Consider the following 230,686-nt stretch of genomic DNA (forward strand, 5'->3'; position numbering starts at 1 on the left):
GATCCTGGAGACCATCTTCGGCATCCGCAAGGCCAGCAGCGGGACGGTGACGCTGAACGGCAAGCGGCTGCGCAACGGTTCGGTGGGCGCCGCGGTCGCCGGCGGCATCGGGTTGTCCCCCGAGGAGCGCAAGAGCCAGGGCCTGCTGCTCGATGAGGCGATCTACCGCAACGTCAGCCTGGCCACCATGGGCCGCTTCGCCCGCGGCGGCTTCATCAACCGCGCCACCGAGAAGCGCGCCGCCACCGAGCACATCACGTCGCTCGACGTCCGCCCACCCGACGTCGACCGCGCCGTCCGGACGCTGTCCGGCGGCAACCAGCAGAAGGTCGTGCTGGCGAGGTGGCTGCTGCGGGAGTGCCGGGTGCTGTTGCTGGACGAACCGACCCGCGGCGTCGACGTCGGTGCTCGCAGCGAGATCTACGCACTCATCCGGCGCCTCGCCGCCGACGGTGTCGGCATCGTCATTGTCAGCAGTGAGGTCCCCGAGGTGCTCGGCCTGGCCGACCGGGTCCTCGTCCTGCGGGATGGGCTCGTCGTGCACAGCGGCCCGGCCCACGAGATCGACGAGCACCGGGTCCTCGACCTGGTGATGGAAGGGAGCGCAGCGTGAGCGATCAGACTCCGGCCGCACCTGCGAGCGCGTCCGGGACACCGCCGGCGGACGAACACCGCCGTGTCGAGGCTGCCGCGGCGACTGAGGGCGACACCCGGTCGAGCTTCGGCCGGTTCATGAGCAGTTCGGCGGGCCGCAACTTCGGTCTCGTCATCGCCCTGCTGGTGCTGTGTGCCGTAGGTGTGGCCACCGCGGGCGACCGGTTCGCCAGCACCGACAACATGCTGACGATCCTGCGGCTGGCGGCGAGCGTCGGCGTGGTCAGCATCGGCATGACGTTCGTGATCATCGGCGGCGGTATCGACCTGTCCGTCGGCGCGATCGTCGCGCTCGCCTCGGTCTGGGCCACCACCCTGGCCACGCAACGGATGGCCGAGGACACCCACTGGATCATCATGGTGTTCACCGCCCTCGCGGTCGGCGTCGGCTGCGGATTGGTCAACGGGGTGCTCATCGCGTACGGGGGCATGGCGCCGTTCATCGTCACCCTGGCGATGCTGGCGGCCGCGCGCGGCCTGGCGGAGATCATCTCCGAGCGGCGTACGCAGATCATCGAGGTCCGGCCCCTGATCGACTTCGTCAACGGCGACTTCCTCGGCGTCCCGGTGCTGGTCTGGATCTTCGCCGTGGTCAGCGCGATCGGCTGGGTGCTGCTGAACCGCACCACGTTCGGCCGGCGCACTATCGCCGTCGGCGGCAACGCGACGGCAGCCCGCCTCGCCGGCATCGCGGTCAAGCGGCACACGATGATGCTCTACGCGCTGCTCGGCCTCGCCTGCGGCCTCGCCGCGGTCATGCTGATGGCTCGCACCACCACCGGCAGCTCGACCCACGGCTTTCTCTGGGAGCTGGACGCGATCGCCGCGGTGGTCATCGGCGGCACCCTGCTGTCGGGTGGCCGCGGCACCATCGTCGGCACCATCTTCGGCGTCCTGATCTTCATGACGCTGACCAACGTGTTCACCCTCAACAACCTGGACAGCTCCACCCAGGCCGTCGCGAAGGGCGCGATCATCGTGATCGCCGTGCTGCTGCAGCAGCGGGTGGCCGCGCGCAGCGATTCGTCGTAGGTCACGGCGGCCCGCGCGCCGGCCGCCTCGCCCCCAGCCGTAACCCCACCCGGACGCGGAGTCCGGACCGAACCGATCTCAAAGAGGAGAGACCCATGTCGGTAACCACGCATCGGCCGTTCCGCCGATGGCTGACGACGACGGCCGCGGTGTTCGCCGCCGCGGCGCTCGTGGTCGGCTGCACCAGCAACGAACCGGAGGAGGACCCGGACGCCGCGGGCGAGACCGGCGGCGGTGACGAGGCGCCGGCCGGCGGCAACGACGAGCCCGGTGAGACCGTCACCATCGGCTTCTCCGGCCCGCTGGCCGACCACGGCTGGCTGGCCGCCGTCAACGAGTCCGCCATCGCCGAGGCTGAACGCTACGAGGACATCGAGCTGCGCACCGCCGAGGCCACCAACGACGCCAGCCTGCAGATCAGCCAGATCGAGACGTTCATCAACGAGGGCGTCGACGCGATCGTGCTGCTCCCGACGGACGGCGCTCAGCTGACCGAGGTGGCGACCCGGGCCATGGACGCGGGCATCATCGTCGTCAACGTCGACCGTGAGTTCTCCAGCCCGTTCGCCGCCCGCACCACCATCCTGGGCGACAACTACGGCATGGGCGTCTCGGCCGGCACGTACGCCTGCGGGCTCATCGAGGACAACGGCATCGAGGACCCGGTGATCGCCGAGATCGCCGGCATCGACGCACTGCCGCTGACCCAGGACCGCTCGCAGGGCTTCGCCGACGCGCTGGACGCCTGCGGCCAGACCGTCGACAACCGCGTCGCGGCGGAGTTCACCGTCGAGTCCGGCGAGGAGCAGGCGTCGAACCTGCTGCAGGCGGCACCGCACATCGACATCGTGTGGAACCACGACGACGACCAGGGCGTCGGCGTGAAGCAGGCCTTCGACAACGCCGGCCGGGACGAGTTCTTCTTCATCGGCGGCGCCGGGTCGGCCAACGCGATGCGGTGGATCCAGGACGGCGAGATGGAAGCGACGGTGCTCTACCCGCCAACGCAGGCGGCCGACGGTATCCGCCTGGCCCGGCTGCTTGCGCAGAACAAGGGCATGTCGGACCTGGTCCAGGTGGAGGTGCCGCGGCGCATCGTGCTCAACGCGCCGGTCGTCAACGCCGACAACGTCGACGACTACATGCACCTGGGCTTCGAATCCTGATCGGTGCGCCGGGAGGGGGCCGAACGGGCCTCCTCCCGGCGCCGTGCAGGGCCGATCAAGACAGGGGGGTGTTGGACGTGAACGAATCGACCTGTCGACAAGGCTCTGAGGGCCGCCCGGCCGGTGGCGTCGGCCAGCCGGAGGCTCAGACACTCAATGGAAGGCACGCAGATGACGGATGACGGCAAGCCGACACTCGGTATCGGCATGGTGGGCTACTCGTTCATGGGGGCAGCCCACTCCCAGGCATGGCGCAACGCGCCCAGCTTCTTCGACGTACCTGTCGTTCCGGTACTGAGAGCGCTGGGCGGGCGGAATGCCGAGGCGGCCGGCGAGGTCGCCAGCCGCTTCGGCTGGGAGAGTGTCGAGACGGACTGGCGGCAGCTCGTCGCCCGCGACGACGTCGGCCTGGTCGACGTGTGCACGCCGGGGGACACCCATGCCGAGATCGCGATCGCGGCGTTGGAAGCCGGCAAGCACGTGTTGTGCGAGAAGCCGCTGGCCAACAGCGTCGAGGAAGCCGAGGCGATGGTCGCGGCCGCGGAGAAGGCCGCCGAGTCCGGGGTGCGCAGCCTGGTCGGCTTCACCTACCGGCGGGTGCCGGCCATCGCGCTGGCCCGCCGGCTGGTCGCCGACGGGCGGATCGGCCGCATCTACCACGTGCGGGCCCAGTACCTGCAGGACTGGATCTCCGACCCGGAGGCGCCGCTGTCGTGGCGGCTGCAGAAGGACCGGGCCGGCTCCGGCGCGCTGGGCGACATCGGCGCGCACATCGTGGACTTGACCCAGCACATCACCGGTGAGCGGATCACCGGGGTCAGCGCCATGCTGGAGACGTTCGTGAAGGAGCGGCCGCTGCCGTCGTCCTCCAGCGGTCTGTCCGGCACGGTCAGCGAGGGTGGCCAGCGGGGGCCAGTCACCGTCGACGACGCCGCGGTCTTCCTGGCTCGCTTCACCGGTGGGGCGCTGGCGACCTTCGAGGCGACCAGGTTCGCGTCCGGCCGCAAGAACGCCATCCGCATCGAGATCAACGGGTCGAAGGGCAGCCTCGCGTTCGACTTCGAGGACATGAACGTCCTGCACGTCCACGACCACACCGTGGATCCGGGCCTCGGCGGGTTCAGGCGGGTGCTGGTCACCGAGCCCAGCCATCCGTACGTCGAGGGCTGGTGGCCGCCCGGTCACCTGCTCGGCTACGAGCACGCCTTCACCCACCAGGCCGTCGACCTGTTGACCGCGATCGCCGCGGGCACCGACCCGGCGCCGTCGTTCGCCGACGGCCTGGGTGTCCAGCGCGTGCTGGCCGCCGTCGAGCGGAGCGCGGCAGCGAACAGCACCTGGACGGAGGTGCCGGGCACATAACTCGCACTTCTGGAGGCTTGTGCACCCTACGGGCCAGGGGGAAGGGTGCATAAGTCTCCAGAAGTGGCCGAACCAGACAGCAACCCAGAGCGCGCGTCCCGTTTCCCGACAGTCGAAGGAGACTGTGGTGAGTCATCCCGCGCAACGCGTCCGCCATGCGGCGAGGCGGCTGTTGGCCGCCGGCTTAGCGGCCCTCGTCTCGGCGCCGCTGGTCATGAGCGCGACCGCCGCTCCGGCCGCGGCGCATCCCGGCCACGGCGGCTATTCGGTCCTGGTGTTCTCCAAGACCGCTGGGTTCCGGCACGACTCGATCCCGGCCGGTATCGCGGCCATCGAGCAGCTCGGTGCCGAACATGACTTCGACGTCACCGCGACGGAGGACGCCGCGGCGTTCACCGACGAGAACCTCGCCCAGTACGACGTCGTCGTCTGGCTGTCAACCACCGGTGACGTCCTCAACGGCGACCAGCAGGCCGCGTTCGAGCGGTACATCCAGGCCGGCGGCGGGTACGCGGGCATCCACTCCGCGTCCGACACCGAGTACGACTGGCCCTGGTACGGCGAGCTGGTGGGCGCCTACTTCGCCAGCCACCCGGCCAACCAGACCGCGACCGTCAAGGTGGAGGACCCGGCGCACCCGTCGACCGATCACCTCGACCCGCTCTGGACCCGCTACGACGAGTGGTACAACTACCGGTCCAACCCGCGCGGCGACGTGCATGTGCTGACCTCCCTGGACGAGTCGTCGTACTCGCCGGGCGGCGGTGCGATGGGACACGACCACCCGATCACCTGGTGCCAGGACTACGACGGCGGCCGCTCCTGGTACACCGGGCTCGGGCACACCCAGGAGTCCTACAGCGAGCCGGAGTTCCTCGAGCTCGTCCTCGGCGGCCTGGAGACGGCGGCCGGTGTCACCCCCGCCGACTGCTCGGCCAGCGTGCCGGGCAGCTTCGAGAAGGTCACCCTCGACGACACCACCAGCAACCCGATGGAACTGGACGTCGCCGACGACGGCCGCGTCTTCTACGTCGACCGGAATGGCCTCGTCCGCCTGATACGTCAAGACGGCTCGGCCACCACGGTCGGGACGCTCAGCGTGTACACCGGCCAGGAATTCGGCCTCATGGGCATCGCCCTGGACCCGGACTTCACCACCAACAACTGGATGTACCTCACCTACGCGCCGGCCGGCGGTGAGGCCGTCGACAGGGTGTCGCGGTTCACGCTGAACGGCGAGACGCTGGACCTTGCCAGCGAGACGGTGATCATCGAGTACCCGACCAACCGGGTCCAGTGCTGCCACGCGGGTGGGGCGCTGGAGTTCGACAACGACGGCAACCTCTACATCGCCACCGGCGACAACACGAACCCGTTCGCCTCCGACGGCTACGCCCCGATCGACGAGCGCCCCGACCGCGCGCTCTGGGATGCCCAGCGCACCTCCGCCAACACCGACAGCCTGAGTGGCAAGGTGCTGCGCATCACCCCGTCCGACGGCGGCGGCTACACCGTCCCCGACGGCAATCTGTTCCCGCCCGGCACGGCGCAGACCAGGCCGGAGATCTTCGCGATGGGCTTCCGCAACCCGTTCCGGATCGGCCTGGACCCGGCCACGAACACGCTCATGGTCGCCGACTACGGGCCGGACGCCGGCAGCGCGAACCCCAGCCGCGGCCCGGACGGCCGGGTGGAGTGGAACATCGTCGACGAGCCCGGCTTCTACGGCTGGCCGTACTGCGTCGGCAACAACACGCCCTACATCGACTACGACTTCGCCACCGGCCAGTCCGGGGCGGCGTTCGACTGCGCCGCGCCGGTCAACGACTCGCCGAACAACACCGGCCTGACCCAGCTGCCCGCCGCCGTCGAGGCGGAGGTCTGGTACGGCTACTCGACCAACCCGCTGTACCCCGAGATCGGCGGCGGCGGCGCCCCGATGGCCGGGGGCGTGTACCGGTACGACCCGCAGCTGGTGTCGGACCGCAAGTGGCCGGCGTACTGGGACGGCAAGGCCGTCTTCGGCGAGTGGAACCAAGGCAACCTGTACTCCTTCCAGCTCGACGAGGCCGGCACCGCGGTCACCGACATCAACGCGCTCTTCCCGGACTGGGCGTTCGCGCGGCCACACGCCATGCAGTGGGGCCCGGACGGCGCGCTGTACCTGATCGAGTGGGGCAGCGGTTTCGGCGGCGACAACGCCGACTCCGGCGTCTACCGCATCGACTACGTGCAAGGAACCCGGGCGCCGGTGGCACGGATCGCCGCGGACCCGCTGAACGGCCCGGTGCCGCTGGAGGTCACCTTCGACGGGTCGGCGTCCATCGACCCCGAGGGCGGGCCCATCACCTACGCCTGGGACTTCGACGGAGACGGCACCACGGACAGTACTGATCAAGAGGCCACCCACACCTACACCGAGGCCGGCGACTACACCGTCGCGCTCACGGTCACCGACGCCGACGACCTCGCCGACGTCGCCAACGTGGAGATCGTGGCCGGCAACACCGCGCCGGAGATCTCCGTGGCGTGGCCGCCGAACGGCGGGTTCTTCGACTTCGGCGACACCATCGCCTACGACGTCGGCGTCACCGATGCCGAGGACGGCGCGGGTGAGTGCCCGCGGGTCGTCACCCAGCCGGCGCTGGGCCACGACGACCACTCGCACGGCTACGAGCAGTACTTCGGCTGCACCGGGGTGTTCCCGCTGCCCGGCGACGCCGGCCACATCGGCGCGAACATCTTCGGCACCGTCTCGGTCACCTACACCGACGACGGCGCCCCGGGGGTCAGCCCGCTGACCAGCCAGGAGGTGCTGGTCCTGCAGCCCAAGCGGCGCGAGGCCGAGCACTTCGACAGCACCGGGCGGCTGACCGGCTCCACGTCCGGCGGCGACCCCGGTGTGCAGGTGGAGACCACCGGCGACGACCTCGGCGGCGGCCAGAACATCGGCTGGATCGAGCCGGGGGACTGGTGGGCGTGGGACCCGATGAACCTCACGAACATCGACGCCGTCACCCTGCGGGCGGCCACCCCGTCCGGCCCGTCGACGGTGGAGGTGCGCACGGGAGCCCCGGACGGCCCGACGGTGGCCACCATCACCGTCGAGCCCACCGGCGACTGGCAGCAGTACGACGACTTCACCGGCGAGGTCAGCGGCGACACCGCCGGCGACAGCGGCCCGCTGTACTTCGTCAACGTGTCAGGCCAGCTCAACGTCAACTGGATCGACTTCGACGGCAAGGGCGTCACCGAGAACGAACGGCCCGACGTCGAGGTCACCGCGACGCCCACCAGCGGCACCGCGCCGCTCGACGTCGCATTCGAGGCGACCGCCACCGACCCGGAGGGCGACCTGCCGCTGACCTACGAGTGGGTCTTCGGCGACGGCGGCACCGCCACCGGCGCGACTGCGGCGCACACCTACACCGAGGCCGGCACGTACGACGCCCGGGTGACGGTGACCGACGCCCGCGGCGCCGCGGCCACCGAGCATGTCGCCATCGACGTCGACGCCGACGTCTCCGAACCGCCGGTCTGCCTGGCCGGCCGGTCCGACGGCTTCGACGGCGACGCCCTGGACCGCGACCGCTGGACCACGGTGGTCCGGGAGAACCAGGAGCTGACCGTGGCCGACGGACACCTCGTCCTGCCGGCGACGAGCACCGACATCTACGGCACCAACAACACCGACACGCCCAACATCGTCCTGCAGGACCTGCCGGACGGTCCGTTCACGGCGACGGCGAAGCTGACCATGCAGGCCTACCGCGCCTACCAGCAGGCAGGTCTGATCATCTACGGCGACGACGACAACTACGCCAAGATGGTGTTGCAGGGCCGCGACACCGCAGCCAGCAACCCGGCGGCCCGGATCTTCCAGTTCATCCGGGAGGAGAACGGCGCGCCGAACGAGGTCGGCGAGAGCAACACGGCCAACCTCGGCGCCGGCTACCCGGACACCGTCTGGGTCCGCTACATCAGCGACGGCAGCACGCTGCGGGCCGCGTACAGCGCCGACGGCGTGACCTTCGCCGAGATGCCGCAGACGAAGAGCCTGGCCGGCATCGACAACCCGAAGATCGGCCTGGTGGCGCTGTCCGGCTCCGGGCAACCGGTCACGGAGGTCCGGTTCGACTCGTTCCACATCACCCCCGACGACACCGCCCCCGTACCGGAGCCGGACGACGAGTTCGACGGCGCGGCGCTGGACGGCTGCCGCTGGACGGTGCTGCGACCCGACGAGGCGGCGCTGCGCGTGGCCGGCGGGCAGCTGGAGATCGACACCAGCGACGGCGACATCTACACCGGCGACACCGACCCGGCGCCGTCGAACTTCGTGCTGCAGCCGGCGCCGGACGGCGACGAGTGGACCATCGAGACGGTGGTCGACGGGTCGCTCTTCGACGAGCAGTACCAGCAGGGCGGCCTGATCGTCTACGAGAACGGCGACACCTACGTCAAGCTCGACCTCGTCACGGACAACCAGGCCGGCCAGCCGGTGACCCGCCGCATCGAGCTGCGCAGCGAGGTCGATGCCGTCATCCAGAACCCGCAACCCCAGGTCACCGAGCTGACACAGGGGGCCTGGCATCTGCGGCTGACCCGGTCCGGCGAAACGTACGCCGGTTCGTACAGCGCCGACGGCGAGACCTGGACGCCGCTGGCCGAGCCCGTCACCAACGCCGCCCTGTCCGAGGGCGACGTGCGGGTGGGCCTGTTCGCTCTCGGAGCGGCGCAGGGCGCGTCGAAGACGGCCCGGTTCGACCACTTCCGGGTCGACAGTGGCGCGCCCGCCTGCGAGCCGACGGTGTCGGAGGAGGGCTACACCAGCCTGTTCGACGGCACCGCGGCCAGCCTGGACGGCTGGGGGATGGCCGGTCCCGGCGGGTTCGCGCTCACCGAGGACTGCGCCCTGCTGTCCGAGGGCGGCATGGGGCTGTACTGGTATCAGGCTGACTCGTTCGAGGACTACAGCCTGAAGTTGGACTGGATGATGCCGGGGGATGACAACTCCGGTGTGTTCGTCGGGTTCCCGGATCCGGGTGAGGACCCGTGGGTGGCGGTCGAGCAGGGTCATGAGATCCAGATCGATGCCACGGATGCTGCGGACCGGACGACGGGTGCGGTGTATGCGTTCCAGTCGGCGGATATCGCGGCGCGTGATGCGGCGTTGAATCCGCCGGGGGAGTGGAACGAGTTCGAGATCGTCGTGCAGGGTAACCGGATCCGGGTTTACCTGAACGGTGCATTGATCAACGATTACACCGATACTGATCCGAATCGGATGAACCAGCCGAGTTTCGTCGGTATCCAGAACCACGGCAACGGCGACGACGTGTACTTCCGCGACATCCGCATCGCCGAGCTCGTCGACGAGACGGCGCCGACGGTCGAGCTCACCCTCGACCCGGCGGAGCCGACCGGCCAGAACGGCTGGTGGACCGGCCCGGTGAGCGTGTCGGCGGTGGGCACCGACGACGGCGGCGAGGTCACCCTGGAGTCCCGGCTCGACGGCGGCGACTGGGAACCGTATACCGGTGCGGTCGTGGTGGACGCCGACGGCGAGCACGTCGTCGAGGTCCGGGGCACCGACCCGGCCGGCAATGTGTCCGAACCGGTCGCGGCGACCGTCCGCAAGGACGCCACCGCGCCCGTCACGACGGCCACGACGTCCGGCTCGGCGCCGGTGTCGGTCACGCTCGCCGCCACGGACGAACACGCCGGCATGACGGCCACCGACTGGTCACTCGACGACGGCGACTGGACCCCGTACGACGGCCCGGTCGAGGTCAGCGGCGACGGCGAGCACGAGCTGCGGTACCGCTCCACCGACGCCGCCGGCAACGTCGAGGACGTCAAGGCGGTGACCGTCACCGTCGACGGCTCCGCACCGGTGCTCGTCGTCAGCGGCATCGCACACGGCCAGCTGTACGGCGACAGCCAGGACCTGACCGTGACCTGGACGGCCACCGACAACGGCCCGGTCACCGTGACCGCGGAGCTCGACGGCGAGCCGATCTCGTCCGGGACGGTGCTCGCGCTGCACGCCGTCCCGCTGGGTCTGCACGAACTGCAGGTCACGGCCACCGACGCGGCCGGCAACAGCACCACGCAACGGATCACGTTCTTCGTCACCACGTCGTTCGCCGACATGGAACTGCTCATCACGCGGTTCGAGGACGACGGGCTGCTGGACAAGCGGCTGGCGAAGGACCTGCAGAAGGCCCTGGGCACGGCCCACCGGCAGGACGCCATGGGCCGGGACGAACGGGCCGTGCGGGCCCTGGAGTCCTTCAAGGACATCGTGACCGACCGGGTCGCGGACGTGGGCGTGCGCGCCACGCTCCTGCGCGACGCCGACGCGATGATCCTGCGCCTGGGCGGCACCCCCTCGGGTTCCGCCGGGTAACCGCCACCACCCACCACCCCACGAGGAGACGTCACCATGAGAGTTCAGCACCCATCCGGTGCAAGACGCCGGATCGGACCCCGCGACCAGGGCACCTCGGCCCTGCCCCGGTTCGACGGGCCGGGCTCTCATGGTCGGCGGGGAGCCGGCGACAGCCGGCTCTCGGCCCCGGTGCCGGAGCGACGCGCTCCGCGCCGGCACCGGGGCACCTGTCTCGCCTCCACTCGCGACTTCTGGAGAGCTATGCACCCTGAAACCCCCCTTGAAGCGTGCATGAGTCTCCAGAAGTGGGATGCGGAGGAAACGGCATGAGCGAGCGCACAGGTATCTGGTTCGTCGGGGCCCGCGGCTCCGTCGCCACGACGACCACCGTCGGGTTGCTGGCCATCCGGGCCGGCCTGGCCGGGCACACCGGCATGGTGTCGGAGCTGCCGCAGGTGGCCGCGGCCGGGCTGGTGCCGCTGGACGGCATCGTCATCGGCGGCCACGAGGTCGCCGACGGGTCGCTGGTGAAGCGGGCCGAGGAGCTCAGCAGCGGCGGCGTCATCCCGCCGGCACTGGCACAGGTGCTGGCCCGCGAGCTGGCCGCGGCGGACGAACGGATCCGCGCGGGCGTCGTCGCCACTACCGGTTCGCAGCGGGCGGCGGCGGAGCGGGTCGCCGCGGACCTGGCCGCGTTCCGGGACGAGCACCGGCTCGACCGTGTCGTCGTCGTCGACGTGTCCAGCACCGAGCCGCCGGTCGAGGACGACGTCCCGGCGCTGGCATCGCTGGAGGCGCTGGAAGCCGCCCTGGACGCCGGTGAGGCGCCGCTGCCCGGCAGCTCGGTGTATGCGTACGCGGCGTTCCGGACCGGATGCCCGTACGTGGCGTTCACCCCCAGCCCGGGGCCGCGGCTGCCGGCGCTGCTCGAGCTGGCGCTCCGGCAAGGCGTGCCGTGGACCGGATCGGACGCCAAGACCGGCGAGACCCTGGTCAAGACCGTGCTCGGGCCGATGTTCGCGATGCGCGCGCTGAAGGTGCGCTCGTGGTCCTCGGTCAACCTGCTCGGCGGCGGCGACGGCCAGACGCTCGCCGACCCGGACAACGCGGCCAGCAAGATCGCCACCAAGGCGAACGGGCTGGAGTCGATCCTCGGCCACACGGTCGACGGGCCGCTGCACATCGACTACGTGCCCGACCTCGGCGACTGGAAGACCGCCTGGGACCTGGTGTCCTTCGAAGGCTTCCTCGGCACCCGCATGTCCATGCAGTTCACCTGGTCCGGCTGTGACTCGTCGCTGGCCGCGCCGTTGGTGCTCGACCTGGTGCGGCTGGTGTCGCGGGCGCATTCGCTCGGGCAGAGCGGCCCGGTGCCGGAGTTCGGATTCTTCTTCAAGGACCCCGCCGGCAGCGACGTCCACGCGCTCAGCACGCAATGGGAAGCACTCGTGGCATGGTGCGCCCGGGCCGGCGCGGCGGGGAGCTCCGTGTGAGGTTCCGCGACGTCGCCGAACTGGTGCGAGCACCGGCCGCGCTGACCGTGCCCGGGGATTCCCTGGCCGGTGCCGCCGCGGCCGGTTACCCATACGGCGCTCGCACCGCCGTGACGCCGTTGGCGTCGGCCTGCCTGTACTGGGCCGGCATGGCGCTCAACGACTACGCCGACCGCGACCTCGACGCCGTCGAACGGCCGGAGCGTCCCATCCCGTCGGGACGCGTGAAACCGGCGGAGGCGCTGGGCCTGGCCGCCGGCCTGACCGCCGCCGGCATCGGCCTGGCCGCGGTGGCCGGCGGACGGCGCGCCCTGCGGGTCGCGGTCCCCTTGGCGGCGGCGGTCTGGACGTACGACCTGCTGGCCAAGCCGACACCCGCCGGGCCGGCAGCGATGGGGTTGGCGCGCGGACTCGACGTGCTGCTCGGCGCGGGCGGGCGGCTGCGTGCCGCTGCCCTGCCGGCGGCGGCCGTCACCGCTCACACCGTCGGCGTCACGGTCCTCAGCCGCGGCGAGGTGCACGGCGCGTCCCCGTCGTCGGCCCGGTTCGCGCTAGGTGCGACGACCGTCGCCGCTGTCTCGGCCGTGGCTCCGGTGGTGGCGGGCTGGGCGGGGGAACGCCGTCCCCGCCCGCGGGCTCGTTCCTCGCCCGATGCCCGACCGAACCCTGGCCGGCGTTCCCCCGCCCAGCCCGCCGCTGTGGTCACCCTGGGTGCCCGCGGCGGCGACGCCGGTCGCCCGGTGCGCGCGCTCGCGGCTGCCGGGTTCGCCGGGATGTACGCGGCGACGGTGGGGCGGGCACAGCTCGGGGCGGCGCGGCGGCCGGATGCGCAGACGGTGCGGTCGGCCACCGGCGCCGGGGTGCGCGGCGTGATCCCGCTGCAGGCGGCCCTGCTGGCCCGGTCCGGGGCGACGGCCCTGGCGGGCGTCGTCGTCGGGATCGGTCCTGCGGCGCGGGCACTGTCGAAGGTGGTGTCGCCGACATGAGCGGCCCCGGAGCTGGACTGAGATTCGGATACGGGACCAACGGGTTCGGCAGCCATCGCCTGGACGACGCGCTGGCGGTCATCGCCGGGCTCGGGTACGACGGAGTGGCCCTCACGGTGGACCACCCGCACCTGGACCCGTTCGCGCCCGGGCTCTCGGCCCGGACGGTGGCGGTGGGCCGGCGGCTGGCGGAGCTGGACCTGGCCGTCGTCATCGAGACCGGCGCCCGCTACGTCCTCGACCCATGGCGCAAGCACGAGCCGAACCTGGTCTCCGACGAGGGACGGGAGCGCCGGGTCGACCTGCTGTGCCGGGCGGTGCGCATCGGGGCGGAGTTGGGTGCCGAGGCGGTGTCGTTCTGGTCCGGGACGCTGCCCGACGGGGTCAGCGCGGACGAGGGATGGCGGCGGCTGACCGCGGGGGTCGGGGCCGTCCTCGAGGAGGCGGACCGGTGCGGCGTGATCTGTGCGTTCGAGCCGGAGCCGGGGATGTTCGTCGATACCGTCGCCGGCGTGCTGGAGCTGCGTAAGAGGCTCGGCGACCCGGCGGCGCTGCGGGTGACGCTGGACATCGGCCACGTCGTAGCGAACGAGACGGGCACCGTGGCCGACTGCGTCCATCAGGCCGGCGAGCTGCTGGCGAACGTGCAGGTGGACGACATGGCCCAGGGTGTGCACGAGCACCTGGAGTTCGGTGAGGGCGAGGTCGACCTGCCGGCGGCGTTGGGTGCGCTGCTGGACGCCGGCTACACGGGGCTGGCCGCGGTCGAGCTGCCCCGGCACGGGCATGCGGCTCCCGCCGTGGCTCGCCGGTCGCTGGAGGCGTTGCGCGCGGCCGAGGCGACCGCGTTCGACACCCGCCGCTCCAGCGACACCCCCCGTCCTCCGGTTGATCTTGGAGTTTCCGCGGAATCTACCGGACAAAACGGGCCGCAATTCCGCGGAAACTCCAAGATCAACGGGGTGGGGGCGACGGAGACCGCGGCAGACGACGCAGGCGGAGACGACGGGGCAGAGGAGGGAACGGGATGAGCGCGACGATCGAGCAGGCCGCACCGCACCTGGACGGGGCGGCGCGGGAACGGCTGGGCGAGCTGATCGCCGAGGTCGAGGCGGACCCGGCACGGATCTCGGTGCTGTTCCCCGCGGTCGCCCGGAGGGTGACGCGGGGTCCGGTCAGCACCGGCGACCCGGACGGCCTGCGCGGCCCGCGGCTGGAGGACGAGGCGCGGATGGCGCTGCTGGTGGCGGCCGCGGCGAAGATGGACGCCGCCGCGCTGGCCCGGGAGGTGGCCGAGCTGTACCGGTTCGGCGACGCCGACGAGAAACGCGCGGTACTGCGCGCGCTGGCGCTGCTGGACCTCGGCGACGCCGGACTGCCGCTGGTGGCCGACGCGTTGCGGACGAACGACGTGCGGCTGGTGGCGGCCGCGCTGGGTCCGTACGGCGCCGCGCATCTCGACGACAGCGCGTGGCGCCAGGGCGTGCTGAAGTGCCTGTTCGTGGGCGTGCCGCTGGACGCCGTCGCCGACCTGGACGCGCGCACCGACGCCGAGCTGGCCCGGATGGTCGCCGACTACGGCAACGAACGGGTGGCTGCCGGCCGCTCGGTGCCCAGCGACGCCTGGCGCATCCTGGGCCGGCACCCGGAGGCGGTCGCCGGCCGGTTCCCCGTCCCGTCCGACACCAGCGCCGGGGAGGCCTGATGCGCATCTTCGACCCGCACATCCACATGACGTCCCGCACCACCGACGACTACCAGCGCATGTACGCCGCCGGGGTGCGGGCCATCACCGAGCCGGCCTTCTGGCTGGGCCAGCCGCGCACCACCGTCGGGTCGTTCTGCGACTACTTCGACGCGCTGCTCGGCTGGGAGCGGTTCCGGGCCGCGCAGTTCGGCATCCGGCACCACTGCACCATCGCGCTGAACCCGAAGGAGGCCAACGACCCGCGCTGCACCGCCGTGCTGGAGGTGCTGCCGCGTTACCTGGCCAAGGACGGCGTGGTGGCGGTCGGCGAGGTGGGCTTCGACTCCATGACCGACGAGGAGGAGAAGGTGTTCGTCCAGCAGCTCGAGCTGGCCGGCGAGCACGACCTGCCGGTGCTGGTGCACACCCCGCACCGAGACAAGGCCGCCGGTACCCGCCGCACCCTCGAGCTGGTCAACGCCAGCGGGCTCCCGCCGGAGCGGGTGCTCGTCGACCACCTGAACGAGACGACGGTGGGCATGGTCGCCGACTCCGGGTGCTGGATGGGGTTCTCCATCTACCCGGACACCAAGATGGACGAACACCGGATGGTGCGCATCCTGGCCGACCGCGGGCTGGACCGGATGATCGTCAACTCCGCGGCCGACTGGGGTCACAGCGACCCGCTGAAGACGGTGAAGACCGGCCGGGCCATGCTCGGCGAGGGATTCAGCGCCGACGACGTCGACCGCGTGCTGTGGCGCAACCCGGTCGAGTTCTACGGCCAGAGCGGCCGGTTGCTGCTCGACGAGGTCGACCTGTCCGGAACCGCGGGCACCGGCGTGCGCGGCATCCCGACCGGCCCGACCGCCACCTTCGAGGGCAACTCCGTGCTGCGCGGGCAGCGGCCGGACCCCGATGAGCACTGACGAGCGCTGAGGAGGGCCGACCATTGCGCATGCGGCACCGTGACGGCACCGTCGTGCACGTCGCGTACTGCACCAACGTGCACCCGACCGAGGACGTCGAGGCGCTGTTGCGGCAGGTGCGCCGGTACGGGGGCGGGATACGGGAACGGCTGGGCACGGCGCGGCTGGGATTGGGCCTGTGGTTGCCGGCGCCGGTGGTCTCCCGGCTGGCCGGTGCGGCCGGGCGGGCGGAGCTGGAGCGGCTGCGTTCGGCCCTGGACGCCGGCGGGCTGGAGGTGGTGACGCTCAACGCGTTCCCGTACGCCGGCTTCCAGGACCCCGAGGTCAAGCTGGCCGTCTACCACCCGGACTGGACCACGCCGGAGCGGCTGGCGTACACGCTGGACTGCGCCCGCGTGCTGGCCGGACTGCTGCCCGACGACGCCGCCCGCGGCAGTGTGTCCAGCCTGCCGCTGGCCTGGCGTACGCCGTGGGACGACGCACGGCGGAGGCTGGCCCGGGGTCACCTGGATCGGCTGGCCGACGGCCTGGCGGCGCTGGAGGCGTCGACCGGCCGCACCATCCGGGTCGGGCTGGAGCCGGAGCCCGGCTGTGTCGTCGAGACCACCGACGGCGCCGTCGTCGAGCTGGCCGGCGTCGACACCGAGCGGATCGGCGTCTGCCTGGACGCCTGCCATCTCGCCGTGCAGTTCGAGGAGCCGACCGAGGCGGTCCGGCGGCTGGCCGCGGCCGGGCTGCCGATCGTGAAGACCCAGGCGTCGGCGGCTCTGGAGGTGGCCGACCCGGCGTCCGACGGGGCCCGGGCCGCACTCGCGGCGTACACCGAGGACCGGTTCCTGCACCAGACCCGCGCGTTGGGCTCGTCGGCGGCGGTGGCCGGCGTGGATGACCTGCCGGCCGCGCTGGCCGGTGGGCTGCCTCGCGGTGACCCGTGGCGGGTGCACTACCACGTGCCGGTGCACGAGCACCCGGAGCCGCCGCTCGCGGTCACGCAGGATCACCTGGCCGCGACGTTCGATGCGCTGTTCGGTGGCGAGCACGCGGTCACCGACCACGTGGAGGTCGAGACCTACACCTGGTCGGTGCTGCCCGAGGGGCGGCGGCCGGCCGGGCCGGACGGGCTGGCCGACGGTCTGGCGGCGGAGCTGAGGTGGGTCGCGGACCGGCTGATCGCGACGGGTATGACCCCACTTCTGGAGGCTTATCCACCCTGAAACTGGCCCGGAAACGTGGACAAGCCTCCAGAAGTCGAAAGGAGAAGCGGTGAACAAGGTCTTGGTGCTCGACGTCGTAGGGCTCACCCCGCGGCTGCTGCAACACACTCCGAACCTGCGGGCGATCGCGGACGAGGGCTGGCAGGCGTCGCTCGGGACGGTGTTGCCGGCGGTGACGTGCTCGGTGCAGTCGACGTTCCTCACCGGGACGATGCCGCGCGAGCACGGCATCGTCGGCAACGGCTGGTACTTCCGTGACCTCGGCGAGGTCTTCCTGTGGCGGCAGCACAACCGGCTGGTGGGCGGGGAGAAGGTGTGGGACGCCGCCCGGCGCGTCCGGCCCGGGTACCGGGTGGCCAACGTGTGCTGGTGGTACGCGATGGGCGCGTCGACCGACTGGACCGTCACACCACGGCCCATCTACCACGCCGACGGCCGCAAGTCGCCGGACTGCTACACCTGGCCGCCGGCCCTGCACGACGAGCTGACCGGCGCGCTGGGGGAGTTCCCGCTGTTCAACTACTGGGGCCCGACGGCGTCGATCAAGTCCAGCGACTGGATCGTGCAGGCGACCCGCAAGCTGATGCCGGGCGCGGATCTGACGCTCGCTTACATCCCGCACCTGGACTACGACCTGCAGCGCTTCGGCCCGCACAGCCCGCAGGCGGTCGCCGCCGCCCGTGACGTGGACCGGGTCCTGGCGCCGCTGCTGACCGAGGCCCGCGACCGAGGCGTCACCGTGCTCGCCCTCAGCGAGTACGGCATCGGCCCGGCCAGCCGTCCGGTGCACGTGAACCGGACACTGCGTCAAGCCGGGCTGCTCGAGGTGTACACGCAGGCGGGCATGGAGTACCTGGACCCGTGGACGTCGCGGGCGTTCGCCGTCGCCGACCACCAGGTGGCGCACGTCTACGTCCGCGAGCCCGGTGACCTCGACGCCGTCCGGGAACTGTGCGAGGCGCTACCCGGGGTGGATCTCGTGCTGGACAAGGAGGCGCAGCGGGAGTTCGGGCTGGACCACGAGCGCTCCGGCGAGCTGGTCCTGGTCGCCGACATCGGTGCCTGGTTCACCTACTACTACTGGCTGCACGACGACCGTGCGCCCGACTTCGCCCGTGGGGTGGAAATCCACCGCAAGCCCGGCTACGACCCGGCCGAACTGTTCCTCGACCCCGCCGACCCGCGGGTCAAGTTGCGCGCGGGCGCGAACCTGGCGAAGAAGAAGCTGGGGCTGCGCTACGCCATGAACGTCGTACCCCTGGACGGTCAGTGGGTCCGCGGCACCCACGGCCGGCTGCCCGACGATCCCGCCGACGGGCCGGTGCTGCTGTGCAGCGACCCGTCGACGGCCCGCGACAAGCTCGCCGCCACCGACGTCCGCGACCTCATGCTCGACCTCGCCCACCTGAGCACCCCAGCACAAGCGGGCTGAGAGACGCAGACCCTACGGATGAGCAAGCGGGCCGGAGGTGGAGGTGCGGGGGATGCCGGCCAGGGTAGGTCGGGCGTCCGAGCGAGGAACGAGCGAGGCGGGCGGGGCCGGCACATCCAACACCCCCACCCACCAACAGCAAGCGAACGACTGGAGGAGACGACACATGGCACGACCGATCACCCTGTTCACCGGGCAATGGGCCGACCTGCCGTTCGAGGAGGTGGCCCGGCTGGCGGGGGAGTGGGGTTACGACGGCCTGGAGGTCGCCTGCTGGGGCGACCATCTGGATGTGTGGCGCGCCGCCGAGGACGACGCGTACGTCAAGTCACGCCAGGACGTCCTGGAGAAGAACGGCCTGAAGGTGTGGACCATCTCCAATCACCTGAAGGGCCAGGCGGTCTGTGACGACCCGATCGACCAGCGGCATCGGGCCATCCTGCCGGACCGCATCTGGGGTGACGGCGAGCCGGAGGGCGTGCGGCAGCGGGCCGCGGAGGAGATGAAGGTGACGGCGCGGGCGGCCGCCCGGCTGGGCGTCGACACCGTCGTCGGCTTCACCGGTTCGGCCATCTGGAAGTACGTGGCGATGTTCCCGCCGGTGTCCGACGATGTGATCGAGGCCGGCTACCGGGACTTCGCCGACCGGTGGAACCCGATCCTGGATGTGTTCGACGAGGTCGGCGTCCGGTTCGCCCACGAGGTGCACCCGTCGGAGATCGCCTACGACTACTGGACGACGGTGAAGACGCTCGAGGCCATCGGGCACCGGGACGCGTTCGGGTTGAACTGGGATCCCAGCCACATGGTGTGGCAGGACCTCGACCCGGTCGCGTTCCTGTGGGACTTCCGCGACCGCATTTACCACGTGGACTGCAAGGACACGAAGAAGCAGCTGGGCAACGGTCGCAACGGCCGGCTCGGGTCGCACCTGGCGTGGGCGGACCCGCGGCGCGGCTGGGACTTCGTCTCGACGGGCCACGGTGACGTGCCGTGGGAGGCGTCGTTCCGGATGCTCAACGCGATCGGCTACGAGGGCCCGATCTCGATCGAGTGGGAGGACGCCGGGATGGACCGGCTGCGTGGCGCCCCGGAGGCGCTGCAGTTCGTGCGGTCCAACCTGTTCGACCCGCCGGAGGCGGCGTTCGACGCGGCGTTCAGCACTCAGTGACTCCGGTGCCCACCGACCGGTGGCCGTGCTCGGACGCCGGCGCCGGTTGGTGATCACCGGGTTCGTCAGTTCGTCAGGAAGGAGAGCACGACGATGTGTTTCGGATATGACGGCGATCGCGCGTTGGACGTCTCGTTGCAGCGGCGCGGACTGGGCCGGCGGTCGTTCCTGCGGGGTGCGCTCGCCGGTGGCGCGGCGATGGCCGCGGGCGGAGCGGCGATGCTGGCCGGCGCCGGTGCGGCGCAGGCCACGGCTCGCCCGACGGGGCTGCCGCGGGTGCCGCGCGGCCTCATCAGCATCCAGCTGTGGACGGTGCGCGACGCCTTGAACGGCTCGCCGGGGTTCGACGCGACGCTGGAGGCGATCGCCGACTACGGCTACGTCAAGGTCGAGCAGGCGCTGGGGTACTTCGGCCGTACCGCCGCCCAGTTGCGCGACTTCTACGACGGCATCGGCATCTCGTGCACGTCGAGCCACGACGGCATCAGCGGTGACGCGGCGAGTCTCGATGCGAAGATCGAGAACGCGGTGACGCTCGGGCAGCGGTTCATGGTGGTTCCGTACCTGGACTCGGCCGACCTCGACGACTGGAAGCTGTGGGCCGAGCAGATGAACACCGAGGCGGCCGCGGCCCGCCAGGCCGGCCTGCGCTACGGCTACCACAACCACGCGCACGAGTTCACCACCGACCTCGGCGGCGGCGTCACCCCATGGGACGTGCTGACCTCCGAGCTGGACCCGAAGCTCGTGCACCTCGAGGTGGACCTCTACTGGGCGGTGGTCGGCGGCATCAACAGCGGCGACGGCGTGGACGACCCGGAGGGCTTCACCATCGACGTCATTCGCTCCGCGCCGCAGCGGGTGCTGCAGTACCACGTCAAGGACCGGCACGCCCACGACGGCGACATGGCCGACCTCGGCACCGGGCACATCGACTTCGCGCGGATCTTCCGTGCCCACCGGGTGCTGGAGTACATCGTGGAGAACGACACCCCTGACGTCACGCCGCTGCGGACGGCGCAGGTGGGTTACGAGTACCTGAGCCGCCTGCGGGTTCGCTGACCCCCGGCGCCGGGAGGGACCGCAGCCGGGTGAGCGGATCGGCCAGGGTTTCGATGGCGGGTGGTTTGGTGGCGCCCTGGCCCCACCAAACCACCCGCCATCATCCGTTGCGGCTCAGGTTCGTACTTGTTGATCATTGGGATGCCGGAAAGGGTAGATCAACACGACCTCGACAAGGCACACTTGTTGCGAGCCGAGGTGGTGCCGGTGGTCCAAGCGAAGGCGGAGGGTCGCGCGCTGCCGTCCCAACGTGGGCGGCCCGACGACGGCCAGGCAGAGACATCGACGCCGCGAGACGCCGAGCCCGTGCCCGCGGCCGAACCGCCGCCGCCCCGGCGCGATGAAGCGACCGGCACCGACCTCACTCGCCACTATCTGCGCGAGATCGGCCGCATACCGCTGCTCAGCGCCACCGAGGAGGTCCGGCTGGCCCGCGCCATCGAGGCGGGCGTACTGGCCGAGGAGCGCCTGGCCACCAGCTCGCCGTCGGGCCCGGACGACGAATACCTGCGCGAGGTGGTCCGGCTGGGCCGGCAGGCCAGGGCCAGCCTGGTGGAGGCGAACCTGCGGCTGGTGGTGTCCATCGCACGCCGGTACACCCGGCGCGGGCTGCCGCTGCTCGATCTCATCCAGGAGGGCAACCTCGGGCTGATCCGGGCGGTCGAGCGGTTCGACCATGCCCGCGGCTTCAAGTTCTCCACCTATGCGACGTGGTGGATCCGGCAGGCCATCAGCCGGGCCGTGGCCGAGCAGAGCCGCACCATCCGGTTGCCGGTACACGTCGTCGACGAGCTCAACCGGGTGGTGCGGGTGCTCCGGACCATCTCTCAGGCCGAGGCCCGCGACCCGACGGTGCAGGAACTGGCCGATGCGACGGCGCTGCCGGTCGACCGTGTCGTCGAGCTGCTGTCGTACGCCGAGGACCCGGTGAGCCTGCAGTCGCCGGTCGGGGAGTCCGCCGAGAACACGTTCGGCGACTTCGTGGAGGACACCGACGCGGTCAGCCCGGAGGAGCTGGTGGCCCAGGTGATGCTGCGTGACCAGGTCGAGCAGGTGCTGGACGGGCTGAGCGAGCGGGAACGTGCCGTGGTGCGGTTGCGATACGGCTTGCACGACGGACGCGCCCGGACGTTGGAGGAGGTGGGCCGCGTGTTCGGGGTCACCCGCGAGCGGGTCCGCCAGATCGAACACCGCACCCTCACCAAGCTGCGCCGCAACGAGTGGGCGAGCGAGCTGCGCGACTACCTCGGCTGAGCGCCGCACGAGAGGGCCGGCGTGGAGCGGCCGGCACGACGAGGCGGCCGGCACGACGAGGCGGCCGGGCGCCGCTGGTTAGGCTGACGTCATGAGGCTGCGGCGGCGAACCCCCGACATCGACGGTCTGGTATCCGGCGAGCGCGTGCTGGCCACCGCCGGCGGTCCGGACGGCGACGTCGTCGCCACCACGCACCGCCTGTTCCTGCGCGACACCGAGGTCGAATGGAGCCGCGTCGACACCGCCACCTGGGACGGCGACGCCGAGCTGCTGGCCGTCACCGAGGTCCCGGAGAGCACCGGGCGCCAGCGCCGCCACCGGGTGGCACTGCGGCACCCGGGCCGGCTGGTCGACGTGGTGCGCGAGCAGGTCATCGCGAGCGTCCTCATCAGCCGGCACCTCGCCGTCGACGGGCGGCGCGGCGTGCGGGTCACCGGGCGGCGTACCCCGTCCGGCGAGATCGTGTGGTCCGCCGCGCTAGACGCCGGCATCGACATGAACGATCCCGCGATCCGCGAACGGGTGGATGCGGCGGTCGCGCTTGTGCGCAACGAGGTGGAGTGACCCCCACCGGGTGATCGTCAGCGGGTGGCTACCCCTCGGGGGTAGCCACCCTGTCGATCACCGCGCACCCGCGGCGCCGGCTGTCGCCCGGGCCGCGACGCCGTCGACGCACTTGCGGATGAACCCGGTCAGGGTGCGCCTGTAGAGCCAGCCGGTACCCGGCACCTTCGCGCGAAACGACGAACGCCACCGGATGGTGGTGCCGTTCGTGCCTTCGGCGAGGTCGATGTCGGCGCGGTAGTCCTTGATGGCCAGGCCGGAGATCAGCACGTAGCTGAACCGCCGGTCCGGCACCAGCTCGACGATGCGCTCGCGGCTGGCGATCCGCCCGGTGCGGAAAACCCGGACGGCCCCGAGGCCTTCGCCCCCGCCGTCGCCCGGCGACTCCAGTTCGAACGACTCGATGGGTGACCATTCCGGCCACGTCGCGCCGTCCCTGAGCAGGGCGTACACGTCCGCGGCGGGTGCCGCCGCGGTGGCGGAGACATCGATGTGCTGTGTACCCATGGCCAACCTCCAACGTCTGTATGTACCAAATGGTACAGCTACCATATGGGGCATGACAGCGGCGGGCACGGCGGGGGACCGCCTGACGGGGCGCGACCGATTGCTGGCGACGGCGGTCGAGTACGTCGCCGGTCACGGCGTGGGCGAACGCAGCCTCCGGCAACTCGCCGATGCCCTGGGCACCAGCCACCGCATGCTCATCTACCACTTCGGCTCCAAGGAGGGCCTGCTCGTCGAGGTGGCCCGGACCATGGAGGTACGCCAGCGGGACCTGCTGGCCGATCTGGCCCGGGCGGCACCCGACGGTTTCCCGGCCGTCGCGCGCCGCTTCTGGGCCCAGCTGGCCGACCCCGCGCTGTGGCCGTACGAGCGGCTGTTCTTCGAGCTCTACGGGCGAGCGCTGCAGGGTGATCCCGGTGCACTGCCGCTTCTCGACGGCGTCGTCGACACCTGGGTGAATGCCCTGGCCGAACCGTTGCGACGGGCCGGGGCGACACCGGAAGCGGCCCGTGCGCAGGCCCGGCTCGGGCTCGCCGTGGCTCGTGGCCTGTTGCTCGACCTGCTCGCCACCGGCGACCGGGCCGGCGTGGACGCGGCCATGGAGCAGTTCGTCTCGTTCTACGAGTCCGGCTCCCCCTCCCCATGATCATCGGCGATCGACCCCGTCATAGCGGGGCCGATCGCCGATGATCATGGGACGGTGTCGGCCTCGGCGAAGACGACCACGTTGTCGCGGTAGCGGCCCAGGTCCCGGTCGTAGTCACCGCCGCAGGTGATGAGACGGAGCACGGGGTGATCGGCCGGAGCGGCGTAGACGCTCTCGGTCGGGAACGCGTCCTGCGGGTACTGGCCCACGTCGACCACGCGGAACACGGCCTCGGATCCGTCGGCGCGGGTGACGACGATCTCGTCGCCGGCCTCGACCTCGGCGAGCCGGTAGAACACGTCCGGCCCGTCGGCGTTGTCGAGGTGACCGGCGATCACGGCCGCGCCGGGCTCGCCGGGCTCCGGGCCGGCCCGCCACCAGCCGGCTTCCCCGTACGGCGGCGGCACCAGCACATTGTCCGCGTCGACGGTGAGCGGCAGGAGGTCTGCCGTGATACCGGCAGCTGGGACGGCGACGCGGACCGGGTCGGCGACGTCCTGGGTTGCCGACGGTCGCGGAGCCGTGGCGGTGGGAGTCGCGGTCGTCATGGGCGCGGTCGACGGGGCAGACGATGCGACCGGCGGCGCCATGGTGCCGGTCGCCGATGCGGCGGCACTGGTCGTGGTGGGGTCGCCGTCGCTGCAGGCCGCTGTCAAAGCGCACAGGGCCGAGACCGCCGCGGTGGCCGCCCGCCGTCCGAACCGGAGGCCACCGCGGGTGCAGCGATCGGACTCGTGCTCGGTCAGCTCTCCAGCCTCAGCCGGCGCCAGGCCAGGCCGGCTCCGCCGACCACGGCCAGCCCCACCAGCGCGCCCGGTGCGAGCAGGTCGAGGTTGCCGTCATCCGCTGTGCCACCGGCGCCGGTGTCGACGCCGCCGCTGGGTGCCTGGCCGTCGTCGTCGCGGTCGCCGTCGCGGTCGCCGTCGCCGTCGCCGTCGTCGTCCCCCGTGTCGTCGTTGTCGTTGTCGTCGTCCATGGTGACTCCGGTGTTGACGCCGCCGCTGGGCGCCTGGCCGGTGTCGTCGTCGCCGTCGTCGTCCCCCGTGCCGGTGTCGTCGTCGCCGTGGTCGTCGTCGGTGTCATCACCGTCGTCGTCACCCGTGGCGTCGTCGGTGGTGATGATCGCGGTGTCGACGGCGGCCGTCGCCGGTGCGGCGAGCGTGATGCCGGCGGCAGTGAGGCCCGCGGTCGCGGTGAGCGCCGCGGCGAGGCTGAGCTTGCTGGAACGCATGGCCGAACTCCCTCGTGTCGGATGGACCTGCGAGCCGGCCAAGGCTGGCCGGCTCACCTCAATCTGTCCTGGTCACGGGCGGTTGGCCAGCGTTCGAGCCGTTGTTGAGAGGCTTCTCATCGAGAGCTCATCCGCGACCTGGGACGCTCTCATCCGGGAGCCGACATGGTTGCGGGATCCGGGCCGCCGGGGCGACGCGAATCCCCCAACCACGACCGCCGGTTACCGTGCGGCGATCTCGTCCAGGACGGCGAACGGGTCAGCCGATCCGCCGTTGGCCGCGGCCACGACGCGGCGGCTGAGCGTGTAGCTCTCACCCGCCGGGATGTCCACCTGGAAGCGGCTCATCACCCAGTTGCCGTTCCCGTACGCGGTGAACGCGTCCGCGCCGTCGTAGATGACGCCGTACGTCTGCGGATCGGTGCCGGTCGAGCCGATCCAGCGGCCAGTGGGTTCGTACGCGGCGGGGTCGGCGTACGGGGTGGTGATGACGCCGTGGCCGGGCACGCCGATCCGCTGGCCGGCGCCGTCCCAGTCCATGGCGTCGCCGACCCAGACCGACAGGTCGGAGGAGCCGCCGTTGGTGAACACCGTCACGGCAGTGACCCACTCCTCGCCGGGGCGAATGGTGTAGGTCGTCTCCACGCCCACGCCTGGGTGTGCGGAGGACGTGCCGGTGGCGCGTACCACCGCCTGGTCGCCGGTGGCCTGCACGATCGACACGGCGCTGGTGCGGACGGTGGTCTGCTGCCACGCCTCGGTGCCGGTGGGTTCGTCGTCGGCGATGTACGGCAGGTTCAGCCAGTCCAGCTGGTCGGCCCGGCCGCGGACGGCGAGGTCGACCGGCTTGCCGATGGTGGAGTTCGGCAGCTGCCCGTCGTTGAACACCCGGGAGATCGCCATCGCCAGCTTGTCGTTCTCGACGACGACGTCCTGCGGTCCGGCTTCGACCAGTCCGCTTCCCAGCGTCCGGCCGACACTGGCCAGGACGGACACCGGCTGCAGCGTGACGTCAGCGGTGGCCGTGCCGCCCTCGGTGACCGACGCGGAGACCGTCGCCGGCGCGTATCCGAGGGTGTTCACCCGCAGCGTGTAGCTGCCCGGGTCCAGCGGCAGCGCGTAGCCGCCGTCCGCGCCGGTGCGCACCGAGCCGATGACGTCGGACCCGTCCAGCGCCTCCACCAGCACACCCGCGGCAGGGGCGCCGGTGTCGCCCTGAGTGACCGTGCCGGACACCCGCGAGCGGTCGGCGACCTCGTCGTCGAGCAGGTCCAGCTGGGAGGCCCAGTGTGCGATGTTGCCGGTGACGTCGCCGGACGCGGCCGGGTAGTCGGTGATGTGGTACCAGCTGACGGTGCGGGTGTCGCCGGCCGCGACGCTGGCGTCGAACCACGTGCCGGAGATGTAGCCGAAGCCGCTGACGGCGTACGGCTCGTCCTCCAGCCACGCGAGGCCGTGCGCCGGGACCTGCCGCGGCGTGGTGGACCCGACGTAGTGGAAGTTGCCGCTCCACCCGGACCGCAGGTAGCCCGGGTTCTGGCCGCTCACACCTGGGACGAGCGACACGTCCTGGGCGCTGTCCGGGTCCAGCAGGTACTGGAAGTATCCCTGGAAGTCGTCGGTGCCGGTGTTCTCGACCTCCAACGTGATCTTGACGACCGGTGCGTCCCCGAGCGCCCGGTACCGCAGCGTCGTACGCAGGTCCTCGTCGACCCTCGCGCCTCCGGTGGCGACGACGGCGGACCCGTCGACGCCGATGTCGGTGATGTCGAGCCAGTCGGCGCTGCGGCCCCAGTCCGCGGTGCCCGGGCCACCGGCCGTCCGCGACAGCATCAGCTCGCTCCAGTCGAGCGTCTCCTGAGCGGTGTCGTCCAACAGGGCCAGGTCGGCCAGGCTGCCGACGGCCAGCGTGCCGGGCAGGTTGTTGGCGGCCGTCTTCGACGAGATGGTCGCCTGGACGCGCTGGTTCATCGTGTAGTGGTAGGTGTCGCCGGCGACGACGTCCAGGCGCGGGCTGGACGAGCTGAAGTCCGGCGGGACGGTGGACGAGCCCGCGGTCGGGCCGGTCACCTCGATCAGCTCCAGGTCGGCGGTCTGCGTTCCGGTGGTGCCGACGGTCACCGTCGTCGAGGAGGCGTCGGTGGGCAGGAAAGCGCGCTTGGCCGTCGTCACCGTGTACTCGCCCGCGCCGAGGCCCAGGACGTAGCGGCCGTCGGCACCGGTGGACGTCGAGAACGTCGTGCCGTCGCTGGTGGCGGCGATGCGGGCGTCGGCGATCGGCGCGCCGGACTCCGCGTCGGTCACGGTGCCGGTGACGCGGGCCCAACGCGGTGCCGCTTCGCCGCCGGGCGTGAACGCGTAGAGGTTGCCGTCCCAGGCGCCGGCGACGACGGTGTTGCCGCTGACCGCCGGGCCGGACGCGACCCAGGTGCCGATCTCGAACTGCCACAGCGGCTGTCCGGTGAGGCTGTCCAGCGCGTAGAACCAGCCATTGTTGGCGCCCACGAACAGCGTCTCGCCGCTGAGCGCGGGCGACGAGTGCACGCCGCCGTCGTAGGTGCCGCCGGGCAGCACCTGGTCCCACAGCACCGCGCCGGTGCGGGCGTTGAGCGCGGTGACCGCGCCGCTGGGGAAACCCATGTAGACGACGTCGCCGGCGACAGTGGGAGCGGACGGGGTGGAGCCGCTGGACACCTTGGACGGGTGCGGGCTGCGGTAGGACCAGAGCACCTCGCCGGTGGCGGCGTCGCGGGCGGCGATGCCGTTGTTCGAGCCGATGAACACCCGGCCGTCGCCGGCGGCCGGGACGCCGTCCTGCCAGCCGCCGAGCACCGCGGACGACGTCCACTGCCGGGCGCCGGTCTCGGCGTCGAAGGCGAGGACCTGGTCGGCGGTCTGGCTGCCCACGAAGACCTGTCCGTCGACGACGGCCGGTGTGCCGTCGCTCATGGTGGCGCCGGCCATCGGCGACGCCCAGATGGTGTCGCCGGTGGCCGGGTCCAGCGCCGTGAGCAGGCCCTGGCTGGCCGCGCCGAAGCGGGTCTGATAGGCCCAGAAGACCTTGCCGTCGGCGACGGCGGGGGAGTAGTAGCCGTAGGCGCGCTGGTTGTTCGGCTCCGGCGCCGCCTCGGTGTCGCGCTGCCAGATCTGCTGGCCGCTGGTCCGGTCGACGGCGAACAGCTGGCCGCGCAGCGTACCGACGAAGACGGTGTCGCCGAGCACCGCCGGGGTGCCGACCACCGACGACGGCACCGGGAACTCCCAGAGCCGCTCGCCGGTGAGCTGGTCCACCGCGTGCAGTGCCGCGTTGCCGTCGCCGTTCTCGTCGCGGGTGCCGGCGTAGACGACGCCGTCGACGATGACGGGGGACCCGGTGAGGAACGTGCCCGGCGTGCGGTAGGACCACGCCAGCTCCAGGCCGGGCTCGATGGTGTCGGCTGCCACACCGGAGTGCGCGGCGTCGCCGTGGTGCTGGTTCCAGGCCGCGCCCGCGACCGGCGGCACCAGCGGCTCGTCCGTCATGGTGAACGTGGCCGACTCCGTCCAGCGCTCGCCGGCCTCGCTGACGGCCTCGACCTCGATGGAGTGCTCGCCGGGCGCCGGCGCGCGGCCGACGAACTCGTTGTGCCAGGTGAGCTCGCCGGTGGGTCGCAGCGGGCGCCAGCTGCCGCCGTCGATCCGGTATCGGACCCGGGTGACCTCGTCGGCGGTGTCGTACGCGTTGACCTGGATGTCCGGGAAGCCGGTGCGGTGGCCGTCGGCGCTCACCTCGCTGCCCGGCGCCGGGCTGGTGATCGTGAGCGCCTGGTCGACGCCGTACATCCGGAACGGGTTCTCGAACTCGTCGCCGCGCATGTGCACGTAGCGGAAGCCGCGCGGCGCGTTGTCGATCGTGTAGGAGCTGGACACGGTCTGGATGTGCTTCGCCGTCGGTGCGAACTCGCTGTCCGGTTCGACGTCGTTGGAGTGCTGGTGCCCGACGAGCATCAGCTCGGCGCCGTACTCGGCGAACAGGTCGCCGTACTGGTCGTAGGTGGACGGCGAGCCGAACGGCACGTTCATCGGCTGGTGCGCGAGGACGACGAGCTCCTTGTCGCCCACGTTCGCCGCCAGGTCGCGGCGGATCCAGCTCAGCTGCTCGTCGAACGGTGCCTGGCCGTTGTTCTCCAGCACCAGGAAGTGCCGGTTGCCGTAGTCGAACGAGTACCACTCCGGGCCGACGTGCCGGCGGTAGTTGTCGATGCGCGCGGGGTAGCCGGTGCCGCCGCCGGAGAAGTACTCGTGGTTGCCGACCGCCGGCCAGACCGGGACCTGCGAGCCTGCCGTCGCGTCCTTGTACCTGGTGAACTCCGCGTCGGTGGCGTTGTTGGTGAGGTCGCCGCTGACGGCGATGAACGGGATGTCGTTCGACGTGGAGTTGATCTCGTGGATCTGCTCGGGCAGCTGCGGGTTCACGTGCGGGTCGGCGATGTTCGCGAACGAGAACGTCGCGCTCTCGCTGCCCGGCACGCGGGTGAGCGCGAAGTCCGCGGTGCGCTGCTCGCCGTCGGCGACCTGGCCGAACGTCCGGTAGAACCGCGGCGTCATGAACTCGTCCGCCGGCACCTGGTAGCCCGACGGCTGGCTGATGAACACCAGGTCGGTCAGCCGCCGCTCGGTGTCCATGTCCAGCTGGTAGCGGCCGTCGGCATCGGTCTCGACGATCGCGACGCCGTCGGACACGCTGACGCCGGCGACACCGGGCTCGCCGGCGTCGTGCTGCCCGTTGCCGTTGCGGTCCTCGTAGACGGTGCCGCCGACCTGCGCCACCGGCGGGTCGACAGTCTCGGCGACGACGCTCGCGACCGGCCCGAGCAACGCCAGCGCCACGAGCACGACGATCGCGGCATTGACCATGCGGCGGAACCGGCCGAGCACTTCGGGGGAGAGGCGTTCGCTGAGCGCGTTCAACTTCGTCTCCATTCGACGGGGTGGGGACACAGGGGGTCAGAGGATTCTGTGGACGAACCAGGTCAGCCCGGTGACGGCGACGGCACCGGCCGCGGCCAGCTGCGCGACGGCCGACCACGCGTGCCGCCGCGCGAGAGCGATCAGCGGGAACAGCGCCGCGGCCAGCAGGAGGTGCCCGGCTTGGAGCCCGGCGACCACCCCGCCGAACGACGTCACCAGCTCCTGCCCGAACGGACCGTCGAAGCGCAGTTCGCCGGCCAGCGCGAGGCCGTGCAGCGCGCCGGCGACGGCCACCACCGGCAGGTGGAACCGTGGCTGCGTACCGCCGAGCGCGGTCCCGGCCGCGGCACCGGCCGTGTAGACGACTGTCAGCGCGACCAGCGGTCCGACGATGCCGGCGGGCAGGCTCGCCGACGTGGCCGAAGCGACCGTCAGGGCCAGGCCCTGCACCAGCGCGAACAGCGCCACCCGACCCATCAGGGCAGGCAGCGTGGTTGCGCCGAGCGCCAGCGCCACCACGAACAGCGCGCGGTCCAACCCACCGAGCGCCCGCGCGGCGCCGAGACCGAGCGCCCGCAGCACCGCCGGCCCGGCCTCCTGCTCGCCGGCGGAGAAGCTGGTGGTGCCGCCGTCCAGGACGGCCTGACCGCGCTCGCCGCCGAGGTCGTAGACGACCGTGGAGGTGTGGTCGTCGACGACGGCGTCGGAGCCGGTGCCGGTGGTCGTTCCGGGGTCGGGGCGCCCGTCGCTGGCCGGCCGGCCGGAGAAGACGGAGTAGCGCACCACGTAGTGGCCCGAGGTGCTGCCGTGGCAGTCGAAGTCGAGATCGAGGACCGCATAAGGAACGGCGGCCGCAGTAGTGTCCGATGCCGGCCGCTCCTCCAGGCCGGTGCCGTCGAGGGTCAGGTCGCAACGCACCCGGTCCGCGGCAACCTCGACGCGGCCGGTGAGGTAACGCTCCACCAGGTCGTGATGCTCGGTGAGTGCGGCGTTCCGGGCGGGGTCGTCGGGAGCTTCGATCGCGGCCGTACCCATGCCGGTGGCGCGGGCGAGGATCTCGTACTCGAGGCTGAGCCGGACGTCGACGTGGTCACCGTGGTCGCGGATCTCGGCGAAGCCGTCGCTCGTGCGCACGTGCGCGCCGGCCAGTCCGACGCCGAGCAGCAGTAGGGCCGCCGCCATCGCCAGGCCGGCCCACAGCAGCCGGGCCGGGGGCACGCGCATCGTCATGGGGACCTCTCCGGCGAAGGGGGCCGGTCATTCGCCGGAATCACCCTGGTTCGCCGGAGTTCCCGCCGGCAATGCTCGTCGCCCGTTCTTCGCCGACGGTTCGCGCCCGCTCCATCAGCTGGTCGACTGCGGGGCGATCTGCCTGCGACGATGTCGCAGGAGGTCGTCTCTACGGGAGCGGGGCGGGGCGGGACTGCGCTCCGCCGTCCGAACGGCGTATGGCGGGTGGTCTGGTGGGCATATAGCGCCACCAGACCACCCGCCATCGGTGCGGAATGGCTCAGGTCAGAGGCGGTGCGCCGCCGCGTCGTTGGCCTCGCCGGACTCCAGTGACACCAGCACCCAACGCGCCGAGCCGCCCGAGCCGGTCTCCGTCAGCGGCACCGTCACGCTGTGCCGCCCGGCGCTGACGTCCACGTCCTGCCGGCCGAGCACCGTCGTCCCGTCCCAGACGAACACCCGTGCCAGGCCACCGCGGCGGGCCCGCAGCCGCGCGGTCACCACGCCGTCGGCGGCCGAGGCGTCCTGGATCTCGATCGACCGGTCGCCCAGCGAACGCCAGCCGCCGAGCGGGACGTTGTCGCCGGCCGACTGCAGGATGCTCTGCGGCGAGTCGACGCTCAGGGCGGCGGTGTCCGGCAGCACCGGCTCGACCGGCGTCGCGGGCTGAGCCGGCAGGTCCGGCAGCGAGACGACGGCCCAGCGGTACGGGTCGGCCCGCACACCGCGCCAGGTGGACCAGCCGATGCGGGTCTGGGTGCTCTTGTCCTGGGTGTCGGAGTCGTTGACCAGGATGTTGAACCCGACGTGCTCGGGGTCGAGGGTGTCGGGCAGCACGTCGAACGGGATCTTCGCCACCAGCGTGTATCCGGTGTACGGGTCGCTGACGCTCGCGGCCACCTCCATGCCGGGGGCGGTCTCCGGGCCCGGACCCTGCCGGTTGTCGCGGTCGCGGTGGAAGCTCGGCGGATTGCCGTTCGCGGGGTCGTCGGTGATCGGGAAGATGCCGGCGATGAACACCGTCGACGTGTTGGCGGACGTGCCGCGCGGGTCGATGTTGATCTCGACGGAGTCGGTGCGCCGCTGCCGCTTCGTGTCCTCCGGAGGCAGCACGAAGCCCAGCGTGTCGTCGGTGACGTTCACGTACACGTAGAAGGCGTCGTCGGTGTACGTGATCTTGGCGTGCCCGGAGATGTCCTCCGCGGGCGCCTCGGTGCCCTCCCAGAGGGTCGAGATGTCGATGATCTCGCCGGGGAACTCGCTCTCGTCGACGTCGCCGGACACCCGCGGCGGGGTCGTGGCCTTCACCAGCGACAGCGCCGGCACCAGGAGCAGCGCGGCGGCCTGGGTGCCGCTGCCGCCGTCGTAGGTGGTGGTGATCTCGATCGGGTAGCGGCCGTCGTCGGGCGCCCGGTTCGACGTGGGCAGCGAGGTGTCGGTGTTGGTAACGGTGAACGTGACGGCGCCGGTGCCGCCGGGCGCCAGGTCCTGGTAGTCCTGTGAGGCAGGCGACACGCTGAACCCGTCGGGCGCGGACAGCGTGACGGTGCCGGATTGCGGCCGCTCGCCGGTGTTGGTCAGGTCGACGCGGACCTCGCGCGACAGTCCGCTGCCGAGCGCCAGCAGCGGCAGGATCAGGCTGTTCAGGTGCTCGACGCCGTTCGCGGCCGTCCAGGTGCGGAACTGCTCGATCTCCGGCAGCGGCTCGAGCGTGCCCCGGACGGGGGCGCCGACCTCCACCACCTCGCCGACGGTGCCGCTGCCGTGCCGCGGGGTGCTGAGGGTGCCGTGCAGGGTGAACCGCTCACCGATGACGGCGTCGGCGGGGACGGTGACGGCGAAGCGCGCGGCGGTGGCGCGTCCCGGCGCCAGCGTGCCCAGCCGGCCGGAGCCGGTGATGGTCCAGCCGTCGGGTACCTTGACGTCGACGACGGCTCCGGGCACCGGGCGGCGCGCTCCGGCCCGGGCGTGCGCCACCAGCTCGAACGTCGTGCCCGGCAGCACGTGGAAGCCCGGCGCCTCGAGGTAGAACTCGGTGCCAAGCGGTAGCCCGCCCGGCGCCTGTACGGCCGCGCCGTGGATGGCTGCCAGGTCCCCGGAGGTGGGCTCGGGATAGGGCGTGCGGGTGTCGATGAGGGTGAACCACTGGCTGGAGATGCGGGCGGGGTCGTCCGGCGGGAACGCACGGTTGCCCCAGCCCTGGGTGATGTACTCGCGGGCGGCCCAGGTCTTCACGACGCTCCACCGCTCGCCGCCGTGTCGCTCGGACACGGTGCCGTCCCAGGTGCCGAAGACGACGTCGGTGGGGACGCTCGGGGTGTAACCGGTGGTAGGCCCGTTCGGGCCGAGCGGCCCGGAGCCCACGGCGCCGCTCTGCAGGATGCGGCCGACCCGGTGGGGCGCGAAGCCCTCGTCGGCGTGCTCGGGGAAGCGGCTGGGGTCGGCTGCCGCGTAGTACGCCTCGACGGCCAGCTTGGCGGCCTGCTGGTGGTTGCCGTGGTTGCCGTCGGTGGCCGACGGGTTCATCGTGACGATCACGCTGGGGCGGGTGGCCCGCACGACGCGGACGATCCGGCCCAGGGTGCTGTCGTGGCCCCAGATCTGCTCGCTCAACGGTGCGCTGGCGGTGTAGTAGAAGTCGAGCCCGTCCAGGTTGTAGATGTGCTCGATGCCGGCGTAGGCGACCGCGCGCCGCTCCTCGGCCTCGCGCAGCAGGCCCAGCGGCGGGCCTTCCTCCAGGCCGACCGCGTTGCCGCCGCCCTCACCGCGGGTGATGGTGATGACCCCGGTCCGTACGCCCTGGTACTCGTTCCACTGACCGAGCGCTCCGAGGGTGCTGGCCTCGTCGTCGGGGTGGGCGCCGATGTAGAGGATGTCCAGTTTCACCACCCCTCCGGGCGCGGCGAGCGCCTGCTCGGCCGGGGTCAGCAGCCGCAGCCCGCTGGCGGCACCGACGGCCGCGGCGGTCACGGCTCCGGTGCCCCGCAGGAAGCTGCGGCGGTTCAGGTTCAGATCCATGTGAGCCCTCTCTACGACGCGCGACGACGGCGCGAACGACGGGATGGCGGACGCCGGCCGAGCGTCCCGGAAGGCCTTCGAAGTCACTCGAGTGTCGTCGGGCCGGGCATGGCCGCAGGACAGGTCGCCCCAGCTCAGCGCCTTGCACCGACGATGTCGAGGAGGCCTCCGCCCCCTCTCGTCGCCGGTCTGCCCGGCCTTCCTAGGTGGCGACCTTAGGGACGCGCCCAAGCCGTTGGCAAGAGTTCGCCAGCTTTTTCCTTCGGAGAACGAAAAATAACGAGCCGAGACCGGCCGTGTCCGAAACGTGTCTTGACCGACGAACTTCCTTCGCCGTAGAAAATAACCGTGAAGGCGAACTCCGAGGTCCCGGCGAGCCCCGTCAGGCGTGCACGCTCCCGGGAGATCAAGCGGTCCGCGGTGATCTCCGCGGCCCGTCAGGCCCGCCTGCTCTCGCGATCACAACTCACCGAACTGACCGGGCTGAGCCCCGCGACCCTCACCCCACTCGTCCGCGAGCTGATCGCGGAAGGCTACCTGATCGCGCGCGGTGCCGACTCGTCCCGAGCCGGCCGGCCGCGCGAGAAGCTCGAGTTCAATCCGCGGGCCGAACTGGTCGCCGCGGTGGCCCTGCGACCGCACCAGGCACGCTGCGAGATCGCCGACAGCGACGGCACGGTCATCGCCCACGACGACGTCCCGCTCGGGCCGGACATCGTCGCCACCATCTGCGACGTCGTGCCGCGGCTGGCCGGGACGGGGCGGCCGGAGCTGCGCGGCGTCGCCGTCGCGGTGCCCGGCGTCACGACCGATGGCGAGGTCCGGCTGGCCCCGTCCGTCGGGGTGGTCGAGACCCGCTCGATAGGCGACGGCATCCGCGAACGCCTCGGTGTCTCGGTCGTCGTCGACAACGACGTGAACCTCATGGTGGCCGGCGAGCACGCCGCCGGCGCCGGCGCCGACGTGCGCGACCTCATGCTGCTGCACGTCACCGACGGCGTGGGCGCCGGGCTCGTGCTCGACGGGCGGGTTCGCCGCGGCGCCTCCAGCGCCGCCGGCGAGGTCGGCTTCATGACGCTGGACAGCGACGCGCACACCCGCGACGGCATCGGCGCGTTCGAGGCGCGGTGGTCCGAGAGCGCCATCGCCGCCTACCTCGACGACGCCGGCGTCGACCGGGACGGCGCCAGCCCTGTCGCGGCCCTGATCGCCACTGCCGCCGGCGCTCCCGGCGCGGCGGCCACGGCCGCGGCCGGTGAGTACCTCGACGAGGTGCTCGTGGCGTGGTCGAGGCTGATCATCTCGTGCGCCTGCGTCGTCGACCCCGGACGGGTCCTGCTCAGCGGCGCCGCCGCGGAGCTCGACGACGCGGCACTGGCCCGGCTGCAGGAGCTCGTGGCCGCCGACGTGCCGGCGCCGGTGGAGATCCGCCGCGGCGCGCTGGGTGAGCGAGCGGTCCTGTACGGCGCCATCAGCTCCGCGCTCACGGCGGCCGGCCTGATGGTGATGCCACACCCCTGACCCCCGGAACGACCCGCGCACCGCATCACGCGCACACCGCACGTCACCCCAACACCCACGGAGGTATCCATGCGACGCCCCATCATCGTGCTCGGCGCGACCGTCGCGCTCGGCATGGTCGCGACCGCTTGCGGCGGCGACGACAGCGACACCACGTCCGGCGGCGGCTCGGAATCGAGCAGCCTGACCATCTACAGCGCGCGCGACTCCAACATCACGGACTTCGTGGTGGAGCGCTTCGAGGAGGAGTACCCGGAGTACGCCGGCAACGTCGAGGTGCTCAACCTGGGCGCCCAGGAGGTGCTCGAGCGAGTCCGCGCCGAGTCCGCCAACCCGCAGGCCGACGTCTGGTGGGGAGGCACCCAGCAGGGCCTGGACGCCGCGGCCGCCGAGGACCTGCTCGAGCCGATCGAGCCGGACTTCGCCGCCGACATCGAGGATGGGTACAAGGACCCGGAGGGCCGCTGGTTCGGTGAGATCCTGCTGCCCGAGGTCATCATGTACAACAACGCGGCGCTGTCCGCGGACGAGGCGCCGCAGGACTGGGACGACCTGCTCGACCCGAAGTGGCAGGACCAGATCATCATCCGCGACGTGGCCGCGTCGGGCACGATGCGCTCCATCTACGCCTCGATGATCCTCAAGGAGTCGCCCGACGGCATCGACCCGCAGCCGGGTTACGAGTGGCTGACCCAGCTGGACGCCAACACCGGTGAGTACGCCGCCAACCCGGCCGACCTGTACCTGAAGATGTCGCGTGAGCAGGGCATCCTCAGCGCCTGGAACCTCCAGGACATCCTCATCCAGGCCGAGCAGCAGAACATGCCGTTCAGCTACGTGATGCCCGCCTCCGGTGCGCCGGTGCTGGTGGACGGCGTGGCCGCGGTCGGCGGCGGCGACACCGAGGCCGCCACGCAGTTCCTGGAGTTCCTGTTCGACGACGAGCTGCGTGCCGAGCTGGCCGCGGACTTCTACCAGATCCCGACCGTCGAGATCTCCGAACAGCCGGAGTGGCTGGCCGAACTCGACCTGCAGCCGATGGACGTCGACTGGGCCACCATCGGTCAGAACGAGACCGAGTGGATCAACTACTGGAACGAGAACATCAAGAACAAGGGCTGACCCGCGCCGCGGGCGCCCGCACACCCCACTTCTGGAGACTTGCGCACGCTTCCCGGCGGGTTTTGGCGTGCACAAGTCTCCAGAAGTGGACGATGGAAGGTGAGACATGGTCGAGGTCCGGCTCGATGCGGTGAGCAAGATGTTCTCCCGCTCCGGCGCTCCCGCGGTCGACACGGTCGACCTGACCATCCGCGACGGTGAGTTCTTCACGCTGCTCGGCCCCAGCGGCTGCGGGAAGACGACGACGCTGCGGATGGTCGCCGGGTTCTACTTCCCGTCCGCGGGACGCATCTACTTCGGCGCCGACGACGTCACCCGGACGGCTCCGAACAAGCGCGACACCGGCATGGTGTTCCAGAACTACGCGCTGTTCCCGCACCTGAGCGTCGCCCAGAACGTCGGCTACGGTCTGAAGACCCGCAAGGTGCGCGGCCCCGAGGCCAAACGCCGCATCGACGAGGCGCTGGAGCAGGTGCACCTGTCCGGCTACGGCGCCCGCCGCATCGACCAGCTCTCCGGCGGCCAGCAGCAGCGGGTCGCGTTGGCACGCGCGCTGGTGATCCGGCCGCGCACGCTGCTGTTGGACGAGCCGCTGTCCAACCTCGACGCCAAACTGCGCGAGGAGACCCGGCTGGAGATCCGCCGCATCCAGCGTGAGGCCAACACGACCTCGATCTACGTCACGCACGACCAGTCCGAGGCGATGGCGATGTCCGACCGGATCGCCGTCATGAACGGCGGAACCGTCCAGCAGGTCGGCAGCCCCGAGGAGATCTACCGCCGCCCCGCCAACCGGTTCGTCGCCACCTTCATCGGCCGCAGCAACGTGCTGGAGCTGCCGGTCGTCGCGGCCGCCGCCGACCACGTCGACGTCGCCGGTCCCGACGGCGTCACGCTGCGGGCCGCGGCGCCGGAGGGACACGGGCTGCGTGAGCAGGGGACCGCGCTGGTGTCGGCGCGGCCGGAGAACATCCGGCTGACCGGGCCCGACGTCACCGGCAGCCTGCGCGCCACCGTCGTCGAGACCGAGTTCACCGGCATGGCGACCAACGTCGTGGTCGACCTCGCCGGGACCGAGCTGCACGTCGCCGCCGTCGAGATCCCCGCCGGGCTCACCGTCGGCGCCACCGTCGGCGTGGTGCTGCCGCCTGAGCACCTGTGGGTGGTCCGGCCGTGAGCGTCAGCACCTCCCCGGAGCCGGTCGCCACCCGGGACGCCCCCTCCGGGCCGACCCGCCGGCTGCGCGGCGGCGCCGTCACCGGGTCGCGGTGGTTCCCGTACCTGCTGGTGCTGCCGCTGGCTCTGGTGCTGTGGGGCTACATCGTGCAGCCGATGCTGGCGACGTTCTTCGAGAGCGTCGGGGAGAACGCCGGCGACAACTACACCGGCTTCCTGTCCAGCGGCGGCGTGGCCCGGCAGTCCCTGATCAACTCCATTCTCATCTCGGTGGCCAGCGTCGTGCTGTGCGGCGTCGTCGGGGTGGCGATGGCGTTCCTGCTGCGCCGGTTCCAGTTCCCCGGCCGGGGGCTGATCGAGGCGATCATCCTGGTGCCGGCGGCGCTGCCGCCACTCATCGGCGCCATCTCGTTCCAGCTGCTCTACAGCGAGACCGGCATCCTGCCGCGGGCGCTGCAGCAGCTGTTCGGCACCGAGGAACCGGTGCTGGCGGTGAGCGGGATCGCCGGCGTGCTGGTGGTCCACACGTTCACCATGTATCCGTTCTTCTACCTGGCCGCGTCAGCCGCACTGCGCGGGATGGACCCGTCGGTGGAGGAAGCGGCCTACAACCTGGGCGCCTCCCGGCTGCGGGTGTGGCGCACCGTGCTGCTGCCGATGCTGACTCCGGCCATGGTCTCCGGCGCGCTGCTGGTCTTCATGACGTCGCTGGCGTCGTACACCGCGCCGCTGCTGTTCGGCGTCGACCAGACCATGACCATGCAGATCTACATCAACCGCACGAACGGCGACATGCCGCTGGCGTCCACCTACGCCTCGGTGCTGGGCGTGGTGTCGATCCTGTTCCTGCTGGCCATGCGGTGGTACGAGGGCCGGCGGTCGTACCGGTCGCTGTCCAAGGGCGTCGCGAGCCACCGGCGCGAGGTGACCAACCCCCTGGGCCGCTGGCTGGCCATGGCCGGCTCCCTGGTGGGCGTGGCGGTGCTGCTGGCCCCGGTGGCGACGATCGGCCTGGTGGCGTTCTCGCGCGACGGCTCGTGGACCACGCAGGTCATCCCGTCGGAGTACACGACGGAGAACTTCCACACCATCTTCAACGACCCGCGCGCCTTCGAACCGATCCTCAACTCGCTCACCATCAGCGCGGTCGCCACCGCCGGCATCATCATCGTCGGCGTGCTCATCGCGTACGCGGTGCGCCGGCTGCGCTTCGTCGGCCGGTCGCTGCTGGACATCGGCGTCATGCTGGCGTGGGCGCTGCCCGGTACCGTCGTCGCGATCAACCTCATCGCGGCCTTCAGCACCGGCAACGTGTTCAGCTTCGGGCAGGTGCTGGTGGCGACGTTCTGGATCATGCCGCTGGCCTACTTCGTGCGGTTCCTGCCGATGGTGTTCCGCTCGACGTCGGCGGCGCTGGCGCAGACGGACCCGGCGCTGGAGGAGGCCGCGCGCAACCTCGGCGCGTCCTGGCCGCGGGCGTTCCTGACGGTGACCGTGCGGCTCGTGCTGCCCGGCGTCATGGCCGGCGCGCTGCTGGCATTCGTGCACGGCGTCGGCGAGTTCGTGGCGTCGGTGCTGATCTACACTTCGCAGACCGAGCCGATCTCCGTCGCCATCAACAACAGCATGTACCGGTTCGAGGTGGGCACCGCGGCCGCGTACGGCATGCTGCAGATCGCGTTGATCTTCGTTGTGATGCTCGTCAGCGGCCGGCTGGAACGCGGCCGGTCGTCCCGCGCGGCCAAGGAGGCGACCCAGTGGGCGTGACGGGGAACGGCGCGGCCCAGCTGGTCGACGCCACCCGGGTCACCGGGGCGGCCTGGCCGGACGCCGTCGCCGAAGCTGATTTCGCGGTGCTGCCGGTGGGTGCGTTCGAGTGGCATGGCCCGCACCTGCCTTTGGGTACCGACCTGCTGCTGGCCGAGGGGTTCGCGCGGGCGTGGGCGGACGAGGCCGGTTCCGGTTCCGGCGACGGTGATCCCGCCGGGCCCCGGGCCGTGCTCTACCCGGCCGTCGCGTACACCGCCTGCCCGGGGCAGACCCGGCCCTGGCCCGGCACCATCGGCGTGCGGCCGGAGGTGGCGCTGTCCTACCTGTGCGACGTGCTGGAAGGCATCGTCGCGGCCGGCTTCGTCCGGGTGCTCGTGGTCAACGGGCACGACGCCAACATGTCCATCGTCCGGGCGGCCATGGAATGGGTGTCCGGCCGGCAGCGCTGCAGCCTGCTGCTGGCCAACTGGTTCCAGCTGATCACGCCCGAGGAGACGACCGAGATCTTCGGCCCGCGGACGTCGCGCGGCCACGGCGGCGCCTACGAGACCAGCGGCGTGCTGGGCTTCGCTCCCTACGCCGTCGACCTGGCCGCAGCCGACGACCTGCCGCCGCGGCCGAAGTTGTCCACCCCGAGCCCGTACGTGCTGGTCGAGTCGCGGCCCACGCCGTGGGAGGGCTGGTCCGGGCACATCTCGCTGGTCGGCGACGACGCCGGCCGGCGGGTCCGCGACCTGGGGGCCCGGCGGCTGCGCGACCTCGTGGACGCCTGGCTGGCGGCGCCGCTGCCCGACGCCCCGGGCACCGACTCGCGTCCCGACCCGACACCCGACACAGGAGAGGCCGATGCCTGAGCAGGGCTTGACCGTCTACCAGGAGAACCACCTGCGGGTGGCGTTCGAGCACCACGCGGCCACCCTCTACGGGCCAATGGTGCAGGCCAGCCGCGCCCACGTGGTGATGCTCGCCGAGCAGGGTCTCGTCCCGGCCGAGCGGGCCGTGAGGCTGCTGCGCGGGCTGGAGACGATGCGCTCCGACGACCCGGCGGCGCTCACCTACGACGGGTCGGTCGAGGACGTCTACTTCACGATGGAGAAGCGCCTGGCCGCGGCCGCCGGCATCGACACGTCGGAGCTGGACGTCCAGTTGGCGCGCAGCCGCAACGACCTGGACCAGGGCATCTTCCGGATGATCCTGCGCGACCAGCTGGCCGCCGTCCAGGACGAGGTGCTGGCGACGGCGGGCGTGCTGCTGGACGCCGCGGACCGCTACGCCGACGTCGTCGTCATCGGCTACACGCACCGGCGCCCGGCGCAGCCCACCACCGTCGGGCACGTGCTGGCCGGTTACGCCGAGGCGCTGGCCGGGCAGGCCCGCGGGTACGCCGCGCTGCTCGACGACCTCAACGTGTCGCCGCTCGGCTCGTGCGCCTTCGCCGGGACGGACCTCGACATCAGTTCCGCACGGGTGGCCGAGCTGCTCGGCTTCGACGGACTGGTGGTGAACTCGTACGAAGCCGTGGCCGGTGCCGACCACCTGATGCGGGTGGCCACCGTCAACGCGCAGGCGCTGGCCACCGGCGCGCGGTTCGCCCGGACCCTGATGGACTGGCTGAGCTGGCAGTGGGTGACCACGCCGCCGGAGTTCACCCAGGGCAGCAGCATCATGCCGCAGAAGCGCAACCCGGTGGTGTTCGAACACCTGGTCTCCATGGCCGGGGCCACCGCCGCCGATGCCGCGTCCGTGCTGAACAACGTCGGCGCCGCCTGGTGGGAGGACTCCAACAACGCGACCACCGACGTGCAGGCGCGGCTGTGGGAGAGCAACGACCGGGCCCGCCGCTTCTTCCGGCTCCTCGGCGGGGTGAGCGCGCGGATCGAGCCGCTGACGCCGCCGTCGGCCGCCGCCATCGTCGCCACCGGCGCCACCACCACCGCGGCCACGGACGCGCTCACCGCGTCCGGGGTGCCGTTCCGCGGTGCGCACTCGCTGGCCGGCCGGCTGCTGCGGGAGGCCGAACCCGAGCAGTGGACGGTCGGCATGGTGCTCGAGGCGGCCGCCGCGCTCGGCCTGCCCGACGTGGGCGAGGAGGCGGCGAAGGAGCTGATCGCCGCCGCCAACGACCCTGCCCGGGTGCTGCTGCGCGCGCAGGCCGACGGTCCCGGTACCGCCGCGGTGCGCCGGCAGGTCGAGACGCTGCGCGGGAGCGTCGCCGAGTCCGCCGAGCACCTGGCAGGCTACCGGTCCCGGCTGGCCGCGGCCGCCGGCCGGCTCGACGACGTGGTGCGGGAGCGGATCGCCGCGTGAGCATGACGACGACGGGAGTGCTGCTGGGTATCGACTTCGGCGGCACCAAGATGGCCCTCGCGCTCGCCGAGCCGGACGGGTCCATCATCGAACGGCGCCGGCTGCCGACCAATGCCGTCGACGGCGCCCAGCGGGCCCTGGCGCGGGCACTCGACGCGGCGGAGAAACTGGTCTCCGACTCCGGCCGGCCGGTCCTGGCCGCGGGGGTGGCGACGCCCGGCGTGGTACGTCCCGACGGGATCGACCTCGCGCCGAACGTCCCCGGCTGGGGAGAACTGCGGCTGGCCGACGCGCTGCGGAAGCGCCTCGGTGACATGCCGGTGCCGGTGTGGAACGACGTCAACGCCGCCGCCCTCGCCGAGGTACACCACGGCCGGCTGCGCGGTGCCGACCCCGGCCTGGTGCTCGGCCTGGGCACCGGCGTCGCCGCGGCCGTCACCGTCGGCGGCCGGGTGGTGCCGGGCTTCCACGGCGCGGCCGGCGAGATCGGCTACACCCTGGCCGGCGCCGGTCCGCTGCACCCCGACGAGACCCACCTGGAAGCCGTCTTCGGCGGACGGGTCCTCGACGAGCTCGCCGCCACACACGGCCTGGCCCGGGGCGCGGCGGACCTCGTCGCCGCCGCGGACGCGGAGCTGCGCGACGCCGTCGACCGGCGCCTCGACACGATGTCCCGGGCCGTGATCGGCATGTGCCTGCTGCTCGACCCCGAGCGGGTGGTGCTGTTCGGCGGGCTCACCGGCAGCGAGCGCATCGTCGGACGGCTGACCGAGCGACTGCACGCGCACCTGCCGTTCCCGCCCGACGTGGTGATGTCCGGGTTCGCCCAGGACGCGCCGCTGGTGGGCGCGGTCACCCTGGCCGCGGACGCCGCGACCGTGCGCTGAGCGCGCGCGTCCGGGGAAGGTGTCGTGCCGCTTGCAATGGGCACCAATGACCAGCGGGCGCCGGCGTGCTTGCTGTCCTCTGGTAACGCCGTGCGCCGGAACACGGCCGGCAAACGCGACGACAGACCAGGTCGTTACCGGAAGCCAGCAAGCAAGCCCGGCCCGGAGTCAGGTCGCCTCGCGAGCTGCGCGGCCCTCGGGTGGTGCATATAGGTGCTCATTGCAAAGCCCGCTCACACGTATCGCCCGCGCGAACCAGCCGGGCACGGACGCGGCGCCGCGAGTCAGCTGACGGTGCGGTCAGCCCTTGACCGCGCCGCCCAGCCCCGCGCCGCGCAGGAACAGCCGCTGGAAGACCAGGAAGATCACGATCGGCAGTGCCATCGAGATCAGCAGCGCGGCGAGGAACACGTCCAGCTCCACGGTGTCGCGGATGATCGGCAGCCGCACCGACAACGGCTGCAGGGTCGGCTCCGGCAGCACGATCAGCGGCCAGAGGAAGTCCTTCCACGCGCTCAGGAACGCGAAGATCGACACCACTCCGAGGATCGGCTTCGACATGGGCAGCACCACCGACCACAGCAGCCGGAACGGCCCGGCGCCGTCCACCCGGGCGGCCTCGTAGACGTCCCGTGGCAGCGCGTCCATGAACCGCTTGACCAACAGCACGTTGAAGGCGTTCGCGCCCGCCGGCAGCCACACCGCCCAGTAGGTGTTCAGCAGGGACGTGTTCAGCAGCGGCAGGTCCAGGACGGTGAGGAACAACGGCACGAGCACCACGACGCCGGGCACGAACAGTGTCGCCAGCACCGCCGCGGTGACCACCCGCGTGTACCGCGGCCGCAGTACCGACAGCACGAAGCCGCCCGTGGTGGCGACCAGCAGCTGGACGAACCAGGAGCCGAGCGCCACCCACACCGTGTTGGTGAAGTAGTGGCCGATCTGGGCCTGGTTCCACGCCGTGGCGAGGTTGGCCCAGTCGATGCCGCTGGGCCAGAACGCCATCGGGGTACGCAGCGTGTCCTGGGTGGTGCTGACGGCGGCCCGGGCCAGCCACAGCATCGGACCCACGCAGGCCACGACCAGCAACACCAGCACCGAGCCCTGGGCGGCGCGCAGCGTCCACCGGGTACCGGGTCGCCGCCAGTCGAACACGGACAGGATGCCGCGCTCGGCCTCGGTGGTGCGAGCCGCCGCGGCGCGTGGCCGCAGCCGTCGCCGTCGTCGCCGGTCGTCGTCCGCGGGCGAGCGGTCGGTCGGTGGGGGAGCGGCGGCCGCGCGGACGCCGTCGGGAACCTGAACCGTCTCGCTCATGAGGTGCTCCACGCTCGGGTGGCCCGGAAGTACAGTGCCGACATCACCGCGAGGAACAGCGCGAGCAGCACCGACAGGGCCGTCGCGGCTCCGTAGTCGCCGAAGCGGAAGGCGTAGTCGTAGATCTGCAGCAGAACCGTGGTGGTGGCGTGCTGCGGGCCACCGTTCGTCATCAGATACGGCTCGGTGAACACCTGGAAGGTGGCGATGACCTGCAGGATGAGGGTGATCAGCAGGACGCCGCGCAGCTGCGGCAGGGTGACGTGCCAGACCTTGCGGGCCAGGCCAGCGCCGTCCATCTCGGCGGCGTCGTACAGCTCCGCGCGGACACCGGTCAGCGCGGCCAGGTAGATGAGTACCGTCGCCCCGGCGTTCGCCCAGGTGGCCTGGAGCACCAGCGACGGCATCGCCGACGACGCGTCCTGGATCCAGGCGAACGGCCCCACCCCGGCCCAGCCGAGAATCGTGTTGAACACCCCGGTCTCGCTGGCGTCGTAGAAGAACCGCCACAACAGCACCGCCACCACCGGCGGCACCACCACCGGCAGGTACGCCAGCGCGCTGTAGAGGCCCTTGCCGCAGCGCAGCTCGCTCATCAGGACCGCCAGCACCAGCGGCGCCGGGTAACCGAACACCAGCGCCAGCAGGGTGAAGTACGCGGTGTTGCGCACCGACGTCCAGAACAGCGGATCGCCGAGCACCCGGGTGAAGTTGTCCAGCCCGACCCAGACCGGATCGGCGACCATGTTGGTCTCCTGGAAGCTCATCACCACGGCCCGCCCGATCGGGAACCACGCGAAATAGCCGAACACCAGCAGCAGTGGGAGCAGGAGCAGCAGTGCGCTCAGCCCGCCGCCGCGTACCCACCGGATCGTCGCGCCCACGGCGCCCTCCCCGCGTCGTCGCGTCAGGACAGGTGGAACGCCCCGCGGGTCGCGGCCGGTGCGGTCGCGCGACCCGCGGGGCGGCCTCGGGTCAGCCCGCCTCGACCAGCGAGCTGACGTTGTCGTTCGCCGTGCGCAGCAGCGCCTCGATGTCGGCGTTCTCGTCGGTCAGGACGCCCTGCACGACGGCGTCCAGCTCGGCGTAGAGATCCTGTGCCTTGACCGGCGGCTCCGGCACCAGCGGCTGGTCCAGGATGGCTTCTTTGAACGGCATCATCTGGTGCAACGGCACGTTGACCAGGTCGGCCACCCAGGCGTCCGACCGCGCCAGCTGCTCGGCGTCGAAGATCGGCAGCGCCGGCGTGCCCAGCGGCGCGTCCGAGGCCACCAGCGCCTCGGCGTCGGCCACCGCGGCCTCCTGCTCGGTCAGCTTGCTCATGTAGAAGAAGTCGATCCACTTCACGGCGGCGGCGCGCTCTTCGTCGGAGGCGTCCGGCCGGACCCCGACGATGGTGCCGCCGCCCAGCACCCCGGCGTCGTCGCCCTCCAGCGGCAGCACCGTCAGCCCGTAGCTGTCCGGGTCGATGCCGTTCTCGGTGACCAGGCTGTTGTAGACGTCCGAGCCCCCGATGTACATCCCCACCTGGCCGGCCGCGAACGCCTGGTTGATGGTGCCCCAGTCGAACAGGAAGTTGTCGCCCATCGAGTCGTCCTCCCACCGCATCGCCTGGAGCAGCTCCAGGGCCTGGCGGGCACCCTCGTTGTCGAGCGTGGCGGTGACGTCGTCGCCCACGCCCTCCTCCATGCGCCCGCCGAGGGCGTAGGTGAGGGTGGTCAGGATCCAGCCGCCGGTGTTGTTCTGGCTCATCTGCGCGAAGCCGGCCTGGCCGGTCGCCTCCGCGATGGCGTCGGCGTACTCGCGCACCTCGTCCCAGGTGGTGGGTGGCTGGTCCGGGTCGAGCCCGGCCTGCTCGAACAGGGCCCGGTTGTAGTGCAGGCCCATGCCGTAGGCCGCGGCCGGGACGGCGTAGATGTTGCCGGCGTCGTCCTGGGCGACCTCCAGCACGCTGGGGTTGAAGTCACCGGCGTAGGGGAGTTCCTGGACCTCGGCGGTGATGTCGGCGAGCTGGCCGCGCTCGATCAGCGCCTGGCCGTCGGTGAACGGGAACTCGAACGTCGTCGGCAGGGTGCCGCCGGCCAGCTGGGCCGCGAACGTCGTGACGTCCCACTCGTACTCGCTGGGTTCGACGGTGATGTCCGGGTTCGCGGCCTCGAACTCCTCCACCCGGGCGAGGAACGCCTCGCGGGTGGCCGCCTCGGTCGATGGCGGCAGGTTGCTGACGCTGATGGTGACCTGTTCGCCGCCGGTGCCGTTCTGCTGGCCGGCGCCGCCCGACGCGGGATCGTCGTCGGAACCGCACGCGGCGAGGAGTCCGAACGCCATCGCCGCCGCGGCCACGGCCCCGGCGTGCTTGCGTGTGCTGATCATGTCGTGCTCCATCCCTCGGTGCCGCTGCGTCGCGGCGTCAGGTGGACGGGGTTCGTGGTGGTGCCGCTCGTGCGGTCCGGCAGTCGCAGCCAGACGGCGGCGTCGGAAGCGAGCCGGCCGTCGTCGAGGTCCGCGCTGGACAGCAGGACCTCCTCGTGTTCGGGCAGGGCGGCGGGGTGCGCCGACAGGTTGACGACGCACGCGAACCGTTCGCCACGGCGGAACGCGAGCACGTCGGGTGGCGAGTCGATCCAGCTCATCGGACCGTCACCGAGATCGGGCTCGGCGCGGCGCACCCGCAGCGCCGTCCGGTAGAGGCTGAGAGTGGAAGCGGGGTCGGCACGTTGCGCGTAGACGGTGAGCGGGCCCCAGTCCCGCGGTTGCGGCAGCCACGGGTGACCGGTGGCGTCCGCCGGGCTGAACCCGTACGGCGGCGCGTCGCCCGACCACGGCAGCGGCACACGGCAGCCGTCGCGACCCGGGTCGACGCCGCCGGAGCGGGCGTGCATCGGGTCCTGGATGCGTTCCGGGTCGATGTCCTCGACCTCCGGTAGGCCCAGCTCCTCGCCCTGGTAGATGTACACCGAGCCGGGCAGGCTCAGCGACAGCAGCGCTGCGGCCCTGGCCCGGCGCAGGCCGAGCTCGAGGTCGGTGGAGGTGCCGGCGCGTTTGGCGGCGAAGGCGAACGACGTGTCCGCCCGCCCGTACCGGGTGGGCGGCCGGGTGACGTCGTGGTTCGACAGCACCCAGGTGGCGGGCGCCCCGACGGCGTCGTGCAGACGCAGGGACGTCTCGATGCTCTTCCGCAGCCGCCGCGGGTCCCACGGGCAACTGAGGAAGTCGAAGTTGAAGACGGTGTGCAGCTCGCCGGGCCGTAGGTAGCGGGCCAGCCGCTCCAGGTCCTCGAGCCAGATCTCGCCGATCAGCACCCGCGGCTCGGAGTAGCCGTCGGCGACCCGCCGCCAGCTGCGGTAGATCTCGTGCACCTCGTCCCGGTCGGTGTGCACGTGCTCACCGGGCGCGTGGTCATGGTCGAGGTCGGGCAGGTCGGCGTGCTTGACCAGCAACCCGGCGGAGTCGATGCGGATGCCGGCGGCGCCGCGATCGAACCAGAACCGCAGGATCTGCTCGTGCTCGTGCCACACCAGCGGGTGCGTCCAGTTGAGGTCCGGCTGCTCGGGCGCGAACAGGTGCAGGTACCACTCGCCGGGCGTGCCGTCGGCGTTCTTGGTGCGGGTCCAGGCCGGGCCGCCGAAGATGGACGACCAGTCGTTCGGCGGTTCGGTCCCGGCGTGGCCGCGGCCGGGCCGGAACCAGAACCGCTCCCGCGAGGGCGACCCGGGCGCTGCGCTCAGCGCCGCGCGGAACCACGGGTGCTGGTCGGACACGTGGTTGGGGACGACGTCGACGATGGTGCGCAGCCCGTGGTCGCGAGCCTCGGCGATGAGCTGCTCGGCCTCGTGGAGCGTGCCGTAGGCCGGGTCGATGTCGCGGTAGTCGGCGACGTCGTAGCCGCCGTCGGCCATGGGGGACGGGTACCACGGGTTGAACCACAGCGCGTCGACGCCGAGGTCCTTGAGATAGGGGAGGCGCCGGCGGACACCGGCGAGGTCACCGGTGCCGTCGCCGTTCCCGTCGGCGAAGCTGCGCACGTAGACCTGGTAGATGACGGCGCTGCGCCACCATGCGGCGGCTGCGCGGTGACTCTCGGTGGTGGGGTCCTGGCCCATGGCGGTCACCGTAACGATGGAGACCGCTGTGCGCAAGAGTTGAACGAAAAGCTGAAAGAAGACGATTCTCGGATGAGGTGCTGGCTGCTGCCGACCGGTTGACCGTCTCCGGGCTGGGTCGACGCCCGATGATCACGGGGCTGGTGCGGTGGACCCGCGCACCACGAGTTCCGGCTCGAACAACAACTCGTCGGACTCCACGGCGCTGCCGGCGATCAGCCCCACCAGCAGGTCCACCGCTGCCTTGCCCATCGCCTCGATGGGCTGGCGGACCGTGGTCAACGGCGGCTCCGTGCAGTTCATCAGCGCGGAGTCGTCGTAGCCGACCACGGAGACGTCACGCGGCACGCTGCGGCCGGCCCGCTTGGCCGCGCGGATGGCGCCCAGGGCCATGGGGTCGCTGGCGCAGATGACGGCAGTGACCCCGCGGCGCAGCAACCGGCTGGCGGCCGCCTGGCCGCCTTCGAGCGAGTGCATGGCGTGCTCGATGTGGTCCTCGGGCAACTCCGCCCCCGCGGCGGCCAGCGTCGAGCGTGCCGCGGCCAGCTTGCGCTGCGACGGCACGTGGTCGTCGGGCCCGAGGATGAGGCCGATCCGGGTGTGCCCCAGCGCCAGCAGGTGGCCCGCGGCCTGCTCGGTCGCGACCGCGTCGTCGCAGGACACCCGCGGGAACGGCAGCTCGTCGATGCCTGCGTTGACCATGACCGTCGGCAGCTTCCGCTCGATCAGGCGCGCGTAGTGGCCGTGCACGCCGTTGCGGCCGCTGTACAGGCCGCCGGCGAACAGGACGCCGGACACCCGCTGCTGGAACAGCAGCTCGAGATAGTCGGCCTCGGACACGCCGCCGACGGTCTGCGTGCACAGCACCGGGGTGAGACCCTGCTGGGCCAGCGACCCGCCGACGACGTCGGCGAACGCCGGGAAGATGGGATTCTGCAGCTCCGGCAGGACCAGGCCGACCAGCCGCGCCCGCTCGCCGCGCAGCTTGGTGGGCCGTTCGTATCCGAGCACGTCCAAGGCGGTGAGCACCGCCTCGCGGGTGGTCTCGGAGACGCCGGGACGCCCATTGAGCACCCGGCTCACCGTCGCCTCGCTCACGCCGACTTTCGCGGCAACCTCAGTCAGTCGTCCCGTCATGGCCGAAAGCATACGACAGGATCATGCAAGAATTTTGCGTTGCTGCCGAGCGAGCCAGGTGTGGTGGGTGAGAGCGGCCGAGTCGATGCGGGATCGGGGCCGCCATGGTGACCCGGATCTCGCAACCATCACGGGCGTCAGTGCTCGGGCGTCGTGAGGACGGGCTCCTCGGCGAGGGCCGCCGGTGGCGGCTCGGGGGTCTTCGACAGCGCGCTCGGCCACCACATCCACCGGCCGATGTCGAGGTTGAGCGACGTCACCAGGATCGAGCGGACGATCATGGTGTCGAGCAGGACGCCGAGTGCCACCGCGATACCGATCTCGGCGAACGCCACCACCGGCAGCGTCGCCAGCACCGCGAACGTCCCCGCCAGCACCAGGCCGGCGGACGTGATGACGCCGCCGGTGGCGGCCAGTCCGATGAGCGCTCCGCGCCGGGTGCCGTGAACCTTCGCCTCCTCGTGCACCCGGGTCATCAGGAAGATGTTGTAGTCGATGCCCAGCGCCACCAGGAACACGAAGACGAACAACGGGAACGCGGTGTCGGCGCCGGCGAAGCCGAGGAGGTGCTCGAAGATCAGCGCACTGAGCCCCAGCGCCGCGGCGAACGACAGCACCACGGTCGCGATCAGCACCAGCGGCGCGATCAGCGCCCGCAACAGCGCCGCCAGGATGACGAACACCGCCACCAGCACGAGCGGCATGATCACCGCGCTGTCGCGGCTGGCGGCGTCCTGCGCGTCCAGGTTGATCGCGGTGCTGCCGCCGACCAGCGCGTCGGCGTTCGGCACGGCCTGTACGGCGTCGCGCACTCGCAGCACTGTGTCGCGGGCCTCATCGCTGTCCGGCGCCGCCTCCAGCGTGCCCTCCAGGTAGGCGACGCCGTCCACCGCCGCCGGCTCGGTCACGTCGGCGATCCCCGGCGTCTCCGCGAAGGCCGCGCGGACGTCGTCGGCGGCCCCGGCGTCACTGACCACGACGACCGGGCTGCCGGTGCCGGCCGGGAAGTGCCGGGCCAGGGCCTCTTCACCGGTGATCGAGGCGGGCCGGTCGACGAACGCGTCCCGGTTGGGCAGCACACCGGTGTCGAGGCCGAGCAGACCCAGCGCCATCGCGCCCAGCGCCAGCGACGTGCCGATCCACACGCCGCGCGGACGGCCGGCGATGCGCCGCCCCACCCTGGCCCAGAAGCCCCGCTCGGTCGGTTCCGGCGAGCCGAACCGAGGGCGGGCCGGCCAGAACACCCAGCGCCCGACCACGACGAGCACGGCCGGCAGGAGCGTCAGCATGGCCGCCAGACCGATGACCACGCCGATCGCGAGCACCGGGCCCATGCCGCGGGTTGAGTTCATGTCGGCGGCGAGCAGGCACAGCATGCCCACGGCGACGGTGGACGCACTGGCCACGATGGCGGGGCCGGCCCGGTGCAGGGCGAACGCCATCGCCTCGTGCCGGTCCTCGTGGCGGCGCAGTTCCTCGCGGTACCGGGCGATCAGCAGCAGCGCGTAGTCGGTGCTGGCGCCGAAGACGAGCACCAGCAGGATGCCTGCGGTCTGCCCGTTGACGGTCACGTCGGCGTACTCGGCCAGCAGGTACACGACGGCCTGCGCGGCGGTGAGCGCGGTGAACGCGGAGAACACCGGGATGATCCAGAGCACCGGGCTGCGGTAGGAGACCAACAGGATCACGATGACGACGGTCATGGCGGCATAGAGCAGGGTGCTGTCGATGCCCTCGAATGCCTCGGCGAAGTCCGCGGCCACGCCGGCGGGACCGGCGACGTACGCCGTCAGCCCGTCCGGCCCGTCGGAGACGATTCCACCCATCGCGTCGACGGTCTCGCCGAGCTCGAACCATCCGCCGTCGCCGGGATCCACCTGCGCGATGATCTGCAGCGCTTCGCCGTCCTCGGACGGGATCGGGCCCATCACCTGACCAGTGACCGCGTCGAGGGTGCCGAAGCGCTCGGCGTCGGCGGCGGCTTTCGCCTGGTCGTCGGGTGTGATGCCGCCCGGCCGCTCGTAGACGATGATGGCCGGCACCTCTTCGCCGGTCTGGAACGCCTCCTGCTGCACCTCGAACACCTGGGTCGACTCGGCGTTGCCCGGCAACCACGACGCGGCGTCGTTCTCCTGCGCGCCGGTGAGCTCGGCCGACAGCGGGAAGGCCGCTGCCAGGACCGCGAGCCAGAAGACGACCACGATCCACTTGCTTCGCCTGCCACACACCACCGTGCCGAGCCTGCGCCTCGATGCCCCCATGACCACCACTCCTCGGCCGGCGGACCGGCCCCCCGTCGGAGTTGGACCCGCACGATTCTAGGGCCGAAACAGACAAATGTGACCCACCGCACACGAGTTGGCTGACGCGGCCGAGGCCCGCCCGGTGGTTCGATCCGGCGCACGTGGGACGTGACGGGTGCGTGCTTTACAGCAACCATCGCCCGCACTAACGTACAACCGTGCGGTTGTATATCCGTGCCTCGCCAACCGGAAGGAAGCGCTCCCGTGCGTACGTTCAAGCTCCAGGTCCAGACCACGCTCGACGGCTTCATGGGCGGCCCGAACGGCGAGCTGGATTGGGTGACCGTGCCGTGGTCGGACGACCTCACCGCGTACGTCACCGCGCTGGACGACCCCGTCGACACGATCGTGCTGGGGCGCAAGCTCGCCGAGGGGTTCATCCCGGCGTGGCAGGCGGGCCCGGAGGGTGAGACCCAGGAGAGCATCGACCAGATGAACAACACCCCCAAGGTGGTCATCTCGGACACGCTGACCGAGTCGCCCTGGGAGGGTGTGCGGGTGGCCGGCGGTGACCTCGCCGAGATCGTCGCCGGCCTGAAGTCCGAGCCGGGCGGCGACATCATCGCCTACGGCGGCAGCACGCTGGTCACCAGCCTGATCGCCGGCGGCCTGCTCGACGAGCTCCACCTGTTGGTCAACCCGGCCGCCATCGGCTCCGGGCTGCCGGTCTTCCCCGACACCGAGACCTACGGGCGGTACCGGCTGGTCGGTGCCCGGTCGTTCGATTGCGGCATCGCGGCGTTGCACCTGGAGCCGAACCGGGCCTGAAGGCGGGGGAGTGCCTGAGCGATGACAGTCACACGAGTCGACAAGGACTTCGACGCTCTCACGTTGACGGTGGTCACCGAGTTCGACGCCCCGGCCGAGCGGGTCTGGCAGCTCTGGGCCGACCCACGGCAGCTGGAACGCTGGTGGGGGCCGCCGGACTATCCCATGACGGTACTGTCGTACGACCTGGCCCCCGGCGGCATGGTCAGGTACGTCATGACCGGCCCGGACGGCCAGGAGTCGCGCGGCTGGTGGCGGATCGGCGCCGTGACCCCGCCGGCGTCGCTGGAGTTCACCGACGGGTTCGCCGACCGCGACGGGCTCCCCGTCGCCGGGGCGCCCACGACGGCCATCCAGGTCCGGCTCGACGCGCGCGACGGCGTCGGCACCCGGATGGTGGTGCGCTCGGTCTTCAGCTCCCACGACCACATGGAGCAGCTGGCCCGCCTCGGAGCCATGGAGATCTTCGCGGGCACGATCGGGCAGATGGACGCGGTACTGGCCGGGTGAGCGGCGGTCAGCCGGCCCGCCAGACGCGGTCGAACAGCTCCGGATCCAGCGGCAGCAGCCAGCAGCGCGCGACCCGTCCGGCGCGCATGCCGTACAGGCCCACCGTCGACCACGTCCAGTCGGTGCCGCCGATGGACGCGGTCCCGTCTGTGAGCGCCGCGATGGTGTCGCCGTCGCCGGTGAGCACGTCGCGTCGATGCATGCGGAACGTGCCCGTGGCCAGTCTCCGGCGCCGGTCGAAGTACGTGAAGACATCGTCGATGCCCCGGTACGTGCCGGTGATCGCGTTGTCGCCCGGAACGGTCCAGGTGATGTCGTCGGTCAGCAGTGAGCGCAGGACGGTGTCGTCGCCGCCGCCGTAGAAGGCGTTCTGCGCGGTGTGCAGGTCGTCCAGGAGGGTGATCGCCGACTGCCGGTCCATGTCCCGAGGCTCTCACGCTCCCGGTGATCGACAGGGCGCTGCCACCCCTGGGCGGGCAGCGGCGCCCTCTCGATCACCGGAGGGGACCGGGTCAGGTCCAGCGGCGTTCGACGCCGGACCAACGGTGGCCTCGCACCGAGCCGTCGAAGGCTCCGGCGGCGAAGCGGTTGACGTCGCCGAGTACGTCTGCGAAGTCGTCCGGCAGGCGGTCGTCGAGGCCGAGCCGGCTGCGCCAGGCGCGCCACTTCGGTTGAGCAAGCGCGGCGAAGCCGTCGAGATCGAGCGAGGCTCTGTGAAGCTCTACACCACGATGGTCGGCGACCTGCCGGACCGCCACGGTGAGCTCCGTGCCGTCCTGGTCGTGTCGGCGGGCCAGCAGATACACGTCGGCGAAGTCCCGCCACCTGGTGTTCGCCGAACCCCGTGCGGCGGCCGTGACGAGCTTCTCGGCGAAGACCATGCTCAACGGGTAGCCGAGCAGCCGGATCGATCCGCCGAGCAGTCGCGGCAGCTCGATCGGGCGAGGTGCCGGCCAGATCGGGTCGCCGACGTTGACGTCGACGTGGAAGCGCAGCCGCGCCCGGTCCAACGAGCAGGGCATGGTGACCCGGACGCCGCCGTACTGGTCGTCGTCGCGGATCGTCGCTGCGGTCGTTGCGGCGTGGTCGAAGATCAGCCCGTCGTCGAGGCCGAGCGCGGCGACCTCGGCGAGCGCGGCCCGTACGGTGTCGGCGTCACGGTCGAGACCCAGGGCGGCGACGTCGATGTCGCGCGTCGGGCGGCGGGTGTCGAAGGCCGCCAGCAACACTCCGCCCTTGAGCACCATGCGATCGGCCAGCGGCGACGTCCGCAGCCGGTCCAGGAATCCTTCGAGGGCATAGAGCTGCAGCAGTTCCGCGGTGTCGCGCCCGTGCGCCCGGGCATGGCGGCGCAGGTCCAGATAGACGCGTCCCCCGGCCGTGGCTCGGGTGGGGCGGCGGCCGGGGGATGGCGTCACAGCAGGACCTCCAGGGCGTGCCGGATGCTCGGAAGCGTCCGGGGGAAATGGCCGGCCATCGCCAGCAGCGCGCTCGGTTGCGACCCGCGCCGGCTCAGCCAGCGGCGCAGCGCTTCGTACGCCTCGTCCGAGCCGGTGAGGTGCCGCATCCGGAACGTGTCGACGATGGTTCTCTCCGCGATGTATAGGCCGAGGTCCAGTTGGCTGTCCACACGGTGCTTTATGCGGCCGACCTCGAACGTGCCGGCGGCGAAGGAGTGCCACGTCACCGGGCCGGTGGTGGCGGGGAACCGGCTGCCGCGCGGCAGCGCCAGATGCGGCGCTGCCGGGATGGCGTCGCTGAGGTCGTGCTCGACCAGCGCGCTGGTCAGGCACAGCGTCGCGCGCGGCGCCCGAGCGGCGACCTCGGTGAGCGTCGGATCGGCGAACTCGGCGTCGATGCGTCGGTAGAGGCCTCGGCCCAGTGGCTCGATGACGCCGACATCGCGCAGGCCGTATAGCCCGCGGTGGTCCAGCCCTGCCAGCCGGCCCTCGGTGTAGGTGAAGGTCGCGGGCAGGCGCCGCAGCGCTGCCTGTGCCCGCTCGGGGAGGCGGTCGGAGCGGTCGGCCGGCAGCTGGTTCGACATGGGAGAAAGTGTAGACACCAATGCCACAAGTGTCGACGTTTTCTCCCGGCCATGGGTGGCGAGCGCCGGCGGAGGCGTCAGAGGGCGAGCTTCATGCCCTCGTGGCTGGCGACGAAACCGAGACGGCGGTAGAAGCGATGCGCGTCGACGCGGGTCTTGTCCGTCGTGAGCTGTACGAGGGCGCAGCCGCGCTCGCGGGCCAGGTCGATCACCCAGGCCATGAGCGCGGCACCGACGCCGCCCCCGCGCCGGTCCGAGCGCACCCGGACCGCCTCGACGAGGCAGCGTTCCGCACCGTGCCGGCCCAGGCCCGGGATGAACGTGAGCTGCACGCAGGCCACCACCTCGCCGGCGTCGTCGCCGACGACGAGGACGTTGCGCGGGTCGGCGTCGATGGTCGCGAACGCCCGCTCGTAGGCGTCGTCGACGGAGGTGTGTTCACGGCCGCGGCCCAGGACGTCGTCGGCGAGCAGAGCGACGATGGCGGGCAGATCGGCGCGCGTGGCTTCGCGGAAGACAACCGTGGACAGCGCGGAATCGGTCACGCGCCCCACTCTAGGTAGGCGGCGCCACCTGCTTGGCCTGGGTGAGGCGCCAGTGGTTGCCGAACGGGTCGCGGAAGGCCGCGTCGATGCCGTAGAAGCGCTCCGTCGGCTCCTCGATGAACTCCACGCCCTTCGCCTTCAGCTCGCGGTAGGTGGCCCAGCAGTCCTGCGTCGCGAACGCGCCGGGGCCCATGTAGCCCGTCGCGACGAGGGTGCGGATCTGCTCGGCCAGCTCGCCGTCCACGACCGGCGGGCCCGGGACCACGAGCATCAGCGGCACCTCGGGGTGCTCCGGCGGGTGGACGACGAACCAGTGGAAGCCGTCCTGGACCTCGTCATAAGCGACCTGGAAGCCGAGGGTGTCGACGTAGAAGGCGCGCGCCTCGTCCATGTCCAGCACGTTCACGCACACCAGGGCGAAACCGGTGATCACAGCGTCCACTTCCTCACGAGCGACGCCGGCCGGCGAACTCGGCGACGACCGGCGTGATGGCCTCCGGAGCGACATTGTGGTCCTGACCGTCCAGCACGTCGAATCCGGCACCCGGTACGGCCGCCGCGGCACGCCGGGCCGCCCCGATCAGGAACGCGGGGCTGCGAGAACCAGCCAACACCAGCGTCGGGACGGCGATCCGCCCGAACCGGTCCGCCGGGACGGTGGAGTCGCCCATGATCGCGGCGTCGTAGGCGAGCGTCGGCGCCAGGCTCAGGCCGGCCTGCCAGTACGGCGAGTGCCGCATGCCGTCGATGGCCTGGTCGGGCATCCCGACCTGCCGCATGAAGTGCGCGAGGGCGCCGTCGCGGTCGTCCACGCCGAGCAGTTCGTCCAGCCGCCCGGTGTACTCCGCCGCCCGACGGGGCCCGTCGGGGTCAACGCTGAACGGCGGTTCCCACATGACCAGCCGGGTGACCGGGAGGCCGCTGGCCGCCGCCTCCGCGGCCAGCGCCGCGCCGGACGACAACCCGAGCACGCCGGCGGATCCGCCGGCCGCCTCGAGCAGGGCGTGCAGGTCCTCGACCTCGCGGGCGACGGCGTACGGCTGGGTGTCGCCGCTGTCGCCGCGGCCGCGCCGGTCGTAGTTGAGGACGGTGAAGTGCCGGGCCAGCGCGCCGGCCAGGGCCGCGTCGACGCCTCGGTCGCAGGCGGCTCCGGCGACGACGATGATCGGTGGGCCCTCGCCCAACTGGTCGAACGCGATCTGCGTGCCGTCCTTGGACTCGATCCGCTCCATGGTGCGCTCCTGTCGGCGGTGGCCGTGGCGGTTCCGCGGCCGTTCGTCGTCGACGATAGGAACGGCGCGACCAGCCCGGCTTCTCGAAAACTGCCCAGTTGCCGACGACGGCGTCAGAGCCGCGGCCGCGTCCACATGCGTACGTAGCAGGACGGCACCGTGGCCAGCGCGTCCGGGCGGTGCCGGGCCCGGTAGCCGCTGGGGCTGTCGCCGACGAAACGGCGGAACTGCGTGCTGAAAGACCCGAGGCTGGTGAACCCGACCGCGAGGCAGATCTCGGTGACGGTGAGGTCGCCGGCGCGCAGCATGGCCTTGGCCCGTTCCATCCTGCGGCTCATCAGGTACTGGTGCGGCGTCTCCCCGAACGCCGCTTTGAAGCTGCGACTGAAGTAGGCCGGCGACACCGACGCGCTGCGGGCGAGCGCGGCGACGTCGAGCTGTTCGGCGAACGCGCGGTCGATGAGGTCGCGCACCCTCAGCAGGTGCCGGGCGAGCGGAACGGCCGGCGGACTCACGTCTCCCATCCTTGCGCATCATCGCCACGGCGATCGCCTCGTTCTCCAGTGCTCACGCCTCGGCTGCCGGTGACCGTGGGCTATGACGTACCGAGGCGCCTGCGCCACCGTCGCACGCCGACGCCGACCGCCGTCGTCACCGCCGCGCCGGCTGCTGCCTTGGAGAAACAGCCGGTCAGGGTCTTGCAGGTGGGAACCGGGTCCGGAGCGTGCGGGTTGTGGGTGACGTGCACGCGGTCGGCGGGGATCCAGCCGTTGCGCGACGGGAACTCGTTGCCCTCGGTGTTCATCTGCTTGTAGAACCAGTCGCCGTCCCATTTCTGGGCCAGGCACGTCACGTTGACCCGGAACCGGTCGCCGGTGAGGATGCCCACGACGAGCTGGTCGTCGTTGTAGATCGGGACCGTTCCGGACAGGTCGTTCATGGTGACGACCGGGAAGTTCGCGTCGAGTCCCATGGCTGTGCCCCCTGGCGCCGAGACGTCGTCGTGCGGTGGTGCCGAGCGTAGACCGGCGACGGCGTCCGTGGGGGATCGTGCCGGCGGCAGACGGGTCAGCGGTTGCCCGGCGCGGTCTCGGCGACGGACGCGGTCGCGGCGGCCGGCGCTGGTTCGGCGACCGGCGCGGTGGCGCTGCCGAGCAGGGCGAGCGCCCGCTCCGACGGGCTACCGGGCTCGGCGTGGTAGGCGACCAGGAGCTGTCCCGGCGCGCTGGCGACCGCGAGCGTGTCGTAGGCGAGCGTCAGCTCGCCCACCAGCGGATGCATGAACCGTTTGGTGCCCGAGGTCTTCGGCCGCACGTCATGGCGAGCCCAGAGCCGGCGGAACTGGTCGCTCTTCAGCGACAGCTCGCCGACCAGCTCGGTGAGCCGCGGTTCGTCGAGGTCCGCGCCGGCGGCCGCGCGGAGGCTGGCCACGGTCTCCAGTGCGACGGTGTCCCAGTCGGGGTAGATGTCGCGCGCGGCCGGATCCAGGAACACCGCCCGCACCTGGTTCACGCCCAGGCCGGAGCACGAGTTGAGGGCCAGCGCCAGCCGGTTCGCGGCCAGCACGTCGAGGTACCGGCCGAGCACCAGGGCGGGCGTGTCCGGCCAGCGTTCCAGCAGCCGCAGCACGCCCGGTGTGGGCTTCTCCGGACGGCTCGGCGCTCGGCGTCGCCGGGGCGTCGGGCGGGCCAGCTCGCGCAGGTGCGCCGCGGCGTCGTCGTCGAGGCCGAACACCCGGGCCAGCGCGTCGACCACCTGTTCGGACGGGTGCTTGTCGCGGCCCTGTTCGAGGCGGACGTAATAGTCGGCGCTGACGCCGGCCAGCATGGCGACCTCCTCGCGACGCAGCCCGGGCACCCGCCGGCGGCCCCAACCGGCTGGCAGGCCGACGTCCTCGGGCCGGGCCAGCTCGCGCCGGGCGCGCAGGAAGTCACCGAGCCGCGTGTCCGCATCCGCCATGCTCACGAGGCTAGTACGGGCCCGGCGGCGAGGGTGGCCCCGCGACTACCAGGATCCCGGCTCCTGGCGGTCGCGGGAGCTGGTTGGTCCGTCACGCCGGCCGCACCGTGGAGTCATGACAACACACACCACGAACACCCTGGCCGGCCGCGTCGCGGTGGTCACCGGAGCCACCAGCGGGATCGGCGAGGCCACCGCCCGGCGGCTGGCCGCCGACGGCGCGTCCGTCGCGGTTCTCGGCCGGCGCGAGGACCGGCTCAAGGGGCTGGCCGGCGAGATCGGCGCCATCGTCGTGTCCACCGACGTGGCCGACCGCGACGCCGTCGAGCGTGCCGCCGCCGAGATCCGGTCGGCTCTGGGCCGGGTGGACCTCGTCGTCGCGAACGCCGGCGTCATGCTGGGCGCGCCGTTCGAGTCCGCGCACACCGGCGAGTGGGACCAGATGATCGCCACCAATGTGAACGGCCTGCTCTACACCGGCCGCGCGTTCGCCGACGACCTCATCGCCGCGGCCGCCGACGGTCAACCGGCCGACCTGGTGAACGTCGGCTCCATCGGCGGGCACCAGGTCTTCCCGAACTACGCCGTCTACGACGCCACGAAGGCCGCCGTCGCCCACCTGACCCGCAACCTGCGTGCCGAGCTGGGGCCGCGTCGGGTCCGGGTCAAGAACGTCGAACCCGGCCTGGTCGGCACCGAATTGGGCGACGGCATGCTGGACGCGACGAACAGGGAGAACCTGGCCACGTGGCGCGGGTCGATGGAGGTGCTGGTGCCGGAGGACATCGCCGACGCCATCGCGTTCGCCGTCTCCGTTCCGCCGCGGCTCAACGTCGCCGAGCTGATCCTGGTGCCGACGGAACAGGGTTGACTCTCCGCCTGGTCAGGCGGTCGCGGCCGGCGTCCCTGTCGACGCCGGCCGCGATCTGGCTGAGATCTTTCGCATAATGATCTTGCGCGCCGGCCGTTTCTCCGCCACTGTCATCCGTACGATCTGGTTCTTCGGGGCAAGGAGGATCTAGCGGATGAAACGTGCCTTCCGTGTCATCGCCGTCGTCGGGCTCCTGCTCCTCGGCTTCGCCGCACCAGCCGCGGCCGGTGGCAATTCGACGCTGCCGCCCGGAGCGGCGGACATGACCACCATGGCCGGGCCGTGCGGGTCCTCGTACCGGCACATCGGGCACTATCCGATCAAGAACGGGTCGCAGACGCTGGCCTACCTGGACGTCTACTGGTCCGGTACGGCGAAACGGAACTGCCTGGTCACCAACCACGCGTCGGCCACCTATGGCGTCTCGCTCTACACCCAGGCGACCATCCGGCCCAGCGGGTACAGCTGGCCCAGCTGCCCCAGCAGCACCGGTTGCGACGCCGGCCGCTACAGCTACTACGCCGGCCCGGTGTACACGCCGGCCGGGGTGGACATGTCGAACCGCTGTGTCGACGTCACCGGCGTCATCGACTGGGCGCAGCGCACCCTGACCCGCATCCACTGCGGCTGACGCTGGACGGTCGGCCGCCGGGCGGCTGATTCCCGGCCGGCCCGGGTTCCGGCGTCGTCAGTCGTCCGTGGTGACGCGCTGTGGGCCGGAACCCTGCTCGCTGTACACGTCGTCAGGGTTGAGCAGGCGGCACGACTTCATCGACAGGCAACCGCAGCCGATGCACCCGGTGAGTTCGCGCTGCAGGTTCTCCAGTTCCCGCTTCTTCGCTTCGAGCTGCGTCTGCCAGCGTCGGGAGAGCCGGTGCCAGTCGTGGGAATCGGGCATGTGGTCCATCGGCAGGGTGGCGAACACCTCGGCGACGTCGGCGAGTGAGATCCCCAGCCGCTTCGCCACCAGGATCAGGGAGATCCGCCTGATCATGAACCGCGGGTAGCGCCGCTGGTTGCCCGCCGTGCGCCGCGATTCGATCAGGCCGAGCTGTTCGTAGTAGTGCAGCGCCGACACCGCGACGCCGGTGCGGCGCGCGACCTCGCCCACCGGCAGCATGTCATCGGGATCCACGCCTGCACACCTCCTACCAGGCAGTTCCGTGGGTTGACCTCAAGTTCCCTTGAGATTCTACCGTCGTCTCCCATGGCCATGACCGACGAACACGCCTCGGTGATCTCGTCGATGCTGGTGAGCCGTACCTCGCCAGTCGCGGTCCGGTGGTGGCCTATCTGATCGGCCTCGCGCCGTTCGGGGCCGGCGCGGTGATCGCCGCGCTCAGCCCGACGATGACCGTCCTGCTGGTCGGCCGGGCCGTCCAGGGCTTCGGTGGCGGCATGCTCGCCGGCCTGGGGTACGCGGTGGTCCAGTCCGCCTTCCCTGCGCGGCTCTGGGCCCGTGCGACCGCGCTGGTGTCGGCCATGCGGGGCGTGGGGACGCTTGCCGGGCCGGCCATGCGCGGACTGTTCGCGCAGCTGGGTGCCTGGCGGTGGGCGTTCGGCGTGCTGGCGGTTCTCGGGGTAGTGGTGGCCGTCATGGTGCCGCGGGCGTTGCCGCGCTCCGCCGGGGACGGGACGCGCCAGCCCGTTCCGTACGTGTCGCTCGCCCTCCTCACCGTGGCCACAGCGCTGATCAGCATCGCCATCCTGGCGATCGGCACAGTGTCGGAAGCGTTCACACCTCTGTTCGGGCAGCGCCTCGCCGGACTGGAACCGCTGGTCGCCGGCTTCCTCGGCGCCGCGGTGTCGCTGTGGTGGTCGGTCACGATGCTGGCCAGCTCCGGTGCCGAACGGGCCGAGACGGTGCTCCGGATGCGGATCGCCGGCCCGGCCGTGCTGGCTCTCGGTCTCGCGGTCGCCGGTGCCGGGATCGGCCTGGCGTTCCCGCACGTCGTCGTCGCGGTGATGGGCAGCACGCCGGATCCGGTCGAGGCCGGCAAGGCGAGCGCGGGGGTGAACACCGTCGAGCTGATCGGCTTGGCGTTCGGGTCGGCGGTGGGTGGTCTGCTGGTGAACCTCGGTGCGCCGTCGATGCTCACCTCGGCCCGGTACCTGCTGTTCGGGCTGGCCGCGACGGCTCTTGTCGGTGTGGTCGTCGCGGCCCGCGCCGCACGAGTGCCGGCGACAGCGGACTGAGCTGCGCCTCAGCCGGGCGCGACGTCGATGAGGACCTTGCCGACGGCTCCGGTCTCCACCGCGCGGTGCGCCTCGGCGGCCTCCTCGAGCCGGAAACGGTGCAGCGGCAGGCCGGCGTCGTCGCCCACTCGGAGCGCCCCCGCGGCGATGGCCGCGTTCACGTCGGCGGCGGCGTCGCTCAGCCGTCCCCAGCCGAGCGTGTACAGCAGGACGAACTGCAGCCGTGCGTTCAAGCCCATGAGCTGGCGGATGTCCGGCGTGAACGGCCGGTCGCCGTTGTTGGCGTAGACCGCGATCGTGCCCAGCGGTTTGAGGACGGCGGCGTCGGTCTCCGCGTTGGCGCCGATGGCCACCTCGACGACGATGTCGACACCGTCCGGTACCAGCTCGCGGACCCGCGCGGCCACGTCGTCGGCCGTGTAGTCGACGACGTGGCCGGCGCCGGCCGCGCGGGCGAGGTCGCCCTTGGTTGCGCTGCTCACGGTGGTGACGACGGTGGCGCCGCACCAGCGAGCGAGTTGGATGGCGGCGTTCCCAACGGCGCCCGCTCCGCCCGCGACCAGCACGACCCGCCCGAAGAGCGCGCCCGGGCCCAACCGCGCCGGGCCGTCCTCGGCGACGGTGAGGGCACGGTGGGCGGTGATGGCCGGGATGCCGACGCTCGCACCCAGCTCGAAGCCGGCGCCGTCCGGGAGCGGGAACACCCGTTCGGCGGGAACGACGGTGTACTCCTGCGCGGTGCCGCTGGCCGGGCGCTGGAAGGCGGCCAGTGTCGTCCAGACGCGGTCGCCCACGGCCAATCCCTGGACGCCCGTGCCGATGGCGTCGACGACCCCCGAGCCGTCCTGGTTGGGCACGGCCTCAGCGTCGTCGATCGCGCCGTAGCCGCCGCTGCGGGACTTCCAATCGGTCGGGTTGACCCCGGACGCGACGATGCGCAACCGCACCTCATCGGGGCCGGGCTCGGGAACGGGCCGGTCGGTCAGCCGCAGGATGTCGGCGGGGCCGGTGCCGTGATGCACGATCGCCTTCATGGGTGACGTCTCCTTTGAACGCTCGGGGCCAGCCGGACGCGGACGCTGTGCTCCTCGGAGCATGACACGTGGGCCTGGCGCAGGTCGCCGCTAAATGGTTTGCCCCGAGAAAGCGGCCGAACCTAGTGTCGCGAGACATGAGGCCGGCCACCGAGAACGACATCCGCGGTTCGTTCGTCAACTGCTCCAAGGGCGAGGCCAAGCGGGTCAATGTCCCACGTGACCTGGACGAACAGCCCTGGGAGGACCTCGACTTCCTCGGCTGGCGTGACCTCGGCACCCTCGACCGCGGGTATCTCGTCGCCGAGCGCGACGACGGCGGCTTCGTGGGGATCACCCTGCGGGCGGCGCCGAAGGCAGCCCGGGGCTTCACCGCACGCAGTATGTGCTCGTTGTGCCTGACCACCCACACGAGCGGTGGCGTGTTGCTGATGGCCGCTCGCCGCGCCGGTGAGGCCGGCCGCCAAGGCAACACCGTCGGCCAGTATCTCTGCGCCGACCTGGCCTGCTCGCTCTACGTCCGCGGCAGGAAGCACTCGCCCGCTGGGGCCGAGGTCGAGGAGACCCTGACCGTCGATGAGAAGGTCGAGCGCTTCCGCCGCAACCTGACCGGCTTCATCGCGGCCGTGACCAGGTAGCCGCACCGGGCGGCGATCCCAGCGGCCAGCTCGTCATGAGCCGGCACCGATGCGGTTCGTACCAGGCCAGGTCGACGCGGTCGGCCAGGCAGGTCACCGGGATGGTGTCGCCCAGCAGCCTGCGAGTCGATTCCTCGGACACGCCCGCGGAGCGCTGGTCGAGCGTGAGGTGCGGGACGATCTCGGGGAATGCGCCGCGGTACGGCGGGCATTGCGGGAACGCCGCGACGAAACGTTCGGTGAGGTCACGGAACGGTTCGGCGGGCTCCGGCGCCAGGTAGATGATGCCGCTGGGAAAGGTCTCCAGCCGGCGCAACGCGAACGTGATCGGTTCGGTGCTGGCCAGGATGGATCCGACCGTCGCGAGGGCGTCGGCATGCGGATCGGGCAGGAAAGGCGCCAACACGGTGATGTGTGCGTGGGTGAAGGCGGAATCGGCCGATAGATAGGCCCGGTCGTAGTGCTCGGTGCGTCCTCGTACGAACGTCTCCACCGCCGGCACGGGGATCTGGAGAACCGTATGGCCCGGGGCGGTCATGGCGGGATGTTAGCCGGAGCGCGCCGCACCCCGGTTTCGTTGTCACATTCCGCCGCCGCGCGGGGTCATATGTCTGACGAAGAGATGTGGGCCGGTGGCGCCGACGGGGGTCGACGCGGCGGCGTTGCCATGGAGGTGAACCATCGTGAACGCTGATATCGGGGCACTTGGCGGTGTCGACCCGCACGACGTACTCGGCGTGCGGCGAGGCGCGAGCCCGCAACAGGTGACCCGGGCGTTCCATCGTGAAGCGCTTCGGGGCGGCCACCCCGATACGGGCGGTGACGCATACGCCTTCCGGCGGCTGGTGGTCGCGCGCGATGCGCTGCTGGCGGTGCGGACCTCACCCGGAGGTGGCACGCCGGCGACGCCCGCGGCGGCACCACGCGCCGCCGAGACCGATCGGCGGCCGCCGCATGCCCCGGGTCCGGTACGCCCGGCGCCACCATCGTCCGACGCGAGCGCGCTGCCGCTGATCGTCCTCCTCTTTCTCGCCTTCGTCGTCATTCCCCACGTCCTGCTCGCGATCGTGCTCGTCGTGGTCCCATAGATCGTGACGACGAACACCCGACCTCGCTACCGCACTGCCGTCCGCACGCCAGCGACGTCCACAACGACATCCTCGATGGCGGCCTACATCCACCTACCGGGACCTCCGGTCGGCTGGCCCTCGCCAGCCACACGGCTCCCTGGGTGATCTCGGAGGTCGGCCGCGAGTCGGCCGCGTGGACGTGGAACTGCGGCCAGGCAGCCACGCAAAGGGTTCGAGTCCCCTGGATTCCACCTCAGACGTACTGCTGGCGTATCCGGGCGCGATGGTTGGCGACGTTGACGCGGTTGCCGCAGACCTCCGGCATGCAGTAGCGACGTCGTCCTGCTTTGCTGGTGTCCACGAACACGCCCGCACATGCCGGGGACGCGCACGGCCGGAACCGTGCGAATCCGAGGCTTCGCAGCGTCCCGAGCAAGCCGATGCCGATGAGTACGGCCAGCTCGTGCGCGAGTGGAGCGTCGGGCGCGGTGGTTACCAGCCAGTGCCATCGGCGGTTCTCGTCCTGCCTCAGCACGGGCCCCCTTGCTGCCTTCTCCACGAGCGCGTTCGCGCCTGCGACGGCTTCGGCTTCCGTATCGGCTTCCAGTACCGCGCGGACCTCGTCTCGCAGCGCGTGCATCAGGGCCAGCTCCGTGCCGTTCGTATCGCGCTGGATGTCGTGCGCGGCAAGGAAGGCGCCCAGCGCCGCCGGATCGGCAACGGCGTCTCCCGCCGCACGCACGATCGGCGACGTGTTCACGAGGTCCGTCGCCACGGCCGCGCCGCGCGAGTAATCGGCGAAATTGACGTACAACCCTTACCTCCCGCTAGAGTAACCGGATAAAGACAAATATACCTCTTACCTAGGAGTTGAGATGACCCACTGGGAACTGCCAGATCGCATTCGCTTGTCGGGTAGCGAGGTGGCCGCGGGAGCGTTCGGCGACGGTCCGCCCGTGATCCTCACGCACGGCACACCGGCATCGTCGTTCCTGTGGCGCAACGTCGTCCCCGCCCTGGCCCGCGAGCACAGGGTGTTCGTCTGGGACATGCTCGGCTTCGGTGGCTCCCGGCTCGATGCCGGTGCCACGCCGACGATTGTCCGGCAGGCGCAGACGCTCGCGGAGCTCATCCACCACTGGCAGCTCGACGCGCCGGGCCTCGTCGGCCACGACATCGGCGGCGGCGTCGTGCTGCGGGCTCACCTGCTCGAACACGTGCCGGCGAGCTGGCTGGTGCTGGTCGACGCGGCCGTCCTCGGTCCATGGAACACCGAGTTCACCGAGCACATGCAGCGCAACGCCGAGGCGTACCGGACGATGCCGGAGCACGTGTTCGCGGATCTGATCGGGCCACGCTTGCGCACGGCCACGTATCGGCCGATGCCGGAGGGCGTCGCCGATGCCTATCTTGCGCCGTGGCGTGGGAAAGCGGGACAGCAGCGCTGGATCGACCAGGTCGCGGCCGTCAGCTTTGCCGACACTCGCGAGGTCGTCGACCGCCTCGACCGCATTGCCGTGCCCACGCTGGTGCTGTGGGGCGAGCGTGACAGCTGGCTGACGCCCGACGTCGCCGACCAGCTCGCTGCGGCTGTACCGGGAGCGCGTAAAAAGCTTGTAGGTGACGCGGGCCACTTTCTTCCGGAGGACGCGCCGGATGAGGTGGCGAAGGCGATCCTCTCTCACGCCGCCGCAAACGACACCACCCGGCGGTGACCTGGTCGACGGCCAGCCCGCACGACATCATCGACGTTCCCTCGCGCGGGAGGTCGGCCTGTCTCATCAGACGACCTCCCAGGATGCCGACCATCCTCGCGCCGACGAGCGACTCGGAGGTCTCGACGACTGCCGTTCCCACCCAGCGTGTGCGGCGGGGCGTTGCCTACAAGGTGGGCGGCGACCACGAGCGCACCGAGGATGAGTTGGGCGGCGGCTGCACGAGAGCCTCCAGCCGGGTTTCCTCCGGCGGGACAAAGATCAGGCGCGTCGAGGGTTGGGGCGGAGCTCTCTACGCGCTGTCGAGGTAGGGCAGGTGGGACTCGAACCCACGACCCAGGGATTATGGACACACCCGTTCGAATCCTTGTGCGCTCCAGCAAAAACGCAGGTGAATGGCAACCTCACACGGGCGAATCCCCGGCTCTAACAGGGTCGGGATTCAGCGGAACCGGGAGGCCGGACCGCTTCGACGACAGGAACCCGCTTACGCTGCCCGCCGTCGGGTCGCATCGGGTCCGCTACAGCGCCGCGGGGTTCGAGGCCGGGCGGCAGATCGACACCGCGCGGCCCGGCCCGCCAGTCCAGCACGCATGCCGCCTACTGGCACGACGTCGCCTGGAAGAACTCGCCCTGAAACTCTGGGGCTCAAGTGACCGCGCTCTTCAGCGGCTCCGTCCGCGCCTTAGGCCAGGCCCGTTTGGTACGCGATGACGACGAGCTGGGCGCGATCGCGGGCGTGCAGCTTCGTCATGGCGCGCTGCACGTGGGCGCGGACGGTGAAGGGGCTGAGGAACATCCGCTCGGCGATCTCCTGGTTGGACAGGCCGGTCGCGACCAGGGTCACCATCTCCCGTTCGCGCGGCGTGAGCACGTCGAGTTGCTCGGGCCGGTGCGAGGGCGCGTCGTCGGCCGGTGTGGCCAGGAAGCGGGCGACCACGGCGCGGGTCGCGGCTGGCGAGAGCAGGGTCTCGCCGTCGGCGATCGTGCGGACGGCGTCCAGCAGGTCGACCGCCCCGATGCCTTTGCCGATGAAGCCGCTCGCTCCCGCGCGCAACGCCTGGGCGACGTACTCGTCGGTCTCGTAGGTCGTCAGGATCAGGATGCGAGTGGCCTGCAGCTCCGGGTCCGCGCAGATCTCGGCGGTGGCGGTGAGGCCGTCCACGTCGGGCATCCGGATGTCCATGACCACCACGTCCGGGCGCAGCTCCCGGGTGAGGCTCACCGCCTCCATGCCGTCGGCAGCCTCGCCGACGACGGTGAGGTCGTCGGCGGTGTCGAACAATGTCCGGAACGCTTGGCGCAGGAGGGCCTGATCGTCGGCGAGCAGCACCCGGACCGTCATGGCGCCTCCCCGGCCTTGGCGGGCGGCAGGGGAAGCTGGGTGGAGACGAGGAAGCCGCCCTCCGGGCGCCTGCGTGCGGAGAGGTGCCCGCCGACCGCGGTGGCGCGTTCACGCATCCCGATCAGACCATGGCCGGGTGGACGGTCCAGCAGGGTGGCCCCATTGTGGCCGGTGGCCGGGTCCGGGTGAGCGTTCGTTCCGTCGTCGGCGACGGTGACGGTCAGCCGGTCGCGGTTCCAGGCGAGGCCCACCCGGGCGCTACCTCCGCCGGCATGCTTGGTCACGTTCGTCAACGCCTCCTGGATGATGCGGTAGACGGTGAGGTCCACCCCCGGCGGCAGCGGCCTTGCCGTGCCCTCCTCGTGCACGGAGACCTCCAGGCCCGCGCGGCGGAACGACTCGAGGAGGGCGGGGAGCCGGGACAACCCGGGCGCCGGTTCGGTCGGCGCGACCGCGTCGCCGGACTGACGCAGCAGACCGACCGTGGCCCTCAGGTCGTCGAGTGCGTTTCTGGTGGTCTCGATGACGTCCTCCAAGCTCTTGCGGGTCTGCTCGGGGCGTACGTCGAACACCTGGGCGGCGACCATGGCCTGGGCGTTGGCCAGGGTGATCTGATGGGCGACGAGGTCGTGCAGCTCCCGGGCGATGCGCACCCGTTCCCCGGCGACCCTCCGCCGAGCCTCGCTCTCCCGGCTCTCCTCGGCGCGGCGGGCCCGCTCCTCCATGGCCGCCATGTACGCCCGCCGGTTCTGCACCGACCATCCGAGCACCCCGGCCACCAACGGGACCGCGACCACCGTGCCCAGCCTGGTCAGGTCCTGCCACGACAGTGTCTCGACGAAAGGGGTCGTCGAGACCAGCAGCGCCGCCGATAGCGGGATCGCGGCCGCCGCCCGCCTCTCGTCGCGCACCGCGAGGACGTAGGCCGTGACCGCGACCGGTGCGACGGCGAGCGGGGTCAGCAGCAGACCCACGGGTGCCACCAGCATGCCACCCACGGTGGTGATCACCAGGGCAGCCAGGGGCGCGCGGTGCCGCAGCGGCAGCACGGCACACATCAGAACCGCGACGACGTACGCCGCGGCCGGCGGCGGCCCGAAGGTGCCGTCGACATGCGCGATTCCGCCGGAGAGGCAGAGCGTGAACGTGGTAGCGAAGATCGCCGCTTCCCGCCACCACGATGCGCGTGGTCGCGGGAGCGAGGCGTCTGTGCTCGTCATGTCGGTCCCACGATACGAGGCAGCCAGCCCCGGCGGGCATCGTCCGCAGCAACCTTCGTTCCGTAGTGCACAGGCACCAACGAGACGCGGCGACTGGTCCGGGCGCACCAGCGGAAGTCGGTCGCGAGAGACGACGACCGGTTGCTTGTCCGAAGGGAGCATGGGTTGCTGAATCGTCCGGCGCGAGCCGGACAGGAAGGCGGCATGAGAATGTCCCACGACAGCGGCAACACGGCCGACGCGGTCCGGCTGACGGCCGTCCACAAGGTCTACGGCAAGCGAGACAACCAGGTCGTGGCGCTCGACGGTGTGACGACGCGGTTCGGCCGGGGCACGTTCACAGCGATCATGGGCCCGTCGGGCTCCGGCAAGAGCACACTGCTGCAGTGCGCGGCCGGGCTCGACCAGCCGACGTCGGGCTCGGTTCTCCTCGAGGACCACGAACTCAGCGAGATGAACGAGAGCGAGCTGACGAAGCTGCGGCGAGACCGAATCGGCTTCATCTTCCAAGCGTTCAACCTGCTCCCGGTCCTGACGGTACGGCAGAACGTGACGTTGCCGCTGCGGCTCGCCGGTCGCAAGCCGGCCAGAGGCCGGGTGACGAGCGTGCTCGATCAGGTCGGCTTGGCCGAGCGGAGCAGGCACCGTCCGGCGGAGCTGTCCGGCGGACAGCAACAGCGGGTCGCCATCGCGCGGGCGCTGATCAGCGAGCCCGCGGTCATCTTCGCCGATGAGCCGACGGGTGCGCTGGACACGGGAACCGCGCGGGGGGTCCTCGGGTTACTGCGGCACGCAGCGCGGACTGCCGGTCAGACGATCGTCATGGTGACGCACGATCCCGTCGCGGCCTCCTACGCCAATCGCGTCCTGTTCCTCGCCGATGGGCGTCTGGCCGGTGAGCTGCACTCGCCGACGGCTGGCGCCGTGGCCGAGCGGATGACTCGCCTGGGCGCCTTTGCCGACGACGCGCCCCTCCCGTCCTCGGCGACGGCTGTGGGAGGGCAGCGCTGATGTTGCAGCTTGCGCTTCGCACCTTGCGGTTCCGGGTGGGCACGTTCGTGGCGGCCTTCCTTGCCATGTTCTTCGCCGCGGCCATCGTGATGGCCTGCGGCGGGCTGATCGAGACGGGCATCCGCACCGCTGTTCCTCCCCACCAGCTGGCCTCGGCCGACATCGTCGTCGCCGGTAACCAGGAATACGACGCTCCCGGCGGCGACCCGGACGAACCGGCGATCCTGCCCGAACGGGTCCGCATCGACGCCGGGCTCGAGGACACGATCTCGGACCTTCCGGGCGTGCAGGACACCACGACCTACGTCTTCGACGGCGACCCGCCCCCGGGGACCGTCGACGCGATCGGGGTGGTGACCGAGCCCGGCGCGAACCTGAGCGAGGTCCGGGAGCGGATCGACGCCGACCTGGACGGCACCGCCACCACCCTGGTGGGCGATCAGCGGGGGCAGGTGGAACTGCGCGAGGCCAAGGGCACCAGTGTGAACATCGTCGCCCTGGCCGGCGTCTTCACCGCCTTCGCGTTCATGGTGTCGATCTTCGGCGTGGCGTCCATGCTCGCCCTGTCGATCTCTCAACGCCAGCAGGAGCTCGCGCTGCTGCGGGCCATCGGATCCACCCCCCGTCAGCTGCGCCGGCTGATCCTCCGCGAGACTTTGGCCCTGTCGTTGCTCGCCACCGCGCTCGCCATCGCCCCGGGCCGTTTCCTGGGCGAGTTCGTGTTCGACCAGCTGGCCGATCGCGGCATCGCCACCGAAGGGGTGGCCTTCCACCAGGGCTGGATACCGACGGTGGCCGCGATCGGGATAGCAGTCGTCGCGGCCCTCGCCGGTGCCCTGGGCGCCGGGCGGAGAGCCGCACGCATCAAGCCCACCCAGGCCCTCGCCGAAGCCTCCCTCGAAGGCAAGCTGATCGGCGGGTGGCGGGTGTTTGTGGCGGTACTCCTGCTCGGTGGCGGGACCGCGCTGACCTTCGTGACCATCGCGGTGATGAGCGGACCGCTCACACCCGCCACCGCCGCGCCCGCCGTCATCGTCTTCGCCATCGGGTTCGCCCTCCTGGCACCCGTCCTGTCGAAGGTCATGACCTTCGTCCTGCAATGGCCCGTACGCGCGCTGGGCGGCGTGACCGGCGAGCTCGCTGTGCTCAACGCCCGCGGCCGCACCGGCCGGATGGCGGCTGTGATGGCACCGGTCATCCTGCTGACCGGAGTAGCGACTGGGATGTTGTACCTGCAGACGACCAACGACGACGCCGACCGGCAGATCTTCGCGGACAGCCTGGTCGCCGACGCGGTGGTGACCGCTGAGGACCGGTTCGACCCGGAGCTGGTCGAGCAGATCAACGAGCTGCCAGGCGTCGCCGGCGCGTCGGAGTGGGTCAGCAGCATCGGGTTCATCGAGAACCCGGACGACCGCTCGCCGGCGGCTGAAGGCTGGAACCTCCAGGGAGTCACCGCCGACGGCGCGGACGCCACCACACCCGTCGACCTCACCGCCGGCGGATTCGCCGACCTGCACGGTGACACGGTCGCGATCGAAGACCAGCACGCCAGCAAACTGGGCATCGACGTCGGCGACACGATCACGCTGCGGATGGGCGACAACACCACGATCGAAGCGCAGGTGGCCGCGCTGTTCTCCGCCCCGGACGACTACGACACGCTGCTGCTTCCAGCCGAAACCCTGGCCGCGCACACCACCGAGGGGTTCGCGACGCGGATCCTGGTCAGCGCCGACAGCGACACCGACCCCAAGACCCTCGTGGCAGACCTGACCCAGTCGCTCGCCGGCCAGAACGGGCTGACGGTGAGCGGCCGCGACGTCCTGTTCAGCGAGTACGACGAGCAGAGGACGACCGCCACCTTCGCGATCTACATTATGGTGGTCATGATCGCCGGGTACGCGGCGATCACGGTGGTCAATACCCTGGCGTCGAGCACGACCGCGCGGCAGCGAGAGTTCGGGCTGCAGCGGCTCGCGGGCTCAACTCGCGGTCAGGTGCTCCGGATGGTCGGGATCGAAGGCGCGATCGTCGCCGTCAGCGGTGTCGCGTTGGGCACCCTGGCCTCGATCGCAATCCTGGTCCCGGTCAGCCTCAAGCGCCTCGACTCGGTGCTACCCGCTGGTTCCCCGTTGATCTACGCGGCGACCGCCGGCCTGGGCGTACTGCTGACCCTCGGCGCCACGCTGCTACCCGCATGGCGGGCGACCCGTGGCCGACCCGCCGAGTCGGCCCTCGCCATCGAATAGCTGCGAGGGCCGACCTCCCGTCGGGCACGGGCGATCGGCGCAGCGGTGGCGCGCTTCCCCAGGCCACCGGCAAGCCGATCTCTCCGGGAGGTCGCGCTCGCAGCGGGACTGCGCTCCGAACATGTGTGGATTGGCCGCTCGTGGTGGACGGGTCCTCGTGAGCGCCGAGAATGAAACGGCGTGCCCCAGGCGAAGGGCCAAGACAGCCAAGAGCACAGCTGGACGTGGGGCCAACGGCACTGGCACACCGTCCCGGTGCACCTCGAACGGGCCAAGCAGCCTCACGTTGATGGTCGACACGAGTGCCTCGCGCTCAAAGCCCCTACTACTCGACGCTGTGTACCGTCCGAAGTCTAGCGGCGGTGACACCGGGCGCGCGGGTCCGGAGATGGTTAGAACAGTCTGCGGTCCCTCGTCAGCAGTTGAGGCCAAGGTGGCTCGACGAGGAACACGGTCGTATCGCGGCGTTTGGACCCCGGGCGCCTGGCTCGTCGGGGAGCCCGGTGCACCGGTGTGAAGCAGATCTGAAGCATCGGCTCGATTGGCTGGCGGGCGTTCAACAGGTCGCACGGTGCGAGCCCGGCCTGTGTGCATCTGATCGATGTAGGGGTTCGGCGGATCCTTTTGCACACGCCTGTCGCCGAATGGTGCCAACGCTACCCCCTGAGCTCATCTCCGAAGGAGGACGTTTCAATGATAAGACTTGCTACAAGAGTGGGCCGCCTCGTTGCGGGCGCCGCTGCGCTCTTGGTTCTGTCGGCCGGGACAGCGGCAGCGACGACCGATGCGGCGGCGACTGGGACGCAAGCGAAAGCGACAGTGGGTGCGACGACAAAAGATGTCTCGGCGAACATCACCCAACTCAAAAAGTGTCTCGGGTACCGGGTGCGCCGCTGCCTGTGGATAAACGTCGACCATTACCACAACCGTGTGCGCGTCTACGGGGAAGCCAGTGAAGGGCCTGGTGGCGCCATTTACGATGTTGCGGTCGAGCATGTGATTACGGACAATATGACGGGTTTTCGACCCTATGCGGGTGACCTCGACGGCTACCATGCTCGCGCGGATGGAGCCTGGTCCAGGCTCGAAAGTTGCGTCAATGGGCGCTATTATGAGTTCAACTTGCGTGGCAATTTCGGGTGGCGAAACTCTCAGACAGGAAACTATGACTCTGAGGTCGAGGACATCGATGTAAGGTTCCGCTGCTAGCCTCATATCACGATCGCTGCTTGGCTACTGAGCTGAAGAAGTGGGTCCTGGCCGAGGACGTCTTGATGCAGATCGTGGCGGCCATCGCCCGCTGACCGGTCGTCTCAGTGGCCGGGCGGAACAAGGTCGCACTCAATGTCGCCAGCCACAGTGGTCGGCTCGTTGGTCACCTCCTCGACGTTCGTGTCGACAGTTTGGGACCTGACGAGCACGTCGAGTCTGAGGTAGCGGCGGCCATCGGCTCACTTGTCGTGCTGGCCGGCCAGGACGACACCGACGAGCCGGATGATGCTGGCGCGTTCGGGGAAGATGCCCACGACATCGGTGCGGCGGCGGATTCGCGGTTGAGCCGCTCGTTGGGGTTGTTCGACCAGAGCTGGCGTCAGACCGCCTTCGGGAACGCGGTGAAGGCGAGGACCTCCGCGCGGGCCTGCTCGATGTACTCGGCGACCGTGGGGAGCTTCTCGGCCAGGGCGTCGACGACGCGGTCGAACTGGCGTGCACCGACTCGGCGTCGGGCTGGTCTAGATCGAGTGCAGCAGCGCTTTGATCCACCCCTATGCGTCATATGGCGCGACCACGACTCATCGCCGACGATCGCTCGGTGCTATGGGCGAGCTGAAGCGGGCCAGCAGGTTCGGGCGATATCTTTCGGCATTGAAACGGTCGGCGTGAAACTCTGCATCGACCGGTTCGCCATGGGCGGCGTATCGGAACCCCTCTGGACTCCGCTTTCCGCAGCCGGCGCCGCTATGACCGGGGAGTCCGCGTCGATCTACGTTCGCCCGGATGGATCCCTGGCGCAGACGATCTTCTACTTCACGGCCCGGGGCTGCTCCGGTCGAGCAGGTTGATCGATCTTGGTTTCGTCGTTGTCGTGCGATGAGTTTCGTCGGTGTGCTGGGGCCGTTCCTGTGAGTGCCGACATGGAGGAGGAGATGGACATGGGCGCGCGCGACAGCATGAAGGTGGGGATGTATTCCTTCGATTGCCGTGACGCAGCGACGTTGGCGGGCTTCTGGTCTGCAGTGTTGATGCGATCGGTCGACGAGGGTGCGACGTCGGCGTTCGCGACGATCGGTTTCGCGGGAGAAGGCCCGACCTGGATGTTCCACCAACCGAGCGGTGAGCTTGCATCCGGCGAGAACCGTCTGATGCTCGATCTGGGCGGTGAGAACGACTGGGCAGAGCAGGCCGACCGTGTCGAGACGCTTGGCGCGGAGCGGGTCAGCGATAACGAAGTGGACGGCATCCGCTGGGTCGTGTTCCACGATCCCGAGGGCAACACCTTCCGGATCTTCGCTCCACGTCCGGAGTAGACCCGCAAGTTCGTAGAGCACTACTTTTCGCATGTTCTGAGGCCCCTCTCTTCCGGCCGGCTTCGTCGGCTGATGGTGAGCGCTTCGAGCAGCCATCCGGATCTCCGCGACGCATACGTCATGGAACGTCGCTTCGGCCGGTTCGGACCCGTCGATCAGGCGCACGGTACGGCGCAGCGCGTACTGCAGGCTCATTGCCAGCAAGAGGGGCCCAGATCGCCATCGGCGCATACGCCACGAGCTGGACCGTGGTGGCCGGGCCCGGCCGCATCTGGGATCGAACGGTGTCCCGGTGACGGCGACCACGACGATGCCCACGGTCCACATTGCGGTTAGCACCATCGCGCTGACGACTCCCAGGACGGGGGGCAGCCATGGCGGGTTGATCCGGCACTGCAACTGCACGGCTCGAGCGGGACGATCTAAATCCCATGCGCGAGCGGCCGTTCCCGTTCAAAGATCTTCGGCACGACGCTGCTTATAGCTCCGGCGGCGCATGCCGGCGGGCTGCTGGGCGACGACTGCGCCGTCGGGTCGCCATGTACCTGGCGCGCAGTGCCGGCCGAGCGCGAGTAGCCAGCCAAGCTTGAGGAGCCGCATGACAATACAGCACGACAAATTCCTGATCGTCACCCTCCGCAACCGATCGTATGAGGTCAACCTCACGCTTCTTCATCTGTCGCCCGACGATCCCCATTTGGGGCGCAGGTGCGTGCGCATCCGAGAAATCCACACACTTTGCCGCGAATATGGACCGCAGACCCGCGAGCGATGCAGAGGCGCACTTATCGGCGCTCAGGCGCGCCTGCCGACTGATGTGGCGGCGCGGCCGCGACGCTAACGAGAGAGAGCTGTCCCAAGGCACCCAGGACTCATGTGCCAATGGCATGTGAGGTGTATCACATCATTCGCTACGTGCTATTCCCATGCGTTTCGGCCTCTCACGAGTAGGGAGTCCTTTCCGCGTGCATTGGTTCCGCGCGGATATCGACCGTGCCTCATGCGCGGACACCGCGAACGACGGTGCTGGGTTCCTCGGGGATTTCCGAGTTGTAGGGAGACCGAGATCATGTCGATGTATCGACGGGGGAAGTTCCGCGCACGCCGCCGACGGTTCCGTGGCCTGGCGGCGCCACTTGGTGTGACGGGGCGGCGAATCCTCATGGGCGCCAAGCCGTCAGCGGCGGCCGCCCTTGCGCTCGCGCTGCTCTGTTCACTGATGGTCGCTGGCGCCTCGGTGTCTGCTCAGGCGGTACCGGCTGAAGCGTCGGCCGGCGATCAGGCCGACGCTGGTGAGGCCGTGGAGGTCGCGGAGACGGCGGACGGGAGCGTGGACGCGGCGCCTGAGGAGGATACATACGCCTCCGATGAGCAGGCAATGACGGCTGAGGGCGAGGTGGATCCGCCTACCGACTCCGGCGAGCCGCAGGCTCCCGGGCGTGACGAGGATGCGGAGCCCGCGCTGCCGGACGATTCTGACCGCGACCGTTCGGAGCCTGAGAGCGCTGACGGCCAGGCGGGTGGCCCGATTGCGCCGATGGCGGCGGAGTCGCCCGGTTCGGCCGTGACGGGCGGGACGACGTTCTACGCGTACGTCGGTGCCGGTGAGTCGTTGGACGCGCTCTTCGCCAAGGCGTTCGAGCTAGGCGCCGTCGGTTCTGACACGCAGATCCGGATCACTGATCCTTCTGGGGCGGTGCGGCACGACTGCACGATCCAGAACACCGCGCCGAACGGGGCGGCGCCGTGTGATGTCACGGGCCTGACGGGACCGGCGGGCGTGTGGTCGATCGAGGTCATCGCTCTGAACGGGAACCCAGCCAACTGGCCCGAGTCGGGTACCAGCTTCTTCGACTGGGAGATCTCCGTACAGGACGGCGCCGGCGCCGACGTTCCGGGCCGCGTCTGGACGGAGAAATACCGGGGCTACGACTGGCAGCGTGACCTGAATCCGGATGTTCACTTCTGGGTGGTAACGGAGCACGGTTCGCAATACACGGTGGATCTCTACGACTTCAATGGCGGCGGTTGGGCCTTCGACAGCAACGCCTTCGGTGTCGCCCCGACCGGTACATGCGCACCCGCGTACCAGTCGATCGAGATGACGACGAACACGCCGGAGTATCCGTCGGCGCCGGCCTCTTGCGGTGATCCGTACAAGCTGTTCTTCGAACCGCCCGACCCCAACCTTCCCGCCACGGCGCCAGGGGCTAACGGCACGGAGTGGGTGCTCCCGCCTGTGGTCACCCCCACGATCGACAACCTGCAGTTCGGCTCGGTCGACACCGACACAAGGGAGGGAACGTTCACCTACGACCTCACCGACTTCACCGGCACCTACAGCCTGCAGATTGACGCCAACGGTGACGGCGATTACGACGATCCGGTAGACCGTGTGATCCCGCTGTCGGGCTCGAGTGGCTCGCAGAGCTACTCCTGGGATGGGCTGGACGGCAATGGTGATCCAATCGGTGTGTGCCAGGAGATCAACGCCAGGGTCGCCATCGACCGCATCGACGAGATCCACTTCGTCCTGGGTGATACCGAATCCCTGGGCGGCATCACCATCGAGCAGCTCATCGGCAACGCGCCGGGCGAGACGACCATCTACTGGGACGACACCCAGATCATCGGGACCCCGCCCACGACACCGATCGACGGCACAGCGGGGGTGGAGAGCGACGTCCCTGGCGGCGTCCATGGCTGGGCGTTCAACTGGAGCGACTCTTGGGGCAACCAGGCCGCGATCGACAACTGGACCTACAGCGCTGTCGACGTCGCCGAGACCCTCACCGTGCCGTCGGAGTGCTTCGAGATCGAAAAGATCTCCGATGCCACCGCCGATTCGCGGCCCGGCGATGTCATCACCTACGAGGTGACGATGCGCAACACCGGCACGGCGACGTTCACTGCCAGCAACCCGGCGCGGCTGTTCGACGATCTGACCGGTGTGATCGACGACGCGACTTATAACAACGACGCCACCGCTGACCGCGGCCCGACGCCGTCGTACAGCGCGCCGATCATCTCGTGGGAGGGCCCGCTGGCGCCCAACGAGATGGTGACCATCACGTACACCGTCACGTTGCAGGGCGGCGGTGACGGCGAGGTTCGGAATGTGGCGTTCACACCCTTGTGTGATCCGGCCGAACCGGACTGCGACACCACGACGCCGGTCTGCGACCCGCCTGACGACGAGGGCCGCGATCCGGACACCGGTTTGCCGTGTGCGGAGCACGAGTTCGAGCTGCCGCGGCTGCAGATCGACAAGGTGGCCGACGTGACGGAGCTGCCGGGTGTCGGCGAGACCGTGACCTACACCGTCACGGCGACCAACGTCGGGCCCGGCGTCTACACGCCGACCGCTCCAGCACCGGTCACCGACGACCTGACGGATGTGATCGACGACGCGACCTACAACAATGACGCGACCGCTGATCGGGGGCCGACGCCGTCGTACAGCGCGCCGATCATCTCCTGGGAGGGCCCACTGGCCGTCGGCGAGACGGTGACCATCACCTACACGGTGACCTACACCGGTGCGGGCGACCACATCCTGGTCAACACGGCCTGCGTGCCGGACGACCAGGTCGTCGTGGACGACGACCCCTGCGCGTCGGTGCAGATCCCGGCCGCGTTCATCGAGGACAGCAAGGCGGTGGAGGCGTCGGATGACCCGCTGGTCGCCGGTTCCACGCTGACCTACACGTTGACCTTCGAAAACACCGGCGAGGCGGCAGGCACCGTCGACAAGGTCGACAACCTGCTGCACGTGCTCGACGACGCCGACGTCACGGTGCAACCGGTCGTGGACCCGGCCGGCGGCCTGACGGTGTCGCCGATCGCCAACGGGCAGTTCTCCATCACCGGCACGCTCGACCCCGATGAGGTCGTGACAGTCACCTACACCGTCACGATCAGACCGGAGGGTGAGCGCGGCGATAACGTGGCGGCGAACTTCCTGCTGCTGCCGACGGATCCGGCGCCGTGCGACCCGGCCGAGGAGGACTGTACGGTGCCGCCGTGCGAGCCGGCTCCGGGTGAGCTGCCGGACTGCACGACCACTCCGATCGGTGAGATCGAGGACGGCAAGTCGGTCGTGGCGAGCGACGACCCGCTGGTGGCGGGGTCGACGCTGACTTACACCCTCACGTTCGAGAACACCGGCAACGCCGACGCGGCGGTGGACAAGGTCGACAACCTGCTGCACGTGCTGGACGACGCCGACGTGACGGTGCAGCCGGCCAGCAGTGACCCGTCGAAGCTGACGGTTTCGGCGATCGCCGGCGGCGAGTTCTCCATCACCGGCACCCTCGAGCCCGGCGACATCGTCACCGTCACGTACACCGTCACGATCAAGCCCGAGGGTGAACGCGGCGACAACCAAGCGAACAACTACCTGGTCGAGCCGGGTACCGACATCTGCGACCCGGCCACCGACGAGGACTGTGCACCACCTCCGTGCATCCCGGCAATCGGGGAGCTGCCGGACTGCACCGTCACGCCGCTCGGTGAGATCGTCGACTCCAAGGCGGTCGAGGCGTCTGACGATCCGCTCGTCACCGGCTCTACCCTCACCTACACGTTGACGTTCGAGAACGTCGGCAACGCCGACGCCGTCGTCGACAAGGTGGACAACCTGCTGCATGTCCTCGACGACGCCGATGTCACCCTGCAGCCGGTCGTGGACCCGGCCGGGGCGCTCACGGCGTCGCCGATCGCCAGCGGCGAGTTCTCCATCACCGGCACTCTGCAACCGGGCGAAATCGTCACCGTCACGTACGAGGTGACGATCAAGCCCGAGGGTGAGCGCGGCGACAACGTGGCGGCGAACTTCCTGCTGCTGCCGACGGATCCGGCGCCGTGCGACCCGGCCGACCCGGACTGCGTCACTCCGCCGTGCGAGCCGGCTCCGGGTGAGCTGCCGGACTGCACGACCACTCCGATCGGCGAGATCGAGGACGGCAAGTCGGTGGTCGCGTCGGACGACCCGGTCGTCGCGGGCACGGTGCTGACCTACGCGCTCACGTTCGAGAACGTCGGCAACGCCGACGCGCCGGTGGACAAGGTCGACAGCCTCCTGCACGTGCTCGACGACGGCGACGTCACGGCGCAGCCGGTCGTTGACCCGGCCGGTGAGCTGGCGGTGTCGCCGATCACCAACGGTGAGTTCTCGATCACCGGCACGCTGCAACCGGGCGAAATCGTCACCGTCACCTACGAGGTGACGATCCGGCCGGACGGGGAGCGCGGCGACGATCTCGCGGCGAACTACCTCATCGAGCCGGGTGAGGAGATCTGCGACCCGGCCGACGAGGACTGCGAGCAGCCACCGTGTGTGCCGACGCCGGGTGAGCTGCCGGACTGCACCGTCACGCCGGTCGGCGAGGTCATCGACTCCAAGACCGTCGAGGCCTCCGACGACCCGCTGACGGCCGGTTCGACGCTGACCTACACCCTCACGTTCGAGAACACCGGCCAGGGCCCGGCGCCGGTCTCGAAGATCGACAACCTGCTCCACGTCCTGGACGACGCCGACGTCACGACGCCGCCCGCCGTCGACCCGGCCGGTGAGCTGACCGTGTCGCCGATCCAGAACGGCCAGTTCACCATCACCGGCACCCTGGATCCCGGCGAGGTCGTGACCGTCACCTACACCGTCACGCTCAAGCCCGACGGGGAGCGCGGCGACAACGTCGCGGCGAACTACCTCATCGAGCCGGGCGAGGTCATCTGCGACCCGGCCGACAAGGACTGCGAGCCGCCGGTCTGCGAGCCGGCCGAGGGCGAGCTGCCGGACTGCACCATCACGCCCATCCCGGAGCTGGAGGACTGGAAGGAGGTCGTGGCCAGCGATGACCCGCTGGTGGCAGGGTCGACGCTGACCTACACCCTCACCTTCACCAACACCGGTGAGGCGGCGGGCAACGTGGACAAGATCGACTACCTGCTGCACGTGCTGGACGACGCGGAGGTGACGTCGGAGCCGGTGGCGGACCCGGACGGCATCCTGACGGTGTCGCCGATCGCCAACGGCCAGTTCACGATCACCGGCACCCTCGACCCGGGCGACATCGTCACCGTCACCTACGAGGTGACGCTGAAGCCCGACGGGGAACGCGGCGACAACCAGGCGGTGAACTTCCTGCTGCCGCCGATCGACGCGCCTCCGTGCGACCCGGCCGACGAGGACTGCGTGGTGCCGCCGTGCGAGCCCGCCGAGGGCGAGCAGCCGGACTGCACCGTCACGCCGATCCCGCAGATCGAGGACTCCAAGTCGGTCGACCCGGCCAGTACGACGCCGGTGACTGGTGGGCAGGAGCTGACCTACACGCTCACGTTCACCAACACCGGCGAGGCCGCCGGTCTGGTGGACCGGGTCGACGACCTGACCCACGTGCTCGACGACGCCGACCTGGTGTCCGGCCCGACCCCGTCCGACCCGGCGCTGGCGGTGACCGGTCCGGACGACGAGGACCGGATCCATATCACCGGCGAGCTGGCACCGGACCAGACGGTGACCGTCACCTACACCGTCGTGGTGAAGGACGCGGAGGACCGCGGGGACGACGTGCTCGCGAACTTCCTCCTCGACCCCGAGGAGGAGCCGCCGACGGAGCCGGTCTGCGAGCCGGCCGAGGGCGAAGAGCCGGACTGCACCACCAACCCGGTCGGCGACCTCGCGGTGGACAAGTCAGTCGACCCCGAGTCCGGCACCGAGGTGGCGCCCGGTGACGAGCTGACCTACACGCTCACCTTCACCAACACCGGAAAGGGCGAGACGACAGTCGAGCACACCGACCACGCCGCGGGCCTGCTGGACGACGCGGTCCTTGTCGACGGCCCGACGGCGTCGGACCAGGCGCTGGCGGTGACCGGTCCCGATGACGACCTGATCCACGTCACCGGCGCCCTCGCCGGCGGCCAGACGGTCACCGTCACCTACACCGTCGAGGTCAAACCGCACGACGAGCTCAGCGACGGGCTGCTGGAGAACTTCCTCACGCCGACGGGTGAGGAACCGCCCACCGAGTGCGCCGAGACGAACCCGCTGTGCACCGAGAACCCGGTCGAACCGCCGGCAGACGAGCCGCCCGCGGAGGAACCCCCGGGCGACGAGCCGTCGGCCGACGAACCCCCGGGCAATGAGCCCCCGGGTGACGACGACCTGCCCGACACGGGTACCGGCCTCGGAACGCCTACTCTCCTCTCCGGCATGGCACTCCTGGCCGGTGGCCTGGCCTTGCTCGCGGCAACTCGCCGCCGCAACCAGGCCGCCGGGGAGAGGAGCGTGAACCCCGACGACCTCATCTGAGCCGGGTGTCCCGGTCCGGCGGAGCCCCCTCTGCCGGACCGGGACGCCACAACGGGTCGCCCGCCGTACGGGGGTCGGCGGGCGACCCGGCCGTCATTGCCCGACCCACCGCGCACCGCCGCGCGACCCCCGAGGCCAAGCTCCCTGCGACGCTGAAGGTTGTTGACGATGACCTCGGGAATCACCGATCCACCACGGGCGGCGCCCACGCGCTTGGACGAGCTCGCGCCCTTGACCCTGATTGAACGCACCGACGGCGGCATCCCGAAAATCGCCGAGTGGCTGCGGCGGCAACAAGAGACTGGCGCGGCGATCCTCTGGCTCGACGCCGAAGGCGGCGACGACGCGGACGCGTTCTTCCAGCGCCTCGAGTCCAGCCTCGTCCAGGCCGGGATCGTCTCCGCCGGCTTGACCGCAGCAGCCAGCCCCGGTCTTCCGGGAACGGCCTGGCTGGGCGTGGCGGCGGCCCTCGAGCGCGTGGCCGAGCGGCTGATCGTCGTGATCGAGAACGCCGACCGCCTGGACAGTTTCGGCGTCGCGCGACAGCTGTGCGCCCTCCTGGACACGACGTCGGCGTTGCACATCGTGGCCTGCGCCCGCAACCCCAGCCCGCTCAGCGCCGCCGCTAGCCGGTACCGCGTCCGGACCGTCACCGTCACCGCGACGGTGTGAGCCAGCAACTGTCAGCAGCGCGGGGCCTTTGGGTCGCGGCGGGTCGCGATCAGGTTCGTCCGACACGGCGGCCCGCTACCGAGAAGAGCCGGACATCGAATCGCCCAGCACATTGATTGACCTGCTCGTGGCGCCCTAAACCACACCTCCTCAGACCCGGGGTGACGGCCACGTCGGGCCGATGGCGCGATTCTTCGGCGCTCACCAGGCCCGGCCGCGCATGACGTTGATGACGTCGCCAAGGTTAGGTGGCGGATGTACCGGTCGGTGGTGGCCAGTGAGCCGTGGCGCAGCTGGCCCTGCTTGTTATGGCCCTCCCTGAGATCTTCACCGTTTGTGATGCGCGGAAGAACCTGTCGGGGCTGATCGAGAGCACCCGGCAGGGGGCAGACGGCGGTGATTGGCGCCCACCGCAAGCCGGCCGCGATACTCATGCACCCGAGCCTCCTGGAGGCCATACCAGCACTGCTCGGCGGTCAAGCCGACCAAGTCGCCCGGGAACTGGTCGACGAGCAGTGGCGTGGGCTCGTCCAGTCACGCGCGGGCCTACCTGCCGGCCGGGCCGGTGGGCGGCGACTTGAGCCACGCGTTGTGCTCGTGCAGAACGTCGATTGGCTCGATGAAGACGCCGCCGAAGTAGGCGTCGTGGGCGAAGACCGGGCGGCCATCGATGTATGCGACGTTCGACTCGGTGACCCGCTCCGTGGCAAGCAGTGGTTCGGCGTCGTGCTCGAGGTAGACCGACCGCAGACGTCCTCGGCGCAAGGTCAGCGTGATCCTGTACCAGGCCGCTCGCGAGGGCTCGATGCTTCCCCGCTGACGGCTACGACGCCGTCCCTTGGAACCAGTCATACAAGAAGGGTGACCCCTGCCGCGCACACGCGGCCGATCCGTGATGCATGCCACGAACCATGCCACGCGGGTTCGGGAATGGTAGCTCTGAATGACGTTTGCACTGGTAGGGCGGGTGGGACTCGAACCCACGACCCAGGGATTATGAGTCCCCTGCTCTAACCGGCTGAGCTACCGCCCCAGGAAGGTGCCGGGCCGCCCCGCACGTGGGCCCGCGCCGCGAGAACCCTACCGCGCCGGGCCGGTTACGGCCCAGCCGTGAGCCACCGGCGCCCGGCGGAGGCCCCCGGAACGAGGCGTTCCCGGGAGCCGCGGCGTTGCGGCTCCCGGGAACGGGTCTCCGGTCGATCTCAGTGCTGGTGGTGCGTGTGCCCAGCCGACGCCGTCGTCGTCGCCTCGGCCGGGGTCCGGCCGACGTCGGAGGCCGCGGCGGTGCGGGTGATCATGCCCCGCTCGCGGTTGGTGATGACGCCGTCGGTGACCAGCTGGTTCGCGACCGCGGTGACGTGGCGGACGAAGGCGCCGTGGTTGGGCCAGTCGCCGTCCTCGTCGATGAGGTCGTTGATGGTGCAGCCGTCACCGGTGTCGACGTTCACCACGGTGGAGTCGATACCGCCGATGATCACCGTGTCGCGAGTGTCGGAGTCCGGGCAGGCGTCCCCGTCGCCCTCGACGATGGTGAAGGTCACCGACCCGGCCTCGGAGGTGTTGCCGGCGTTGTCGGTGGCCCGGTACTGCACCGTGTGCGTCCCGACGTCGTTGACCCGGACCGGCTCGGTGTAAGGCATGAAGGCACCGTCGCCGATGGCGTAGTCGACACTCGCCACGCCCGACCCGGTGTCCGTCGCCGTGACGGTGACGGTGGCGGCGCCGATGTAGTTGCCGTCGTCGTCCTGGTCGCCGGCCACGGCCGCGGATACCGTCGGCGGCGTGGTGTCGTCCGGTTCCGGTTCGGCGACGGTGAAGCTCACCGATCCGACCTCGGAGACGTTGCCGGCGTTGTCGGTCGCTCGGTACTGGACCGTGTGTGCACCGGCCTCGTCCACCACGACGGGCGCGGTGTAGGCGGTGAAACCGGCGCCGTTGAGGTTGTACTCGACCGACGCGACCCCGGACTGGGCGTCCGACGCGGTGACGGTGACGGTGGCGGCGCCGATGTACTCGCCGTCCTCGTTCTGGTCGCCGGCCACGGCCGCGGATACCGTCGGCGGCGTGGTGTCGTCCGGCGACGGTTCGACGACACCGAATGCCACGGTGCCGATCTCCGAGGTGTTCCCCGCGTTGTCGGTGGCCCGGTAGCGGAGCGTGTGCTCACCCGGTTCGGACACCACGACCGGCTCGGTGTAGTCGACGAACGCCCCGTCGTTCAGGGCGTAGGCGATGCTGGCGACGCCGGACTCGGCGTCTGTCGCGGTGACGGTGACGGTGGCGGCGCCGATGTAGTTGCCGTCGTCGTCCTGGTCGCCGGCCACGGCCGCGGACACCGTCGGCGGCGTGGTGTCGTCCGGCTCCGGCTCGACGACGGTGAAGCTCACCGACCCGACCTCGGAGACGTTGCCGGCGTTGTCCGTCGCCCGGTACTGGACCGTGTGCGCACCGGCCTCGTCCACCACGACGGGCGCGGTGTAGGCGGTGAAACCGGCGCCGTTCAGGTTGTACTCGACCGACGCGACCCCGGACTGAGCGTCCGACGCCGTGAGCCTCACCGAGGCCGAACCGACGTAGTCGCCGTCCTCGTTCTGGTCGCCGGACACCGCCGCGGACACCGTCGGCGGCGTGGTGTCGTCCGGCTCGGGCTCGACGACGGTGAAGCTCACCGACCCGACCTCGGAGACGTTGCCGGCGTTGTCCGTCGCCCGGTACTGCACGGTGTGCGCGCCCACCTCGGACACGACCACCGGCTCGGTGTACGGCACGAAGGCGCCGTCGTTCAGCGCATACGCCACCGACGCGACGCCGGACCCGGCGTCGGTCGCCGTGACCGTCACGGTCGCCGACGCGATGTAGTTGCCGTCGTCGTCCTGCTCGCCGGCCACCGCCGCGGAGGCCGTCGGCGGTGTCGTGTCGTCCGGCTCCGGCTCGACGACCGCGAAGCTGACCGACCCGACCTCGGAGACGTTGCCCGCATTGTCGGTCGCCCGGTACTGCAGCGCGTGCGCGCCGACGTCGTCCACCACGACCGGCCCGGTGTAGGCGACGAAACCGGCGCCGTTCAGGTTGTACTCCACGGACTGCACGCCCGACTCCGCGTCGGTCGCGTTCACGGTGACGGTGGCGGAGCCGATGTAGTTGCCGTCGTCGTCCTGGTCACCGGCCACCGCTGCGGACACGGTCGGCGGCGTGGTGTCGTCCGGCTCGGGCTCGACGACGGTGAAGCTCACCGACCCGACGTCCGAGACGTTGCCCGCGTTGTCCGTCGCCCGGTACTGCAGCGTGTGCGCGCCGGTCTCGTCGACAACCACCGGCGTCGTGTACGGGGTGAACCCGGCGCCGTCCAGGTTGTACTCGACGGAGCCGACCCCGGACTCCGCGTCGGTGGCGGATACGGTCACCGACGCCGACCCGATGTAGTTGCCGTCGTCATCCTGCTCGCCGGCCACACTGGCCGACACCGTCGGTGGTGTGGTGTCGTCCGGCTCCGCTTCCACGACGGTGAAGGAGACCGAGCCGACCTCGGAGACGTTGCCGTCGTTGTCGGTCGCCCGGTACTGCACCGAGTAGTCACCCGGCTCGCTGACCGTCACCGGTCCCGTGTACGGCTGGAACCCGGTGTCGCGGATCTCGTACTCGACGGTGTCGACGCCCGATCCGGCGTCGGTCGCGTTGACCGTGACGGTGGCCGAGCCGATGTAGTCGCCCTCGGTGTTCTGGTCGCCGCTGACCGTTGCCGAGACCTCCGGCGGCGTCGTGTCCCCGCCGTCGCCGGTCACCACCAGCACACCGTTCATCTCGCCGTGGCCGGGGAACGCGCAGAAGTAGTAGTACGTGCCGGGGGAGAGCGTGACCTCCGCCTGCCACCGGCCGCCGTTGCCGTCGAACGGGGTGGCGGTGATGTCGAGCGAGACGTCCTGGTTGTAGTCGGGGTTCGCCGTCTCGAAGGTCAGCGTGTGCGGCATACCGGTGGTGTTGCCGGTGGCCACGCTGTTCTCGAACACGATGGTCGCCGGCCCGGCGGTCGCCGTGGTCGGGAAGGACGCGTAGTCGGTGACGCTGTTGTTCGCGGTCCAGGTCAGCACCTGGTCGGCGGCCGCCGACGACGGCGACGGCGACGGCTCGCCGCGTAGCGACGCCGACGCCGGCACCAGGCACAGGGCGGTGAGCGCTGCCGTCAGCAGCGCCACCGTCAGTTGACGGGACGTCCGCGACCGGGCCGCGGCGCTGTGATGGCGGCCGGTCAGGGCCGCCAGCAGTCGTCGAAACATGGGCATGTGCACCTCTCGTGAATCCGGGGCGCACCCCGGCGGTGGGCCGGCCGGCGCGGGACGGTCGATGACCGCACCCGCGCCGGCCGGCCGCCGGGGCTACAGCTCTCGAACTCGGATGTTGCGGAATTCGATCAGGTCGCTGTTGCCGTGGTTCTGCAACCCGATGTAGCCGCTGAGGAACTGACGCAGGTCAGTCGGCGGGTCACTCGGACGCGACGACGTGATGCCGGGCGCGTTCTCGAACTCGTTGATCACCACGCCGTTGCGGATGATCGTGTACTGCTGTCCGACCACGCGGATCTCGTAGTCGTTCCACTCGCCCTTCGGCGTCACGCCGGCGTCGTCGAGCCCGCGCGGGTCGAAGTTGTAGATCGACCCTGTCTTCTGCGGCTCGCCGGTGGTGCCGTCGTAGATCTGGATCTCGTGGCCGCAGTAGATCGCGACCCATGCCGGGGACGAGGCCGCCGACCCGGTACGGCCACATTCCGGCCGTTCGGCCAGCGGCGCGTCCGGGTTCGGGAACCGGGTGAACACGCCGCTGTTGGCCCGGGTGTTGCCGGTGGAGACGTCCCGGAACTGCAACCGCAGCGAGAAGTCGGCGAACTCCTGCTCGGAATACCAGAGCATGCCCAGGCCACCACGGCTGATGATCGTGCCGTCGTCCTGGAGCTCGAAGAAGCCGCCCGGTGCCTGGGTCCACCCCTGCAGGGACTCGGCGGTCCCGTCGAAGATGGCGTCCCAGCCGGTGTCGCCCGGCTTGCCGATGCTGGACTGGGCCGCGGCCCGGGTCAGCGTCGAGCGTTCCCGGCTGGTGAGGACCCCGTCGGCGACGAGGTCGTTCGCGACGTCGGTCACGTGCCGGACGAAGGCGCCGTGGTTGGCCCAGCTGCTCTCGTCGTCGATGAGGTCGTTGACCGTGCAGCCGCCGCCGACGACGTCGTTCGTCACGCCGGTGTCGGTGTCACGCAGCCAGACCGTGTCGCGGTCGTCGGAGACCGTGCAGCCGACGACGACGTCGAGCTCGGTGCTCATCGTCTCGCCGTCCGCGTACGTCACCGTCAGGGTGGCGGTGTAGGTGCCCACCGCGTCGTAGGTGTGCCGTGGGTTGGCCTCGTCCGATGTGGCGCCGTCACCGAAGTCCCACGCGTAGGACACGCCGCCGGAGCGGGCGCCGGTGAAGGCGATGGTCAGCGGCTTGTTCTGGACGGCCGTCGCCGATGCTGCCGCCACCGGTGTGGCCGGGCCGCCGTTGTAGACGACGCGGATCAGCTTCTGGTTGGGCGTGAGGCTGAAGAAGCCGCCGCCGTAGTCGGACATGTACAGCGCGCCGTCCGGGCCGAACCGCGAGGTCATCATCCAGCCGTTCAGCTGGTCGTTCCCGGCGCCGTGCGGGATGATCGGCGCGAGGTTCTCGCCGAACAGCGGCGGGCTCTGGCTCTCGATGCCCTCCGGGTCGACGGTGACGGCCACCCGGCTGCTCGAGCCGCAGTTGTCACCGATGATCCACTTGCCCTCCCAGTACGACGGCCAGGAGACGCCGCTGTCGGTGTCGACCTGCGACTCCCGGAACGTCGGGCCGGTCATGACGGCCTGGCAGCCGCCGCTGCGCAGGTACGGGAAGGTGTAGGTGGCGTCGGCGTTGTTGTACGTGGGGATGCCGTCGCCGCGGTCCGGGAAGACCGGGTTGCCGCCACCGGGCGAGTACCAGATCATGTTGTCCCGGGCGTCCGGAATGTCCACGAGGCCGGTGTTGCGCGGCGAGGTGTTCTTCAGGTCGCCCTTGCAGTCGTACCAGTCGGTCAGCACCGAGGCGTCCTCGTTGCTGCGGTCGCGGTACGGCTGCCGGTTGCCCATGCAGTACGGCCAGCCCTGGTTGCCCGCCGACGTGATGATAGTCGCGGTCTCGTACTTCGCCGGGCCCAGCTCCGGGCTCGGGTTCGTGGCGTCCGGGCCGACCCACGCGGCATGCAGGTAGTCCGTCACCGGGTCCACGTACAGGGTCGAGATGTTGCGCACGCCCATGACGTAGATCTCCGGGAGGGTCTTGCCGCCGCCCTCTTCCTCGCCCGTGAACAGGTTGCCCTCAGGGATGGTGTACGTGCCGTCGGGTTCCGGGTGGATCCGCAGGATCTTCCCGTTGAAGTCGTTCGTGTTGCCCGACGTGCGGCGGGCGTCCTGGAACGAGATGCCGGCGAACTCCTGGGTCCAGTTGTTGCCCGAGTAGCCGCTCGAGCCACCGGAGGAGTTGGCGTCGCCGGTGCCGATGTAGAGGTTGCCCTCGGAGTCGAAGTCCATGCCGCCACCGGCGTGGCAGCAACTGTGGATCTGCGTCTCCCAGGCGAGCAGGTCCTCGCGGCTGTCCAGGTCGATCGACTCGGTGGCGGCGTCGTAGGTGAACCGCGACACCGTCCGCTCGCCGACCCGGCGCTCCTTGTCGATGGACTCGTACGGCATCCAGTAGACGTACATCCAGCCGTTGTCGGTGAAGTCCGGGTCCAGCGCGATGCCGACCAGGCCCTCCTCGGTCTTCACCAGCTCGCCGCCACTACCCCGGTTGCCGAACACGTCCAGCGAGGTCAGCAGTTTCACGTCACCGGTCTCCGGGTCCCACTGGTGGATCGTGCCGCAGCCGCGGCCGACGTTCGGGTCGTCCCACGGGACAACCGGGCCGGTGGCGCAGGATGCCTTGCCGATGTAGAACACGGTGCCGTCGGCGGCAACATCCAGGCCGTGCGGCTCGCCGTTCTGGTCGAGCTGGCCGGGCTGGTTGGGCGCCGTCAGGCGCTCGACGTCGTAGTTGGCGCCGATCGTGGCCTGGCAGTCGCCACGCACCATGCCGGTGGCCCACTGGATGGCGCCGGCCACGTGGCTGCGCAGCGCGTCCTCGGACCAGCTGTCCGCGGTGCCGCCCATGCCGGTGTAGAACGAGCGGCCGCCGTCGTAGTCACGGCACCACGAGATGGGGTGGAACGCGCCGTTCGCGCCCTCGCCCGGCTCGTAAGTGCGCTCCTGCACCTGCGCGACGGTGTGCACGGTGCCGACCGGGTTCGGCGCCCAGTTGGTCCAGCGATCCGTGCGGGTCAGGGTCAGCGGCAGCCCGTCGTTCGCCGGGTGCTGGCGGTCGACGATGCTGACCGTCGCCTCCTGCGGCTGCACCGGCTCCGGTTCGATGACGTCGCCGGCGAAGAGCTGCCACTCGGCAAGCTGGGTGAGGGTGTCGCCGGAGTTCCGGGTGATGTCGAGCCGGTAGTACTCGTAGGCCTGGGTGTTCTCGAACGAGTAGGCCTTGGTCTGGAAGCGTTCCGGGAAGTCCTCGTTGGTCCGCCGGTCCAGGTCGGTCCAGGTCTGCCCGTCCGCCGAACCCTGCAGCGTCCAGTCCTGCGGGTCGCGGCCGGCGGCGTCGTTGGCCGACGACAGCGCGTACTGGTTCACCGCGGCCGGCTCCGTGAGACGCACCGTGATCTGTGCGGTGGGCACGAACCCCAGCCACTTGGTGTTGACGTTGCCGTCGACGACCTTCGGCGCGTCCTCATTGGGCGGGTTGTTCGCGCTCGCGGACACCGACGCGATGTCGAGCGGGTCCGGCAGCGCGCCGACCGGCCGGGTGCCGATGAGGCCGGTGAACCACTCCGAGCGCTCCTGCGCCCGGGACGCGTCGCCGATGCCGAGGAAGCCGCCGCCGTCCTCGATGAAGGCCTCCAGCGCGTCTTCCTGGCTGGGGGTCAGCTCGGTGCCCTGGGCCGAGAGGAAGACGACACCGCGGTACTGCGCCAGGTTCGCTGCGGAGAAGACCGCCGGGTCGGAGGAGACCTCGACGGTGAAGCCGTGTTCGGTGCCGAGCTCCTGGATCGCCTGGGTTGCCTCCGCGACCGGGTCGTCCTGCGCGTCGGCCGCACCGTGGAACACCAGGACGGCGACGCCGTCGGCAGCGGCCTCGGCCTTGGCCGCGGCGAGGGCCTGCCGGGCAGCGGGAGAAGCGGTGTCCGCCGACTCCGCGCCGGCCTTCGGGGCCGCCTCGACTTCCGGGGCCGAGCTCGTCGGGCTGGGTGATGGCTCCGGCTGGCCCTGCGCGGGCAGCGCGACCATGCTCAGCGCGAGCGCCGCACTACCGGCCAGGACCATCGTGCGGCGCCATGGGGCCGACCGCCCCGGTGGGCTTCCGTCTCGACGTTCGAGGCTCCTGCGTCTCATCGTTGCTCCTTCGATCGATGGTGCGCCCCGTGGCTGTTGCGTTCTCGGCCCTGTCGTCGCGATGTCGTCGGGTGGTGGTGGCTGACGGCGCTGGCGTCAGCCGGAGTGGCCCTCGTGCCCCTCGTGTCCGCCGTGGTGGTGCCCGTGGAAATAGTCGATGGCCTCCTGCGCGTGGTCGGGGATGCTGCCGTCCTCGTTGCGGACCAGGAAGATGCCGGACATGGGGTCGGAGTGGAACTGCACGTGGCAGTGGTACATCCACGCGCCCGGACCGACGCCGTCGCCGGCGATCACCTGGAACCCGAACGAGTTGCCGGGGTTGAGGTCCTTGTTGTCGACCACCGGACTCGGGTCGTTGGGGCCCTCGAGCATGCCGGTGCGGTTGTCGGCCCACCGGTGTGCATGCAGGTGGAAGGTGTGCTCCATGTTGCCGTGGCCGATCGCGATGAACTCCACCCGCTCGCCGAGCACGGCATCGAACATGGGGGTGTCGGGCGCCGTCTTGTTGTTGACCGTCATGTCGTTGAAGACGATGGTGAACTGCTTGTCGGGCAGGACATCACCCTTGCGGCGCACGATGAGCCCGCCGTACAGGCCCTTCTGGATGCCCTCGGTGCCGTGGTCGGAGCCCAGCGCGTGGTCGTGGTAGTGCCAGTAGCCGGCACTGCCGGGCAGCCACATCCGCCCGGGGCCGGAGCGCTGGCCGGTCGTGGTCCACACGTAGGTGCGCGTCTCGCCGGCCTCGACCGCGGACGCGTTGAACGGACTGCCGTCGGAGTGCACGTCGTAGTTGACGCCGTGCGGGTGGATGGACAGCCGCCGATCAGTGGTGTTGACCAGCGTGATCTCCATCGTGTCGCCCTCGACCATCTCGAGGAGCGGCCCGGGGATGGTGGCCTCGCCGGGTGCGAGTCCGTAGCCGTACAGCGTGTCGCCGATCGCCTCGGCGTAGAGCGTGATCCGGTGGGTCTTCCCGGACGCGCGGGCCGTGCGCTCTGCCTGCGGTGCGGCGGCTGGCGCCGAGCTCGCGGCCGTCGCGACCGCCGGGAAAGCCGCTCCCGCAGCCGCGCCGGCCAGGATCGACCGGCGGGTGAGATTGCGGGCGGTGCTGGGAGCGTGGTTGTCAGCCATCGGATCTCCATTCCGTCAGCCCCGGGGCGCCTGCACCGGAGAACCGGGTCGGGTGTGCGCGTCGCGGTGACGTGGAGACCCGTGCTCGCCGTGCGCGCGCTCGTGCCGCAGGCGATCTCCACCGACGCGTACGAGATCGCACAGTAGGGGTACTTTTGCGTGCGCGTCAACGGAAAGTTTCGTGCTTGTCATCAAATGCCCGATGGCTATTGGATGCGCACCCGCCAGGTTGGCGATCTATCGCCGTCGAAAACGACCGAGTCTCACGAGATCAGGCGGCCGATGCCCGGGTTTGCCCGGACTCATGATCCGGCATGGGGCGCGCCGTGTCGATGGTCGATTCGACTTAGGACGGCACTTGCTCAACTTTCGAAAGTTACTTGCCCGTAACGCTTGCCCTGCCGGTCACAGGGTCGGTACGGTCCTGCTCGTCAGCGGTGGAGCGTCGGCCCGGCGCGTCGAAGCCGCGGGCGAGGGCGTCGGAGTCGCGGCAACGTCGCCATACCGTCGCCGGGAGTCGGATCGTCACAGGTCGTCACACGTCGAGGTGATTTCCGTGAACTGTCGTTCAGTCCCGCAGGCCAGTGTGCCGCTCCTGGTCCCGTCGTCCCTGGCCGCATGATGCACGTCCCGGATTCCGGCGAACGTCCTGGCCGGGGGTCGCCGGTCGCGCCATCGCCCGATCCAGGGCCCGAGAACGCGCGCGGGAGTACTGCCGCGCCGCATGACGTCAGGGCCGGCGGAGCTGCGCCCGGGGGAGCCCGGGCTGGCTCGCCGCGAGGAGTGTCGCCGGACGTACCGCAGCCGGCCGGCGACGCGTGGTCCGACGGCTCGCCGACGTCGGCGCCGTGCGGGCCCGCCGACGCTCCGCCGGTCCGGGCGACAACAGGACGTGGGCGGCTCTCAGCGCACGGTCACGGTCAGCAACGCCAGGAGGGCGATGACCACCGCGGACAGACGAATGCTCATGATCGGTTGATGGGAGCCCACCAGCCAACGGCGTAGCCGGGCGCGGGGGCGCAGTCTGGCGAACGTGTGAGTCACGACACCTCCAGTCCTGGCCGGCGCCACGCGTGACGCTGACCGACATGGGCACCTGCCGTCGCCGGCCATGCCCAGACCGGAACCTTTTATTCAGCTCGTCGAGCTGTCGTTCGGACTCACGCCGCGCCCGCGGACGCAACTGGAGGATCGACTCGCGGGAATCGCGGCTGTCGCCTCAGCATGAACCAGGAGGAACGGCACGTCAATAGCGGGCCGGGTCCCGGTTGCGCCCCATGATCATCGGCGATCGACCCCGTCATAGCGGGGTCGATCGCCGATGATCATGGGAGGCGTCAGCACTCGCGGCACGCCCTCGCTGAGTCCCGTCATCGACTCCGTCAGTGCGAACGCCGCCCGCTCGGCCGGGTCGAAGAACGGTCCCTCGTCCCAGGCGGCGACGGCGTGCAGGCGAGCCGTGCTCTCCCCGCCGCCGGCCGTGTCGTGGCTGTGCGGAGTCGTGCCGCCGACCCTGCGCGCCCGTCGGTGGGGCCCGGCGTCGTCCCCGGGTACGGCGCCATCGGCACCGCCGACGTTCCCGAAGGGCTGCGCCGATTCGGCGTCGCCGTGCGCATGGTGCTCGGTTGAGCGCGCCTGGCGTCAGTCGCGGGCTGGCGCAAATGCCGCGTCGTCGAGAACGGGCACGACGCCGCTGTCATCGACCCGGGCGGCGATGGCGACGTCCTCGGGGAAGCCGTACTCGGTCAGTTCGCGTCCGGATACCGACTGCGTCACCGCAACGCCCACGTCGGCGACGGTGGTGAACGCGGCCCCTGCTGCGGCCGCCTCGGGGGAGAGGGTGGACCCGCTGGCGGCTGTCAACGCCGCGACCACCGCGCCGGCGCCGAGCAAGTCCTCCACCGCCGGCCGTAAGCCGTCACGGTCCGGCCACCGCTCGCCGGCCGCGACCACCGCGACCGGCCGATCCGGCCGGCCGTACCCTCGAGCGGAGAGCCAACGCCCGACCGCGGTGGCGTTGCGCAGGCAGCCGGCGAGCACGGCGGGGCCGTCGGGCGCCTCGGCCGCGGCGGCGGCTATGGCGGAACCGTTCGGTGACGGCAGCACCAGTCGCGGCGGCACGGGTGCGGATCGAAGCGCCGCCGGTGACAACGACCACGGCGTGGCCTCGCTGATCTCGCGGCGGCCGACCGCCAGCTTGGCGCCCACCCGCACTGCATACGCAGACGCCGTCGCGTCGCGCCACGGGTAGGGGAACACCCGCGTGCCAGCCTCGACGGCGATCGACACTGCCGTCGTGAACGACAGCACGTCCACCACGACAAGCGCGGCCACCTGAGATGCGAGCCGCCGTACGCCCGGCGACCCCCACTCCAGGCGGACTCCGTAGCCATCCTGCGCGTACCAGGCGCTCATGGGGGTCGAGTGTGGCATGGCCGCGGATGGCGTCGGCGCAGCGACTCTGTCGGTGCGGCGTGGTTGGCTGACGGTACGGCGCGGCCTCGGTGGCGCGCAGGAAGGAGCGTCGTGAGCGATGTCAAAGCGGAACTGCACCGCAAACTGCGGGCCGGCCGGGCGGGAGTGCTGTCCAGGGTGGACGGCCTCGGCGAGTACGACCTGCGCCGTCCGCTCACTCCCACCGGCACCAACCTGCTCGGCCTGGTCAAGCACCTCGCCCGCGTGGAGTACGTCTACCTCGGCACGTCATTCGGCCGGCCACCGCCGGAGACGCTGGCCTGGGAGGAAGATGGCTCGGTCTGGGAGGGCGCCGACATGTGGGCGAAGCCCGACGAGTCCAGCGACTACCTCATCGGCCTGTACCGACGAGCCTGCGAGCACGGCGACCGCACCATCGAACAGCTCGACCTCGACGCCCCCGGCCGGGTCCCGCACTGGCCTGCCGAACGTGCCGACACCACCCTCGGCGTGCTGCTCATCCGCATGGTCGCCGAGACCGCCCAGCACGCCGGGCACGCCGACATCGTCCGCGAGCTCATCGACGGCACCGCCGGCCCCGACCACGAGTCCCTCGGCGACGCCGCCACGTGGCGCGCGTACCTCGCGAACATCCGGGCCGCCGCCGATGTGTTCGCGCCGCGCGAGTGAGCCGCGCACCGCACTCATCGCAGGGCTGATCACCGCGGGGTGAGGCGGATCACCGGGTACTCGCGGTCGGACTTGCTCTGGTACTTCGCGATGCGGGGCTGGGCGGCGGCGATGATGCTCCATGCCTGCTCACGCTGGGCGCCGTTGAGTCGCTGCGCCGTCACCGGTTCGGCTGCGCGGCCCGGCAGCTCGATCGTCACCTGGTCGGGGTGTGCCATGAGGTTGGCGTGCCAGTCGGGGTTCTGGTTCCCGCCGCCCGACGCGACGATCAGCCGGGCGTCGTCACCGTCGGCGAACCACGCCACCGGAGTCTCCCGCGGTTGCCCGCTGCGGTGGCCCACCGTGTTCAGGATCAGCAGGTCCATGCCCATCATCGTCCCGCGTCCACCCCGGACCTTGCGGATGGTGCGGGCGTTCGCTTTGCGCTGCATCCACCGCGACAGCGCACCGGGCGTACCCGGCTTGCGCTTGCCTCGTTTGGCTGCCTGCTGGTCCGGTGTCATGGCTACCTCCAGCCAGTCGACGTCATGTTCATGGTGGTCACGCTAGGCGCGGCGCAGCCATGGCCGCTTCTCGATTCCTGACCGATCGGCGGTACCCCCGAAGCGATCACCACTGAGCGCGCGTCCCAGCCTGCATCGGTCGCCAGCCCGTCGCATCAGTAACTGGTAACGTGGCTTATATCGGTTACTCGGCCCCGGGGGCAAGGGAGGAAGAGCAATGCGACGGACGGCAACGACACGGCATCGGTACCGCGAGCTGGACGGGCTGAGAGTTCACAACCGCGAATCGGGGGTGCCGTCGTGAGCGCACCAGACCTCACCATCAAGCCCCTCGGGCCGGACACCTGGGCGGACCTCGAGTCCGTCATGGGTGCACGGGGCGGCGCTCGTGGCTGCTGGTGCATGCATTGGCGGCTGAGCATCGCCGAGTGGATGGAGAACAAAGGCGACGGGAACAAGGCCGCCTTGCGTGCTCTCGCCGAGCAGGACGCGCCACCCGGCGTCGTGGGCTACCTCGACGAGGACCCCGTGGCCTGGTGCGGGTTCGGCAACCGCGCGGACTTCCCCAGGATGCAACGCTCGACGCTGCTGCAACCCGTCGATGACGAACCGGTCGTCTCACTCACCTGCCTGTTCGTCAAGAAGGGCCATCGGCGGGACGGCATATCCACGCCACTGATCACCGCGGTGTGCGACTACCTGTCCGAGACCTCCGAAATACGCACGGTCGAGGCCTACCCCGTCGAACCTCCCGCAGGGCGCACCATCGGCCCGGACACAGCCATGACCGGCATCGCCAGCGCGTTCCTGGCTGCTGGCTTCACCGAAGTCGCCCGGCGTAAGAGCGATCGCCCCATCGTGAGGTACGAACTGCCGTGAGCGCCGCCACCGCCTGGGTGGATGACCACTTCATCGCCGGCGATGTCGCCCTCGACTTCGCCAACACCGTCTACCGCCGCACTCCCGAACTCGGCGCCGATCTGCTGAACACAGCTGAAGCGCTCACGACCTGGCTTGCCCGCGCACACCTGCTGCCCGAGAGCAACGAACACGGCGACCCCGCTGACGTCCTCGACGAAGCTCGCGGACTACGTGCCCAGCTCTGGGTCGTCTTCGACGCCCAGAGGGAGGGACGTGCCATACCCGAAGACGCCTTCGCAAGGCTTCTCGACGTCGCCCGTCACGGCATCGGTAGCGTCACTCTGAAACCCGACGGCTCGATGGTCCCCACGACAGCCGACGGAGCGCTCAGCATCCTGGCCCTGCGTGCCACGGCACGTGTCCTCAACCCGCCACCCCAAGGAGTGCGGGTTTGCGACCGCTGCGGCTGGTTCTTCATCGACAGCTCCCGTGGGCGCCGGCGCCGCTGGTGCAGCATGAAGACGTGCGGGAACCAGGCAAAAGCTCACCGGTACCGCTCCACGCACGGCTGACGCACACGACGTCCTGCCTGCGTACACCTCGCCCGGCAGCCGGTGAAAATCACTTTGCCCGTGCTCGCCTCGCCCCGGTACGGTCGCTGGGTCGTTCTCGCTGCTGGGGTCCATGAGGTTTGCGTGTGGCGTACCGGCAGCTCCGGACTGAGAGTAGGTTTCGTTCATGGCGTGTCGTATCAGTGAACTCGTGCTCGGTTGCCGCGATCCTGAGCTGCTGGCGCGGTTCTGGTGTGAGGTCCTGGACTTCGTCGTGCTCGATCACGAGGACGACGGTTCGCTGGAGATCGGGCCGCGCGAAGGGTTCGGCGGTCCGCAGCCGACGATCATCCTCAGCCGCAGGGACGAGCCGGAGAAGGGGAAATCCCGGCTGCACATCGACGTCAACGCCACCGACCGCGATCAGGACGCCGAGCTCGAACGCCTCCTCAAGCTCGGTGCACGCCCGGCCGACATCGGCCAGACCGGGCAGGAGCAATGGCACGTCCTGGCCGACCCCGAAGGCAACGAGTTCTGCCTGCTCAAGGCCCGCCTGAACCCACTCTGATGCTCATCGGTCCCGCCTCGACCTCAAGATCATGGCAGCAATCGCGTGAGCCAGACCACTTCGCCCGCGCGGTCGTCGATCGAAACATGATTCCGCGCGAAACCGAGCTTCTCGAGGACACGCAACGATGGGGTGTTCCACGAACCGACAGTCGACCAGAGCCTTTTCCGCCCGGTCTCTACCGCAGCGCCGAGCACTGCGCCTGCCGCCTCGGTGGCGTACCCACGCCCATGCACGCGTCGGAACAACTCGTACGCGATCTCGGGTTCATCAACGGTGGCCCGGCCCACGATGAGCCCGCAATAGCCGATGAAGTCGCCTTCGACGCGGCGACGGATGGGTAGCAGTGTGAACCCCGCTGTCGACATGGCGGCTTCCTGCGCAGCGATGATTTCTCGGACGTGCTCAACGGTCGGCGTTCCGTCATCGCGTTCTGAGATCAGGGCACGAAGGTCGTCGATGTCCGACTCCGCCCAGGGCCGCATGTGGAGCCGCTCCGTCACGAGGTGAACTGGCATCGGCTCGTACGCAGAAGGCGAGGTGCAGCAGATCGACCCTGTGCTGACCGACGCCGAGATGGAGTCAATTTCCAGTGGGGATGATCTGTTCCCGAACGTCAACGGACAATGGACCTGATGAAGTCCGTGGTGCCATCACATACCCCAACAATCGTCACTGTTCGTCAGGGTCTAGTCACGGGTCGTGATCTAGGGCACACTCCGTGCATGGGGGGCATTGCCACTAAGTCCATCCGGGCAGCTAGGGGCGTCGCCGCAGCGTTGCGGAGACCGCCGTACACCGCGCCCGGCCACTACTACTCGCCCGCCACGTCGGCCGCTGATCGCCAGCGCGCCGTGACGTGGCGGGCACTTTCGCCTGTCGGGGTCGACTTGAACGAGGACGGCCAGGAGAAGCTGGCCGGCGAGCTCGGGCCGCTGATGGTCGACCTGCCCGAGGACCGCTGGCAGCCGGGCAACGGCATGTACGGTCGCGCCGACGCGGCCACGATGCACGCCATGCTCCGGCACTACAAGCCGAAGCGGGTCGTCGAAGTCGGATCCGGCTACTCGACGGCAGTCATATTGGACGTGGCTGAGCGCTATCTACCGGGACTAGAAGTCACCTGCATTGAGCCATACCCGGAGCGCCTGCTGTCCAGGGTCCGCGATGAGGACAATGTGCACGTGATGCAAGTTCCGGTGCAGCAGGTGCCAGCGCCGGAGTCTCTCGGCGATGGCCCAAATGCATCGTTCTGCGGAATCCAGTCGGGCGACTTCCTGATCATCGACTCCACGCACGTCGCGAAGTCGGGGTCCGACGTGATCTGGCTGTACCTGCACGTGCTGCCGACGCTGCCGCCCGGCGTGCTGGTCCACATCCACGACATCCACTGGCCGTTCGAGTACCCGGAGAAGTGGATCCGCGAAGGCCGGGACTGGACCGAGGTGTACCTGCTGCGTGCGTTCCTCTCCCACAGCGAGGCCTGGCAGATTCGGCTCATGACGTCGTGGCTCTGGACCCAGCGGCCGGATCTGGTGCCCGAGTCGTTGCGGGGTGAACCGACCGGCGCGCTCTGGATGCAGCGACAATGACCCGTAGGCGATTCAACCGATGGACCTTCGGGATCGGGGTGGCACTCGCCAGCGTGGCCATTGGGATCATCGTGGCCGCCGTTGTCGATGACGCAGGCACCCAGGACACCAGTGTGGTGGCTCCGCCGGTGGGAACTGAGTTCCCTACCCCGGAGACCACTGGCCCGCGCGAGCAGCCGACGCGGCAGTCTGACTCCGTCACCACGACCGAGGCCGGGCAGATCATCGAGAACGTCGAGATTACGGGGCGGCTCGCGATCCGCCACGACAACGTCACCGTCCGCGACGTCGTGATCAACGGCACCACCACGTACATGCTCCACGTGGAAGACCTGGATGGGACGTGCCCGCAGGGCGTGCTGATCGAGTACATCGAGATCGATGGCTCGCAGGCTGCCGCGAACGACGTCCCCATCTACATGCCGTGCGGCGCCACGGTCGATCACGCCTACGTGCACGATGTCGGCCGGTCGGCGCGGCTCGTGAATGACGGCATCATCCAGAACAGCTGGATCTACTCCGACCGGGCCGACTCCTCCGACGCGCACAGGGGCGCAGCCGGAACGAACGGTGGCAGCAACAACGCGCTGATCAACAACGTTCTCCGCTGCTCCGGCGACGGCTGTTCTGCCGCGGTCCCCATGTATGGCGACTTTGCTCCCGTTGACGGGTTCCTGGTTGAGCGCAATCTGCTCGCCACTACTGGCGGCTACTGTGCCCACGGCGGGTCTGTCGACTCGAAGCCCTTCCCGATCGGCTCCAACGTGCGGTTCATAGACAACCACTTCTCGACGGAGTTCTTCCCGACCTGTGGCCGGTTCGGGCCTGCCGCCAACTTCGAGCGTGACGTGCGTGGCAACGAATGGTCCGGCAACGTGTGGCATGAGTCGGGGGAATTGATCCCCTAAGCGGCACCACACGCACTACTCCGACAGAACCCGCCCCCGATTGGCTTCGGGCGGCGGGGCGCGGCAGACCGGGCACGGGAGCACGCGCGACATCAGCGGGCCACGCCAGGCCGCTGATCAGCACCTGCCTGCGACGACGGGCGCGGCCGTGGGGATCATGGGGTGTCCTAGCGGAGGATGGAGTGGGCGAGGGCGAGCGCCTTCGGCTGGGCATGGATCTCGTAGTCCGCGCCGAACGACTCGTACGAGTAGATCAGCGAACCCGGCCAGTCCGCTACGGCCCATGCGACGGTGGGCCCCATAGCAGCCGCGAGTGCGGCGCCCTCGGGGTATGCGAACCCGCCGTCACACTCGGCGCCGTCGCGGACGACGGGGTTGCCCTCGGCCTCCCAGCTGCACCGCTCGCCAGCCTCCCAACGCGTGGGTGAGACGGCGGCATCCGCCAGCTTTCGCGCCTTTGCGGCGGCGCGGCGCAGCAGGTCGACGTCATCGGTCATCGCGCAGCACCTCCTTCCGAACTGCCTTTACGGGGATCGCGTGGTACGAGCGGTTGGCCCGCCGCGACACGTGGACCCACTTCTTCGCCAGGCTGATCACGCGGAGGCTGGCGCGGAATAGGACGATCGGCTTGCCGCACGCCCCGCATCGGTCGCTCACGGTCAGACCTCTCGGGTCGGGTCGGCGTTTGGGTCGCAGGGGACGGTCACCAGGTGCGGCGGGTTCCTCCTCGTCGTCCACGCCCGTCCACGCGACGAACCGGGACCCGAGCCGGCGCGTGGCGGCTACGTCAGTACTCCATGTCGATTTGCAACTCGACCCCGTCCTACTCGCCGTAGGTGTCCAGCGAGAAGAACTTGACGGTCGCCGACTCACCCTCGCCCAGGTTCTCGCCGACCCAGTCAGCGTCGCAACCACCGTCCCGTCCAGGAACAGCGTCGCCGTCCACGTCACACGCGAGACCGAGCCGCCCGTGTCTGTCACGCGGGTCCGGAGCTGGAGTCGCCGGCGAAGTCCTCGGACACCTGCACGTCGGCGAACTCGTAACGGCCAGCCGTCAGGCCGTCGCCGCTCGGTTCCTCGGCCTCCTCAGCCCCAGCCTCGGCGGCACGCTGCAGTTCCGCGATGGTCGCGTCCTGCTCCTCGACATGCGCGGCAGCTCGCCACGATCAGCGGTCAGGTCGGCGACATCCTGCTCGAGCTCGGCGATCCGCGGGTCCAGTTCGCCGCCCTGCTTCGCCGGCGCCGTGGGTGCGGCGGCCGGCCCGGCTTCCTCCTGCGACGTGGTCGCGCCGATGCCAACGTTGACGACAAGCGCGGCCACGATGGTGAGGATTCACGGCCAACGACGGCGCTTCGGCGCGGCCGACTCGCCCCAAGATCGGTGGCGGGGGAGGAGCGGCAGGAGCGGTCTGGTCGGTGCCCCTTGAAACGGCTAGGGTGCAGCTTCAGGTAGACCTGACGCGCCGACCGGATCTAAGATCCGGTGTTTCCCCTGCTAGATGGTGGCTCCCGCACCTGGACTCGAACCAGGAACCCTCTGATTCTCCGCCTTGAACTTCCACGACCTCTCATCGGTTCCTGCTTTGTGGCGCTGGCCTGCATGTTCGACGCGGTGGGCTGCGCGCCGTCCTCTGTCAGTTCTCGCCGCTTCGGTGTCAATGCTGTGGGCCAGACTGTGGTCTCGGGTTGCGCTCGGGGTCCGCCGCGTGGCCTGGTTGACCTCATCCTGTAGTCGCCCCCGGCCGGTGTAGCGAGCACCGGGCCGGGGACTTGATCCCAACCTGAACCAACCAGGGAGAGACCCATGGTGACCGTACCGGAACCTGACAAGCGCCAGATCATCGCCCGCGCGCCGTTCTTCGACGAATCGGTCGGTGAGATGGTGGCGCACCTACTTCACGGGAACGCTGAGATCGATGTCGTGGTCAAGCCGTTCGAGTCTGAGCAGATCGCCGGGTTCGCCGTCAACGTCAAGGAGGCCCGCCGGTTCGCGCGTGTGCTGCTTGAGTTCGCCGATGTGGCGCAGGCGGCGATGTGGACCCCGAAGCTGCTGGCGGAAGTGCGGAACCGCTGGCTGCCCGGAGCGACCGATGCCGAGATCATCCAGCGGTTGAACGACCTGTGCGAGCGCCGTGGCGGTGGTATTGAGCTGCTGTCGTCTGGGCGCCTGTTCGCGCAGGATGGGGAAGCGCTCGTGGCCGCGGTTCACCGGGAGAAGGTTGACCGCGTCGCCGTCGCACTGTCGGATGCGCGCGTCTCGCTGACGGACCTAGATTCGGTGGTCGCCGATCTGCGGACGATCTACAGCGACACGAGCCAGGGATGATGGAACCAAGCAGTCCCTGACGCGTGCGCCACACTTCCGCCGTCCCCCTCGCAACTGCCGCCCTAGGCCGGAGTGGAGCGTGTCAAGGGTCGCAGATCGCGAAGCGACACGGAGCGCAGCGAAGTGCCCTTGACTCGTGGAGTGGAGGCCGGACAATCACGGCGTGAGGGGGACGGCCCCACTCGAAGCCATGCGTGCCTATCCTCGAAGTCGTGCGCGTCGCTGAGCCTCGCGTATGATCGGGGAAACTCAACATCGTTGGCTGCTGGCGGCTGGGCCGAGCCGGATCACATCCGGGAGGATGCCGTGCTCGAGCAGCTCGTACGTTTGCTCTTCGCCTTGGCCGTTGTGTTGTATGCGCTTGCCCGGCTGATGGACGTGGTCGATCGGGCCCTGGTTCATCGCCACCGCGCGGGTCTTGAGCGGGCCGTCTTGCGCGGGTCGTTCTTCGTACGGCGCAGGGCGCGAAGGCTGCTCCGTGGGTACGCCGATCGTCCGAGCAGCCGACAACAGCACCACTGATCATCGCTCTTGCGCTTTGCGGATCACCAGGCCGGTGACAGGCGAGATACGGTCTCGCTTCGTCACCGGCCTGGTCGTCTTGCGCCGCCCGTACGGTGCGCCCGGAACGGCCGCTAGGCCGCACGCCCGGCGCAGCCGGGAGGGCGGCTGCGGCGAGCGCAGCGAGCCGCCTTGACGGAGTAAAGAAAGTTCTCACCACGCCCAGTCGTCGCCGGGCCGCGGCGGGGTGAGGTGGTGAGACGCGCCGGACCAGTTCACGCCCTGCGCGCTGGCCGACGCGGAGGCGGGCGAACAGGATCTGTCCGGACGGAGTGGCAGTATTTCCGCATGGCAGATCCGAGACCAGCGAGACCGTACGAGTTCGCAGGCCCGTGACCTCGATGTCGTCGGCGTCTGGTGGGGGGAAGCATGGTGGATGAGAACAGTCTGTCCAGCCTTCGGGAGCTCTTCTTGTCGTACTATTCACCTACTCGGCAAGAGCTTCGCGATGTGCTTCTTGACGGAATCATTAGCGTCGACACCAACGTTCTTCTCGATCTATACAGGTACACACCAAGCGCAAGGGCCGAGCTTATAAACTTGTTCTCGGCATTCGGCGAACGGCTCTTCATCCCCTATACAGTGGCCAAGGAGTACCAGGAGGGCCGGCTCGGCGCGGTCTTGGATCACCTCGGTGAGTACGATGACGCCAGGGGCCATCTTGAGGCAGCCCGCGAGCGCGCCGTCTCAGCCCTGAACTTCCTCGCAAAGCGTAGATCGTTTAGGCGCGATGAATTCGAGTTAGAATTGTCGCGCCTTGACTCAGCATTCAGAGCGGCTGAGAGGCGGGTCGCCGCGCTCGCGAGTGACTATGACCTAGACCCTGAAGGGCTAATCGACTCTGATCCAATTCGAAAAAGCCTTGAGCCAATCTTTAATGGCAAGGTCGGTCGGCCTCTGAATCCGGCCGCCGAACAAGCGCACAGGGAACTATTCGGCTCCGAAAATCGCACCGAGGTGCTGCCTGGCGATAGTGACGCGAAGCGCAAACCCATCGCGCGCGCCGCCAACGATTATCTCATCTGGAATGAACTCAAAGTTGAAGTCGCGCGACGTGGAAAGCCGATCCTGTTTGTAACTAGCGATGACAAGGCCGATTGGGTTGGGCGAGAGCGGGGAAGAACCGAGAGGCCGCGGAGAGAACTTGTCGAAGAGATGTTGCGCGACTGCGGGGTGAGGCCGTACATGATGCAGCCCGCGAAGTTCCTTGAGCTTTCGCGTGAAGCTCTCGATGTCGCCGTGAGCCCCGGGACCGTGGAAGAAGCCTCAGCATCCGAACAAGGACAAGAGTACGGCTCGGCGCCGCCAATAGTGGTTCACGGCCTCTCAGACGAGCCGAAACGAGTTCGACTGGCTCGGTGCTGCACTCCGATCCCTGGCGACGAGATCGTCGGCCGGACAGCACGAGGCCGAAAAGTAGTCGTGCATCGAACTGACTGCCAATGGGTTGCCCAAAGCGGCCCTGAGGTTGAGGTTAGCTGGACCGACGTCCCAGCCGAACTCGAAGTTTCATTGCGCTTCACAGTCGAGGATGAAGCCGTCTTCTATGCGGCTTGGCCGGAAACCCTTGAGCAGTTATCGGCATCGGTTCGAATCTTGCGAATGCAATCATCGGAAGATGAGATGCCGGCGACAGCATTTGTGCTGCTGAACTTTGAGAGTCCAATGACGGCGGCTCAGATAAGCGAGGTCATAGGAACCATCCCGGGCGTAGGAGTGGTGGCAAGAACCAGTCGAAACCTAGTGACGAATTTGTAAGTAGTTCGTGCGGCTCTAAAGGCTCAAATCATCCGCGCGCACCGCTATTTTAGCTCTCCGTCCCAATTGAGTGCAGCTTGCTCTAGTGCGGCCTTCGCATTTCCGATGATCACGCGATAATCCTGGAAGTCCGCAATGAACTTGGGTGATGTTTGCTTGAATGCAGCGAGGTTCATGTGATTCGTCATTCGAATGAATTGCTCTTGCAGCGCATCCAGCGCGGGCCGCGCCGCAGGATTGCGGACGGAGAGACGCGCCCGAGTTAGCGAAGCCCAAAATGCATCGCCATCTTGGAGAAATTCTCGCTGGCGTTCGCTGTCTAGTTGCCGCCCGTTCTGGGCTGCCTCGTAGGCCAAGGAGAGGTTAGCGACCGCCGAGGCCCACCGCGAGAGCGCGGTCAGCAGGTCGGCAATCACGTCTCGGTCGTGCTGAACTCGGGTGGCCTTCTCGGACTCTCGTAAGCGACGGTCTTCCTTTCTTGTCGTCCAGACATGCTGTAGGAAGGACCCAAGCCATACAAGAAGACCGCCGACGACGACCGGCGCCAAGTCTGTTGCCACCTCAGCGCCGGTCGTAGCTGATGCTGTTAAATGCGAGGTTTGGTCAATCATTACAGCCCGTTCGCAGTTTCGTCCGAGGGTAAGGGGGTTCCCTGATCCGTCTTACTGATCCCGCTCCTGATCGCCAGCCCGCATCGCTGGTGGTTGCACTTCATCTCTGAATGGTTCGTAGGGAGCATCCGGTGATTCTGGCTCCCACGTCCAGGCGTAGAATCGGTCGACTAAGCTAGGAGGCCTATTCTCCTTGCGCTTTTCGAGCTTGACCCCCCAGAGATACAGCCGGACCATGGCTTTTCGAAGCGGCGGGATCGTTGATGTCATCATCCACCGATGCGCGCGCTTGCGATGCATAACAAGCTCGAACCCGAGCACCCAGCCCAGGGCTACGACGCCAATGACGTAGGTCCAAAAGACCCCTGTGTGACCGAACAGGTTGTCTCCGGGATCGATCCAAGTTCCGAGGGCGGCGGTAAGCACGGCTATTATGCCGGCCCCCACGGCCAACTTGAAGGCGCTAAGGAGTGCCCGGGGTCGCCGTTTACGTAATCGGACGTGCGCGGCTAGTTCCTCTGCAAGCTCGTCGATGACACCTGTAAGTCGATCCTTCGTGCCGCTGGCACGAACTTCCTCACGAGTCTTGACCAAGCCGTCAATCTGGCGGCGCAGCCGAGCGGGTTTCGTTAGCTCGAGCAGGGCGGTCACCAGCCCTGCAGCACCAGCCGTGCCGACGGCGGCCGCGCCGATAGCTACGAGTAGTTCCCAGGTCATTCGCGGACTGTACTGGACCAGGCGGACTTATCCCGCCCTACTTGCGATCATCGAACGCGTGTTCGAGACTAGGCTGCATGGCACCTGGACGTAGAGCAGATCCTGACCGGCTCTTGGCGGCTCAGCTCAACGCAACGGCAACGAGGCTGGCCTTCGCTGGGGCGACGCCGCCCGACGCTGCATCCGAGCTGCGTGCGGTCGCCGGTGGCCGCTTCGACCTGATCGCCCAGGAGGCTGGGAAGATGGCCGGCATCTGGTCGGTGAAAGCGCGGTACGACGGCGGAGCGGCACTGATAGGTGCGGGGTTCCTGGTCATGGCGCTCGGGGCAGACTCGGGGGAGGACCTCGACCTGGTGCACTGGGTCGACGAAGGCCGGTTCGCTGCCGAGCGGTCCATCCGCGAGGCGGAGAGCCTGGCGAGGTTCCACGAGCATCGTCGTGGTTTAGCTGAGGGTCGAGGAGATTTCGGGTAGTCCGTATGGCGGATGATAGGATGGCTGTATGGCGAAGGAGAAGGTAACGGTGACCATGTCGGGGCAGGTGCTTGCCAACCTCGACGCCGACGCGCGCAGCTCCGGCCTGAACCGGTCGGAGTACGTCGAGCGGATCGCCCGTGAGGCGCACTATCGGAGGCTGCTCGATCAGGTCGAGGGGCCGGCGTGGACCACCGCCGAAGAGGACCGGGCGCGTGACGTACTGCGGTGGCAGGCTGAGGCGTGAACCCCGGCGACCTGTGGCGCTTGGAGGATGGCACGACCCGCCTCGTCCTGTCGCATGCTACCTACAACGCCTCCAGAGCCAACACGGTCGTGACGTGCGCCGTGGTTCCTGAGTCGAACTCGTTTCAGCCATTTGCCGTGATGACAGACGGCGGCATCGTTCTACCGGATCGGCTTCTGGCGCACCCGCGGAACTGGCTCACAGACAAGCGTGGTGAGTTGACTGATTACGAGCTGGCCACCGTGCGCGAGCACCTGTCGTTCCTGCTCGGGACTTGATGTGAGTGGCGCGCCGTCAGTCGCCGCGGAGGGCGTCTCCGAGGTTGCATAGTTGGCCCCTCGTTGCCAGCGCCAGCCCGGTCGCGATCGACAGCGTCTCCGCCTGCTCTCACCGGCGCTGTTGAGTTCCATCAGGGGCTGCGCAACGAACGGCGCGGGTGCACGCGCTAGCAGTCACGTGCGGGGCGCCACGTCAAGCCAGCGACGCCGAGGGTGATATCGAGTAGATTCCGCGCCATGAAGACCACCCTCAGGACGATCGCGGCGGCGGTCCCTGTCGCGATCGTGGGCCTTGGTGCGTTGTGGCTCGTGCTGGGGCCGCTGGCAAATGCACTTACGGCAACCCGTGGTTTGACGCCATCCGAGAGCGTGGCCGCCCTTGCTGATACGCGTCAGGCGATTCTGACCGGATTAGGTGGCCTCGGCCTACTCATAGGCGTCGCGTTCACGGCGCGGACATACCTGCTCAATCGTCGGGCTCAATTGACGGATCGTCTGGCCAGGAGTGTCGAGCAACTGGCGTCAGGGCAATTGGCCGTTCGGTTGGGCGGTGTCTACGCCCTCGAGCAATTGATGCGGGAATCTAAACAGGAGCATGAGGCCGCTGTAGACGTCCTTGCTGCCTTTGTGCGCGAGAATGCTAGCTATCGGAATGTCTCGGCGGGTGGGTCGGAAGCGCCTGTGATGCAGCAGGAGGAGTCCCAAGAGCCAGAAATCTCGCGTCTCCCTACTGACGTCCAGTCCGTACTTACGGTTCTAGGTCGTCGACCAGTCCGCCATGAGAGCCACAGGCTTGACCTAGCTGAGACTGATTTGAGGGGAGCGGATCTGCGGGGAGCCCGCTTCGACCGTGCAGATCTGAGCGAGGCATTGCTGAACGGATCGGATCTGTCGAAGAGTTCGCTCGTCGGCGCATTGCTGAATTTCGCTCAATTGGTGGCGGCGGAAATAACTGACGCCGACATGAGTGATGCCTCGCTTCGTGGGGCAAAGTTCCAGGAAGCGCGGATGACTGGTGTTGTATTACGCGGCGCCGATCCGTTCAAGGCGAGGTTCAGCGGCGCGACGTTGGAAGGTGTTGATCTTCGCAAATCCTCGATCGACCGTGCGTACCTGATGGGTGCAAATCTGCGCCGAGCTAATCTCCGAGATGAACATCTCTATGCCAACCGACTTGAGGGTGTGCAACTAGAAGGGGCCGACCTGCGAGGCACACAGATCGAAGGTGATGAGGACGTCTCGCCTCAACTGGCCGAGCGACTTCGCCGCGCACGTACCGACACGTCTACTCGGCTGCCGCCAGGGATGTGATTTCCGGGACCGTTTTGCACCTCAAAGCCATTAGATTAGACAGGCCGGCCAAATTCTGCGTAGACCTGGCGGCCGATCTTGAGCGCGTTTTGTGCGGAACTCAGGCGCCTAGCCATTGATGGGCGCATGCGGGGGCGAGCTGAGTCGAGCGTCATAAACTCCCAGTCGCGTGCCTCCGCATTATCTATGCGGATGCGCTGGACGGCCTCGGTGTCGAGGATTCCGCCGTCAAAGATGAACATCACGCCGTCATGCCATGGTCCGCTCTGCGGGATCCAATCGACCACAAGTGTATTCGTGATCTTGATGTCGAGCCCTATCTCTTCAAGAATCTCTCGTTCGCAAGCTTGTCGTGGAGACTCGTTCGGGTCGGCAATGCCACCTGGGATTTCCAACGTCGGCTTGTAGATCGGCTTAATGAAGAGGATCAGCCCCTCCTCATTTCGAATCAGCGCGCCGCCGGCAACCGTCTTGCGCGGGATCCTGTCGGCTATGCCTGGGTTGAACTCCTTTTCGGGCGCACCGTCCGCCCTCACGTCCTCTTCGAGGCTCACCCTGGTCATAATGCCTGCGATCCCTTCGTGCGTAGGTTTGCAATCTCATTGAGCACGTCCTTTACGAGGGTAGCGGAAGAGTGCTCTTTCAACTCGTCCGCAAGTCGCCGCAGATGATGTTGCGCGCGTCGTGAGTCGAGCTGCGATACGAGCGGCAAAATTTGCTGTGCCATGCTCGTCGCTTCATCGATGTCTCCGGAGCGAGCGGCGGCAATGCCCAGCTCAGCCCCGGCATAGATCCGACGGCGTGGATGGCGGGACGAGGCGTCCCAGACGCGCCGCATGAGCCGCCTAGCCTTGCTAGTGTCGCCGAGCTGTAGCCAGGTCGTTCCTGCGTGGCTAGAGAAGATCACGTCATCCCAGTGCGCTGCCCATGTGCGTAGAGGCTTTTGCGAGCGACGCTCGAACGCGTTCTCAGCCCGTGTGAGCGCCGCCGCGCCTTCATGTGCATCTCCTAGGTGTGCGAGCGCCCTGGCCGACAACAGCTCGCCCTCGGCCACTACCTGCAACTCCTGAGCGGAGTTAGCGACCTCGGTCGCCGTTCGTGCGATTCGGAGCGCATCGCGGGGATGCCCCAGGAACATCGCTTGGTGGGTCAGGCTGGTCATCAGATAAGCGGCTAGCGCGTCGTCCCCGGCTTCCCTCGTCAGCCGCAAGGCGTGTGTGAAGTACGCCTGTGCGGTGCCGTGCTCGCCTGCGTCATACGCCATCCAGCCGACAACCTCGCACAGCTCCGCGACCGCTGAGAACAACTCGGCGTGAACGCCGGCCTCCTGGTGCGCAGCCAACATTGGCATGGCCACGTCGTGAAGGAAGCTTGTGGCCGTTTGTCGGCAGCCAGGACCGCCCATCGTGCGCTCGAGGGCGTCGAGTGCCTGCGTTGTTGCCCGGATGTGCTCAACGTCCTGTGCGCCGACGGACAGGTTGCGGGGGTCGGCGAGTCTCGGCGTAGAGATCCAGTCCAGAACCGCGGCCGCCAGACTGCTCGGCTCGTAAGCCAGTTCAGGTCCATCGGTTGCGGCATCATCGAGCGCTGAGAGTGTGTCGGCAAGTTGGAGTCGGTATCCGACGACTGCGTGGCGCGCCGGGGGCTCGGCGTCGGCGGAACTGGTCAACTCCCGGAGCCGCGCCACCACGGGTTCTGGCGCGGCTTGGAGCGCGTCGTTCAACGCTTGTTGCGTTCCCGGCCGCAGGCGCATGTCTGGCCGTCGCTTCCAGAGGTAGAGCGACCTTGGCGCGATGCGAAGGATGTCCTGGGCGAACCTCTCGTCGGTCATGAGCGGATCGTGGTCACGGAAGGCCGCCTGGAAGGCAAGCACGCGTTCCGGAGTCCAGATCATCCGCTCATCCGTCATCGCGGCCCCTGCCACCGATCGCAATTGCAGGGGAGTTGCAGGTCAAGATTCATGGTTCGCGCTCGCTAGCGTGCGTTGACTTGCCGACATGAGCTTCAACGTGAGCGAGCCGCTCAGTCAGTTCCTCGACGGTCGAGCGGAGCGAGTCGATCTGCTCCTGCACGGGCGGCGTCGTGTCGTCTGGCGTGGCCGTAACGATCGCTCGTACGCCTGCACGCGACGCGATGAGTCCATCGTTCCTGAGCACATCCAATGCTCGCTTGACGGTCATGTGCGACACGCCGTGGTCGTCAGCGAGCTGCTGGATGGACGGCAGGTGCGAGCCCACTGCGTACTCACCTGTGGCTATCGCTTGTCGAACCGTGTTTGCGACCTGCTCGTAGCCGGTGCGCGCGCCGTCGCTGAGGCTCATGACCCAAGGGTAGCTGAGATGTCTAGCTACCTCTTGACAAAGCTAGCTAGCTACTTAAAGCTAGCTAGATATCGAGGCTAGGGGCCTCACGGAGAAAGGAGAAGGTCATGGCGACCTACGCAGTGGAGAGCACCCGTCAGGCGATGACCGCGACGGGGATCGTGGAACCGGTGATGGCGTGGATCGATGGTCCCGACGGCAAGCGCCGTCCGAGCAAGGATTCCCAGGATCACGACGCGAAGCCGGAGGACGGCGGCACCGGCTGGCCGCTCTGGGGCGTCGAGGTTATGTACATCACTGAGTCGTTCGGCCGGCAGAGCACCGCCACCGCGAAGGTGACGGTCTCCGCGCCGGACATGCCGGTGATCCAGCCCCTAACGCCGATCACCTTCAAGGGCCTCACGGTGGACTGCGGTACGACGCGCTCCGGTGGGTTCTTCGAGCGGTGGCGTGCCCGTGAGCTGGACAAGATCCAGCGCGGTCAGGCACCGAAGGTCGACCAGCACGACAAGGCGGCCTGACCCTCATGTCCGCGCCTCACGACACCACACCAGCAGAGCACCAGCGCTGGTGTGAGGACCAGGAACGCGGCCACACCGGCCCGTGTCGGCTCTACGGGGCCGCCGTGGTCGGGGACGGCGCGATCACCCTCGTGGAGGCCGAGGGAACAGCGGGCGACGGCGTTCGCCTGGTCCTGAGCCACATTCCGCGCCAGTCGGCTCCGCTGCTGGTCCAGCTCACCCCGATGAACGCGAAGCGGCTGGGGGAGGGCCTGACCAAGCTCGGCAGGGCCTTCGACGCGGGGCGCACGCCTCGCCGTCCCACCGGATCGGCGAAGGCCACGGGCGGCGCGACCGCCCCTCGATGAGCACCGCCCAGGAGCCGGACTGGCATCCAAACCTTCGGCTCCTGGGCGGCTTCCAACCCACCCCCAAGGATGGAGGGGATCAGCATGTTCAACCGTACTGCCCGCGCGACCTCGTGGGCATTCCCGCTGCTGCTTGCCGCGCTGCTTCTGGTGGCCGGCGTCGCCGGAACTGTCGTGTCGGCGATGGGTGCGTGGTCGTGATGACCGCCGCCGCTGCCAGGGCTGCCGCTGAGGCTGCCGCCCGCCAGGCCCCGTGCGACCCGGCCTCGTCTGGTCACTGCGGCGAGGGCCGACACGACCAGTGCGCCCACCGGATCGGTGGCCCGCAGGAGGACGGTGTCTGGTTCCCGGAGACCTACCTCATCGGTCCCGCCGGCCTGGTCCCCAACGGGCCGGTCGCCGTGGTGGAGCCGTCGCACGTGTGGCGCTGCTCGTGCACCTGCCACAGCGACCCGAACTCGGCGGGGTGGTTGTGGTGAACGGCGACCCGGTCCTATTCTCCGCGCTCGCCCCTCCCGACAGTGCGACCGTCTACGGGTTCGCGTGCACGGTTTGCGGTCGCCATGCCGCCACCGAGCCCGACGCCGTCTGCGCGGCCTGCGCCAAGTCGGCCAACCCCACGAAGTCGTCGCGGCGTCGGGTGGTGAAGTCCCGTGCTCGGTGACCTGACCCCGGATCAGGCGGACGGGCTGGCCTATGTGGTGTGCGGGGGGTCCTACCTGACCAGCCGGGCGCGAGACGTCCCCGTCGGCGTCTCCCACACCGGCTCGCAGGTGTTCGCCTGTGCCGGCCACTGCCGCCGCCCGGGCCAGGGGGGCAGAGTCGTGACGCGCCTGCCCGAGTTCGGCCCGCCCGCCGAGCGGGTGTTGCAGATGTGCGGCGAGTGCGGTGTCTACACCTCGCGCGACCGCGACGAGAACCACTACGGCCCCGCCGACTATGACGGCCTGATCTGCCGGGAGTGCTGCACGCTCACCGGCACCGGGGAGTGGTGAACGGCATGTATCGCGTCCTGTGCTGCGACTCCTGCTCCGCGTCCACCTTGGACACCGGCCAGGCCGGCGGCTGGTTCGTCTTCATCGACGCCGGATCCGTCGCCGGTAATGCCCGGTGCCCGGACTGTCTGCCCGACCAGTCCGAGCCGTGGTCCTTGCCGGACCCGTCGCGGCTCTGACCTCTTCGGAGAACCCCTGATGACCAAGTCCTACGTGCGTCACCTGCCCGGTGACCACGCCTGTGACGTGTGCGGCCGGACCGGTTGCGATCCGCTCTGGCAGCACACGCTCACGGCCTTCTTCTACTGCGACGACTGCAAGCGGGCGTTCCCGCCCGATGACCTCGTGAGGGTGGTGTGACCCGATGCCTGCTCCCGTCAATCCGATCACGCCGGCCCAGGCCGCGACGTTCGCCAAGGGCCTGGCCGATCCTGACTCGTTCCCCCGCCAGCTCGCCCGGATGGCAGTGCTGCTGTTGGCGTGGCCGCTGGTGCTGGTGTGGAAGTTCCCGATCCTCATCGCCGCCCTGACCATCGCCACGGGTGCGGTCTACGCGGCCGACTACCTGGTGGCCGGCTGGACCCTGATCGCCGCCGCCGTGGTGGCCCCGGTCGTCGTACTCGCGCTGTGGCGGACCCTGCATGCCCGGTCGTTCGCGCCGGTCGGTGCGTGGCTGCTCGGCTGCCTGCGCTGCGGGCTGGTGTATCGGTGGCGGTGGCGTCACCACGCGATCGCCTGCGGCCTCGGCATCCGCGACAAGGACGGCGAGATCATCACCCCGCGCCTGGTCCGGGTGATGTCGAAGCCGGGTCGGGATGAGCTGCGGGTGCGGATGCTGCCCGGTCAGACTCCCGACGTGTACCTGGCCCGCGTGGTGCACTTGGCGCACGCCTTTCGCGTCGGGCACTCCCACCCCGAATACATCGACCGCGTGACCGCGCACTGCGACCGCTCCGGCATGGTCACCATCACCTTCCCCCGAGCGGACCCGCTGCGCCGCGACGTGCCACCGTTCGCGCCGATCCCGGTCGATCGGCTCGACCTGCAAGCGCTGCCTGTGGCGCGGCTGGACTCGACCATCGACGCCTACCGGCTGCCGCTGCTCTACACCCACGTCCTGGTGGCCGGCGCCACCGGCTCGGGCAAGGGCAGCGTGCTGTGGTCGATCGTCAACGGGCTCGCCCCCGGCATCCCCGCCGGACTGGTGCAGCTTTACGGCATCGACCCCAAGGGCGGCATGGAGCTCGCGCTCGGCAAGGCGCTGTTCCACCGCCTGGCCTACGACAAGGGCGACGACCGTCCGGGGGAGGAACGCGCCGCCGACCTCGTGCGGGTGATGGAAGACCTCGCCGACGTGTCCGCCGCCAGGGCTGCCCGCTACGCCGGGAAGCTGCGCAAGTTCACGCCCAGCGCCGATGAGCCGTTCATCGTGCTCGTGGTCGACGAGCTGGCCTACCTGACGAAGTACATGCCGTTCCCGACCCTCAAGAAGACGTTCGCCCAGGCGATAGCCACCGTCCTCACGCAGGGTCGCGCCGTGGGCGTCACCATCGTTGGCCTGCTCCAAGACCCCCGCAAGGACACCGTCCCCGAGCGGTCGCTGTTCCCGGTCAAGATCGGGCTGCGGCTCGACAGCGCGTCAGAGTCACAGATGGTGCTCGGCCAGACCGGGTGGGAACGCGGCGGGCACTGCGAGGCCATCCCCAGGGGACTGCCCGGCGTCGGGTACGTGCTCATCGACGGCGACCCCACACCGCGCCGAGTCCGGTTCTCCTACCTCACCGACGACGACGTGCGCGCGCTGACCTGGCAGCACCCGACCCCGCCGCCGGCCCCGCCGGCCGCGCAGCTCGAAGCCGTCCCCGACACCAACGACGACGGCGACGACGTCGGTGACGAGGGCGATGCTCCGCAGGCGGTGGCGGCATGACCGGCCAGTGGTTCCGCTCCGTGATCGCCAACGATCCGGCCTGGCATCGCTCCGCCCACGGCCCGATCGCGGTCTGCGGCACCCTCGGCACGCTGTTCATGCCGTGGGAGCCCGCCGTGCCGCCCGGCCAGATCACCTGCGCCGACTGCGAAGAGGACTGACTTCGTGACCTCGACCGCAAGTCTGGACGCCCTCGACGTGGACCAGCTCGCCGCGCGGCTCTCGCAGTCGGACGCCGAGCGGGCCACGCGGGGGTGCTCCAACCCGATCCGCCTCACGGGCTCGTCCGTGCACGTGGACGCGGCGACGGGTGAGGTCGTCGGCACCTACAGCTCCGACGACGAGCACGACGGTCACACCTATGTGCGCTGCGGCAACCGGCGCGCCGAGGTCTGTGCGTCGTGCTCGCGGGAGTACAAGGGCGACGCCTGGCACGTGCTGATGTCCGGGCTACTGGGCGGGCTCGGCGTCCCCGAGTCGGTGAGCCAGCACCCGTCGGTGTTCGTGACCCTCACTGCACCCAGCTTCGGCCCCGTGCACCGGGCAACCGGCAAGAAGGGCGGCAAGGGCAAGACGCCCTGTCGGGCACGCCGAGACCGCCCCGTCTGTCCGCACGGCCGGCCGCTGTCGTGCACCCGCCGCCACGACCAGGATGACCGGTTCGTGGGCCAACCGTTGTGCCGGGACTGCTACGACTACACCGCTCACGTCATCTGGCAGTGGCACGCCCCCGAGCTGTGGCGGCGCTTCACGATGGCGCTGCGTCGCCAGCTCGCCCGCGCCGCCGGGCTCACCGTGAAGGACTTTCACGCCCGCGCTCGGCTCTCCTACACGAAGGTGTGCGAGTTCCAAGCCAGGGGCGTCGTGCACTTCCACGCCGTCGTCAGGCTCGACGGCCCGACCGGACCCGACAGCCTCCCACAGCTCGACCTGGACGCCGACGACATCACCGTCCCCGTTCGCGCTGCCGCCGCTCACGTGTTCGTCGACGCCGACACCCCCCGCGGGGACACGCTGCGGCTGCGGTGGGGCGCCCAGCTCGACGCCCGCACCATCACCCTCGGCGCTGGCCGCGACAACAGCACCGGCCCGGCGCATCCGGCGATGATCGGCGCGTACCTGGCCAAGTACCTCACCAAGTCCACCGCCGAGTTCGGGCTCCCCGCCACCGAGCGGATCCGCTCCGCGACCGACGCCCGCCACGCCGGGGCCACCGACCATGCCTGCCGGATCGTTGCCGCTGCCGCCCGTCTGGTAACGGTGTCGGAGGACTACCGGCCGATCGCTCGGCGTCTGGCCACGCTCGGCTACCGGGGCCACCCGATCACCAAGTCCCGCGCTTACGGCGTCACCTTCGGCTCCCGCCGCGAAGCCCGCCGCACCTGGCGACGCCGCCGCGCCCGCCTCCACGCGACCGCTGTCGTCCGGGATGTGCTCGACCTCGACCCCGCGGCCATCGATGACGACGACGCCGTGATCACGCTCGGATCCTGGACCTACGCCGGTCGCGGCTACCTCACCGACCACGACGCCGCCCAGGCCGTCCGCACCCACACCCTCACCCGCATCCGACCCCAGCCGTAAATCTTCCAGGCCGGCGCAGCTGCTCGAGGCGCCGAAACAGGAGATCTTCCGGTAACGACAAGGAGTAAGCCCATGACTGAGACGGTCGAACCGACCTGGACGCCGGACGAGGTCGCCGCGTACCTGCGCGTGCCCAAGGCGACCCTCTACCAATGGCGCTGGAAGAACTACGGTCCGCCGGCGGCGAAGGTCGGTCGCGGCCTCCGGTACGAGGTCGCAGACGTGGTGGCCTGGTTCCAGGCACAGAAGACGGCCGCGTGATGGGCCGCGCACCGCTCCCGATCGGCACGTGGGGCAAAGTCCGCACCTACGTCGCCAAGGTTGATGACGCGGGACTGTCTGAAAAACGGTGGATCTTGGTCTTGGTCTGACACGCCGAGCAGGGGTGCTTGGCGGAAAGGATTGATCTTGACCGAGACACTGGAGCCCGTGGCGGACGAGGTGGATCAGCAAGCGCTGGCCGAGCAGTTGCTGGCGCAGGCCAAGGAGCAGGGCGTCGATCTGGTGGGTCCGAACGGGCTGCTCAACCAGTTGACGAAGAACGTGCTCGAGACCGCTCTGGAGGCGGAGATGAGCGAGCACTTGGGCTATGAGAAGCACGACCGGGCCGGGCGGGACAGCGGGAACTCGCGCAACGGGACCCGCACGAAGACGGTGCTGACTGAGATCGGGCCGGTCGAGATCGAGGTCCCCCGCGACACCGAGTCCTCGTTCGAACCGCAGATCGTGAAGAAGCGGCAGCGCCGCCTGAACGGGATCGATGAGATCGTGTTGTCGCTGACTGCCAAAGGCCTGACCACCGGTGAGGTCGCCGCGCACTTCGACGAGGTCTACGGCGCGAAGGTGTCCAAGGACACGATCTCCAGGATCACCGACAAGGTCGTCGGCGAGATGACCGAGTGGTGCGCCCGGCCACTGGAACGCGTATATCCGGTGATGTTCATCGACGCCATTCACGTGAAGATCCGCGATGGTCAGGTCACCAGCCGCCCGATCTACGTCGCCATCGGCGTCACCGTGACCGGCGAGCGGGACATCCTCGGGCTGTGGGCCGGCGACGGCGGTGAAGGCGCGAAGTTCTGGCTGCAGGTGCTGACCGAGATCAAGAACCGCGGCACCCAGGACGTGTGCATCGTGGTGTGCGACGGCTTGAAGGGGCTTCCCGAGGCGATCACCACCGTGTGGGAGCTCGCGATCGTGCAGACCTGCATCATCCACCTGCTGCGCAACACGTTCCGGTACGCCTCCCGCCGGTACTGGGACCAGATGTCACGCGAGCTCAAACCGGTCTACACCGCACCTTCGGAGGCCGCGGCCAAAGAACGCTGGAACGAGTTCGCCGCCAGCTGGGGGCAGCAGTACCCGGCCATCGTGCGGTTGTGGGAGAACGCCTGGTCGGAGTTTGTGCCGTTCCTGGACTACGACCAGGAGATCCGGCGGGTGATCTGCTCGACCAACGCGATCGAGTCGATCAACGCCCGCTACCGACGCGCGATCCGCGCCCGCGGACACTTCCCCACCGAACAGGCCGCCCTGAAGTGCCTCTACCTGGTGACCCGGTCGCTGGACCCGACCGGCCGAGGCCGGGCACGATGGGCCATGAGGTGGAAACCGGCCCTCAACGCGTTCGCGATCACGTTCGAAGGCCGCATCACACCAACCGGAAACTAGCCGATGCCAAGACCGGATCCACCGTTAATCAGACACACCCGATGACGCCGGTAAACCGGTCCGTCACGTGGCCCGGACGCTCTATCGGGACTTCGACGGCCGAACGCGTCCGGTTGAAGCGCACGGCAAGACCAAGACGGCCGCGACGAACGCTCTGCGGACGAAGCTGACCGAACGTGCCAAGGGTGGCCGTGGGGGAGAGCTGACGGCCACGCACCGGTTCTCCGACGCTGCGGATCTGTGGTTGGAGCGGTTCCGCAAGCAGGTCGAGGCCGACAAGCGCTCGCCGGGCTCGCTGGACACGTACCGGAAGCACTTGAAGAACCACGTGCTGCCGGCTCTGGCTGAGGTCCGTCTCGGGGAGGTCACCACGCCGCTGCTGGACCGCGTCATCGGCAAGATCGCGACCGATGCCGGTGGACCGACGGCCAAGACCTGCCGGAGCGTCATCTCCGGGATCATGGGCCTGGCCGTGCGCCGAGGTGCTGTCTTCGCGAATCCGGTCCGCGAGGTCGAACAGATCGAGACCCGCTCGAAGCAGGCGCGGGCGCTGAATGACGGTGAGGTCGGAGCATGGTTGACGGCGCTCAGAGGCGACGAGCGGGCTGTGCGGCGTGATCTGGTCGACCTGACGGTGTTCATGCTGTCGACCGGCTGCCGTATCGGTGAGGCATTGGCGGTGCTGTGGAGTCAGGTAGACCTGGCGGCGGGGACGGTCGAGATCACGCACACGATCATCCGCGTGCGCGGTGAGGGCCTGTTGCGCAAGTGGACGAAGAACCGCAACGAGCGACTGTTGCTCCTGCCGCCGCTCGGGGTCGCGATGTTGCGCCGTCGCTTTGTGCCCGGCACGCAGCTCGACAAGCCGGTGTTCCCGGACACCCAGGGTGGGTTCCGTGACCCGTCCAACACGAGCCGGGCCATCCGGGACGCCAGGGGAGAGGAGGTCATGTCGTGGATCACCTCGCACGCCTACCGGAAGACGACGGCCACCGTCCTGGACGATGCAGGCCACTCGGCGCGGCAGGTCGCCGACCAGCTCGGCCACGCCCGACCGTCGATGACTCAGGACGTGTACATGGGCCGGCGCGTGCTGAACCCCGCTGCGGCCGAGGCGCTGGAACGTGTGCTCGGCGTAGCGGCCGGGGAGGAAAACTGTGGGTAAGTTGTGGCCACCCGGTGCCGGCCTAATGGGCCTGTGGCCTGTGAGCTTGGGGTTTGGCTCCCGCACCTGGACTCGAACCAGGAACCCTCTGATTAACAGTCAGATGCTCTGCCAATTGAGCTATGCGGGATCGGGTGGAACTGAACGCCCCAGCCGACGCTGAACCTTACCAGGAGAAGGGCCCTCGTTCCCAATCGGTTCGGAGGGCCTGGCAGCCTGGGAACGATCAGTCCAGGACGTGCTCTTCGTACCGCTTGCGCATCAGCGCGACGACCTCGTCGGGGTCGGCGGCCCAGACGTCGGCGTTGAAGATCTCGACCTCGATGGGGCCGTCGTAGCCGGCGGCCTCGACGTGGCGGCGCAGGGCCTGGAAGTCGATGTGGCCGTCACCCATCATGCCGCGTGCGAGCAGCGCGTCCGGTGGGAGCGGGGTGATCCAGTCGCACACCTGGAAGCTGGCGATCCGCTCGCCGGCCCGCGCGATCGCGGCCTCGACCCGGGGGTCCCACCAGACGTGGAAGGTGTCGACGACGACGCCCACCGCGTCGGCCGGGAAGGGAGACGCCATGTCGAGCGCCTCGTCCAGCGTCGACAGGACGCCGCGGTCGGCGCAGTAGATGGGGTGCATGGGCTCCAGTGCCAGCCGGACCCCGGCCTGCTGGGCGTGCGGCACCAGGTCCGCGATGCCGTCGGCCACCCGGGCCCGGGCGCCTGGCAGGTTCCGCGACCCGTCCGGGAGCCCGCCGACCACCATGACCAGGCAGTCGGTACCCAAGGCTGCCGCTTCGTCGATGGCGCGCCGGTTGTCGGCCAGCGCGGCGTCGCGTTCCGGCCCGGGCAGCGCGGTGATGAATCCGCCCCGGCACAGCGACGAAACCTTCAGCCCGGCGTCCGCGACCAGCTGGGCTGAAGTCGCGAGCCCGGCTTCGTGCACCGGCTCCCGCCACAGGCCGATCCATTCCAGGCCGGCCCGGACGCACCCGTCGACGGCTTCCTGGACCGACCACCGGTTCGTCGTCTTCTGGTTCAGTGCCAGCCGCCGCATCGTCACATCACTCCGTACGTGGTCAGCAGTGCCGTCATCCGGGCGGCGGCCAGCTCCGGGTCCGGCAGCAGTCCGGCGGCGTCGGCCAGCTCGAACGTCGTCACCAGGTGGGGGAGGGACCGGGCGCTCTGCAGCCCGCCGACCATCGTGAACCCCGGCTGCAGCCCGGACAGCCAGGCCAGGAACGCGATGCCGGCCTTGTAGTAATAGGTGGGCGCCCCGAAGACCTGACGGGCCAGCGGTACGGTCGGCGCGAACGCCGCCTCGTACGCGGCCAGGTCGCCGCGGTCCAGCGCCTGCAACGCGCCCGACGCGGCCGGAGCGATCGCGGCGAAGATTCCGAGCAGCGCATCGCTGGAGCGGCCGTCGTCGTCGCCGCGGATGAGTTCCGGATAGTTGAAGTCGTCGCCGGTGTAGAGGCGGACGCCGTCCGGGAGCTGCGCGCGTACCCGGCGCTCCAGGTCCGCGTCGAGCAGCGACACCTTGATGCCGTCGACCGTCGCCGTGTGGTCGCGGATCAGCCCGACGACGTGCTCGGTGGCCACCTCGACGTCGTCGGCGCCCCAGTAGCCGGCCAACGCCGGGTCGAACATGGGGCCCAGCCAGTGCAGGATGACCGGCGACGGCGCCTGCGTGAGCAGGCGGTCGTAGACCTTGCGATAGTCGTCCGGTCCGCCGGCGACGGCTGCGAGCTGGCGGCTGGCCATCAGGATGACCTGGGCGCCGGCGTCGTCGACCACCTCGAGCTGGGTCTCGTACGCGGCCGCCACCTCGTCGAGGTCGCGAGCCGGTTCGGTCAGGTGGTCGGTGCCGACACCGGCTGCGATCCGGCCGCCTGCGGCGCGTGCCTCGGCCGAACTGCGCCGGATCAACTCCTGCGTGGCGGCCCAGTCGAGACCCATGCCGCGCTGCGCGGTGTCCATGGCCTCGGCCACACCCAGGCCGTACGACCACAGGTGCCGCCGGAACCCCAGGGTGTGGTCCCAATCGACGACGGCGGGAGCGCCCGGCACGTTCTCGCCGAGGGGGTCGGCGACGACGTGCGCGGCGGCGAACGCCACCCGCGACCGGAACGGTTCGGCCGGCCGGGTCCAGTCCCGCGGCGCGGACAGGACGTGCTCACGCAGCGCGCCGTCCGGCCCGGGCAGCCGCACCGAAACCCCGCCGCTCACAGCGACAGCTCCGGCAGTTCGATCCGCCGCCCCTGCGCCGACGACTCCAGCCCCGCCTGGGCGAGCCGCACACCGCGGGCACCGGCCAGGAAGTCGTACGAGTGGGGTGCGTCCTCGACGACGTGCCGGACGAACTGCTCCCACTGGGCCTTGAACCCGTTCTCCGGAGTGACGTTGTCGGGGACGTCCTGCCACTGGTCGCGATAGGGCTGCGGGTCCGCGAGATCCGGGTTCCAGGTGGGCCGTGGGGTCGAGATACGCGGCTGGACGACGCAGTGGTGCAGCCCCGCGACGGCGCTGCCGTGCGTGCCGTCGACCTGCAGTTCCAGCAGTTCGTCGCGATGCACCCGAACCGTCCAGGACGAGTTGAACTGGGCGATCACGCCGTCGGCCAGCTCGAAGATGGCATAGGCGGCATCGTCGGCGGTGGCCTCGTAGGGCTCGCCCTTCTCGTCCCAGCGCTGCGGGATGTGGGTGACCGCGCGCGCCGTCACCGCCTCGATCCGTCCGAACAGGTTCGTCAGGACGTAGTCCCAGTGGCAGAACATGTCGACGACGATGCCGCCCCCGTCCTCGGCGCGGTAGTTCCAGCTGGGCCGCTGCGCCTCCTGCCAGTCGCCCTCGAAGACCCAGTACCCGAACTCGCCGCGGACGGAGAGGATGCGGCCGAAGAAGCCGCTGTCGACCAGGCGGCGCAGCTTGAGCAGGCCCGGCAGAAACAGCTTGTCGTGGACGACGCCGTTCTTCACCCCGGCGGCCTTGGCCTGCTTGGCCAGGGCGAGCGCGCCGTCGACCGTCTCCGACACCGGCTTCTCGGTGTAGATGTGCTTGCCGGCGTCGATCGCCTTGACGATCGACTTCTCTCGCACCGACGTCAGCTGGGCGTCGAAGTACACCTCGTTCGCCGAGTCACCGAGGGCCGCGTCGAGGTCGGTGGTCCACTGGTCGAGGCCGTGTCGGTCGGCGATCTCGCGCAGCTTCTCCGCGTTACGCCCGACGAGTACCGGTGCGAGGGTGACCCGCGAGCCGTCGGACAGCTCGACCCCACCCTGCTCGTTGATCGCGATGATCGACCGGACCAGATGCTGCCGGTATCCCATCCGGCCGGTGACGCCGTTCATCACGACACCGAGCGACTTGACTGCCATGCCACCTCCTGTGGGAAAGCGCTTGCCCATTAACCGTAAGGGAGGTCGGCTCAGCCTGGCAAGCTCCGGCGTGTCGGTGATGTTGCGAGGTAGTGAATTTGTCGGCCGGCCCGCCTAAATCTGGGGGGTGTCGGGCGGCCGCGGACGTCATCGGGCGTCCTCCAGGGTCACGCGGCAAGCATGCCTGGTGAAGCGGGAACACCCATGCCGAACGTGATCGTTTGGGGCGCTCTTGGCGCATCCGTGGGGTGGTCACGTCCGGGGATCGGTGGGAAGGGGCGAGGTCGGAAGGAAAGGGGTGTGAGATCGCTGCGTGGAACGATGCGGCGTCGCTGTCGTGGGGACGACAGTGCTGTCACATCGTGGCGAGCAGCGATCAGGTCGTTCACCGCGACGAGAACACCGTTCGCCGCGACGCCTCACGACCCCAGGCGAGACCCTGTCTCGTCGCACACCCAGCGAGCTTCACATCGTCGTTCCCGGTGGTGGCTCACAGGCCAGGTTGCCGCGCCTACTGTGCAGCGTTTCGGGTCACGTCACTCGCCACGCGGTCGGACTCTGGCGTTTTCACCGTCCGGTACGGCCTCCGAGGCGAGTGACGTGACCTGAAGGCCCGCTACGTGACCCGGCGACGACACATGTGGGCGGTGGCCGGCTGGCCGCGGACTCCTGCAGGCGACCCCTGTGCCCTGGGGCGGAGTCGCTCGTGCACCTTGGCACGCGATATCGGCGCCTTGGTACGCGAACTCATCGCTCGAGAGTCCAGTTTGTCCCGGTTCGGGGAGCGATATCGCGTACCAAGGCGCGAGCCGCGTGATCGGTCCGCGCAGCCCGTATCCGTGCCCAGGCGGCACGCGTCTTCCAACGGCAACCCTCCAGCCGGGCAACCGTCGCACGCGGCCAGGCAGCCAGGCGGCCAGGCGGCCAACGGCAGGCGAACTCCCGCTCCGGCAGGCAAGCATCCATGGTGCGGCGGGAACACCCCTGCCGAACGTGATCATTTGGAAGGGGCGGACCCGGGGCGGACCCGGGGCCGGCGGGTGCGGGGTCAGGTCACGCGGCGGGTGCTCTGGCGCAGGACGACCTCGCCCTTGATGCGCCGCGTGCGGGGCTTAGTGCGCTCGGGCGCGCTCAGGACGAGGTCGAATGCCGTCGCGCCGACCTTCTCCAGCGGCAGCCGGACCGTGGTCAGTGCGGGGTAGACGTCGCGCAGCGTGCTGATGTCGTCGAACCCGGCCAGGCCGAGGTCGCCGGGGACGCTCAGGCCGCGCTCGCGGCAGGCCGCCATGGCGCCGACGGCCATCACGTCGTTGACGGCGAAGACGCAGTCCAGCTCGCTTTCGCGGGCCAGGAGCGTCTGCATCGCCTCGTAGCCGCCGTCGCGGGTGAACGCGCCGGGCACGACGTACGCCGGGTCGAGGTCGAGGCCGTGCCGCCCGAGCCCGTCGCGGAAGCCGTGCACCCGGTCGCGGGCGGTGAGCATCGGGTCGGGGCCGGCGAGCACGCCGAACCTGCGGTAGCCGAGTGCGACCAGCTCACCGGCGAGGTCGCGGGCGCCGAGACGGTTCTCGATGACGACCGTGTCGACCGGTAGCTGCTTCTGCGAGATGGCGACGACGGTTCCGCCGGCGTTCTCGAAGATCTCGACCTCGCGGCGCAGCGCCTGGGCGCACTCGTCGCCGTCGATGCGGCTGCCGGCGAGGATGACCGCGCGGCTGCGCTGGCCGCGGGCGGCGACCAGGTAGTCGACTTCGCGCTCGGACCGGCGCAGCGTGCTGCCGAGCGTGACCAGCACCTGGTGGCCCTCGGCGGCGCCCATGACGCCGGCGGCGATGGAGGAGAAGTAGGGGTCGGCGATGTCCTGGACCACCAGCCCGACGACGTTGGTCTGCCCGCGCGCCATGGCCTGCGCCTGCGCGTTGGGGGCGTAGTTGAGGCTGCGCGCGGCCGCGAGCACCCGTTCGCGGAGGTCGTCGCCGACCTTGCGGGTGCTGCCGTTCAAGGCGCGCGAGGCGGTCGCGAGCGAAACCCCGGCCCGGGCCGCGACCTCCATGAGCGTGACCGAACCGCGCTGTTGCTCGGCCATGGTTCTCCTGTCCACGGTGGAATGCGTCTTCCACGATAGACCGCTGCCGGGCGTCCGGTGCGGTTGGCGGGCCGGCGTCGCGTCCGGAGCGCCCGAACCGTACTGTCCCACCGTTAGACAGCATGTTAAATTGTCAGGACAAACTCGACGGCTCCGGGAGGGCGCGGCATGCGGGTCGGTTTCGTCGGCGTGGGACGCATCGGTGCGGCTCACGCCCAGGTGGTCCGGGATCATCCCGCGGTGACGTCGGTGCGGGTCGCCGATGCCGATTCCGCACGGGCCCGCAAAGTCGCCGACGAACTCGGAGTCGAGGCGGCCGCCGGCGCGGACGAGGCCTTCCGTGACGTCGACGCCGTCGTCATCGCCGCCGCGACCGCCGCACACGCGGAGCTGATGATCGCCGCGGCGCGGGCCGGGTTGCCAGTGTTCTGCGAGAAGCCGGTCGCCGCGGACATCGCCGGGACGCTCGAGGTGCTGGCCGCGGTCGAGTCGGCGGGCGTGCCCAACCAGATCGGCTTCCAGCGCCGGTTCGATGCCGGCTACGTGGCGGCGCGGCAGGCCGTCCAGGACAAGACGATCGGTGAGCTGCGCCGCGTGCACCTGATCACCGCCGACGCCGAGCCGCCGCACCCCTCGTACGTGCCGACCTCCGGCGGCATCTTCCGCGACTGCCACATCCACGACTTCGACATCCTGCGCTGGGTCACCGGCCGCGAGGTCGTGTCCGTGTACGCGGTCGGCGCGAACCGCGGCGCCGAGGTCTTCGCCACCAGCGGCGACGTCGACGAGTCCGCCGCGGTTCTCACCCTCGACGACGGCACACTGGCCACTCTGCAGGGTTCGCGCTACAACGGCGGCGGCTACGACGTGCGCATGGAGGTCGCCGGAACGTCCGCGACCCACGCCGTCGGGCTGGACGACCACGCCGCGCTGGTGTCGGCCGAGCCCGGTGTGACGTTCCCGGCCGGCGACCCCTTCCGTGAGTTCTGGAGCCGGTTCCGGCCCGCCTACGAGGCCGAGATCAGCGCCTTCGTCGACGTCGCCCGCGGCGAGCGTGAGAGCCCGTGCACCGTCGCCGACGCGCTGGAGAGCTTCTACGTCGCCGAGGCCGCCACCCTGTCGCGCAACGAAGGCCGCGTCGTCAGGCTCACTGAGGTGAAGGTATGACTTTCGAAGTGCTGACCATCGGGCGGGTGGGTGTCGACATCTACCCGAACCAGGCCGGGGTGGGGCTGGAGGACGTCACCACGTTCACCAAGTACCTGGGCGGCTCGGCCACGAACGTCGCGGTCGCGGCGGCCCGGCACGGCCGGCGCTCCGCCGTCGTCACCCGGACCGGCGACGACCCGCTGGGCCGGTTCGTGCACCGGGCCCTCACCGGGTACGGCGTCGACGACCGCTTCGTCACCGCTGTGGACGATCTGGCCACGCCGGTGACGCTGTGCGAGATCTTCCCGCCGGACGACTTCCCGATCTACTTCTACGGGCGCACCCCCACAGCGCCGGATCTGCAGATCCGCGCCGACGAGCTCGACCTCGACGCCGTCCGGGACGCCGACATCTTCTGGGCCACCGTCACCGGCCTGTGCCAGGAGCCCAGCCGGTCCGCGACGCTCGCCGCGCTCGAAGCACGCGGAAAACGCGGCATCACCGTTCTCGACCTGGACTACCGGCCGATGTTCTGGCCGTCGAGAGAAGCCGCTCGCGAGGTCGTCCAGCAGGCGCTGCGGCACGTCACCGTCGCCGTCGGAAACCTGGACGAATGCGAGACGGCCGTCGGCACCCGCGAACCGGCCGCGGCCGCCCGGGCGCTGCGCGAGGACCACGGCGTCGCCACCGCCGTCGTCAAGCAGGGCCCGAAGGGCGTGCTCGCGGTCGACGACACCGGCGCCTACGACGTCCCGCCGATTCCCGTCGACGTCCTCAACGGCCTGGGCGCGGGCGACGCGTTCGGCGGCGCGCTGTGCCACACCCTGCTCGACGAGCGCCCGCTGGACGAATGCGTGCGCTTCGCGAACGCCGCCGGCGCCATCGTCGCCACCCGGCTGGCCTGCTCCGAGGCGATGCCGACGACGGCCGAGGTCACCGCATTCCTGTCGGGTGATACGACACCGATGGGCGATGGGGGGCCGAAGGTCTCCCGGAGTCCTCGGTCCAGGGATCGAGGCTGAAATGAACGGTTTGCGCTGTTCGCATCACCCGACATCGGAGGGGTTGATCGAGGATGCCGATGTCCGCTGACCGCCTGCGCACTCTCGTGGACACGCGCATCCACCGGCCGGACGCCGTCGCCGAGGCGGCCGCGCGGCGCTCGCGCCCGGACAGCCTGCTCGGGCCGACCGGCAAACTCATGGTGATCGCTGCGGACCATCCGGCTCGCGGCGCGCTGCGTGCCGGGAAGGACCCACTGGCCATGGCCGACCGCGCCGAGCTGCTGGACCGGCTCGTCGTGGCGCTCGGCCGGCCCGGCGTGAATGGCGTGCTCGGCACCGCGGACGTGCTCGAGGACTTGTTGCTGCTCGGCGCGCTCGACGACAAGGTGGTGGTCGGCTCGATGAACCGGGCCGGGCTCGCCGGCACCGTCTTCGAGATCGACGACCGGTTCACCGGCTATGACGCCGCCGCCATCGAGACGATGGGCTTCGAGATGGGCAAGATGCTGCTTCGCATCGACCCCGAGGACCCTGCCACCCCGGCCACCATGCAGGCGTGTGCGCAGGCCGTCGACTCGCTCGCCGCCCGCCGGAGGATCGCGCTGGTCGAGCCGTTCATCTCGCACCGCGTCGACGGCCGGCTGCGCAACGACCTGTCCACCGAGGCGGTGGTCCGGTCGGTGACGGTGGCCGCGGGCCTGGGCACCACGTCGGCGTACACCTGGCTGAAGCTGCCGGTGGTCGACGACGACCCGGACGGCATGGAGCGGGTGCTGTCGGCGTCCACGTTGCCGGCGGTACTGCTGGGCGGTGAGGTCCCGGAGGACCCGGACGCGGCGTTCCGGCAATGGGAGAAGGTGCTGCGGCTGCCGACGGCGATGGGCCTGGTGGTCGGCCGCACGCTGCTCTACCCGCCGGACGGTGACGTGGCGGCGGCGGTCGACACCGCGGTGAGCCTGTTGTGAGGTGGCGGAGCAGTCGACATGGTGGCGAGGGAGCATGACATGAAGCACTACTGGCCGGCCGGCAGCGCGGCCCGCGGCCCGTACGCGACCGAGCTGACGCCGGGCACCGTCGGCGGCTGGCGGTGGACGTCGCTGCGGGTGCTGTCGCTCGACGCCGGGCAGAAGCACGAGTTCAGCAGCCGTGACGAGGAACTGTTCGTGCTGCCGCTGTCCGGCGGGTGCACGGTCACCGTCGACGGCGAGCGGTTCGAGCTGACCGGGCGTCCGAACGTGTTCAGCGGACCGACCGACACCGTGTACGTGCCGCGCGACGTCTCCGTCGTGATCGGGACGGACGGCGACGGCACCCGGATCGCCCTGCCCGCGGCGCCGTGCGCCAACCGGCTGTCCACGCGGTACCTGCCCGCGCAGGACGTCGTCGTCGAGATCCGCGGCGCCGGCAACTCCACCCGCGAGGTGCACAACTTCGGCTCCGCGGACACCTTCGAGGCCGACCGGCTGATCGCAGTCGAGGTGATCACGCCGGCGGGCAACTGGTCGTCGTATCCGCCGCACAAGCACGACGAGGACCGGCCCGGCGAGGAGTCGGAGCTGGAGGAGATCTACTACTTCGAGGTCAGCGACGAGCGCGGCTTCGGCTACCACCGCGTCTACGGCACCGACGACCGCCCCATCGATGTGCTGGCGGAGGTGCGCACCGGCGACGTCGTGCTGGTGCCGCACGGCTGGCACGGGCCGTCGGTCGCCGCGCCCGGCTATCACCTGTACTACCTGAACGTGATGGCCGGCCCGGGCGCCACCCGCGAGTGGCTGATCAGCGACGACCCGGCGCACGCCTGGGTCCGCGACGAGTGGGCGGAACAGGCCCCGGACCCGAGACTGCCCATGATCGTCGGCGATCCACCCCGCCATGACGGGGTCGAAAGCCGATGATCACGGGAAAGGAGAGATCATGAGGCTGACGGTCGGGCAGGCCACCGTCCGGTTCCTGGCCGCCCAGCACACCGAGCGCGACGGCGTCGAGCACCGGCTCTTCGAAGGGTGCTTCGGCATCTTCGGGCACGGCAACGTCGCCGGCATCGGGCAGGCACTGCTGGAAGCGGAGCTGGACGACCCCGCCGCGCTGCCGTACTACCAGGCGCGCAACGAGCAGGGCATGGTGCACGCGGCGGTCGGGTTCGCCCGGATGCGCAACCGGCTCTCCACGCTGGCCTGCACGTCGTCCATCGGGCCGGGTGCGACGAACATGGTGACCGGCGCGGCGCTGGCCACCATCAACCGGCTGCCGGTGCTGCTCCTGCCCGGCGACGTGTTCGCGACCAGGGTCGCGGACCCGGTGCTGCAGCAGCTGGAGCTGCCGCACGCACCCGACGTGACGGTCAACGACACGTTCCGGCCGGTGTCGCGGTACTTCGACCGGGTGTGGCGGCCCGAGCAGCTGCCTGCGGCGCTGCTGGGTGCGATGCGCGTCCTGACCGACCCGGCCGAGACCGGCGCGGTGACCGTCGCGCTGCCGCAGGACGTGCAGGCGCAGGCCTACGACTGGCCCGCCGAGCTGTTCGCGAAGCGGGTCTGGCACGTCGCCCGGCCGGTACCCGAGCCGGCCGCGCTGGGCCGCGCCGTCGACGTCATCCGGGCCGCCAAGCGGCCGCTCGTCGTGGCCGGCGGCGGTGTCATCTACAGCGAGGCCACCGAAGCGCTGCGGGCGTTCGCCGAGGCCACCGGCATCCCGGTCGCGGAAACCCAGGCCGGCAAGGGCAGCCTGCCGTACGACCACCCGCTGTCGCTCGGCGCGGTCGGGGCCACCGGCACGACAGCGGCCAACCGGTTCGCGCGCGAGGCCGACGTCGTCATCGGCATCGGCACCCGCTACAGCGACTTCACCACGGCGTCCCGGACCGCGTTCCAGGACCCCGGCGTGCGGTTCGTCAACGTCAACATCGCCGGCTTCGACGGCGTCAAGCATGCCGGTCTGCCGGTGGTCGCCGACGCCCGGGCCGCGTTGGAGGCCATGACGGCGGCACTTGCCGGCTGGCAGACCGGCGGCGGCTACCGCGAGCTGGCCGCCACGCTGAACGCCGACTGGGACGCCGTCGTCGAGGCCGCCTACACGGCGGGGCGCGGTCACCCAGACGCGTCTCGGCCGACGCTGCCGGCGCAGACCGAGGTCATCGGCGCGGTCAACGAGGTCAGCGCCCCGCGCGACGTCGTCATCAACGCGGCCGGATCGATGCCGGGCGAGCTGCACAAGCTGTGGCGCACCCGCGACCCGAAGGGCTATCACGTCGAGTACGGCTACTCGACCATGGGCTACGAGATCGCCGCCGGAGTCGGGGTCCGCATGGCCATCCTCGCCCAGGACCCGGACCGCGACGTGTTCGTGCTGGTGGGCGACGGTTCCTACCTGATGATGGCGCAGGAGCTGGTCACCGCCGTTCAGGAGCGCATCAAAATCATCGTGGTGCTGGTGCAGAACCACGGCTTCGCATCCATCGGCTCGCTGTCGGAGTCGCTGGGGTCGCAGCGGTTCGGCACCTCGTACCGGTACCGCTCCGGCGGGTCCGGCCGGCTCGACGGCGACGTGCTGCCGGTCGACCTGGCGGCCAACGCGGCCAGCCTTGGCGTGCGCGTCATGCGGGTGGACACGGTCGACGAGCTGAAGGCCGCACTGCGTGACGCCAAGCAGGCGCCGGCCGACGGCGGCCCGGTGCTGGTCCACGTCGAGACCGATCCGCTGGGCGGCGCACCGGACAGCGACTCCTGGTGGGACGTGCCGGTGAGCGAGACGGCGGCGCTGGACACCACCCGCGCCGCCCGTGCGGAGTACGAGCGGCACAAGAAGGCGCAACGGCCGTTGATCGGCCCGGAGCGGACGAAGGAGAGCGACGCATGAGGACCATCGAGCACTGGATCGGCGGCGGCACCACCCGGGCCGGGTCGACCCGCACCGCCCCGGTGTGGAACCCGGCCAGCGGTGAGCAGCAGGCCGAGGTGCTGTTGGCGGAGACCGCGGACATCGGTGTTGCAGTTGCTGCCGCCAAGACCGCGTTCGAGAGCTGGTCCCAGGCGTCGCTGACGAAGCGGACGAAGGTGCTGTTCGCGTTCCGCGAGCTGGTCTCCCGGCATGCCCGCGAGCTGGCAGAGATCATCGCCGACGAGCACGGCAAGGTGGTCTCCGACGCCCTCGGCGAGGTGCAGCGCGGCCTGGAGGTCGTGGAGTTCGCCTGCGGCATCCCGCAGCTGCTCAAGGGTGAGTACTCCGACCAGGTGTCCACCGGCGTCGACGTGTTCAGCTTCCGCGAGCCGCTGGGTGTGGTCGCCGGCATCACGCCGTTCAACTTCCCCGTCATGGTCCCGATGTGGATGCACCCGGTGGCGATCGCCTGCGGCAACGCGTTCGTGCTGAAGCCCAGCGAGCGGGACCCGTCGGCGTCGATGCTGGTGGCGAAGCTGTGGTCGGAGGCCGGCCTGCCCGACGGCGTCTTCAACGTCGTGAACGGCGACAAGACCGCCGTGGACGCGCTGCTCGACCACCCGGACGTGGCCGCGGTGTCGTTCGTCGGCTCCACCCCGATCGCGCGGTACATCCATGGCAAGGCCAGCGCCAACGGCAAGCGGGTGCAGGCGCTGGGCGGCGCGAAGAACCACGCCGTCGTGCTGCCCGACGCGGACGTCGACTTCGCCTCCGACCACCTGGTCGCCGCGGCCATGGGGTCGGCGGGGGAGCGGTGCATGGCCATCTCCGCGGCGGTCGCGGTGGGCCGCGGCGCCGACGAGCTGGTCGAGGCGGTGGCCGCGAAGGCCGCCGCGGTCAAGGTCGGCCCGGGGCGCGACGAGTCCAGCGAGATGGGCCCGGTCATCACGGCGGCGGCCCGCGACCGCATCCTCGGTTACATCGACTCCGGTGAAAAGCAGGGCGCCACCCTCGCCGTCGACGGCCGCGGCCTCACCGTCCCGGGACACGACGGTTTCTTCGTCGGCCCCACGGTGCTGGACCGGGTGACACCGGAGATGGACGTCTACCGCGACGAGATCTTCGGCCCGGTGCTGTCCGTGGTGCGCACCGACGACGTCGACGCCGCGATCGAGCTGATCAACGCCAACCCGTACGGCAACGGCACGGCCATCTTCACCAGCAACGGCGAGGCGGCCCGCCGGTTCCAGCGCGGCGTGAAGGTCGGGATGATCGGCGTGAACGTCCCGATCCCGGTGCCGATGGCCTATTACTCGTTCGGCGGCTGGAAGGACTCGCTGTTCGGCCAGTCGCACATCCACGGCCCGGAAGGGGTCGCGTTCTACACCCGGGCCAAGGTGGTGACGTCCCGCTGGCCGCGGGTCGAACACGCCATCGGGGCCAGCTACCACTTCCCGACCACGTCCTGATCGTTCTCGTGATAGTCCAGTAGCCGCCGAGTGATCGGCCGGGGTCGCGTCGGCGGGCGGGCCCGGCCGCGGGGGGTCCCCCGATTCCCGCCGCGCGGGACCCCGCCGCCTGCCGGTCGCGGGGCTCCGCACCGTCAGGTGAGGAGATCGCAACGATGCGACGATACCGACCCATGAGACCCCGCAGGGCGGCCGCCGGGGCCGCGCTGGCCGCCGTCCTCGCTCTGACGACGGCGGCCTGTAGCAGCTCCGGCGGACGCGAGGCCGAGGAGGAACGCGAACGGGCGGCGGCCGCCGGAAATGCCGGACCGCCGCAGTTCACCGTCGCCTTCGTCACCCACGAAGCCCCGGGCGACACGTTCTGGACCATCGTCCGGGCCGGCGCGGAGGAGGCAGCCGCCCGGCACAACATCGAACTGGTCTACTCCAACGACCCCGAGGGCCTGCGGCAGGCGAACCTCGTGCAGAACGCCGTCGACTCTCAGGTGGACGGCATCGCGGTGACGATGAATAAGCCGGACGCGATGACCCCGAGCGTCCAGCAGGCCGTCCAGGCCGGCATCCCCGTCGTCGGCGTCAACTCCGGCATGGACGCCTGGGAGGCCGCCGGCGCCATCATGTTCTACGGCCAGGACGAAGCCATCGCCGGCCAGGCCGCGGGGGAGCGGCTCAGCGAGGAGGGCGTCGGCAGCGTCCTGTGCGTCCTGCACGAGCAGGGCAGCGTTTCGCTGGAGGCGCGCTGCGACGGCGCCGCGTCGACGTTCACCGGCACCATGGAGAAGCTCTACGTCGACGGCACGAACATGCCGTCGGTCCGTTCCACCATCCAGGCCAAGCTGGCCGAGGACCCGGACATCGAACGGGTGCTGACGCTCGGCGCGCCGTTCGCCGTCACCGCCGTCCAGTCCGTCGCCGACGCCGGCGCGTCCGCGCAGGTGGTCACGTTCGACACCAACGCCGACCTGGTGGCCGCCATCGAGGCCGGCGACGTTCTCTGGGCCGTCGACCAGCAGCCCTACCTGCAGGGGTATCTGGCCGTGACCGGCCTCTGGCTGCAGATCACCAACGGCAACGACATCGGCGGCGGCGAGGCCGTGCTCACCGGGCCCTCGTTCATCACCAGCGAGAACATCGCCGAGGTCGCCGAGTACGCGCAGCGCGGGACGAGGTGACGCTGCGATGAGCGACGTCGTCGAAGCCCGCCCGGGGCCGGCGGACGCCGGACCCGGCAGCACCGGCCAGCGTCCGCGGCGGTCCCTGCTGCGACAGCTGTTCCTGCGCCCCGAGACCGGCTCGCTGGTGGGCGCGGTCGTCATCTTCGTGTTCTTCTTCGCGCTGGCCGGCCCGTTCCGGCGGGTGGACTCGTTCGCCACCATCACCTACGAGGCCTCGGTGCTGGGCATCATGGCCGTCGCGGTGGCCCTGCTCATGATCGGCGGGGAGTTCGACCTGTCCGCTGGTGTCGCGGTGACGACGTCGGCCATCACCGCTGCGGAGCTGAGCTACCAGCTGACGCTCAACGTGTGGGTGGGCGTGTTCGCGGCCCTCGCGGTCTCGCTGGGCATCGGCCTGCTCAACGGCTTCCTGGTGGTGCGGACCGGACTACCCAGCTTCCTGGTGACACTGGGTACGTTCCTCATGCTCCAGGGCGTCAACCTCGCGGTGACCCGGCTGATCACCGGCACCGTCTCGACCCAGCGCATCTCCGACATGGACGGGTTCGGGTCGCTGCAGGCCGTGTTCGCTTCGGAATGGGACATCGGCGGGGTCCGGTTCCGCACCATCATCCTGTGGTGGCTGCTGTTCGTCGCCGTCGCCACCTGGGTGCTGCTGCGCACCCGCGTCGGCAACTGGATCTTCGCCGTCGGCGGCAACCAGGCCAGCGCCCGCGCCGTTGGCGTGCCGGTGGCGAAGGTGAAGATCGGGTTGTACATGGGCGTCGGGTTCGCCGCCTGGTTCGTCGGCATGCACCTGCTGTTCTCGCTGCAGACCGTGCAGGCCGGCGAGGGCGTCGGCAACGAGTTCCAGTACATCATCGCCGCGGTCATCGGCGGCTGCCTGCTGACCGGCGGCTACGGGTCGGCGGTCGGGGCAGCCATCGGCGCGTTCATCTTCGGCATGACACGGCAGGGCATCGTCTACGCCGGCTGGAATCCCGACTGGTACATGACGTTCCTCGGCGCGATGCTGATCCTCGCGACCCTGACAAACCTGTACGTCAAGAAGCTCGCGGCTCGGAGGTAGCGATGGCCGACGTGGAGACCCCGCTCATCGAGATGGACAAGGTCGGCAAGCACTACGGCGCCATCCAGGCGCTGACCGACGTGTCGATGACCGTGCGTGCCGGCGAGATCACCTGCGTGCTGGGCGACAACGGCGCGGGCAAGTCGACGCTGATCAAGATCATGTCAGGGCTGCACCAGCACACCGCCGGGGTGATGCGGGTCGACGGCGAGGAGACGGTGTTCGGCTCGCCCCGCGAGGCTCTGGACCGCGGCATCGCGACGGTCTACCAGGACCTCGCGGTCGTGTCGCTGATGGAGGTGTGGCGCAACTTCTTCCTCGGCTCCGAGATCCGCCGCGGCATCGGGCCGGTCAAGATGCTCGACACCGACGGTATGCGGCGCACCGCCCGCGAGGAGCTGGCCAAGATGGGCATCGAGCTGGCCGACATCGACCAGCCGATCGGTGAGCTCTCCGGCGGGCAGCGCCAGTGCGTGGCGATCGCCAGGGCGGTCTACTTCGGCGCCCGGGTGCTGATCCTCGACGAGCCGACCGCCGCGCTGGGCGTCAAGCAGTCCGGGGTGGTGCTCAAGTACACCGCGCGGGCCCGCGACGCCGGTCTGGGCGTGGTGTTCATCACCCACAACCCGCACCACGCGTTCCTCGTCGGCGACCACTTCATCGTGCTGAAACGGGGCCGGATGAACCTGGACTGCCGCCGCTCGGAGATCACCTTGGACCAGCTAACGCAGGAGATGGCCGGCGGCGACGAGCTGGGCACGCTGGCTCACGAGCTGCGCCGCTGACCCCCGCCCGATGATCATCAAGAGTTGATCCGGCCATCACCGGGCCAACTCTTGATGATCATGGAAGCTGGGCCAGGGTCAGCTGGCCCAGGCCATCAGCGCCTCGTTGCGCCGCGGGTCGCGCAGCAGCATCAGCGCGTGCTTCTCCAGCTGCCGCACCCGCTCGCGGGACACGCCGACCTCGTCGGCGACGTCCTGCAGGGTGTGCTCGTGCCCGTCGACCAGTCCGTACCGCATCCCGATGATCTTCGCCTCGCGGGTGGGCAGGGAGTCCAGGACGCTACGCAGCTGCTCGCTCAGCGCCCGCCGCTCGACCAGGTCGCTGGCCTGGACGGCGTCGTCGTCCTCGATCAGCTCGCCGATGCTGGACTCGCCGTCGTCGCCGATGGGGGTGTCGAGGCTGAGCGGGTCGCGGGAGACCCGGCGCAGTTCGACCACCTTCTCGGGCGGCAGTCCGGCCTCCTCGGCGACCTCCTCGACCGTCGGGTCGCGGCCCAGCAGCCGCTGCAGGTCGCGGTCGATGCGGTGCAGCTTGGCGACTGTCTCGGACACGTGCACCGGCAGCCGCACGGTGCGGGTCTGCTCGGCCAGGCCGCGCTGGATGGCCTGCCGGATCCACCACGTGGCGTAGGTGGAGAACTTGAATCCCTTGGCGTAGTCGAACTTCTCGACCGCGCGGATAAGCCCCAGGTTCCCTTCCTGGATGACGTCGAGGAAGGGCAGCCCGCGGCCGGACAGCTTTCGTGCGACCGACACGACCAGGCGCAGGTTGGCGCGGATCATGTGGTCGCGGGCGGACTGGCCGTCACGGACCAGGGCCTCGAGCTGGGCGCGGTGCTTCCCGGTGAGCTTGCGCTTGGTGGGCACGGTGCCGGCCAGGAGCTGCTCGGCGTAGACGCCGACCTCGATGCGCTTGGCCAGCTCGACCTCTTCGGCCGCGGACAGCAGCGGGGTGGAACCGAGCTGCGCCAGGTACCGACCGACCAGGTCAGGCTCGCCATCGGAGCGCGCCTGCCTGCGCCGCGACGTGCTCGCGTTACCGGCCTTGGGTGCAGCAGCTGCCATCAGTGTTGTCCCCCTCGAGGTCGAGTCGGTGTCCGGACCGTACCCGCACGATCAGCGAACATACGTTCTCAACGCACGAGACGGAGGGAAGATTCCCGGGAGAAGTGTTCAGATGCCGGGTTTCGTGATAAGGGACCGTGCCGCTCCGGTAACGATACCGGCCCGTCCGTTTTCGAGACCCACCGGTACATGGCAGGCTGACCGTACGTACTGTTGTCATGACAAAGTCGCGCGGGCTCGGCGGGGTCGGGCTCGAGGACGAATGGGAAATGGTGTGGCGATGAAGGGGATTGCGGGCGCTCCGGTGAGCTTCGGGGTCTTCGAGCTGACAGCGGACCAACCGCTCCCGGAACCGGAGGAGATCCTCGCGCCGCTGCGCGACCTCGGGTACGACGGCGTGGACCTCGGCCCGGTCGGCTGGCTGGGCCGAGGTGACGAGCTGCGGCGCCGGCTGACGACGTACGGCCTCACCCTCGTCGGCGGCTGGGTGGACCTGCCGTTCACCGACGACGACGCGTTCCGTGCCGCGCTGCCGGTGCTCGACGACGCGCTCGAGGTGTTCGTGGCGGCCGCCGAGGTCGACCCGTCGCGTCCGCCGCTGCCCACCCTCGCCGACGCCGGCGACGAGCGCCGCCGGGCCAACCCGGGCGGTGCGGCGCCCGGCCTCAGCCTGGACGAGAAGGGCTGGGACCGGCTCACGGCGAACGTCGCCACCGCGGCCCGCCGGGTCCGTGACGCCGGACTGGAGCCCACCTTCCACCACCACGCCTGCACCTATGTCGAGACGCCGGCGGAGATCGACGAGTTCCTGGCCCGCACGGACGTGGGCCTCACGTTCGACAGCGGCCACCTGCTCATCGGTGGCGGCGACCCGGTCGAGGGCTGGCGGCGCTGGGGCAAGCGGATCAACCACCTGCATCTCAAGGACGCCCGCACCGACGTGCTCGACCAGGTGGTGCGCGAGAAGGCCGGCATGCGGGCCGTTTGGGAACGGCGCGCATTCGTCGAGCTCGGCGCCGGTGACCTCGACGTCGACGGCTTCATGGGAGCCGTCCAGGACAGCGGCTTCGACGGCTGGCTGGTCGTCGAGCAGGACGTGATGCCGTCGCCGTCCGACCCGCCCGGCCGGGTGATCGAGGACCAGCGGGCGAACCGCGAGGCGCTGCGGCGGTGGTTCCCGTGACCGAGCGGGTGCGGATCGCCGTCGCCGGCCTCGGCGCCGTCGCGCAATCCGTGCACCTGCCGCTCATCACCCGCCGGTGGGATCTGTTCGAGCTGGCCGCGGTCTGTGACCTGTCGCCGTCGCTGCGCGACGCGGTCGGCGACCAGTACGGCGTCCCCGCCGAGCGCCGGTACGCCGACGTCGGCACCATGCTCGCCGAGGCCGAGATCGACGGCGTCGTGCTGCTCACGTCCGGCTCGCACGGCGACGCCGCACTGCGGGCCCTGAGCCACGGTGTCGCCGTCTTCTGCGAGAAGCCGCTGGCTTACACCCTCGCCGAGGCCGACGTGCTGGCCGAGGCCGAAGCCGCGCTGGGCCGCCCTGCGCTGCTGCTGGCGTACATGAAGGAGCACGACGAAGCCGTCTGGCGGCTGGCCGACCTGCTGGCCGGCGTCGACGGCGTCCGCGCGGTCGAGGTGTGCGTGCTGCACCCGACCGGCGCATCGCAGCTGGACTTCGCCAACCTGCGGCCGGCACCGGCCGACGTCGACCCAAAGGCGCTGGCACGGGTCCGGGCGGACTCCGAAGGGCTGCTGGACACCGCGATCGGCGCCGGCACCCCGCAGCGGTTGCGCGACCTGTACGCGAACGTCGTCCTGGGCAGCCTGGTGCACGACACGTCCCTGCTGCGGACGCTGTTCGGCGGGCTGGTCGCCGTCGACGGCGCCCGCGCCTGGCCCGACGACGCGTTCCCGCCGTCGGTCGAGGTCGACGGCTGGCTGCCCGGCACCGTGCGGGCCCGGATGAGCTGGCACTACCTGCCCGACTACCCGGCGTATGAGGAGTCTCTGGTGGTGCACCACGCCGGCGGCTCGCTGCGGCTGACGTTCGGCACGCCGTACGTGGTCAACAACCCGACCCGGCTGGAGGCGGTGTCGCGGCCGGAGAACGCCGCGGCGGGCGGGGTCGTGCGGTCCGAGTTCGTCTCCACCGACGAGTCGTTCGAGAACGAACTGGTCGACTTCCACCGCATGGTGACCGAAGGTCAGCGGCCGCGAGCCGGGGTCGCCGAGGGCCGCGCCGACATCCTCACCAGCCAGCGCATCCTGCGCGCCCTGGCCGGCGACGACACCCTGACCGGGGAGGCGGCGAAGTCATGACGGAGCCCGACATCGTCCTGGTCCCGCACACCCACTGGGACCGCGAATGGTACGAGCCGTTCCAGGTGTTCCGGTTCAAACTGGTGGACGTCGTCGACGACGTCATCGCCCGGGCCGAGGCGGATCCTGCGTTCCGGTTCACGCTGGACGGGCAGTTCGCCGCGGTCGAGGACTACCTGGCGATCCGGCCGGAAAACCGGTCCCGGGTCGCCGCTCTGGTGGCGAGCGGGCAGCTGAGCGTCGGGCCATGGCTCATCCTGCTCGATGAGTTCCTCTGCTCCGGCGAGACCATCGTGCGCAACCTCGAGCTGGGCTGGCAGGGGGCGACGGCCCTCGGCGGGGCCATGCCGGTGGGGTACCTGCCGGACATGTTCGGCCATACGGCACAGATGCCGCAGATCCTGGCCCGCGCCGGGATCCAGCACGCGGCCCTGTGGCGCGGCGCTCCAGGTGCCCTGGCCACTCACGGCTTCCGCTGGGAGGCGCCCGACGGCAGCGCCGTGCGGGTGGAGTACCTGTTCGACGGATACGGCAATGCGCTGGACGTGTTCGCGCTGCCGGAGCGGCTGGGTGAGGCGGTGGCGGCGTACCGCGAGGAGACCCGGTCCTGGTACGGCGACCACCCGGTGCTCGGCATGCTGGGCACGGACCATTCCGCGCCCCGCCCGGACCTGATGGACCTGGTGCGTGGGCCGGGTGGACGTGGGCTCGCCGTGGCCGGCCTGGCCGAGTACGTCACCCGGTTCCGGCCCGACGACCCGAGCCTGCCGGTGGTCGTCGGCGAACTGCGCAGCCACGCCCGCGGCAACATCCTGCCCGGGGTCATCTCCATCCGGGTCGGCCTGAAGCAGGCGATGGCGCGGGCCGAGCGGGTGGTCGGCGAGGCCGAAGCGCTGGCCGCCCAGTACGACGCCGCGACGCCGGGGGAGCGCTACCGGTTCTTCGACCTGGCCTGGCGGCGCATCGTCGAGTGCACCGCGCACGACTCCGTCACCGGTTGCGGCGTCGACGAGACCGCCGACCAGGTGGCGGCGCGACTGGCCGAGGCCGCCCAGATCGGCCGGGCGGTCCGCAGCGGCGTGCTGAGCACGATGGCGACCACGGTGCCGTCGGACGCGCACCTGGTGGTCAACACCGTCCCGTGGCCGCGCACCGTGCTGGTGGAGCTCGACGTCGCCGCACCTGATCCGGCGGCGCCGGTGACGGCGGTCACGGCGGGCGGCACCGCGGTTGCGGTGCAGGAACTCGGGCGCTCGGAGACGACGCTCGGCGACGAAAAGCTGGCCGCGGGCGACCTGGAGAAGGTGCTGCGCCGCATCCACGGTCGCGAGCTGTTCGGCCAGCAGATCGAGCACTACACGGTGCGGCCCGGCGCACTGGACTTCGCCGTCGCGACGGTGCCGTCGACGCCCGATTTCGACCTCGCCGCGCTGCGCTCGGAGCTGTCCGCCGCGGCCGAGGCCGAGCCGGGCGGCTGGCGGGTGCGCACGGTCGCCGAGCAACGCCGCCGGGTGTTGGTCGCGGTCCCACTGGACGCGTCCGGGCAGACGGCGGTGCGGGTGACGCAGGAGGCCGCGGCCACGGGGGAGTCGCGGCCGGCTGAGAGCGTTGCCGTCGTCAATGGCCATGTCCTGGAGTCCGCGGACGTGCGGGTCGAGGTCGCCGAGGACGGCACGCTGGAGGTTCGCGGCCCCGACGGCACCACCTTGAGCGGAGTGGGCCGGCTGGTGTCCGGCGGCGACCGTGGCGACAGCTACAACTACGGCCCGCCGGCCGGCGACGTTCTCGTGGACACGCCGTCGTCGGTGCGCGTGACCGTGGACGAGCCCGGCCCGCTCCGCGGTGTGCTGCGCGTGGTGCGCCGCTACGACTGGCCGTCGTCGCTGTCCGAGGACGCCGACGCCCGGTCGGCGGCCACCGTGCCGGTCGAGGTCACGACGCTGGTGGAACTACGTGCGGGTGAGCCGTTCGTCCGGCTCGACGTGTCCTTCGTCAACCCGGCCCGCGACCACCGGGTGCGGTTGCACGTGCCGCTGCCGGAGCCCGTGACTGAGTCGGCGGCCGACGGGCAGTTCGCGGTCACCGCCCGCGGCCTGACGTCGGAGGGCGGCTGGGGCGAGTATCCCCTTCCGACGTTCCCGGCCTCGGCGTTCGTGTCCGCGGGTGCCGCGACCGTGCTGCTCGACCACGTCACCGAGTACGAGCTCACCGGCGACGGAACCGACCTCGCGCTGACACTGCTGCGGGCCGTCGGCTGGATGAGCGTCAACCTGCACCCGCTGCGCGACGAGCCGGCAGGCTCGCAGTTCGAGGTGCCGGGCGCCCAGTACGTGGGCGAACAGGTGCGCGCCCGGCTGGCGGTCGTGCCGCGCGCCGGCGGCTGGGGACCGGCGCGGGCTCCGCGGCTGGCGGAGGAGTTCCGGCACGACCCGCTCACCGTCGCGGGGACGGCGCCGGCGGGTGGTGCGCTGCCGCCGTCGTCAGCGGGGATCTCCGTCGGTGGGCCGGGCGTGGTGACGTCGTCGATCCGCAGCCGCGACGGCGAGATCGAGGTGCGGATGGTCGCGATGTCCGCCGCGCCGACGACGGCGATGGTGGCCGGCCCGTTCACCGCCGCCACCCGCACCGACCTGCTCGGCCGCGCCTTGGAGCCGTTGACCGTCACCGGCGGGCACCTCGACGTCGCGCTCGGACCCTGGGAGATCGCGACGCTGCGCCTCAGCTGAGCGGGTCACGGTCCCCAACGTCCCGTTGATCTTGGAGTAACCGCGGAATCCATCGGACAAAGCGGACGGCGATTCGGCAGTTACTCCAAGATCAACGGGGCGGGGTGGGCGCGCGCCGTGCTGCCGTTCAGCCACCCGCCGGTCCTGATCAGGCGGCGGTCAGACGGCGCTGGGCTCCTCGACCGGTGGCTCGGCCGCCGCGACGTTGATCCGCAGCGCCGCCACCAGCTCGCGGTAGAGCTCGTCGGCCTCCAGCAGCTGCGGGTGGGTGCCGACGGCGCGGACCCGGCCGGCCTCCATGAGCACGATCTGGTCGGCGTCGACCACGGTGGACAGCCGGTGCGCAATGGTGACGACGGCGCCCTTCTCGGCCTGCCGCCGGATGCCCTCGGCCACGGCCGCCTCGCTGAGCCCGTCCAACTGGGCGGTGGCCTCGTCGAGCAGCAGCAGCTCGGCGTCGGACACCAAGGCCCTGGCCAGCGCCACCCGCTGCCGTTCCCCGCCGGACATGGTGGTGGGTGACACCTCGGTGTCCAGGCCGTGCTCGAGCGCGCGGACCCGGTCGGCCAGCCGGACCACGTCGAGCGCGGCCCAGACGGTGTCGTCGCCGGCGCCGGGGGCGGCGTAGGTCAGGTTCTCGCGCAGCGTGCCCGGGACCAGCGGGGTGTCCTGTTCGACGTAGGCGATGCGGCCGCGCAGGTCGGCGAGGGTCCAGTCGGCGAACGGCCGGCCGTCGAGCAGGATCTCGCCGCGCTGTGGCTGCAGGAACTTCAGCAGCAGCGAGAACACCGTCGTCTTGCCGGCACCGGACGGCCCGATGATGGCGGTGTGCCCGCGGCGCGGAATGCTGAGCGAAACGCCGTCGAGCGCGGGGTCGGCGTCGGGCGCGTACCGGTAGACGACGTCGTGGAGTTCGAGCGTCGTCGGGGCGGCGTCGGTGGGCCCGCCACGGGTCGGCGCGGACGCCGTCGTCGTCGGCGGGTCGGTCTCGACGGCGAGGCCGTCGATCTCGGCGATGCGTGCGGCGGCCGCGAGACCGGACTGGATGGCCGTCAGGCTCATGGTCAGCAACATCACTGGCATCATCAGCTGGAACGCGTAGAGCAGGAACGCCACCAGCGCCGTCACCGTCATCTCGCCGGCCGACACGCGGTATGCGCCGATGCCGAGGATCAGCATGACCGCAAGGTTGATGCCCCCGCCGGTGATGGTCCAGGCCCACGCTTCGATCTTGACCGCGCGGATGCTCTTCTCGGCCGAGCGGCGGGCGTGGCCGGAGATGCGGTCGGTCTCGCGGTCCTCGGCCCGGGCGGCCTTGACCGTGCGCAGCGCCCGCAGCACGCCCTCCAGGCGGCCGCCCAGCGCTCCGACCTCCTCCTGTGCCTCCTGCTGGGCCTTGGCCAGCCGTGGCATCAAGGCGCCGGCCAACCCGCCGACGACGACGATGACGCCGAGGGTCGTCGCCAGGAGCACCCAGTCCAGGTAGGCCATGAATACCAGCGCGCCGACCAGGCCGACCAGCCCGTTGACGGCGTTGACGATGCTGGACGTGGTGGCCTCGCGGATCAGCATGGTGTCCGACGTGACGCGGGTGACCATCTCGCCCGGGCTGCGGTTGCCCAGCTCGGTGACCCTGGTGCGCAGCAGGTGCCGGACCATGCCGGTGCGGGCGGCCAGGATGATCCGCTCGGCGAGCTGGCCGAGCATGATCGCCTGCACGAGCCCGATGACGGCGCCCGCCACCAGCAGAACCGCCAGCAGGGTGACCGGCCCGCGCAGCGACGCCGACACCTCCAGGCCGTCGAGCACGCTCTTGGTGACCATGGGCGTTACCAGCTCGGCACCGGTGCCGAGCAGGCCGAGCACGATGCCGACCACCAGCACCGCACGGTGCGGCCGGGCGTAGCGCCACAGCAGCCTGACCTTGGCGGACATGGGCAGGTCGGGAGTCTGGCCAGGGTCCGGCGGCTGGCCGGGCTGATGGTAGGGGACCGCGGGCGACGGCTGGCTCGGGGTGTTGGCGGGCGGCCGGTCCATCGGCGCTCCTCGAGTGGATGGGACCTGTCGGCGCCAGAATGACACATCGATGTCCCATTTTCAAGTGCGATTGTCCTTTTATGGAAGCGCTTAGTAACATGACGGCCCATGACGACGCAGGCGGATTCCGGTGTGCGCCAACGCACCCGGCGGGCCATCCTCGACGCGGCGGCCGCTGCGTGGGCCCGCGACTGGTCGACCTCGCTGGGCGACATCGCCGACCGTGCCGAGGTCAGCCGCAGCACCTTGCACCGCTACTTCCCGGAGCGGCAGGCGCTGGTGGACGCGCTGCTGATCGACGCCCAGGACGTCCTGGACCGGCTATGGGTCGACGCCACCGCAGCCTCCGCGTCGCCCATCGAATCGATCGAGAACATCATGATGGCCATCGCCGGGGAGGCCGACCGCATCGTCTTCCTCTTCACCGATCCCGGCCGGTTCGCCGGAAACCCGAACTGGCGCACCGACGACTCCGATGACGACATGGTCGACCTCGTGCGCGCGGCCCAGGGGGACGGCACCGTCGACCCGGACGTCGACGCCGAGTTCGCCGTCGGCGTCGTGTACTCGCTGGTCTACGTCGCCGCCGAGGCCGCCGCCTCGGGCCGGATGCCGCGCCACAAGGCCGCCGAGCTCGCCGTCCGCACCTTCCGCTACGGCCTCTCGCCCCGCCCTTGAGCGCCTGTCGGGCGATGCTGGCCGCGAGGCCCGGGCGGCGCTACGTGCCGAGCCCGAGCTGTTCGAGCTGGTCCGCGACGTCGTAGTAGCGCCGCTCGTCGACGATCAGGCCCTGGTTGTCGATACGTGCGAAGAACGCCATCGCGAACTTCAGGAGCCTGCCGGTGGGTGGGACTTCCCCGGAAGGCAATGTCAGCGGGCCGGTGTGGGTGCCCTCGATGGTCATCTCTGCCGCAAGGGTGGCTCCGCTGGCGACCATGCACGTCACCTCGGCCCGCAAGTCCGGGAACGCGGTGAAGAAGATCTTGGAATCGTTCGCCACCGCGGCCCGCCCTACCAGCGGTTCTGGGTACTGGGGGTCGCGGACGACGGCATCTTCACTGTAGAAGGCAGCGAACCGAGTGGCATCCCGCTCGTTGATGGCAGCGACCTGATCCTCGAGGACTTGGGTGTTGACGGCAGCGGCAATGCCTGGGTCCGGGTCGCCGGGCGAGGTGGTCATGGCTGGCTCCTCTCGGGAGGCCGACGAAACAATGGTCCTCCGCGCGCGGCGGTTTCGCCAGGGGAGTCCGCACCCGATCACGGGATGCCTGACCCTCGGTCGGCGGGCCGATCACCTCGGCTCGGCGGACGCTTGCACGCCTAATCGATCGGTGGCGCGGCATGGCCAGCGGCCGAGGTTCTTCCGCGTCAGGGCAGGACGGCGACGGCCTCGACCTCGATCAGCAGATCGGGTTCGCCGAGGGCCGTGACGCCCAGCAGGGTGATGGGCCGGACGAGGTCGAAGCCCAGGCGCTGCGCAGCCCGCGTGGAACGCGGCCTGGCTGCCGCCGTCGACGCGCGTTGATCTTGGAGTAAGTGCGGAATCGGGCGCCGAAATGTCCGGTAGATTCCGCCATTACTCCAAGATCAACGGGGGAGGGGAGGGGAGTGCTGAGGGCGGCGGCCCTACGGAGTGAGTGCCACGACGGCGGCCAAGGGGGTTTCCAGGCGGTGCGGGCCGTCGGCGGCGGGGAAGCGGGCCAGGTCGCCGTGGACCGGGCGCCGCCGGCCCCAGACGTCGGCGAGCAGCAGGCCGTCGGCACCGACGGCGACCAGTTCGCCGTCCACCCGCAGCAGTACGGGGGCGTCCGCGGCCCAGGCCACCGCCGTCCGGCCGGCCCGTAGCGCGTCCAGCACGTCGGCCACGTCCGGTGAGCGCGAAGCCACCCACGTCAGCGGGGCGCCCAGGGGCCGGTTCTCGGCGGGGGTGTGGAAGTCGGAGCCGCCGATCGGCACGGTCGACAGCCCCCACGCCGTCCACCAGGCCAGCGGTCCGGTCCAGGTGCGGTCCAGCCACGACCAGTGGAAGATCTCCGCGAGCGGTGGGCGCTGGTCGAGCGGGTGGTGCCAGGCGCAGTCGGCGGCGAGAGGGTGGTTGATCGAGAGCAGGCCGTCGTTCGCGGCGACAAAGGGAACCCACGACGCCGCCGGCTGGCGGAAGTCCACCCACGGGATGGGGCCGAAGGCGTTGGCATGGCCGCGGTCGGTCGTCACCTCCTGCCCGGGCAGCAGCGTCACCCCGTACCGCGAACCCACAGACGGCAGCGAGGCATGGTGGCTGACGGTGTTGTGGTCGGTGACCGCCAGTACGTCCAGTCCGGCGGAGACGGCCGTCGCCGCCAGTTCCGCCACCCCCAGCGACCCGTCGGAGTGCAGGGTGTGTGCATGGAAGTCGCAGGCCAACCAGGTCAGTCCGGTATCGGCCGGCAGGGCGCGGCGGGGCGGGCGCTGGGGTACGGGCGGCGGGGCCGGTTCGGGGTCCAGCGGTGCCGCGGGGTCGTCCAGCGTCACGGTCACCGACACCGACAGCCTGGCCGCGGGAACCCGGTGCAGCCCGAGCACCACCGCCCAGACGCCGGGCTCGGGCTCGCCGGGCAGGTAGCCGGGCGTGGCCGCGTCCGGCGTGATGGTGAAGCGCGACCGCGCCCCGCCGGACCAGCCTCGCCATCCGCCGGGGCCTACGCACCCCATGTCGATCACGCCTGCCGCGCTGTCGTACTGCAGCGTCACGTGTACGGACGACGTCCCCGGCCGCACCTCGAACGGCAGCTCGAGGTACGGCGACTCCGCGCGGTCGTCCGGTCCGATCCGCCGGTCGAACCGCGCCGACGACACCGTCATGCGACCGGCGCCGCGGCGCCGAGCAGTTCCTCGCTGTCCGAGTCGAACAGCAGCGTCCGGTCGGCACGGACGGCGACCCAGCCGCGGGTGCCCGGTGCCGGCTCCTCGTCCTCGTCGACGACGACCTGGACGAGGACGTCGTCGGCCTCGATGGTGACCAGCACCGACGCGCCGAGGTTCTCGATGACGGTGACGGTGCCGGCGATCGCGTCCGGGACCTCAGTCGCCGACCAGCGCAGGTACTCCGGACGGCCGCCCCAGATGACCTTCTGCCCGTCGCTCACCGAGCCCGCGGCCGTGGACGGCAGCGGCAGCGAGGCTCCGGCCACCTCGACCCGGTCGCCGGTGGCGACGATGCCTGGGTGCAGGTTCATCGGGGTGGACCCGACGAAGCCGGCGACGAACGTGTTGGACGGGCGGGAGAAGACCTCCCGCGGGCTGCCGATCTGCTGGATCTGACCGCTGCGCATGATGGCCATGCGGTCGGCGAGGGCCAGCGCCTCGGCCTGGTCGTGGGTGACGAACACGGTGGTGACGCCGAGGTCGCGCTGCAGCCGCTTGAGGAACGTGCGCGCCTCCAGCCGCAGCCGGGCGTCGAGGTTGGACAGCGGCTCGTCGAACAGGAACACCTCGGGGTTGCTGGCGACCGCCCGGGCCAGCGCAACGCGCTGCTGCTGCCCGCCGGACAGTTGCCCCGGCCGGCGCGCCATCAGGCCGGCCAGCGACAGGCCGTCGCCAACCTCCTCGGCCGACGTGTGCCGGGACGACTTGTCCACCTTCTGGATCTTCAGCGGGTAGGCGATGTTGTCGACGACGGACATGTGCGGGAACAGCGCGTAGTCCTGGAAGACCATCGCGACCCGGCGTTGTCCCGGTGGCAGGTCGGTCACGTCGCGGTCGCCGATGGACAGCCGTCCGTCCGTGGCCGTCTCCAGCCCGGCGATGGTCCGCAGCAGGGTCGTCTTGCCGCAGCCGGACGGGCCGAGCAGGGCGAAGAACTCGCCGTCCTCGACGGTGAGGTCCAGGCCGTCGACGGCGCGGACCCCGCCCGGGTACTCCTTGACCAGCTGGTGTGTGGTGATCGCCGCCATCAGCGCTTGATCCCTCCGTGGAAGCGGAAGCCGTAGCGGCGGTTCACGAACAGGTACATGGCCACTACCGGGATGGAGAAGAGCAGGGAGAACGTGGAGATGAGGCCCAGGTTGGGCTGGCCGCCCTCGGTGTAGAAGGTGAACATGACGACGGCGGCCGGCTGCTGGTCGGGGGAGCGCAGCAGGATGAACGGGACCAGGAAGTTGCCCCACACCTGCACCACGGCCCAGACCGCGATGGTCGCCAGCCCGGGCCGGGCGATCGGCACCACGACGTGCCGCAGGATCTGCAGCGACGACGCCCCGAACACCCGCGCCGACTCCTCGTAGGAGCGCGGCGTGGAGTCCATGAAGTCCTTGAGGATGAAGATGGCCGTCGGCAGCAGCCCGCCGGTCAGCACCAGCACCACGCCGAGCTGCCGGTCGATCAGCCCCAGTTCGGTCATCAGCAGGAACGTCGGCACCATGGCCGCCGTCCCGGTGACGATCGACGACAGCAGGAGCAGCAGGTAGAGCAGGGTGTCTCGGCCGGGGATGCGCACCCGGGACAGCGCGTACGACGCCAGCGCCGCCAGCACCAGGGTGATGACCATGGTGCCGGCCGCGATGATCACCGAGTTGCCGAGCGAGCGCATCGCGTACGGGTTGTCCCACAGGGTGCGGAAGTTCTCCAGCGTGAAGTCCGGCACCGACACCTGCACCGACGGCGCGGTGTCGAACGGAGCCGTCAGCAGCCACAGCAGCGGCAGCGCGAAGAACACGAGCACGAAACCGGCGAACACGTACCGGCCGATGACGCCCAAGGCAGCCCGAACACTCATGACCGGCGCTCCCTCAACAGTCGCAGGTACACCGACGCCACCACCAGGTTGATGATGATCATGATGAGCGACAGCGCGGCGCCCTGTCCGAGCGCGCCGTCACGCAGCGCCACCCGGTAGATGTACACGCCGAGGATCTCGGTGCGCCCCTGCGGTCCGCCGGCCGTGATCAGGTACGGCGCGAACACGTTGAACGTCCACAGCGTGATCAGCAGCGTGTTGGTCAGGATGTGCCCGCGGATGTTGGGCAGCACGACGTCGCGCAGGGTGGCGAACGTGCCGGCACCGGCCATGCGGGCGGTCTCGAACTGCGACGGCGGCACCGACGCCAGCGCCGAGCTGAACAGCAGCATCGAGAACGCGGTGCCGTTCCAGATGTTGAAGACGATGATGGACTGCATCGGGTACTCGAGCAACCACGCGGTGCCGTCGGTGCCGAGCAGCGCGTTGAGGGTTCCTTCGCGCCGGTCCAACAGGGCCAGCCACAGGAACGCCACCACCGAGGCCGGGATGATCCAGGCCAGCAGCACCACGGTCTCGACGACGGAGCGCAACGCCGGACGCAGCTTGCGCGCCGTCCACGCCAGCGCGAACCCGAGGATCGACTGCCCGACGATGGCGGAGAAGAACACGAACGCCAGCGTCAGGACCAGCGAGTTGCGGAAGTCCGGGTCGGTGAGCGCGTCGGTGTAGTTCTCCAGCCCGACGAACTCCGGCTCGCGGGCCGCGAGGCCGGTCAGCCGCCAGTTCGTCAGCCCCAGGTACAGCGTCCAGATGGCCGGGAACAGCAGGAAGATGGCGATGACCAGCATGGCCGGCGCGACGAATCCGGTCGCGCGCCATCGGCCGAGGCCGGCGGCGTCGCCGTCGTCGACGCCCCGGCGGCGGGAACGTCGTTTGCTGGGGACCCGGCGGGCGTCCCCAGGAGGGGGAGCGCCCGCCGGATCGTGATCAGTCGGCGATGGAACCGTCGTCACCGACGAGGTCCTCCAGTTCGCTCTGGTACGCGGCCGCGGCGTCCGCGGCCGGTGTGCCGCTGGCGACGGCGGCGGTGGCCTCCTGCAGGGCGACCGACACCTCCGGGTAGAGCGCCAGCGCCGGGCGGTAGGCCGTGATCGGCAGCACCTCCTCGGCGATGAAGCTCAGCATCGGGTCGCCGGCCAGAGCGGTGGCGTTGACGTCGTCGCGCGGGGTGATGCGCGGGACGCCGGCGAGCTGTGCCTCGAAGGCCTCGGGGGAGTTCATGAACATCATCAGCTCCCACGCCTGCTGCGGGAACTCCGTGTTCGGGTTGATGACGCGGCCGGTGCCGCCGGACATGCTGACGAAGTCCTGGCCGTTCAGCCCGGCGCCGGGTTCGCGCGCGGGGATCTTCGCCCAGCCGACGACCTCGTCGCGGTTCGCCATCGGTGCGATGCCGCCGTCGGGGTTGACCACCGAGCGCCAGAAGTAGTCGCTCTCGATGAGCATGCCGAGCTGACCGCCGGCGAACAGCTGGAACGACGTGTCGCGGCCCTGGGCCTCCTGCTGCAGCAGGGGGTCACCGTAGGCGTCCTCGCCGTACACCTGGCCGTAGAACTCGAGCACCTGCTCGACCCCGTCGGTTGCGCCGGTCCAGGTGTCGTCGGCCCAGATCTCCTCGCCGGTTCCGGCCAGCAGCGGCAGGAAGCCCTGCATGGTGGTGGCTTCGCCCATCGGGACACCGGCGTTGATCTGCAGCGGGGTGACGCCCTCGAGTTGCTTGAGCGCCTCGGCCGCCTGCAGGATCTCGTCCCAGCTGGTCGGCTGCCAGTCGGCCGGCAGTCCGGCCTGGGCGAACAGGTCCCGGTTGTAGAAGATGACGCGGCCGTCGGTGCCGACGGGGATGCCGTACGCCTCGTCGTCGAACGTCATGGCCTGCTGGACGGCCTCCGGGATCTGGTCCCAGCCGTCCCATTCCTCGACGGCGTCGCCGGCGACGTCGGTCAGCGGAGTGATGTAGCCGGCCTCGGCGAACTCGCCGGTCCAGATGCCGTCGATGCTGATGATGTCGCCGCCGCCCCCGGACTGCAGATCGAGGGCGATCTTGGTCTTGTAGTCCTCGTCGTCGACGCCGTTCTCCTCGAACTCGACGGTGACGTCGACGCCCTGCTCCGCCTGCATGGCGGTGAACTCGGGGATCACCCAGTTGGTGATCCACTCGGCGCCTTCGGAGTTCTTGCCGCCGACGATCGAGTTGTCGGTGATGGTCAGTGTGACCTCGGTGGCGTCGGCGTTCTGTTCGGGATCGCCGCCGGAGCCGCCATCGTCGTCGTTCCCGCACGCGGCCAGGACGAGCGCCGTGGCGAGGAAGCCGGCGGCCGTACCGCCGAGCCGGGAGTTGAGCCTCATCGATCCTCCTGAGCCGAACCTCGATGTTCGGCTGTCAGATTGTCATGACCTGTTGACGAAGGCCAGACATCGCCGTAACAAGTGACCCAACCGCGACCTGGACGACGGTCCGGTTGATCGATGGTCTTCCAAATGTCTTAACATACTGACGTCTATAGGTGAGAGGTGAGGGGGTCGGGGTGGCCGAGGGAATCCCGCAGCTGGTCGTCGACCGCACCAGCCCGGTTCCGCTGTACTTCCAGGTGGCTCAGCACCTCGAGCAGCTCATCGAATCCGGCGCCTACCCGCCCGGTACCCGGCTCGACAACGAGATCATGCTGGCCGACCAGCTCGGACTGTCGCGGCCCACCATGCGCCGCGCCATCGAGTACCTGGTCGACCGCGGGCTGTTGGTCCGCAAGCGCGGCGTCGGCACCCAGGTCGTTCAGCCAAAGGTTCGCCGTCCGGTGGAGCTGTCCAGTCTCTACGACGACCTGCGCGCGGCCGGCAAGGAGCCACGCACCGAGATCCTCTCCTTCGAGGTCCAGGAGCCCAGCGAGGTGGTGGCCGAGGCACTCGGGTTGACCACGGGCGGCGAGGTCTACGCCATCCGCCGGCTGCGCTACACCGGCGACGAACCACTGTCGATCATGAGCAACTTCGTCCCGACCGAGCTGCTCCGGCTCGACGCGGCATCGTTGGCGGAGAACGGTCTGTACGCGCTGATCCGCAACGCCGGCGTCAACCTGAAGATCGCCACCCAGACCATCGGCGGCCGGGCGGCCCGGGCGGCGGAAGCGCGATTGCTCGCCGAGAACGCCGGTGCGCCGCTGCTGACCATGACCCGCATCGCCTACGACGACACCGGCCGTGCCGTGGAATACGGGTCCCACCTCTACCGCGCGTCCATGTACACCTTCGAGCTGACGCTCACGACCACCTGACGAACGCCGCCGCCCGCTCGCAAAATGATCACGTGAAGCGGGCCCGCGCTATGCGAGCAGCCAGTTCTTGGAAACACAGCGTCCACCCGCTTCACCAGGGAGCTACGCCTGGTGAAGCGGGAGAACGCCTGGTGGTGTCCGCCGGGCGGCCGCCGCCGTCAGCGCTCCTGCAGCCGGTCCAGCAGGTCCGGCGCCAACGCCCCGAAGCCGGTCGACGCCCACGGCTCGGCGGCGGAGTCCATGTAGTGCACCACCGTGGTCTCCGTGGGCAGGTCGAGGATCTCCGGCTCCCGGCGCTTGCGCAGGTCGCGACGGCAGTCGGCGCAGCACGGCACCTTCCGGGTGCCGGCCGACGTGGCCCACGGCGACGTCGTCGTCGCCGGACCGTGCAGCGGGTTGAAGAAGCACACCACGGTGGGGGTCCACGCCTTCCCGGCCACCGCGTGGTCGAGGGCGTCGTCGCCGCGACGGGTGAGCACGATGGCGCCGATCGAGTCGGCGGCGTCGGCGGATCGGTCCAGCACGGCGGTCGCGGCCTGGTAGTGGTCGAGCGCCGCGGCCCAGGCCGCGCTGTCGGCACCGTGGCCGATCTCGAGCTGCCGAATGCGCTCACCGAGCGCGGCGCTCTCCGTCTCGGCGCGCCGGCGCCACTCGCGGGTCTGCGCGGACGAGATCCGCTGCAGCGCCCGCCGCTTCAACGTCACGTCCGCCCGCGGGGACCGCCGCCGGGCGAGCAGCCAGCCGAGGACGACGACGGCGACCAGCGCGGCGCCCAGCCCGGCGGCCACCGGAGCGTCCATGCCGAGGATCTGGGCCGGCTCGCCCGGGTCGCTCTGAGTGGTGCTGGAGTCCTGCCGTTCCGGGAACTGCTCCTCGTACACCTGACGGACGTTGCCGCCGGTGTAGATCTCGAGCGTTTCCACCAGCTGTTCGCCGAGATCGGTCGGGTAGCGGTCCATCGCCACGGAGGTGGCCAGAGCGTTCTCGTTGTCGGTCGAGACACCGTAGGTCGTGGTGTCGATGCGCCAGCGGTCCGAGCCCGCCGAGACGAAGTAGACACCGTCCTCGGGCAGCTCGCGGCGTACGAGGGCGGCGAGCTGGTTGGACGAGATGTCGCTGCCGTAGTCCAACGGCACGGCCAGCACGAACACGCGGTGGCCGGCATCGGCGACCAGTGACGTGATGTCGTCCAGCTGAGCGGGGGTGACGGCCTCGGCGAGCGACGGGTCGAGGTGGACGCCGTCGTCGGCCAGATCGGCTGCGATGGCCGCCGGGTCGGGCACATACGCCGGCTGTTCTACGTCATCCTGCCTGATCACGTCCTCGCCCTCCGTCGTCGCACCGCGAACCAGCCGCCGAGGATCAACGGCCCGGCCACACCGCCGCTGAAGACGCCGATGAGCAGCCCGGCCGCGATGGTGCCGCCGGTGCCGCCCCAGTAGTGGCTGCCGGTGTCCTCGCCCAGCTCGTACTCGCGGCCGTCGTTGGCCTCGATCTCCTCCAGCACCCGGGTGGTCTCGCGGGCGCTGGTCCATTCGCCGTCGAGGGTGCCGTAGGCGGAGAAGTACTCGCCGGTGATGCCGATGTCGGCGCTGGACAGGTCGCCCCCGGGGCTGACCTCGAGGTAGAGGCCGGGCCGGCCGGTCAGCCGGCCGATCTGACGCAGTACGTCCGAGCTGAAGCGGTACCCCGCCTCGTAGCTCTCCGGCCACACGACGACGAAGACTTGCGGGTCGGCGGCGGCTGCCGCGGCCTCGAGCCGGCTCAGTTCCTCCTCGGTGAAGGCACCGTCGGCGCTCGGCTCCACGTAGAGGTGCGAGTCCCGCAGTTCGTCGGCGGCCGCCCGGGCGCGCTCCGTGACGTCGGGCTCGGCCGGTACCCCGGGCGTGGCGGCCCACCAGGCGATCGCGGCCCCGGCCAGCGCACAGACCAGCGTGATCAGCAGACCTCGGGCGTGGCGACTCATCGGCGGGCGCTCCGATCCTCGAGCACCTGGGCGGCGAGGTCGCCGACCAGGGCCCCGAACCCCGTGCGGGCCCACACCGTGGGTGTCTCGACGTACGGGGTCCAGCCACGCAGCCGCCGGCGTACCGACAGGAACCGCCCTTCGGCGCGGTCGCGGGCGCAGGACCGGCAGACCGGTGCGTCGATCGACGACCCGCCCACCCGGACGGTGTCCCGGGCCTCGCCGTGGGCGGGGTTCACGAAGCACGGTCGGTACGCGGCCAGCTTCGGCTCGGACTGTCGCTCCAGCTCCCGGTCCGCGATCCGCGCCAGCACCAGAGCTCCGACGGCGTCGAGGTCATCGGCGTCGTCGCCGGTGGTCAGCACCTGGTCGGCGGCCTCGATGGCGAGCGCGGCCGCCGCGGCGTGCGGGGCGGACAGCGTGTGGGCGGGCAACCCGGCCAGACGGCGGCGGGCGTCGTCGAGCCGGCGCTCGGCCTGGGCGCGGACGCCGGCCGGTATCGGTGCGTGGCCGGTTCGGTCCCGGCCGTCCTTGCGCGACAGCGGCTTCGCCCGAGCGACGACCAGGGTGACGATGAGGCCCGCGACGACGATGCCGGACGCGGTGGCGAGGACAGCCACCCAGCGCGCAGCGGCGGCGTCCGCCCGGTCGGAGTCCGGCTCCGGGAGGATCGCCCAGGGCTGGGCCGCGTACTCGTCGACGACGGCGTCCGGCAGCGCGGCGCCGGGGTCGACGGCGGACCGGACCGTGTAGACGGCCTCCAGCAGCGCCGATGCCCGCGGGTACTCGCCCGGTGCGTTCGCTTCGGCCCGCCGGATGGCGTCGGCCGCCGGCCGGACGGTGAACTCGTCCAGGCCGTCGCCCCAGGCTTGGGTGTAGGAGATCCCCTCCAGGAATTCGATGTGATACAGCCCGTCGCCGAGCTCTTCGCGGAACAGGACGGCCGCCTGCTCGGCAGCGCGTTCCGCGTTCGCCAGGTCGGGAGGGGTCTCGGCGAGAACTACGTAAACCGGGACGTCGACGTCGGCGGCGGCATCGGTGAGCACGTCGTGGGCGCGTCGCGAGTCACCCATCGCCATGGACGGCCGCACGAGCACGGGGTCGGCCCGCAACTCCTCGATGAGCTGTGCGACGGTGCCGCCGGGCGGGAGGTCGGCAGGCGCGGCCGCTGCCGGCGCGACGGGCGCGGCGAACGCCAGAGCACCGGCCGCCAGCGCGCAGACCTGTACGGCGCGCCGCCACCGGGACAGTGTGGTCTTCGAATCGGGGACGACGGCCACCCGGCGAGCCTATCCACCATCGGTGATCACACGAGCCGCAGGGCCGGCGTCAGCCGTGTCAGCGACCGCGTCAGCGACATGTCACGGCGGTGTCAGCGGTACCGGCGACGGTTGTCGCATCGAAACCGCGACACCGAGACGAGGCACCCCATGACCACCGACCGACCTACCGCGATCAGCGCGGCCGGGCTCCGCAAGGCCTACGGCGAGCAGACCGTCCTCGACGGCGTCGACATCGTCGTTCCCGAAGGCACGGTCTTCTCGCTGCTCGGCCCGAACGGCGCCGGCAAGACCACCACCGTCCAGATCCTCTCGACGCTCATCGAATCCGACGGCGGCAGCGTGCGAGTCGCCGGCCACGACCTCGCGACGGACGCGGACGGCATCCGCCGCTCCATCGGCGTCACAGGTCAGTTCTCCGCCGTCGACAACCTGCTCACCGGCGAGGAGAACCTGCTCCTCATGGCCGACCTCAACCACCTTCCCCGGGACGAGGGCCGGCGCCGCACGGCCGAGCTGCTGCAGCGCTTCGACCTGGTGGACGCCGCGGACAAGAACCCGACGACTTATTCCGGCGGCATGCGGCGCAAGCTCGACCTCGCGATGACGCTGGTGGGCGACCCGAAGGTGATCTTCCTCGACGAGCCGACGACCGGTCTGGACCCGCGGACCCGGCGCATCATGTGGGACGCCATCCGCGGGCTGGTGGCCGGCGGCGTGACGATCTTCCTCACCACGCAGTATCTCGAGGAGGCCGATGAGCTGGCCGATCGGATCGCGCTGCTCGACCATGGCCGGATCGTCGCCGAGGGCACCTCAGCGGAGCTGAAGCGGCTCATCCCCGGCGGCCACATCCGGCTCGAGTTCGCCGACCCGGACGAACTCGACCAGGCCGCCCGTGCGTTCGCCGGTTCTACCCGCGACGACGCCGCGCTGGCTCTGCAGGTCCCGAGCGACGGCGACGTCCAGTCGCTGCGCGCCGTCCTCGATCACCTCGACGTCGCGTCGATCGAGGTCACGAACCTCACCGTGCACACCCCCGACCTCGACGACGTGTTCCTGGCGCTGACCGGCCGCCCGGCTGTCGCACACGCCGACGCCGCCGAGGCGACCGACACCGCACCCGGCTCGATGACCAAGGAGACCGCCCGATGAGCACTCTCACCCTTGCTGCCCACGACTCGCGCACCATGCTGCGCCGGAGCATGCGCCGGTGGGCGCGCTATCCGGCGATGACCGTGCAGCTGATCGCACTCCCGGTGATCATGCTGCTGATGTTCGTCTTCGTCTTCGGCGAGACCCTCGGCGCCGGCCTCGGCGGCTCGTCCGCCGGTAGGGGCGACTACATCGACTACCTCGTCCCCGGCATCATCCTGATGACCGTGTCCGCGTCGATCCAGGGGACGGCGATCTCCGTCGCCATGGACATGCACGAAGGCATCATCGCCCGGTTCCGCACCATGGCGATCTCCCGCGGCGCGGTGCTCACCGGTCACGTGATCGGCAGCTTTCTGCAGACCCTGGTCGGCATCGCGATCGTCATCGGGGTGGCCTTCCTGATCGGGTTCCGGACGAATGCGAACCTGGTGGAGTGGACGGCCACGATCGGCCTGCTGTGTCTCTTCGCCATCGCGCTGACCTGGCTGGCCGTCGCCATGGGCCTGCAGGCGAAGAGTGTGGAGACGGCCAGCAACACGCCGACGCTGCTGGTGCTGCTGCCGTTCCTGGGCAGCGGGTTCGTCCCCGTCGACTCGATGCCGGCTGGTCTGGCGTGGTTCGCCGAATACCAGCCGTTCAGCCCCGTGATCGAGACAGTGCGCGGCCTGTTGCTGGGAACCGAGATCGGCAACAACGCCGTCCTGGCGCTCGCCTGGACAGCCGTGCTCGGCCTGCTCGGCTACTTCTGGGCGCTCAAGCTGTTCCGCCGGCCCCCGGTCCGCTGACTTCACCCTTCCCCATGATCATCAAGACTTGACCCGGGCGGGGCCGGGTCAAGTCTTGATGATCATGGGGAAGGTTCAGGGGAAGGGGCCAGGACCGACGACGCCAGCTCGCGCAGCCACGATTCGGCCGAATCGCCATCCAGACCGGCGAGCTCCCGCTTCGTCTCGGCCAGCAGTTCCGAGGCCGCCTCGTCGCCCAGTGCGGCGCGGGCGGCCTCATCTGCGTGTGCGCCCCAGGGTGACGACCGGTCCAGGCCGCCGGCCAGCACCTCCACCGCGGCCAGCACCCGCACGGCGTCGGCCGGCCGGTCCTGGCGCAACGCCTGGTCGGCGATGCCGACCAGCACTGCCCCGACCGTCTCCTCGTCGCCGTCATCGCTGCTCAGGACGGCCTCCAGCGCCTGCGCACGGGCGGCGGCCGCGGCGTCCAAACTCCCGTTCCCGGCGTCCATCCAGGCCCGGATCCCGAGCATGACGGCCCGGAACACCGGATGGACGGGGACGTCTCTCAGCAGCGCCTGCGCCCGAGCCAGCTGTTGCGCGGCGGTGGTGGTGTCGCCGGCCCAGATGGCGAGGGTGGCGCGGTTGAGCGCCATGATGGCCAGGCCGTCGGGCCAGGCGACCTGTTCGGCGTCGTGCTCGGCTCGCTCGACCTCGGCGGCGCTGCCGGCGCGGTCGCCTGTCAGCCACCGCAGTTGGGCGAGCCGGCTGCGCATCATGACGACGTCGTCGACGGTGCCGATCTCGGCGAGCGCCACGATGGCCTCGTCGTAGTGCTCGATCGCCCGCTCCAGCTCGCCGCGCCGGGCGTGCAGGTCTGCCAGCGTGGTGAGGGCGTACGAGATTCCCCACCGCTCGCCGACGGCGCGGAACTCGGCAAGCGCCTGCGTGACGTCGGCCTCCCGATCCCGGGCGGACAGCATCTGCGCCCGGTTCAGCCGAGCCTGGGCGCGGAACCACGGGTCGGGGTCCTCCAGCAGCGGCGCCAGGGCGTCAGCGAGGCTTGTCAGGGGTTCGTCGCCGGCTCCGAGGATCACGCTCAACGGGGGCATGAACCGCAGGAACGGCCCGGGATTCTCGATGCCGGCGGACAGCTCGCGGGCCTGGCGCACCCATTCCGCGGCGTCCTTGAGGTCGCCCACCCCGGTGGTGATCAGGAAGGTGACGACGGCGCATGCGGTGGCCCGTGCTTCGCGGTCGGTCGGGCCGGGAACGGCCAGCGCCTGGGTCGCCAGCTCGATTCCCTCGCTCTTGTGGCCGCTGAGCCACCAGTACCAGCCGCAGGCTGCCACTAGCCGGACCGCGTTCCGCGCGTCGCCGGCCGCGGCCGCGCCGCGCAGAGCCGCCGTGATGTCGTCGTGCTCGGCGCGCAGCCGCCGCAGCCAGCTGAGTTGCTCGTGGCGGTGCAGGTGGGGTTCGGCGGTCTCGGCCAGCTCGATCAGGTAGCCGATGTGCGCGCGCCGGACGGCGTCGAGCTCGCCCACCTCGCCCATCCGTTCCAGACCGTAGGCCTTGATCGTCTCGAGCAGTCGGTACCGGGGCGCTTCACCGTCGTTGTCGACCGCCAGCAGTGACTTGTCGCTGAGCGAGCTGAGCTCGTCGAGGACGTCGGCGCCGTCGCAGCACACCCGGGCCGCGGCTTCGGCCGTCGCACCGCTGGCGAACACCGCGAGCCGGCGCAGCACGACCCGTTCGGGTTCGGGCAGCAGGCTCCAGCTCCAGTCGACGACGGCGCGTAGCGTCTGGTGCCGAGGCAGCGCGGTACGGCTGCCACCGGTGAGCAGCCTGAATCTGTCGTCCAGGCGGGCGGCCAGCTGCTCCACGGACATGGCGCGCAGCCGGGCGGCGGCCAGCTCGATGGCCAGCGGCATGCCGTCGAGGGCGCGGCAGATGCGGGCGACGGTGGGCGCGTCGGTGTCGGTGACGGTGAAGCCCGGGCGGGCGGCGCGGGCACGGTCGACGAACAGCCGGACGGCGTCGAAGCGCAGCAGATCATCGGCGCCGTCGTGCCCCGTCGGGAGTGCCAGCGGCTCGACCGGCCAGACCGCCTCGCCGGTGATGCCGAGCGGCTCGCGGCTGGTTGCGAGAATGCGCAGGTCAGGGCATTCGCCGAGCAGCCGGTCAGCCAGTGCTGCGGCAGCGTCGATGACGTGCTCACAGTTGTCCATCACGAGCAATGCGGTCCGGGACCGTAGGGCCGCGACCAGCCGCCCGGTGGCGTCCTCGGTGGTCGCGCCGAACGCTTGGTCGCGCAGGTCCAGGGCCGCGAGGGCGGCGGCCGGCACGTCGGCGCCGGCAGCGACCGGGGCCAGCTCGACCAGCCAGACGCCGTCGGGCAATTGGCTTGTCAGCGTGCTCGAGGCTTCGTTCGCCAGCCGGGTCTTGCCTGACCCGCCCGGCCCGGTGAGTGTCGTCAGCCGGTACTCGTCGATCAGGTCGCGCACGCGGGCGACGTCGGTGTCGCGGCCGACGAAGCTGGTCAGGCCAGCGCGCAGGTTGGTGCGGGGGATGGCGGCCCGGGCCGCCGGCTCTGCCTCCCGCGGCGGCGGCGAGGCCGGGTGCGTCAGTTCACCGCGCAGGATCGCCGTGTGCAGGTCGGACAGCGCCGCGGACGGGTCGGTGCCCAGCTCCTCGGCCAGCGCCTCCCGGGTCCGCTCGTACGCCGCCAGCGCCGCGGCGGGCCGCCCGGCCGCGACCAGCGCCCGCATGAGCTGCCCGACCAGCCGTTCGCGCAGCGGGTGCTCGGCGACCAGCGTGGTCAGCTCGGTGGTCAGACCGGCGCCGCGGCCCAGCCGCAGCGCGGCGTCGACGCGGTCCTCCGTCGCCGTCAGCCGCAGCTCCTCCAGTCGCGCCCGCGGCGCCGTGAAGAACCCCGACTCCGCGACGTCCAGCAGTGCCGGCCCGCGCCACAGCGCAAGTGCGGCTCGTAGCCCGTCCTCCACCGCGGCATCGTCGGACGCGGACCGCGCGGCCACGACCTCCCGCTCGAACCGCGTGGCGTCGACGGCGTCCGGCGCCAGCGCCAGCCGGTAGCCCGCCGGGTGCGACTCGATGGCCAGGCCCGGCAGCGCCCGGCGCAGCCGGGACACGAGGGCCTGCAGAGCGTTGGCGGCACCGGCCGGCGGGTCGTCACCCCAGACGCCGTCGACCAGCTGACCCACCGGTATGAGGCGGCCGGGCTCCAGCGCGAAGGTGATCAGCAGTGTGCGCAACCGCGCGCCGGCCACGTAAACCGGCGCATCGTCGTTGTGGACCTCCAACGGTCCAAGGATCCCGATGCGCACCGGAGGCATTCTGCCGTAGCAGCCGAGCCGGGCTGAGCTGACTCCCCGCGCGTCCGCGGCGCGTCGACCGCGGGGCCCATCACCAGGATCGTGTTCGCCTCCCCAGTGTCAATGGTCGTCGGGCCGGGCACGTCACAGACTGCTTGCTGAACCCGCGTCGGGCACCGGCGCTGAGAGGAGGCCTCCGGCCCCCGTCTCAGCACCGGTCTTGCCCGGCCCTCCTGGGGGCAAGCATTCATGGTGAAGCGGGAGCACCCATGGTGCACGTGATCATTTCGAGGTCAGTTCGGCGACGACCGCGTCGCTGAACGGCGGCCAGGCCTCGACCGCCCAGGGGCCGAAATCGCGGTCGGCCAGGGCCACGCAGGCCGCGCCGAGCTCGGGGTCGACCCACAGGAACGTGCCGGCCTGACCGAAGTGTCCGAACGTGCGCGGCGAGTTGGCCGAGCCGGTCCAGTGCGGCGACTTGTCGGCGCGGATCTCGAACCCCAGACCCCAGTCGTTCGGGTCCTGCCGCCCATACCCCGGCAGCACCCCGGACAGCCCGGGAAACGCCACCGTCGTCGCGGCCTGAACGGTTGCCGGGTCGAGCAGGGCGGGGGACTGCAGCTCGGCGGCGAACCGGGCGAGGTCGCGCACCGTGGAGGTGGCCCCGGACGCGGGTGAGCCCTCGAACGTCGTGCCGGTCATGCCCAGCGGGGTGAGCAGGCCGTCGCGGACGTAGTCGGCGAACGGGATGCCCGACCGTTTGGCGACGGCGTCGGCCAGCTGCTCGAAGCCGGCGTTGGAGTACAGCCGCCGCGCGCCCGGCTCCCACGCCACCTTGTGCTCGTCGAAGGCCAGCCCGGAGGTGTGTGCCAGCAGGTGCCGGACGGTTGAGCCCTCGGGTCCGGCGGGGTCGTCCAGGCCGATGGCGCCTTCCTCGACGGCGATCAGGGTGGCGTAGGCGGTGAGCGGCTTCGTCACCGACGCCAGGCTGAACGGCCGGTCCTGGTCACCGTGGGTACCGAGCAAACCGCCGTCGGCGCCGACGACCGCTGTCGCCGCGTGATCGACCGGCCACTGATCCACCAGCTGAACACTCCGCATGATCCCGACCCTACGACGTCACGCGTCGCAGGCCACCGGCGGCGTGGACGCGGCGGCTCCCACCGGCGCCGGTGCCGTGCGCGGTTGCGCTGCCGCCGCCAACGCCCGCTCGTGGCGCTGCTCGTGCGCCCACGCCGTCAGGGCCAGCACCAGCCCCGCGAGTGCCAGCCCGGCCGCCAGCCACACCGGCGCCACGTAGCCCCAGCCGGCCGAGATGGCCGCGCCGCCGAGCCACGGACCCACGGTGTTGCCGACGTTGAACGCCGACGTGTTGACCGACGACGCCAGCGTCGGCGCGTCACCGGCGACGACGAACACGCGGGCGTTGAGCCCTGGCGCGATCGAGAACCCGGCGACACCGACCGCGAACACCGCCGCGACCGCTCCGGCCGTGCTGCCCGACACCAGCGCCAGTACCGACATCGTCACCGCCAACGCCACGAGGCTGCCGAAGATGTTGAGGAACAGCCCACGGTCGGCGATCCGCCCGCCGATGGTGATGCCGATGAAGCTGCCCAGCCCGAACAGCGCCAGCACCAGCGGTACGTCCGCCTCGTCCAGCCCGGCGACATCGGTGAGCAGCGGGGCGAAGTACGAGAACGCGGCGAACATGGCCGCCTGGAAGGTCGCCGTTGTCGCCAGGGCCAACCAGATGCGCCGGCCCCGGAACACCCGCAGTTCGTCTCGGACCCGCGGCGGCTCCGACGCGGCGCCGGCGCTCTTCGGCACCAGCGCGACCACGGCCAGCGTGGTCAGCACCGCCAGCCCGGCCACCGCCCAGAACGCCGCTCGCCACCCGAGCTGCTGGCCGACCCAGGTGCCGGCCGGCACTCCGAGCACGTTCGACAGCGTCAGCCCGCCGACCAGCACCGCCAAGGCCCGCGCCGTGGTCCCCGGCGGCGAGATCCGCACCGTCACCACCGCGGCCACAGCCCAGAAGGCTCCGGTGGCGACGGCCGTCACCACGCGGGCGGCCATCAGCAACTCGTACGTGGGCGCCAGCGCCGCCACGACGTGACCGGCCAGGAACACCGCCGCGGCCGCGAGCAGGGTCGCCTTGCGCGGCAGGCGCAGCGTCGCGACCGCCATCACCGGCGCGCCGATCGTCATCCCGATCGCGAACCCGGAGATGAGCAGACCGGCGTCCGGGATCGAGACGTCCAGGTCTGTCGCGATGGTCGGCAGCAGTCCGGCGATCATGAACTCCGTCGTGCCGAGCACGAAGATGCTGGAGCCGAGGACGTAGACGGCCGGTGGGACGCGCACTGTGCTCTCCTTATGGACTGATCAGTTCAGAATGCTGGTAGGAGCCGGCGCGTCGTTGCTGCCAGACATGGTCAGAGGCTGTCGACCAGGGCGTCGACGATGTCGGTGAGTCGCTCGCGGTCCTGGGCGACCCGGCCGACGACGTGGATGGCGGTCAGTGCGCCGTGCACCAGCCGGGCCAGCGCCTCGGCGTCGCGGTCGGCCGCGATCTCGCCGTCGCGCTGGCCGCGCTCGATGATGACGCGCATGGTCGCGACGATGGCGTCGAAGTCCGCCCGGGTGAGGCCGGCGACGACGTCGTCGCCCGGTCCGATCTCGACCGCGGCGTTGAGCGCCAGGCAACCGCGGCGGTCCGGATCGGCGAGCTGCCGGTCCACGGCCGCCAGCAGGAAGTCGCGGATGACGGTGCGCGCCGGGCCGGTCCGGGCGAGCAGGTCCACCTGGTCGGCCCGGGTGCGCTCGGCGTACCGGCGCAGCGCGTGCTCGTACAGCTCGTGCTTGCTCTTGAACGTGTTGTAGAGGCTGCTGCGTCCCAGCCCGGTCCGCTCGCAGAGGTCCTGCGTGGAGGTGGAGGCGTATCCGCCGGCCCAGAAGACGTCCAGGGCCGCGTCGACGACGTGGTCCGGGTCGAACTCTTTCGGGCGCGGCACCGGCTCACCGTACCGGGTTCTGTACTGATCTGTCTAGAACCGTCTGGCGGGCCTCGCCCAGGAGTGTTCCTGCTTCACCAGTGTCAATGGTCGTCGGGCCGGGCGCGTCACAGACTGCTTGCTGAACCCGCGTCGGGCACCGGCGCTGAGAGGAGGCCTCCGGCCCCCGTCTCAGCACCGGTCTTGCCCTGCCCTCCTGGGAGCAAGCATGGGTGGTGCAGCAGGAGGACCCATGGTCCACGTGATTGACCACGGTCGGTGTGGGTGTTCCGCTTCACCCCCATGGTGAACACCCGCAGCTGCGGGCACAGTCCGGAGCCGGGCTGGCCGGGCTTTGATCGCAGCGCCCGACTTCAATAGCGCGATTCGGGGCGGAGGGACGGAATCCGCCCGCTGACGCGGTTGCGGCTATTGAGGGCCGCTGCCTGCTATTGCGGTCAGTGTCAGTCGGCCGGACAGCACGGCGGGGCGCCGACGAAGGCCGGCAAGAACCAGGCATCTTCGCCATCGCGGTCGGACCGCTCGAGCCCAGACCCTCGCCGGCTCCTACTCGAACGACCGGTTGGCCCGCGAGTACCACCGTGACCGCGCCCACCCGATCCCGCCACGAATCGGGTCGGAGGGCCGCATCTGGGGTGGCTGGATGGTTACTGGGTGAGGCCGCGGCGCTCCAGGAGCGGCTCGATCTGCGGGTCGCGGCCACGGAAGGTGCGGAACGCTTCCATGGGGTCGACGCTGCCGCCGCGGGACAGCAGAGTGCTGCGGAAGTGGTCGCCGTTCTGACGGGTCAGCCCGCCGTTCTCCTTGAACCACTCGACGGTGTCGGCGTCGAGGACCTCGCTCCAGATGTAGGAGTAGTACCCCGCGCCGTATCCGCCGGCGAAGATGTGGGCGAAGTAGGTGGTGCGATACCGCGGCGGAATGGTCTCCAGTGCGACACCGGCGCGCTCGAGGGCCCGCGCCTCGAACTCGGCGACATCGTCGACCGTGGTACCGGGGGACAGCTCGTGCCAGGCGAGGTCGAGCAGGGTGGCCGCAAGGTACTCCGTCGTCGCGAAGCCCTCACCCCAGATCTGCGAGTCGAGCAGCCGCTGGACGGTCTCCTGCGCGAGCGGCTCACCGGTCTGGTGGTGGACGGCGTAGTTCGCCAGCACCTCGGGCCAGACCGCCCACATCTCGTTGACCTGGGAGGGGAACTCGACGAAGTCGCGTAGCACGCTGGTGCCGCTGAACGTCGGGTACGTGACCCGGGAGAACAGCCCGTGCAGGGCGTGGCCGAACTCGTGGAACAGGGTGTTGACCTCGTCGAAGGTCATCAGCGCGGGCTCGCCGGCCGGCGGCTTCACCAGGTTGAGGTTGTTGAGCACCACGGGCTTGGTGTCCATGAGCGCGGACTGATCGACCAGCGAGTTCATCCAGGCACCGCCGCGCTTGGAGTCGCGGGTGAAGAAGTCGCCGATGTACAGCCCGACCGCGGAGCCGTCCTCGTCGAACACCTCGAACACGCGCGCGTCGGGGTGGTAGGCGACGAGGTCGGGCCGCTCGGTGAAGGACAGCCCGTAGAGCTTTCCGGCGGCGAAGAAGACGCCGTCGCGCAGCACCCGCTCCAGCTCGAAGTACGGGCGCAGCTCGGCGGCGTCGACGTCGTAGGTGGCCCGGCGGACCTGCTCGGAATAGAACGACCAGTCCCACGCCCGCAACTCGAACGCGTCGCCGATGGCTTCCTGCAGCTTGGCGGCCTCGGCCTGCGCGTTCGTGACGGCGGTGGGGGTCAGCTTCCCGAGCATGTCGTGCACCGCGGCGGGCGTCTTGGCGGTGCGGTCTTCCAGCACGTAGGTGGCGTGATCGGGGTGACCGAACAGTGCGGCCCGCTCGGCCCGCAGCGCTGCGATGCGGGCCGCGATGACGTGGTTGTCGTGCTCGTTGCCGTTGGCGCCGCGCTGGACGGACGCACGGTACAGGCGCTCGCGCAGGGACCGGTCGGTCAGCGAGGCCAGCGCCGGCTGGCCGCTGGGCAGCACGAGGGTCAGGACATACTTGCCCTCCAGCCCTCGCTCCGCCGCCGTCTGGGCCGCCGCGGCCACCGCGTCCGCGGACAGGCCGTCGAGCTGAGCGGCGTCGTCGACGACGACGGCGGAGGCGTTGGTGTCCTCGAGCAGGTTGTTCTGGAACGTGGTGGACAGCGCGGAGAGCTCCCCGTTGATCTCGCGCAGCCGGGCCTGCTGCTCCTCGGAGAGGCCGGCGCCGGCCCGGACGAAGTCGAGGTGGTAGCGCTCCAGCAACCGCCGCGACTCCGGGTCGAGCCCGTCGGCGTCGTCGAGCAGGGCGGTGATGCGGGCAAACAGACGCGAGTCCAGGTGGATGGCGTCGCTGTGCGCGGCCAGCCGCGGCGAGATCTCTGACTGAATGGTCTGGATCTCCGCATTCGTGTCCGACGACGCCTGGTTGAAGAACACCGCCGCCACCCGCTGGAGGATCTGCCCGGACCGCTCCAGCGCCACGATGGTGTTCTCGAACGTCGGCGGCGCCGGATCGGCGGCAATGGCCTCGACCTCGGCGAGCTGCTCGGCCATGCCGCGTTCGAACGCCGGGCGGTAGTGCTCGGTCCGGATGAGCTGGAACGGCGGGAGCTGGTACGGAAGGTCGCTCGCGGCGAAGAAGGGGTTCTCGGGGTGGCTCGCAGGCATGCTGTGCACGCTACCCGAAGGGTCTGACCGCGGCGGCTCAGCTTCCTGGTCCCGCGTCCCGTCATGGCCGTACGCAACGCGGAACGGCGAAATCGGGCCGAGGGACGTCACTGCGAGCCAACAAGCCGCCGACGTCGGGACGAGACACCCCCTAGTCTGCAAACACGGCATCGGATGAGAGGAGCAGCACGTGAGCGGCGAGGAACGCGAAGGCATCGAGCTGACCAACCTCGACCAGCCGCTGTTCGACGGCGCCGAGGCCACCAAGCGCGACCTCGTCGACTATGTGGACGCGATGAGCGGGCGCATCCTGCCCGAACTCGCCGACCGGCCCCTCACCGTCAAGCGGGTGCGGCCCGGGCAGCCGCCGTTCATGCAGAAGAACCTGCCCAAGTACGCGCCGTCGTGGATCCCCAGCGTGTCGGTGTGGGCTCAGGCCTCCAAGCGTGACGTCGCCTACGCGCTGTGCAACGACCGCCGCACCCTGCTGTGGTTCGCCAACCAGCGCGCCGTCGAGTACCACCCGACGCTGGTCACGGCCGGCGACTGGGAGCACGTCACGCATCTGATCCTCGACATCGACCCGCCGGAAGGCGGCCCGTTCGCCGACGTCGTCGGCGCCGCCCGGCTGGTGCGGCGGGCCCTGGCCAACGACGGCCTGACCGGCGTGGTGAAGACGAGCGGCGCCAAGGGCGTGCACGTGTTCGTCCCGCTGGCGCCGCAGTCGCACGAGGACGTCGCCGCCGCCACCCGGGCGCTGGCGGCCCGGGCCGAGCGCCTCGACCCCGAGCTGGCCACCACCGCCTACATCAAGCAGGACCGCGGTGGGAAGGTGTTCCTCGACTCCACCCGCTCCGGCGGCGCCACCGTGGCGGCGGCCTACAGCCCGCGCGCGCGGCCAGGTGTCCCGGTGTCGTTCCCGGTCGGCTGGGACGACCTGGACACGGTCGCGCCAGCCGACTTCACCGTCCGCACGGTGCCCGGGCTGCTCGGCGATGCCGACCCGTGGGCCGAGCGGATGCCGCAGCCGCAGTTGCTGCCCGCCGATCTCGTCGCCGAGGGGCACACGATCCCCGTCGCTCGGGTGCAGGCCATGCACGAAGGGAAGCGTCGAGCCCGCGAACGCCGAACCTGACCGACGGGGCGTGGTAGGTTGCTCCGTGGTTGCATGAGTGGTTTCTGGCACGTTCTCAGTACGTGACGGCCCTGATCATCGGTGTCCGGCTGTGGGACGACGAGCACCGCGCAATCCGGATCGGCGAATCTGCCGGTTCGACCCCCTCGTCCCCACACAAGGAGCAGACATGGCACAGGGAACCGTGAAGTGGTTCAACGGCGAAAAGGGCTTCGGCTTCATCGCGCAGGACGGTGGCGGCGCGGACGTGTTCGTGCACTACTCGGCCATTGCCGCTGAGGGCTACCGCTCGTTGGACGAGAACCAGCGCGTCGAGTTCGACGTGACGCAGGGCCAGAAGGGGCCGCAGGCGGAGAACGTCCGCCCCATCTGATCGTCCTCGCCGAAGCGGCCGCACCGGTGACGGTGCGGCCGCTTCCGCATTTCCGCCTGCCGGCTCGGCGCCTCAGGGCACCGGCTGGCCGCTCATGATCCGTTCCCGGAGCGGCCAGTGCGACCAGTACGCACCCTTGTACCCCAGCTCGGTCAGGCGCAGCAGGAACGGGTTGTCGGCATAGTTGTTGTCCTCTGGCGTCAGGCCGGGTGCCGTCGGGAGCATCACCCGGTGCCGCTCGGCCGGCGGCACCCACTCCCAGAGCAGTTCCAGGCTCGTCAGCCAGCGATCGCCGGGCCGCTGGTGTGTCCGGCCCTCGGGCAGGTCGGGGGAGAAGTAGTAGACCGGACGCAGTTCGCCGTCCGGGCCGAACATGAACTGCCGCTCGTACTCGACCCGGCCGTCGCACAGTGCCAGCGGCTTGAGCAGGATCGGCCCGGTCGCGGTGTTCGACTGCACCCCAGGCACCGGGCGCTCGCCACCGCTGCGGGTGGCCAGGTCGCGGCCCAGCGGGGAGTACGGGAACGCGCGGATGCCCAGCGTGTAGCCCACGACGGTGGCGTCCAGTGCGAGCAGCCCGTCGACGCAGGCCCGCATGGTTTCAGCCGTCTCACCGGGCATCCCGAGCAGTGCCTCCACCATGGTCAGCATTCCGTGCCGCCGGGCCAGCTGGCACAGGCGCCGCACGTCGTCGTAGGTGTAGAACCGGGTGCCCTTACCGGTGATCTTCCAGCCGTCCAGGACCTCGTCGCGGACGTGGTCGGGCGCGACGTTGATGCCCGCGCAGCCGGCCTCCGCCAGCAACTCGGCGTACTCGTCGTCGAACGGAGCCGGCTGGACGTAGATCCACAGCCGCAGCCGGTGCAGCGGCGAGGACGTGTCGGCCCGCTTGCGGCGGACGATCTCGCGCAGCACCGCCTTGCTGTGTGCGATGTTGAGGTTGAACTCGCTGTCCGTGGTGTGCAGGTCGTGCACGCCCTGACCGGTCAGCGCCTCCATCTCGTCGACGACGGCGGCCTCCGCCCGGCGGGCGAACTGCCCGCCCTTCGCGTCCGGCTCGACACAGTGGGCGCAGGCGAACGTGCACCCGTTCTTGGTGAGGATGTTGCCCAGCCCGCCGCGGCGATAGTAGGCGAGGTTGTCCACCTTGCCGGGGGTGCCGGAGCGGCGCAGGTACGCCGTCGTGCGGTTCACCAGGGCAGCGCGGCCGATCGAGATCTGCCGGCTCAGGTGCGGCACCTGGCGCACCGAACCGTCCTGGTCGCGGACGATGAGGCCCGGCACGTCGTCGGTCGCCTTGCCCTTCGCCAGAGCCATGGCCAACTCGACCAGGGTGACCTCACCGGGGCCCTTGACGCCGAAGTCGATACCGAAGTAGTCGACCAGTGCGAAGGGCATCGAGGAGAACCCCACGCCGCCGCCGACCACCGGCGCCGTCGTGCCCCGCCGGATCGCGCGGATGATCTCGCGGTGCGAGTCCAGGAAGACCCGCTGTTCCTGCGGATAGATCGTGTCGGTGTTGCGGATGGTGACACCGACGAGCAGCGGATCGCGCCGGGCGAAGTAGCGGGCGACGGCGGCGCGCCAGTGCTCCCGGTCCAGGGTGAGGTCCAGCACCTCGACCTCGAAGCCGGCGGCCTCCAGCGACGTGGTCAGGATGTCCAGCGCGTACGGGGTGATGGGCGGGTGGACGAGGTTGGGATTCACCAACGTGACGGTGTTGCTATGCACCCTTTCAGGCTCGCAGCCGGCCGAGTCGCTGGGCAGGGGCCAAGATCGTCCGGATGTCCCGATGCGTTCGCAAAGTGGACAAGATCATTCGCGGAGCGTCCTGGCCGCGGTGGGGCCTGGTCAGCAGGCTGTTGGCGGGAGGCCCGGCAGCGACGACGAGGTGGTGTGGTGAACGGTCAGGAGCCCGTCGGGGAGGTGATCCGGCGCGCCCGCGGCCGTCTCGGCTACAGCCAGTACGAGTTCGCCGGCGAGCTCGCCCGCGTGTCAGGGAACCCGTCGCTCACCCGGGAGGAAGTGGCCCGGTGGGAACGCGGCAAGAGGATTCCCGGGCCGTACTGGCGGCAGTGGCTGAGCCGGGTCCTGCACATACCGACGGGGGAATTGGTCGCAGCCGCCAGAGTGACCCGCCACGCCCGTGCCGACGGTCCGTCGCCGTTCACTCGACTGGTGAGAGCACCGCGCTGAAGTGCCGCAACGTGTCCGCCTGTTCGACGATCCGGTACCCGGGGATCTCGGCGGCTTTCGCCACGGCGGTGGCAGCGGTCTCGGCCACGTACTCGAGGTGGCTCTTCGTGTAGACCCGCCGCGGCAGGGCGAGACGAACCAGCTCGCGCGGGGCCGGCAGGTCCGGCCCACCGTCGGGGTCGGCCCGGCCGAATACCAGGGTGCCCAGTTCGGACACCCGCACGGCTCCGGCCAGGTAGAGCGCGTTGGCCAGCGCGGTGGCCGGTAGCCGCTGGGGCGCCACGTGGGGGAGGAGCTGCGCTGCGTCGACGTACACCGCGTGACACCCGGTCGGCTGCAGAACCGGCAGGCCGGCCTCCTGCAGGCGCTCGCCGAACCAGCGTGCGGTCTGGGCGCGGTAGCGCAGATACGCCGGGTCGGTCACCTCCTGCAGGCCCTGAGCCAGCGCTTCGAGGTCCCGGCCGGCCAGGCCGCCGTACGTCGGGAACCCTTCGACCGCGATGAGCCGGTCCCGGCAGCGACGCGCGAGGCCGGCGTCGCGCAGTGCGATCATCCCGCCGATGTTGCCGATGCCGTCCTTCTTGAGACTCGCCCAGCAGCCGTCCGCCAGCGAGAACGTCAGCTGGGCGACCTCGCGCGGGGTGTAGTGCGCGTGATCGGGGTCGCGTTCGGTGATCAGATAGGCGTTCTCGGCGAAGCGGGACGCGTCCAACAGCAGCGGCACGTCGTAGGCGTTGCACAGTGCCCGGGTGCCCGCGATGTTGGCCATGGAGACCGGCTGGCCCCCGCCGGCGTTGTTGGTGATGGTCAGGACGACGCAGCGGACGGAGGCGCCGCCCTGACCGTCCAGGAGGGAGTGGAGGGCGTCGAGATCGATGTCGCCGCCGAACGGCGAGGGTTGCGAACCAAGACCCGCGCCGACCGGAAGGTCGACGGCGTGACCACCGACGGCCTCGACACTGGCCCGGGTGGTGTCGAAGTGAGTGTTGGCGACAGAGACGTCGCCGGGCCGCAGCAGGGTCGCGAACAGGATGCGTTCGGCCGCCCGGCCCTGGTGCACGGGGATGATCTCGTCGTAACCGGTGAGATGCCGCACCACCGCTTCGAAGCGCTCGAACGACGTGGCGCCGGCGTAGGACTCGTCGCCGGAGAGCAACGCGGACCACTGCGCGGCGGACATCGCACTGGTGCCGGAGTCGGTCAACAGGTCGACGGTGATGGCCCGGGACGGCACCCGGAACAGGTTGTACCCGGCCTTCGTCAGCGCGGCGTCGCGCTGCTCCGGCGTGGGGAACGGGATCGGCTCGACGGCCTTGATCCTGAACGGCTCCATGAACACGGGCACCGGCGCGTCCCCTTCCCGACGTGCGACTCGATGTCATCAAGTCTGTGGGCACAGCCCCGCCGCAGGTAGGGGCCAATTTCGCCGCTCGGTGATCTTGTGACAACAGGGCCCGATCTGTGACGGCGACCAGCAGTGACGAGCGAACTGGTAAGCGCTAACATTTGGATGATCTTGCCCAGCATTGGGGCTGCGGGCGGGTGTGCGCCGTGGATGCACGCCTGTGGGCGCCACGAGGGTGCCGTGTCGCACGTCGATTCACCATCGGGCAAGTCTCCGCAGGGGGACGTGATGACAGCACTGCCGCTGGAGCGCTACGAGCTGTTCCACTCCAAGGACCTCGACGACGCGAGGGAAACGGTCGGGCGGGTCTTCGTGCCGCATCGGCTCGACCTCGTGGGCGGATCCACGGGACTGGATGCACGAATGCACACGCGGCGAATCGCGAGGATCGCGGCCAACTACGTCGCGTACGGCGGCGAGGTCGTGATCGAACCCGGGGAGCTGGGCTCGTTCTTCGTCGTGCAGGTGCCGCTGTCCGGACAGAGCATGATCCGGTACGGCAATGAGTCGATCGTCTCCACACCGGACGTCGCGACGGTGGTGTCGCCCACTGTGCCGTTGAGCATGCGGTGGAGCGCGGACTGCGCGCAGCTGATCCTGCGGCTGGAGCGGCCGGCCGTCGAGGCGCATCTGCGCGACCTGATCGGCGCGCCGCTACCCGGCCCGGTCCGGTTCGAGCTGGGCATGAACGTCAGCACCGGCTACGGCCGCAGCTGGACCGACGCGTTCCGGTTGCTGGTGGGTGAGCTCGACCGCACCGACGGCAGCATGATCAACAACCGGGTCGCCGCGGCCGAGTTCGAGGATGGCCTGATGACAGGCCTGCTGCTGGCCCAGCCGCACAACTACTCCCATCTTCTCGAGGAAACCCAGCTTCTCCCGGCGCCCAACCGGGCTGTGACGATCGTGCGAGAGATGATCGAGAATCATCCGGAGTGGGAACACACCGTCGCGAGCCTCGCACGAGAAGCAGGGGTGGGCGTGCGAGCGTTGCAGCTCGGGTTCCGGCAGCACTTCGGCACGACACCCATCACGTACCTGACCAGCGTGCGGATGCAACGCGCCCGCGAAGAACTGCGCGCCGCCCAGCGTGACACCACCACGGTCACCAAGGTCGTGGCCAGATGGGGTCTGGGTCATCCGGGCCGGTTCGCCGCGTCGTACAAGATGCTGTACGGCGAGCTGCCGTCGGAAACCCTCGCCCGGTGAATCCGGGGGAGGGGCCGATGCCGGTGCCGCTCGACCGCTTTCCGTTCCTGCACTCGTCGGATCTCGACGAGGTCCGTGCGGCGGTGTGGCGCCACATGGGGGAGCATCCGATCCAGCTTGACGATCCGTTCGACCAGGTGGATGCCAGGATCCACGGCCGCCTCATCGACCGGATCACGGTCAGCTACCTGTCCTTCGGTGCTCGCGTGCGCACGGAACCAGGCGAACTCGCCTTCTACCTGATCCAGCTGGTCGAGTCGGGTACCTATACGGTCCGGCTCGGCGAGGACGAACTCGTCGCCGGACCAGGCGAGGTCCTGGTGCTCTCCCCGAACCTGCGCATGACGACGCGATGGTCAGCCGACTGCGGCGTCACGGCGTATCAGCTGCGCGCACCGGACCTCGTCGGTCACCTGAGCCGGCTGCTCGTGCGGCCGGCAACCGAGCCGCTGCGCTTCGACCTGAGGATGCGTGTCGACGCCGGCCCGGGCCGTCAGCTGCACAGGGGAATACTGCGCCCCTTGGCTGCGCAGCTGAATCAGCCGCGCAGCAGGATCGACAACCCGGTCCGGGCCCAGCAGGTCGAGAACACGCTGATGACGGCGTTGTTGCGAGCTCAACCGAACACCTACTCGGACGTCCTCGCGCGCGAGCTCGGCTGGCCGAAGTAGTGAGCCCGGCGCGCACGCCGAGCTGTCCGGCTGACGTCAGGCGAACAGGTCGAGCTCGAGGGCGAGGTCCTTCGCCGTCTCCAGCAGCGCTTCGAGGGCGGGTATCGCCGCCTCGACGTCCTGGGTGGTGATCCGGTTGTCTCGCCCAGCCGGGAAGTTCAGCGCGAGTTGGCGCTGACGGAGCAACTCCACGTGGCCGAACTGAGCGCCGAACTGGGCGACGACACACTGGCTGGTGACGTCGGTGGTGCCGCCCGCCACCGGCCGTAGGCCCTGCGCCGCGAGGAGCCCCAACGCGATCATGTTCGCCGCATGACACACCAGGACGAACGCGGATCCGGCCGACCGCGTCGCCACGTCCTCGGCCGCCGCGAGGTGGTTCGTCGCCACGTCGAAGTACGGGCGGGCGTCGGCCTCCGGTCCGCTGAAGAGCTCGAGCTGGCCGCTGGCGACCAGCCGCGAGACGACGTCGCCACCGGGCCGCCAGGATTCTCCGACCGGCGCTGTGGGCTCGTCGAACGGCGCGATCCGGACGATCGGCGGGCCGTTTCGCTGCGGGGGCACGCGCCCCGTGCCCCCGGCGGCCCGCCTGCCCGCAGGCCTGTTCGCGGCCACCAGGGTGAACCGCACGGGACGATGGAGGCGGTGCTGGGCCCGGGCCGCCGCGGCGTTCAGGGCGTCGAGATCGGGCGTGGCGTTCGGGCGTTGTGTGAGGCGCACCTGGATGGACTCGGGTTCCGGGCCGACGACTCCGGCGAACCGCTCGGCCCAGCAGCCGACCAGCGAGATGCGGCCGACGGCGGCCACCCGGCCGAACTCCTCGCCGATGATCTGCGGCACGCCGTAGGTGACGCGGATGAGCTCGGTCAGCGGGCCGAGACTCGCCTTGCCGCTGGCGGCGCGCATCAGCCGGATCGCGCCATCGTGGCGGGTGACCAGGATGCCCGCGTCCTCCAGCAGTTTGGCCTCCTTGGACACCGACGCAAGGGAGCCGCCCGCGTGATCGGCCAGCTCGGTCAGGCTGAACGCTCGGTGCGGATTGAGCAGGGTGGCGGCGAGGATGCCAGCCTGGACCCTGGAGCGGAAGACGGGGAGCAGAGCGGGTGTTCCCTGCTGCCGCCGGGTGGTCTGGCGTTGCGGACTCTGCGTGGTGACAACGGCGTGACCCAGCCGGTTCTGTTGCCGGGCGGCGACCGCGCCGGCGTCCAGGCGCTCCGGCGGCACCTGGAGCACAGCCGAGAGCCACTGTCTCCACTCACGACGGGGAATCTGGCGACCGCGCTCCCACCGAGCGACTCGATCGCGGCCCATCGTCGGCCTGCCGGACACGGCCGCGAGCCGGTCGGCGAGGGCGTACTGGCTCAGGTGGAGCTGCTGCCGGGCGGACCTGATGAGCTGGCCGATAGGCAGGTCGACATTCTCCTGAACTTCGTGATTCATTCTTCGCCACACCTCGTTTCGGTGCCGTCGCTCCGGGGATTCGCGACGGGTTGCCACCGGAGACGGTACGGCGGAATCAGTCCCGTGGCCGGTGCATTTTGCGACGAGACTTGTCCACATCACGAATCTCGGGCCCACTGGCGGCAAGGACACCGGTCGACGAAGAATTCGCCCCCTGGTTTAAGCCCGCCGCGCCTCACCAGAGTGTTATGCGTGAAACGGTGCGGAGTGTGTGATGGGTGAACAGAAGATACAGCTCGAAGACATGCTCGCCACTCTCGGATCGTCCGTCCGGGAGTGCCTCACGATGATCGACAAGTATGACGTGGCGACGGTCTTCGTCGTGGACGAATCAGGCCGGCTGGCGGGCGTCGTCGGCGAGCGAGAGATCAGAAAGGCGCTGGTGAGCGGCGCCGAGCTGGACGATCCGGTGGCCGCCTTCGTGGACCGGCCGGCCGCGACATCGACCGCCAGCGACGGACGCGCGGAGGTCCTGGACGTGATGCGCGCCCTCGGGGTGGGCGAGGTCCCGATCGTCGACGGCGACGGGCGCGTCGTGGGCGTCCACCGCGACGACGAAATACTCGGTTCGAATTCACTGGAAAATTGGGCCGTGGTCATGGCCGGCGGCCGCGGGACACGACTCGCGCCGCTGACCGACGACATTCCGAAGCCGATGCTGCCCGTGGCGGGCCGGCCCATTCTGGAGCGAATCGTGCTCCATCTGGTCGGGTCCGGGGTCCGGCGGCTCTTCCTGTCGGTGAATTACCTGGGAGACCTCATCGAATCGTACTTCGGCGACGGCGCGAAGTACGGCTGTGACATCGCGTACCTGCGTGAGGCTCGCGATCGTCCTCTCGGGACGGGCGGCGCGCTGGGGCTGCTGGGCGACACCGGGGAGACACCGGCAGCCCCGGTGCTCGTCATGAACGGTGACCTCGTCACCCACTTCCCGGTCGCGGAACTCCTGGCCGCCCACTCCGAGAGCGGCGCCGTCGCGACGATCGCGACGAGCACGTACGAGCACCAGGTGCCGTTCGGCGTCCTGGAGTCCCGATCCGGACGCCTCGCGCGCATCGTCGAGAAGCCCCGACCCTCGTGGCCCGTGAACGCCGGCATCTACGTCGTGTCGCCGACGCTGCTGGCCCGTGTACCGCGAGGCGAGATGTACCCGATCACCGCCCTGTTCGAGGATTGCCTCGCCCGCGGCGAGCCGATCGGCCTCTGGTCCCTGCCCGACGACTGGCAGGACATCGGCCGCCCCCACGAACTCGCTCAGGCGAGAGGTCACTTCTGAATCCCGTCCCAGTCGGGGACTCGCGTGGCACAGGCCACGTCGCTTCTGCTGGCGAGGCGTGACGACGAATCTCTGACTGTCCGATCTCGTCCACCGGTATACGCGCGATCCACGAGGGGCCCGTTGCCGGGCCCGTCGGCGCTTGTTAGCGAGGCGCTCGCGGCCCGAACGGCCAAGTACACGCGTGGACGTACGTCGCCGCCTATGAGTAGTATCTGCAGTAAATCGGTGTCACTTGTCTTAAGGGCGGCCGGCCTCGGAAGGTGCTGAGCGACGTACAAAGTTCAGCTTGACGCCAAGCGACTCCGACGTTACATTTCGCGAAATAGCTCTTGAGGGCGCTCACGTTAAGCAACACTTTTGGTTGCGGAGAGTCAAGCCTTTCTGGGCCCGTCGATGCCGCGGTGTGCATCCCCGCTGAACCGGCCCTTCAAATTCATTGCGTGTCGAACCATTCGACAACGAAGATGCGGTGGATTCCGTGACTGTCCAAGTCCCAGGCTCGTCGCCGATAAGCGTGACATCCAGGACGCGAGAGCGCGGGCGTCGGCCCTTGGGTGGGTTCGTGCTGCAGCGGTTGCTGCTCGCGCCGGTCACCTTGGTCGGGGTAACACTCGCGGTCTTCATCATGGTGGACCTGTCGCCGAACGACCCGTCGTTCGCGCGACTTGGCATGTTCGCTTCCGCGGAGACGCGCGAGCAGTTTGCCGAAGAGCACGGGCTCGACGATCCGCTACTGATCCGCTACTGGCGGTTCCTCCTGGAAGTCGGCCGCCTGGACTTCGGCGAATCGGTCGTTCGCTCGGAGACGGTAGGCGAGCTGATCTCACGTGCGCTGCCGATCTCGATCCAGCTCATGCTGCTATCTGTTGCCATGGCTGCAGTGTTGGCACTCGTGCTAGGTGTCCTCGCTGCTTGGATGGAAGGACGCGCTACCGACCGTGTGATCAGTGGTCTCGTTGCCGGTATTCATGCCGCGCCCGACTTTTGGGTGGGGTTGCTCCTTATCCAGGTGTTCGCAGTCGGCCTCGACGTGCTGCCGTCGGGCGGCTTCACGCCGATCTCCTACGGGTTCGGGCCTTGGTTGTCCTCGGTGATCGGACCGGCGACTGTTCTCGCGCTGGGAACGATGGCAGTCCTGGCGAGGATCGTCAGGGCGTCGATGGCCGACGAACTGGCGAAGGACTACGTCGTTACTGCACGCGGCGGCGGCGTGTCCTGGCCCGTCGTCCTCTTCCGTAATGTCCTGCGCAATGCGCTGATCACCCCGATCACCGTGCTTGGCGTCATTATCGGTTCTCTGATGTCGGGGGCCGTACTCGTAGAAACGATCTTCAATATCCCTGGAATGGGCAACCTGCTGATCACTGGAGTGAATCAGGGGGATCTGGGCGTCGTTCGCGGGGTGACCATCGTGGCCGCCGCTACCTTTGTCGTGACGAACCTGATCGTTGACTTGCTGTACCTGGGTCTGAGCCCTCAAAGCGCGGAGGCGAGCGAGTCATGACGGCGACCTGGTCTGATCGGCGGTCCGCGGCAAAGTCAACCGACGCCGAGGGCGAGGTCGGGGACGGGCGGTCGGCACAGAGGCGCAGATTGTGGCGCTGGCTGACCATCGCGGCCAGCCTGCTCGTCACTGTGTTGGTGATAGCGCCTGCGATGTCCGCGTCGCCTACCGCGATTGAGGTGGATGCGGCGCTCGCGCCACCAGGTCCGGATCATCTCTTCGGTACGGATCAACTCGGCCGCGACGTGTTTGCAAGAGTCGTCCACGGGGCGCGACTGAGCATGGCAGTGGCTGTGGCCTCGACTCTGATGGCACTGATCATGGCAAGTGTGCTCGGTGCGCTCGCAGCAACGGGGCGGCGCTGGGTCCAGGAGATCGTGATGCGGTTGGTGGACATCGGACTTGCTTTCCCCGGCATCTTGCTACCGCTGGTGCTGGCTGCTGTACTCGGGCCCAGCCTCACAACGACCATCATCGCGCTCGGCATTTTGTTCACATTTCCCATGACGCGCGTCGTGCGCGGGGCCATTTTCGCGGAATACGGCAACGACTATGTTCTTGCCGCCCGGTTGCTCGGCACGCGACGCTTTCGATTGGTTGGCTACCACGTCGGCCTCAATGCCGCCCTGCCAGTGCTCGTGTACGCCACCCTCATCATGGCTGGCGCGATCCTGGCCGAGGCGGGTCTGTCGTTCTTGGGTGCTGGCGTTCCGCCGCCGGCGCCCTCGTGGGGGAACATCATTCGGGATGGCTTCACCATCGTTCACGCCGGGGCGTGGTGGGTGTCCATCTTTCCTGGCCTGGCCATCTTATGCAGCGTACTTGCTCTAAATAGATCGGCAGAGGCGTTCGGGCGGAGTCTGCGGCGGCGTTGAGCGTCGGAGTTGCGATTTTCGTCGGTCTGGAACGTCTATCGCACGGCCTGGGGAGGGGTGTTCGGCGAACCTTTTGAGGCGATCTGATCGATTGCCGGAACGTCTGACCATCTTGGAGGTCGGCATGAAAGACACACCTGAGGGCGCCGACGGCGCGGCTGGCACGTCGATCACTCCTCTCACGAGGCGCGCGGTTTTACGTGCAGCGGGCCTCGGAGCGGGCGTACTTACGCTCGGCACTGGTCTCCTATCCGCGTGCAGCGGTGATGACCGGAGCGCGAGCAGCACGCCGGGCACTGACGGGTCTCCTCCTCGCGGCGGCCGCTTCACGGCTGCGTTCCGCCGCGGATTCTCCAATCTCGAGACATCAACGATCCCCGGCGCGGCGGCCATTGCGATTTCCTGGTATTGGTCTGAGCGGCTGTACCGGCCGGATCCGCTCCCTCCAAGGAGCGAGCTGTTTCCGGAATTGGCGACCGCGATGCCGGAAGAATTGTCTCCAACTACATATCGCATTCCACTGAGGGCTGACGTCACGTTCCATGATGGCGCTCCCCTCACTGCAGAAGACGTTGTTTTCACGGTGGAGTGGGTTCGCGATCCGGCGAATGGTTCTTTGTGGGCGCCATTCCTCGACATTATAGAGAATATTGGTGCCATCAATGACACTGAACTAGAGGTGACATTGCAGGCGCCAACGACTCTCCTTGCGGCCCGCCTCGCGCTCTTCCCCATCAGGTCGAGAGCCGCCCAAGAACCGTTCGAGCTGGAGCCCATAGGGTCGGGGCCGTACCGAGTAGTGTCCGCTGCCTCAGACGAACGTGTCGTCCTCGAGCGGTTCGAGGGCTACGCGGGCTCCAGAGACATCGAATACGACGAACTCGAACTCGTTGTCGTGAGTGACGACAATGCGCGCATCTCAGGTCTGCGTGCCGGACAGTTCAAGTTGGTCGAGGATGTTCCTCCGAGCGCATTCGAGCAACTCTCGGGCGCCGACGATGTCAAGGTAGAGGCAGTCGACGGATATGGCTGGACGACTGCAATATTCAACTGCGGACGGTCTCCGTTCGATAATGCGAACCTGCGACGAGCCGTGGCATACGCGATCGACCGAGATGCCATCAACCAGACCCGCTTTCTTGGCCTGGCGGCTCCGGCGTGGACCGGATTCGTCTCGCCCGACCATCCTGACTACACCGAGCCCGACGTTGTGTACAGGTTCGACCCGGCCCATGCTCGTGGCCTGATCGAGGACGCCGGGTTTGACGTTGACGCTGGCGTTCCCATCGACCTGCTGGTGTCCGGAGCGCCTGCTGACGCGCCGATCATCGAGCAGAATCTGCGCGATGTCGGCTTCGCGCCGCGGATTATTCCGATCGACGACGCGTCAAGCCTCCAGACCAGCGGGGAATTCGATCTATCCATCACGGCAGGAATTACGGATACCTCCTTCTTCTCAACGGGCCTCGAATTCATGACAAGGTTCTCCTTTACGGGGTTTGTCGTCGATTCGCTCGCACACTGGTCAGGTTCGGAGCGTGAGGAGGTGGAGCGTATTCTGAACGAATCCGTGGCCGCCGCTGACGAGGATGCGTACCGAGCCGCGCTGGCCGACGCACTGAACATCATCCAGGATGAAGTCCCCATTCTCGCGATCATGAGGCCCAAGCAGATCACCGGATGGTCGAACACGCTTGAAGATTTCCGACCCGGCCCCAGTATTGGCGTCGTCGTCGACGGTGTGCGGGGCTGAAACTTGGGCGGCTCGAGAAGTAGGCGGCAGCTCATGGCTCGCCCGTGGGCGCTGCGTGTCGAACACCTCGATGCGCCGCTGGGTTTGACGACGCCCGTCCCCCGGTTCTCCTGGCGGCTGCCGCCTGGTTGCCGCGACCAGCACGCCTACCAGTTGCAGGTGGGTGAGTGGGACAGCGGGCGGGTCGAATCGGACCAGTCGGTACTCGTCACGTACCGCGGGCGCAGCCTCGTGTCGCGGGAACGGTTGGATTGGCGAGTGAGGACCTGGACCGACCAGGGCGCGAGTGAGTGGTCCGACCATGGATGGTTCGAGATGGGGCTGCTCGCACCAGAAGACTGGTCAGCACGCTGGATCGGACCGGTAGCTACGAACGAAGACGGCAGCCGTGGTCCAGGCCCCGCTCATGGTCTCCAGCGTGCCTTCACCGTGCCCGCATACGTGGCCCGCGCTCGCATTTACGCCACCGCTCACGGTGTCTACGAGCTCTTTCTCAACGACAGGCGTGTCGGCGACATGGAACTGACGCCGGGCTTCACCAGCTACGGTTCGCGCTTGCAGGTGCAAACATTCGACGTGACCCGCCTGCTTGAACCGGGAACCAACGTTCTCCGCGCCATTGTCTCGGACGGCTGGTTCCGAGGACAGGTTGGCGGGTGCCGGATGAGTCGGGTGTACGGGGATGACGTGGCACTTCTGGCTCAATTGGAAGCGCAATGGGTTGACGGTTCATCTGTATGTATCGGAACGGACGGGACATGGACTACTACCGTGAGTCCGATCGTTGCTGCCGATCTCATGCAAGGTACGACCGTCGACCTTCGCTTGGCGGCACGCGCGGGACGTGCTGAGCTCAGAACTCCGAGGTCTGCGCCTGGGGTGCGCAGGGTCGCCGTCCACGAATATGACCTCCGGCGCTTGTGTGGATCGCCTGCTCCGCCGGTCCGGCGTGTGGATGAGCTCGCGCCGATCTCGGTCACCCGACATGAGAACGATCAATACGTCATCGACTTTGGTCGGAACATCAATGGTTGGATCAACCTCAGAGGCGCGGGCGACCGTGAGGCTGAGCTGACTCTCACCCATGGTGAGGCGCTCGATCAGCATGGCGACGTCACCCTCTCAAACATCGCCGCCGAGCCGACTGCACCGGCGTATATCCCCGACTCCTCGAAGCTGACGGCGGAGTTCCAAGTTGACCGTGTCACGGTGCCGGCCGGTGCAGAAGCTCTGTCGTTCGAGCCTCGGCACACGGTGCACGGCTTCAGGTACGTACGACTTGAGGGTGCCTCCTATCCCGTGGAGCTTGAGGACGTCAGGGCGGTGGTCGTCCATACGGACCTCAGGCGGACTGGATGGTTCGCGTGTAGCGACGAGCGTTTGAACCGCCTGCACGACGCAGCTGTGTGGAGCTTTCGGGGAAACGCATGCGACATTCCCACCGACTGTCCGACTCGGGAGAGGCAGGGTTGGACCGGTGATTGGCAGATATTCGCGCCGACCGCGGCCTTTCTGTTCGACGTGGCCGGCTTCTCGGCAAAATGGCTTCACGACCTCGCCGCCGAACAGAGCGCTGACGGCCTGGTATTCGACTGTGTGCCCAACACTCAGCCGAGCGAGCTCTACGAAAAGCTCGGAATCGCACATGGCTCCGCGGGATGGGGTGACGCCGCCGTGCTCGTGCCGTGGGAGATCTATCGGGCGTACGGCGATCGTGACCTGCTCGCCGAGCAATGGGAGTCGATGTGCGCATGGGTCGATCACGCCGCTCGCTCAGCGGCCTCGCGGCGGCACCCGGCGCGTGCCCGCCAGCGTCCCCTTCCGGCGAATCACGATCGATGGATCCTCGACACCGGCTTTCACTACGGCGAGTGGCTCGAGCCCGGCGAGTGGGATCTGCGCGATATCGAGGACAACATGAAGGCGCTCGCCGCTGCGGATCACGGTGAGCTCGCCACGGCTTACCTCCATCGCTCCTCACGGTTGCTCGCCGCGATCGGCCGAGTGCTAGGGCATGAGACAGCGGCGACACGGTACGAACGCATCGCCGATTGCACACGACGAGCCTGGCGATACGAGTTCATCCGCGACGACGGGCTGCTGGAATCGGACTCCCAGGCCGGCTATGTCAGGGCGCTCGCCTTCGGCCTGTCGCCTGCGAAGCACCGTCAGCGGCACGCCAATCGCCTGGTGGAGCTGATTCGTGCGGCTGGGACGCATCTACAGACCGGATTCCTGAGTACGTCGCATCTGCTTCCCGTGCTGGCGCGGACAGGGCATATCGACGTCGCGTACCAACTGCTTCTCCAGGATACGGAGCCTTCGTGGCTTGCCATGATCGACCGTGGCGCAACGACGATCTGGGAAGCGTGGGACGGAATCGACGAAGAAGGGAGGCCCCGCCTGTCGCTGAATCACTACAGCAAAGGTGCGGTCGTCTCCTTCTTACACCAGGTGACTGCCGGGATTCAGCTCCTCGACGAGGCCCCTGCGTACAAGTACTTCCGGATCGCGCCGATGCCTGGAGGAGGTCTGAGCTGGGTTCGCGCGGTCCACGACTCGCCGTACGGGCTCGTGGAAGCATCGTGGCGACTGGAGGAGGGGCGATTCCACCTGGAGGTCGTCGTCCCGTCAGGCACGACGGCGGAAGTACGTCTGCCGGACGGACAACGTCACCAAGCGGGCGTAGGGCCGAACCATTACGTATGTCCAGCGCGTTGAGCGGGTCGCGCAACTCTTGGTGCTGATCCCGTATTGAGGGAGAGCGATGGAACGACTCATCAGAAGTGCCCCAGTCCACCGTCGTGAGTTCGTCACAGAAAATCTTCATGCAGATCTGGTCATCGTCGGTGGTGGTATGGCGGGAACATGTTGTGCTATCACTGCGGCCCGGGCCGGGCTGAGTGTGGTTCTGATACAGGACCGCCCTGTGCTGGGCGGAAATGCGTCGAGCGAAGTCCGGGTGCCGGTCTGTGGCGCAGGATGGACCTACAACAACCGCTGGGCTCGCGAAGGCGGGGTCGTCGACGAAATACTCGTCGAGAATCGGTTCCGGAATCCAGAGGGTAACGCCGTGCTCTTTGACACGGTGCTCCTGGACATGGTCACAGCCGAACCAGGCATCAGTCTTCTACTGGACACTGTGGCCGTCGACGTTCAGGGTCGCGGTGCCGCCATCCGTTCCGTCCGTGCGTTTTGCAGTATGAGCCAAACGATCTACGACGTCGAGGCGCCGTTGTTCTGTGACGCATCCGGTGATGGTGTGCTGGCTTACCTCTCGGGCGCCGCCTTCCGCATGGGCGCGGAAGCGCGCGAGGAGTTCGGTGAGGATTTCGCACCAAGTGAGGAGTTCGGTACGCTGCTGGGGCACACGATTCCTTTCTATATCAAGGACGGCGGCCGACGAGTGTCGTTCAACCCGCCAGGGTACGCGCTCGAGGAAATCTCTCGGATTCCCCGGCACCGCCGGATGTTCACGCAGGTGCGAAGTGAAATGACGTTCTTGAGCGAGTACGGCGGACGTCTGGACACGGTACGACAGGCGGGGCAGATCAAGTGGGAATTGTGGCGGATCGTCTTCGGGATCTGGAACCATCTGAAGAACTCGGGCTCATTCACTGGAGTTGAGAACCTGACGCTCGAGTGGGTCGGGGCCATCCCGGGCAAGCGCGAGAGCAGGCGCTTCGAGGGGTATTACATGCTCACCCAACGCGACATCGTCGAGCAGACGGAACACGATGACGCCGTGGCGTACGGAGGATTCGCCGTCGACCTGCATCCAGCCGACGGAGTCTTCGCTGATGATGATGGAGACGAAATCATTTCTGGCGCGCACCTTCTGGTGCCAAGGGGCATATATCAGATTCCTTACCGGTGCCTGATCAGCAAGGATGTGCCTAATCTTTTCCTCGCCGGCCGGCTCGCCAGTTCGTCGCACGTCGCGTTCGGCTCGACCCGGGTGATGGCGACTTGCGCCCAGATGGGCCAAGCGGTGGGTATGGCCGCGGCGGTGTGCACGGCGACTGGGGCGACACCACGAGCGCTTCTCGAGCCCGCGCGGATGGTCCGGCTGCAACGAGAACTGCTCAAGTCGGGGCAGTTCATTCCGGGTGTCGCCTTGCAGGACGACGACGATCTGGTCCAGAAGAGTGAGATCTCGGCCTCAAGTGAGCTCGTCCTGACAGGTCTTCCGGCGAATGGGGCCCAGCTGCGGCTGGACCGGTCACGGGCACAGTTGCTGCCACTTCCGGCAGGAGAGCTCCCTTCGGTGACCTTTGTGGTTGACGTGGAGAAGCCGACGACACTGAGGGCGGAGGTGCGCACGGGTCGCGGAACATCGGACTACACGCCGGACGTTGTACTTGGTGTCGTTGAGGTGCCGCTGCTGCCGGGAGTGAAGCAGAAGGTGGACGTGGCCGTCGAGGGCAAGCTCGACGAGGCGCGCTACGTGTTCTATTGCCTGCTCGAGAACGAGCACGTGGCAGTCCATACGAGCGACCAGCTCGTTTCCGGCTTGACATCCGTCTTCTACGAGGGCAAGCAGGGGGCAGCGGCGAAGCGCGGTGCGCCGGACGTCGAGTACTGGTGGCCCGGACTTCGTGAACCACGGCGGAACCTTGCGTTCTCTGTCGACCGCCCGCTGCGGCCGGGTGCCGCAGAGAATGTTCGTAATGGGTACAGCCGTCCCACCACGGGTGTGAACGCCTGGGTGGCGGCCAAGGGCGATCTCGCTCCCAAGCTACTTCTGTCATGGGGGGAGGCCAAGACTATCGCTGAGATCGATATTTCGTTCGACACTGATTTCGATGACGTGATGCAATCAGTGCTGCGGGTGCATGATGATCGGTCAGTGTTGTCTTGTGTTCGCCACTATCGCATCTGGGCCGATGGAGAGTTGGCAGTCGAGTGCCTGGACAACCACCAGACCATCAACAAGCATGTGTTCGAGAATCCGTTGAAGGCACGGCGGCTGACGCTCGATATTGTGGCGTCTCACGGCGACGTGCCCGCGGCAGTCTTCGAGTTCCGCTGCTACGAATCGCCCCAGGCCGTGGCTGGCTAGCCGGGCTTGGCGGACTCGCGCACGCTGTCGACCAACGTGATCGACATCCGGCGCGCCTCGTCGCCGTTGTCGGCCCAGCGGGCGAGCTTGCTGGGTTTCGTCCAGGCATCATAGACACCACGCACCTTGCCGTAGGAGTTGTCCAGTACGACGTGCGGCAGGCCTGCGAGCAAGGCAAGAATGTGGCCGTGGAGGCGATTCGTGACTACGACGCTGCTCGATCGCAGGATCGTGAGACCACGTAGCAGGGCCGCTGTGGCAAGCGGCTCGAACGTCGAACCGAAAAGAGCGGCAAGTGGTGAGCGGAGTCGAGGGTGCCGCTGAAGTGTCAGACACAGCTTGCCGTTGATGCGCCTGACAGCCCGTTGCCTCGGTCGCCAGGATGGTTCGGCCTCGATAGGGCGGGTCCATTCGATCTCACGATGACTTAGTTGGCGCGGAGGTCCGCCGATGTCCACGTACTCCGCATCGCTGCCGAACCAGTGGAGCCACGTGATCGCGATGTGCGGCAGCCGCTCCGACGGCCGAGTCTGGGGAGTGTCGTCGAGTCCGAATGCCATGTCGGGCGTCAGGCGCAAATCGGCGTCGAAGTTCTCTTGGGCAAACTGGTGACTCCTGCGGTCGCGAACCATCATGGTGAAACGGCCGTGCCGGTCGATGAGCCGCCGCGTGTGATCGGCTGCGATTTGATCGCGGAAGTTCACACTCTGTGGCAACTGGATCACCGGGATGCCGGGCATCTCAGCGAGGATCTGTTCGCGTAGGTGCGGTCGCCCGTCAGGCCTTGTATACAGATCACCGAAATCCCCGCCGCCGGTCAGTAAGACCGGGCCGTCGGGTACAGCGCGGCGGAGCGCGTCCATGGAGAACGTGTCTTGATCGTCGCATTGGTAGCCAACCTTGACGCCGAGTCTCCGGAGGGAGGCGAGCGCGCCGAGCCAGATCGCCATATCGCCTGGGCTCCATAGCCGCCCAGGATAGAATTTGTTGAGGTTCGGGAAGTTGAGGAGAGCGACCTCTCGTGCTCCCTCAATGGCTTGTCCAATATGGCCATCGAGGCGATGGCGGAGGTCAGTTATGAGTTCCTGATCGGGATGAATTGGACGGCCTGTTCCGAAGCCCATGTGTCACATCCTGAACATTGTTCTCGGTTGTCATGTCAATGGTTCAGGACACTGACGCCAGCCCTGGCGCTGTCCTCCCATGCCGCGTCCAACTGGTCCGCGCCGTGGCCCCCGGAGTGCTCCGATGCTTCGGTCTCTAGTGGGCATAAGAGTGCCATCGATGACCTGTGGCGCACAGGGGGCTGCTTTCGACAATCGCCGCGAGTGGGCTAGTCCTTGCTTCACCCGGACCGGCATGGGTGACGTGGTTCTGATGTCCCACAAGGTGTTCACCGACACGCAGTGCGGGCTGCGTGCCTCCAAGGCGAATGGCACCCAGCTCTACTGCCGAGGTTTGACACCTCGTGTTCTACGCCGGCAGCCTACGTGGCGCCAGGTCCTGAGGTGCACCACATTCGGTGCATCGGGGCGCGTCCGCGTCGAATCAGTCCGGCAAGCGAAGTTCAGAGAGTCCTTCCGGTGCGGAGTAGATGGCTTCGGCAAGCCGCATTGCCTCGACGCCGTCGGCAATTCCAGGTGAGACGCGCGAGCCTGTCTTGATCGATTCGGCGAAATGGTTGAGCTCGCCGGCGTAGCCCTGAAGAACGTGGTTGTCGTGGCTGCCAATCGGCAGCGTGAACTCTGGGAACCAGAGTGAGGTCATGGTTTCGTCGGTGGACATGACGGCACGCATGTCCGGAGCGGCCGGGTGGTACCGGAGTTCAGTAACATTGCGTACCTCGACAAGTGCTGATTCGCCGACCAGTTCAACCGACTCTTGCACGCGCGGTTCGTGCGCGGAGAGAGTGATCTGCGACGCACCGCCATCAACGTGCTGGAGGAGCAGCGCCACCACGAAATGGTCCCCGATCCCGCGCTTGAAGACGGTGCCTGACGCCACGTCTCCCATGAGATATCGAGCCAGATCGAGGGGGTGGGTGCTCATGAACACGAGGTGATCGCGAAGCGGCAGATGATAGTGCGAGTAGTTCAGCCTAAGAATGGTCCGCTTGCCGAACTCCGGCCGCTGGCTGATGGCCATGGCGCGGACGTAGGCACTGGCGTGACGCTTCATGAAGCCGACCATGACCTGAAGACCTCGCTCGGCCGCAAGCTTCTCGAGTTGGCGCGTCCGGGCGAGGTCTGGAGCCGGCGGCTTCTCTACGAAGAGATGCCGACCAGACTCCACGACGGCACGGCCGCCCTCGTAGTGCAGCTCGGGTGGGCCGACGACGCCGACGGCATCCAACTCCTCGGCTTGGAGCATCTTCTCCAGGTCGGTGTAGATGCGTGGATTGCCGAATCGGGTACCTACGTCTCGCGCTCGGTCCTCGTCGAGGTCCGCGACGGCGACGAGCTCGAGGTCGGTGAACCGAAGCGACGGGTAGATCGACTGGGAGGCGTGCCCGCCCGCGCCGATCATCGCGAATCGTACTGGGCGATGAGTCATGGCTTGCCTCCAGGAAGCGGCTGCTCAGCCGGCGTTGAATAGTTGGCTGTGAGTAGGCGCTCGACATAGTCCCGCCCTCGTCTGGCCTCGGACGCGCGCTCGTCGGCGGACGCGTTCGGATTCGGCGGCTCCAGTTCCAGAGTTGCGTCGCCGGTGTAACCGACCTGGCGGAGCAATTGGAAGAACTCATCGAAGTCGAAGGCTCCGTCGCCGGGCGTGCAGGATCGGCCGTCGGCATGCGCGTCACGTAACGCGACATGGACGACGCGGCCACCGATCGCACTAAGCATGTCGGCCGTGCTCGCGCCCGAGTTGAAGATGTGGCAGGTGTCGAGCCCGATGCCGAGGTCGGGTAGTCCTGCGGCATCGAGCAGTTCGATGACTTCCGGCAGCGATGCGGCAAGCGTTCCGCTGTGGGGGGCTTCGATCCCGAGCCGCAGCCCTCGTGCGGCGGCGAGTTCCGCGGCCATGGTGATGGTCCGTTTGAACCGCGCGAGACTGACCGCTCGACCGTGGGAATCGTCGCTCGCTGGGACGTTGGCGTCCACAATCCAGGCCGATGCACCGACGGCGAGCGCCGCGTCAGCGGCCACCACGTAGCGGCGCCGGAGTTCCTCGGCATCGTCGATCGCGTCAGGAACCCACGGCACCGAAATGAATCCAGCGACCTCGAGTCCATGTGCTTGAACGAGGCCGGCCACCACTTCCGCTTGGCCCGCCGGGGGGTCGACGAGCCTGATGTGCTCGAAATAGCTGGGGGCGGCAGCGAGGTCGACTACCGAGAAACCGAGATCGGCGATGCGTTGTAGGGCTTCAGCCACTGGCTGTGGGCCGAAGGTGATCGTCGAGCATCCGATGCGCATGCGGCGACTCCTCGTCCGTCTGAAACATCTGAGGACACGGTTTCAGTTAACGAAAATGCTGATTCAATTTACTGAAATCTAAGTCTGAGTCGCGGTGGTGTCAACGTGGTGGCGAACCGTTCTCTGTGCACGCGCGCCGGTGCCGCCCCGACAGGTAGGTGCGGAATGGTCGCCGGTGATCCCTACAGCGACGATTCGAAAATCTCGACAGCTGCGGCCGCGCCGCGCTCCGCGCGGACCCTCTGCCCGAGCTCCGTCGCGTTCTTGGCCATCGAGCGGTCGCGCGCGGCATGTGCGATCGCTCGGCCCAGGTTCTCGGCGGTGAGGCGGTGCTGCGGTATCGGCGCCGGTGCGACACCGGCTGCGTGTAGTCGCTTGCCGAAGAATGGCTGCGTCGTCATGAACGGGCACACGACCTGCGGTCTGCCGGCTGCCAAGGCATCACCAGTTGTGCCGGCGCCGCCGTGGTGGACGATGGCGGCCATCTGCGGGAACAGCCAGTCGAATGGTGCCTGCCGCAGGTAGAAAATGTCGCCATCGGTCGTCTCCGTGCGGATGCCTCCCGCTCCGGCGACCACCACCGCGCGAACCCCAGCGCTCCGTACCGCGTCGCGGACGATACTGCCGGCGGTGAGCGGATCGGTGCCGACCGCGCTGCCGAATCCGACGTACACCGGGGGCGGCCCCGCGGCCAGGAATTCGGTCAATGCTAGGGGTGGTGCCCAGGTCGCTGGCGTGGGCAGCAGCCAGAAGCCGGTCGTATGGACCCAGGCCGGGTAGTCATGCGGGCTGGGAAGTATGTGCCGACTGAACACTTGCAGTAGTGTCGCCGGCTGGCCGTTCGGCCGACGTAGGACATTATGCCGGCGCCGTCGTTGAAGAGGTGGACCGGAGAAGCCGACCGGGCTCGCTCCGAAGGGGTCACGGTCGACGAATCCGCCGAACCAGAGCCGGGTGACCACGTACGACATGCGGTTGAGCTGTGACGGCAGCCGGTACGGCACCAGCGGATTGCGGAACCGGCTCGTCGGCACCCACATCGGCTCCAGGCAGACCGGCACCGACGGTATGTTCAGATGCTCGGCGATGTGATGGCCGGCGTAACCGGGGACGATCGGGTCGTGGACGATCACGTCGGCGCCATCGTCCGCCACTGCGGCCATGTCGCGTACGACCCGAGTCGTCACGGCGGCGAAGGTGCGCCGGACGTGAAGAGCGAGCGTCTTGCCAATGAGACCTCGGAAATTGATTTCGAATGCGTGTTGGATCTTCGGATCGGCCACGAGCTCATGCATCGGATCGTGAAGACACTCGAACCGGACATCGAACGCAGCAGCGAGCGCGGCGGAACCTGCCGGTGCCGCGAGCACCGCGTCATGCCCCGCAGCATTGAGCTCTCGCGCCAGGCTGACAAAAGGCTGGACGTGTCCTCTGCTGCCCCAGGTGAGAAGCAAGACCTTCATGATCCGTCCCACGGTCTTCGATGACGGGAGTTGCGCACCTCGAGCGGCCGGCGCGCCGACCCGACGACAGTGCCACCTCGCGGTCCGACGCCGAAGGGGGAGAGTTCTGGCGGCACGACGCTTTAGACGTGCTCGGATACGACATGAGCCATAAGTCGCCCTCTGACCGCTTCTGGTCTCCACTGCGGACCATGGCTACGGACGCCCTCCAGGGCTTGTCTGCCGATTCGAAGCGCAGGTGATCGAACGATGTCTGTGGACCAGCATGATCCGGCGATCGCCGGTGCGCCCGCCCGTATCGGGGTCGTCGGGTGCGGTGTCATGGGGTCCGGGATCGCCCGCACCTGCGCGACGGCCGGCGTCGACGTAGTCCTCGCCGTCTCGAGGGTCAGTTCGGTGTCCGTGCGGCATCTGCAGCTGCAGGATTCGCTCGACGACATGGTGAGGAAGCATCGCTTGACCCGGGCGGAGGCGGACGAGGCACTTCAGCGCATCGTCTTCACCGCCGACCTGGGTGATCTGGCGGACCGGGAGCTGGTCTTCGAGGCGGCCCCCGAGGACGAGGAACTCAAGACCGAGATCTTCGCGTCCCTCGACAAGGTGCTCGACCATCCTGACGCGATCCTGGCGTCGAACACGTCGTCCATCCCGGTGCTGCGGCTGGCCAGAGCCACCGCCCGCCCGGAGCGGGTTCTGGGTGCGCATTTCTTCAACCCGGCGACCAGGATGCCGCTGGTCGAGGTCGTCGAGACACTGCTCACTGACCGGGCCCAGGCGGACCGCCTGGCTGTCTTCCTCAGCGGCGTGCTCGGCAAGCGGGTCGTGCGGGTGCGTGACCGGTCGGGCTTCATTGTCAACGCGTTGCTGTTCCCGTACATCATGTCGGCCATCAGGATGCTGGAGTCGGGCTTCGCCACGGCCGAGGACATCGACGAAGCCATGGTGTTGGGCTGCAACCATCCGATGGGGCCGCTGCGGCTGGCCGATCTGGTCGGGCTCGATGTCGTCCACGCGATCGGCGAGTCGCTGTACGCGGAGTTCCGGGAGCCGCACCACGCGCCGCCGCCGTTGCTGCGCCGCATGGTCGATGCCGGGCTGCTCGGCGTGAAGACCGGCCGCGGCTTCCACGACCACGCGCCGACGGGGTAGACGGTCATGTCCGAGAGGCTTTACGTCGTGGTCGCCGGGTCCAGCCCGTCGTTCCATGCGACGGTGGCGGGCGCGCTGGGACAGCTGGCTTCGGGCCGGCGCCGGTTCCTGGGCGCGCTGGACAAGGACGTGTTCCCGACCGCCTGGCCGGACGTGGCGGAGGCGCTCGTCGAGCGGGCCACCACGTACCTGGACGAGGTCCTGCCCGACGCTACGGTGGAGCTGGTCGACGTGGCGCGGCTGGACTTCGCGGAGCACCGGCTGCGCCAGCTCATCGAGCAACCGGACAGTGCGCCGACCCGTGGTCCCCGACGCTGGTCCGACGCCCCGACGGTCCTGGTCCTGATCGACGCCGCCGATGGGGTGTCCGGGCGGGACGTCGACAGCCGGCTGGACGCCGTCGACGACACGCTCGACACGTTGCGCGAACGGCTCGGCATCGGCGTCTCGCCGTACTCCGTCGTCGTCTACGACGAGTTGGACGAGGACCACGTGTACGCGCGTACCCGGTGCACCGCGCGAAAACTGCCGGACGAGGACTGGGTCCTCGCCGCCGAGGTGCTCGTCGCCTTCACCGACCTCGTGCAGGCGCGCCACGTCAACCAGCGCGCCGTCCTCACCGAGACCGAGCCGGTCAGCACGCTGGCGACCGCCCTCACCGGCTTCCTGACCGAACAGGCCGGCGACCGGTGGGCGCTGCACTTCTTCACCGGCACGCTGCCGGCCAAGCTCATCCAGGACGCGACGGCGATCGCCCGGCGGGCCGGGAACCCGGTGCTGCGCGGGCCCAACGAGCACAGCCTGGCGTGCGGCGCGCTGGCCCGCTGGCAACTCCAGCAGGCGCCGTTCCTGCTGGTGGCGACCGCGGGCATGGTCGACGAACTCAAGGGCACTCTGGCGAACCTGCGGGACTCCCAGGCCCGGGGCTTCATCGTCTTCGGCGAGACGTCGCCGGGCGGCTGGCAACCGTTCCAGGGAACGGTGCACGACGACGAGGACGCCCGGGCCGTCTTCGCCGCGTACGGCGTGCCCTGCTTCTACCTGACCGAACCGGGACGCCTGGCCGAGGACCTGGCGGCGGCGTTCCGGGCCTACCATCGCCGCACCGGACCCGTCGTCCTGCTGGCCGCCCCCGAGGTGCTCAAGCTCGCCGGCGCCGTCGACGTCCCGAGCCCCACCGTCGCGACGGCCCATCCACGCACGGTCGAGGACACCGTCGACACGGTCGCCCGGATCCTCAACGAGGAGCCTGCCGCCGTCTTGTGGCAGTGCGGCAACCTCTCCTCAGCGGAACGCGAGCTCGTCTACGACCTGGCGCACCGTGCGGGCGTCGCGCTGGTGGACTCGCTCGGCCGACCGGGGACGGTCGCTCGGTATCACCGCGGGCAGGTGGTGCCGGAGTACCTGGGCACGATGAGCATCTACGGGTGCTCCCCGCAGGTGTGGCGTTTCCTGCATCCGGACGGCCGACGCCGTGCGTACACCGAACAGGCGCTGTTCTTCCTCAAGAGCCGCATCACCGACCTGGCCACGCCGTTCCCGGACAAGATCCTGCACCAGGACTGCCGGATCGTGCAGGTCACCGACACGTCGGCTCATATTGCGCCGTTCACCGACATCCCGGTGGTAGAGGAGCTGTTGCCGTTCCTGCGCCGGCTCGACGGCCGCCTCCGGCCGGACGACGCGGTCGTGGAGCGGCGGCGCGCGGCCATCCGGCGGGCGCGGGACGCCGTCGGCGACCCGGTGGCGCGGATCCCCTCGGTCCCAATGAGCCACGAGTACTTCTTCACCGAGGTCAACGCGGTGATCGAGCAGCTCATCGTCGAGTACGGCTACGAGTACACCGGCTTCTACGACGTCGGCCGTGGCGGCATCTCCGCCATCCGCAATCTCGCCCGCACCGGACCGGGCTTCTCCGGCTGGTACGGCCGGGCGCTGATGGGAGACGCGCTGCAGGCCATCCCGGCGGTGGCGCTCACCAGCCCCGGCAATGTCCTCGGCTTCATCGGTGACGGTGCGGCCAGGCTGGTTCCGTCGAGCCTGCCCAGCCTGGCGCAGCAGCTGCGCTACGAAGGTGGCCGGGTCGACGGCAACGTCAGCATCTTCTTCCTGCTCAACGGCGGGTTCTCGATCATCCGCTCCAACCGGGAACTGCAGCACGCGGCCACGGCCGACGCCCAGATGTCGCTGCTCACCCCGGTGGACCCGCCGTGGCAGCAGGTGTGGGGGAGCACCACGGTCACCCACGAGCGCATGCCGGCGGTGGACGCCAAGCACCTGACACAACGGCTCTTGGCGCCCGCCACCGTCAACCTCTTCTCCGTCTACGTCGCCCATGACAACGAGGGCGACGACATCATGCCGATGTCACGGCGGAGCTGGCGAATGCGCAAATCGAAATGAACGTTCCATTCATTGACTTGCCTGGAGGAAGGTGAGAGTCTTGATCTACTCGGCCAGCGGGGCGGAGGAGGCGCGACAGCGCCGCGGAGTGGTCTGTCGTGTCTCCCGTGGCAGACCACTCCGGCGCTCGCTGCGCAGGCGGAGTTCGCCGGGCCGGTCCGGCTCGCACTCGGATCTCCGATGGACCTGACCATCCCGCCGGAACTGCGGGAGTTCGTCGACGTGGTCCGGCGGTTCCGCGAGCGCGAGCTGATGCCACTGGAACACGACTTCCTGATCAGCGGCCGCTTCACCGCGCAGACGCGCACCGACCTGGAGCTGCGGGCCCGAAAGCAGGGACTGTGGGCGCTCGACGTGCCGGAGGAGTACGGGGGCCAGGGCCTCGGAACACTGGGCGTCTGCCTGGTCGGTGAGGAGCTGTTCAAGCACCCAGCCATGTTCGAGTTCGGCGGCAGCCCGGAGCCGGTCCTCTACGCCGGCACGGAGGAACAGCGGCAGCGCTACCTGCACCCGATCATCGACGGCGACGTGCGGTGTTGCTACGCGTTCACCGAGCCCAGCGGCGGCTCCGACGTCGCCGCCGTCCGCACGACAGCGACTCGCGACGGCGAGGTCTGGCGGCTCAACGGCACCAAGACGTTCATCTCCTACGTCGAGCGGGCCGACTTCGTCATCGTGTTCGCGACGGTGGACCCCTCGCTCGGCGCGCGCGACATCACCTGCTTCCTCGTCGACATCGGCACACCCGGACTCACCGTGTCTAAGCCGATCCCGACCATGGGCGACGACTGGGACCCGAACGAGCTGGTCTTCGACGACTGCGTGGTGCCGGACGCGAACCGGCTCGGCGCCGTGGGCGACGGGTGGCGGCTGGCCAGCGAGCAACTGACACACGGCCGGCTGAAGATCGCCGCGTTCCAGCTTGGCATCGCCCAGCGGTGCATCGACATCGCGGTCGACTGGGCCCGCCAGCGCAGCACGTGGGGTCGGCCGATCGCGTCGCGGCAGGCGGTGCAGTGGATGCTGGCGGACTCGGTGACCGAGCTGGAGGCCGCCCGGTTGCTCGTGTACCGGGCCGCCTGGATGGCCGACGCCGGTCTGCCGATCCGGGACGAGGCGCACATGGCGAAGCTCTACGCCACCGAGATGGCCCAGCGTGTGACCGACCGGTGCCTGCAGATCCTCGGCGGCCTCGGCTACACCCGCGAGCTGCCCATCCAGAGCTTCTACCGGCAGGTCCGGGTGTGGCGGATCGGCCACGGCACCAGCGAGATCCAGCGCTGGATGATCGCGCGGAACCTGCTGGGCCTGTCCTCGCACGACTGACCACGCGGGAGGCGACCGTGGCCCTGGACATCGAGGGAGCCAGTCCGGACCTCGACCGGGCGTACGAACGGCTCCGACTGCAGCTGGGTGTCGAGCGGCACGAACGTCTCGGCGTCGTGCCCGTCCGCGACCTCGAACGGTTCGCCGTCGCCGCCGGCACGCCCGAGCCCTGGCACGCGGCACCGCCGCTCTACCTCAGCTCCGTGATGGGCTGGGGCGCCGGGCCAGGGGAGGACGAGCTGCGGCCGGACGGTTCCGGCGCCGCCGAGACGCGCGGGCTGCCGCTCGACGGCGTCCGGCTCATGGGCGCCGGCCAGGACCTCGAGCTGCACGAGCCGGTCCACGCCGGCATGGTCGTCGTCGTACACACCCGGCTGACCGGCGTGCGGCGCAAGCGCGGCCGCTCCGGAGCGTTCCTCGTCCTCGAGGTGCTCCGGCGGTTCACCGGCGACGACGGGCGGCCCCTGGTCACCTGCCGCGAGTCGTTCGTCGCCAGGTGACGCCGTGGACGTCGCCGTGGGGACACCCATCACCCCGTATTGCGTGCAGCCGAGCACCGTTCAGTTGTTCCGGTTCAGTGCCGCGACATGGAACGCGCACCGGGTCCACTACGACGCCGAGTACGCCGCGAGCGAGGGGTACCCGGGCGTGCTGGTCCAGTCCCACCTGCACGGCTGCATCCTGCTCGACGCGGTGCTGCGGTGGGCCGGCCAGGACGCCGCGCCGCGCCGGTTCAGCTGGCAGAACCGCGGCATCGCCGTCGCCTGGGACCTGCTCACCGTCACCGGTGCGGTGGCGGCCATCGACGACAACGGCCCCGGCGGCACCCGGCTGGTCACTGTCGACCTGACGGAGCACAACCAGCGCGGTGAGCTGTGCGCGCCGGGACGTGCGGTCGTCGAGCTGCCGCGCTGACGCACTCGTCCCGGCAGCGGAAGGCGCCCCCTGCCTCGCCCGGCACACCGCCAGCAGAATCGTGATCACCACCCGCACAGTGAAGGGACGGGTCCGTGCGTCCATTCGTCATCCTGGGGTCCGGAGGGCTCGGCCGGCAGATCATCGGACTGGCCGAGGAGGTCGAACGCCACACCGCGGCGGACAAGCTGATCGGGTTCCTCGACGACGGCATCGGCGATCCGGACGTTTGGGGCGTCCCGGTCCTCGGCGGCGACGACCAACTCGCCGAGCTGGACACACGCTACGTGATCGGTGTCGGTCTGCCCGCGGCCAGACGCGAGCTCGACGTCATGGCCGCCGACCTCGGCCGAGAGCCGGCGACGCTGGTTCACTCGGCCGCGTGGCTCGGCAAGCAGACCAGTGTCGGACCGGGCTCGCTGATCTTCGAGACGGCGCATGTCGTGGCCGGCGCAGCTGTTGGTCGCCACGTCGTCATGGAGGTCAACACGTTCGCCGGCCACGACTCGCGGATCGGGAGCTATGTCGTCATGGCCGGCGGTGCGTCCGTCGGCGCCCGGGCCCGCGTCGGCGACGGGGTCATGCTCGGCATCGGGTCCATCGTCCTCGGCGACGTCGTCATCGGGGAGGGCGCGGTGGTCGGCGCCGGCGCCGTCGTCACCAAGGACGTGGCGCCCGGTGCCTGCGTCGTCGGCGTCCCGGCCCGCGAGACCACGCTGCGGCGTGGCCGGATCACGGCCTGACTGATGGGTGTGCTCACGGGCCGCCGAGTCCTCGTGACCGGCGCGGACGGGTTCATCGGCAGCCACCTAGTGGAACGGCTGCTCGACGAGGCCGCGAAGGTGACGGCATTCTGCGTCTACAACTCCAACGGCTCCTACGGCTGGCTGGACGAGCTGCCGCCGGACCGGCTGGCCGGCGTGGACCTGCGGCTCGGGGACATCCGGGACCCGCGGTCGGTTCGCCGTGCCGTCCACGACGTCGACGTGGTGTTCCACCTGGCCGCGCTGGTGGCGATCCCGTACAGCTACCAGGCGCCGGAGTCATTCGTCGACACCAACGTCACCGGCACGCTGAACGTGCTGGAGGCGGTTCGTGACGCGGGCGACGTCCGCCTGGTGCACACGTCCACCAGTGAGGTCTACGGAACCCCTGAGTCGGTGCCGATCACCGAGACACACCCGCTCTGCGGCCAGTCACCGTACGCCGCGTCGAAGATCGCCGCCGACCAGCTGTGCCAGGCATACGCTCGGTCCTTCGACGTGGACGTCCTGACGCTGCGCCCGTTCAACACGTACGGCCCGCGGCAGTCAGCCCGAGCCGTCATTCCGACGATCCTGGGGCAGTTGCTCTCGGGCGCGACGACGGTGCGCCTCGGCAGCCTGTCCCCTCGCCGGGACCTGACGTACGTGGCCGACACCGTCGACGGGTTCGTCCGGCTGGCCGGCGCAGAGCTAGAGCCGGGCACCGTCGTGCAGCTGGGCACCGGGCAGGCGGTGTCGATCAGGCAGCTGTTCGCGATCTGCTGCGAGGCGACGGGGATCGAGGCGACCGCCGTGACGGACCACGAACGCGTCCGGCCGGCTGCCAGCGAGGTCCAGGTCCTGCTGTCCTCGCCGGAGCGGGCGAAGGAACTGCTCGAATGGCAGGCGGTCTGGACCCTGCACGACGGGCTGGCCGAAACGATGCGATGGCTCGCCCCGCGCGTCGTCGCCGAGCACGCGAGGCGGTACCACCGGTGATCCCGCTGGCAGAGCCGGTCCTCGGCGAGCTCGAGGCACGCTACCTGACCGAATGCGTCGACAGCGGCTACGTGTCCTCGGTCGGTCCGTTCGTGGACCGGTTCGAGCAGGAGTTCGCCACGGCCGTCGGCGCGGCGTTCGCCGTCGCCTGCGCCAGCGGGACCGCGGCGCTGCACGTCGCCCTGCGGCTCGCCGGCGCGGGCCCGGGCGGGCTGGTCGCGGTCTCGGACTTCACGTTCATCGCGTCCGCCAACGCCGCGGCTTACACAGGGGCGGACATCCTGCTGGTGGACAGCGAGCCGGACACCTGGTGCATGAACACCGAGCTGCTGCACGACGAGGTCGTCCGCCGGGCCAATGTGGGGGAGCGGCTGCCGGACGTCGTCGAGGTGGTCCACGTACTAGGGCATCCGGCGGCCATAGAGCCGCTGCTGGAGCTGCGCCGCCGGTTCGGCGTGCGGATCGTCGAAGACGCCGCGGAGGCCCTGGGAGCGTCGTGGCGGACCGGGCGGGTCTTCAGCCGGCAGGTCGGCACGGTGGGCGACCTCGGTTGCTACTCGTTCAACGGCAACAAGATCATCACCACGGGTGGCGGCGGGATGATCGTCACCGACGACGCCCGGCTGGCGGCGGCCGCTCGTCACCTGACCACGCAGGCGAAGGTGACCGGCGAGCACTACGTCCACGACACCGTCGGCTACAACTACCGGCTGACCAACCTCGCCGCCGCCGTCGGGCTGGCGCAGCTCGAGCGGCTCCCGGAACTGCTGCGGGCGAAGCGGGCGATCGCGGACCGGTATCGGGCCGGGCTCGGCGGGTTGCCGATGTCGCCGCCGCCCGCGGCCGCGTGGGCGGCGCCGTCGTTCTGGTTGTCATCGGTCCTGCTGGAGGCGTCCGGGCAGGACCCGGGCGCCGTCGTTGCCGCATTGGCCGATGACGGGGTCGGCGCTCGTCGGCTGTGGCCGCCCTTGCATCGGCAGCGGCCGTACCGGTCGGCCGAGCGGCTCGGCGGCGCAGTGGCGGACGGTCTGTTCCGGCGCGGGCTCTCCCTGCCGTCGTCGGCCGGCCTCACGCTCGCCGACCAGCAGCGAGTGGTGGCCGCGCTCGCGTCGCTGTTGGGTGCCGTCCCGGCCGAACGAGGGACGGCACCATGACCCGCGGACCGGAGCGGCTCGCCGCCGTCGAGTTCCTCGCCGCAGTAGCCGGCGGCTGGTGAGAGATAACTGGAGGTTTGCTCAGGTGAAGGTACTGGTTACAGGGGTTGCGGGGCGGGTGGGCTCGACGCTGGCGCAGCAGCTGGTGCGGTCCGGCTACGAGGTACGCGGGACGGTCCGGCCGGACGGCCGGCAGCCGCATCCGGCGCTGGCGCGGCGGATCGAGGTGGTCGAGGTGGCGCTCAGCGACGCGGCTGCGTTGCGACGGGCCGTGGCGGGGGTGGACGTCGTGGTGCACCTGGCCGCACGGATGGTCCTCGGTGACATGGCACCTGATCGGCTGCTCGACGTCAACGTCGGCGGGACCATGCGGCTGCTGGAGGCGTCGGTGGGCGGACGACGGCCGGTGCGGCGGTTCGTCTTCGCGAGTACCGACAACACGTACGGACCGGCGCGGCCGCGGTTCAGCCCGATCACCGAAGACCATCCCCAGCAGCCGGCCGATTACTACGGCATGTCGAAGGTGCTGGCCGAGCAGCTGGTCCGCAACCACCATGAGTTGCACGGACTGGAGTACACGATCGTGCGGCTGGGGTCGGTGGTGGCGCCCAACGAGGTACGGCCGCTGTTCCGGCTGGCCTGGTCGCGGGCCTTCGTGGCCGGCCAGGTCGACGCGGGACGGCGCGGTAGCCTCTGGCCGCTGTTCGCCGGCCGTGACGACCTCGTCGCCGCGATTGACGAGGTGGTGGCGTCGCGTGCGGACAATCCGGCCGTCGTCCTGACGGGTCCGGACGGGTCGCCGTGGGCCGTGCATCTCACCGACGTTCGGGACGCGGTCGAGGGTCTGACGCTCGGGATCGAGCATGGCTCGGCGGCGAACGGCGTATTCAATGTCGTCGGTCCGCGGACCACGACGTTCGTGGACGGTGCGGCGGCGGTGGTGGCGGAGAGATTCGACCTGGAGACGGTGACGGTGGAGCTGCCGGTCAGGTTGGCGTTCGAGGTGTCGACGGCGAAGGCCCAGCAGCTGCTGGGCTACTCGCCACGATGGGACTTCGCCGCCACGTTGGAGACGGCGCTGCGAGCTCCCCACGTCGACCCGACTTACCTGCCGGTGGGCAGGGCGTAGCGATGCGCCGGGTGTGTGTCTTCACCGGCTCCCGGGCCGACTACGGACCGCTGCTGGCCGTGCTGCGAGCTCTGGACGCGGAGCCGTCGATCGACCTGTCGGTGCTGGCGTCCGGCGGGCACCTCCTCGAGTCGCAGGGGCTGACCGTCCGGGAAGTCGAGGCTGACGGATTCCGCGTCGCCGAGCGGGTCGAGATGGTGCTGGCGAGCGACACCCCGTCGGCCGTGGCGAAGTCGTTCGGTCTCGGTGTCGTTGGGTATGCGGACGCCCTGGACCGCATCGCACCGGACGTCCTGGTCGTGCTGGGGGACCGGTACGAGACGCTGGCCGTGGCGGTGACGGCGGCGCTACGGTTGCTGCCGATCGCCCACATCGGTGGGGGCGAACTCTCGTACGGGTCCACCGACGACTCCGTCCGGCACGCGATCACCAAACTCGCCCATCTCCACTTCACCTCGAACGAGGAGTTCCGGCAGCGAGTGATCCAGATGGGGGAGGACCCGTCGCGAGTGTTCGCAACGGGTGCGCCGGGCCTCGACACGATCCGGGCGATGTCCTTCGTAGGGCGGGATGAGCTCTCCGCGGAGCTGGGTATCGAGCTGCGTGACCCGATTCTTGCCGTGACCTACCACCCGGCCACGGCCGACCCCGACCGAAGCCTCGCCGGGGTCAAGGGCCTGGTGGCGGCGCTCGGTCAGCTGGATGCCGGGAGCGTCGTGTTCTCGGGCACCAACGTCGACCAGAACGGCGCGGCCACGTTCGAGCCGATCCGCCGGTTCGTGGCGTCGAATCCCGACCGCAGCGTGGCGGTCAGTTCCCTTGGGGCGAGGAGATACCTCAGCTTGGTCAACCTCTCTGCCGTGGTGGTCGGGAACTCGTCCAGTGGGCTGGCTGAGGTCCCTGCCCTGCAGACGCCGACAGTGAACATCGGCAGCCGCCAAGACGGCCGGCCCCGCGCCGCCTCCGTCATCGACTGCGGCGAGGCCGCGGCAGAGATCTCGGCGGCCATCGAGCACGCGATGTCCCCGGAGCACATCGCGCTGACCGCCACTGCCACCTCCCCCTTCGGCGACGGCCACGCGGCCGAACGCATCGTCGGTGTCGTGCGATCGGTCGAGCTCGCCTACCTGGGCCGGAAGTCCTTCCATCCAGTGGAGGCCGCCCTGGCGGTTCGCCGCGTGAAATAGGCGCGGTGAGTGCGAGTTACCCCGAGCCCACGACGGAGTCTATGGCCACGCCCGCAGTCGGCAGCGGCCGGAAGTCGGTCGTCGTGTCGGACCATCCAGTTGGCTGCTTTTTGTGAAACAGCGCCCCGATCGGCACCTGCTCCTGGACCAGATCCTGTGCCATGGCGAGCAGCACCCGGCGGTCGTCCTCGTTGGGAGCCTCGATGGCCTGAGCGAGCAAGGCCTCTACCTTGCTGGCAGCGTCGCCATTCCAGTGCACCATCCGCTGGGTGACGAAGCCCGTGAAGGAGCCGCGGAGTAGGAACTCGAGATCGGGAGCAAAGAGCGACCAATCTGCCGGACCGTTGATCGTGAGGTGGTAGTCGCCTTCGACCATGCGGGCGTCGGCCGCGCTGAACTCCATGGGGATCATGGCCGGGGCGAAGCCGATATCGCGCAGGTTTTGTTCGATGATCGGGACTTGTGCCGGTACGAACTCGTAGTCGCTGTGGTAAACCACATCGATCGGAATCGCTTCACCACCATGGCCGGCGTCATTGAGCAACCGCCGGGCATGGCCAGGGTCGTAGCGGTGGACTGTGCGAGGCTCGGTGAACTCAGGGTGGTCTGGTGAGATGAATCCGGCCCACGCTGGTACGGCCTGACCGAAGAACGCTGCCTGCGCGATGGCCTCGCGGTCGACCCCGTACATGACTGCCTGCCGCACGCGAACGTCGTCGAACGGCGGCTTGCCGCAGTGGAAGTAGAGGACGGTCCAGACATAGCTGTCGACGGCGTCGGCGTTGGCTCCGGGGGCGGCGTCGAGCTCGGCCAAGGCGGCGGCGGGCACGTCCTCGATCACCGCGTATCCGCCGGAGCGAAGGCCAGCCACTCGCGCGTTGGCATCAGCGACACGAACGAACTCGAGCCGGTCGTACCCCGGGCCGTGGTTTCCGTTGTATGCCTCGAACCGCTCCATGATGATCTCCTGGTCGGAGACCGCCGAGACGACCCGGAACGGGCCGCTGCCGATGGGCTGGAGCTCGAAGGGCGTGGTCGCCGATCGGGGCCGGATGGGCACCAGGACGAGCCGCCGGGCGAGCAGCGTGGTGGGCGTCTGAAGGTCGAACTCCACCTCGTCATCCGCCGTGACTCGCACGTCACCGAGGAAACCAAGGAACTGCGGCCAGAGGGATCCGGTGTCGGGGTCTCTGATCCAGTCGAACGTGAACTTGACGTCCTCGGCGGTGAGCGGACTGCCGTCGTGGAACGTCACTCCCTTTCGTACCGCAACTCGGTACGTCGTCGGTGACACCTGTTCGGGCATCGCAACAGCCAGCTCGGGGATGAGTTCGTCACGCGGCGCGAACTGATCCACTCGATAGAGGCGCTCGCCCCAGAACCAGGATGAAACGATCGCGCCCACGTAGGGGATCACCGACGGTTCGAGGTCCGGAAACGGATTGGCGAGGGCGGCCGTGAACGTGCCCCCGGACACCTGCCTCCCACCGGCGCGACCATTTGCCGAGTCGCTGCTACCACAGGCCGCCGTTCCGGCCCCGAGGGTCAGCACGCCCAGGAGCCCAGCGGCCCGCAGGAAATCGCGCCTCGGCAATACAACGCCGTCCGCCCAACGTGTCGTACTTGATTGCGGGATCATCTGCCCTCCGATTTCGGCCAGGTAGGACTCAGGTGAGCCTCGACGTCGCGTTGGGCTCGATTGCCAGCCGCGGGGCAGCTGCGAGAAGCGACCTGGTGTACTCGTGTTGAGGCGTTTCGAGCACGACATCGGCTGGTCCCGCTTCTACGATTTCGCCGTTGCGCATCACCACGGTCCAATCGCTCATGAACCGAATCACCCGCATGTCGTGGGATACCAGCAGCAGAGCGAGACGATGTTGCGCCATCAGGCCTCGCAGCAAGTTGAGGACCTCACCCTGGACAGACATGTCCAAGGCCGACGTGGGCTCGTCAGCGAACATCACGCTGGGCTCGACGGCGAGAGCGCGCGCAATCGCGACCCGCTGGAGCTGCCCTCCGGACAGTGCCCGGACCGGCCGGTCGGCGAGTTGTCGAGAAAGCCCGACACTCTCGAGGAGGTCGGCAACACGCGCATCGCGCTGGCGCCGCGGGCATGTGCGCAGAACGCTCATCGGGTCGCGGATCACAGCACCGACAGACAGCCGCGGGTTGAGTGAACTTCGCGGGTCCTGGAAGACCATGGCCGCGTCTCGACTCAGCATGCGGAATCGTGCCAACTGCTTCATCGCATAGATGTCTCGACCGCGATACAGCACGGTGCCTGCCGCTGGAGTAACGAGCCCCAGCAACGTGCGGACGAGGGTCGATTTTCCCGAGCCGGATTCGCCGATGACGCCGATCGCCTCTCCTGGTCGGATCTGCAGCGAGACGTTGTCGAGTGCGGTGACGGAGCCATGACGCGCAGAGAACAGAACGATGAGATTCCGCGCATCGAAGATCACCTCATTGGCGGATGGTGTGGCAGCCTGGATCTCTGAACGAGACGTCATCGACCCGTCCCTTCCGCCTGCTCGCTTGCATCACGACCGCCCGACGAGGACACGTCTGGATGGCGGCTCGGGGCCAATACCGGATGGTGGCATGCGACGCGCCGCGGCCCGTCGCGGTCGAGAGCCGGCCGAAGCAGGCATTCGTCGTTTGCGTGTGCACAGCGATCGCGGAATCGGCAACCGGTCAGGAAGTCGCCTGGCTGATGCACATGGCCCGGAATGGGGGCCAGCCTTGGCCAGCGTTCTTCGAGGCTGACGCTGGCTTTGAGCAGTCCTGCCGTGTACGGATGCCGAGGGCGGGCGAGCACGTCCTTGGTAGGTCCTGCCTCCACGACCTGCCCGGCATAGAGGACGATGATGCGGCTGGTGACCTCTGAAACGAGCGCGAGATCGTGGCTCACGAACATCAGGGCGAACTGTCGGCTGCGCTGGAGACCCTGGAGTAGTTCCACAACCTGCCTCTGGATCGTGACGTCCAGCGCCGTGGTCGGCTCATCGGCGATGATCAAGTCAGGATCTCGGGCGAGGCCCAGGGCGATCAGCACTCGCTGTCGTTGGCCGCCGGAAAGCTGATAGGGCCGGGAGCGCAGGATCCTTGCGGTATCGCGCAGGCCCACGGACGTCAGTAAGTCGTCAGGGTTTGATGTGGAGCCGAGCGCGCAGATCTGGCGAAGCTGTGCACCCACTGTCATACCTGGGTTGAGACTGCTCGTGGCGTCCTGGTAGACCACGCCGACTCCTGCGCCACGCTTGCGGCGACGGCCGCGTCTGGACATGGTCCGAACGTCCTGACCGCGGAACTCGACCGTGCCGGTCCATTCGGCAGATGTCGGCAGGAGATCGGCGGCCGCCAGTCCGAGCAGTGACTTCCCACAACCAGATTCACCGACGACTGCGACGGCCTCTCCGAGGAAGATCTCTAGATCGATGCCATCAAGAATCGCCACGTGGCCGTACCGTTGTGGAAAGCGCACGCGCAAGTCCCTGACCGCCAGGAGCGGCACGCCGCTCGGGCCGTCTAGGCCGGTACCACCCGGCTCGGCTGAAGCCTTCCACAGCATCATGAGGCACTCCGACCCTGTAGTGAGTCGCTGAGTGAAATGATTAGTTCGATAGCCAGAATACAACAACCTTCCAAGAGCGTGTCTGCGGGTGGTGAGCTGGAGCCCGTGCGGTGCGCCGACCTGGGCGCGGACCTTCGCAACGAGCGCAGCTCGCGCTACTGGCGAGACACGGCGATTGCGGCAGCTCGCGATAGAACTGCCGCCGTCGCGGATCAATCCGTTGCTGTAGTCGTCTGTCCGTCGGACTGCGACGGGCACGGTTTCGTGCTCTAATATCGCCGCGACCGGTGTCGCCGACCTGTGGTGATACTTATGCGATGGTTAGGTAGCCGGTCTCGACGAGGTATCCAGACATGTCCGCGAGATGCTCGTAGCGGGTGATGAGTCCGTTATGGACATTGAAGACCATGGCGCCATAGTTCCACTCCGAAAATCCACTGTACCGTTCCTGGAGAAGTACGACGACGCGGGTGCCTTCCGCGTTCGAGAAATACTCGAGTGGCGCGCCGACCTCCCATTTGACCAGCGATCCCTGCCCGACCTCTTTGACGTCCACCTGCCCTTTCCCGCCGGACCAGGCCTCCATCATCTCAACTTTCCCCTGCTCTTTTCCGACCACGCTCCAAGGCGGCCGCGAGTAGTCGCCATCGTGCGGCGACACGGTGGTGCGGGTGATGAACACGAAGTCATCAGAAAGGGAGTCATAGAACGGTTGGTAGTCAATGGTTCGCACTTCAAGCCCATCTTTATAGGCCTCATGGAGCGATTCCAGGTGCTTCAGGCTGGCTTTCACGATGGCGAGACTCCGCTGCGCAGGATTGGTGGCCATGTCGCTGTCTCCAGTCTTCGGGATCACGTGATCAAGTAGGGCTCGAGGCATCTGGCGAGAGAGGGGTGTCGTCGTCGATGGCTGCAGCGGACACGCCGGGCGCGCCCGACCACTGATGGGCACGATATGGAAAGTGAGCGCCCCGAGCACAAGTCAATGCAGCTTTAGGGTGACCGTAGCGCAGGCAATTTCGAGCGTCAAGCCTGATTTCTGGGTGGCGCGCTCAAATGCCTGAAGTGGCCCCCTTCGATGCTGCAACGTTGGCGTGGCAGGCTGAATGTGATTCCCGCCGCGACGATCAATCAACGCAAAGCGTCTCCTCGACTGAGGTGTCTGCGAATGGCTGACCAACTGCCGACCGCTCGTAAACCAGCCGTTTCGGTGCCGGTGGTCTCAGGCCGTGGGCCACTGCGTCACCTCGACTATCCCGAGTGGAATGTGGGGCACGTCACGTCTGTAGGTCGATGCGCAGTGAGAATGTCGAATTCAGTCGGCGAACTAACATATTGGTAGTCCTCCGCCGTATAGACACAAACGGCTGTGACGTTGCCCTGAGTGTAGAGATCTAGAGACCCGCGGTCGGCTCGAAACGGATCGTATTTGCGACAGAGTGCCGATTGTTCGGCGATGGAAGGTGCGGTGTATGAGTGCAATACGATCGAGGTTCGGCTGCGGCGGGCACCCGCTGGGCCGATTCGCCGGTCGGCCAGAGGCGGAGTTCGGGCAAGCCGCGGACATGCGGGCAGCGTCAATGACGTCGTCGTGCAGTCGCTGATCGCCGGGTTTATCGAGGACACGACCGCCTCGACGAATCGGCCGCCCGCACATACATCACAGCGATCGGCGCCGACGGAGCTGCGGCGTGGTTCTCAGGGGAACGGAGCCGCCGACCTTGCAAGGTCGGCGGCTCCGCGCTCATCGCCCTCCGCCCTTCGTCGTCGACAAGGGTGGCGATCGTGCGGAGTGCGACGGACACCCTTGCGGACGAAGCAGGCCAACATGACTGTCAGCGCTCGATGAGCTGCGTGAAAAACCTCACCCCCCACGGCGCGGGGACAGGCCGACACAACGAAAACCAAACAATTCTCACCGCAAACTCTAGTTCCGCGAGGAACCCTGTCAAGGGTGATCCCGGGCAGCGCGAAACTTCACGACGACAATGAGTCGCATATTTGCCTCGACGGCATCAGGTGTCAGCGCCTTTCCGTCAACGGTCTGGCGACATTCAGCTATCCATGGCGGCTGCGCGGCTATGCTCAGCCCGTTTCGCCGGCCATCGGCACGACCACCATCGTCATCTGCGGTGACATCGCCGTCAGCGGCTCCGTCGTGACGGGCACGGGTAGGTGAAAGGCCCAGTCCGATTCTCAGGTGGCCGGGATTCGAGCCGCCAATTCACCGTGCAGAGCGGGAACCGGGTGGCTGCCGCATCGAACTATGGACTTATCTGGGATGTGCCTGCGAGCCCACCTCGCTCGTGGGAATTGTGCACGTCAGATGAGTCCCGCGGCCACGTTGCGGCGATTCCGGATGTGGACTGCGCGGGGACGTAGTCGTCGGCGCCCTGCAGGCCACCGCGGACGGTGTTGCGGAAGTCATGTTCAGGCCAGAAGCCGAGGCGGCCGATGGCGGAGTCGATGCTGACCTCCAGACGGTGTCGCATCGGCATGGTGACCATCAGCTTCGGGACGCCGTACAGGCCGGCGATCACCGCCGCGCCCTCGTCGTGCGTCGTCGGTTTCATGGCCGCGAGGTTCAACGCCTGCCCTACAGCTCCCGGCTCCGTGAGGGCTCGATGCACGCCGTCGACGGCATCGCGGACGTCGAGCAGGGAGATCGTCCAGGGCTGGTAGTCAGGGTCGCGCAAGCCGACGGCCGTGTCGGGGGCAGCGTCGCCAGCCTGGTGGTCGAGCAGTGTCACGAGATCCGGCTGGCCGTCGAAGAGCGGCCACAGGTGCGAGTCTTTGCCGAGTCGCTGCCATTCGAGCACCGAGCGCCAGAAGCTGAGGCGGAACATCGTCCCGGCCTCTTCCGGGCTCACGACGGTGGCGAAGCGCACGATCGCGTACGGGATGTCGAACTGGACGGCATGGTTGCGCAGGATGATCTCGCCGAGCAGCTTGCTGGTGCCGTAGTAGTCGGCCGGCTGCTGCCAGCTGTTCTCGCGTAGCGGCCGCGCCGGCGGCCGGCCCGGGCGGTAGGTGCCGTCGGAGCTGGCCAGTACGAAGCGCTCGATGCCGCCGGCCCGTACGACACCCTCGAGAAGTCGCAGCGTGCCGAAGGCGTTGATGTCGTAGAACCGGTCGACGGGGGTGTCGCCTCGCATGAGCTGTGCGGCGAGGTGCACGACGTGGGTCACGTCGCGGCACGCCACATCGACGGCTGTCTGGTCTGTGAGGTCGGCCTCGACGACCTCGACGTCGGGAAACGCGTCGAGCTTGGATCCGTGCGGATCGCCCGGCAGCACCATGGCCTTGACCTCCGCACCGGCGGTGATCAGTCGCATGATCATGTTCGTGCCGACCCTGCCGGTCGCACCTGTGACGAGTACCCGCATGCAGTTCACCACTCTCTCCTGAGCAATCCGAGAAGTAGCGCGCAAGAAATGGAAGCGTGGTTTCAGTATCGGTGGTGCGCGGCAGTTTAGGTAGCCAGTCGGCTGGTGGGGGCGGTGGCGGTGTGCCCCACCTGCCTGAAACCGGCCTCTGCGGCGCCCTCCTCGCAGGGGCGAGGCTGGTCGCGACGGGGTACAAGACGGGCAGGCGGGAGGCCGGGTGACGACGCGGAAGGTGCCGGTCGGCGTGCTGGGGACCGGCTCGTACGTCCCGGCACGGGAAGTGCGGAACGCCGAGATCGCACGCCTGGCCGGCGTGACGGCCGAATGGATCGAGCGGAAGACCCGGATCCGGTCCCGCAGATACGCCGCCGAAGATGAAGCGACCTCCGATCTGGCCGCCCGGGCGGCCAGATCGGCGCTGACCGACGCTGAACTCGGCGCGGACCAGATCGACTACCTCGTCGTCGCGACGTCGACACCGGACTCACCGCAGCCGCCGACGGCGGCTCTGGTGCAACACGCGGTCGGCGCGGACCGCGCGGCGTGCTTCGACATCAACGTGGTGTGCAGTGGCTTCGTCTATGCGATGGCCGTGGCCCAGGGCATGCTCGCGGGGCGCCCCCACCAGCGGGCCCTCGTGGTGGCGGCCGACGTGTACTCGCGGATCCTGAACCCCGCTGACCGCACCACCGCCGTGCTGTTCGGCGACGGGGCCGGAGCCGCGGTTCTGGGCGCGGTGCCGGAGGGCTCCGGCATCCTCGAGTTCGGCCTCTACACTCGCGGCGACGTCCACGAACTCATCCGGGTGCCGGCGGGTGGCAGCCGGCTCCCGGCATCGCACGACACCATCGGCAGCGGCCAGCACTACTTCACGATGCAGGGCCGCGCGGTGGCGACGTTCGTGCGAGAGCAGGTGCCGCCGGCTCTGGCGGAGCTGTTGCAACGCGCCGGCGTGCGAGCCGGGGCGGTCGACCACGTCATACCGCACCAGCCGAACGGCAATCTGCTCGACGACCTGGTCCTCAAAGCCGGTCTCGAGGGCGCTTCGACACATCGCACGCTGGAGCGCTACGGAAACGTCGGCGGAGCGTCGATCCCCGTCACACTCGACGCAGCACATCGAGCAGGTGCGCTGCGGGACGGGGATCTCGTCCTGCTCGCCGGCTTCGGCGGCGGAATGTCGATCGGGGCGTGCCTGCTGCGGTGGTCGGCGTAGCGCTATGCGCATGCCATTCTCATGGCCGGAGCGAGAGGTCAGCGGAATGCTGTGCGCAGAACTCGCTGAAGGGCATCCGAGCCCGGCACGGCCTCGCCTCGTTCGATGGTGTGGACGGTTTCGACGATCGCGGCGTTGGCCGGCGTCGGGACACCGAGCCGTTGCCCGAGATCGACGACATAGCCGTTGATGAAGTCGATTTCCGTGGTGCGGCCGCGCTCGAAGTCCTGAAGCATCGACGGTTTGATGTCACCGTAGGCGTCGAGGACCTGGCCCAGCCAGGTGTCGTGGGCCGCACCGGCGACACTCTGCCCGTCCCACCCCGGCGGAACCGGATCGACCAGCATGCGTTCTGGCTGGGCGCCGCTGGCCAGTGCCACGGACAGCGCCTCGTCGTAGGTACGGTCGAAGAGCTGCCGGCCGTCGGGTGACCTCACGTAGTCGCGCATGGTCGTGCCGGCCATTGCCCCGATCGTGGTGACCGAGCAGTTCACCACGAGCTTGGACCAGATGGCTCCAGCCAGGTTCGGGGTGACGCGCACTTCGATCGCGCGTCCGAGCCACTGGCCGATCAGCTGGGCGCGCTCACTGTCGCCGCCGCCCAGTTCGCCGATGAGCAGGTGGCCGGCGTTGCGCTGCTCGTAGACGCCCGGCTGCGTCATCGTCGCGCCCAGGTTGGAGAGGCCGCCGAGCACCCGATCGGTGCCGAGCCGGTCGCCGAGCAGCTGGGACACGCCGCCGTTCTGGATCGGCAGCACGGTGCCACCGGGCGTCAGCAAATCTGCCAGGCGCGGCGCCGCCTCGATGGCATCGCGGGCCTTTGTGGCCAGCACGATGAGGTCGAACCCGTCGTCGCCGTAGGCGGCCAGGGCGGCCACTCGCACCGTCGACGCCGTCGCGGAGCCGCCGACACCACTGACATGCAGGCCGGTCGAGGCGAGCCGGGCCGCCGACTCCTCGTCACGCGTCGCCAGCCAGGCCGGCGAACCCGCAGCGTCAAGGCGTGCTGCGATCAGCCCGCCGAGCGCTCCGATGCCCACGATCAACGTCTTCATGCGCGACCATCCCACGTCCGAGCCGGCCCGAACCCTCCCATGCTGTCGAGACCGTACCGCGTCGCGTCGGCGCAGTCGCACCCCACCTGGCGTGCTTCCGGTTCATCAGGCATGCATTCCGGCTGAACCGGGAGCACCGCAACGCAACGTGATCGATTACCAGGCGGTGCGGGTCTCGAGCAGTGCTGGTGGGATGCCGGAACGGGGGAAGAGCTGCCGCCGCTGTCCGCGGGCCGGTGTGTCGATCACGAACACGTCGCCGGCCAGGGCCGCGGCCCGGCCTCGTGTCGGTGCCGCTTGCGCGGCGGTCGTGATGAAGAGCCGATTTCCACGAGGTCCGCCGAACGTGCAGCTGGTCACGTTCGACGTCGGGACGCTCACGGCGCCGAGCAGCTGCCCGTCCGGCGCGTAGCGGCGAACCTCACCGGCACCCCATACGGCCAGCCACAAGCAGCCTTCACTGTCGACGCACAGGCCGTCGGGCAGGCCGTCGCCGGACGGGACCACGATGAGGGGCACCGGGTTACGGGGCTCGCCCGCGACCGCGTCCCAGTCGTAGCGACACACGGTCTGCGTCAGCGTGTCGACGTGGTAGAAGTACACACCGTCCGGGCTCCAGTCCAGTCCGTTGGACATCCCGATGCCGTCGAACAGCTGGTGCGTGCTGCCGTCGTGGTCGACGCGATACAGCGCGCCGGTGAATCTCGGGTCGACCGCGGCGGTACCGGCGACGAAGCGGCCGTTGGGGTCGCACTTGCCGTCGTTGAACTGGGTGGCGAGATCCTCTTCGACCGGTTGCCACAGCCGCGGCAGGTCGGTCCAGTTCGGCAGCACCAGGACCCCGCGTCCGGCGGCCAGCAGGAATCCGCCACCCTCGATGAGGGCGACACTGCCGAGCGGCTCGCCGATGGAGAGGTAGTCCATGCTGTGCTCGGCGCGGACCCACCGCCACAAGCGGCCGGCCGGGATGTCGACCCAGTACAGCGCCTCGGACACGGGATCGTAGATCGGGCCTTCGCCGACCTCGGCGTGGCACTGCGCCAGCGGTGTCGCCTGGTTCTCGATCATCGTCGCTCACACATCTCCGCGGCCTGCCCTGCTGGAGGGCGATCGCCCTACCCGCGCCCGGACGGCTGGAGCCGTTCGGCGACCCGCGTCAGCGCCTTCGCGACCTTCGGCACGTCCTTGAGCGTGAAGCGGCTGGCTGGTGCGCTCACGCTCAGTGCCGCCGGCAGCCTGGTGCCGAGAACAGCCACGGAGACACAGCGGCCGTCGACCTCGTTCTCACCGTCGTCGACGGCGTAGCCGCGCTCGCGTACAGAGGCCAGCTCGTCGAGGAACTGATCCACGGTGGTGATCGTCTTGGCCGTGCGTGACGTCATCTCGACCTGCTCCAAGAGCTCGCGCACCCGGTCCTCGGGCAGCTGGGCGGCGATCGCCTTGCCCAGTGCCGTGCAATAGATCGGGTCGCGGCTGCCGGGAGCGCTCACCATGCGCACGGGTCTGGGGCTCTCGGCGACCTCGACGTATCGCACGGCATTGCCGTCGAGAACGCCCAGATTGGCGGTCTCGCCGACATCGTCGCGCAGGCGCTCCAGCCACGGGCGCGCGCGCTCCTGGAGCACGTCCAGGTCGCGCGACTGCATACCGACGAAGCCGAGCCCGAGCACGAAATGACCATCAGCGTTGCGTTCTACGTAGCGGTGCTTCTGCAGCGTCCACAGATAACGGAACGCGGTCGCCTTGGGCATGTCGATGGCCCGATGGATCTCGACCAAAGACATCGGTGCGGTCGCCTCCTGCAGTTCGTTCAGCATGGAGACCACTCGCTCCACGGAGCGGTTCAAGTACTTCTTGGCCTGCTCAGGTGTGGCGGTCGCTGGATCAGGCGCGTTGTTGATGTCGATTCTGTGATCGGTCTGCTCTTCGTCTGTGTCGTCGGGATCGTTCGGGCCCCGAGGCTGCCTGCGTGCCATCACATCATCTCGTTTCCTGTTTTGAACTCGATGTTTCAGAGATTGTATCGGAAACAAGATCATCCGCCAGGGGCCGCTTTGTGAAACGGCCGATGAACTGCTGCTGCGGGCGGCGTGGACGGCGCGATTGGCCCCTTGACGAGCACAGGAGGTGATCGTAGCGTGATTTGCAGGTCGGAGCCTCGGTTTCATATAACAAAACTCAGCCCGTGGGGCGCCAGGCGTGACGGCATGCCCCGTTACCAAGGAGCGTGGCCCATGCGCCCACCTGTCCGGCGTCTCGAGCGGTCCACCGAACTCCATCGCAGGGCCGGCCTGACGGCACCGGGAGGGGTGCACTCCAACGTCCGCCTGCCCGGGCCGAGGGTCTTCTTCGATCGCGGCCAGGGCGCTTGGCTGTACGGCGTCGATGGGGAGGACTACGTCGACTACCTGATCGGGCAGGGTCCGAACTTCCTCGGTCATGCGCCGGCCCGGGTGCTCGACGCTGTCACCGAGGCGTGCCGGGACGGCTTGATCTACGGCGGTCAGCACGAGCTGGAGGTCGAGGCGGCAGAAGTCGTGTGCGCCGCGCTCGGTTGGCCGGACATGGTGCGGTTCGGTGCGTCCGGGACCGAGGCCGTGCAGGCGGCGCTGCGGGTGGCCCGCGCTGCCACCGGCCGATCCCGGGTGATCCGCTTCGAGGGGCACTATCACGGATGGCTCGACAATGTGCTCGTGGCGCCGGACGGCGACGGCGGCTGGGGGATCGCCAGCACGGGCCAGCTCGCAAGCCATCTCGACGACGTCGTCACCCTTCCGTGGAACGACGCGGAACGGGTGGCCGAGGTGCTGCGGCACGACGCCGGCCGGATCGCCGCCGTCGTCATGGAGCCGGTCATGATCAACGCCGGTGTCATCGAACCGCGGCCGGGTTATCTGGAGCGCGTGCGCGAGCTGTGCTCGGGCTACGGCGTCGTGCTGATCTTCGACGAGGTCCTCACCGGGTTCCGGCTGGGACTCGGCGGCGCCGCAGCCCGCTACGGCGTCGTCCCCGACCTGGCGACGTACGCCAAGGCGATGGCCGGCGGCTGGCCGGCATCGGCACTGGCCGGGCGGTCGGACCTGATGGAGCTGTTCGGGACGGGCGAGGTCAACCACTCCGGGACGTTCAACGGCTCGGTGCTGGCGACAGCCGCCGTCAAAGCGAGCGTCGAGTGGTTGCGGGACGACCCGCCCTACCTGGCCGTCGCCGAACACGGCACGGCGTTGATGGCCGGCATCCGCGAACTCGGCATGGCACATGGGCTGCCGTTGCGGGTGGAGGGCCTGCCGGCGGCGTTCCACGTCTCCTTCGGCGCGGCCGACGTCCACGACTACCGGAGCCTGCAGCAGCTCGATCTCGGCCGCTACGAGCGGCTGGCCGAGGCGCTGGTCGACAACGGCATCTGGGTCGCTCCTCGCGGCGTCTGGTACGTGTCGGCCAGCCACGGACCGGCGGAGTTGGACGCGGCGCTGACCCGATTCGGCAGGGCGCTCGCACAGTGGCGGGACGTGGCCGCCGCACCCGCGCGTCCGTCCTTGGAAGCGCGGCTATGACCACCACCTTCGACCACCTGACCATCTCCGACGTCCTGCGCCACCGAGTCTCGGCCGACGCGGGCCGTTCGTTCCTCACGTACTGCGACCCGCAGGAGCCGCACACCACCAGGACCTGGACGTACGCCGACTGTGCGGCGGACGTCGCGGTGACACGGCAGCTGCTGCGCACGCTCGGGGTGCGCGCCGGCGACCGGGTGGTGCTGCACATGGAGAACTCGCCGGAGTTCGTGGTGGCCCTGCTGGCCATCGTCGGCGTCGACGCCGTCGCAGTCCCGACGATCACCCAATACGCCGCCGACGAGCTGGCCTTCGTCGTCGAGCACAGCGAATGCGCGGCGATCGTCACGAACCTGCGCCATCAGGGCATGGTGGAGCGGGTCGCGGCCGCGGCGAGCATCCCGCCGCCGGTGATCCGCGGCACCACCGTCACCAACGGACGACACCGGGCGCGGCTGCCGTCTACGCGACTGCCCGGTGATGACGGCCCGCCCGGGCGGCGCACCGCCGTCCTCATGTACACGTCGGGCACCACCGGCCGGCCCAAGGGCGTCATGCTCTCGCACGCCGCCTGCCTGGCCGCCGGCGCGACGACGCGCAACGAGACCGGCCTGCGCCCGGATGACCGGTCGTACTGCGTGCTGCCGCTGTTCCACGTCAACGCGATGTGCTTCCAGTTGCTGCCGACCCTGTTGACCGGCTCGCACCTCGTCGTCGGGCCGGGGTTCAGCGCTCGTGCGTACTGGCCGGTGGTGGCGGGGCAGGGGATCACCGTCGGCAATCTCACGGCCGGGCCGCTGCGCATCCTGCTGGCAGCGCCCGCGTCGGCCGCGGACGCCGCGACCCCGATGCGGCTCATGATGTACGCGCTGCCGCTGGACCGCGACGAGATCCGCGCGGTGTCGTCCCGCTTCGGGGTCGACGTATCGATGGGGTGGGGTCTGACGGAGTCCGCGGCCTGCGGCACCCGCACGCCGCTGCTGCTCGATCCGCGGCACGACTGGCAGTCCATCGGCATGGTCAGCCCGGGCTGGCAGCTGCGGGTACTCGACGATGACGCTGCCGACGGCACCGAGGCGCGGCCCGGTGACGTGGGCGAGCTTGTCATCCGTGGACCGTCAATCATGACCGGCTACTTCAAGGACCCGGAGGCGACACGCGAGGTGCTCGACGACGACGGCTGGCTGCGCACCGGCGACCTGGGCCGGCTCGACGACGGCTATGTGTTCTTCCACGACCGCAAGAAGGATGTCATCAAGGTGAAGGGCGAGAACGTCGGCGCCGGGGAGGTGGAGCGGGTGCTGCTCGACCACCCGCAGGTCGAGGGGTGCGCGGCGATCGGCGTGCCGGATCCGATCCTGGGTGAGCGGCTGGTGGTGTTCGTGGTGCCGGTCGCCGGCACGACGCCGGTGGCCGAGGCGCTGCGGGCGTACTGCGCGGAACGGCTGGCGGCGTTCAAGGTGCCGTCGGAGGTCGTGCCCGTCAACGAACTGCCGCGCACGTCCATCGGCAAGATCCGCAAGGCTGAGTTGCGTAGCCAGGCGGCGAGCCTGCTGACCGGACGGACCCGTCCGTGACCGTGACCGGGCCGGCGTCGCGGGCGGCAGCGCAACCGCCGGCGGACGACCTGGTCGAGATGTACCGGCGGATGCGCCGCATCCGCCGCTTCGAGGAACGGGCCGGCGAGCTGTACCGCGCCACCGAGGTGCCCGGCTTCCTGCACCTGTCCATCGGCCAGGAGGCGAGCGCCGTCGGCGCGTGCTGGCCGCTGCGCGACTCTGACGCCATCACGTCCACGCACCGCGGCCACGGGCATTGCCTGGCCAAGGGTCTGGACGCGGTGTCGATGTTCGCCGAGCTCATGGGCCGCGAGAGCGGGACGTGCCACGGCCGCGGCGGCTCCATGCACATCGCCGACCCCGGCCGCGGCGTCTACGGCGCCAACGGCATCGTCGGCGCCGGGCTGCCGATCGCCGGTGGAGTGGCCACCGCGTTCCAGCTGACCGGACGCGACGGCGTCGTCGTGGCCTTCTTCGGCGACGGCGCCGTCGCTCAAGGGGCGTTCCACGAGGCCGTCAACCTCGCGTCGGTGTGGGGTCTGCCCGTCGTCTTCCTCTGCGAGAACAACCACTACGCGGAGTTCTCCCGGGCTGAGGACCAGCATCGGGCGACGCTCGCGGACCGCGCGGGCGGCTACGGCATCGGCTACGAGTACGTCGACGGAAACGACGTCGGCGCGGTCGCCACGCTGATGAGGACAGTGGCCGACGAGGTCCGGGCCGGCAGCGGTCCGGTGCTCGTCGAGGCCGACACCTACCGCTGGCACGGCCACTACGAGGGCGATCCGGAGCGGTACCGTGACGCCGCGGAGCTGGCCCGGTGGCGCTCGCGCGATCCCCTCGAGGTGGCCCGGTCCGCGCTGGCCGCCGCGGGTGTCGAGCCGGAGTTCCTGGACGCGGTGGATCGCGCGGTCGAGGACGAGATCGTCGCGGCCGTCGACGCCGCCCGGGCCGCACCCGAGCCGGCGCCGTCCACCCTGTCCGACCACGTCACGGCGCCGCGTCCGACGGTGCTGGAGACGCCGGTGGCGGTGGCGCCGTCGGGGCCGGGCGCGGCGGGGGAGCGGTACCGGGTCATGGACGCCGTCCGGGACGCACTCGACCAGGAGCTCGCGCTGGACCCGGCGGTCTTCGTCGCCGGCATCGACGTCGGCGCCGGCGGCAACGTGTTCGGGCTGACCCGGGGCCTGGCCGAAACCTATCCCGGCCGGGTGCGGGACACCCCGATCAGCGAGACCGCGATCATGGGTGTTGCCGTCGGCGCCGCGATGGCCGGGATGCGGCCTGTCGTCGAGATCATGTACATGGACTTCATCGGGGCCTGTTTCGACCAGCTGCTCAACCAGGCCGCCAAGTTGCGTTTCATGACCGGCGGCCGCGCGTCGATGTCGCTCGTCGTGCGCACCCAGTTCGGCGCGGGGCGGTCATCGGGCAGCCAGCACTCGCAGAGCCTGGAGGCGTTGCTGGCCCATGTGCCCGGTCTCAGCGTGGTGATGCCGTCGACGCCCGCGGACACCTATGGGCTGCTGCGCGCGGCGATCCGCGACCCGAACCCGGTCGTGTTCGTCGAGAACAGGTTGCTGTACGGGTTCCGCGGAGCGAAACCGCCGCCGGACCATCTGGTGCCGCTCGGCCGCGCCGTCGTCCGGCGTCCCGGCACTGACGTCACGGTGGTGTCGTGGTCCCGGATGGTGCACGAGGCGCTGGCGGCGGCTGAGGCCGTGGCGGGCGAAGGCATCAACGCCGAGGTCATCGACCTGCGGACCATTGCGCCGCTGGACTGGGCGACGGTCGTGGCCTCCTTGGAGCGGACGAACCGCCTGGTCATCGCACACGAGGCAGTGCAGGACTTCGGCGTGGGGGCAGAGCTGGCCGCCCGTGCAGTCAGCGACGGCTTCTGGCACCTCGACGCCCCGGTGATGCGGGTGGCGCCGCCCCCGACACCGGCCCCCTACGCGCCGTCGCTGGAACGGGTCTGGCTACCCGGCCGGCAGGCCATCGCCGACGCCCTCCACGCGATCGTCCGGATCTGAGAGCCGCACGGCGCCTGCTTGACAGCCCATCGAGTTGTAACGTATCAAAACGATAGTGTTGTCTAGCGAAACGCCCGGCTCACTGTCCGGGAGACGGGAGGCGGAGATGTCCGTGGGTTTCCGGTCGTTCCTGGCGGTTGAGACGGGGCCATGCGTGGCCACCGTGATCGAGCACATGGATCGGTGGTCGCGCTCCAAGGAGATCGACATCCCGGCGGGTGCGCCTGGCCGGCACGTGCTCGACCCGGACGACATCATCACCATCGCCCGGCACCAGGAAGACGGCCGCACCGTGTACCGGTGGCGGCGTCTGCATCCGTTCGCGCGGGGCATGAACGAGATCTGGCGCACCACCGTCACGGCGGTCGAGGTCAAGGGCGCGCCGGGTTGGCTGTGGACGGAGATCGAGGTCGCCGACGACGAGAGCGATCGTCCGGCGCGCGTCCCGTTCATGTCGGTCCCGGCGGTGCTCCGCGAGCTGCTGGCCGATCTGCCGTGTCGGGACGGGGTGGTTCCGACGTCGACCGAGCCGACGTGGGTCGGCTTCGACGACCTGCCCGACCTGATGGACTACCTGGCCGACGACACGAGGCTCGGACCGGTCTACGTCGCGCGTCAGGGAGCGCGGGACGCTGTGGGATTCCATTCCTGGGCCTCGGAGGTGATGCGGGAGGTCGTCGGGCTGGGCACCACCTACCTTCTCGGGACGCCGGTGGAGCAGGAGTTCAACGACATGGTCGGCGAGCTGCACGCGATCCCCGAGGGCGCCATCCGGACCTACCTGCCCGGAGTCGACCTCGACGACCCCCGCGACCCACGCCGTCACCAGATCCTCGGGTCGGTTCGGATCGACCGGAGCGGTCCTCGTCGATTGGCCTACATCTTCGGGCTCTCGCAGCGGGACCGGGGCACGCTCACGCCGCTTCCAGCCGAAGCCTGGGAGGTCGAGCACATGCTGTCGGCCGGCGAAGCCGCGCAGTACTTCGGTACCGCGGGAGCGGATCTGCGGATCGTGCCGAACCGTGCCGTCGCGGACCCGGCACTCGGCGACGCGGCGACGGCGGGCTCTACCCTCGCCGCGACCTCGTCGGACGGTGTCGTCGGTGCGTCCGAGGGGCGCGGGCGAACCGGGCAGCAAAGCGGCACCCTGTCGCGGCGCGGGCAACATCGCCGGCTGGTCGAACTGCTCGAGGAGAACGAGCGTCTTCGTGCCGAAGTCGAGCGGTTGCAGGAGGTCGTAGGTGCCAATCAGTACGACGTGGGCGTGCTGGCTGCCGTGGAGGCGCTCGAGGGCGAGGTCAAGTCACTGCGCCACCGGCTCGGCCTGGATGCTCACGCCGCACGCCAGCTCAACGCTTCATGATCCCTGGGCAGTCGGGCGGATCATGCTATAAATGCAGGAAGACTATGAGTAGCAGTCCGCTTCCGACTGGGCGGGAGGTCGTGACTATCGGTACGAGCGTGTGGCCGCCGGGTGGGCCCATATGTCACATCGCCACAATGTTCCCCGACGACGAATTCAATGTTTCGGTTTGCATCTGAGGCCAGCTGGAGGACAATCACCGGTACCACTCGTGCAGAGACCGGCCCGCAGTCTCGGAGAAGGCGAGCGAGCCGTGTCCATGCAGCAGTGTTCTTGCGCGCGCGGTGGTTCCAGCTCGCATTTCTCGGGTAGCGCCTCGGACAGATGCAGGCAGCACCAGAAATGGGCATCGGCGAGCGCCTACCGTCTATCGCTTTGGCCCTTCCATGTGGCGAGGTGGCTGAGATGGCCGAACTGCCGGCGAACCCTATGTCGGTCGAACTGTCCGTTACCCATCGAATGCTGTGGTGGCAGACCGTCACGGACGACGACATGCCCGAGCACTGGCGGGTGTCGGCTGACGTCTGGGATCTCGACGCCTGTGCGGACGAGGACCGCCATGTCGCGGACGTCCAGTTGGCAGTAGCTGACCTCAACCGTGACCGGAACCTGCTCGATTCGCTGGAGTTGGGCGAGTGGACGCTGGAGTTCATCGCGGAGACCGTCATCGATCTCGCCGATGGAACACTCGTGCCAGATCTCGACGCTCGGATCGGCGATGGTCCGCCGCGCATGGTGATCGTGTGCTGGTTCGAGTTGGCCGAGCGATGGCGCGGTCACGGTCTGGCCGCCCCGCTCCTCGCGTCGGCGTTGGAACGCTTCTCCAACAGTGCCCGTCTCGCTGTGTGCCGGATATCGCCGGCCGACCTACTGCACCGCAATGCTGATCGGGTGTCGGCCGAACTCACCTGTGTGCGATTGGGGGTTCTACTGGAACGGATCGGCTTCTTCCGCTGGAACGGTGTCTACGTCGTCGACCTCAAGAACCGTGAGCTGATCGACGCGAGCTTCGATCCGCTGGAGCGTTGGGGGCCGTACAGCGACGAGAACTCATGAGCATGCGGCCTTTCCAGCCGAGTCCCGGATCCTGTGGTGAACGTTGTCATATCTCCGCCGCCACGGACCGGCCGGCTCACGGAGTCAGAGCTCAGATGCGGTAGCTGAGGTCCTTGGCGGCGAGTGAGTCGGGCCGCAGGCGCAGCCAGACCGTGCCCTCCAGGGCGGGGTCGGCGTGCAGCGCCGGGTCTGCTCGGACGTGGTCCGCGAGCCTCGCCCACGGCCCGGTGAGGATCCAGAACGCGCCGTCCTCCCACAGGTACCAGGCCGGCCGTACGGTGGGGCCGTTGGTGGCCACGCGGGCCGTCAGCGGCCGGGCGAGGAAGGCGTCGACGTCGATCTCGTTCTGCCGTGCCATGGGTCGCCCTCCGGGGTGCTGCGTTGGGCGTCCATAGTGACACCGGCAGGTCAGAGCAGGTCGCGCGGGGACACGTGGAGGGCGCGAGCCAGCCGGTGGATGTTGATCAGTGCGACGTTGCGCTCGCCGCGTTCGATGGAGCCGACGTAGGTGCGGTGGAGGTCAGCGCGATCGGCCAGTTCCTCCTGGCTCAGTCCCAGCTCCTTGCGCAGTTCCCTCACGCGTCGGCCGAAGGCGGCGCGCACGTCGCGTTCGGCGTCGGGAGCTGTGGGCACCCGTCTACGCTGGTGCTCGACAGCCTATGGATCTACAGACGATGAGTCGCATTCTCTGTCTGTCGCGTCACGCCGACGGTGTGAATCCGGCAGTCCACGCGGATCGGACGGGCGGCTTCGGCGGTCGGGCGGGAGGTTGACCACCATGGCGAGTCGCGAGCAGGTGGTCGCGTACCGAGCGGCGGTTCACGGTCTGACCGGCGCCGGCGTCGGCGCCACGCCTGACGCCGGTGCGGTCCTCGACGTCGGCGCACAGGATCATCCGATCGGTGCGACGGCCCGGCTCGCGCTCGAGCTGCGCGGCGCCGGCGGTGCTGACATGGTGCTGGTGCACTCGGTCCGGGCCGCGATGCACCTGCACCGGTCGGCCGATCTCGGCCTGCTCGCGGCCGCCTTGCGCATCGACGACGGCGCCGAGCTCGCCCAGCAGTCCATCGGGCCGTTCGGGCAGGAGATCGGCCCGCGGTTCGGCACCGGCCTGGACGAGGTCGCGGCCGTCATGGCCGACGTGATGTCCGATGGCCGGCCGCGCACCAAGGGGGAACTGTCCGGCGCGGTGTCGCCTCGGGTCGCCCGGGCACTCGCGCCCTGGTGCGAGGGCTGCGGCGTTCACCATGTGCACGACGCCCTGTTCCGGTTCGCCACGCTGCAGGCCGGGCTCACCATCGAGGTCGAGTCGCCGCGGGTGTTCCGGTTCCTGCCGCCGACGGCGCCCGTCCGGCGTCGCGGCGGCCCCGAGCGCGTGGACGACCGCGGCACCCGCGAATCCCGCGCCCAGGTGGTCCGGCGTTTCGTGCACGCGGCCGGACCGGTGCGCCCGGCTCATCTGGCCGCCTGGCTGAGCCTGACCCCGTCGGCGGCGGGCGGTTGGTGGTCGCTGGTCGAGGACGAGCTGCACCCGGTGACGGTCGACGGCCGGAAGGGGTGGATGCTGGCGGCCGACATGCCGCTGCTCGAGGACCCGCCGGAGCCGCCCGAGCTGCGGCTGCTCGGGCCCTACGACCCGGTGACGGAGGTCGTCGATCGTGAGCTCCTGCTGCCCGACGCCGGTGACCGGCGACGGGTGTGGTCGCCGGCGGGCAACCCGGGGATCGTCCTGCGCGACGGCGAGATCGCCGGCACCTGGCGGCGGCGCGCGGCGAAGGGACGGCTCGACATCGCGGTGACCACCTTCGACGGGCTCCCGGACGGCTGGGCGGATGCGATCCACGGTGACGCCCAGGCGGTCGGGCGCTTCTTCGGCGCCTCTGACGTCCGAGTCGGAATGGCGTCCTGACCAGGACACGCCGGGCTTGATCGGGGCCGGACGTGGCGGACGGGCGATCAGTCGTGCACAATAGAACCCGTCGATCAGATCCATCCGTCGGCGCGAGGCCGCAGGGGAAGGCGTCCCTCGAACCGCAGGAGGATCCGGTGACGACACGTGGCGTCCTGTACGTCCACGCCGCTACGTCGGCGCTCTGCCCGCACATTGAGTGGGCAGTGGCCGGCGCTCTTGGTGTGCGCGTCAAGCTCGAATGGAGCCCGCAGCCCGCCTCGCCCGGCACCTACCGGGCGGAGTTCTCATGGCAGGGTGCGGCGGGCACCGGCGCCAAGCTCGCCTCGGCGCTGCGCGGGTGGTTGCATCTGCGCTTCGAGGTCACCGAGGAGCCCAGCGCCGGCTGCGAGGGTGCGCGCTACTCCTACACGCCGAGCCTCGGCGTCTTCCACGCCGTCACGGGCGTGCACGGCGACATCATGATCCCCGAAGACCGCATCAAGGCAGCCGTCCTGAAGGCGTCCCTCGGCGAGGTCGACCTCGAGGACGAGATGCGCCGGCTGCTCGGCGCGCCCTGGGACGAGGAGCTCGAACCGTTCCGGTACGCCGGCGACGGCGCGCCCGTCCGCTGGCTGCACCAGGTCGTCTGAGTCGGGACAGGACGGGTTCGTGAGGGGCAAAATTCCCGCGAGACAAGCCCTTCACAACGAGCCAAGTCGCCGGTATGGTCACGGACTAGTGACACACCCACAGACGTGGCCGCTCCGGCATCGGTGGTTGTCCCCGGCCCGGTGACCGGGAAATACAGCGGCCTCACCACGTGCGAGCGCCCCGGACCAACGGTCCGGGGCGCTCCGTGCGTTCGGTGCCGGTCGGCTTGCTGACCTGAGGTGTGTCGGGATGCCTTGCTATGGGCACCTGTACGCCAGGACTCCGGGCGCGGCGAACGGCAATGGCGGGTGGTTTGGTGGGGCCAGAGCGCGCCCAAACCACCCGCCATCGACTCATCGGCGCACCGGGCTGCGGCGTCGTCGCGGTCCGCCCGCACAGGTCCGGAGCGTCAGCCGCCGGCCCGGGGCGTCAGCCGTCGGTCCGGAGTGTCAGCCGTCGTCCCGGCTGGACGATCAGGTGACCGATCGCGCCGCAATGCCGTGCCGAGGTCACCTGATCGTTTTGTGTCCACATGCTGGAGACGATCAGGTGCACGACCGACGTCGTCCCCGGGCGCTGTCGTCACCTGATCGTCGCCACGGACCGATCAGGTGACACATCGACGATCAGGTGGCGCATCGACGATCAGGTGGGCACCCGGCGGCACCCCGCGATGCCCCGCGGCACCGGGTCAAGCGGGCCGCCGCCGCGTCGGGCGCACTGGCCCGGGCCGCGGAGGGCTCCATCGGCACGCCGGGTGGTACCTGTGTCGTCACCTGCGGCGGCTGACGGCCCGAGCGCTGGGGGCGGGCCGGTGCGCCGGGAATGGTGATGACGGGTGGTTTGGTGGGGCCAGGGCGCCACCAAACCACCCGCCATCGAACGCCGGTGTGTATAGGTGTCCATTGCAAAGCCGCCGGCCCACCGTCCCTACCTGCGACGATGGACCGACGGCGAGGATGCGCGACCCGCTTAGAGCGGGATGTTGCCGTGAGAGCCGCGGCGGGCCGGGGTCTCCGCGATCGCCCGGGCCAGTGCGGTCCGGGTCTGCGCCGGCGCGATGATCTCGTCGACGACGCCGATCTCGACGGCGCGGTCGAGGCTGCCCGTGATCCGTTGGTGTTCCTCGGCCAGTTCCGCCTCCACCTGGGGACGCACGTCGGGTGCGACCTCGGCGAGCTTGCGCCGGTGCAGGATGCGCACCGCCGCGACGGCGCCCATGACGGCGACCTCGGCGGTCGGCCAGGCGAACACCCGGGTGGCGCCCAGCGCGCGGGAGTTCATCGCGATGTACGCGCCGCCGTAGACCTTCCGCGTCACGAGTGTCACCCGGGGCACGGAGGCCTCGGCGAAAGCGTGCAGCAGCTTGGCGCCGCGGCGGACGACTCCGTCCCACTCCTGGCCCACGCCGGGCAGATAGCCGGGGACGTCGACGATGACGATCAGCGGAACTCCGAACGCGTCGCACATGCGGACGAACCGGGCCGCCTTCTCGGCGGAGGTCGAGTCCAGGCAGCCGCCGAGGCGCAACGGGTTGTTGGCGATGACGCCCACGGTGCGCCCGCCGAACCGGCCCAGCGTGGTGGTGATGTTCGGAGCCCAGCGGGGGTGCAGTTCCAGCCCGGTGCCGGCGTCGAGCACGTCGGTGATGATCGGGTGGACGTCGTAGGCACGCTTGGCCGATTCCGGCAGGTGCGCGCCGAGATCCACGTCGGCGACGCCGTCGGCGTCCAGCTCGCCCTGATCGCCCAGCAGCGAACCCAGCGCCCGCGCCTGGTCCAGCGCCTCGCGCTCGGTGCTGGCGACGACGTGGACGACGCCGGAGCGCCGGCCGTGCGGCTCCGGGCCGCCCAGCCGCAGCATGTCGACGTCCTCGCCGGTGACCGAGCGGACGACCTCCGGGCCGGTGACGAAGACGCGGCCCTCCGGGCCCATGATGACGATGTCGGTGAGGGCCGGGCCGTAGGCGCCGCCGCCCGCCGCGGGGCCGAGGACGACCGACAGCTGCGGGATGCGGCCCGACGCGCGGGTCATGATCTCGAAGATCTGCCCCACAGCGTGCAACGACAGCACGCCCTCGGGGAGGCGCGCGCCACCGGAGTGCCAGAGCCCGATGATCGGTACCCCGTCCGCCAGCGCCCGCTCGTAGGCTTCGACGACGACGCGGCAGCCATCCGCGCCCATCGCGCCGCCCATGACGGTGGCGTCGGAGCAGAAGGCCACGGCCGGGGCACCATGCACGGTGCCCACCGCGGCGAGCATGCCGCTGCGGTCGTCCGGGCTGATCAGTTCCAGCGACCCGGGGTCGAAGAGGGCCGCGAGCCGGTGGTTCGGGTTGCGCGGGTCCTCCTCGCGCGGTGGCTTGGCGGGCTTCCCGGCGGGGGCGGTGGACTTGTCCGAGGCGGGACGATCGGCGAGCGCTGTCATCAGGCCCTCCTGAAGGCGAGGACGACGTTGTGCCCGCCGAACCCGAACGAGTCGTTCAGGGCGGCCAGCGGACCGTCGTCGAGTTTCCGCGGGGTGGTGCGGACGATGTCGAGGTTGATGTCGTCGTCGACGTCATCGACGTTCGCCGTGGGCGGTACGAGACCGTGGTGCAGGCTGAGCACCGTAGCGAGGGACTCGACAGCGCCGGCGCCGCCGAGCAGGTGCCCGATCATCGACTTCGGTGCCGTGACCGGGATCGAGGTGACGCGGTCCCCGAAGACCGCGTTGAGGGCCACCGACTCCGCGATGTCGCCGACGGGTGTGGAGGTGGCGTGGCAGTTCACATGGCCGACGTCGTCGGGCGAGAGTTCGCCGTCGGTCAGCGCCTTGCGGATCGCCGAGATGACACCAGCTCCGGTCGGCTCAGGCTGGGCGATGTGGTGCGCGTCGGCGCTCATGCCGGCACCGGCCACCTCGGCGTAGATCCTCGCGCCCCGTGCCTCCGCGTGCTCGGCGGATTCCAGCACCATCAGGGCGCCGCCCTCGCCGAGCACGAAGCCGTCGCGCTGCTTGTCGAACGGCCGGCTGACCACGGTGGGGTCGTCGTCGCGCTTGGACAGCGCCATCATGTTCGCGAACGCGGCGATCGGCAGCGGGTGGATGACCGCCTCGGCGCCACCGGCCACGACGACGTCGGCCCGGCCGGAGCGGATCATGTCCAGTGCGTACGCGATCGCCTCGGCGCCGGACGAGCAGGCGCTCACGGGAGTGTGCGCACCGGCCTGTGCCTGCAGCTCGATGCTGACGTTGGCGGCCGGGCTGTTCGGCATGAGCATCGGGATGGCCAGCGGCGACACCCGGCGCGGGCCGGAGTCGCGCAGCTGGTCGTAGTTGGAGAGCAGGGTGGTGAGGCCACCGATGCCGGACGCGCACACCACGCCGACCCGCTCCGGGTCCAGCCCCGCCTCCGACGACCTGCCGGAGAAGCCGGCGTCGGCCCACGCCTCCCGGGCGCAGATGATGGCGAACTGGGCGGCCCGGTCCAGCCGGCGCGCCTCGACACGCGGCAGGACTTCGGAGGGGTCGACGGCGGCCGGAGCGCCGATCTGCACCGGCAGCTCGGCGACCCACTCCTGGGTCAGCTTGCGCACGCCGGACCGGCCGGCGAGCAGCGAGTCCCAGCTCGACGCAACATCGCCCCCGACGGGCGTGGTGGCGCCGAGCCCGGTGACGACAACTCGAGCCTGGGAACGCGACATGATGCTACGAACCTGCCTTCTCGATGAACGTGACGGCGTCACCGACGGTGGCCAGGTTCTTGACCTCTTCGTCGGGGATCTTCACGCCGAACTTCTCCTCGGCCGCGACGACCACCTCGACCATCGACAGCGAGTCGATGTCCAGGTCGTCGGTGAAGGACTTCTCGAGCTGGACGTCCTCAGCGGGAACGCCGGTGATCTCGTTGACGATCTCGGCGAGGCCCTCGCGGATCTCCTCGGTGCTGGCCATGTCGTTTCGGTTCCCCTCGGTTCTGGTGTGGTGGTGCTGGTCGTGACCGACGGTGGTCGGTGACGATCGTAGGCCGCCGCACGTCATCGGGCGGCGACGATCACGGGATCCGGATCACCTGGGCGGCGTACACCAACCCGGCCCCGAACCCGATGATCAGTGCGAGGTCGCCGCTGCGGGCCTCGCCGGTCTCGAGCATCCGCTCGATGGCCAGCGGGATCGAAGCGGCCGACGTGTTGCCCTGGGTGGCGATGTCGCGGGCGATGGCGACTCGCTCGGGCAGCTTCAGCTGGCGCGCCATGGCGTCGGTGATGCGCATGTTCGCCTGGTGCGGTACGAACACGTCGAGGTCGTCGGCGGTGACGCCGGCGGCGGTCAGCGCCTCCTGGGCCACCTTGGCCATCTCGTACGACGCCCAACGGAAGACCGGATTGCCCTGCATCACCAGGTGTGGCATGGTCGGGCCGGCCTCGTTGCGCAGGACGTCGCGCCAGTCCTCCCGCTGCCGGATGTGGTCGAGGTGCTGGCCGTCGGAGCCCCAGACGACCGGGCCGATGCCGCCGTCGTCGGGGTTCTCGGCCGAGCCCACGACCGCCGCGCCGGCGCCGTCGGCGAACAGGAATGCCGTGGAGCGGTCGGTCTGGTCGGTGAGGTCGGACAGCCGCTCGACGCCGATCACCAGCACGTGCCGGGCGGTACCGGCCCGCACCATGTCCGAGGCCAGCGAAAGTCCGTAGCAGAAGCCCGCGCACGCCGCGGAAATGTCGAAGGCCGCCGCCCGTTCAGTGCCGAGCTTGTAGGCGATCTCCGCCGCCGCGGACGGCGTCTGGAACAGGTGCGTGACCGTCGAGACGATGACGCAGTCGATCTGGGCGGGCTGCACGCCGGCCTCCGCCAGTGCCTTGCCCGCGGCCCCCAGGCTCATGGCGACGACAGTCTCGTCGTCCGTGGCCCAGCGCCGGCTCTCGATGCCCGAGCGGGTCCGGATCCACTCGTCGGAGGAGTCGATCTGCTCGACGATCTCGGCGTTGGTGATGACCCGGCTGGGCCGGTACCCGCCGATGCCGAGGATGCGGCTGGCTCGTGCCGGCGCGGCCGGCTGGAGGGTGATTCCGCTCATGTTCACGCCACCGCCTCAGGGTGCAGCCGGACCAGGGGCTGGCCCGGAGCGACCGGGTCACCGTCCTCGACCAGCCATTCGATGACCGTGCCGCCGTGCCCGGCCGTGACCTCCAGCGAGTCGCGCAGCGAGCTGACCGTGCCGATGACGTCGCCGGCGGCCAGGTGGTCGCCGGCCTTCGCGCCCGCGGCGGCGAAGGTGCCCTTCATCGGCGCGACGACGAGCCGCCAGGTCGGGCTGGTGGTGAGGTGGCTGGGCTGGCCGTGCTTCTCGACGAACGCGCGGGCGTCGTCGAGCTGGTCCGGGGTCTTCAGCGCGAACGTCTCCACGCCAGGCAGTGCCCGCTTGGCCAGGCCGACGAGCGTGCCGGCCGGCGGGACCTCGAGCACGCCGGTGACACCCAGCTCGGCCATGGTCTGCATGCACAGGTCCCACCGCACCGGGTTCGACACCTGGTCGACCATGCGGTTGAGGACGTCGCGGCCGTCGTGCACCACATGGCCGTCGCGGTTGGACAGCAGCAGCGTGCGCGGGTCGTGGGTGCTGATGGACTGCGCGAGGTGGCGCAGCCGCTTCACGGCCGGGGCCATGTGCGTGGTGTGGAACGCGCCGGCAACCGGCAGCGAGCGCAGCCGGGCACCGGCAGGCGGGTCGGCGGCGAGCGCCTCGAGCTGGGCGGCCGTACCGGCGGCGACCACCTGGCCGGCGCCGTTGACGTTGGCCGGGGTGAGCCCGTGCTTGGTCAGCGTGGCCAGGACCTCGTCGGCGTCGCCGCCCAGGACGGCGGTCATGCCGGTGGGTGCCGCGCCGGCCGCCTCGGCCATGCCGCGGCCGCGCTCCCGGACGAAGACCATGGCCTGCTCGGCGGTGATGACGCGCGCTCCGGCGGCCGCGGTGATCTCACCGACACTGTGGCCGGCGACCGCGCCGACGGTGGTGAACGCGTCGGCCGGGTGCGGGAACAGCGCGAGCGCGGTGACCAGACCCGAGGCGACCAGCAGCGGCTGCGCGACCGCGGTGTCGCGGATGGTGTCGGCGTCGGCCTCGGTGCCGTAGTGCGCCAGATCGAGGCCGGCGACGGCGGAGAGCCAGTCGATCCGGGCGGCGAAAGACGGCTCCTCGAGCCATGGGGCGAGGAAGCCTGGCGTCTGGGAGCCCTGGCCGGGCGCGACGATGACGAGCACCCTTCAAGCCTGGCCGTTACCAGGACGTAGGAGGGGTCGGCTGCAGTCACAAGGTCGTCCCACTAACTTTGGGGGTTTCCCACAACGTCTGCCGCCGCGGAAATGACCACGTGCAGGATGGGTGCACCCGCTCCACCACCCATGCATGCCTGGTGAAGCGAACAAACGCCTGGTGAAGCGGGGGTGACGCGCGGTCGACGCAACGCGCCGGACGACGTGAGCGCGGCCGGAGCGCGTCAGTCGACCGCCGGCGGATTGATCCGGCCAAGGGAGAGCGCGAGGCGCAGTGTGTAGGAATCGCGGGGGTCCGTGGGTGTCAGCCCGACGACGTCGGTGACCCGGCGCAGCCGGTAGCGCACGGTGTTGGGGTGGACGAACAGCAGGCGCGCCGCCGCCTCGACCGACGCCCCGGTCTCCAGGTACGCCGCGAGGGTCTCCAGGACGACGGGCCCGGCCTCGGCGATCGGCACGTACAGCTCTGCGACGAGGTCGTGCAGCGCCTCCTGATCGCCGGACAACGCCCGCTCCGGCAGCAGCGCGCTCGCCGCGACCGGTCGTGGGGAATCCGGCCAGCCCGCGGCGGCGACCAGCCCGGAGACCGCGGCACGCGCGGACGTCGCCGCCGACACCAGGTCAGGCACCAGCGGCCCGACGACCACCGGCCCCGGTCCGAAATGGGTGACGATGACCGACGCCGCGACCAGCGGGTCCTCGACCCGGCCGAGCACCGCGACCAGCCGGTCACCCTGCCCGCCGGTGAGCACGTCGTACCCGGCGTGCCTGGCAGTTCGCCGGATCTCGTCGGCCGAGGCGCCGTCGTCGGGCCGGGGCCGGCCGATGATGACGGCGACGCCGCTGGCAGCGGTCCAGCCCAGCGCCGACGCGCGGGAACGGACGTCCTCGTCGACCTCGCCGCGCAGCAGGGAGTCGACGACGGTGGCCTCCAGGCGGGCGTCCCACGAGCCGCGTGCCTCGGCGTAACGGGCATAGACGTGTGCGGCTGAGAACGCGACCTCGCGCGAATAGCGCAGCACGCCCTCGCGGACCGCCCGGGCGTCGTCCGGCCCGACGACGTCCTCGACGCTGTCCTCGACCACCTCGATGGCGACCCGCACGACCTCCACCGTCTGCTGCAGGCTGATGGAACGGATGAGGTCGCGCGGCGCGGTGCCGAACACGTCGGCGGTGGGGGTGGGCCGGGACTCGTCGGCATTGCGGTACCAGTCGACGAACGCGGCGATGCCGGCCTGGATGACCAGCCCCACCCACGATCGTTGCTCGGCGGGCATGGCCCGGTACCAGTTGAGCTGATCCTCCATCCGGGCGATGGCCGCGGTCGCGAGCTTGCCGGTGGCTCGCTCGAGCAGGTGCACGGTGCGTTCGTGACGGCCCGCGCCGAAGGCGTCCGGTCGTTCGGCGTCGGAGGATTGCCGCATGCCCGGCAGCGTACGCGGCCTGGCGTCCGCAGCGTGGGACCAGGTGGGCCGCTTGTTGTGGTGAACGGACAATCCGGGGTCCGGGCGCGAGCGCGCCATCGGTGCACAGGGCACTAGGCTTGCCCACCATGGTCACACCCACCCCGTCCGGCGGTGCCGCTCCGACCGACGACCTGGGCCGCGCGCTGCGCCTGGTGTCGTTCGCGATGCTCGGCGGCGTCGTGCTGATCACCGCGGTGACGGTGTTCACCGTCGCCGATGAGCCGGGTACGGCCCTGGACGCCGCGGCCTCGCTGGTGGTGGGCGGCGTGTTCCTGGCCGCGGCGTGGTTCATGCCGCGGCGGATCATCCGGCCCTGGCCGGCGTCGACGCCGCGCGACGCCACCCGGGCCGCCGGGCAGCTGCGCAGCGCGGCGTTCCTGACTCTGGTGTTCGCCGAACTGCCGGCGCTGGTCGGTGTGGTCAACGCGTTCGCCCGCGACGCCTGGCTGCCGGCGGCGATCGGCGGCATCCTGAGCGTGTTCGGGCTGCTGGCGACGGCTCCGACGGCCGACCGGATGCGGCAGTGGCTGGCCCACCTGGAATCGCAGGGCGCCCGCACCGGGCTCTGACGGGTCGCCGGATTCCCATGATCATCAACGATTTCCGGCGCTATGACACCCGCAACCGTTGATGATCATGGGCGCGGCGGTCCCGTCCGGGTCGTGCGGGCCGGCGAGCGGTTCGTCACCCGCACCACCGGTGTGTTGTCGCGGCATTCCTTCTCGTTCGGGCCGCACTACGACCCAGGAAACGTCGGCTTCGGGCTGCTCGTGGTGGCCAACGACGACGTCGTGGCGGCGCCCGGCGAGGGGTATCCCGAGCACCCGCACCGCGACGTCGAGGTCGTCACCTGGGTGTTGTCCGGTGCGTTGTCACACCTGGACACCGGCGGGCACGGCGGACTCGTGGTTCCGGGAGTCGTGCAGCGGATGAGCGCCGGTCGCGGCGTGCGGCACGCGGAGGTCGCGGCCGAGGGGCCGCTGCGGTTCGTGCAGATGTGGGTGCCGCCGTCCGACGCCGGCGTGGATCCGTCGTACGGGCAGGCCGACGTGACGGCGGACCTGGCCGGCGGGGGGCTGGTGGCGGTGGTGAGCGGCCTGCGACGGCACGCCGGCGACGCGCCGGTGGCGCTGGGTCAGCGCCGCGCTGCGATGCACGTCGGCCGGCTCGGCGCGGGGGAGCGGGTGACCCTGCCGTCCGCGCCGTTCGTCCACGTGTACGTGGCTCGCGGGGAGGTCGACGTGGAGTCCGCCGGACGGCTGGGCGAGGGCGACGCCGTCCGGCTCACCGACGAGGGCGGCCGGTCGGTGACGGCTCTCGGGGCGGCGGAGCTCGTCGTGTGGGAGATGCACGCCGCCGTCGCCTGACCAGCGGACTCCTCCAGGCGTCCTACCGCTTCACCAGTCATCTCGGTCGTCGGGTCGAGCAAG

Annotated in this window: 196 protein-coding genes, 2 tRNA genes and 3 pseudogenes (1 of these 201 only partly in view); 111 read left to right on the top strand and 90 right to left on the bottom strand. The window is 69.7% G+C overall.

Annotation, left to right across the window (positions count from 1 at the left end):
• The 16 genes and pseudogenes from JIAGA_RS0117715 to JIAGA_RS30595 form a co-directional block, all read left to right on the top strand.
• Positions 1-613: the 3' end of an ATP-binding cassette domain-containing protein gene (locus JIAGA_RS0117715; RefSeq protein ID WP_026876701.1), read on the top strand. Its footprint begins 872 nt before the window's first position; 613 of the gene's 1,485 nt are visible here — the last part of the coding sequence; the start codon falls outside the window, past its left edge; its stop codon occupies positions 611-613.
• Positions 610-1,686, top strand: a complete 1,077-nt coding sequence (locus tag JIAGA_RS0117720) for an ABC transporter permease (protein ID WP_026876702.1) — start codon at positions 610-612, stop codon at positions 1,684-1,686. Before JIAGA_RS0117715 ends, JIAGA_RS0117720 begins: the two co-directional genes overlap by 4 nt.
• 95 nt (positions 1,687-1,781) lie before the next feature.
• Positions 1,782-2,852, top strand: coding sequence for a substrate-binding domain-containing protein (locus JIAGA_RS0117725; RefSeq protein WP_026876703.1), 1,071 nt, complete (start codon positions 1,782-1,784; stop codon positions 2,850-2,852).
• 171 nt (positions 2,853-3,023) lie between these two features.
• A complete protein-coding gene (locus tag JIAGA_RS0117730) occupies positions 3,024-4,214 on the top strand; it encodes a Gfo/Idh/MocA family protein (RefSeq protein ID WP_026876704.1) in 1,191 nt (396 codons plus the stop codon).
• 214 nt (positions 4,215-4,428) lie between these two features.
• The gene (locus JIAGA_RS33950) at positions 4,429-10,626 is read left to right on the top strand and encodes a ThuA domain-containing protein (protein WP_084469765.1); all 6,198 of its coding nucleotides are present in this window, start codon (positions 4,429-4,431) and stop codon (positions 10,624-10,626) included.
• Positions 10,627-10,934: 308 nt separating this feature from the next.
• A complete protein-coding gene (locus JIAGA_RS0117740; protein ID WP_026876705.1) occupies positions 10,935-12,101 on the top strand; it encodes an inositol-3-phosphate synthase in 1,167 nt (388 codons plus the stop codon).
• A complete protein-coding gene (locus tag JIAGA_RS0117745) occupies positions 12,062-13,087 on the top strand; it encodes an SCO3242 family prenyltransferase (RefSeq protein WP_084469766.1) in 1,026 nt (341 codons plus the stop codon). Before JIAGA_RS0117740 ends, JIAGA_RS0117745 begins: the two co-directional genes overlap by 40 nt.
• Positions 13,084-13,956 (top strand): annotated as a pseudogene (locus tag JIAGA_RS30580) (sugar phosphate isomerase/epimerase family protein); the annotation flags it as partial. The gene JIAGA_RS0117745 and the pseudogene JIAGA_RS30580, both read left to right, overlap by 4 nt.
• A gap of 158 nt (positions 13,957-14,114) precedes the next feature.
• Entirely contained in the window at positions 14,115-14,792 is a 678-nt protein-coding gene (locus JIAGA_RS30585; protein WP_051426224.1) for an EboA domain-containing protein, read from the top strand.
• Complete coding sequence (locus tag JIAGA_RS0117760) at positions 14,792-15,703, top strand: TatD family hydrolase (RefSeq protein ID WP_026876707.1); 912 nt, start codon at positions 14,792-14,794, stop codon at positions 15,701-15,703. Before JIAGA_RS30585 ends, JIAGA_RS0117760 begins: the two co-directional genes overlap by 1 nt.
• Before the next feature lie 23 nt (positions 15,704-15,726).
• The gene (eboE, locus tag JIAGA_RS0117765) at positions 15,727-16,917 is read left to right on the top strand and encodes a metabolite traffic protein EboE (RefSeq protein ID WP_026876708.1); all 1,191 of its coding nucleotides are present in this window, start codon (positions 15,727-15,729) and stop codon (positions 16,915-16,917) included.
• Between the two features lie 49 nt (positions 16,918-16,966).
• On the top strand, positions 16,967-18,349 hold the full coding sequence (locus JIAGA_RS0117770; RefSeq protein WP_026876709.1) for an alkaline phosphatase family protein: 1,383 nt from the start codon (positions 16,967-16,969) through the stop codon (positions 18,347-18,349).
• 166 nt (positions 18,350-18,515) lie between these two features.
• Complete coding sequence (locus JIAGA_RS0117775) at positions 18,516-19,520, top strand: sugar phosphate isomerase/epimerase family protein (RefSeq protein WP_026876710.1); 1,005 nt, start codon at positions 18,516-18,518, stop codon at positions 19,518-19,520.
• Positions 19,521-19,613: 93 nt separating this feature from the next.
• Positions 19,614-20,582 (top strand): sugar phosphate isomerase/epimerase family protein, encoded by a 969-nt coding sequence (locus tag JIAGA_RS0117780; RefSeq protein WP_026876711.1) that lies wholly within the window; start codon positions 19,614-19,616, stop codon positions 20,580-20,582.
• Between the two features lie 207 nt (positions 20,583-20,789).
• Positions 20,790-21,836 carry a sigma-70 family RNA polymerase sigma factor gene (locus tag JIAGA_RS30590; RefSeq protein WP_245597202.1) on the top strand — a complete coding sequence of 349 codons (1,047 nt, stop codon included), beginning with the start codon at positions 20,790-20,792 and terminating at the stop codon, positions 21,834-21,836.
• A gap of 91 nt (positions 21,837-21,927) precedes the next feature.
• Positions 21,928-22,401, top strand: a complete 474-nt coding sequence (locus tag JIAGA_RS30595; protein ID WP_051426226.1) for a hypothetical protein — start codon at positions 21,928-21,930, stop codon at positions 22,399-22,401.
• Between the two features lie 57 nt (positions 22,402-22,458).
• Here JIAGA_RS30595 and JIAGA_RS0117795 read toward each other — a convergent pair whose 3' ends face one another.
• Positions 22,459-22,908 (bottom strand): SRPBCC family protein, encoded by a 450-nt coding sequence (locus tag JIAGA_RS0117795; protein ID WP_051426227.1) that lies wholly within the window; start codon positions 22,906-22,908, stop codon positions 22,459-22,461.
• Between the two features lie 52 nt (positions 22,909-22,960).
• Here JIAGA_RS0117795 and JIAGA_RS0117800 point away from each other — a divergent pair, with 52 nt between their 5' ends.
• The gene (locus JIAGA_RS0117800; protein WP_026876713.1) at positions 22,961-23,554 is read left to right on the top strand and encodes a TetR/AcrR family transcriptional regulator; all 594 of its coding nucleotides are present in this window, start codon (positions 22,961-22,963) and stop codon (positions 23,552-23,554) included.
• 44 nt (positions 23,555-23,598) lie between these two features.
• Here JIAGA_RS0117800 and JIAGA_RS30600 read toward each other — a convergent pair whose 3' ends face one another.
• The 5 genes from JIAGA_RS30600 to JIAGA_RS30610 all read right to left on the bottom strand — a co-directional run bounded on the left by JIAGA_RS30600 (position 23,599) and on the right by JIAGA_RS30610 (position 33,983).
• Positions 23,599-24,102, bottom strand: coding sequence for a class F sortase (locus tag JIAGA_RS30600; protein ID WP_211239718.1), 504 nt, complete (start codon positions 24,100-24,102; stop codon positions 23,599-23,601).
• Between the two features lie 194 nt (positions 24,103-24,296).
• The gene (locus JIAGA_RS33255) at positions 24,297-24,785 is read right to left on the bottom strand and encodes a hypothetical protein (RefSeq protein WP_051426228.1); all 489 of its coding nucleotides are present in this window, start codon (positions 24,783-24,785) and stop codon (positions 24,297-24,299) included.
• A gap of 222 nt (positions 24,786-25,007) precedes the next feature.
• Positions 25,008-29,735: an outer membrane protein assembly factor BamB family protein gene (locus JIAGA_RS0117815; protein ID WP_169738887.1), complete on the bottom strand. Its 4,728-nt coding sequence runs from the start codon at positions 29,733-29,735 to the stop codon at positions 25,008-25,010.
• A 36-nt stretch (positions 29,736-29,771) separates the two neighbouring features.
• Positions 29,772-30,965 (bottom strand): HupE/UreJ family protein, encoded by a 1,194-nt coding sequence (locus JIAGA_RS0117820; protein ID WP_026876715.1) that lies wholly within the window; start codon positions 30,963-30,965, stop codon positions 29,772-29,774.
• A gap of 285 nt (positions 30,966-31,250) precedes the next feature.
• Entirely contained in the window at positions 31,251-33,983 is a 2,733-nt protein-coding gene (locus JIAGA_RS30610; protein ID WP_084470372.1) for a PIG-L family deacetylase, read from the bottom strand.
• Positions 33,984-34,331: 348 nt separating this feature from the next.
• Here JIAGA_RS30610 and JIAGA_RS0117835 point away from each other — a divergent pair, with 348 nt between their 5' ends.
• From JIAGA_RS0117835 to JIAGA_RS0117865, 7 genes are all read left to right on the top strand, one after another.
• Positions 34,332-35,504 carry an ROK family protein gene (locus JIAGA_RS0117835; RefSeq protein WP_035812664.1) on the top strand — a complete coding sequence of 391 codons (1,173 nt, stop codon included), beginning with the start codon at positions 34,332-34,334 and terminating at the stop codon, positions 35,502-35,504.
• Between the two features lie 69 nt (positions 35,505-35,573).
• The gene (locus JIAGA_RS0117840; protein ID WP_026876717.1) at positions 35,574-36,626 is read left to right on the top strand and encodes an extracellular solute-binding protein; all 1,053 of its coding nucleotides are present in this window, start codon (positions 35,574-35,576) and stop codon (positions 36,624-36,626) included.
• Positions 36,627-36,732: 106 nt separating this feature from the next.
• Positions 36,733-37,803, top strand: a complete 1,071-nt coding sequence (locus tag JIAGA_RS0117845; protein WP_026876718.1) for an ABC transporter ATP-binding protein — start codon at positions 36,733-36,735, stop codon at positions 37,801-37,803.
• A complete protein-coding gene (locus JIAGA_RS30615; RefSeq protein ID WP_051426686.1) occupies positions 37,800-39,569 on the top strand; it encodes an ABC transporter permease in 1,770 nt (589 codons plus the stop codon). The genes JIAGA_RS0117845 and JIAGA_RS30615 overlap by 4 nt, the downstream gene beginning before the upstream one ends.
• Positions 39,560-40,426, top strand: coding sequence for a creatininase family protein (locus tag JIAGA_RS0117855; RefSeq protein ID WP_026876719.1), 867 nt, complete (start codon positions 39,560-39,562; stop codon positions 40,424-40,426). The genes JIAGA_RS30615 and JIAGA_RS0117855 overlap by 10 nt, the downstream gene beginning before the upstream one ends.
• Positions 40,419-41,879: an argininosuccinate lyase gene (locus JIAGA_RS30620; RefSeq protein WP_084469769.1), complete on the top strand. Its 1,461-nt coding sequence runs from the start codon at positions 40,419-40,421 to the stop codon at positions 41,877-41,879. The genes JIAGA_RS0117855 and JIAGA_RS30620 overlap by 8 nt, the downstream gene beginning before the upstream one ends.
• Positions 41,880-41,881: 2 nt before the next feature.
• Positions 41,882-42,766 carry an ROK family protein gene (locus JIAGA_RS0117865; protein WP_026876720.1) on the top strand — a complete coding sequence of 295 codons (885 nt, stop codon included), beginning with the start codon at positions 41,882-41,884 and terminating at the stop codon, positions 42,764-42,766.
• 300 nt (positions 42,767-43,066) lie between these two features.
• Here the strand turns inward: JIAGA_RS0117865 and JIAGA_RS0117870 are convergent, their stop codons facing one another.
• The 6 genes from JIAGA_RS0117870 to JIAGA_RS0117895 all read right to left on the bottom strand — a co-directional run bounded on the left by JIAGA_RS0117870 (position 43,067) and on the right by JIAGA_RS0117895 (position 51,581).
• Positions 43,067-44,080 (bottom strand): carbohydrate ABC transporter permease, encoded by a 1,014-nt coding sequence (locus JIAGA_RS0117870; RefSeq protein WP_026876721.1) that lies wholly within the window; start codon positions 44,078-44,080, stop codon positions 43,067-43,069.
• Positions 44,077-44,964 (bottom strand): carbohydrate ABC transporter permease, encoded by an 888-nt coding sequence (locus JIAGA_RS0117875; RefSeq protein ID WP_026876722.1) that lies wholly within the window; start codon positions 44,962-44,964, stop codon positions 44,077-44,079. Before JIAGA_RS0117875 ends, JIAGA_RS0117870 begins: the two co-directional genes overlap by 4 nt.
• A gap of 91 nt (positions 44,965-45,055) precedes the next feature.
• Positions 45,056-46,453, bottom strand: coding sequence for an ABC transporter substrate-binding protein (locus JIAGA_RS0117880; protein ID WP_026876723.1), 1,398 nt, complete (start codon positions 46,451-46,453; stop codon positions 45,056-45,058).
• Positions 46,450-48,183, bottom strand: a complete 1,734-nt coding sequence (locus JIAGA_RS30625) for a glycoside hydrolase family 13 protein (protein WP_051426687.1) — start codon at positions 48,181-48,183, stop codon at positions 46,450-46,452. Before JIAGA_RS30625 ends, JIAGA_RS0117880 begins: the two co-directional genes overlap by 4 nt.
• Positions 48,184-48,315: 132 nt before the next feature.
• Entirely contained in the window at positions 48,316-49,320 is a 1,005-nt protein-coding gene (locus JIAGA_RS0117890) for a LacI family DNA-binding transcriptional regulator (RefSeq protein WP_026876724.1), read from the bottom strand.
• Positions 49,321-49,457: 137 nt separating this feature from the next.
• Positions 49,458-51,581: an MMPL family transporter gene (locus JIAGA_RS0117895; protein WP_035812665.1), complete on the bottom strand. Its 2,124-nt coding sequence runs from the start codon at positions 51,579-51,581 to the stop codon at positions 49,458-49,460.
• 246 nt (positions 51,582-51,827) lie between these two features.
• On the opposite strand from JIAGA_RS0117895, the gene JIAGA_RS0117900 reads away from it, so the two are divergent.
• Positions 51,828-52,391, top strand: coding sequence for a dihydrofolate reductase family protein (locus tag JIAGA_RS0117900; RefSeq protein WP_026876726.1), 564 nt, complete (start codon positions 51,828-51,830; stop codon positions 52,389-52,391).
• Between the two features lie 21 nt (positions 52,392-52,412).
• The gene (locus JIAGA_RS0117905) at positions 52,413-52,901 is read left to right on the top strand and encodes an SRPBCC family protein (RefSeq protein ID WP_026876727.1); all 489 of its coding nucleotides are present in this window, start codon (positions 52,413-52,415) and stop codon (positions 52,899-52,901) included.
• A 7-nt stretch (positions 52,902-52,908) separates the two neighbouring features.
• Here JIAGA_RS0117905 and JIAGA_RS33260 read toward each other — a convergent pair whose 3' ends face one another.
• From JIAGA_RS33260 to JIAGA_RS0117950, 9 genes are all read right to left on the bottom strand, one after another.
• The gene (locus JIAGA_RS33260; RefSeq protein WP_051426230.1) at positions 52,909-53,322 is read right to left on the bottom strand and encodes a nuclear transport factor 2 family protein; all 414 of its coding nucleotides are present in this window, start codon (positions 53,320-53,322) and stop codon (positions 52,909-52,911) included.
• Positions 53,323-53,413: 91 nt separating this feature from the next.
• Entirely contained in the window at positions 53,414-54,319 is a 906-nt protein-coding gene (locus JIAGA_RS0117915) for a nucleotidyl transferase AbiEii/AbiGii toxin family protein (protein ID WP_051426231.1), read from the bottom strand.
• Positions 54,316-54,945, bottom strand: coding sequence for a type IV toxin-antitoxin system AbiEi family antitoxin domain-containing protein (locus JIAGA_RS0117920; protein ID WP_211239719.1), 630 nt, complete (start codon positions 54,943-54,945; stop codon positions 54,316-54,318). The genes JIAGA_RS0117915 and JIAGA_RS0117920 overlap by 4 nt, the downstream gene beginning before the upstream one ends.
• A 77-nt stretch (positions 54,946-55,022) precedes the next feature.
• Positions 55,023-55,475 (bottom strand): GNAT family N-acetyltransferase, encoded by a 453-nt coding sequence (locus JIAGA_RS0117925; protein WP_026876730.1) that lies wholly within the window; start codon positions 55,473-55,475, stop codon positions 55,023-55,025.
• A gap of 25 nt (positions 55,476-55,500) precedes the next feature.
• Complete coding sequence (locus JIAGA_RS0117930) at positions 55,501-55,923, bottom strand: VOC family protein (protein ID WP_026876731.1); 423 nt, start codon at positions 55,921-55,923, stop codon at positions 55,501-55,503.
• A 13-nt stretch (positions 55,924-55,936) separates the two neighbouring features.
• Positions 55,937-56,722, bottom strand: a complete 786-nt coding sequence (locus JIAGA_RS0117935; RefSeq protein ID WP_026876732.1) for an alpha/beta fold hydrolase — start codon at positions 56,720-56,722, stop codon at positions 55,937-55,939.
• A gap of 113 nt (positions 56,723-56,835) precedes the next feature.
• Complete coding sequence (locus tag JIAGA_RS0117940; protein WP_051426232.1) at positions 56,836-57,246, bottom strand: helix-turn-helix domain-containing protein; 411 nt, start codon at positions 57,244-57,246, stop codon at positions 56,836-56,838.
• Between the two features lie 71 nt (positions 57,247-57,317).
• The gene (locus JIAGA_RS0117945; RefSeq protein WP_026876734.1) at positions 57,318-57,695 is read right to left on the bottom strand and encodes a hypothetical protein; all 378 of its coding nucleotides are present in this window, start codon (positions 57,693-57,695) and stop codon (positions 57,318-57,320) included.
• Positions 57,696-57,790: 95 nt separating this feature from the next.
• On the bottom strand, positions 57,791-58,681 hold the full coding sequence (locus tag JIAGA_RS0117950; protein ID WP_026876735.1) for a helix-turn-helix transcriptional regulator: 891 nt from the start codon (positions 58,679-58,681) through the stop codon (positions 57,791-57,793).
• Between the two features lie 115 nt (positions 58,682-58,796).
• Here JIAGA_RS0117950 and JIAGA_RS0117955 point away from each other — a divergent pair, with 115 nt between their 5' ends.
• Both JIAGA_RS0117955 and JIAGA_RS30635 read left to right on the top strand, forming a co-directional pair.
• A complete protein-coding gene (locus tag JIAGA_RS0117955) occupies positions 58,797-59,552 on the top strand; it encodes an SDR family oxidoreductase (RefSeq protein WP_026876736.1) in 756 nt (251 codons plus the stop codon).
• Positions 59,553-59,706: 154 nt separating this feature from the next.
• The gene (locus JIAGA_RS30635; RefSeq protein ID WP_211239721.1) at positions 59,707-60,183 is read left to right on the top strand and encodes a hypothetical protein; all 477 of its coding nucleotides are present in this window, start codon (positions 59,707-59,709) and stop codon (positions 60,181-60,183) included.
• 57 nt (positions 60,184-60,240) lie between these two features.
• Here JIAGA_RS30635 and soxR read toward each other — a convergent pair whose 3' ends face one another.
• Positions 60,241-60,672: a redox-sensitive transcriptional activator SoxR gene (gene soxR, locus JIAGA_RS0117965; protein WP_051426233.1), complete on the bottom strand. Its 432-nt coding sequence runs from the start codon at positions 60,670-60,672 to the stop codon at positions 60,241-60,243.
• Positions 60,673-60,836: 164 nt separating this feature from the next.
• Here soxR and JIAGA_RS30640 point away from each other — a divergent pair, with 164 nt between their 5' ends.
• Positions 60,837-61,748 carry an MFS transporter gene (locus tag JIAGA_RS30640; RefSeq protein WP_211239722.1) on the top strand — a complete coding sequence of 304 codons (912 nt, stop codon included), beginning with the start codon at positions 60,837-60,839 and terminating at the stop codon, positions 61,746-61,748.
• Positions 61,749-61,756: 8 nt separating this feature from the next.
• Here the strand turns inward: JIAGA_RS30640 and JIAGA_RS0117975 are convergent, their stop codons facing one another.
• Positions 61,757-62,782 (bottom strand): NADPH:quinone reductase, encoded by a 1,026-nt coding sequence (locus tag JIAGA_RS0117975; RefSeq protein WP_026876738.1) that lies wholly within the window; start codon positions 62,780-62,782, stop codon positions 61,757-61,759.
• A 137-nt stretch (positions 62,783-62,919) separates the two neighbouring features.
• On the opposite strand from JIAGA_RS0117975, the gene JIAGA_RS0117980 reads away from it, so the two are divergent.
• A complete protein-coding gene (locus tag JIAGA_RS0117980) occupies positions 62,920-63,420 on the top strand; it encodes an FBP domain-containing protein (RefSeq protein ID WP_026876739.1) in 501 nt (166 codons plus the stop codon).
• Here JIAGA_RS0117980 and JIAGA_RS0117985 read toward each other — a convergent pair.
• Entirely contained in the window at positions 63,398-63,958 is a 561-nt protein-coding gene (locus tag JIAGA_RS0117985) for a 2'-5' RNA ligase family protein (RefSeq protein WP_026876740.1), read from the bottom strand. The genes JIAGA_RS0117980 and JIAGA_RS0117985 overlap by 23 nt on opposite strands.
• A gap of 145 nt (positions 63,959-64,103) precedes the next feature.
• On the opposite strand from JIAGA_RS0117985, the gene JIAGA_RS0117990 reads away from it, so the two are divergent.
• Positions 64,104-64,508 (top strand): hypothetical protein, encoded by a 405-nt coding sequence (locus JIAGA_RS0117990; protein ID WP_157553279.1) that lies wholly within the window; start codon positions 64,104-64,106, stop codon positions 64,506-64,508.
• A 235-nt stretch (positions 64,509-64,743) separates the two neighbouring features.
• Here JIAGA_RS0117990 and JIAGA_RS35740 read toward each other — a convergent pair whose 3' ends face one another.
• Entirely contained in the window at positions 64,744-65,304 is a 561-nt protein-coding gene (locus JIAGA_RS35740; protein WP_026876742.1) for a CGNR zinc finger domain-containing protein, read from the bottom strand.
• A gap of 61 nt (positions 65,305-65,365) precedes the next feature.
• Here JIAGA_RS35740 and JIAGA_RS0118000 point away from each other — a divergent pair, with 61 nt between their 5' ends.
• The gene (locus JIAGA_RS0118000; protein WP_026876743.1) at positions 65,366-66,205 is read left to right on the top strand and encodes an alpha/beta fold hydrolase; all 840 of its coding nucleotides are present in this window, start codon (positions 65,366-65,368) and stop codon (positions 66,203-66,205) included.
• A gap of 685 nt (positions 66,206-66,890) precedes the next feature.
• Here JIAGA_RS0118000 and JIAGA_RS0118010 read toward each other — a convergent pair.
• A complete protein-coding gene (locus JIAGA_RS0118010) occupies positions 66,891-67,550 on the bottom strand; it encodes a response regulator transcription factor (RefSeq protein ID WP_026876745.1) in 660 nt (219 codons plus the stop codon).
• Positions 67,547-68,770 carry a sensor histidine kinase gene (locus JIAGA_RS30645; RefSeq protein WP_035812670.1) on the bottom strand — a complete coding sequence of 408 codons (1,224 nt, stop codon included), beginning with the start codon at positions 68,768-68,770 and terminating at the stop codon, positions 67,547-67,549. The genes JIAGA_RS0118010 and JIAGA_RS30645 overlap by 4 nt, the downstream gene beginning before the upstream one ends.
• Positions 68,771-68,974: 204 nt before the next feature.
• Here JIAGA_RS30645 and JIAGA_RS30650 point away from each other — a divergent pair, with 204 nt between their 5' ends.
• The 3 genes from JIAGA_RS30650 to JIAGA_RS34665 all read left to right on the top strand — a co-directional run bounded on the left by JIAGA_RS30650 (position 68,975) and on the right by JIAGA_RS34665 (position 73,242).
• Positions 68,975-69,781 carry an ABC transporter ATP-binding protein gene (locus JIAGA_RS30650; RefSeq protein WP_035812671.1) on the top strand — a complete coding sequence of 269 codons (807 nt, stop codon included), beginning with the start codon at positions 68,975-68,977 and terminating at the stop codon, positions 69,779-69,781.
• The gene (locus JIAGA_RS0118025) at positions 69,781-72,033 is read left to right on the top strand and encodes an FtsX-like permease family protein (RefSeq protein WP_026876746.1); all 2,253 of its coding nucleotides are present in this window, start codon (positions 69,781-69,783) and stop codon (positions 72,031-72,033) included. The genes JIAGA_RS30650 and JIAGA_RS0118025 overlap by 1 nt, the downstream gene beginning before the upstream one ends.
• 714 nt (positions 72,034-72,747) lie before the next feature.
• Positions 72,748-73,242, top strand: coding sequence for a hypothetical protein (locus JIAGA_RS34665; protein WP_157553281.1), 495 nt, complete (start codon positions 72,748-72,750; stop codon positions 73,240-73,242).
• 104 nt (positions 73,243-73,346) lie between these two features.
• Here JIAGA_RS34665 and JIAGA_RS33955 read toward each other — a convergent pair.
• Positions 73,347-73,793 (bottom strand): annotated as a pseudogene (locus JIAGA_RS33955) (transposase); the annotation flags it as partial.
• A gap of 393 nt (positions 73,794-74,186) precedes the next feature.
• On the opposite strand from JIAGA_RS33955, the gene JIAGA_RS0118035 reads away from it, so the two are divergent.
• From JIAGA_RS0118035 to JIAGA_RS0118045, 3 genes are all read left to right on the top strand, one after another.
• The gene (locus JIAGA_RS0118035; protein ID WP_157553283.1) at positions 74,187-74,561 is read left to right on the top strand and encodes a VOC family protein; all 375 of its coding nucleotides are present in this window, start codon (positions 74,187-74,189) and stop codon (positions 74,559-74,561) included.
• Between the two features lie 1,378 nt (positions 74,562-75,939).
• Positions 75,940-81,876, top strand: a complete 5,937-nt coding sequence (locus JIAGA_RS0118040; protein ID WP_169738888.1) for a DUF7927 domain-containing protein — start codon at positions 75,940-75,942, stop codon at positions 81,874-81,876.
• Positions 81,877-82,038: 162 nt separating this feature from the next.
• Positions 82,039-82,548 (top strand): hypothetical protein, encoded by a 510-nt coding sequence (locus JIAGA_RS0118045; RefSeq protein WP_157553285.1) that lies wholly within the window; start codon positions 82,039-82,041, stop codon positions 82,546-82,548.
• A gap of 546 nt (positions 82,549-83,094) precedes the next feature.
• On the opposite strand, the gene JIAGA_RS0118050 is transcribed toward JIAGA_RS0118045, so the two are convergent.
• The 6 genes from JIAGA_RS0118050 to JIAGA_RS34670 all read right to left on the bottom strand — a co-directional run bounded on the left by JIAGA_RS0118050 (position 83,095) and on the right by JIAGA_RS34670 (position 93,191).
• Entirely contained in the window at positions 83,095-83,313 is a 219-nt protein-coding gene (locus JIAGA_RS0118050) for a hypothetical protein (RefSeq protein ID WP_026876751.1), read from the bottom strand.
• 191 nt (positions 83,314-83,504) lie between these two features.
• Positions 83,505-83,581 (bottom strand) — tRNA-Ile (locus JIAGA_RS0118055).
• 169 nt (positions 83,582-83,750) lie between these two features.
• Positions 83,751-86,822 carry an OmpL47-type beta-barrel domain-containing protein gene (locus tag JIAGA_RS33265; protein ID WP_157553287.1) on the bottom strand — a complete coding sequence of 1,024 codons (3,072 nt, stop codon included), beginning with the start codon at positions 86,820-86,822 and terminating at the stop codon, positions 83,751-83,753.
• Positions 86,823-86,921: 99 nt separating this feature from the next.
• The gene (locus JIAGA_RS0118070) at positions 86,922-91,016 is read right to left on the bottom strand and encodes a ThuA domain-containing protein (protein ID WP_084469772.1); all 4,095 of its coding nucleotides are present in this window, start codon (positions 91,014-91,016) and stop codon (positions 86,922-86,924) included.
• Between the two features lie 96 nt (positions 91,017-91,112).
• Positions 91,113-92,147 (bottom strand): multicopper oxidase domain-containing protein, encoded by a 1,035-nt coding sequence (locus JIAGA_RS0118075; RefSeq protein ID WP_026876753.1) that lies wholly within the window; start codon positions 92,145-92,147, stop codon positions 91,113-91,115.
• A 903-nt stretch (positions 92,148-93,050) separates the two neighbouring features.
• Positions 93,051-93,191, bottom strand: coding sequence for a hypothetical protein (locus JIAGA_RS34670; protein WP_157553289.1), 141 nt, complete (start codon positions 93,189-93,191; stop codon positions 93,051-93,053).
• A 441-nt stretch (positions 93,192-93,632) separates the two neighbouring features.
• Between JIAGA_RS34670 and JIAGA_RS34675 the strand changes: the two genes are divergently transcribed.
• Positions 93,633-93,776: a hypothetical protein gene (locus tag JIAGA_RS34675; RefSeq protein WP_157553291.1), complete on the top strand. Its 144-nt coding sequence runs from the start codon at positions 93,633-93,635 to the stop codon at positions 93,774-93,776.
• 12 nt (positions 93,777-93,788) lie between these two features.
• Here the strand turns inward: JIAGA_RS34675 and JIAGA_RS0118095 are convergent, their stop codons facing one another.
• Positions 93,789-94,562, bottom strand: coding sequence for a 2-phosphosulfolactate phosphatase (locus JIAGA_RS0118095; protein ID WP_026876755.1), 774 nt, complete (start codon positions 94,560-94,562; stop codon positions 93,789-93,791).
• 111 nt (positions 94,563-94,673) lie between these two features.
• On the opposite strand from JIAGA_RS0118095, the gene JIAGA_RS0118100 reads away from it, so the two are divergent.
• Complete coding sequence (locus JIAGA_RS0118100; RefSeq protein WP_026876756.1) at positions 94,674-95,252, top strand: DinB family protein; 579 nt, start codon at positions 94,674-94,676, stop codon at positions 95,250-95,252.
• 29 nt (positions 95,253-95,281) lie between these two features.
• Here the strand turns inward: JIAGA_RS0118100 and JIAGA_RS0118105 are convergent, their stop codons facing one another.
• Positions 95,282-95,755 carry a nitroreductase/quinone reductase family protein gene (locus JIAGA_RS0118105; protein WP_026876757.1) on the bottom strand — a complete coding sequence of 158 codons (474 nt, stop codon included), beginning with the start codon at positions 95,753-95,755 and terminating at the stop codon, positions 95,282-95,284.
• A gap of 300 nt (positions 95,756-96,055) precedes the next feature.
• Here JIAGA_RS0118105 and JIAGA_RS0118110 point away from each other — a divergent pair, with 300 nt between their 5' ends.
• The 3 genes from JIAGA_RS0118110 (at position 96,056) to JIAGA_RS0118120 (ending at position 97,735) form a co-directional block, all read left to right on the top strand.
• Positions 96,056-96,634, top strand: a complete 579-nt coding sequence (locus JIAGA_RS0118110; RefSeq protein WP_026876758.1) for a GNAT family N-acetyltransferase — start codon at positions 96,056-96,058, stop codon at positions 96,632-96,634.
• The gene (locus tag JIAGA_RS0118115) at positions 96,631-97,188 is read left to right on the top strand and encodes a CGNR zinc finger domain-containing protein (protein ID WP_026876759.1); all 558 of its coding nucleotides are present in this window, start codon (positions 96,631-96,633) and stop codon (positions 97,186-97,188) included. Before JIAGA_RS0118110 ends, JIAGA_RS0118115 begins: the two co-directional genes overlap by 4 nt.
• A gap of 166 nt (positions 97,189-97,354) precedes the next feature.
• Positions 97,355-97,735: a VOC family protein gene (locus tag JIAGA_RS0118120; protein ID WP_026876760.1), complete on the top strand. Its 381-nt coding sequence runs from the start codon at positions 97,355-97,357 to the stop codon at positions 97,733-97,735.
• A 29-nt stretch (positions 97,736-97,764) separates the two neighbouring features.
• Here JIAGA_RS0118120 and JIAGA_RS0118125 read toward each other — a convergent pair whose 3' ends face one another.
• Positions 97,765-98,253 (bottom strand): GNAT family N-acetyltransferase, encoded by a 489-nt coding sequence (locus tag JIAGA_RS0118125; protein ID WP_035812673.1) that lies wholly within the window; start codon positions 98,251-98,253, stop codon positions 97,765-97,767.
• 207 nt (positions 98,254-98,460) lie between these two features.
• Between JIAGA_RS0118125 and JIAGA_RS30665 the strand changes: the two genes are divergently transcribed.
• Together JIAGA_RS30665 and JIAGA_RS33270 are read left to right on the top strand one after the other, a co-directional pair.
• Entirely contained in the window at positions 98,461-99,327 is an 867-nt protein-coding gene (locus JIAGA_RS30665) for a class I SAM-dependent methyltransferase (RefSeq protein ID WP_169738889.1), read from the top strand.
• Positions 99,328-99,365: 38 nt separating this feature from the next.
• Positions 99,366-100,235: a hypothetical protein gene (locus JIAGA_RS33270; protein WP_026876762.1), complete on the top strand. Its 870-nt coding sequence runs from the start codon at positions 99,366-99,368 to the stop codon at positions 100,233-100,235.
• A 167-nt stretch (positions 100,236-100,402) separates the two neighbouring features.
• On the opposite strand, the gene JIAGA_RS0118140 is transcribed toward JIAGA_RS33270, so the two are convergent.
• Both JIAGA_RS0118140 and JIAGA_RS35975 read right to left on the bottom strand, forming a co-directional pair.
• Positions 100,403-100,732: a hypothetical protein gene (locus JIAGA_RS0118140; protein WP_026876763.1), complete on the bottom strand. Its 330-nt coding sequence runs from the start codon at positions 100,730-100,732 to the stop codon at positions 100,403-100,405.
• Between the two features lie 326 nt (positions 100,733-101,058).
• A complete protein-coding gene (locus tag JIAGA_RS35975) occupies positions 101,059-101,181 on the bottom strand; it encodes a hypothetical protein (protein WP_281172701.1) in 123 nt (40 codons plus the stop codon).
• Between the two features lie 858 nt (positions 101,182-102,039).
• On the opposite strand from JIAGA_RS35975, the gene JIAGA_RS0118155 reads away from it, so the two are divergent.
• Positions 102,040-102,561 (top strand): hypothetical protein, encoded by a 522-nt coding sequence (locus tag JIAGA_RS0118155; protein ID WP_026876765.1) that lies wholly within the window; start codon positions 102,040-102,042, stop codon positions 102,559-102,561.
• Between the two features lie 249 nt (positions 102,562-102,810).
• Here the strand turns inward: JIAGA_RS0118155 and JIAGA_RS34680 are convergent, their stop codons facing one another.
• Positions 102,811-103,080 (bottom strand): hypothetical protein, encoded by a 270-nt coding sequence (locus tag JIAGA_RS34680; RefSeq protein ID WP_157553292.1) that lies wholly within the window; start codon positions 103,078-103,080, stop codon positions 102,811-102,813.
• A 411-nt stretch (positions 103,081-103,491) separates the two neighbouring features.
• On the opposite strand from JIAGA_RS34680, the gene JIAGA_RS34685 reads away from it, so the two are divergent.
• Positions 103,492-104,880, top strand: coding sequence for a PIN-like domain-containing protein (locus tag JIAGA_RS34685; protein WP_157553294.1), 1,389 nt, complete (start codon positions 103,492-103,494; stop codon positions 104,878-104,880).
• Positions 104,881-104,924: 44 nt separating this feature from the next.
• Here the strand turns inward: JIAGA_RS34685 and JIAGA_RS34690 are convergent, their stop codons facing one another.
• Positions 104,925-105,296, bottom strand: coding sequence for a hypothetical protein (locus JIAGA_RS34690; RefSeq protein WP_211239725.1), 372 nt, complete (start codon positions 105,294-105,296; stop codon positions 104,925-104,927).
• 246 nt (positions 105,297-105,542) lie between these two features.
• On the bottom strand, positions 105,543-106,208 hold the full coding sequence (locus JIAGA_RS34695) for a hypothetical protein (RefSeq protein ID WP_157553298.1): 666 nt from the start codon (positions 106,206-106,208) through the stop codon (positions 105,543-105,545).
• A 113-nt stretch (positions 106,209-106,321) separates the two neighbouring features.
• On the opposite strand from JIAGA_RS34695, the gene JIAGA_RS0118165 reads away from it, so the two are divergent.
• The 4 genes from JIAGA_RS0118165 (at position 106,322) to JIAGA_RS33960 (ending at position 108,517) form a co-directional block, all read left to right on the top strand.
• Positions 106,322-106,681, top strand: a complete 360-nt coding sequence (locus JIAGA_RS0118165; protein WP_026876767.1) for a hypothetical protein — start codon at positions 106,322-106,324, stop codon at positions 106,679-106,681.
• A gap of 28 nt (positions 106,682-106,709) precedes the next feature.
• The gene (locus JIAGA_RS33275; RefSeq protein ID WP_051426238.1) at positions 106,710-106,928 is read left to right on the top strand and encodes a ribbon-helix-helix protein, CopG family; all 219 of its coding nucleotides are present in this window, start codon (positions 106,710-106,712) and stop codon (positions 106,926-106,928) included.
• On the top strand, positions 106,925-107,206 hold the full coding sequence (locus JIAGA_RS0118175) for a hypothetical protein (RefSeq protein ID WP_026876768.1): 282 nt from the start codon (positions 106,925-106,927) through the stop codon (positions 107,204-107,206). Before JIAGA_RS33275 ends, JIAGA_RS0118175 begins: the two co-directional genes overlap by 4 nt.
• Positions 107,207-107,443: 237 nt before the next feature.
• The gene (locus tag JIAGA_RS33960; RefSeq protein WP_084469774.1) at positions 107,444-108,517 is read left to right on the top strand and encodes a pentapeptide repeat-containing protein; all 1,074 of its coding nucleotides are present in this window, start codon (positions 107,444-107,446) and stop codon (positions 108,515-108,517) included.
• 35 nt (positions 108,518-108,552) lie between these two features.
• Here JIAGA_RS33960 and JIAGA_RS0118185 read toward each other — a convergent pair whose 3' ends face one another.
• From JIAGA_RS0118185 to JIAGA_RS0118195, 3 genes are read right to left on the bottom strand one after another with little or no spacing between them, the layout of a single operon-like run.
• The gene (locus tag JIAGA_RS0118185) at positions 108,553-109,071 is read right to left on the bottom strand and encodes an NUDIX domain-containing protein (protein WP_035814633.1); all 519 of its coding nucleotides are present in this window, start codon (positions 109,069-109,071) and stop codon (positions 108,553-108,555) included.
• A gap of 5 nt (positions 109,072-109,076) precedes the next feature.
• Entirely contained in the window at positions 109,077-110,426 is a 1,350-nt protein-coding gene (locus JIAGA_RS33280) for an NsdA family TPR-like regulatory protein (RefSeq protein WP_157553300.1), read from the bottom strand.
• A gap of 49 nt (positions 110,427-110,475) precedes the next feature.
• Positions 110,476-110,838 carry a GntR family transcriptional regulator gene (locus tag JIAGA_RS0118195; RefSeq protein ID WP_026876771.1) on the bottom strand — a complete coding sequence of 121 codons (363 nt, stop codon included), beginning with the start codon at positions 110,836-110,838 and terminating at the stop codon, positions 110,476-110,478.
• Positions 110,839-110,945: 107 nt separating this feature from the next.
• Between JIAGA_RS0118195 and JIAGA_RS0118200 the strand changes: the two genes are divergently transcribed.
• The 12 genes from JIAGA_RS0118200 to JIAGA_RS30705 all read left to right on the top strand — a co-directional run bounded on the left by JIAGA_RS0118200 (position 110,946) and on the right by JIAGA_RS30705 (position 119,051).
• The gene (locus JIAGA_RS0118200) at positions 110,946-111,359 is read left to right on the top strand and encodes a hypothetical protein (protein WP_026876772.1); all 414 of its coding nucleotides are present in this window, start codon (positions 110,946-110,948) and stop codon (positions 111,357-111,359) included.
• 5 nt (positions 111,360-111,364) lie between these two features.
• Positions 111,365-111,706, top strand: a complete 342-nt coding sequence (locus JIAGA_RS0118205) for a hypothetical protein (RefSeq protein ID WP_026876773.1) — start codon at positions 111,365-111,367, stop codon at positions 111,704-111,706.
• 200 nt (positions 111,707-111,906) lie between these two features.
• Positions 111,907-112,185: a hypothetical protein gene (locus JIAGA_RS0118215; protein WP_157553302.1), complete on the top strand. Its 279-nt coding sequence runs from the start codon at positions 111,907-111,909 to the stop codon at positions 112,183-112,185.
• Positions 112,186-112,359: 174 nt separating this feature from the next.
• Positions 112,360-112,701, top strand: a complete 342-nt coding sequence (locus JIAGA_RS30690; protein ID WP_035812677.1) for a hypothetical protein — start codon at positions 112,360-112,362, stop codon at positions 112,699-112,701.
• A gap of 5 nt (positions 112,702-112,706) precedes the next feature.
• Positions 112,707-112,880 (top strand): hypothetical protein, encoded by a 174-nt coding sequence (locus JIAGA_RS0118225; protein WP_157553305.1) that lies wholly within the window; start codon positions 112,707-112,709, stop codon positions 112,878-112,880.
• Positions 112,881-112,899: 19 nt separating this feature from the next.
• Positions 112,900-113,061 carry a hypothetical protein gene (locus tag JIAGA_RS34700; RefSeq protein ID WP_157553307.1) on the top strand — a complete coding sequence of 54 codons (162 nt, stop codon included), beginning with the start codon at positions 112,900-112,902 and terminating at the stop codon, positions 113,059-113,061.
• Between the two features lie 4 nt (positions 113,062-113,065).
• Positions 113,066-114,631, top strand: coding sequence for an FtsK/SpoIIIE domain-containing protein (locus JIAGA_RS30695; protein ID WP_051426239.1), 1,566 nt, complete (start codon positions 113,066-113,068; stop codon positions 114,629-114,631).
• On the top strand, positions 114,628-114,792 hold the full coding sequence (locus JIAGA_RS34705; RefSeq protein WP_157553309.1) for a hypothetical protein: 165 nt from the start codon (positions 114,628-114,630) through the stop codon (positions 114,790-114,792). The genes JIAGA_RS30695 and JIAGA_RS34705 overlap by 4 nt, the downstream gene beginning before the upstream one ends.
• A gap of 4 nt (positions 114,793-114,796) precedes the next feature.
• A complete protein-coding gene (locus JIAGA_RS30700; protein ID WP_051426240.1) occupies positions 114,797-116,215 on the top strand; it encodes a replication initiator in 1,419 nt (472 codons plus the stop codon).
• 72 nt (positions 116,216-116,287) lie between these two features.
• Complete coding sequence (locus JIAGA_RS0118250; RefSeq protein WP_026876776.1) at positions 116,288-116,476, top strand: helix-turn-helix transcriptional regulator; 189 nt, start codon at positions 116,288-116,290, stop codon at positions 116,474-116,476.
• Between the two features lie 147 nt (positions 116,477-116,623).
• A complete protein-coding gene (locus JIAGA_RS0118255; protein ID WP_026876777.1) occupies positions 116,624-117,886 on the top strand; it encodes an IS256 family transposase in 1,263 nt (420 codons plus the stop codon).
• 67 nt (positions 117,887-117,953) lie between these two features.
• Positions 117,954-119,051, top strand: coding sequence for a site-specific integrase (locus JIAGA_RS30705; protein WP_051426241.1), 1,098 nt, complete (start codon positions 117,954-117,956; stop codon positions 119,049-119,051).
• A 54-nt stretch (positions 119,052-119,105) separates the two neighbouring features.
• Here the strand turns inward: JIAGA_RS30705 and JIAGA_RS0118265 are convergent.
• The 5 genes from JIAGA_RS0118265 to JIAGA_RS0118285 all read right to left on the bottom strand — a co-directional run bounded on the left by JIAGA_RS0118265 (position 119,106) and on the right by JIAGA_RS0118285 (position 124,502).
• Positions 119,106-119,181, bottom strand: a tRNA-Asn gene (locus JIAGA_RS0118265).
• Between the two features lie 96 nt (positions 119,182-119,277).
• Complete coding sequence (locus tag JIAGA_RS0118270) at positions 119,278-120,096, bottom strand: sugar phosphate isomerase/epimerase family protein (RefSeq protein WP_035812684.1); 819 nt, start codon at positions 120,094-120,096, stop codon at positions 119,278-119,280.
• Positions 120,097-120,098: 2 nt separating this feature from the next.
• Entirely contained in the window at positions 120,099-121,268 is a 1,170-nt protein-coding gene (locus JIAGA_RS0118275) for a dihydrodipicolinate synthase family protein (RefSeq protein ID WP_026876779.1), read from the bottom strand.
• Positions 121,265-122,416 (bottom strand): Gfo/Idh/MocA family protein, encoded by a 1,152-nt coding sequence (locus JIAGA_RS0118280; protein ID WP_026876780.1) that lies wholly within the window; start codon positions 122,414-122,416, stop codon positions 121,265-121,267. The genes JIAGA_RS0118275 and JIAGA_RS0118280 overlap by 4 nt, the downstream gene beginning before the upstream one ends.
• Before the next feature lie 1,048 nt (positions 122,417-123,464).
• Entirely contained in the window at positions 123,465-124,502 is a 1,038-nt protein-coding gene (locus JIAGA_RS0118285; protein WP_026876781.1) for a LacI family DNA-binding transcriptional regulator, read from the bottom strand.
• A gap of 168 nt (positions 124,503-124,670) precedes the next feature.
• On the opposite strand from JIAGA_RS0118285, the gene JIAGA_RS0118290 reads away from it, so the two are divergent.
• The 9 genes from JIAGA_RS0118290 to JIAGA_RS0118330 all read left to right on the top strand — a co-directional run bounded on the left by JIAGA_RS0118290 (position 124,671) and on the right by JIAGA_RS0118330 (position 135,032).
• Positions 124,671-125,669 (top strand): Gfo/Idh/MocA family protein, encoded by a 999-nt coding sequence (locus JIAGA_RS0118290; protein ID WP_026876782.1) that lies wholly within the window; start codon positions 124,671-124,673, stop codon positions 125,667-125,669.
• A complete protein-coding gene (iolC, locus tag JIAGA_RS30710; protein ID WP_084469775.1) occupies positions 125,666-126,673 on the top strand; it encodes a 5-dehydro-2-deoxygluconokinase in 1,008 nt (335 codons plus the stop codon). The genes JIAGA_RS0118290 and iolC overlap by 4 nt, the downstream gene beginning before the upstream one ends.
• Before the next feature lie 59 nt (positions 126,674-126,732).
• Entirely contained in the window at positions 126,733-127,620 is an 888-nt protein-coding gene (locus tag JIAGA_RS0118300) for a Cgl0159 family (beta/alpha)8-fold protein (RefSeq protein WP_026876783.1), read from the top strand.
• A gap of 39 nt (positions 127,621-127,659) precedes the next feature.
• Positions 127,660-128,553 carry a 5-deoxy-glucuronate isomerase gene (gene iolB / locus JIAGA_RS30715; RefSeq protein WP_051426242.1) on the top strand — a complete coding sequence of 298 codons (894 nt, stop codon included), beginning with the start codon at positions 127,660-127,662 and terminating at the stop codon, positions 128,551-128,553.
• Positions 128,554-128,572: 19 nt separating this feature from the next.
• Positions 128,573-130,513: a 3D-(3,5/4)-trihydroxycyclohexane-1,2-dione acylhydrolase (decyclizing) gene (gene iolD, locus JIAGA_RS0118310; RefSeq protein WP_035812686.1), complete on the top strand. Its 1,941-nt coding sequence runs from the start codon at positions 128,573-128,575 to the stop codon at positions 130,511-130,513.
• Positions 130,510-132,003, top strand: a complete 1,494-nt coding sequence (locus JIAGA_RS0118315; RefSeq protein ID WP_026876785.1) for a CoA-acylating methylmalonate-semialdehyde dehydrogenase — start codon at positions 130,510-130,512, stop codon at positions 132,001-132,003. The genes iolD and JIAGA_RS0118315 overlap by 4 nt, the downstream gene beginning before the upstream one ends.
• Before the next feature lie 155 nt (positions 132,004-132,158).
• Positions 132,159-133,175 (top strand): substrate-binding domain-containing protein, encoded by a 1,017-nt coding sequence (locus JIAGA_RS0118320; protein ID WP_026876786.1) that lies wholly within the window; start codon positions 132,159-132,161, stop codon positions 133,173-133,175.
• A gap of 7 nt (positions 133,176-133,182) precedes the next feature.
• Positions 133,183-134,247, top strand: a complete 1,065-nt coding sequence (locus JIAGA_RS0118325) for an ABC transporter permease (RefSeq protein ID WP_026876787.1) — start codon at positions 133,183-133,185, stop codon at positions 134,245-134,247.
• A gap of 2 nt (positions 134,248-134,249) precedes the next feature.
• A complete protein-coding gene (locus JIAGA_RS0118330) occupies positions 134,250-135,032 on the top strand; it encodes an ATP-binding cassette domain-containing protein (RefSeq protein ID WP_026876788.1) in 783 nt (260 codons plus the stop codon).
• Between the two features lie 78 nt (positions 135,033-135,110).
• Here JIAGA_RS0118330 and JIAGA_RS0118335 read toward each other — a convergent pair whose 3' ends face one another.
• Complete coding sequence (locus tag JIAGA_RS0118335) at positions 135,111-136,097, bottom strand: sigma-70 family RNA polymerase sigma factor (RefSeq protein WP_026876789.1); 987 nt, start codon at positions 136,095-136,097, stop codon at positions 135,111-135,113.
• 280 nt (positions 136,098-136,377) lie between these two features.
• On the opposite strand from JIAGA_RS0118335, the gene JIAGA_RS0118340 reads away from it, so the two are divergent.
• The 3 genes from JIAGA_RS0118340 to JIAGA_RS0118350 are packed head-to-tail and all read left to right on the top strand — an operon-like array spanning position 136,378 to position 141,145.
• Positions 136,378-137,280 (top strand): sugar phosphate isomerase/epimerase family protein, encoded by a 903-nt coding sequence (locus JIAGA_RS0118340; protein ID WP_026876790.1) that lies wholly within the window; start codon positions 136,378-136,380, stop codon positions 137,278-137,280.
• Positions 137,277-138,419, top strand: coding sequence for a Gfo/Idh/MocA family protein (locus JIAGA_RS30720; RefSeq protein ID WP_211239726.1), 1,143 nt, complete (start codon positions 137,277-137,279; stop codon positions 138,417-138,419). Before JIAGA_RS0118340 ends, JIAGA_RS30720 begins: the two co-directional genes overlap by 4 nt.
• The gene (locus tag JIAGA_RS0118350) at positions 138,416-141,145 is read left to right on the top strand and encodes a glycoside hydrolase family 38 N-terminal domain-containing protein (RefSeq protein WP_026876791.1); all 2,730 of its coding nucleotides are present in this window, start codon (positions 138,416-138,418) and stop codon (positions 141,143-141,145) included. Before JIAGA_RS30720 ends, JIAGA_RS0118350 begins: the two co-directional genes overlap by 4 nt.
• Before the next feature lie 159 nt (positions 141,146-141,304).
• Here JIAGA_RS0118350 and JIAGA_RS0118355 read toward each other — a convergent pair whose 3' ends face one another.
• On the bottom strand, positions 141,305-143,080 hold the full coding sequence (locus JIAGA_RS0118355; RefSeq protein ID WP_026876792.1) for an ABC transporter transmembrane domain-containing protein: 1,776 nt from the start codon (positions 143,078-143,080) through the stop codon (positions 141,305-141,307).
• A 210-nt stretch (positions 143,081-143,290) separates the two neighbouring features.
• Here JIAGA_RS0118355 and JIAGA_RS0118360 point away from each other — a divergent pair, with 210 nt between their 5' ends.
• Positions 143,291-143,860, top strand: a complete 570-nt coding sequence (locus JIAGA_RS0118360) for a TetR/AcrR family transcriptional regulator (RefSeq protein ID WP_026876793.1) — start codon at positions 143,291-143,293, stop codon at positions 143,858-143,860.
• 40 nt (positions 143,861-143,900) lie between these two features.
• Here the strand turns inward: JIAGA_RS0118360 and JIAGA_RS33285 are convergent, their stop codons facing one another.
• From JIAGA_RS33285 to JIAGA_RS30735, 7 genes and pseudogenes are all read right to left on the bottom strand, one after another.
• Positions 143,901-144,362, bottom strand: coding sequence for an ester cyclase (locus tag JIAGA_RS33285; protein ID WP_051426243.1), 462 nt, complete (start codon positions 144,360-144,362; stop codon positions 143,901-143,903).
• Positions 144,363-144,550: 188 nt separating this feature from the next.
• Positions 144,551-144,667, bottom strand: a pseudogene (locus JIAGA_RS36180) (RidA family protein); the annotation flags it as partial.
• Between the two features lie 141 nt (positions 144,668-144,808).
• A complete protein-coding gene (locus JIAGA_RS0118375) occupies positions 144,809-146,023 on the bottom strand; it encodes a CehA/McbA family metallohydrolase (protein WP_051426244.1) in 1,215 nt (404 codons plus the stop codon).
• Positions 146,020-147,114, bottom strand: a complete 1,095-nt coding sequence (locus tag JIAGA_RS0118380) for an ABC transporter ATP-binding protein (RefSeq protein ID WP_026876796.1) — start codon at positions 147,112-147,114, stop codon at positions 146,020-146,022. Before JIAGA_RS0118380 ends, JIAGA_RS0118375 begins: the two co-directional genes overlap by 4 nt.
• The gene (locus JIAGA_RS0118385) at positions 147,114-147,935 is read right to left on the bottom strand and encodes a carbohydrate ABC transporter permease (protein WP_026876797.1); all 822 of its coding nucleotides are present in this window, start codon (positions 147,933-147,935) and stop codon (positions 147,114-147,116) included. Before JIAGA_RS0118385 ends, JIAGA_RS0118380 begins: the two co-directional genes overlap by 1 nt.
• Positions 147,932-148,747 carry an ABC transporter permease subunit gene (locus JIAGA_RS30730; protein ID WP_051426245.1) on the bottom strand — a complete coding sequence of 272 codons (816 nt, stop codon included), beginning with the start codon at positions 148,745-148,747 and terminating at the stop codon, positions 147,932-147,934. The genes JIAGA_RS0118385 and JIAGA_RS30730 overlap by 4 nt, the downstream gene beginning before the upstream one ends.
• A 139-nt stretch (positions 148,748-148,886) precedes the next feature.
• Positions 148,887-150,305 carry an extracellular solute-binding protein gene (locus JIAGA_RS30735; RefSeq protein WP_035812690.1) on the bottom strand — a complete coding sequence of 473 codons (1,419 nt, stop codon included), beginning with the start codon at positions 150,303-150,305 and terminating at the stop codon, positions 148,887-148,889.
• Positions 150,306-150,484: 179 nt separating this feature from the next.
• Here JIAGA_RS30735 and JIAGA_RS0118400 point away from each other — a divergent pair, with 179 nt between their 5' ends.
• On the top strand, positions 150,485-151,228 hold the full coding sequence (locus JIAGA_RS0118400; RefSeq protein ID WP_026876798.1) for a GntR family transcriptional regulator: 744 nt from the start codon (positions 150,485-150,487) through the stop codon (positions 151,226-151,228).
• A gap of 158 nt (positions 151,229-151,386) precedes the next feature.
• Here JIAGA_RS0118400 and JIAGA_RS0118405 read toward each other — a convergent pair whose 3' ends face one another.
• From JIAGA_RS0118405 to JIAGA_RS0118415, 3 genes are read right to left on the bottom strand one after another with little or no spacing between them, the layout of a single operon-like run.
• On the bottom strand, positions 151,387-152,547 hold the full coding sequence (locus tag JIAGA_RS0118405; RefSeq protein WP_026876799.1) for a hypothetical protein: 1,161 nt from the start codon (positions 152,545-152,547) through the stop codon (positions 151,387-151,389).
• Positions 152,544-153,194 carry a hypothetical protein gene (locus JIAGA_RS0118410; protein WP_026876800.1) on the bottom strand — a complete coding sequence of 217 codons (651 nt, stop codon included), beginning with the start codon at positions 153,192-153,194 and terminating at the stop codon, positions 152,544-152,546. The genes JIAGA_RS0118405 and JIAGA_RS0118410 overlap by 4 nt, the downstream gene beginning before the upstream one ends.
• Complete coding sequence (locus JIAGA_RS0118415) at positions 153,191-154,474, bottom strand: hypothetical protein (protein ID WP_026876801.1); 1,284 nt, start codon at positions 154,472-154,474, stop codon at positions 153,191-153,193. Before JIAGA_RS0118415 ends, JIAGA_RS0118410 begins: the two co-directional genes overlap by 4 nt.
• A 150-nt stretch (positions 154,475-154,624) precedes the next feature.
• Between JIAGA_RS0118415 and JIAGA_RS30740 the strand changes: the two genes are divergently transcribed.
• Entirely contained in the window at positions 154,625-155,629 is a 1,005-nt protein-coding gene (locus JIAGA_RS30740) for an ATP-binding cassette domain-containing protein (RefSeq protein WP_051426246.1), read from the top strand.
• Positions 155,626-156,417 carry an ABC transporter permease gene (locus tag JIAGA_RS0118425; protein ID WP_026876802.1) on the top strand — a complete coding sequence of 264 codons (792 nt, stop codon included), beginning with the start codon at positions 155,626-155,628 and terminating at the stop codon, positions 156,415-156,417. Before JIAGA_RS30740 ends, JIAGA_RS0118425 begins: the two co-directional genes overlap by 4 nt.
• 62 nt (positions 156,418-156,479) lie before the next feature.
• Here the strand turns inward: JIAGA_RS0118425 and JIAGA_RS0118430 are convergent, their stop codons facing one another.
• The 5 genes from JIAGA_RS0118430 to JIAGA_RS0118450 form a co-directional block, all read right to left on the bottom strand.
• Complete coding sequence (locus JIAGA_RS0118430) at positions 156,480-159,701, bottom strand: BTAD domain-containing putative transcriptional regulator (RefSeq protein WP_026876803.1); 3,222 nt, start codon at positions 159,699-159,701, stop codon at positions 156,480-156,482.
• A gap of 270 nt (positions 159,702-159,971) precedes the next feature.
• Positions 159,972-160,790, bottom strand: coding sequence for a serine hydrolase domain-containing protein (locus JIAGA_RS0118435; protein WP_026876804.1), 819 nt, complete (start codon positions 160,788-160,790; stop codon positions 159,972-159,974).
• Between the two features lie 18 nt (positions 160,791-160,808).
• A complete protein-coding gene (locus JIAGA_RS0118440; RefSeq protein WP_026876805.1) occupies positions 160,809-162,056 on the bottom strand; it encodes a Cmx/CmrA family chloramphenicol efflux MFS transporter in 1,248 nt (415 codons plus the stop codon).
• A 71-nt stretch (positions 162,057-162,127) separates the two neighbouring features.
• Positions 162,128-162,706, bottom strand: a complete 579-nt coding sequence (locus JIAGA_RS0118445) for a TetR/AcrR family transcriptional regulator (RefSeq protein WP_026876806.1) — start codon at positions 162,704-162,706, stop codon at positions 162,128-162,130.
• A 647-nt stretch (positions 162,707-163,353) separates the two neighbouring features.
• Positions 163,354-165,393 (bottom strand): M3 family metallopeptidase, encoded by a 2,040-nt coding sequence (locus JIAGA_RS0118450; RefSeq protein WP_035814648.1) that lies wholly within the window; start codon positions 165,391-165,393, stop codon positions 163,354-163,356.
• Between the two features lie 190 nt (positions 165,394-165,583).
• Here JIAGA_RS0118450 and JIAGA_RS0118455 point away from each other — a divergent pair, with 190 nt between their 5' ends.
• Together JIAGA_RS0118455 and JIAGA_RS0118460 are read left to right on the top strand one after the other, a co-directional pair.
• On the top strand, positions 165,584-166,528 hold the full coding sequence (locus tag JIAGA_RS0118455) for a DNA polymerase domain-containing protein (protein ID WP_026876808.1): 945 nt from the start codon (positions 165,584-165,586) through the stop codon (positions 166,526-166,528).
• A 169-nt stretch (positions 166,529-166,697) separates the two neighbouring features.
• Positions 166,698-166,901, top strand: coding sequence for a cold-shock protein (locus JIAGA_RS0118460; RefSeq protein ID WP_026876809.1), 204 nt, complete (start codon positions 166,698-166,700; stop codon positions 166,899-166,901).
• A gap of 72 nt (positions 166,902-166,973) precedes the next feature.
• On the opposite strand, the gene tsrT is transcribed toward JIAGA_RS0118460, so the two are convergent.
• Complete coding sequence (gene tsrT, locus JIAGA_RS0118465; protein ID WP_026876810.1) at positions 166,974-168,632, bottom strand: tryptophan 2-C-methyltransferase; 1,659 nt, start codon at positions 168,630-168,632, stop codon at positions 166,974-166,976.
• A 168-nt stretch (positions 168,633-168,800) separates the two neighbouring features.
• Between tsrT and JIAGA_RS0118470 the strand changes: the two genes are divergently transcribed.
• A complete protein-coding gene (locus JIAGA_RS0118470) occupies positions 168,801-169,097 on the top strand; it encodes a helix-turn-helix domain-containing protein (RefSeq protein WP_211239728.1) in 297 nt (98 codons plus the stop codon).
• On the opposite strand, the gene JIAGA_RS0118475 is transcribed toward JIAGA_RS0118470, so the two are convergent.
• The gene (locus JIAGA_RS0118475; RefSeq protein WP_211239729.1) at positions 169,069-170,442 is read right to left on the bottom strand and encodes a tryptophanase; all 1,374 of its coding nucleotides are present in this window, start codon (positions 170,440-170,442) and stop codon (positions 169,069-169,071) included. The genes JIAGA_RS0118470 and JIAGA_RS0118475 overlap by 29 nt on opposite strands.
• Before the next feature lie 288 nt (positions 170,443-170,730).
• Between JIAGA_RS0118475 and JIAGA_RS0118480 the strand changes: the two genes are divergently transcribed.
• Positions 170,731-171,711, top strand: a complete 981-nt coding sequence (locus tag JIAGA_RS0118480) for an AraC family transcriptional regulator (protein WP_026876813.1) — start codon at positions 170,731-170,733, stop codon at positions 171,709-171,711.
• Between the two features lie 17 nt (positions 171,712-171,728).
• Positions 171,729-172,382 (top strand): cupin domain-containing protein, encoded by a 654-nt coding sequence (locus tag JIAGA_RS0118485; protein ID WP_026876814.1) that lies wholly within the window; start codon positions 171,729-171,731, stop codon positions 172,380-172,382.
• A 36-nt stretch (positions 172,383-172,418) separates the two neighbouring features.
• Here the strand turns inward: JIAGA_RS0118485 and JIAGA_RS0118490 are convergent, their stop codons facing one another.
• Positions 172,419-173,822, bottom strand: coding sequence for a transcriptional regulator (locus JIAGA_RS0118490; RefSeq protein WP_084469779.1), 1,404 nt, complete (start codon positions 173,820-173,822; stop codon positions 172,419-172,421).
• A 235-nt stretch (positions 173,823-174,057) separates the two neighbouring features.
• On the opposite strand from JIAGA_RS0118490, the gene JIAGA_RS0118495 reads away from it, so the two are divergent.
• The 6 genes from JIAGA_RS0118495 to JIAGA_RS0118520 all read left to right on the top strand — a co-directional run bounded on the left by JIAGA_RS0118495 (position 174,058) and on the right by JIAGA_RS0118520 (position 184,316).
• A complete protein-coding gene (locus tag JIAGA_RS0118495) occupies positions 174,058-175,119 on the top strand; it encodes a sugar phosphate nucleotidyltransferase (RefSeq protein WP_051426247.1) in 1,062 nt (353 codons plus the stop codon).
• A gap of 565 nt (positions 175,120-175,684) precedes the next feature.
• Positions 175,685-176,626 (top strand): ABC transporter permease, encoded by a 942-nt coding sequence (locus JIAGA_RS0118500; protein WP_026876817.1) that lies wholly within the window; start codon positions 175,685-175,687, stop codon positions 176,624-176,626.
• On the top strand, positions 176,623-177,501 hold the full coding sequence (locus tag JIAGA_RS30745; protein ID WP_051426248.1) for an ABC transporter permease: 879 nt from the start codon (positions 176,623-176,625) through the stop codon (positions 177,499-177,501). Before JIAGA_RS0118500 ends, JIAGA_RS30745 begins: the two co-directional genes overlap by 4 nt.
• Before the next feature lie 124 nt (positions 177,502-177,625).
• Positions 177,626-179,254, top strand: a complete 1,629-nt coding sequence (locus tag JIAGA_RS0118510) for an ABC transporter substrate-binding protein (protein WP_084469780.1) — start codon at positions 177,626-177,628, stop codon at positions 179,252-179,254.
• Positions 179,255-179,287: 33 nt separating this feature from the next.
• On the top strand, positions 179,288-181,975 hold the full coding sequence (locus JIAGA_RS0118515; RefSeq protein ID WP_035812693.1) for a family 78 glycoside hydrolase catalytic domain: 2,688 nt from the start codon (positions 179,288-179,290) through the stop codon (positions 181,973-181,975).
• A 46-nt stretch (positions 181,976-182,021) separates the two neighbouring features.
• Entirely contained in the window at positions 182,022-184,316 is a 2,295-nt protein-coding gene (locus JIAGA_RS0118520) for an FAD-dependent oxidoreductase (RefSeq protein ID WP_035812695.1), read from the top strand.
• Here the strand turns inward: JIAGA_RS0118520 and JIAGA_RS0118525 are convergent.
• The 4 genes from JIAGA_RS0118525 to JIAGA_RS0118545 all read right to left on the bottom strand — a co-directional run bounded on the left by JIAGA_RS0118525 (position 184,313) and on the right by JIAGA_RS0118545 (position 189,195).
• Positions 184,313-185,266 carry a polysaccharide pyruvyl transferase family protein gene (locus JIAGA_RS0118525; RefSeq protein ID WP_026876821.1) on the bottom strand — a complete coding sequence of 318 codons (954 nt, stop codon included), beginning with the start codon at positions 185,264-185,266 and terminating at the stop codon, positions 184,313-184,315. The two genes, JIAGA_RS0118520 and JIAGA_RS0118525, sit on opposite strands and share 4 nt — an antisense overlap.
• Before the next feature lie 598 nt (positions 185,267-185,864).
• On the bottom strand, positions 185,865-186,842 hold the full coding sequence (locus tag JIAGA_RS0118530) for a Gfo/Idh/MocA family protein (protein WP_026876822.1): 978 nt from the start codon (positions 186,840-186,842) through the stop codon (positions 185,865-185,867).
• Positions 186,843-186,865: 23 nt separating this feature from the next.
• Complete coding sequence (locus JIAGA_RS0118535) at positions 186,866-187,732, bottom strand: sugar phosphate isomerase/epimerase family protein (protein ID WP_084469783.1); 867 nt, start codon at positions 187,730-187,732, stop codon at positions 186,866-186,868.
• Positions 187,733-187,914: 182 nt separating this feature from the next.
• Positions 187,915-189,195, bottom strand: a complete 1,281-nt coding sequence (locus JIAGA_RS0118545; protein ID WP_026876824.1) for a glycosyltransferase — start codon at positions 189,193-189,195, stop codon at positions 187,915-187,917.
• Positions 189,196-189,444: 249 nt separating this feature from the next.
• Here JIAGA_RS0118545 and JIAGA_RS0118555 point away from each other — a divergent pair, with 249 nt between their 5' ends.
• From JIAGA_RS0118555 to neuC, 10 genes are all read left to right on the top strand, one after another.
• Positions 189,445-190,344 (top strand): 3-hydroxybutyryl-CoA dehydrogenase, encoded by a 900-nt coding sequence (locus JIAGA_RS0118555; protein WP_026876826.1) that lies wholly within the window; start codon positions 189,445-189,447, stop codon positions 190,342-190,344.
• Positions 190,345-190,350: 6 nt separating this feature from the next.
• Positions 190,351-192,747, top strand: coding sequence for a hypothetical protein (locus JIAGA_RS30750; RefSeq protein WP_051426250.1), 2,397 nt, complete (start codon positions 190,351-190,353; stop codon positions 192,745-192,747).
• Positions 192,748-192,927: 180 nt separating this feature from the next.
• Positions 192,928-194,073: an acyl-CoA dehydrogenase family protein gene (locus tag JIAGA_RS0118565; protein ID WP_026876827.1), complete on the top strand. Its 1,146-nt coding sequence runs from the start codon at positions 192,928-192,930 to the stop codon at positions 194,071-194,073.
• A 17-nt stretch (positions 194,074-194,090) separates the two neighbouring features.
• Positions 194,091-194,573: an FAS1-like dehydratase domain-containing protein gene (locus JIAGA_RS30755; RefSeq protein ID WP_051426251.1), complete on the top strand. Its 483-nt coding sequence runs from the start codon at positions 194,091-194,093 to the stop codon at positions 194,571-194,573.
• A 4-nt stretch (positions 194,574-194,577) separates the two neighbouring features.
• Positions 194,578-194,988: an FAS1-like dehydratase domain-containing protein gene (locus JIAGA_RS30760; RefSeq protein WP_051426252.1), complete on the top strand. Its 411-nt coding sequence runs from the start codon at positions 194,578-194,580 to the stop codon at positions 194,986-194,988.
• Positions 194,989-195,083: 95 nt separating this feature from the next.
• Entirely contained in the window at positions 195,084-195,731 is a 648-nt protein-coding gene (locus JIAGA_RS30765) for a PglD-related sugar-binding protein (RefSeq protein ID WP_084469784.1), read from the top strand.
• 3 nt (positions 195,732-195,734) lie between these two features.
• Positions 195,735-196,730 carry an SDR family NAD(P)-dependent oxidoreductase gene (locus JIAGA_RS30770; protein ID WP_035812698.1) on the top strand — a complete coding sequence of 332 codons (996 nt, stop codon included), beginning with the start codon at positions 195,735-195,737 and terminating at the stop codon, positions 196,728-196,730.
• Positions 196,727-197,884, top strand: a complete 1,158-nt coding sequence (locus tag JIAGA_RS30775; protein ID WP_035812699.1) for a DegT/DnrJ/EryC1/StrS family aminotransferase — start codon at positions 196,727-196,729, stop codon at positions 197,882-197,884. Before JIAGA_RS30770 ends, JIAGA_RS30775 begins: the two co-directional genes overlap by 4 nt.
• A gap of 85 nt (positions 197,885-197,969) precedes the next feature.
• Positions 197,970-199,013, top strand: coding sequence for an NAD-dependent epimerase/dehydratase family protein (locus tag JIAGA_RS0118595; RefSeq protein ID WP_169738891.1), 1,044 nt, complete (start codon positions 197,970-197,972; stop codon positions 199,011-199,013).
• Positions 199,014-199,015: 2 nt separating this feature from the next.
• Positions 199,016-200,200 carry a UDP-N-acetylglucosamine 2-epimerase gene (gene neuC / locus JIAGA_RS0118600; RefSeq protein WP_026876829.1) on the top strand — a complete coding sequence of 395 codons (1,185 nt, stop codon included), beginning with the start codon at positions 199,016-199,018 and terminating at the stop codon, positions 200,198-200,200.
• 16 nt (positions 200,201-200,216) lie between these two features.
• Here the strand turns inward: neuC and JIAGA_RS0118605 are convergent, their stop codons facing one another.
• From JIAGA_RS0118605 to JIAGA_RS0118620, 4 genes are all read right to left on the bottom strand, one after another.
• Positions 200,217-201,752, bottom strand: coding sequence for an ABC transporter substrate-binding protein (locus JIAGA_RS0118605; protein WP_169738892.1), 1,536 nt, complete (start codon positions 201,750-201,752; stop codon positions 200,217-200,219).
• 115 nt (positions 201,753-201,867) lie between these two features.
• Entirely contained in the window at positions 201,868-202,710 is an 843-nt protein-coding gene (locus JIAGA_RS30780) for an ABC transporter ATP-binding protein (RefSeq protein WP_084469788.1), read from the bottom strand.
• Positions 202,707-203,774 (bottom strand): ABC transporter ATP-binding protein, encoded by a 1,068-nt coding sequence (locus tag JIAGA_RS33970; protein WP_084469789.1) that lies wholly within the window; start codon positions 203,772-203,774, stop codon positions 202,707-202,709. The genes JIAGA_RS30780 and JIAGA_RS33970 overlap by 4 nt, the downstream gene beginning before the upstream one ends.
• 310 nt (positions 203,775-204,084) lie before the next feature.
• Entirely contained in the window at positions 204,085-204,630 is a 546-nt protein-coding gene (locus JIAGA_RS0118620; RefSeq protein WP_026876832.1) for a hypothetical protein, read from the bottom strand.
• A gap of 1,098 nt (positions 204,631-205,728) precedes the next feature.
• Here JIAGA_RS0118620 and JIAGA_RS0118625 point away from each other — a divergent pair.
• Positions 205,729-205,953 (top strand): hypothetical protein, encoded by a 225-nt coding sequence (locus JIAGA_RS0118625; protein ID WP_026876833.1) that lies wholly within the window; start codon positions 205,729-205,731, stop codon positions 205,951-205,953.
• Between the two features lie 85 nt (positions 205,954-206,038).
• Here the strand turns inward: JIAGA_RS0118625 and JIAGA_RS0118630 are convergent, their stop codons facing one another.
• Positions 206,039-207,160, bottom strand: a complete 1,122-nt coding sequence (locus JIAGA_RS0118630) for an NAD-dependent epimerase/dehydratase family protein (protein ID WP_157553315.1) — start codon at positions 207,158-207,160, stop codon at positions 206,039-206,041.
• A gap of 217 nt (positions 207,161-207,377) precedes the next feature.
• Between JIAGA_RS0118630 and JIAGA_RS0118635 the strand changes: the two genes are divergently transcribed.
• Entirely contained in the window at positions 207,378-208,376 is a 999-nt protein-coding gene (locus tag JIAGA_RS0118635; protein WP_245597203.1) for a 3-oxoacyl-ACP synthase III family protein, read from the top strand.
• A 38-nt stretch (positions 208,377-208,414) separates the two neighbouring features.
• On the opposite strand, the gene JIAGA_RS0118640 is transcribed toward JIAGA_RS0118635, so the two are convergent.
• From JIAGA_RS0118640 to JIAGA_RS0118650, 3 genes are all read right to left on the bottom strand, one after another.
• Entirely contained in the window at positions 208,415-209,431 is a 1,017-nt protein-coding gene (locus JIAGA_RS0118640) for a ketopantoate reductase family protein (protein WP_026876836.1), read from the bottom strand.
• Between the two features lie 156 nt (positions 209,432-209,587).
• Complete coding sequence (locus JIAGA_RS30785; RefSeq protein ID WP_051426254.1) at positions 209,588-210,499, bottom strand: SMP-30/gluconolactonase/LRE family protein; 912 nt, start codon at positions 210,497-210,499, stop codon at positions 209,588-209,590.
• 47 nt (positions 210,500-210,546) lie between these two features.
• The gene (locus tag JIAGA_RS0118650) at positions 210,547-211,407 is read right to left on the bottom strand and encodes an IclR family transcriptional regulator (protein WP_084469790.1); all 861 of its coding nucleotides are present in this window, start codon (positions 211,405-211,407) and stop codon (positions 210,547-210,549) included.
• A 258-nt stretch (positions 211,408-211,665) separates the two neighbouring features.
• On the opposite strand from JIAGA_RS0118650, the gene JIAGA_RS30790 reads away from it, so the two are divergent.
• From JIAGA_RS30790 to JIAGA_RS0118675, 5 genes are all read left to right on the top strand, one after another.
• Positions 211,666-212,985 carry an aspartate aminotransferase family protein gene (locus JIAGA_RS30790; RefSeq protein WP_051426255.1) on the top strand — a complete coding sequence of 440 codons (1,320 nt, stop codon included), beginning with the start codon at positions 211,666-211,668 and terminating at the stop codon, positions 212,983-212,985.
• Positions 212,982-214,562, top strand: coding sequence for a class I adenylate-forming enzyme family protein (locus JIAGA_RS30795; RefSeq protein WP_051426256.1), 1,581 nt, complete (start codon positions 212,982-212,984; stop codon positions 214,560-214,562). The genes JIAGA_RS30790 and JIAGA_RS30795 overlap by 4 nt, the downstream gene beginning before the upstream one ends.
• Before the next feature lie 59 nt (positions 214,563-214,621).
• Positions 214,622-216,577: a thiamine pyrophosphate-dependent enzyme gene (locus tag JIAGA_RS0118665; protein ID WP_157553686.1), complete on the top strand. Its 1,956-nt coding sequence runs from the start codon at positions 214,622-214,624 to the stop codon at positions 216,575-216,577.
• A 154-nt stretch (positions 216,578-216,731) separates the two neighbouring features.
• Positions 216,732-217,940, top strand: a complete 1,209-nt coding sequence (locus JIAGA_RS0118670) for a hypothetical protein (protein WP_026876839.1) — start codon at positions 216,732-216,734, stop codon at positions 217,938-217,940.
• A gap of 405 nt (positions 217,941-218,345) precedes the next feature.
• Entirely contained in the window at positions 218,346-218,996 is a 651-nt protein-coding gene (locus tag JIAGA_RS0118675; RefSeq protein ID WP_157553317.1) for a hypothetical protein, read from the top strand.
• A 91-nt stretch (positions 218,997-219,087) separates the two neighbouring features.
• Here the strand turns inward: JIAGA_RS0118675 and JIAGA_RS0118680 are convergent, their stop codons facing one another.
• Entirely contained in the window at positions 219,088-219,354 is a 267-nt protein-coding gene (locus JIAGA_RS0118680) for a pyridoxamine 5'-phosphate oxidase family protein (RefSeq protein WP_026876841.1), read from the bottom strand.
• Positions 219,355-219,404: 50 nt separating this feature from the next.
• Positions 219,405-219,629: a helix-turn-helix domain-containing protein gene (locus JIAGA_RS0118685; protein WP_035812702.1), complete on the bottom strand. Its 225-nt coding sequence runs from the start codon at positions 219,627-219,629 to the stop codon at positions 219,405-219,407.
• 145 nt (positions 219,630-219,774) lie between these two features.
• Between JIAGA_RS0118685 and JIAGA_RS0118690 the strand changes: the two genes are divergently transcribed.
• Positions 219,775-220,905 (top strand): DNA glycosylase AlkZ-like family protein, encoded by a 1,131-nt coding sequence (locus JIAGA_RS0118690; protein ID WP_026876843.1) that lies wholly within the window; start codon positions 219,775-219,777, stop codon positions 220,903-220,905.
• A 137-nt stretch (positions 220,906-221,042) separates the two neighbouring features.
• The gene (locus JIAGA_RS0118695; protein ID WP_026876844.1) at positions 221,043-221,537 is read left to right on the top strand and encodes a DUF3145 domain-containing protein; all 495 of its coding nucleotides are present in this window, start codon (positions 221,043-221,045) and stop codon (positions 221,535-221,537) included.
• A gap of 973 nt (positions 221,538-222,510) precedes the next feature.
• On the opposite strand, the gene JIAGA_RS0118705 is transcribed toward JIAGA_RS0118695, so the two are convergent.
• The 6 genes from JIAGA_RS0118705 to JIAGA_RS35980 form a co-directional block, all read right to left on the bottom strand.
• Positions 222,511-223,965, bottom strand: coding sequence for an acyl-CoA carboxylase subunit beta (locus JIAGA_RS0118705; protein WP_026876845.1), 1,455 nt, complete (start codon positions 223,963-223,965; stop codon positions 222,511-222,513).
• Positions 223,965-225,224 carry a beta-ketoacyl-ACP synthase II gene (gene fabF / locus JIAGA_RS0118710; protein WP_026876846.1) on the bottom strand — a complete coding sequence of 420 codons (1,260 nt, stop codon included), beginning with the start codon at positions 225,222-225,224 and terminating at the stop codon, positions 223,965-223,967. The genes JIAGA_RS0118705 and fabF overlap by 1 nt, the downstream gene beginning before the upstream one ends.
• A 4-nt stretch (positions 225,225-225,228) precedes the next feature.
• The gene (locus JIAGA_RS0118715; RefSeq protein ID WP_026876847.1) at positions 225,229-225,474 is read right to left on the bottom strand and encodes an acyl carrier protein; all 246 of its coding nucleotides are present in this window, start codon (positions 225,472-225,474) and stop codon (positions 225,229-225,231) included.
• 100 nt (positions 225,475-225,574) lie between these two features.
• Positions 225,575-226,594 (bottom strand): beta-ketoacyl-ACP synthase III, encoded by a 1,020-nt coding sequence (locus JIAGA_RS0118720; RefSeq protein WP_035812703.1) that lies wholly within the window; start codon positions 226,592-226,594, stop codon positions 225,575-225,577.
• 2 nt (positions 226,595-226,596) lie between these two features.
• Positions 226,597-227,778, bottom strand: coding sequence for an acyltransferase domain-containing protein (locus JIAGA_RS0118725; RefSeq protein ID WP_026876849.1), 1,182 nt, complete (start codon positions 227,776-227,778; stop codon positions 226,597-226,599).
• Between the two features lie 236 nt (positions 227,779-228,014).
• The gene (locus JIAGA_RS35980; protein WP_026876850.1) at positions 228,015-229,214 is read right to left on the bottom strand and encodes a PucR family transcriptional regulator; all 1,200 of its coding nucleotides are present in this window, start codon (positions 229,212-229,214) and stop codon (positions 228,015-228,017) included.
• Between the two features lie 128 nt (positions 229,215-229,342).
• Between JIAGA_RS35980 and JIAGA_RS0118735 the strand changes: the two genes are divergently transcribed.
• Both JIAGA_RS0118735 and JIAGA_RS0118740 read left to right on the top strand, forming a co-directional pair.
• The gene (locus JIAGA_RS0118735) at positions 229,343-229,825 is read left to right on the top strand and encodes a hypothetical protein (RefSeq protein WP_157553319.1); all 483 of its coding nucleotides are present in this window, start codon (positions 229,343-229,345) and stop codon (positions 229,823-229,825) included.
• A gap of 42 nt (positions 229,826-229,867) precedes the next feature.
• Positions 229,868-230,623 (top strand): pirin family protein, encoded by a 756-nt coding sequence (locus tag JIAGA_RS0118740; RefSeq protein ID WP_035812705.1) that lies wholly within the window; start codon positions 229,868-229,870, stop codon positions 230,621-230,623.
• Positions 230,624-230,686: the final 63 nt, after the last annotated feature.

This window comes from Jiangella gansuensis DSM 44835, from assembly GCF_000515395.1.
Lineage (GTDB): Bacteria > Actinomycetota > Actinomycetes > Jiangellales > Jiangellaceae > Jiangella > Jiangella gansuensis.

Excerpts from the sequence above, each read along its gene's own strand:
- JIAGA_RS0117725 (WP_026876703.1), top strand. The coding sequence starts at position 1,782 with ATGTCGGTAACCACGCATCGGCCGTTCCGCCGATGGCTGACGACGACG.
- JIAGA_RS0117730 (WP_026876704.1), top strand. The coding sequence starts at position 3,024 with ATGACGGATGACGGCAAGCCGACACTCGGTATCGGCATGGTGGGCTAC.
- JIAGA_RS33950 (WP_084469765.1), top strand. The coding sequence starts at position 4,429 with ATGAGCGCGACCGCCGCTCCGGCCGCGGCGCATCCCGGCCACGGCGGC.
- JIAGA_RS0117740 (WP_026876705.1), top strand. The coding sequence starts at position 10,935 with ATGAGCGAGCGCACAGGTATCTGGTTCGTCGGGGCCCGCGGCTCCGTC.
- JIAGA_RS0117745 (WP_084469766.1), top strand. The coding sequence starts at position 12,062 with ATGGTGCGCCCGGGCCGGCGCGGCGGGGAGCTCCGTGTGAGGTTCCGC.
- JIAGA_RS30585 (WP_051426224.1), top strand. The coding sequence starts at position 14,115 with ATGAGCGCGACGATCGAGCAGGCCGCACCGCACCTGGACGGGGCGGCG.
- JIAGA_RS0117760 (WP_026876707.1), top strand. The coding sequence starts at position 14,792 with ATGCGCATCTTCGACCCGCACATCCACATGACGTCCCGCACCACCGAC.
- JIAGA_RS0117775 (WP_026876710.1), top strand. The coding sequence starts at position 18,516 with ATGGCACGACCGATCACCCTGTTCACCGGGCAATGGGCCGACCTGCCG.
- JIAGA_RS0117780 (WP_026876711.1), top strand. The coding sequence starts at position 19,614 with ATGTGTTTCGGATATGACGGCGATCGCGCGTTGGACGTCTCGTTGCAG.
- JIAGA_RS30595 (WP_051426226.1), top strand. The coding sequence starts at position 21,928 with ATGAGGCTGCGGCGGCGAACCCCCGACATCGACGGTCTGGTATCCGGC.
- JIAGA_RS0117795 (WP_051426227.1), bottom strand. The coding sequence starts at position 22,908 with ATGGGTACACAGCACATCGATGTCTCCGCCACCGCGGCGGCACCCGCC.
- JIAGA_RS0117800 (WP_026876713.1), top strand. The coding sequence starts at position 22,961 with ATGACAGCGGCGGGCACGGCGGGGGACCGCCTGACGGGGCGCGACCGA.
- JIAGA_RS30600 (WP_211239718.1), bottom strand. The coding sequence starts at position 24,102 with ATGACGACCGCGACTCCCACCGCCACGGCTCCGCGACCGTCGGCAACC.
- JIAGA_RS33255 (WP_051426228.1), bottom strand. The coding sequence starts at position 24,785 with ATGCGTTCCAGCAAGCTCAGCCTCGCCGCGGCGCTCACCGCGACCGCG.
- JIAGA_RS0117820 (WP_026876715.1), bottom strand. The coding sequence starts at position 30,965 with ATGACGATGCGCGTGCCCCCGGCCCGGCTGCTGTGGGCCGGCCTGGCG.
- JIAGA_RS30610 (WP_084470372.1), bottom strand. The coding sequence starts at position 33,983 with ATGGATCTGAACCTGAACCGCCGCAGCTTCCTGCGGGGCACCGGAGCC.
- JIAGA_RS0117840 (WP_026876717.1), top strand. The coding sequence starts at position 35,574 with ATGCGACGCCCCATCATCGTGCTCGGCGCGACCGTCGCGCTCGGCATG.
- JIAGA_RS0117845 (WP_026876718.1), top strand. The coding sequence starts at position 36,733 with ATGGTCGAGGTCCGGCTCGATGCGGTGAGCAAGATGTTCTCCCGCTCC.
- JIAGA_RS30620 (WP_084469769.1), top strand. The coding sequence starts at position 40,419 with ATGCCTGAGCAGGGCTTGACCGTCTACCAGGAGAACCACCTGCGGGTG.
- JIAGA_RS0117865 (WP_026876720.1), top strand. The coding sequence starts at position 41,882 with ATGACGACGACGGGAGTGCTGCTGGGTATCGACTTCGGCGGCACCAAG.
- JIAGA_RS0117870 (WP_026876721.1), bottom strand. The coding sequence starts at position 44,080 with ATGAGCGAGACGGTTCAGGTTCCCGACGGCGTCCGCGCGGCCGCCGCT.
- JIAGA_RS0117880 (WP_026876723.1), bottom strand. The coding sequence starts at position 46,453 with ATGATCAGCACACGCAAGCACGCCGGGGCCGTGGCCGCGGCGGCGATG.
- JIAGA_RS30625 (WP_051426687.1), bottom strand. The coding sequence starts at position 48,183 with ATGGGCCAGGACCCCACCACCGAGAGTCACCGCGCAGCCGCCGCATGG.
- JIAGA_RS0117890 (WP_026876724.1), bottom strand. The coding sequence starts at position 49,320 with ATGACGGGACGACTGACTGAGGTTGCCGCGAAAGTCGGCGTGAGCGAG.
- JIAGA_RS0117895 (WP_035812665.1), bottom strand. The coding sequence starts at position 51,581 with ATGGGGGCATCGAGGCGCAGGCTCGGCACGGTGGTGTGTGGCAGGCGA.
- JIAGA_RS0117905 (WP_026876727.1), top strand. The coding sequence starts at position 52,413 with ATGACAGTCACACGAGTCGACAAGGACTTCGACGCTCTCACGTTGACG.
- JIAGA_RS33260 (WP_051426230.1), bottom strand. The coding sequence starts at position 53,322 with ATGGACCGGCAGTCGGCGATCACCCTCCTGGACGACCTGCACACCGCG.
- JIAGA_RS0117920 (WP_211239719.1), bottom strand. The coding sequence starts at position 54,945 with ATGTCGAACCAGCTGCCGGCCGACCGCTCCGACCGCCTCCCCGAGCGG.
- JIAGA_RS0117935 (WP_026876732.1), bottom strand. The coding sequence starts at position 56,722 with ATGGAGCGGATCGAGTCCAAGGACGGCACGCAGATCGCGTTCGACCAG.
- JIAGA_RS0117940 (WP_051426232.1), bottom strand. The coding sequence starts at position 57,246 with ATGGGAGACGTGAGTCCGCCGGCCGTTCCGCTCGCCCGGCACCTGCTG.
- JIAGA_RS0117945 (WP_026876734.1), bottom strand. The coding sequence starts at position 57,695 with ATGGGACTCGACGCGAACTTCCCGGTCGTCACCATGAACGACCTGTCC.
- JIAGA_RS0117950 (WP_026876735.1), bottom strand. The coding sequence starts at position 58,681 with ATGGCGGATGCGGACACGCGGCTCGGTGACTTCCTGCGCGCCCGGCGC.
- JIAGA_RS0117955 (WP_026876736.1), top strand. The coding sequence starts at position 58,797 with ATGACAACACACACCACGAACACCCTGGCCGGCCGCGTCGCGGTGGTC.
- JIAGA_RS30635 (WP_211239721.1), top strand. The coding sequence starts at position 59,707 with ATGAAACGTGCCTTCCGTGTCATCGCCGTCGTCGGGCTCCTGCTCCTC.
- soxR (WP_051426233.1), bottom strand. The coding sequence starts at position 60,672 with ATGCTGCCGGTGGGCGAGGTCGCGCGCCGCACCGGCGTCGCGGTGTCG.
- JIAGA_RS0117975 (WP_026876738.1), bottom strand. The coding sequence starts at position 62,782 with ATGAAGGCGATCGTGCATCACGGCACCGGCCCCGCCGACATCCTGCGG.
- JIAGA_RS0117980 (WP_026876739.1), top strand. The coding sequence starts at position 62,920 with ATGAGGCCGGCCACCGAGAACGACATCCGCGGTTCGTTCGTCAACTGC.
- JIAGA_RS0117985 (WP_026876740.1), bottom strand. The coding sequence starts at position 63,958 with ATGACCGCCCCGGGCCATACGGTTCTCCAGATCCCCGTGCCGGCGGTG.
- JIAGA_RS0118000 (WP_026876743.1), top strand. The coding sequence starts at position 65,366 with ATGACCCACTGGGAACTGCCAGATCGCATTCGCTTGTCGGGTAGCGAG.
- JIAGA_RS0118010 (WP_026876745.1), bottom strand. The coding sequence starts at position 67,550 with ATGACGGTCCGGGTGCTGCTCGCCGACGATCAGGCCCTCCTGCGCCAA.
- JIAGA_RS30645 (WP_035812670.1), bottom strand. The coding sequence starts at position 68,770 with ATGACGAGCACAGACGCCTCGCTCCCGCGACCACGCGCATCGTGGTGG.
- JIAGA_RS30650 (WP_035812671.1), top strand. The coding sequence starts at position 68,975 with ATGAGAATGTCCCACGACAGCGGCAACACGGCCGACGCGGTCCGGCTG.
- JIAGA_RS0118025 (WP_026876746.1), top strand. The coding sequence starts at position 69,781 with ATGTTGCAGCTTGCGCTTCGCACCTTGCGGTTCCGGGTGGGCACGTTC.
- JIAGA_RS0118035 (WP_157553283.1), top strand. The coding sequence starts at position 74,187 with ATGGGCGCGCGCGACAGCATGAAGGTGGGGATGTATTCCTTCGATTGC.
- JIAGA_RS0118040 (WP_169738888.1), top strand. The coding sequence starts at position 75,940 with ATGACGGCTGAGGGCGAGGTGGATCCGCCTACCGACTCCGGCGAGCCG.
- JIAGA_RS33265 (WP_157553287.1), bottom strand. The coding sequence starts at position 86,822 with ATGTTTCGACGACTGCTGGCGGCCCTGACCGGCCGCCATCACAGCGCC.
- JIAGA_RS0118070 (WP_084469772.1), bottom strand. The coding sequence starts at position 91,016 with ATGAGACGCAGGAGCCTCGAACGTCGAGACGGAAGCCCACCGGGGCGG.
- JIAGA_RS0118075 (WP_026876753.1), bottom strand. The coding sequence starts at position 92,147 with ATGGCTGACAACCACGCTCCCAGCACCGCCCGCAATCTCACCCGCCGG.
- JIAGA_RS0118095 (WP_026876755.1), bottom strand. The coding sequence starts at position 94,562 with ATGAGCGCCTGGTACGCGCAGGATGGCTACGGAGTCCGCCTGGAGTGG.
- JIAGA_RS0118105 (WP_026876757.1), bottom strand. The coding sequence starts at position 95,755 with ATGACACCGGACCAGCAGGCAGCCAAACGAGGCAAGCGCAAGCCGGGT.
- JIAGA_RS0118120 (WP_026876760.1), top strand. The coding sequence starts at position 97,355 with ATGGCGTGTCGTATCAGTGAACTCGTGCTCGGTTGCCGCGATCCTGAG.
- JIAGA_RS0118125 (WP_035812673.1), bottom strand. The coding sequence starts at position 98,253 with ATGCCAGTTCACCTCGTGACGGAGCGGCTCCACATGCGGCCCTGGGCG.
- JIAGA_RS30665 (WP_169738889.1), top strand. The coding sequence starts at position 98,461 with ATGGGGGGCATTGCCACTAAGTCCATCCGGGCAGCTAGGGGCGTCGCC.
- JIAGA_RS0118140 (WP_026876763.1), bottom strand. The coding sequence starts at position 100,732 with ATGACCGATGACGTCGACCTGCTGCGCCGCGCCGCCGCAAAGGCGCGA.
- JIAGA_RS0118155 (WP_026876765.1), top strand. The coding sequence starts at position 102,040 with ATGGTGACCGTACCGGAACCTGACAAGCGCCAGATCATCGCCCGCGCG.
- JIAGA_RS34685 (WP_157553294.1), top strand. The coding sequence starts at position 103,492 with ATGGTGGATGAGAACAGTCTGTCCAGCCTTCGGGAGCTCTTCTTGTCG.
- JIAGA_RS34695 (WP_157553298.1), bottom strand. The coding sequence starts at position 106,208 with ATGACCTGGGAACTACTCGTAGCTATCGGCGCGGCCGCCGTCGGCACG.
- JIAGA_RS33275 (WP_051426238.1), top strand. The coding sequence starts at position 106,710 with ATGGCGAAGGAGAAGGTAACGGTGACCATGTCGGGGCAGGTGCTTGCC.
- JIAGA_RS33960 (WP_084469774.1), top strand. The coding sequence starts at position 107,444 with ATGAAGACCACCCTCAGGACGATCGCGGCGGCGGTCCCTGTCGCGATC.
- JIAGA_RS33280 (WP_157553300.1), bottom strand. The coding sequence starts at position 110,426 with ATGACGGATGAGCGGATGATCTGGACTCCGGAACGCGTGCTTGCCTTC.
- JIAGA_RS0118195 (WP_026876771.1), bottom strand. The coding sequence starts at position 110,838 with ATGAGCCTCAGCGACGGCGCGCGCACCGGCTACGAGCAGGTCGCAAAC.
- JIAGA_RS0118200 (WP_026876772.1), top strand. The coding sequence starts at position 110,946 with ATGGCGACCTACGCAGTGGAGAGCACCCGTCAGGCGATGACCGCGACG.
- JIAGA_RS0118205 (WP_026876773.1), top strand. The coding sequence starts at position 111,365 with ATGTCCGCGCCTCACGACACCACACCAGCAGAGCACCAGCGCTGGTGT.
- JIAGA_RS0118215 (WP_157553302.1), top strand. The coding sequence starts at position 111,907 with ATGACCGCCGCCGCTGCCAGGGCTGCCGCTGAGGCTGCCGCCCGCCAG.
- JIAGA_RS0118225 (WP_157553305.1), top strand. The coding sequence starts at position 112,707 with ATGTATCGCGTCCTGTGCTGCGACTCCTGCTCCGCGTCCACCTTGGAC.
- JIAGA_RS34700 (WP_157553307.1), top strand. The coding sequence starts at position 112,900 with ATGACCAAGTCCTACGTGCGTCACCTGCCCGGTGACCACGCCTGTGAC.
- JIAGA_RS30695 (WP_051426239.1), top strand. The coding sequence starts at position 113,066 with ATGCCTGCTCCCGTCAATCCGATCACGCCGGCCCAGGCCGCGACGTTC.
- JIAGA_RS34705 (WP_157553309.1), top strand. The coding sequence starts at position 114,628 with ATGACCGGCCAGTGGTTCCGCTCCGTGATCGCCAACGATCCGGCCTGG.
- JIAGA_RS0118250 (WP_026876776.1), top strand. The coding sequence starts at position 116,288 with ATGACTGAGACGGTCGAACCGACCTGGACGCCGGACGAGGTCGCCGCG.
- JIAGA_RS0118270 (WP_035812684.1), bottom strand. The coding sequence starts at position 120,096 with ATGCGGCGGCTGGCACTGAACCAGAAGACGACGAACCGGTGGTCGGTC.
- JIAGA_RS0118280 (WP_026876780.1), bottom strand. The coding sequence starts at position 122,416 with ATGGCAGTCAAGTCGCTCGGTGTCGTGATGAACGGCGTCACCGGCCGG.
- JIAGA_RS0118285 (WP_026876781.1), bottom strand. The coding sequence starts at position 124,502 with ATGGCCGAGCAACAGCGCGGTTCGGTCACGCTCATGGAGGTCGCGGCC.
- JIAGA_RS0118290 (WP_026876782.1), top strand. The coding sequence starts at position 124,671 with ATGCGGGTCGGTTTCGTCGGCGTGGGACGCATCGGTGCGGCTCACGCC.
- iolC (WP_084469775.1), top strand. The coding sequence starts at position 125,666 with ATGACTTTCGAAGTGCTGACCATCGGGCGGGTGGGTGTCGACATCTAC.
- JIAGA_RS0118300 (WP_026876783.1), top strand. The coding sequence starts at position 126,733 with ATGTCCGCTGACCGCCTGCGCACTCTCGTGGACACGCGCATCCACCGG.
- iolB (WP_051426242.1), top strand. The coding sequence starts at position 127,660 with ATGAAGCACTACTGGCCGGCCGGCAGCGCGGCCCGCGGCCCGTACGCG.
- iolD (WP_035812686.1), top strand. The coding sequence starts at position 128,573 with ATGAGGCTGACGGTCGGGCAGGCCACCGTCCGGTTCCTGGCCGCCCAG.
- JIAGA_RS0118315 (WP_026876785.1), top strand. The coding sequence starts at position 130,510 with ATGAGGACCATCGAGCACTGGATCGGCGGCGGCACCACCCGGGCCGGG.
- JIAGA_RS0118320 (WP_026876786.1), top strand. The coding sequence starts at position 132,159 with ATGCGACGATACCGACCCATGAGACCCCGCAGGGCGGCCGCCGGGGCC.
- JIAGA_RS0118325 (WP_026876787.1), top strand. The coding sequence starts at position 133,183 with ATGAGCGACGTCGTCGAAGCCCGCCCGGGGCCGGCGGACGCCGGACCC.
- JIAGA_RS0118330 (WP_026876788.1), top strand. The coding sequence starts at position 134,250 with ATGGCCGACGTGGAGACCCCGCTCATCGAGATGGACAAGGTCGGCAAG.
- JIAGA_RS0118335 (WP_026876789.1), bottom strand. The coding sequence starts at position 136,097 with ATGGCAGCTGCTGCACCCAAGGCCGGTAACGCGAGCACGTCGCGGCGC.
- JIAGA_RS0118340 (WP_026876790.1), top strand. The coding sequence starts at position 136,378 with ATGAAGGGGATTGCGGGCGCTCCGGTGAGCTTCGGGGTCTTCGAGCTG.
- JIAGA_RS0118350 (WP_026876791.1), top strand. The coding sequence starts at position 138,416 with ATGACGGAGCCCGACATCGTCCTGGTCCCGCACACCCACTGGGACCGC.
- JIAGA_RS0118355 (WP_026876792.1), bottom strand. The coding sequence starts at position 143,080 with ATGTCCGCCAAGGTCAGGCTGCTGTGGCGCTACGCCCGGCCGCACCGT.
- JIAGA_RS0118360 (WP_026876793.1), top strand. The coding sequence starts at position 143,291 with ATGACGACGCAGGCGGATTCCGGTGTGCGCCAACGCACCCGGCGGGCC.
- JIAGA_RS33285 (WP_051426243.1), bottom strand. The coding sequence starts at position 144,362 with ATGACCACCTCGCCCGGCGACCCGGACCCAGGCATTGCCGCTGCCGTC.
- JIAGA_RS0118375 (WP_051426244.1), bottom strand. The coding sequence starts at position 146,023 with ATGACGGTGTCGTCGGCGCGGTTCGACCGGCGGATCGGACCGGACGAC.
- JIAGA_RS0118380 (WP_026876796.1), bottom strand. The coding sequence starts at position 147,114 with ATGGCGGCGATCACCACACACCAGCTGGTCAAGGAGTACCCGGGCGGG.
- JIAGA_RS0118385 (WP_026876797.1), bottom strand. The coding sequence starts at position 147,935 with ATGAGTGTTCGGGCTGCCTTGGGCGTCATCGGCCGGTACGTGTTCGCC.
- JIAGA_RS30730 (WP_051426245.1), bottom strand. The coding sequence starts at position 148,747 with ATGCTGGTCATCGCCATCTTCCTGCTGTTCCCGGCCATCTGGACGCTG.
- JIAGA_RS30735 (WP_035812690.1), bottom strand. The coding sequence starts at position 150,305 with ATGAGGCTCAACTCCCGGCTCGGCGGTACGGCCGCCGGCTTCCTCGCC.
- JIAGA_RS0118410 (WP_026876800.1), bottom strand. The coding sequence starts at position 153,194 with ATGAGTCGCCACGCCCGAGGTCTGCTGATCACGCTGGTCTGTGCGCTG.
- JIAGA_RS30740 (WP_051426246.1), top strand. The coding sequence starts at position 154,625 with ATGACCACCGACCGACCTACCGCGATCAGCGCGGCCGGGCTCCGCAAG.
- JIAGA_RS0118425 (WP_026876802.1), top strand. The coding sequence starts at position 155,626 with ATGAGCACTCTCACCCTTGCTGCCCACGACTCGCGCACCATGCTGCGC.
- JIAGA_RS0118435 (WP_026876804.1), bottom strand. The coding sequence starts at position 160,790 with ATGCGGAGTGTTCAGCTGGTGGATCAGTGGCCGGTCGATCACGCGGCG.
- JIAGA_RS0118450 (WP_035814648.1), bottom strand. The coding sequence starts at position 165,393 with ATGCCTGCGAGCCACCCCGAGAACCCCTTCTTCGCCGCGAGCGACCTT.
- JIAGA_RS0118460 (WP_026876809.1), top strand. The coding sequence starts at position 166,698 with ATGGCACAGGGAACCGTGAAGTGGTTCAACGGCGAAAAGGGCTTCGGC.
- JIAGA_RS0118480 (WP_026876813.1), top strand. The coding sequence starts at position 170,731 with ATGACAGCACTGCCGCTGGAGCGCTACGAGCTGTTCCACTCCAAGGAC.
- JIAGA_RS0118485 (WP_026876814.1), top strand. The coding sequence starts at position 171,729 with ATGCCGGTGCCGCTCGACCGCTTTCCGTTCCTGCACTCGTCGGATCTC.
- JIAGA_RS0118490 (WP_084469779.1), bottom strand. The coding sequence starts at position 173,822 with ATGAATCACGAAGTTCAGGAGAATGTCGACCTGCCTATCGGCCAGCTC.
- JIAGA_RS0118495 (WP_051426247.1), top strand. The coding sequence starts at position 174,058 with ATGGGTGAACAGAAGATACAGCTCGAAGACATGCTCGCCACTCTCGGA.
- JIAGA_RS30745 (WP_051426248.1), top strand. The coding sequence starts at position 176,623 with ATGACGGCGACCTGGTCTGATCGGCGGTCCGCGGCAAAGTCAACCGAC.
- JIAGA_RS0118510 (WP_084469780.1), top strand. The coding sequence starts at position 177,626 with ATGAAAGACACACCTGAGGGCGCCGACGGCGCGGCTGGCACGTCGATC.
- JIAGA_RS0118515 (WP_035812693.1), top strand. The coding sequence starts at position 179,288 with ATGGCTCGCCCGTGGGCGCTGCGTGTCGAACACCTCGATGCGCCGCTG.
- JIAGA_RS0118520 (WP_035812695.1), top strand. The coding sequence starts at position 182,022 with ATGGAACGACTCATCAGAAGTGCCCCAGTCCACCGTCGTGAGTTCGTC.
- JIAGA_RS0118525 (WP_026876821.1), bottom strand. The coding sequence starts at position 185,266 with ATGGCGATCTGGCTCGGCGCGCTCGCCTCCCTCCGGAGACTCGGCGTC.
- JIAGA_RS0118530 (WP_026876822.1), bottom strand. The coding sequence starts at position 186,842 with ATGATCGGCGCGGGCGGGCACGCCTCCCAGTCGATCTACCCGTCGCTT.
- JIAGA_RS0118535 (WP_084469783.1), bottom strand. The coding sequence starts at position 187,732 with ATGCGCATCGGATGCTCGACGATCACCTTCGGCCCACAGCCAGTGGCT.
- JIAGA_RS0118545 (WP_026876824.1), bottom strand. The coding sequence starts at position 189,195 with ATGAAGGTCTTGCTTCTCACCTGGGGCAGCAGAGGACACGTCCAGCCT.
- JIAGA_RS0118555 (WP_026876826.1), top strand. The coding sequence starts at position 189,445 with ATGTCTGTGGACCAGCATGATCCGGCGATCGCCGGTGCGCCCGCCCGT.
- JIAGA_RS30750 (WP_051426250.1), top strand. The coding sequence starts at position 190,351 with ATGTCCGAGAGGCTTTACGTCGTGGTCGCCGGGTCCAGCCCGTCGTTC.
- JIAGA_RS0118565 (WP_026876827.1), top strand. The coding sequence starts at position 192,928 with ATGGACCTGACCATCCCGCCGGAACTGCGGGAGTTCGTCGACGTGGTC.
- JIAGA_RS30770 (WP_035812698.1), top strand. The coding sequence starts at position 195,735 with ATGGGTGTGCTCACGGGCCGCCGAGTCCTCGTGACCGGCGCGGACGGG.
- neuC (WP_026876829.1), top strand. The coding sequence starts at position 199,016 with ATGCGCCGGGTGTGTGTCTTCACCGGCTCCCGGGCCGACTACGGACCG.
- JIAGA_RS30780 (WP_084469788.1), bottom strand. The coding sequence starts at position 202,710 with ATGACGTCTCGTTCAGAGATCCAGGCTGCCACACCATCCGCCAATGAG.
- JIAGA_RS33970 (WP_084469789.1), bottom strand. The coding sequence starts at position 203,774 with ATGATGCTGTGGAAGGCTTCAGCCGAGCCGGGTGGTACCGGCCTAGAC.
- JIAGA_RS0118630 (WP_157553315.1), bottom strand. The coding sequence starts at position 207,160 with ATGCGGGTACTCGTCACAGGTGCGACCGGCAGGGTCGGCACGAACATG.
- JIAGA_RS0118640 (WP_026876836.1), bottom strand. The coding sequence starts at position 209,431 with ATGAAGACGTTGATCGTGGGCATCGGAGCGCTCGGCGGGCTGATCGCA.
- JIAGA_RS30785 (WP_051426254.1), bottom strand. The coding sequence starts at position 210,499 with ATGATCGAGAACCAGGCGACACCGCTGGCGCAGTGCCACGCCGAGGTC.
- JIAGA_RS0118650 (WP_084469790.1), bottom strand. The coding sequence starts at position 211,407 with ATGGCACGCAGGCAGCCTCGGGGCCCGAACGATCCCGACGACACAGAC.
- JIAGA_RS30790 (WP_051426255.1), top strand. The coding sequence starts at position 211,666 with ATGCGCCCACCTGTCCGGCGTCTCGAGCGGTCCACCGAACTCCATCGC.
- JIAGA_RS30795 (WP_051426256.1), top strand. The coding sequence starts at position 212,982 with ATGACCACCACCTTCGACCACCTGACCATCTCCGACGTCCTGCGCCAC.
- JIAGA_RS0118665 (WP_157553686.1), top strand. The coding sequence starts at position 214,622 with ATGTACCGGCGGATGCGCCGCATCCGCCGCTTCGAGGAACGGGCCGGC.
- JIAGA_RS0118675 (WP_157553317.1), top strand. The coding sequence starts at position 218,346 with ATGGCCGAACTGCCGGCGAACCCTATGTCGGTCGAACTGTCCGTTACC.
- JIAGA_RS0118680 (WP_026876841.1), bottom strand. The coding sequence starts at position 219,354 with ATGGCACGGCAGAACGAGATCGACGTCGACGCCTTCCTCGCCCGGCCG.
- JIAGA_RS0118690 (WP_026876843.1), top strand. The coding sequence starts at position 219,775 with ATGGCGAGTCGCGAGCAGGTGGTCGCGTACCGAGCGGCGGTTCACGGT.
- JIAGA_RS0118705 (WP_026876845.1), bottom strand. The coding sequence starts at position 223,965 with ATGACAGCGCTCGCCGATCGTCCCGCCTCGGACAAGTCCACCGCCCCC.
- fabF (WP_026876846.1), bottom strand. The coding sequence starts at position 225,224 with ATGTCGCGTTCCCAGGCTCGAGTTGTCGTCACCGGGCTCGGCGCCACC.
- JIAGA_RS0118715 (WP_026876847.1), bottom strand. The coding sequence starts at position 225,474 with ATGGCCAGCACCGAGGAGATCCGCGAGGGCCTCGCCGAGATCGTCAAC.
- JIAGA_RS0118720 (WP_035812703.1), bottom strand. The coding sequence starts at position 226,594 with ATGAGCGGAATCACCCTCCAGCCGGCCGCGCCGGCACGAGCCAGCCGC.
- JIAGA_RS35980 (WP_026876850.1), bottom strand. The coding sequence starts at position 229,214 with ATGCGGCAATCCTCCGACGCCGAACGACCGGACGCCTTCGGCGCGGGC.
- JIAGA_RS0118735 (WP_157553319.1), top strand. The coding sequence starts at position 229,343 with ATGGTCACACCCACCCCGTCCGGCGGTGCCGCTCCGACCGACGACCTG.
- JIAGA_RS0118740 (WP_035812705.1), top strand. The coding sequence starts at position 229,868 with ATGACACCCGCAACCGTTGATGATCATGGGCGCGGCGGTCCCGTCCGG.